Below are 230686 nucleotides of genomic sequence, written 5' to 3'. Positions count from 1 at the left end.
ATTCCGACAAAAAGCAACAAGTAAGGCATACCGAGAATCTCTGTCCCTCTCACCGATAAAGGATCGGCTCATTGTCTGAAGTGAAGTGTACTTGTCAGTACACTTTTTTTCAAGTGTGTGTATTTTATGCGAATTCCATTATCTTAGTAAGGAATTTGGAAGCAAATATGTCGAAATTATCACAGTTTTAGGACTTTGTAGATGTATGATTTTCGTCAATTTCAAGTGTTTGCTTAGGGGGCCAGAAGAAATCACTGGGGCGGGTCAGAAAGTGAGTCATGACCAGTTTTGCTAGCGGTTTCCACTGTTCAAAACGAACCCGTCGCGCACGCAATGCTACAATAATAGTCAGGCTGAAGCTGACAAAGAGGTTGGTCAGGCCAATCAGCAAGACACCGAGGAAAGATACGACAATCAAACCGACATCAGGACCATTAATATTGATCAGACCCTGAATAAAGTTAGCTGATGCAAAGGCAATGTGACGAATATCCAGTGGTAGACCCAAAATGAAACCGAGTGTCCCCATGCTTCCCAGCATAATACCAAACATAAAATTACCCGCCAGTGCCCCTAGATTACGCTCGATATAGTCAGCAAAGCGCAGCAAGCGTTGCTGCCCCATAAGCTGGGCTAAACGCACATCCGCTTTCAGGCGAGGTCCTACCTTGCGATAAACTGCCATATTGTCAAAATAACCTGCTAATAATCCGGACAGGAACAAACAGACTCCGGCAATTGCAGCATGCGGAATAGCTAAAGAAGTAAAGGGATTCAGGTCATGCAGGATTTTGGCTGCCTTGGCATGGGTCATTAAGGGTTCATGCAGGGCATAATCCCAAGTTAAGGCAATCAGAGCGGCTACCGGAATCGCGATCGAAATATTACCTAAAATGGCAACAAACTGGGTGCGGATAATGTTCACAATCAGCGCAGCCAGCTCGGCAATCTGAGCCATTTTTGTGCCTTTGCGCTGTTGTACGGTCGCAGCCAGCGCGGCAGCCGTCATCGCCGGCTGTTTGGTCGCAACGGTAAAATGCAGGACATGAATCAGCATAAAGCCTAGCGAATAATTCATGCTGTAGCTAAAGGCCTGCATCAGGGGCGCCATAGAAACACGTGCCATTAATGTTTTTAGCGTGGCCATAATGGCAATGATTACGCCTGCACCTGCAGCCGACTTATACATGGCGAGAAAGCCCTGCTTGTCCGTACTGACATAATGCTCACCGGTCTTGCTGGCATTTTCGGTGACTTGCAAAGCTAAAAGTTCACTATTGGTTGCCAGTAAGGCACGGACACTGCGTTCACTGTAAATTGCTTCAGTGATATCCGCAATAAAAAGGCCAATGGACTTATAACGAAGGTCATCATCATCCATGACCATATTCAGCAGGATTTCGACTCGTTCCAGACACTGTTCCAGCAGAGCAAGCATATAGGTCAGACTGACACTGACTCCAATCCGTCTGGTAGAGCGGCGCACCTTGGCCGCTACATCATGACATTGCTCCAGCATCACCAGCGCTTGTGAGGCATCCGGTGGGGTAATCGAATCGACCAGTGCTACCGTGTTATAACGTTTCTTGTATTCCTGAATAAATTCGTTGATCTCACGGTTCTGTACCAGAAAAGGAGATTCATATTCCATCAGTTCAGGTTGGGCATTAATAAATTCGGGATGCAGACCGATACCGCTGATTCGATAAGACAGAATAGTCAGGGCCTTGATCAGCTCATCCTTAATCCGGGTTTTTTCAGGCTGGTTGGAATGTCCCTGATTCAGGATCGAAAACAAACGCTGCCAGTCTGCCGCATCAAAATAATCCAGCCAGTATTTATCGGTACGATGATAAAAAACCTTGCGGAACAATTCCTGTAGCTGCTGAGGGTCAGGAATAAGCGGCAAAATATGCGCGCCAATACGCTGGTTCAGCTGGTTCCAGAAACCATCCAGGGATAAAATGCCAGTATCGGAAAACAGTCCCGTCTGTTTATAACGATTAATGATCCGAAGGGTAAAGGTCTGAAGCGTCGCAACAGCATTCGGGGTAAGTAATAAAGCCCGAATAAATGCATTGAATTTTGCTTCGATCTCCTCGGTATTTCTGCTGTCTTCCGGTCTGATTCTTTCAACCAGCTCAATCAGAAGATTTTCATCCAGAACTGCCTGAGGTTGTTCAAGCTGATGCTGCATGTTTTGGAAAAGATCAAGAAAATTAATATGCATAGGCAAATTTAAAAATTACTGAATTCGGTGTAGGGCCAGTTTGGCCAGATTAATCAGGGCTTGACGGTATTCAGAGTCAGGTAAGGCCTGCAGGGCATTGATTGCGATTTCAGTTTCTTCAGTCGCACGTTGACGGCAATAATCCAGTGCACCAGATTCATTAACAATATGAATGACCTGCTCCAGATGTTCTGTGCCACCAGTTGCAATACTGCGACGGATGATTTCATGTTGCTCACCGGTGGTGTTTTTCAGTGCCGCAATCAATGGCAGGGTGGGCTTGCCCTCCATCAGATCATCACCGATATTTTTACCGAGCGTGTCCGCATCGGAGGTGTAGTCCAAAATGTCATCTATAATCTGGAAAGCATTACCGAAATGTCCGGCAAAGGTTTTTAAAGGCTGACGGAATTCACTTTTATCCGACAAAATGGCAGCCCCTTCGGTGGCCAGTTCAAACAGACGCGAGGTCTTGCCATGAATAATATTCAAATAAGTCGCTTCAGTGGTTTCCGGCTGATGCTGGGATTGCAGTTGCAGCACTTCACCCTCAGCAATTTCACAGGTACCGGTCGAGAAATCCTTGAGCAATACCATATTGTTCAGATCGACCAGCAAATCAAAAGCACGTGAAATCAGAAAGTCACCGACTAGAACAGCAGTCTGGTTATTCCAGGTCGCATTTGCAGTTGGGCGACCGCGACGCAGACCTGATTCATCGACTACATCATCATGCACCAGTGTTGCGGTATGCAGCATTTCAATGATTGCAGCCAGTTTACGGTGCGGTTCCAAATTTTCAGCACCACACGCCTTGGCAGCCAGAAGACACATAATCGGGCGCATACGTTTGCCACCGGCTTCTACCACGTGTTTGCTGACGGCCATCACCAACGCAACTTTTGAGGTAATTCCTTCATTAATGAATGTGTCCATCGCAGCAAAGTCGTTAGCAACAGGAGCGAGAATGTCTTGCTTAAAGTCGATGGTCATGTGAAAGAAAACCTCTGGTCTGGTAAATCGCTGGACGTAGTTTAACAATTTATAACATGAGTGAAACCTAAGAAATGCATAAACTCCACTAAAAATCAGCTTTTTATAGATCTTAAGAGAAATTGCTCCCTATTTCGAGCCATAAAAAATCACAAAAGGTCAGGACGCACCCCATTCATTCGGCTGAGTATATTAATCAAATGTGCCAGATTTCTGCTGTAGTATTTTGTTGCTGAATATATCTTGAGTGCTTGATTTGATAGAAAATATTTAATAGTTAAATAATTAGCGTAAACGGGTCATTATTATTTCAGTAAAATGGCTTGTTGTTTTTTTGAATATCCCTTAAAATCCTCGCCCTTAGATATCCCCCCAGTGGCGTACGTCTTAAGTTCGATATATTCCTTTATCGGCACGACGACACGGGTTAGTTTGGAGTACATTATGTACGCAGTAATCCAAAGCGGTGGTAAACAGCACCGTGTAGTTGAGGGTGAAACCCTTAAAGTAGAATTATTGAAAGCTGAAACTGGCGCGACTATTACGTTTGATGACGTATTGATGCTTGTTAACGGTGAAAGCATTCAAATCGGTGCTCCAGTTGTTGCTGGTGCTACTGTAACTGCTGAAGTAGTTAGCCATGGTCGTCACGACAAAATCCGTATTGTTAAAATGCGTCGTCGTAAACACTACCGTAAACAACAAGGTCACCGTCAATGGTTCACTGAGTTGAAAATTACAGCTATTTCAGGCTAATTACGAGGAGTAAATAGACATGGCAACTAAAAAAGCCGGTGGTTCGACTAAGAACGGTCGTGATTCGAATCCTAAGATGTTAGGTGTTAAAGTTTACGGTGGTCAAACTGTAACTGCAGGTAACATCATCGTGCGTCAACGTGGTACTGAATTCCACGCTGGTCAAAACGTAGGTATGGGCCGTGACCATACATTATTTGCTACTGCTGATGGCGTAGTAAAATTCGAAGTGAAAGGTCAATTTGGCCGTCGCTACGTATCTGTTGACGCGTAATCCGCTGAGATAGAAAAAAAGCCCACAATTTTTGTGGGTTTTTTTATGCCTGAAAATTAATGTTCAGGTTAAGTGACATTCCATAATGTAAAAATTGTTCTGAAATCTTCATGATGATGAACAAAAAAACCGGTTTCGAATTAATAACAATACAAAAGTTCTTATTTTCTATCATTTTAGCTTTTAATTTTCGTTTAAGATGAGTTATCAAATAAATTGCGATGACGCAAAATATAAGGGTGAAATTATGAATATGCTTCGTAAAACCGTCTGTGCGATGGCGCTGGGTGCAGTGACTTTAGCTCCGGTGATGAGTACAACCGTGTTTGCTGCCCCTGTAGCAGCTTCGGAGCAGCAGGCAACTGCAAGTCTGGTGAAACAGCTTAATCATGTGCGTAGTATGACGGCAAACTTCGAACAAAGCTCCAAGGTGACTAACCCGAGAGCAACTCAGAAGAAAGGTCTGACTGCACAGCATATGAATCAAACCTTTAAAGGGGTGATGAAAGTCGAGCGTCCGGGTAAATTCTATTGGGAAACAACTGCACCATCCAAGCAGGTAATTGCAACTACGGGTAAAACTGTGTGGATTTATGATCCTGATTTGCAGCAGGCGGTTCGTCAAAGTCTAGATGAACAGGTGGCCAACACACCGGCATTATTGCTGTCAGGAAACACCAGCCAGATTATGCAGTCTTACCGGGTCACTCAGCCAAATAAGGGTAAAACCTATTACACGCTTTATCCTAAAAATACCGATGGGGTATTTGAAAGCTTGACGATCAGTTTTGGAATGAATAAAGCACCAAATTTGATGATCTTGCAGGATTCATTGGGGCAAACCACCACAATCAAATTTAACAATGTAAAAGTGAATAGCAGCATTCCTGCTTCTACTTTTAACTTTATCCCCCCCAAGGGTACAGACATCATTGATCAATAAACTTTAAAATGAACCGATAAAAGCAACCTATTCAGGTTGCTTTTTTATTGCCAGAGATCAGGATAAGGTTGGACTGGATACAAGGTTTAGCTATATCTGGATGGCAGCGCATCTTAAAATAAATAAAAGTCGAGTCAATGAAATTGCAAAATTTTAGGAGCTCAGTATGAAGATCAATCGGTTTAAAATTTTCAGGGTGTATCTAGTGTTCTTGATTGGTCTGGGCATACTGGGTTGTCAGCCTCAATCCAGTTCAGTTGCTATTCCTGAAACAGACCAGAATGTGCAGATTGAAACTGAAGCAGTTCCACTCAAGGGGGCGGCCAAAGTGGTGTGTGAAATAGAGGGGTGTATACGCTTTGATTTGCAGACGGTAGACACCAATATTGACTGGATTAATCAATATTTTGTTGAGCGCATTCAGCATACCGAACCTGTTGCATTCATTAAAGTTATCCAGAAAAATCCTAAAAAAGCCCATGAAACGCATTATCTGGATCAGCGGACGATCAAGGTGGAATTTATGGCTCAGCGCGCTCATCTGGCGACTTTTGCCTTAAAAAGTTCCAATTTACCTCGGAATCATGCTCAACCGATGACTCATACTGAATATATCAATTTTGATTTACAGCAGAAAAAACGTCTGGCTTTACATCAATTTTTGTTCAATGGCAGCGAACAGAAACTGCTTGAGGTGATGTATCGTGCCAATGCCCCATGGTTGAATAAACAAGGGATTCAACTGCAACAGTTAAAGCTGAGTGATAACTATTATTTTGACAGCTCTGGTCTGGTGATAGTGTATCCGGCGGGTGAGTTGGCTCCGACAGCTGCAGGCATGCCTGAATTAAAAGTACCCTATGCAGATTTAAAAAAAGTGATTCGGCCAGAATATTGGGCCATTTTGCAGCAGACAACTTCCTAAATATTGTGCTAATAGGGCGAAGCTTGGGTTCTGGTCGCTGTATTTTTTGACGTTAAGAGCTTACACTATAGCCAGTTTTTTTCTTAACAAAAGATTGGCTATGATCGACCCGAAATTACTCAGAAATAATATTGAGGCTGTAAATTTAGCCTTGGCAAAACGTGGTGTTCAACTGAATGTCGAAGAGTGGGCTGCACTTGAAGCTCGCCGCAAAGAAATTCAATCCAAAACTGAATCGCTACAAGCTGAGCGTAATGCGGGTGCGAAACAAGTTGGTCAAATTAAAAAAGCCGGCGGTGACGCATCTGAAATCATGGCACGTATGTCAGCGATTGGTGATGAAATCAAAGCTGCTGAAGCTGCACTGGCTGAACTGCAAGCTGAGCTTGAAGAAAAATCATTGTCTATTCCAAACTTGCCAGACGAATCTGTACCGGCAGGTAAAGATGAAAGCGATAACGTGGAAATCCTGAAATGGGGTACGCCACGTGAATTTGATTTCGAAATCAAAGACCATACTGATCTTGGCGAAATGATGGGCGGTCTGGAATTTGAAACCGCTACCAAATTGACCGGTTCACGTTTTAGCGTACTGAAAGGTCCATTGGCACGTTTACAGCGTGCTCTTACCCAGTTCATGCTGAATACACACACAGACCAAAATGGCTATACCGAAGCCTATGTGCCTTATCTGGTCAATGCAGATTCATTGCGTGGGACTGGTCAGCTGCCAAAATTTGAAGAAGATCTGTTTAAACTGCAGGGCGAAAAAGAATTTTATCTGATTCCGACTGCTGAAGTGCCAGTAACGAATTTTGTGCGTGATGAAATTATTGATGCAGACCGTCTGCCACTGAAATATGCGGCGCATACGCCATGTTTCCGCAGTGAAGCTGGTTCTTATGGTCGTGATACGCGTGGTTTAATCCGTCAGCATCAATTTGACAAAGTGGAAATGGTTCAGATTGTAAAACCTGAAACCTCGATGCAGGCACTAGAAGAATTAACTGGTCATGCAGAAGGTATTTTGCAGGCATTAGGTCTTCCATACCGTAAGATCATCCTGTGTGGTGGTGATATGGGCTTTGGCGCGACCAAGACTTATGACCTAGAAGTTTGGGTACCAAGCCAAAGTACCTATCGTGAAATTTCTTCATGCTCAAACATGGGGGACTTCCAGGCGCGTCGCATGAAAGCGCGTTACCGTGCTGATCAGAAGAAAACTGAATTTGTGCATACCTTGAATGGTTCAGGTCTGGCCGTGGGTCGTACTTTACTTGCAGTGATGGAAAACTATCAGCGCGCCGATGGCTCGATTGAGATTCCTGAAGTATTACGTCCATATATGGGTGGTGCGACTTATATCGACTAATTGTCGATCTTTGCATCCCTATAAATGTGCATGAAAATTGCATAGACAGTCAGATTTAAAATTTTGAGGTAGTTCGTGGATATTTTTCCAATCTCGTTAAAGTTGCAGCAGCAACCTTGTCTGATTGTCGGTGGTGGGCATATTGCATACCGTAAAGCACTTTTACTTCAAAAAGCAGGTGCGATCATTCATGTGATTGCACCTGAAATCGAAGAGAGTCTGCTGCGAATTGTGCAAAATAGCCAAGGACACTATGTGCAGGCAGCTTTTTATCCTGAAGTTGCATTACGCCAATATCGACTGGTGATTGCGGCGACTGATGATGCCGAGACCAATCGTCAGGTCTTTGAACTGTGTGAAGCGGAAAATGTCCTAGTCAATAGCGTCGATGATCCACCGCATTGCCGGTTTATGGTGCCAGCGATTATTGACCGTTCACCTTTGGTAATTTCAGTCGCATCGAATGGTACGTCGCCCGTGTTGTCGCGGCAGATTCGTACTCAACTGGAAACCACTATTCCGCATGAAATGGGCAAGCTAGCCGAGTTTTCAGGAAAATGGCGCAGTGCGGTTAAGGCTAAAATAATCAATCCGGATGAACGCCGTATTTTTTGGGAAGACTTATATGCCAGTCCGCTAAAAGAACAGGTGTTTAACGACAATATTGCAGAAGCAGATCGCCTGATCGAGCAAGCATTACAAGAATGGCAACAGCCGAAAGGTGAAGTCTATCTGGTGGGCGCCGGTCCTGGTGATCCAGAACTGCTGACATTAAAAGCCTTACGTTTGATGCAGCAAGCCGATGTGGTGATTTACGACCGTCTGGTTTCAGCACCCATCATGGATCTATGTCGTCGTGATGCGGAAAAGATCTATGTCGGTAAGGCGCGTTCCAACCATGCGGTGCCGCAGGATGGAATTAATGCCTTGTTGGTCAAATATGCCAGTGAAGGAAAGCGGGTTTGTCGTCTGAAAGGTGGTGATCCCTTTATCTTCGGGCGTGGTGGTGAAGAGATTGAAGAACTGTTCGCTGCAGGCATTACTTTTCAGGTGGTTCCAGGGATTACTGCAGCTTCAGGCTGTTCAGCCTATGCCGGTATTCCCTTGACCCATCGTGATTATGCACAAAGTGTACGTTTCCTGACCGGTCACTTAAAAGAAGGTTCGCCTGAACTGCCTTGGAGTGAACTGGTCTATGAAAACCAGACCTTGGTGCTGTATATGGGCTTGGTGGGACTGGAAAAAATCTGTGCGCAGTTGATTGCTCATGGTCAACGCACCGATATGCCGGTAGCGCTAATTTCTAAAGGTACGACCCCTGAGCAAAAAGTCGTAGTGGGCACCCTGACGGACATTGCATCCAAGGTGGCCGAACATCAGATTCAAGCTCCGACTTTGACCATTATTGGTGAAGTTGTGCGTTTGCGTGAACAATTAAAGTGGCAATAAGCTGTCACTTAAACCCAAGTAGAGAAATTCTGTGATCCACGTTGTTTTATATGAGCCTGAAATTCCTGCAAATACAGGCAATATCATTCGTCTGTGTGCCAATACCGGAGCGCAGTTGCATCTGGTCAAGCCGCTGGGTTTTGAACTGGATGACAAAAAGCTGAAACGTGCCGGCCTTGATTATCACGAATATGCCAATATGCAGATTTGGGAAAATATCGAAGACTGTCTGGCTGATCTGGCAAGTAAAGGCATTGGTCCGGATGCAGTCTATCCACTCACTACTAAAGGTTCTGCAACGCCACATACCTCGGACTTAAACCGTCCTGTGGCCTTGTTAATGGGGCCGGAAACTCGTGGCCTACCGGAGCAGGTGCGTATGCTGTTCCCGCAAAAGCAATGGATTCGTTTACCCATGGCAGAGAACTCGCGCAGTCTGAACCTTTCAAATGCGACTGCAGTGATTGTGTATGAGGCTTGGCGTCAACAGGGTTTTAAAGCGCTTTAACTGAAATCTACAATAATTTAAAAAGCCACCTTCGGGTGGCTTTTTTATTTTGTGTAACAAATAGATAAAAGGTTTTGCACTTCATTGTATGCTTAGGTTTGAAACGTCATCAAATATAGCAAAAGGTACTGCCTTGAAGCCTCTAGTAAAACTTGTCATCACATGTTGCTTTAGCATCATTGCTGCTTCTGTGAGTGCGGAAGACGGTAGTGCTGCAACCCTGACAACTGAAAATCGGCCTATTACTCAAGCGGAAATCCAGCAGAGCCTTCGCGACATGCAGAAACGCCTGGATGCCCGTATTGAAAAATGGGGACAGAGCCTGGATGCAGATGATTTTCAATGGACCTGGCAGGGACGTAAACTAAAACAGGCCAAGCGCCAAGAAGTTTGTGATATCTTCCAGGGTGTTGTGGATGAAATGTATCAACTGGCTGTCCAGAATAAAGCCCGTTTAGCTCCGGAAGAGCAGAAGATGTTGTCTAACCGTCGCCTGTTTATTGAAAAACTGGGCTACAAAAATAATCGGGTCGATACTCAAATGGGTTTTGATTGCCTTCTAAATTAGTCAGCTTGAAAAAAGCAAAAAAATAAAAAAGGCGCATGAAGCGCCTTTTTTAAGGATGAACAATACCGATTATTCAAATTCGTTATGTTGTGGAGCAGGGTGCTTAAAGCCCTTGGTTTTGTAGCCCAAGTACAGAATACCGAACATCGCCCACCATAAACCGTATTTCAGCGCAGTTTCTTCAATTTCCAGCCACATTGCAAAGATACTGAAAAAACCAAGCATTGGAATGACCACGAAGCTGAAAATGTCTTTCGCAGTTTTAGTGCGGCCATCTCGCAGTGCATAACGTGAAATCACCGACAGGTTAACGAAAGTAAACGCTGTCAAGGCACCGAAGCTGATCATTGAAATGACGATATCCAGATCCATGAAGCCTGCCGTTAAGGCCACAGCACCGACAATCAGAATATTGTAGTTTGGCGTGTAGCTTTTCGGGCTAATATGACCAAAGATCTTCTTATTGATCACGCCATCACGACCCATTACATACATCAGACGAGATACACCTGCATGTGCTGAGATCCCTGATGCCATTACTGTAATGATTGCAAAAGTCAGAACATAAGACTGGAACAATGAACCGCCTACGAGTAATAGGATTTCTGGCTGAGTTTCAGCAATATTCTTAAAATAAGAACCTGGATTAGAAGGGAAGTACAGCTGCATGAAATACGTGCTAATAATGAAAATAATCCCGGCGATTAAAGCAGTCAGGAAAATTGCTTTAGGCAAAGTTTTTTCAGTGTCTTTGGTTTCTTCTGCCAGAGAACTTAAAGAGTCAAAACCAGTGAATGAGAAGCATAGTAAAGTTGCACCGGTAATCAGTGCACCGACTGATGTCAGTTCATTCCAGAAAGGCTCGAGACTCCAAAGCTGGTAACGCTGTTCAGCCGTGATCGGACCATCGGCATTGAAGCCTGCCTGCAGTTTGGTAAACACCATCCAGGTAAAGATGCCGATAACCAGTAACTGTACCAGTACGATCAGACTGTTAAAGTTGGCCACGAAGCGTGCACCGCGCAAGTTTACCCCGGTCATGAAGGCAGTCAATACGACGACCCAGACCCAGTGGTTGACATCCGGGAACAAAGCCTCAAGATAGATCACCGCCAAGATAATGTTGACCATTGGTGATAACAGATAATCAAGCCATGAAGACCATCCCACCATAAAGCCAATATTCGGGTGAATCGATTTTTGCGCATAGGTATAGGCCGAACCCGAAGAAGGATAGCGACGAATCATGTGACCATAGCTGATCGATGTAAACAAAATTGCAATGAGGGCAATGATGTAAGAAGTAGGAACATGCAAATGACTTTCTTCAGATACCAAACCAAAGGTATCAAATAAGGTCATGGGTTGAATGTAAGCTAAACCAATAATAATGATGTGCCAGAGTCCTAGCGTTTTTTGCAGTTTAGCTGCCGATTGAGTCCCAGAGAAATTTGTCAACGGCGTTATCCTCTTAATCGTTGATCAAGGATCAGTCATATTTAATAAGGATCGTTTGAGACGAACGATCCCCCCTACAATTTTCTATAAAAGCGCGCCAATCTACTTTAAAATTACGGCTTTTGCTAGCTATTTTTTAAATTTAGATTTGCACGAAGTGTGCCATTCGTAGCAAAAAACGGCTATTTCCTGCAAGATAAAAGCCCGATGTCTAAAAAAACATCAGGCTTTAAATTTTTGCTATATTGGCTTATTTTTCAGTAATTACCAAGCCTTTTTTAAGATTGATTTTAAATCTTCCAGGTTGGCTTCTTTCGGGTTGTAAATGATGGAACCATCATTTAGTGCTTTTTCAGCAACTTCATCGAGCTGGGCTTCAGAAATCTTACCGGTTTCACGTAATGTACGTGGTAATTTGGTCAGACTGTAAATCCGGTCACGCATGGTCATAATCGTTGCAATGGTTTTGTCAGCACGTAGATGCGCCGGTGTTTGTGCATAAATATCTGCACCAGCCAAAGGTAAGAGTAGATCTGCAATTTTGTCACCATTGACATCTTTGTTGTATTCCAGCACATAAGGCAGGAATAGGTTCATGCATAAACCATGCGGCAAGTGAGCCACTGCACCTAATGAGTGACCGAGAGAATGTACAATGCCCACCATTGAGTTGGAAAATGCAATGCCCGCCATGGTCGATGCCTGAGCCAGTTCCAGACGGCCTTGTGCATCGGTAGGATTGTCCAATACATTAAATAGGTGGGTGCTGATCTTCTTGACGGCAGCGGTCGCATAGGCATCCGAAATCGGATTGGCTGCCATACAAGTATAAGCTTCGACTGCATGGGTCATGGCGTCCATCGCAGTCATGGCAGTTAAATGCGGCGGCAAGGTCTGGGTCATGCGTGGATCTAGAATCGCGGCATGCGGCATCAGATAATAAGAAGCGAACGGCATTTTGACATTCTTTTCAGTATCCGACACGACAGCGACCATGGTCACTTCTGAACCTGTACCTGAAGTGGTTGGAATTACAAAGAACGGTTTCAGCGGTTTGGGCAGGTTATGTGCACCTGAGTATTTCAGCAGATCATCACCCCCTTCAGAGACCAGAATATTGGTCGCTTTGGAGGTGTCAATAACTGAACCACCGCCCACGGCAATGATCGCATCACAGTAATTTTCACGGTATAGCTTTGCCGCACTGCGAACTGTACCCAAACTGGAGTCGGGTGGTACATCATCAAAAATGGCGACAATTGCAGCATCTGCCATTTCAAATGCAGCTTCAATCGGTGCCAGCAGATTGTTGGCGCGCACACCTTTATCAGTAATGATCAGCGGACGTTTTGCTCCCAAGGTTGCAAGTTCAAACGGAATATGTTCTAACGCGGCATGGCCGGCAATTATTTTGACCGGACAGAAAAATTCATAATAAGGTTTAGCCATGTTATACACTCCGTTTCAAATAGGATTGAGCGATTTTCAGATAAATGCTGCTCGCTTCACTTAGTTTTTCTTTTAGGCTCAGATTGTTTGGATATTCTTTAACAGCCAGTTGAGCCACCATTTTCGGCAAAATCAGGGCTTCCATTTTATTCAGGCAGCGAACCAGACGAATGGCATTGGAAATATCGCCATCAGCAATCATGCGGTCATTGGCAAAAGCTTGAGAGGTACTTTCCTGAAAAGAAAATACTAAAAAGGCATGGTGCAGGTGCTTAAAGGTAATGGTCAGATCGGGCGCTTTTTCCAGATTTTTCACCAGTTCCAGTTGTTTATCCTGAGTGACCCGCGCCACAAAGGCCGGGCCGTGCGGAAAAACTTTCATGGAAAGACTAAACTTCACTGGAAAATTAGACACTTCCTGTTTTATTTCTTCATCCACCTGACTTGCCATGACCAGACCTCGGCCAATCACATCCATCATGAGTTTGACATAGGCAAGCTGCAAAGCGGGTTTTACGGATTTAGTTGCAATCACGTGATGATCCCTATCTCAATATTATTGGTTTAGAGTAAATACTCTAATTTATTTAAGGGTGAAATGCAAAGGCTTTATCTTTGCTCGACAGTTACCTGATTAAAGTAACCGCTGTGGTGCAAAGTTTCAATAATTTCAGTGCACAACTGATTGAATTGGGGCGGCTGGTCTAGGAGGTCACTCATGCGTACCATTTCTAGTCCTGCATATCCACAAGGATTAATGGTATTGAATCCGCTCAGGTCACAATCCAGATTCAAGGAAAGACCATGATAACTGCGGCCTTTACGAATTTTAAAACCGAGAGAACCTATTTTGCGCTCAGCCACATATACCCCGGGTGCATCTGGTTTGGCATAGGCATCGATGCCATATTTTTTTAGTAGATCAATCATCAGGTTTTCAGCATAAGACACTAGTGTGCGCACATTCCAGCCCAGGCGATTCAGGTCAAACATGAAATAAGCCACCAACTGGCCTGGACCATGCCAAGTGACCTGACCACCACGATCGGTCTGAATTACCGGAATACTGCTCGGTATTAGAATATGTTCTGGTTTACCTGCCTGACCTTGGGTAAGGACATCATGATGCTGCAGAATCCACAATTGATCAGGGCTATTTTCGTCACGCGTTTCCGTAAATGCTTTCATTTCCAGAAAACGATCTTCATACAGGGTAAGATCATGATATTGACGAATGATCAGCTCGGGCTTTTGCAGCGCATCAGTCACAGGGAGGGTCCTTGATAATGAAAAATACTGCCAATAATTATAATGATTTCGGCATGAAATAGGGGTGAGATCAACAATATTTAAGCCATAGCTCAGCTTTGAATGGGCATAAATAAACACGCCCGGAAGCGTGTCTTTTGTGTTTTTGATTAAAGTGCTGTTTTAATCAACGGACATGCTGCCAAGTCAGCATATACTGCATGAACCTGTTCTAGTTCCAGGAAGCGCAGCTGGGCAGTGATCGAATGATATTTACCAGTACGTGAAGGCGTTACAGTCATTTGGCTGCCATCAAAGTCAGGAAAATGCTTTACAAAAATATCATTCACGGCCTGATGGAGTTCTTCGCCAGCCAAACCAATTAATTTAATTGGATAGTCCATTGGGAACACCCAAAGATGTTCTTGAAGTTCGCGAGATGGTGTACGGTCTAACATGGTAGTCCCCCTGATTTGAAACGCCTGCAATGATGCAGGCGTTTGGGTCTGTCTTAGCTACTTAAAATGGAGACTGATGATTAAATTTCAAGTCTCCACATCACGTATCAAATCTTAATCATTCTCAAGGAATGAACGTAAGTGTTCAGAACGCGATGGATGACGAAGCTTGCGTAACGCCTTCGCTTCAATCTGACGAATACGTTCACGTGTCACGTCAAACTGTTTACCTACTTCTTCCAAAGTATGGTCGGTCGGCATGTCGATACCAAAACGCATTTTCAGGACTTTGGCTTCACGTTCAGTGAGGTTTTCCAGAACTTCACGTGTTGCTTCTTTCAGGCCTTCAGATGTTGCCGCATCAATCGGTGAGGTGATATTGCTGTCTTCAATGAAGTCACCCAGATGCGAATCTTCATCATCACCGATTGGGGTTTCCATCGAAATTGGTTCTTTCGCAATCTTCAGAACTTTACGTACTTTGACCTCGTCCATTTCCAGACGTTCACCCAGTTCTTCAGGAGTCGGTTCACGGCCCATTTCCTGTAAAAGCTGACGAGATACACGGTTGATCTTGTTAATGGTTTCAATCATATGGACCGGAATACGGATGGTACGTGCCTGATCCGCGATTGAACGGGTAATCGCCTGACGAATCCACCAGGTAGCATAAGTGGAGAACTTGTAACCACGACGGTATTCAAACTTGTCTACCGCTTTCATCAGACCGATGTTACCTTCCTGAATCAGATCCAGGAACTGCAAGCCACGGTTGGTGTATTTCTTGGCAATCGAAATTACCAGACGCAAGTTTGCTTCAACCATTTCCTTCTTGGCACGACGTGCTTTTGCTTCTCCCACAGCCATGCGTTTGGCAATGTCTTTAATACCTTTCACATCAAGACCTAGCTCTTTCTCGATATCGGCAATCTTTTGCTGGAAGGCCAATACGTCTGGACGTACTTTTTCCAGATAGGCTCTCTGGTCTGCAGGTGTTTTCGCGATCTGTTCGTCTAACCATGCCGGATTCGATTCCTGACCAGGGAAGCTGGTACGGAACTGGGTACGGTCCATGCGGCCACGGCGTACCGCATAACGCATCACTTCACGTTCTGCACCGCGAATCTGGTCATGCGTGCCACGAATCATTTCAGAAATGATATCAAATAGACGCGGAGTGAATTTGAACATCATAAATACGGTGGCAAGGGCCTGCAAGGCTTCTTCAGCCTGTTTGCTGTCACGACCATGTTTTTCAATGGCTGCTTTGGTATTCAGCCACGCATTTTCGAGTTCAGTGAAACGCGCTTTGGCAATTTCAGGATCTGGCCCAGAATCTGCTTCTGATTCGTCATCTGACTCAGCTTCTTCTTCCTCTTCATCATCGTCCAGTTTTACGTCTTTGGTCGATTTGGTCGAGTCAGTCTCATCAGCAATAACGGTTTCTTCTTCTAGAACTTCAGGAATTTCTTCATCTGACTCGGGATCTAAATAACCGGATAAAAGGTCAGCAAGACGGCGTTCACCCGCTTCATAATCTTTGTATTCTTGCAGTACTACTTCAACCGCATTTGGCCAGTAAGCAATTGAATGCAAAACATCACGAATACCTTCTTCGATGCGTTTTGCAATGCTAATTTCGCCTTCACGTGTTAAAAGCTCTACGGTACCCATTTCACGCATATACATACGCACTGGGTCAGTTGTACGACCTGGCTCATTTTCTACAGATGCAAGTACTGCTGCAGCTTCTTCCTCCGCAACTTCATCGGCAGCTTCTGCAGTGTCCTCGAACATCGTATCATCAGATTCAGGCGCGCGATCATGTACAGGAATACCTACATCATTCAGCATCTGAATAATGTCTTCAATCTGCTCGCTTTCTGTGATGGAGTCCGGCAGATGATCGTTAACCTCAGCGAAGGTTAAGTAACCTTGTTCTTTGCCTCGGCTAATCAGAGCCGCTACTTGAGAAGTAGGGGAAGTCATATCGCTCATCTTTTGCTTACTCTTCGTTGAATCTGTGATAGTAAAAAAATCGTACAACTATGTATGCACGATTTAAGCTCATTAAATTTAGTGAATAGCCTACTTATTTCATCAGGGTAATTAGCATTAAAGCTCACTGATAAAATATTTAAAATGAAATTCAGTAATTTAAGGTGGGGATGAATTTGTTATTTTCAAGTCCAACCCATGCATATGTATATTTGACCAAAAAAATGTGTAGTCAAAAAACATAAGGACGCAGGGTGGATTATATCATGCCACACAATGGAGCTAGAAAAAAAGCCCTATTTACAATTTTAACATAGGAAAATTTAAATAAAACTTGACTTGTGATTATAGGCAAGATAAATAGCGCTAAAACCATTTACATTTTTCACTATGAGGAAGTTTTAGTGTCTTCTACAGATTTTGAACTAGATGATAACTTCGGTGAGGATGATGTTAATTTCGATGAGGCTTCCAGTAAGCTGAGTGCCAAAGAGTCGTTGGAAAAACGTCGTCTGATTGATGATTTACTTTCACAGCGTCGCTTGGAACGCGAACTCAAAGATTTTGACTACGACTTCGACGATGACGATGACTTTGATGACGAAGATTAACGAATTCGGATTTAGCATCGCCTGAATAAATGCTATGCTAAACCTTTCGGTTTTCTAAGTTTGGATGTTAGATGAGTGCTTTAGATTTAGACCTGTTGAGTGAGTATCTAGATGGTGACCAGAATGAACACGGTCTAGATTTCGCAGCAACCCATGGTTTCTTATGTGCTATTGCAGTAGGCCCAAAATTTGACAAATGGTTAGACGAACTTTTTGATAACAATCAAAAGAAAGTGCCTGCAGAAATCATCAGTCAGGTGAAAGCATGGTTAGAGTCTATTCGTCAAAGCTTAGCCAATGAAGAAGGGATTACATTCCCATTTGAAATTGAAGAAGCAGATACCGAATCAAGCTTGGGTGACTGGAGCGTGGGCTTTGTAGATGCCATGTTCCTGAACGAAGAGGCTTGGTTTACTGAAGAGTTTGAAGAACAACTGGTTGATTTAACCTTGCCAATCATGGTCTTCAGCGGCATCGATGATGAAGATCCACAAATGGAAACTTTCCGTCGCAACGGCCAGTTAATGGATGAGCTTGCAGAAGAAATTCCAGAAAACCTGAATGAATTGTATCTGATGTACCACACGCCAGAATAATTCATAAAAAAAGCACCGTACGGTGCTTTTTTTAGCTTTGGACTTTTACATGGGCAAAGATATTCAATCCCGGTTTTTCTCCAGGCCTGCGCGTTTGGACAAACTATAGCGGGCATAACCATTGTAGGCGATATGGAACAGCAAGGCATGTAAGGCAATGCTGACAGCCACCAGAAATGAATTGGGTCCTCTTCCTGTATAGGCGATGGTTCTATAAATTTCATCTGTCTGAGGGGACATCCAGATCAGCACAAATAAAAATATAAACTCAAAGGTCATGGCAATAATCGTAGAACCCCAGATGAGTGGTTTTTTCTCCTTCTGGGTTGGCAAGCGGTGTTGGTGTTTAACGAAGTACCTGGCACTGAGAAAGGCCGAAGCAATCAGTGCAGGAATCAGGAGAATAGCGCCCAGACCAAATAAATAGACGAATAGGCCCACCAATAGAACCAAGATCAGATAAACGGTGGCAAAATATTTCAGATAATGCGACATCGTTTTGACCTCCTTATGCTGAGGTGTATTCAGGATGGACGATTTTTACGCTGCTGTCTACGGTAGAAAGCCCAGGCAATAATTACGATAACAATCGCAATAATCACATAACTGACTTTACTGAAAATCTGATGCATCAACTGCTGGTTTTCGCCAAAATAAAACCCGACACAGGCCAGAAATGTGGTCCAGATGATGGTTCCAAGTGCGCTATAGAACATGAATTTCCAGAAAGGCATATGACTCATACCTGCAGGAATACTGATCAAGGAGCGAACAGCAGGAATCATGCGGCCAAAAAACACAATCCGGTGACCGTACTGCTCAAACCAGTTCAATGATTTTTTTACATCTTCTGATTTAATAAATAAATATTTGCCATAACGATCGACAAATTTAAAAATAGAGTCATGGTTGAATTTATAGCCAATCCAGTACAGCAAAGCAGCTGCTAGTAAGGAGCCGATACAGCCAGCTATGATTACTCCAACCAGTACCAGCTCACCTTGAGAGGCTGAATAGCCCGCAGAAGGCATAATGATTTCAGACGGGATGGGCGGGAAGACATTGTCCAGGAACATGAGCAGGGCGATGCCCCAGTAGCCCAGTTGCTCCATGATGGAAATAATCCATTCGGTCAGATTCATATGATTGGCAAAATAAAAAATACTGCCTGTATCCTAAGCAGTATTTTTGGTGCGGTAAAGTCTTGGAATATAAATGCTCAGACAGAATCAGCTATGCGTCAGCGTATAAATATAAACTTTACGTAAGAAATAGGCCAAGCACACCGGCAAAATACTCAGCAGGATAAAATGTATGATACCGGTATTGATATGGTAACCAATGAACAGCGCCAAAATCGCGCCAATAACCGTTCCCAGAATAACGACAAATAAATGTGACTGATGTTCAAGCTCCTCAGTAATTTGATGAAGTCGTTGCAGCTTTATATTTTCTTGAGGTTGGAAATGAACCAGATTTTCTGAATCTTGAGCAAGTGAGCCTGGCATTTTATATTCCTTTTCATTTAAAAATTTCAGTTAATAATGAAAGACTTAGCATGTAAATCACCGTATCATTAGACTAACAATCTTGTTTGAAAAAAAATGAGGTTCTTGGTAAAGGATTGGTAAGAGTTTTATTACAGTTGTAATTTTTATGTAAACAAAAAACCCTCCGAAGAGGGTTTTTATATGATTTTATTACAAAAGATAGAATTAAAGACGTTTACGTTTCGCCGCTAAAATTTGTGACTGACGCATACGGAAACCCTCTTTTTGTTTCTCCGTGGTCTTGTCAATACAGTACACACAAGAAACGCCATGTTCATAACTTGGTAAGGCCACTTCTTCTGGAAGTAAAGGCCAGCCACAAGCATGACATTTGGTATTTTGACCTTCTTCAACACCATGTGTTACAGCAGTACGCCCGTCAAAAACGAAGCATTCACCTTCCCACATGCTTTCTTCAGCCGGGGTTTCTTCCAGGTATTTTAGAATGCCACCTTTCAGGTGATACACTTCTGTAAAGCCTTCTTGCAGTAGAAGTGAAGTAGATTTTTCACAACGAATACCACCAGTACAGAACATGGCAATTTTCTTGTCTTTGTGCTGTTCCAGATTATTTTTCACATATTCAGGGAATTCGCGGAAGCTTTCAGTTTTCGGATCAATCGCACCTTTGAAAGTCCCTGCCTTGTATTCGTAATCGTTACGGGTATCAACTAGAATCACGTCATCACGTGCAATCAGCTCATTCCATTCTTTCGGATCAAGATAGTGGCCCACCAGATCACGCGGTTTCACTTCCACACCCAAAGTCACGATTTCTTTTTTTAATTTAATTTTCATTTTACGGAATGGCTTTTCAGAACTGTCAGATTCTTTGTATTCCATTTCGTTAAAACCTTCATTTAGAAGGAACTGGTGAATTTGATCAATCGATGCACGGTCGCCTGCAACTGTACCGTTGATGCCTTCACCTGCCACAATTAGAGTACCGCAAAGGTTGATGGATTTTACCAGGTCCAAAAGACGTTGCTGAAGATCGGCAGGATCTTGAACTTCTTTGAATTGATAAAGTGCGGCAACAACCCAACCAGTCGTCGCTTGCTGTTCTACAGGTGCAAGCTGTTCTACAGTAGCGTTCATGGAATACTCCAACGTAGCATGATATTTGAAAGGCGCACATTTTAGCTTGATTCGAGTGAATAAGCGAGTAAAACACGAGGCTTTTAACAGGCTTCAATTCAGGGAGGAGAGCGTGTATAGTCATGCCCGACCCAGGATTTTGTGCAGTAATGCAGATACTGAAAGTTGCAGTATCTTTGGAGTATGTTTTGAGTTCAGATCGTCGTATTGCGTCATTAACCCCATGTGCAGGGCGTTGCTCGACCGTATTTGGTGATGCGGTATGTCGTGGTTGTCGCCGTTTTAATCATGAAGTGATTCACTGGAATACTTATAGTGCCGAGCAGCATCGTGCCGTGTGGCAGCGTCTGGATGCGCAACTGGACCAGATTCTGGTACCACTGTTGCCGCATGCCGATCTTGCCAGGGTACAGGCCTTTGTGCTCTCAAAACGGGTACGTTTGCGTAATGATGCTTCCAAAGGGCGCAAGCTGTATCATGCTTTAAAGCTGTGTGAGAAAAACCGGCATTTTACTGACGATAGTGGATTGGGTATTCATTATAAGCAGGTGCGCCCACTTTGGGATGAGTTCGAACGCCGTATTTTGGCCTTGGCCACCGCCAGCTATGATCTGGCTTTTCTACGGGCAGATGGCATCAGTCAACATCTGAGTCATATGCAAGAGGAGGACTAAGTCCTCTTTTTTATGCAGCAAAATAATAACAGCTGAGGGAATGGCGTGAATATCAGTGAATATATCCTGTATTGTCTGGCCGTCGTCCTGATGATTGCCACACCGGGACCGGTGATGCTACTGGTTGCCAGCGTAGGATTAAAAGGTGGCTATGCTGCAGCTTTAAGAACCATTTTTGGTACCAATTTTGCCTCCCTGGTGTTAATTGCTTTATCTGTATTAAGTTTGAAAGGTTTACTGGTTATCAATGCGCAATGGCTAGATGCTATCAAGCTGCTGGGCTGTCTCTATATCGGCTATCTGGGGCTGCAGATATTCCGGGAGGTTTTCTTTGAGCAAGCAGAGATAACTCAAGAAAAGTTATCTCCGGTACGTGGCGGCTTTCAGCAAGGTTTTCTGGTCGGAATTTCTAATCCGAAAGACATTATTTTCTTTGCGGCTTTTTTCCCCCAGTTTATCGGGATTACGCCCACTCTGGATTTAAGTTTAATAATGCTAACCCTGAGCTGGATCGTACTGGATTTTCTGACTTTATCTTTGGTTTATTTGGGCTTTAACCGTTTGCGTCATTCTCGTCTATATCCACACTTGCTGGCATTGTGCGGTATGGTCCTGGTCATTATTGCCATTTATGGGATATATCAGGTTCTTATTTAATTAAAAAAATTAAGATTGATACACTGAATGATAAGACAGGTTCTATGGCCTAGGCTGGAATTACGGCCAAAAATCATGTTAAGGTAAAATCAAATAAAAGTGCACAGATTAGAATGTCTAAAATATTGCATAAGTCAGACAATCCATTTTCACCGTTGTTATTCATTCAACCTGTTGTCATTCAATACCTGCAGATCATTGGCATTGCGCTAATCGCCATCAGTATCATATATCTGCTGGCAGCAAACTGGTGGATGTTGCCGAAATTTGTGCAGCTGTTTATTCCTCAGATTTTACTGCTTGCTTCAGCGATACTGAGCATACGCTTGGATACCCAGGCTGCCTTGCGGCAAAGTCTGGATGCTGTTTCTGCTCTGATGCTGGGGCTGAGTCTGGCTGTCATTGGACAGATTTATCAGACGGGTGCTGACAGCTATCAGTTATTTCTACTTTGGGCTGTGTTGCTATTGCCTTGGCTGTATCGGCCTAATATTGGTGTATTTGTCTTATTTTGTCTGGTAAGCCAGCTGGCGCTGTATTTTTATTTCAAACAAAGCTTTTGGCTGATACGTGCTGAAACAGCTTATTTTTTGATGTTGAATATTTTTACAGGATTAAGCTTTCTCTTTGCTCTGCGCTATTATCCGGTCTTACGTTATCTGTTTATTCTGCTTATTGTATTCATTTCAATATTGAGTATGTTTCGATTTATCGACTCGAACTCGATCTGGTATTTAGGTTCGGTATTGATCCTGCCAATTTTATTCAGTCGCTATTTTTATGCTCGCCAGCAACAGCTTGAAACCAGTTTGCTGGTCGCAGGTGTGGCGCTGAGTTTTAGTGTGCTGATTTTTGATCTGACCCAGCAATACCTGCAAGAGTCGGCCTTGAGTTTACTTGTGCTGGCGATACTCATTTTCGGCTGGTTTGCAGGAATCAGTACTGTGCTGATGAAACTGTTACCTAAGAGCAAATTTTCTTTCATCCCAATGGCGTTAGGTGCCTGGATTGCCGGTGTAATCCTGGCGGTTCTACTGCTGACTTATTGGGAAAGTTTTTCCATTTTTATGGGGATTATCTTCATTGGGGTTGCATGGTGGCTGATTCGTGTCAAAAATTCTATTTTTCTGCGCCAGTTTGCATATTGTCTATGGGTATGTGGCCAGGCGGCTATCCTGATTCATGGCGAATTACTAACGGAAAGTTGGCCGCTGATCTGGCTGATTCAGCTGGGAATGATGCTGGTCACAATCTTAAGCCGCATACACTGGTGGATCGTCTTTCTGCAATTACTATTGACACATGTTCTGACCATTATAGCTTTATATTCAGTGCTTCATAATGATCATCTGATGACCATTGCCATGTCAATCAACTGGCTGGTTCTGATTGTGGTTTTGGTCACTGCCGGGTACTGGTTGCAGTCTCAATATAGCCGAAGTATCCAGTTATGGAGCATTTGCGTACTGGCAGCCATGGCAGTGTTTCAAACTCTATTCCACTTGGATCATCGGCAGATAACTGAACATGGCGCTAAAAATGTCATGGTCTTCTATATTCTGCCGGCAATCTGGTTATTCTGCTTTATACTTGTGCAGCGACATCAATTTACTCGGCATGATTTATGGCTGATACCAGTCTTGGGCACAATCCTGATCTGGCTTGGCTATTTTGAAATTCTGGTTATTTTGATGTTAATGGCCTGGGCAATTGCCTATCGGCAGTCTTTGATTCAGGCCTTATCCATCTTGCTGCTGATCTTCTGGTTATGGATGCTGTATTATAATCTGGGTTTAAGTTTCCTGTTTAAAAGCATCAGCATTTTTGCCTCAGGAATATTAGTCTTGGGGCTGGCCCATATTTTAAAACAGCCAAAATCACAACATGCTCAAGGAGAGACAATATGAAAAAGTTGCTTCCTTTGCATTTGGCTATTTTTAGCATCGCCTTATTTTGTGGGTTGATTCTGCAACATGAATGGCATTTACGTCATAGCCAGAGTATTTATGTAGAGCTGGCTCCTGTGGATCCGCGATCAATTCTGCAGGGGGATTATATGGCTTTGAACTATAATCTGCACTTTAGTGCGACAGCACCTGAAGATGCTACACAACAGCCTGTACCTGAGATCAGTATCAATGATTTTAACAATCAATCGCATATGATGAGCTATGTACAGCTGGATCGGCAGCGCAGAGTTATTAAAACCAGTTTTAATCGAACTGAGCTGGATCAGTCTAAAACTTTAGCCCGATTAGTTCTGAAAAATCCGCGCAATACATTTGACGGGCTTTATCCGGCTGCCAACAGTTTTATGTTCGCCGAAGGCCTTGAGCCTTGTTATCGCAATGCCAAATTTGCCGAATTAAAAGTACAAGATGATGGCAAGGCTTTGCTGGCAGATCTGGTTGATGATCAGCTTAAAGCCTTAAATTGTGAAAGCCGTAAAAACTGGTGGCAGGGGAGTTAATTCTATTTTTATTCATCCATAAAAAAAAGTCCGCTTTTCGCGGACTTTTTAGAATCTTATCTAAAACCTCAGGCAACTTGTACCGGAATGCAGTTTGCTGTGTGATTCACGGTATTGTCTGGATTGGCATAGACTAAGCGTGGCTTGTGAGCATTTGCTTCAGCTTCAGTGAAATCACCGAATGTAGCAATAATTACGATATCACCAACATCAGCCTGATGCGCAGCACCACCATTCACAGAAATAATCCCTGAATTGTCTTCGCCACGAATTGCATAAGTTGCAAAACGTTTACCATTGGTCACGTTCCACACATGAATTTCTTCGTATTCACGAATGCCAGCCAAATCCATCAAAACGCCATCAATTGCACATGAACCTTCATAGTGTAGTTCTGCATGTGTAACGTGAGCGCGGTGAATTTTGCATTTTAATAAACGAGATAGCATGGCTAGCGTCCCCTGAGTTGACCTAAGAGTTTGATCATTTGGTTAAATCAATCTTGCTTGCTGTATGGTGAACAATCGAGCAAACGCATTTTGCGCTTAAATAAACTTTCTGGCAAGCGGAATTGTCCAGCAATTTTTGAATGTTCAGTTCGGCTTATATGCGTTGATTTGATTCATGGCTTGCTGTACTTCACCGTTCACCAGCATTTTTGTGCGGGCGAGGGCATGGGAAATCGCATCATCCATTAAACGCTGTTCGCTGCTAGGCGCTTTACTGAGCACATGGCCGGAAACACGGTCTTTGGCACCTGGATGACCAATGCCAATGCGAAGGCGATGGAAGTTTGGACCGATATGCGGCACGATATCGCGTAGACCATTATGACCCCCGTGACCACCGCCAGTTTTCAGGCGAATGATGCCAGGATTCATATCCAGTTCATCATGGGCAATCAGGATTGATTCAGGTGCGATATTGTAGAATTTGGCGAAAGGAACAACACTTTTACCGGAAAGATTCATAAAAGTTGTTGGGAGAAGGAGACGGACGTCTTGACCTTCAATATTGCCACGACCGCTAAATCCGTTGAATTTCGGGTCTTTTTTAAGATTAATGCCATATTGGTCTGCAAGGCGTTCTACGAACCAGAAGCCTGCATTATGGCGGGTTTGGGCATACTCAGAACCTGGGTTACCCAAACCTACAATCAGTGAAATATTTGACACTAATTTACACCATTAACACTTATGCGCGTTTGAAGTCAGCGTGCATTGGTGTGTTTTTAGCTGGGTGACGTTGTAACGCTTGGATTTTCACGCTTTCAACTTTACCGTCTACATCAATTTCGATAACTTCTTCAAAGAATGAATTGTTTTCTAAGAATTTAACAAGCTGACGAAGCTCAACAGTAATTGCTACAGGAGCAGCTTCACCACCGTAGATGATTGCAGGAACTTTAGCTTGAAGACGAAGGCGGCGGCTCGCACCTTTCCCTTGAACTGCTTCTTCACGTGCTGCTGCGTTTAATACGAAGTTTGCCATGATAGACATCCTATTTAAGTTAAATGAACCAGACTTGCGACCAGTCTGGTGAGTAAAAGCCCTACCAAATGGCAGGGCTTTGAAAATTCAGCGCTCTATTATAGATAAGAATCGAACATTGCGCTAATAGATTCTTCGTTGTTGATACGACGAATTGTTTCGGCAACCATGCTGGCTACTGAAACCTGGCGAATCTTACCCAGTGCTAAAGCTTCATCTGAAAGAGGAATGGTATCAGTCACAACCAGTTCATCAATTACAGAATTCTTTAAGTTTTCAAGTGCTTTACCAGAAAGTACTGGATGTGTTGCATATGCAACCACCTTGCGAGCACCGAAGGTTTTCAATGCATCAGCAGCTTTGCATAGCGTACCAGCCGTATCTACCATGTCATCAACAATGACACAATCACGATCTTTAACATCACCAATCAAATGCATCACTTGTGATTCATTCGCTTTTTGACGACGTTTATCGATGATTGCAAGATCGATATCACCCATTTGTTTCGCAACAGCACGTGCGCGCACTACACCACCCACGTCAGGTGAAACCACCATCAGGTTGTGATGCGATTGCTGACGAAGATCAGCTAAAAGCGCAGGAGTACCGTAGATGTTGTCTACAGGGATATCGAAGAAGCCTTGGATCTGGTCAGCGTGCAAGTCGATCATCACAACGCGGTCAATCCCGACAGTAGTCAGCATGTCTGCAACGACTTTAGCGGTAATTGGCACACGGCTTGAACGTGGACGACGGTCTTGACGAGCATAACCAAAATAAGGAATCACGGCAGTAATACGACCAGCACTTGCACGACGCAAAGCATCAGCCATCACCAGGATTTCCATCAGGTTATCATTGGTTGGGGCACAAGTAGGCTGTACGATAAATACGTCTTTACCACGAACGTTTTCAGTAATCTCGACAGCAATTTCACCGTCAGAGAACTGACCTACAGAGGCAGCGCCTAGAGGAATATGTAAGTGACTTACGACTTTTTGAGCGAATTGTGGATGCGCAGATCCACTAAAAACGACAAGATTGGGCATGAAGCACCCTTGGCGGTTGGGATATATGGGAATAGATGGCAGGGGTAGCTGGATTCGAACCAACGGATGCCGAGATCAAAACCCGGTGCCTTACCACTTGGCGATACCCCTAATGCGGCAGAACTTTAATATTTTTGCGGTAAAGTGTCAAGGTAAATTAACAGTCTTACAGCAAATGAGTGCTCTGTCTTTTTTCGAGAAAATGGCAGGGGCGGCTGGATTCGAACCAACGGATGCCGAGATCAAAACCCGGTGCCTTACCACTTGGCGACGCCCCTAAATTGATGAACTGTAAGATGGCAGGGGTAGCTGGATTCGAACCAACGGATGCCGAGATCAAAACCCGGTGCCTTACCACTTGGCGATACCCCTAATACAGTACATCTACAGGTGAAGAATGGCAGGGGTAGCTGGATTCGAACCAACGGATGCCGAGATCAAAACCCGGTGCCTTACCACTTGGCGATACCCCTATCTACACTTTAAACTGAACTAAAGGTGATTCTTGTAAACTGTTGACCAGGTAAGCTTTACATGGTGCATTTGCAAGAATATCTTCGATATTCAGATTTTCAGTGACTTCAATAAACACACAAGCACCTGTACCTGTAAGCTTTGCTTTTCCGAACTGGTCGAGATATTGCATTGCTTCATCGACTTCAGGATATAAGCTTCTTGCCAGTGGCTCAAAGTTATTTCCAAAATCAGATGGCGTTTCCTGATAGGCGCAAAATTTAGAGCTCTTCGTGTCTCTTGTCAATGCTTTTTGCGAAAAAAGCAGTTGAGTGCTGATAAAACAATCAGGTTTTAACACAATGAATTTTTTTTGATCTAAGCCTATGAATGTTAAGTGTTCACCAATGCCTTCAGCCCAGGCATTTTTACCATGCACAAATATCGGGACATCTGCACCTAGTTTAACCCCGAGATCTGCAAGTTGCTCAATATTTAAACCGCACTGCCAGAGCTGGTTGATCACAATCAGGGTCGTCGCTGCATTGGAAGACCCTCCACCCAGACCTGCACCCATCGGAATGTTTTTTTCCAGACGGATCTTTAGCCCGCAAGGCGTTTTGGCATAAGGCTTCAACAACTGTATTGCCCGATAGATTAAATTCTGTTCCAGATCGACAGAGGCCAGACCTTCAATCTGAATCGCATTATCGGCGCTTGGTTCAAACTCCAGCCAGTCATACAGGTCAATCAGCTGAAAAATACTTTGCAGCTCATGATAGCCATTTTCACGGCGACCAGTAATATGTAAAAACAAATTCAGTTTAGCAGGCGAGGGAACACGAATTATCATGGGCTGGAATCAGGTCAATTAACGGTTTTCAATGATCATTGTAATACGGTTTTCCGTGCCATTTTCAAGTGACTGCTTTAAAATCAAGCGGTTTGGCATTCTGGCCTGCGCATTGTAATTAAGATCGACTGTCCAGCCCTGTTCCATAATCTGGCTAATCCGTTGCGTGTCGTCTTTTTGTAATTTTGCAGAGGGAGTTGCAGGGCGGGCCTGTACCCAGTCCACTAAATAACTGATCGGTGCTTGCCAGCCGGTTGCCCGTTGCAGTAGTTCTTCGGCGCTTGCTGCCTGAATCAGACCTGTTTTGGCACTGTTTAAGGTTACTTGCCCCGGGGTGCCAGAAATCTGGGTTTTACCCACGCCTAAGATACCGCTGAGCTCAATATCAAATTCTTCCTGCTGTTGTACCCAGGTAAAGAATGCACTGCCAGTCTGTTGAGGCGTGCGAACACCAATTTTACCTTGCAGCTGGAATTGATTGTCTGCTTGGACAGAAGGCGTCACGGGCTTTTGTGGATTGATCATCTGCTGACAGCCAGTCAAGAATAAGGCAGTTGCTGCAAAGGCACAGCAACCCAATTGGCTCAAATTGCGCATAAATAAATTAACTCGTTTGGGTTTGTGGTGCTAACAATAGCGAATTAAGTTGTTTCAATTCTGGGTCATTTGGATGATTTTGTTGTAATTGTTGTAACACTTGATGAAATTGTTGCAGATCACCTTTCATGTATAACGCACGGGCATAACGCACGCCAATCTTCACATTCGGGTTCAACTGATAAGCTTTGTAGAGCACGTCCGCAGCCGTGGCAAAGTCATTCTGTAAATAACAGATATAACCATAGGTATCCAAAATTGATGCCTGTTCTGGTGCATATTCCAGTGCCTGTTCGACATAGCGACGTGCTTCTTCCAGACGGCGGTTCTGCATCGCCAGAGTATAGGCATAGGCATTCAGATAGGTCGGACTATTCGGTTCAATGTTGAGTAAAGTAGTGAGTAGTTCGTCCAGCTTGACGCGATCCTGGTGCGGGTCCAGTAACAGGACTTGCGCGTAAACCAGTTCAGGGTCATCCGGCAGATTTTTGCTGGCTTCTTCCAGCAGGCGAATAGCGGCTTTTTTGTTCTGCATACGCGTCAAGATATCTGCCTGGGCCAGATAGAGAAAGCTGGCATGTTGCGGATAATTCACCCTTTCCTGGGTTAAGAAACGCAGTGCATCATGCAGTTTATCCTGCTGGGCGAAAATTGAGATTATATTGCGACGTGATACGGTATACAGACTGCCATCGACCAGACGGTAATAGGCTTTAGCCGTTTCATAATGCTGTTTGCGTTCCGCATTGACAGCCAGATAGTAATAGGCTTCGTTCTGATACTGCGCAGAATAACGCAGTTCGACCAGATATTTTTCGGCCTTTTCGTACTCTTCCAGATCAATGCTGGTCAGTCCGGCAATAAACAGGGCTTCTTCAGCAGTCGGCCATTTCTTTAGAATATCCTGCAGTTTTTTCAGCGCCAAACTTGCTTCATTCAGTTTGACCAGATATTTGACCTCAGCCAGACGCACGTCCAGATTATTGCGGTGCTTGCGGCTGGATTTTGCATACCATTCCCGTGTGGCATTGGTATCGCCTAACGCGTTGAGCAGGTTGGCCTTCATTAGAATATAACCGGTTGCCTTTGGACGTTTCTTCAAGGCACGGTTAATCGTGTTTAACGCCTGTTCCAGCTGGCCATTTTGTGCTTCCAGGCCGGCCACAAGGACGAGAATAGACGGATTGTCCCGAGCCTTGGTGGTGCTTAAGGCCTGAATCAGATAAGTACGATCCTCTGTTCCTTCGGGTGAAATCCCTGCCAGAATTTCTTCCAGATCGGCGCTATCATCAATTTGCAGGATTTTTTCCAAGGTCTCTGCAGCCAGTTCATACTCATGCGCTTTTAAAGCAATATGCGATAAATAAAATAGGGCAGGGACATCTTGCGGTTCTTGTACCACCCAGTGTGTGGAAATGTCCAGAGCCGCCTGCAAGTCATTATGTTCTAGTGCGACATTTAACGCGCGCTGTTTGACTGAAGTGGAATTGCTCTTGATCGCCAGCACCGTATAGTTGTGCAAAGCAGTGGGAATGTCATGGGCAGCGATGGCAAACTCGGCCATCATACTTTGTTTTATCGCATCATAATTATGATTTGCATGGTAAACTGCTTCCGCTGCATAGAGATGTGCAGTCGAAGCCATGCTACCCACCAGTAGGAATGTGGTAGAATATTGCTTAATTGTAGGGCCGTTGATACGGCTGATTGTTTGACGCAATTTTTTCTTGATCCAAGTAATGCTTTTTATGACACCGATGTTGCACAATAGCATAAATTTAGTGAAATGATGACCTGATATGTCTTTCTTTGCATTGGGTGTCAACCATCAAACTGCCTCTGTAGAATTGCGGGAACAGGTGGCTTTTAACCCTGAAAAGTTAAGAGACATTCTTGCCGAACAAAGCCAGCACCCTGAACTGAATGACATGGTGGTGGTGTCTACATGTAACAGGACCGAAGTTTATGCCATGTCAGAAAACGCTGACATGGTGCTGAACTGGCTCGCCCAAAAAAATGGGGTGGATGTCAAGCAACTGCAGCAGCATGTCTATCGTTACGAAAATGCGCAGGCAGTAACTCACTTGATGCGTGTCGCCAGTGGTCTGGATTCACTGATGTTGGGTGAACCGCAAATTCTGGGACAGGTCAAAACCGCCCTCTCTTTGGCCAAAGACTCTCATACAGTTTCGCGTGATCTCAACCGGATTTTTGAATATGCCTTTTATGCCGCCAAACGCGTGCGTTCGGAAACGGCTGTCGGCAGCCATGCCGTCTCGATGGGATATGCGGTGGCGCAACTTGCTCTGCAAGTATTTAGTCACCCTGACAAGCTGACCATTATGATCGTGGCAGCCGGGGAAATGAACAGTCTGGTGGCCAAACACCTCGCAGAGATGGGGGTAGGCAAGATCATTATCTGTAACCGTACCCGCGAGCGTGCGGATATTCTGGCACAGGAAATTGCACATCGGGTTGAGGTCGAAATTATAGATTTTGATCAGCTTGCAGAAAATCTGCATCGTGCCGATGTCATTTCCAGTTGTACCGGCAGTTTGCATCAGGTGATCCATTTTGCCGATGTGAAGGCTGCACTGAAAAAACGCCGTTACCAGCAGATGCTGCTGGTCGATCTGGCCGTACCGCGCGATATTGATGCCAAAGTAGAAAGCCTGGACGGGGTTTATCTGTATGGGGTCGATGACCTGCAAAGTGTCATTGAGGAAAATCTGGCACAGCGGCGTCAGGCTGCGGTTGAAGCCGAGATCATGGTCAATCAGTTGGCTACAGAACTGCTGACCCAGCAAAAGGTCAAACAGGCCGGGGCGACCATTCATGCTTACCGTGACCACGGGGAAACATTACGTCAGGAAGAGCTGGCATTGGCAATGCAGCGTATTGCCAAGGGCGAAAAGGCGGAAACGGTACTGGCCGATTTTTCACATCGCTTAACCCAAAAACTGTTGCATCCAACTTCTATTGTGTTGCGTGAAGCAGCCAAAGCGGAAGATCCTGCCTATTTTGAGCTGTTACAGGAAGAACTGGGCAATGTAGTTGCGAAGCGTCGTAAATCCAGGCACTCACTGTAATCAGCATGATGAGAGGCTTGGTTCTTTGCGGATTTGTACTTCAACATAAAACCCAGCCTGATTATTTGAGAAAATTATAAATAATACTGTGATCTAGTCTGACTTCATTTGATTCAAAAGAATCAATAATTTGAAAAATCAGTCTTCTAACAGGGTCATCGAGCGTTTGCGGTCAATTTCATAAATCTGCATTTTCAGGTTTTTCATTTCAGCGATGCTGTTAAATTTCTTGGATTTAATCTTGTTTTTTAAACACTGATATTGCAGCTTGGTTGAAAAATCAGCCGCGAGCTTATCGGCCTGTTCTGGCGATGAGGTGTAATCGCTGACATTGGCATGCTGCAAAATATGCTGCAGTTCATGATGATGGGCTGCACAGGCACCGAGCACATAATAGATCGACAGTTCTGGGTCATCCGGCAGGTCATCAAAAATCACATTCAGAATATTCAGAATTTTAAACAGCAGCTGATCTTCAGAGACCAGCGCGCGCAACGGTTCAAAATGAATATACAGATAAGGGTGATTCATCAAGATCGCAATTACATATTCTTCGGCATCAATTTTGGTACTAAAGCTTAAGGATGCATCCGTATTGACCTTGGGTTGCCATTTACGGTTAAAGCCCAGTTTTTCCCGGAAAAATTGCTGCAGCAGATAACGGAAGGAACCGTGTTTGGGCAGTAGCTCGGTCAGATTTTTTAGTTCACCCATAACCTGACTCTTGCCTTCAGGTGTGGTGATGTCCTGATTTTGGGTCAGATGGGCAAACACGAAGTCCGACATCAGTGGTGCCTGTTCCAGCAAGCGTCTGAAGTTTTCTATCCCTTCACGGCGGATCAATGAATCCGGGTCATGGTCAGCGGGCAAAACAAAGAACTTCAGCTCTCTGCCGTCATTTAGCAGGGGCAGGGCAATATCCAGAGTACGGCGTGCCGCTTTTTGGCCGGCAGCATCCCCATCAAAGGCAATGGTCAGCCGGTTGCTCTGCTTGAACAGAATATTCAGATGATCCGTATTACTGGCTGTACCTAAAGTGGCGACTGCGCCATGAATGCCATATTGCTGGAGCGCAATGACATCCATATAGCCTTCAACCATCAGCCATTCTTGGGCTTTCTGTTTGCGACCCTCATAGAGGCCGTACAGCAACTGGTTTTTATGGAAGACTTCAGAATCTGGCGAGTTGATATATTTAGGCTTGATCTCGTCATTCAGGGCACGGCCGCCAAAGCCGACTACACGCCCCTTGGTATCACGGATCGGGAAAATCACCCGCTCACGCAGCAGGTCAAAATCACGGCCACTGTCGCTGGTGCGAATCAGACCTAAAAGTTTTAAGCCCTCAATATCCTGAGGAAAGGCTTTTTCCAGATGTTGCCAGTCTTCAGGCGCGTAGCCTAAGCGCCAATAAGCAATGGTCTCTGCAGTCAGACCACGCTGCTTGAAATATTGCTGAGCACTTGAGCTATTTGGGAGTTGGCGCTCATAGAACTGCGCGATATTTTCCAGCAGATCATAGAGATTGCCATCTTGCTGAACTTCCGCCATGGGCAGATGTTCAAAAGAAGCAAAAGGGTCACCATAAAAATCCTGTTCGGCTGCCTGAAACTCTGCAAATGGGTCAAAACTCGCCGTAGATGCAGCAGTATTATTTTTTGTTGCTGCATTATTTTGTTGCGGCTGAGCTTGTGGAACAGCTTGAGCAGGCGCAATTTTAGGTTTGGCTGCTTCACGTTTATATTTTAATTTATTGGAATCGGTATTGTCTTTAGGCAGTTCGATTCCGGTCTGACTGGACAGGTCTTTCATCACTTCGACGAAATTACGACTGCCAATGTCCATCAAAAAACGGATGGCATTACCATTAGCCTGACAGCCAAAACAGTGAAAATACTGTTTATCGCGATAGACGTGAAAAGACGGTGATTTTTCCTGATGAAACGGACAGCAGCCTGAATAAGTACGGCCAGTTTTTTTTAGTTTTACGTATTGACCAATCACATCGACAATATCGGTGCGATCGAGAATCTGATCAATCGTATGTTGAGGAATGGCCATGGTCTGCTGAGCTTCTCGTGCTGCGTTATTTAGGGGTTAAATCATTGAAAAATTAAGAGCCGGATGATTATTCCAAACCTATAAATGAATTACTTGGTATAACCTTTTTGCACAATTTGTTCAAGCATTGCTCAGAAAATGCAAAAGGGCAAGTATGATAACTTGCCCTTTGCAAAAATGCACCTGTAACAGTTGGCTTATTCAGCAGTTGGTTCAGCTTGCTCGGTTGTTGTATTTTTTGGACGGTCGAGTAAACCAAACGTCATACGATTGGTCAGGCTGCGTTTTTCTGCCTGTGATTCTGGAGATTGGGTAGAAGGATTCGTTACAGTCTTGGCTTCTTTACCAAAAATACCCAAGGTTGCACGGTTAAAGAAGCTGCCTTCACTACGTGCTGCACGCAGGTTCACCGTACCATTGGCATTCACCAGGCCTGGATAGTTCAGTTTCAGCACTTCAATATATTGCTGTGAAGTGGCTTTATCACCCAGTTTGTCATAGCCATAGGCAACTGTTGCCAAAGCTTCCGGAATCTGCGGAGTTTGAGGATAATGTTCGATTACCCACAAGCCACGCTCAACTGCTGCCAGATAAGCCTTACGCTTGATATTGAAACGTGCTGCATTCATTTCATGCTCAGCCAGTTCCTGACCGATAAACTTCATACGCTGTGCTGCATCGACTGCATACGTGCTAGATGGGTAACGGCGAATGAAATCGACAAAATTCTGGTAAGCCAATTTCAGGTAGCTGACATCACGGTGTGACTGTTTCAGTGAGGTATAACGCATCAGACCGTTATAATTCTGTTCCATGTTGGCGACACCACGTACATAGTAGGCGTAGTCGACATTTGGATGTTGCGGGTTCAGACGGATAAAACGCTCTGCCAGTGTAACTGCAGCTTCATATTCTTTTTGCTGGAATTTTACATACAACAGCTCAAGCTGGGCTTGTGGAGCGTACTGACTGGTCGGGAAATAAGTTTCCAGCGCTTCTAGCTGTTTTGCTGCATCGGTATATTGATTACGATCTAGCGCTTTCTGTGCTTTTTGAATATAAACCTGTTCGCTAGATTCCGGACCTTTATCCACGACGTCTTTTTTTGTTGGATTACTGCTACAGCCTACCATTGCCGATGCAATGCCTAATGTCACAGCAAGCATTGTCATTTTATAATGTGGTAGCGACATAAAAATTCCTCTGTTAATACGGGCAATGAGCTACAATTGCACTATTAAACCACTTTTGTCTGAATGAGCAAATGAGTCAAGCACAATCTTCCAATTCTAATATCCCTGATACTGATTTCAATTTACTTGAAGATTCTGAGGATGCAGATAACCATACTTCAGAAGCAACTGCAACACGTTTATCGTTGCAATTTCAACTGGATGAAACTTATATCGGGCAACGAATCGACCAGATTGCAGCGATGGTCTGGAGCGATTTTTCCCGAGAAAAATTAAAGCAATGGATCAAAGAAGGTAATTTATTGGTGAATGGCCAACCGGTCAAGCCTAAATTTAAAAGTGATGGTTTCGAAATCCTGACCTTAAATGTCGAGCTTGAAGCGCAAACGCGCAGCCTGCCGGAAGACATTCCACTGGATATCATCTATGAAGACGAAGATATTATCGTCATCAACAAACCAGTCGGTATGGTGGTACATCCGGGTGCCGGCAATACCTCGGGCACCTTGGTGAATGCTTTATTACACCACTATCCAAAATCTTCTGAGCTGGCGCGAGCAGGTCTGGTACATCGTATCGATAAAGATACCAGCGGTTTATTGGTGGTTGCTAAAAATCTGGAAGCACAGTTTGCCTTAAGCAAACAGCTTGAGAAGAAATCGGTGTATCGTCTCTATGATCTGGTGGTTTACGGCAACATTATTGCTGGCGGCACCATTGATGAGCCGATCAAACGCCATCCGGTGGATCGTGTAAAAATGGCAGTTCTGCCAGGCGGCAAGGATGCAGTAACCCATTACAATGTTAAAGAGCGGTTCCAGCACTTCACCCGTGTTCAGGCACGTCTGGAAACCGGACGTACCCATCAGATTCGTGTGCATTTTAGCTATATCGGCTATGGCCTGGTGGGTGATCAGGTATATATGCCGCGTGTCCGTATGCCTGCAGGCGCATCGCAATTGCTAGATGATACTTTACGTGGCTTTAAGCGTCAGGCTTTACATGCCGTGCAACTGGGGCTGAAACATCCGCGTACCAAAGAAGAAATGACCTTTGAAGCACCGTGGCCGAAAGACTTTGCCAATCTGGTGGAAGTGCTGCGTACCGAAAACAAAGCCTATTAATCTTTTTATTTAGCTCGCGTCAAAGCAAGGAATCGAGATGCAATTTGTACCAGGACTTCCACCAGGTGTGTATGTGGGTCAGACCCGTGTTTATCATGCGAAAGTGCAGCCATCTACACAGCCTGAACTTGCAGGTTTTAATCTGGCCTTGCATGTGCAGGATGATGCGCAACGGGTACAACAGCATCGTATGGCTTTACTGCAGGATTTCGCTGCCTTTGGCGTAGATAAAATTACCTGGATGACGCAGACGCATAGCACCATCTGTCATACGATTAATGAGCAGATGCCTTTTGAGGCACTGGTCGGAGATGGTCTGGTGACGCAGCGTAAACAGCATGCCTTAATGATGATGACTGCAGACTGTTTGCCAGTGGTATTAGGCAATGCGGAAGGTACAGAAGTTGCGAATTTGCATGCTGGCTGGCGCGGTCTGGCGGGTGGGATTATCGAAAATACCCTTGTAGCTATGCAGACTCCGCCGACTTGGGCTTGGCTCGGTGCAGCCATTAGTCAACCCTGTTTTGAAATTGGCGAAGAAGTGAAAATTGCATTCTGTTCCAAATATCCTGAACTGGACAGTGCATTTCAGCCCGGTGTACAGGCTGGTAAATATTATGCTGACCTGTATGCAATTGCGCGTTATATCTTGCAGCAACACGGCATAAATACCGTATTGGGTGGAGATCAGTGTTCTTATCGCCAGCCAGAGGAATATTTCTCTTATCGCCGCGAAGCTAAAACAGGGCGTATGGCGACATTCGTGTTTATGACATGAAAATGTTAAACTTAACTGAATTTTTTGGCTTTTGAGCGTTATGTCCCTATCTTCCAAATCTGTTGCGATTGTTTATCACAGTCCTTATGGACACACGGCTAAAGTGGCAAATTTTATTGCCGATGGTGCACGGGAAACCGGTGTTCAGGTACATATGATGAATGTCGAACATATAGACTGGGAGGTGCTGGACGCTGCCGATGCGATTATCTTTGGTTGTCCGACCTATATGGGAAGTCTGACCGCTGCCATGAAGCTGTTTATGGAGCAGTCTTCCAAGCGCTGGCTGGCACGTAGCTGGCAGGGTAAGCTGGCAGCAGCCTTTACCAATGGTGGTGGACTCAGTGGCGACAAGCTGGCAGTGTTGCAGCAGATCAATCTGTTTGCCATGCAGCATGGCATGTTGTGGAGTGGCTTGCCATTAATGCCGACAGGACGTGCCGTCACGGATCTGAACCGGATGTCGAGCTTCCTAGGACTCATGACCCAGTCGGATAATGCGCCAGTAGAGTTGACCCCGCCTGAAGGTGATTTAAAAACTGCGTTCTGGTTTGGTGAATATATTGCCCTGACGCTGGCGCGACTAAATAGTCATACTTAAAATCATAAAAAAAACCTCCAAATGCGGAGGTTTTTTTATATGCAACTTTTAATCCATTATTTATGGAAAATTCGCGCTTTATCACGTTGCCAGTCACGGTCTTTTTCAGTAGCACGTTTGTCATGGAGTTGCTTACCTTTGACCAGGGCAATTTCCAGCTTGGCATGCGGGCCTTTCCAGTAGCAGGCCAACGGTACGCAGGAATATCCTTTTTGATTAATTGCACCTTGCAATTTTTCAATTTCACGACGGTTCAGCAACAGCTTGCGAGTACGGGTTGCTTCAGGCACTACATGGGTCGAGGCGCTTAACAAAGGTTGAACCTGAGCACCAAACAGGAAAGCTTCACCATTTTTAAAGGTAATATAGCTTTCGACAATGGTCATACGCCCAGCGCGCATTGATTTGACTTCCCAGCCTTTTAATGAAAGCCCCGCTTCAAATTTCTCTTCAATAAAATAATCGTGGCGGGCACGTTTATTCAGTGCAATGGTACCGCCATTATTTTTTTTTACTACAATAGATGCTTTCGCCATAATCTGATACTTCCAAACGTGCTGCTATTGTACCGCAACTAGAAATAAGGTGAAGTTTTTTAAATTAATGAGGATTATTCACCAAAAAAACAAGTTTTTGCTAAAATAAGATTCTACATAACAAACAGAGTACAAATGGATGTCTAAAACTCGTGTGATTTATCCGGGGACTTTTGATCCAATTACCAATGGACATATTGATTTGGTGACACGCGCAGCGCGAATGTTTGATGAAGTAGTGGTGGCGATTGCCATTGGTCATCATAAGAATCCGGTATTCAGTCTGGAAGAGCGTGTCGCATTGGCGAAAGAGTCATTGAGTCATTTGGACAATGTTGAATTTGTAGGCTTTGATGGTTTACTCGTCAATTTTTTTCGTGAGCAAAAGGCGACTGCTGTATTGCGTGGTTTGCGTGCAGTGTCTGATTTTGAGTATGAATTTCAGCTGGCCAATATGAACCGTCAGCTGGACTCCCACTTTGAAGCAGTGTTTTTGACCCCTTCAGAGCAATATTCTTTTATTTCATCCACTTTAGTGCGTGAAATTGCTCGATTAAGAGGTGATGTAACCAAGTTTGTACCACCAAACGTGGTTGCTGCCTTCGAGCGTAAACTTCAACAAGGTTGGTAGCGTGTCTTTATATATCACCGATGAATGCATTAACTGTGATGTCTGTGAACCTGTATGCCCGAATGAGGCGATTTTCATGGGTGAAGTCATCTATGAAATTAACCCGGACCTGTGTACGGAGTGCGTCGGACATCATGATCAACCGCAGTGCCAGCTGTTCTGTCCGGTGGATTGTATTCCACTAGATCCGAATCATGCTGAAACGCAGGAACAGCTGCAAGCCAAGTATGAAAAACTGACTGCTCAAAAAACATCAAGCAATTAGTCTGGATATTTGGTACTATGCCGCTCGAAGTGAGCCAGACGATCGCTGCTGTGGAAATCTCCGTGATTGAAGCAGGGGAGGAAAGTCCGGGCTTCATAGGGCAAGGTGCCAGGTAACGCCTGGGCGGTGCAAACCGACGGCAAGTGCAGCAGAGAGAAGACCGCCTTCATTATGTTTTCGAGCAATCGGAATTGGAGGTAAGGGTGAAAGGGTGCGGTAAGAGCGCACCGCATGGCTGGTAACAGTTCATGGCGAGGTAAACCCCACCGGAAGCAAGACCAAATAGGAATCCATTAGGCATGGCCCATGCTGGATTCGGGTAGGTCGCTTGAGCGCATGAGTGATTGTGCGCCTAGAGGAATGATCGTTCACGACAGAACCCGGCTTATCGGCTCACTTCAACAAATTTTGATCAAACAGCACAATATGGGGTTGACGTGATTTATAGAAAATCCCATAATGCGCGCACAGTTTAAGGCTATGTAGCTCAGTTGGTTAGAGCACCGCACTCATAATGCGGGGGTCACAGGTTCAAGTCCCGTCATAGCCACCATATTCTGAAAAAACCCACTCCGATTGAGTGGGTTTTTTTATACCTCAAGAAAATTAAAATGGTAATATGGATGGAAAATAAGCAGATGAATTTTAATAATTAAATTAAATATAGTGGGGATTTGAGTGATTTTGGAAACGCGTAAAAAGTTAGCAGAAGATTGGGGGTGTGGTGGTATCTCCTATATTGAGGAATCTATTTGGAGTTCGACGATTCAACAAAAAGATTTGAATAGAATTAGAGAGTTTTTATCTAAGAATAATTTTAAATATGTCGATATTAGTATTGTTAGACCACCGAATAATAAGACTGAGCAAATGAAGTTTAGAACTCATTATGATGAACCTGGTCAGTGCTTTAGTACCAATTATGGTATTTCTATTCCAAAGAATAGCAATAATTTAAAACTAACTGTTGGACTAGAAAGTGAATTAAAAAACCAAGAATACCAGACTAAAACACTTCATATTATAAATAGTCTAAGAGTTATATTCGGAGTACCTATCGCACGAGAATTAATGTTTACTGCATTGGCTTCTACGGAAAAGTTTATAGAAGTGGGTATGAGTTCTGAATTGGGCTATGCTTCAAAATTTGATGTGCAAAGTCTAAATCTTTATAAAAATATTGAATATTCTGAATTGCGTGAATTACCTATTGATGCACTAATTCTTTTAGATAAAGCATTTCAGCAAAAGTTCCCTCATGAACGCTTTGTATTAATGTGGGTAGCATTTGAAGCAATAATTAATTCTCTACCTATGACAGGAAGCAATGGAGAGAAAAGGAAGAAATATTTTTTAGAGGAATTAGCATCTGAGGTTGCTAACGAAGAGGTTAGGCGGTTACACAATTTACGTGGAGATGTCTTTAAGGAAGCAAAATTTTCTGAGGAGGATGTTGAGGAAATCAATTGGTCGTTATATATGGCAATACAATTAGCGATATTAAGTGATTGCCCGCAACGACAAGCTTTTTTAGGCAGATATGAGCAATATATTCTTAATAGGTCATAAGTTTTTAAAATATTGAACTAATTTATCAACATCATCCGTCTGCAACTGCTCCCGTATTTTTAAAAACTGCTTTTCCTCTAGATCATAGAGCTTTATTGAACATAGTGTCAGCCCAAAAGGGATAATTGTTAGTTATTTTTAAAGTTAACTTTATTTTTCTTTAGACTGATCTGGTTCATTCTCCGAACTGGCTAAAGTACTATTTAAAATTGCACTATAGATAGGCGTTGCACCTAAAGTTTGCGCCATAAATGTCGCTGCCAGACAGGTAATAATCAGCGGTAGAATGAGCATAAAACTTCCCGTCATTTCCATGACAACCATGATGCCTGTCAGTGGAGCGCGAATTGTGGCAGCAAAAAGACCAGCCATCCCCAGCACTGCACAGTTCAGTAATTCAATATCATATTGAGGAAAAACGGGCTGTGCGATCATGCCAAACATCACCCCAATAATTGCACCTAAAGCAATTGTTGGTGCGAAAATACCGCCAGGCGCACCTGAGCCGAAACATAAAATAGTGGCAATAAAGCGTAAACACAGAAGTATCAAAAGCGGATAGAACATGGTCATGCCATCTACAAGATTGGGTAAAATAGCGAAACCTCCCCCTGTCATTTCAGGTTTCAGCACGCTTAAAACCCCAAAAGTACCTGCAAGCACAGCACCCGTTAAAGGAAAGAAATATTGTTTCTTTTGATAAAATAAACCCAGAATACGACGTAAAGTTAAAATAAGAGAATTGGATAAAGAACCAATCAAGCCTAGGAACAGGCCTAAAAAAATATAAATCCAGACAGATTTTAAGGGGGCTGCCAAAAAAGTCCCCATATCTAAAATGGGATTAGACCCCATAATAAACTGATAGACCATGCAAGAAGTAATACAGCCAACAAAAACAGCCTTAATAGATGCCTTGGTATAAGTAAATTCAGGTCTCATCTCTTCAATGACAAACAAGATGCCACTCAGCGGTGCATTAAATGCAGCAGTAATACCTGCACCTGCACCAGTCGCAATGAGAGTATGGAGAGACTCATTATTTTTAACTTTACATAGGTCAGCAGTCATTTTTCCGAGATTGGCACCTATTTGCACAGTAGGCCCTTCACGTCCTAAGACCATTCCGCTACCTAATGCGCCTAAACCACCAAAAAATTTAACAGGAATGACACGCCACCAGCGTACTGGACGTAAATTGAGTAGTGCTCCTTCGACTTCGGGAATTCCTGATCCTCCTGTTTCGGGAGCAAACCTTTGTACAAGATAATAGGCAAACGCACCCATAGCAGCAGTGATGCAGAAAATTAAAAAAAAGCTTAAATAGGGTGAGGCACGCTCAACATGCTGTGAGAACTGTTCACGGTAGCTAACGGTATAATTAATGCAAATATGAAAAAGGGAGCCAAGCAAACCTGTTGCAGCGCCCACAATGCTGGCGAGTATAAGAATGATAAAAGGTGAGCGTTTTTGCCAGCTTTCTATCTTATGCGTTGCAGTGCTGGCAAGTTCTTTGGGTGTATGCATACGCTATCCTGCACTTGGCTTTTCTAATTATAATTGAACACCTTGGCGGTATTTTTACACACTCTGCATCAAAACTTTCTAGTTATCGATATCGGACTGAGCAGAATTTACTGCCTCTATGTTAAATAAAGTGCCAGTTGCTGAATGTCATCTGTTTGTAATTGTTCACGCATTTTCAAAAACTGCTTTTCATCAATGTCATAGATTTTTAAAGAAAGCAATTTGTGTATATCTTCCTGTGGAAAGCGGTATTTGATAATCTTTGCAGGAACGCCACCTACTACTGCATATGCGGGTACGTTCTTGGTCACGACTGCACCCGTAGCTACCACAGCACCTTCACCCAGAGTTACGCCTTGCATAATCATGGCACGCGAGCCAATCCAGCAACCATCACCAATTGTTGTGTCACCCGCAGGCACAAAGCCACGTGTATCGAAAGGAAACGCTGAAATCCAGTCCGTGCGGTGCAACTGGTTGCCACCCATCATGATCACGCACTCAGCGCCAAAGCAGACGAAATTTCCGATATAAAGCTGATCAATCGGTTTCTCAGGCGTAGATGGCTTGTCATGTAAATAACGCACCACACAACGCTCAAAACCCTGATCCCAATACGCTGAGTAGTAAGAGTAATTCCCTTTAATGTGAATATTGGGGTTCTTCACCGTTTTTGAGATGAATTCGAATTCACACCAGTGATTCACAGGAGCATTAATTAACTTTTCAGACATGAGGAGGCTGTAATCACAAGGAGTGCACCATTATACCGAATTGCCCTTTAAGCTGAATCAACAATCTCAATTCAGCCAGTGAATCGAATATTAAAGCACGTGCTGACCTTGCTTAAGTGCTTTGAGGGATACGTGCAATGACTTTAATTTCAAAATCAAAACCAGCCAGCCAAGTCACGCCCACAGCCGTCCAGTTCGGATAAGGCTTTTGGGTAAAAATCTGGTTTTTAACTTTCATAATGCTTTCAAACTGCTGTTGAGGATCAGTGTGAAAAGTGGTGACATCGACAATATCATCAAAAGTACAACCAGCCGCTGCCAATGTTGCAGCTAAATTTTCAAAAGCCCGTTCTACCTGTTTTTCAAAATCTGGTTCGGGAGAACCATCTTCACGGCTACCGACCTGACCTGAAACAAAGAGTAAATCTTGCGATTTGATTGCAGCAGAATAACCATGCTGTTCATATAGGGCATGGCGGTCTTGGGGAAATATTGCAGTTCTAGTCATGGCTATTCTCTTTAAAAAATTACTATGAAAATCCTTTCTTAAAGCGTTTGGCAGTTTCACATACGCTTCGTATGTAAACATAATTGACATACGCTGCGTATGTCAATTAAAATTTTTGTAATGCTGAAGTGAGAATAGAAATGTCTGTTCGTGAATTAAAAATGGCCGAGACCCGTAAAAAACTGATTCAAGTGGCACGCCGTGCATTTGGGGAATATGGCTATGCAGAGACTTCAATGGATAAACTCACGGCAGAAGCAGGGCTGACCCGTGGTGCGCTATATCATCATTTTGGTGATAAAAAGGGCTTATTTGCTGCGGTGGTCGATCAGATTGATTCAGAAATGGCTTCATCTGCCCAGCAACATCTGGAGCAGCCTGATGATCTTTGGGAAGGATTGATGCTTGAAGGACGCACTTATATTGAACATGCATTAAATGCTGAGTTTCAACGGATTGTGCTGCGCGATGGCCCGGCCGTACTGGGTGATCCTGCACATTGGCCAAGTCAAAACAGATGTTTGGAGTCCACGCGTGAATGTGTTGAACAACTGTTGGTAGCAGACCGAATTAAAACAGTTGATCCGGAAGCTGCTGCGGTATTTTTAAATGGTGCTGCAATGAATGCAGCACTCTGGGTGGCTTCCAGCGAAGATCCTGAGCAGGTACTGCCTGAGGCCTTACATGCATTTAATTTATTTGCATCAGGGTTTTTAAAAGAAGCACAGCGCTAATTCGTGTGTAGGAAGCGTGCAAAGGTAAAAAACCCCTCAATTGAGGGGTTTTTCAAGCTTAACTATCTAATATTTAGATATATTCAACTTTTACAATTTCGTATTCAACTTCACCGTTTGGTGTATTGATTTTCACATCGTCGCCTTCGCCTTTACCCAAAAGGCCACGTGCAATCGGCGAGTTTACAGAGATCTTGTTAATCTTAAAGTCTGCTTCGTCATCGCCTACAATTTTGTAGGTTTTCTGTTCTTCAGTATCCAGATTTTCAATCGTGACTGTTACACCAAAAACCACACGACCATTCTGTTCCAGTTCTTTGACATCGATCACCTGAGCTGCACCCAGTTTGCCTTCGATGTCCTGAATACGGCCTTCACAGAAACCTTGCTGTTCACGTGCTGCATGGTATTCTGCATTTTCTTTTAAGTCGCCGTGTTCACGAGCTTCCGCAATCGAAGCGGTGATACGTGGGCGATCAACTGTTTTCAGTTGGTGTAATTCTTTCTCTAAGGCAATTTTGCCTTCAGGTGTCATAGGATAACGTTGCATGTTGTCCCTCAAAAGTCAGTTGAAAGATATAAAATCTATAAATAAAAAAAAGCCCGCCACCAAGAAGGTAGCGGGACTTCTTGGAAGCGAATTAACCTTTAGTTAGGTCTTGCAAACGATATACATCCATTGGCAATTTAATTGCTAAAGCTTGGCATACAGCGTCCGCACCATTCAATGTAGTTGTGTTATACACTTTACCTTGAAGCGCTGAACGACGGATCGAGAATGAGTCTTCTTGTGCCTTTTTGCCTTCAGTCGTGTTAATCACAAGGTGGATTTCGCCGTTTTTGATACGGTCCACAATGTTAGGACGACCTTCAGTTACTTTATTGACACGTTCGCATTCCAGACCAGCTTCGCTAATCACTTTAAATGTACCATCAGTCGCAAGAATCTTGAAGCCTAGGTCAATTAATTGTTTCGCAATGCCGGCAGCACGTGGTTTATCTGAGTCACGTACAGAGATGAAAGCATGTTTGACTTCACCTTCAGTTGGAAGACCAGGTAAACGCTCATTGGCACCCAGTACAGCTTTATAGAATGCTTCGCCGAATGTTTTACCCACACCCATCACTTCACCTGTAGATTTCATCTCAGGGCCAAGGATTGGATCAACACCAGGGAATTTGTTGAATGGGAACACTGCTTCTTTTACAGAGAAGTGTTCAGGAATAATCTCTGCTGTAAAGCCTTGCGATTCAAGAGATTGACCTGCCATACAACGTGCAGCAACTTTCGCTAAAGATTCGCCGATACACTTAGAAACGAACGGTACAGTACGTGATGCACGTGGGTTCACTTCCAGGATGTAAACGTCATCGCCTTTCACTGCAAACTGTACGTTCATCAAACCGATTACGCCTAGCTCTTTCGCCATAGCAACGGTTTGACGACGCATTTCGTCCTGTACTTCTTGAGATAGAGAGTAAGGAGGAATAGAACATGCTGAGTCACCTGAGTGAATACCTGCCTGTTCAATGTGCTGCATGATACCACCGATCACCACGTCTTTACCGTCAGATACGCAGTCTACGTCAACTTCGATTGCGTCATCCAGGAAGCGGTCAAGAAGAACAGGCGCTTCGTTAGATGCTTGAACCGCATCACGTAAGTAGCGTTTTAATTCTTCGTCGTTGTATACGATTTCCATCGCACGACCACCAAGGACGTAAGACGGACGTACAACAAGCGGGTAGCCGACTTTAGATGCTTCAGCCATGCCTTCTTCAGCAGATTTTACGATGCTGTTGTTTGGTTGACGAAGTTGCAGGCGTTGAATCATTTGCTGGAAACGTTCACGGTCTTCTGCACGGTCAATCGCGTCAGGAGATGTACCGATAATTGGCGCACCGGCTTCTTCTAAAGCACGCGCCAATTTCAAAGGTGTTTGACCACCGTACTGAACGATAATGCCTTTCGGCTTCTCAATACGTACAATTTCAAGTACATCTTCCAACGTAATTGGTTCGAAGTACAAACGATCTGATGTGTCGTAATCTGTAGAAACTGTTTCAGGGTTACAGTTCACCATAATGGTTTCATAACCGTCTTCACGCATTGCAAGCGCCGCGTGTACACAGCAGTAATCGAACTCGATCCCTTGACCAATACGGTTAGGACCGCCACCAATCACCATGATCTTGTCACGAGTAGATGGATTTGCTTCACATTCTTCATCGTAAGTTGAGTACATGTATGCTGTATCAGATTCGAATTCTGCAGCACAGGTATCCACGCGTTTGTAAACTGGCGTTACACCCAAGTTCCAACGGTGTTTACGGAATTGTTTTTGTGAAATGCCCATCAAGTCCGCAATACGAAGATCTGACAAACCTTTACGTTTAAAGCTACGGATATTATCCGCGTTTAAATCGCCAAAACCTAAAGTTTTGATCTGGTTTTCAGTTTTGATGATGTCTTCGATTTGAATCAAGAACCAGCGGTCAATGTTCGTTGCAGCGAATACTTCATCTAAAGTAAAGCCGTGACGGAATGCGTCGCCCACATACCAGATACGCTCTGGACCTGGTACTTTAAGTTCTTGCAAGATTTTATCGCGCGCGCCTTCAGCACCCACTTCAATTTTTTCGTCAAAACCAGAAGCACCAACTTCAAGACCACGAAGGGCTTTTTGTACAGATTCCTGGAAGTTACGACCAATCGCCATGACTTCACCGACAGATTTCATCTGTGTGGTTAAAGTCGCATCCGCTTGTGGGAATTTCTCGAAGTTAAAACGAGGAATCTTGGTTACAACGTAGTCGATTGCAGGTTCGAATGATGCAGGAGTCGTGCCGCCAGTGATGTCGTTTTTCAGCTCATCAAGGGTGTAACCAACTGCCAGTTTCGCTGCAATTTTTGCAATCGGGAAACCAGTTGCTTTAGACGCAAGGGCAGAAGAACGAGAAACACGCGGGTTCATCTCGATCACAACCATACGGCCATCTTTCGGGTTAATACCGAACTGAACGTTCGAACCACCAGTTTCTACACCAATTTCACGGAGAACCGCTAAAGATGCGTTACGAAGTAACTGGAATTCTTTGTCTGTCAGTGTTTGAGCAGGCGCAACAGTGATTGAGTCACCTGTGTGCACGCCCATTGGGTCAAAGTTTTCAATGGTACATACAATGATACAGTTGTCGTTTTTGTCACGAACAACTTCCATTTCGTACTCTTTCCAACCAATTAATGATTCATCGATCAATAATTGTTTAGTCGGAGAAAGATCGAAACCGCGTTCACAGATTTCAATGAATTCTTCTTTGTTGTATGCGATACCGCCGCCTGAACCACCCATGGTGAATGATGGACGGATAATTACAGGGAAGCCGAAGCGTGCTTGAATCTCTAAAGCTTCTTCCATTGACTCGGCAATGTCAGCTTTTGGACATTCAAGACCGATTTTACGCATTGCCTGGTCAAACAGTTTACGGTCTTCAGCTTTTTCGATTGCTTCTTTGGTCGCACCGATCAATTCAACATTGTATTTTTCTAAAATGCCGTGCTCATCAAGGGCAAGGGCACAGTTCAATGCTGTTTGACCACCCATTGTCGGAAGAACTGCGTCTGGACGTTCTTTCTCAATGATCGCTGCAACAGTTTGCCAGGTAATCGGTTCGATATACGTTGCATCTGCCATTGCAGGGTCGGTCATAATGGTCGCTGGGTTCGAGTTCACCAAAATAACACGGTAGCCTTCTTCACGAAGAGCTTTACACGCTTGCGCGCCTGAATAGTCAAACTCACACGCCTGACCAATCACAATAGGACCAGCACCAAGAATTAAGATGCTTTTAATGTCTGTACGTTTAGCCATGATGCTTCCTTAATTACTTCTTAGATGCTTCGATAAGTTCGATGAAATGATCGAACAATGGTGCGCAGTCATGTGGACCAGGGCTTGCTTCAGGGTGACCCTGGAAGCTGAACGCAGGCTTGTCTGTACGATGAATCCCTTGAAGGGTTTGGTCGAACAGTGATTTGTGCGTCGCTTTAAGGTTTGCAGGCAGTGTATCTGCATCCACTGCAAAGCCATGGTTTTGTGAAGTAATCATCACTGTACCAGTTTCGATGTTCTGTACAGGATGGTTGGCACCGTGGTGACCGTGAGGCATTTTCACAGTCTGAGCACCGCTTGCAAGCGCAAGAATTTGATGACCCAGGCAGATACCAAATACAGGTACGTTGCGAGCATCTTCGACAATTGTTTTTACAGCTTCAATTGCATAATCACATGCAGCTGGATCGCCAGGGCCGTTCGATAAGAACACGCCATCTGGATTCAGTGCAAGTACGTCAGCAGCAGGAGTTTGCGCAGGCACAACAGTCAATTTACAACCGCGGTCTGCGAGCATACGTAAGATGTTGGTTTTGACACCGTAATCGTATGCAACAACATGGAATTTAAGTTCAGGTTGAGAGAAGCCTTTTCCAAGTGTCCAAGAACCTTCAGTCCACTCGAAGCCGTCAGGATCACAACATTCTTTTGCAAGGTCTAAACCATTCAAACCACCGAATGCGCGTGCTTTTTCTAGTGCTTCTTCTTCAGTGATGTTTTCGCCTGCAAGGATACAGCCGTTTTGTGCACCTTTATCACGTAAGATACGTGTTAATCGTCGCGTGTCGATGTCAGCAATGGCAACTACATTGTGCTGTACTAAATATTCACCTAGTGATTGTTCAGCACGGAAGTTACTGTGTAATAAAGGAAGGTCACGGATAATTAAACCGTTCGCCCATACTTTATGAATACGACCTGATTCTGTGTCTTCTTCATTGCAACCCGTGTTACCGATATGTGGGTAAGTTAAAGTTACAAGTTGCTGTGCATAACTTGGATCAGTCAAAATTTCTTGATAGCCAGTCATGGCAGTGTTGAAAACGACTTCGCCAGTCGTACTACCCGGTGCGCCAATCGAAGTACCTTTAAAGATAGTTCCGTCGGCTAGGGCTAAAATTGCTGGGGTGCTCAAACCAAAGCTCCTGAAATTTAGGCTGTAAAAAAGCGAGAAGACGAAAAAAAAGGAAGGCTATTTTTTTAACCAACCCTCCTATGTCTGCTCGCTTGAACTTAACACGGCATTATACGCAGAATGACCCTCGAAGTCCAATGGCTTTGCAGCGAAAGTATGAGATAAATGGCTTGCTTTTTGCATGGAAGTCTGTTTTGTAGACAATGTGAAAAAATGTAAGCAATTAATAATTGTCAGACAAATCAAATCTTAATTTTTATCAGATCTACTAATATAGCTTAAGTCAACATAACAATAGGAATAATACAAATGACTACAGCCCCGAAATCTACTACATCTAAAAAAATTACCCCAAGCGTAGTCAGTGAAACTGCCGAAAAGCTTGAAAAAGTGGCGGTTGAGGCTAAAGATCAGGCAATTGAAACCATCGAAGAAAGTAAAGAAAAGCTTGAGGTCGAAGCGAAGCAGTTAACTGATACTGTGCAGGAACAATTGCGTCAATTAAAGCAGGAAGTGTTGCAGCGTATTGATACTTTAAAAGAGCAGATTTTCGGTTCGCAGAAAGAATTAACTGAATTAAAAAGCTTTATCAAGACAGAATTCAGCGCGGTCATTGAAGACCTGTCCAATCTGGGTAAAGAGCTGAAAGAAGATGTCAGTCAGATTTCGACCAAGCATAAAGAGCATTTGACTGGTACGTTTAAACGTTCTAAAGACAGTACCATTGAAGTATTGAAAAAAGTTAAACCCGTCATAAAGACGGAAAGCTCGGACAAAAGTCCTGAGCTGAAAAGTTAGGCTGCGCTGAAAGGCCGCTATTTAAAAAGGAGAACAATGATATGTTCTCCTTTGTCTTTATGCAGCAAAACGGACTCACAATAACAATTAGAGGGGGTCACGATGCCACAGCATTATTTTATAGGTGTACTTATTTTACTGATATTGATCATGCTGCTGAATCTGGAAAGCGGATTGAGACGCATACTTTATCTGGGTGTAATCCTGTTATGTCTTGGAATACTCGGACCAGTATTTGGGAGCATTCTTCTAATGATCATTACTTTTGCTTTTATACTCTTTGCTGCCGTGAAATCTATTCAGGAACAGCATCATCTGCATCATTAAAACATGTACACGGGAAATGATCTAAACTCCATAATAATGAAATACACGATCAATATGATTTTATTGTTTTAAACAAAAAACGTGAGACTTCAAGTCTCACGTTTTATTCGCCTGTTACCCATTCTAGTGGCTAACCCAACATCTGGCATCAACCTGTTTAAAATATGTGCAGCCAGTCGCGTTTATTATGAAAATCTGCCTGAGGGCTACTATGCTGCATGGCATAGAACTGATCACCTTGCGAGGTTTTTAGAACAGCAGATAAACCCAGGAACAAGTTTTCCCATTTCAGTTTATGGGTTGCCATAAAATCAGTCAGATCCAGACTGACATTGAGACCATAATGCGTACGTTTGAGCTGATTCAACTCAATATCATTCGCAGCCTGCGGTGGCATATCTTCAGGATAACGGTATTCTTCAAATTGATAAGCCTGCCAGGCCTGAGAAGGGGAGAGATTAATCTCACGATAAAAATCTTCACCCTGAACCCCAATAAAAATTTCGAAGCAGGTCTGTTCCCACAAAAAATCCTGACGCGGATGAGCCGTCACCATGTCGGGCCACAGGATGTACTGATTGGGATCACGAATCCAGAAGCCCACATTTAAACTGCATGGGCCTTGCTGTTCAATGGCGGCAACCAGAGAGATGGCCTGAAAACGGCGATCAAATGCGCTAAGTTCGTAACTTGCCATAAGTCCTGTACTTAGTTTGAAAGATGAGCGAAACGGACAAGGTTGGACAATTTTTGGTTTTGTTTTGCAGCTTTTTTGTAAAGCAGTGCAATCTTACCAATAGTTTGAACCACCTCAGCGCCAGTTGCTTCTGCAATTTCAGTAATCAGTGCTGAACGTGCTTCGCGATCTTCGGCCACGATTTTTACTTTAATCAGTTCGTGGTCGTTTAAAGCACGTGCCAATTCTTCGATAACATTTTCAGTCAGGCCTTTGTCACCCAGCATAACCACCGGGTTTAAAGCATGTCCGATTTGACGTAAACGCTTACGTTCCTGAATAGATAAAGACGCCATGAGAGATAACCTGAATTTTAAAACGGCTTAGTATAGCAAAATCAAAAAACAAACGCTTTAAATTATCAGGAAATAATCACTGCGCATATCTCCTGATAAGGAGCAAAACTCCTAGATTTAGATACACATGTATACTGCAAAATATGTCTTTTTCACGTACAATTAATAATTAGACGTTTTTTTATTTAGAGAGTTATGGCTACACGCATTACCAACCAAAAGTTATCTAAAAGTAGTCGTGATTGGATGAGAGAGCATTTAGACGATCCTTATGTGAAAAAAGCACAGAAGGAAGGCTATCGTGCGCGTGCAGCATATAAGCTCTTAGAGATGCAAGAAAAGTACAAAATCATCAAACCGGGTATGACTGTGGTCGACTTGGGTGCCGCACCCGGCAGTTGGTCGCAAATCGCCGGTAAGCTAGTCGGTGACAAGGGTTTATTGATTGCATCTGATATTTTACCAATGGATGCATTACCGGATGTAACGTTCTTGCAGGGCGACTTTCGGGAGGAAGAAGTCTTCCAGAAACTGTTAGAAATTTTAGATGGTCGTACTGTAGACGTTGTAATTTCAGATATGGCCCCCAATACATCAGGTAATAAGGCTGTAGATCAACCGCGTCAGATTTACTTGTGTGAACTTGCACTGGATTTTGCCAATAAGGTGTTAGGCCCCAAAGGTCAATTTGTGGTAAAAGTTTTCCAAGGCTCAGGTTTTGACGAATTTCGTAAGCAAGTGGTTGATAGTTTTGATGTTCTTAAAACATCTAAACCTTTGGCATCACGTGCTCGCTCCAAGGAAGTTTTCCTGATTGGGCAGGGACGTAAGAAGGCTTTAAAATAAGTCTACTTGCCAAGTCGTTAAAAATTGTGCATTTTGTAAGTTTTCATATAATTGTAAGTTGATTTACAGCTTAAGTATTAAGGTCACCCTGAACAGGGCATGATCAAATTAGATTGGAATGGGAATAAAGCTTTGAGCGATCTTTTTAAGAATGCCGTATTGTGGCTCGTGATACTGGGTGTGCTGGTGTTAATCTTCAGCAACGTCAGTGACCGCAATCAACCGACTACAATGAACTACTCAGAGTTTGTTGCCGCGGTCAATGCTGGCCAAATTAAACAAGTTGTGATTGACGGCGAAAGAATCCGTGGCGAAAAAACAAACGGTTCAGAGTTTGAAAGTATTCGTCCGGCAGTTCAGGATCCTGAGCTGATGCCAAGCCTCATTAAAAATAATGTTGTGGTCGAAGGTGAAGCACCACAGCGTCAAGGCTTGCTCATGCAGTTGCTTATTGCAAGTTTCCCTGTACTTTTAATCATTTTGTTATTCATGTTCTTTATGCGCAACATGGGTGGCGGTGCAGGTGGTAAAAACGGCCCAATGAGTTTTGGTAAATCTAAAGCCAAAATGCTGTCTGAAGACCAGATTAAAGTCACTTTTACCGATGTAGCTGGTTGTGATGAAGCCAAGCAGGAAGTGGTTGAAATCGTAGATTTCCTCAAAGATCCAACCAAATTTAAACGTCTGGGTGCAAGTATTCCACGCGGTGTGTTAATGGTGGGGCCTCCAGGTACAGGTAAGACTCTACTTGCTAAAGCCATTGCAGGTGAAGCTAAAGTTCCATTCTTTAGTATTTCAGGTTCCGACTTCGTTGAAATGTTTGTCGGTGTCGGTGCATCACGTGTGCGTGACATGTTCGAACAGGCAAAACGCCATGCACCATGTATCATCTTTATTGATGAGATTGATGCAGTCGGTCGTCATCGTGGTTCAGGTACTGGTGGTGGTCACGATGAACGTGAACAGACCCTCAACCAGATGCTGGTAGAAATGGACGGTTTCGAAGGTAATGAAGGTATTATCGTCATTGCTGCAACCAACCGTGCAGATGTACTGGATAAAGCTTTACTTCGTCCAGGCCGTTTTGACCGTCAGGTTGTTGTTGGCTTGCCAGATATCAAGGGTCGTGAGCAAATTCTGAATGTACATTTGAAAAAATTGCCTTCAGTGACAGGGGTAGATGTTAAAGTGCTTGCACGTGGTACACCAGGCTTCTCCGGCGCCCAATTGGCCAATCTGGTGAACGAAGCTGCTTTGTTTGCTGCACGCCGTAACAAAAACACTGTCGATATGCATGACTTTGAAGATGCAAAAGACAAGTTGTATATGGGTCCTGAACGTAAGTCGATGGTCCTTCGTGAGGAAGAGCGTCGAGCGACGGCTTATCATGAAGCAGGCCATGCAATTGTTGCTGAAAGTTTACCAGGTACAGATCCTGTGCATAAAGTAACGATCATGCCACGTGGTTGGGCTTTAGGTGTTACCTGGCAGCTGCCTGAATTTGACCAAACCAGCCATTACAAAGATAAAATGCTGAATGAAATTTCTATTTTGTTTGGTGGTCGTATTGCTGAAGAAGTCTTTATTAACCAGATGTCAACAGGCGCTTCCAATGACTTTGAACGTGCAACCAAAATGGCACGTGCGATGGTGACCAAATACGGTATGTCTGACAAATTAGGAGTCATGGTCTATGAAGAAGATGCACAGCAATCATTTATGGGCAGTATTGGTAGCCGCAGTATTTCGGAAACCACACAACTAGAAGTTGATCGTGAAATTCGTCGAATTCTGGATGAACAATATAAAGTCGCACGCAATATCTTGGAAAGTAAAAAAGATGTTGCCCATGCGATGGTGAAAGCTTTAATGGAATGGGAAACCATTGATCGGGATCAAATCCGTGACATTATGGAAGGTCGTGAACCTCAACCGCCAAAAGTTTATGTTGCAGAAAATCCTGTGATTGATGTAACACCAAATGATGGCCCGTTGACACCTCCACCATTGCCAGCCAATTAAGCTTAATAAAAAACCACCTTCGGGTGGTTTTTTATTGCAGCCATTTGAGCCACGGGTTAATAAATGATTTTGCTATAAACGATATAACATCAAAATAAACTATGAGAATGAGATTATTCAACTATTTAAGATAGCAAATATCTACAGCATATTAGCCAGTGAATGGCTGCAGGTGATAGGATGATTACAAACTAAAATAATGCAATATTCTAAAAATAATTACTTCGAAATCTAGCGATTATTCTTATTCAGTTTTGCTTTATTTAATTATCCATAAGACAATATTGAGGTTATTTTAAGTGAGTATTGAATCATGCAGCTGATGCCTTTGTTACCACATGTATGGACATTTGGTGATTTAAAATTGGACTTATCCCAGCCGCATGTAATGGGGATTCTCAATGTCACCCCAGACTCTTTTAGTGATGGTGGTCGGCATAATCAAAAAGAAGATGCAGTTGCCCGCGCACTGGAAATGATCGCTGAAGGCGCAACCGTGATTGATATTGGCGGTGAATCGACCCGTCCAGGTGCAGCAGCAGTAGAAGTGGAGGAAGAAATTCGCCGCGTGGTGCCTGTGGTTGAAGCTTTATCCAAACATAATGTCATTCTCTCGATTGATACGTCGCAACCTGAAGTGATTCGTGCAGCGGTTCGGGCCGGAGCGCATATCTGGAATGATGTCCGTGCTTTGACTCGGCCGAATGCATTGCAGACCGCAGCAGAGCTGAATATTCCAGTAATCATCATGCATATGCGTGGTGAACCGACCACGATGAACAATCTGGATCAATATGAGGACGTCACTGCTGATGTGATTCGCGAGTTATCCCAACGCGTTCAGGATGCCTTGGATGTGGGAGTAAAAGCGGAAAATATCATGATTGATCCAGGTTTTGGTTTCGCTAAAAATGCCCAGCAAAATTTACAGTTGCTGAACGAATTTTATAAACTGACAGAAATGGGCTATCCGATTCTGTCTGCTTTATCTCGTAAACGCTTTATCGGGACAGTGCTAGATGGTGCAGCACCGCAAGAGCGGGCAGTAGGCTCTGCAACAGCACATTTACTGAGTATTCAGCAAGGTGCCTGCATGGTACGAGCACATGATGTTAAGGCTACAGTCGATGCGATTAAAGTCTGGCAAGCCATGCAAATGGCTTAGAAAGCGAGGCCGGGAAATCCCTACATTGACAATGTTGTTTGGCTTTTAAGCAACAATATGCTATATAGGCACGCTTAGATTAGATAGTCATCCTTTAGAGTGCCTGTAATGTTTGCAGATTTACTTCTCCCCATGTTCGATGATGAATATTATCCCGATATTCTGGTTGCTGAAATCAAACAGCATATCGAACGTTTTGCCCAAAAAGTCGCTAAATCAGGTTTGTCAGATCAAGAAATTTATCAGCTTGCCAATCTGACTGTGGCTGATATTAATGTCATGAAACCTCAGTTTGAAGATCTGGATTCATCTCTGGATGATAGCGCTGCAGATTATATTGCCGAAGCCATGATGATGGTGGTTCAAGAACACGGCCTGTTCGAGATTGAAATGGAAGAACTGATTACCAATCGAGAATGGTGATTTAAGAAAACCCTGCAGCTGCAGGGTTTTTTATTGTCTGTTGAAATACTCTTTAAAGCTATTAAAGCGAATCGAGCCTAATAATAGTTGCTCTTCATTCATGCATTGCTGATACAGATTCTGGTAATAAGCTTGCAGATCTGACTGACCTTGAACCTGTTGTGGTGTTTTTGATCTGGATTGTTGATAAGCCCAAAAAGCCAGTTGCCGGAGTTTCTGCAATTTGATCTGATCAATTGCGCTACAGGAATTTTTAAATAAAGGTTCCAGGATGACCACCCCAAAGGAGGAAATCGCTAAAAAGATCATGCTGATAATGACCAGCACATCCGAATGAACCAGATAAAGATTAAGCAGCAAACATAGAAAAATTGGAATTTGCAGATAGAGACAATTTTGCAAACGCTGACTATAGGCTTTGGAGCTGTACTGTGCTTGATATTGCGCATAACAGATATAAGGATACAGTAGGGCCATCAGCATAATTAAGGTGACATTAAAGGCAACCGTGGCATTTTTGAAAAAATAATATTCCAGAAATACCGAGCTGATACTACAGGCTACACAGACCAGAAGGGACAGTAAATTAATCGCGATAACGAACTGGATATTTTGCAGGGCATTAAATTTAAAGCGGCTATAATGCAACTTTAGAAAAAAAGCATCTGGATGACGTAATTGTAATGTGGCGAGATCGAAGTGTTTTAATTCTGACATGGGGGATTTCGCGCTAAAAAATAAAATTCAGGCACAAAAAAACCAGCACAATGCTGGATTTTTTATTGCACCATTTTAATAAAAATTAAAATGGTGCCCGAGGCCAGACTCGAACTGGCACGCTTTGTGGGCGGGGGATTTTAAATCCCCTGTGTCTACCGATTTCACCACTCGGGCATGTGCGCAATAATAGAGGACGAAATAAAGCTTGGCAAGCAAATTTCTAAATGATCGCTTTCTTTTCAAGCAATTCCATCACTTCTTATCTGCAAACTAGGTCTATCTACCTGTTCTCTTAATGAAGAGTTGTAGATATTTAATAGAGAGAATTAAGAGTGATTGATATTACTATGAGTTATCTTTCAGATAACTATCGATGTCCAGATACTTGATGGTTTTGCAATATTGATGCTCATATTTCAGCAGTCGCGTATATAACCCGGCATAGTGATTTAATTGCTGTTTTAGTTCGGCATGCCGAGGATCATGGCTTGAATAAAAACGTAATTTTAGTCGGATCAGACAGGTCTGTTTATAAGCCCAGAAGCAGATTTTACGTAATTGTTGCAGCTGGTAATGTTCAGCATTCTGGCTATTTGTTCGGAATAAATTCTCCCGATAAAAACGTACAAAGCCAAAGCTCACACCAAAGAAGAAGAGAGTCCACATCAGCAAACTGCTTTTCATAAACAGTAAATTTAAAGCTAGCAAAAGAATTACAATAGCCATTTTGATCGGAGTGTGACGCAATGACTGGTATAATGAATAAGAAGAATGCTGAATTTGTTGCAAAATCAAGGTAAGACTCAACATCAGGAAAAACAGAATACCTAAAATGGCATAACTCTGTGCCTGAAATTCGCTGATTTGCATAAAAGTATGCTGTAGCAGATCTCGTGACATCAAACTTATGGGAATAAAAATCATGGCGGCCAAAGTCCATGGAATAATAGACTTGGCTTTATCCCAGATTCCTCGAATTTTGATCTGGCTATAGAACAGGTAATTGCCTTTAAATGCAGCCGGATACTGTCGTTTAAGTTGCTGTAACAACAGCGTCACTTGTCTAGTGGGCATCATCCTAAGATTAATTTAATATTTAGATGAAGCACTATAGTCGATTTGGCGCAAAATCGCAGAAGAAATGCAGTTTCAGAACGTAGCGCTGTTTTAATCATGAAGATTTTGATTTTTTAGCGTCGAATTATGCGAAAATAGCCCATTCAAGATTTATTTTTTTAAGGACAGTTTATGACTGATCAATCTCCTCAGGCGTTAAGCGACATCGAAATTTTAGACATCCTGCAAAGTATGAAAAAGGATGAGCTAAATACTGAGGCGCAAGCAGCAATTCGTCAGGGTGGCAAAGCTGGTCGTCAGGAAGCACATAAAGCAGCCTTGGTAGCATTGAATCAGTCATTTGAAGACAAATTTGTCGAAGCGGTATCGTTGGCTTTGGGTTTAAATTCGGCCCAGATCAAAAAAATCCGTTATAAAAAAGACCGGATCCGTATTTTAAAAGCGCACGGTATCGATTATATGGCGATTGATGGTGCTGAAACTGCACAGGTATTGTCACAAATTGCACAAGCAATTGTGCGTGAAGATGCCATTGTCACCCATGACCTGCACAATATTTTTCCGTTCTGGAAAGAAGGCTGGCCTATGGTGCAATTCGATAATGCTTATAAAATTTTAGAAGATGATATCCAGATTCACTATCAAGCTGTTCTAGAGGCTTTATTAGCGAAAGTCTAAATTATAAATAGTTTTAAAAAGCACCTTCGGGTGCTTTTTTAATCGCGATACATCAGTGCAATCAGCCAACTGATGGGCAAAATAAATAAACGCCACCAGGTGATCAAGGGCCAATAAAAATACTCTCCAAACCTCAAGGTCGAGTCGAAACCTTGTCGGCGACGTTCATGCGGATAGGGAATAATGAAAACGGTTAAAACTAGCATAATGATGGCTGCCAGTAAGAGCAGGGGATTCTGCTGTTTGGCAAAAAAGAAATAAAATAAATACAGAGCGGAATAAAAAAACAGACATGCCAAAAATGCAGAAATATTCATTACTCACCTTATGATTTTTTTATTAGAATAATTTTTTCTATTTATTAGAAAGAAGAACCAGACTAATCTGATTCTTCTTGAATAACTGAATTGGTTTCGATTAAGCGGGTCACCAGTAACTGGTCAATTTTAAAGTGATCGACATCCACCACTTCAAACTTATAAGCACCAAATATCACTGCATCTGCAGGACGTGGAATCTTGCGTAATTTATACATCATGAAGCCAGCGATGGTTTCATAGTTTTCATCATCAGGCATTTCATCAATTTCAAGCGCATGCTTGATGTCTTCAATTGGCGTGCTGCCTTCAATCAGCCAGGAATTATTGTCACGTTTAATAATTTGCTGATCGGCTTCAATCGGCGTCACCCAGTCACCCATCACGGTAATCATAATATCGGAAAGGGTAATCACTCCAACGACCAGCGCATATTCATTAATGACGACGGCAAACTTTTCCTTGGTAGAGCGGAAACGGTCTAGAACTTCCGATAAGGTCAAAGTATCCGGAATGGTCAGGACATTACGGATGGTATTTTCATTGAGCTGCAGCAGCGACTGGTTATTCAGAATACGCACCAGTATGTCTTTGGCATCCACATAGCCAATCACACTATCAATGTCATTGCTACATACCAGGAACTTGGAATAGGGATATTCTGCCAGCTTTTGCCGGATACTTTCTTCCGGTTCATTCAAGGTGAAAAACACCACATTTTCACGTGTAGTCATACTCGAAGGCACGTTACGTTCTTCCAGCTCGAATACGTTTTCAATGAAATGGTGTTCCTGCTTCTGGAGTACACCGGCCTGTGCACCGGCATCCATCACTGCAGAAATATCATCAAAAGTAATATTGTCATCACGGATGGTATTCACTTTAAACAGACGGAACAGCATGTTGGCAATCGCGTTAATGAACCATGCCAAAGGTTTGCAGACCTTAATGAAAATCTGGATGGGCTCGATGACTGAGACTGCGATCTTTTCTGGCGCAATCATGGCCAGACGTTTCGGCATCAGGTCCGCAAATAAAATAAATAATGAAGTGACGACAGTAAAGGAAAGCGCGAAGCTGATATTCTCAGCCCAAGGTCCTTGGTAAAAGCGGGAAACAAAATTATAAATATAAGGACGGAAGGCGCCTTCACCTAAAATACCGCCCAGAATGGCGACTGCATTTAAACCAATTTGAGAGGCTGCAAAGAAGTCCGCAGAATTTTCTTGTAGATCTAAAACTTTTTGAGCGCGATGTTCACCCGATTCAGCCAGAATTTTCAGTTTGACTTTACGGGCACCTGCGAGGGCGATTTCAGTTAAAGATAAAAAACCGGCCCCCGCGATGAGTATTAAGATAATCACGATATTTTGTAAGAGGCTCACAAATCCACCTGTGGATAAATAATATCTTAGGATATTTTTAGCATAAAAAAAGACTTGAGGTGTAACAATGACAGCTCAAGTCCTCAAAGTATAATCTTCAAAAATAAGAATTTAGAAGATTGTAAGGTTAATAGTTTGAAAATTGAGAATTATTGCTCAGGAATTCACGATTTTCCTCTTCAATCATTTGCCGTGCAACATATAAAATCAGCTGACGTAACCAGCGATGTGCCGGATGATGATGCAATAATGGGCACCACGCCATTTTCAATTCAAATTCCGGAATATAAAACGGCGGATCTTTTAAAATCAGATTGTGATTTTTGGCTTGCAAGCGCGCAATACGTGAAGGCAGTGTTGCGATCAGATCTACATTGGATGCTAATAAGCCTGGCATCTGATAATGACGGGTAAATACCGAAATCTTACGTTTCTGGCCAATACGTTCCAAAGCCTGATCAATCCAGCCTAAACCGGCCTGTTTTTCAGGATTCACCCCGAAACCAACACCCATACCGGTTTTAGAAACCCAGATATGCTGTGCATCTAGGTAACTTTTAAGGTTTAAGTTGCTTGCGGCAGGATGCTTGTTATTTAAAAGACAAGAAAAGCTGTCACGCCAGACCAATACCTGATGAAAACTTTGCGGAATCTCATTAAAGCGGTTAATTGCCAGATCGACCTTGCCCTGTTCCATATCACGGTAAGACACGTCACTTGGCGTCAGGAAGTCGAGAACAACATTTGGAGCTTCTGAACGCAAGGCTTTGACTAAGCGCGGTACTAAAGTGGCTTCGGCATAATCCGAGGTCATGATCCGGAAGACACGATTTGAGGTATATGGACGGAACTCGGTACGCGGTTCCAGAATCATGGACAAGTCAGCCAGGGCATCCCGAATGCGGGGCTGCAATTCTAAGGCACGTTCGGTTGGGGTCATGCCTTCAGAAGAACGAATCAGGAGAGGATCATTAAATAAATTGCGTAATCGGCGTAAAATGTTACTCATGGCAGGCTGGGTAACACCCAATTGTTCTGCGGCACGGGTGACATTTTTTTCGCGAAGAAGTACATCAAGATAAATTAATAGATTGAGATCGACTCGCTCCAGATTCATAAAAGAAATACCGAGAATAAATACAAGAAATTATGCTCATTATGCCATAACTGACGGGCTTTGTGTAAAGCACCGATGAAAAAAAAGCCATGATAAAACAACCATAGTCCATGGAATTTGTTTAGGTTGAGCTGGATTATCAAGGGGGTTTGCTAAGGGAAATAGGAGGGATTTCTGAAAGCTGATCTAGTAACTTGCTCTCTACAGACCAACCCTTAATACACTAGTTTTATAGGTAGATATTATGAGTTTGATATATGAATATTTTCGTGAAAAATAAACCAATAAATTCATGTCTTAAGACTAAGAAATAATCAGAAATCTTTATTTTTGTGAAATAAAATAGTATCTGACCCCGTCCCAGACTTAAGTCTAATGAATTATTTTTAACCTTCATGTCTAAATTTTACTCATTAATATTTTTCAATAAATTTATATAAAACAGTATGTTAATTTATTATGTTGAAACTTTACTAAGACTTTGATCTACTCATTTTTTAAATAAATACTGAAGATTCTTGCAGACTATTGGATTAATTTTCATAAGCCAACTAATCTTTAGTTATCCCAACGGATCGTCGAAAATCTGAACAAGTCATTGAGGGTGTGATTTGAGCGGTTCGTTGCAGAAAAATCCTAATATTATTACAGGAATATATCATGACTACATACCAAACAGCGATTGATGCAATCCGCGAATTAAAAGCGAAATTCGGTAACACTTGGGCAGACATCAGTCCTGAAGATGCTGCGCGTATGCAACTTCAAAACCGTTTCAAAACTGGTTTGGACATTGCGAAATATACAGCGGCAATTATGCGTCGTGATATGGCTGCTTATGATGCCGACTCTAGCAAATACACTCAATCATTAGGTTGCTGGCACGGTTTTATCGCGCAACAAAAAATGATTGCGAACAAAAAATACTTCGGTACAACTGAACGTCGCTACATCTACCTTTCTGGCTGGATGGTTGCAGCACTTCGTTCAGAGTTCGGTCCACTTCCTGACCAATCTATGCACGAAAAAACATCTGTTCCAGCATTGATTGAAGAAATCTACACATTCTTACGTCAAGCTGACGCGAAAGAACTTAATGATCTTTTCCGTGCGCTTAAAAAAGCTCAAGAAGCGGGCGATACTGCTAAAGCAGCTGAAATCACTTCACAAATCGACAACTTCCAAACTCACGTTGTGCCAATCATTGCGGACATCGACGCTGGTTTCGGTAACGAAGAAGCAACTTACTTGCTTGCCAAGAAAATGATCGAAGCGGGTGCTTGTGCACTACAAATCGAAAACCAGGTTTCTGATGCGAAACAATGTGGTCACCAGGCTGGTAAAGTAACTGTTCCACACGAAGATTTCATCGCGAAAATCCACGCACTTCGCTATGCATTCCTGGAAATGGGTCTGGACGATGGTATCATTGTTGCACGTACTGACTCTGAAGGCGCTGACTTGACTCAAAAAATCCCAGTGGTTAAAGAGCCAGGCGACATCGCTTCTCAATATATCAGCTACTTAGATACAACTGAAATTGACATTTCAGAAGCGCAAGAAGACGAAATCCTGATCAAGCGTGATGGTAAACTTCACCGTCCTAAACGTCTTGCTTCTGGCTTGTACCAGTTCCGTGAAGGCACACAAATCGACCGCGTTGTACTTGACTGTGTAACTAGCCTTCAAAACGGTGCTGACCTGCTTTGGATCGAAACTGCGACTCCAAACGTAGCTGAAATTGCTCACATGGTTAACCGTGTTAAAGAAGTTGTTCCAAATGCGAAACTTGTTTATAACAACTCTCCATCGTTCAACTGGACTTTAAACTTCCGTCAACAAGCTTACGACCGTTGGGTTGCTGAAGGTAAAGACGTATCTGCATATGACCGCGCTAAATTAATGAGCGCTGAGTACGATGCAACTGAATTGGCTGCTGAAGCTGACGAAAAAGTTCGTACCTTCCAGGCAGATGCTTCTCGTGAAGCAGGTGTATTCCATCACTTGATCACTCTTCCGACTTACCACACAGCTGCGCTTTCTACGCATGAGCTTGCTCAAGGTTACTTCGGTACTGAAGGTATGTTGGCTTATGTTGCTGGCGTACAACGTAAAGAAATCCGCGGCGGTATCGCATGTGTTAAACACCAAGCAATGGCCGGTTCTGACATCGGTGATGACCACAAAGAAATCTTCGCTGGTGACAATGCATTGAAAGCTGGTGATGATTCTAAAAACACAATGAACCAGTTCAGCGCTTAATCCGCTTAATTGATTCACCAAAAAACCCTGCAGACGCAGGGTTTTTTGTTTGAAAAAATGCTATTAATTTAGGGATGCGCAACCTCAGGAACGTGTACAGCCAGGATTATCCATAATTTCTCCATGATTGGTTTTTATCGCAGTTTTATGTGTTTAATTCTTGCAATCTGCTGCTATGTCACTGAATATTCAAATATAGACTGCTTGTATTTTGCACGACCTCTATCCCCAATTAATTAAAAGTGACTCGGACTTATGCTGTCTAAATTTTTTATCCACCGCCCGATCTTTGCTGCAGTACTGGCGATTATGGTCATGGCAATTGGCATGTTCGCGGTAATGAACTTGCCAGTGGAACGTTATCCGGATATTGCACCGCCACGGATAACAGTGGCAGCAACCTATAGCGGTGCTTCTGCGGAAACTGTAGAAGAAAGCGTGACCCAGGTGCTGGAACAGCAGATTAAAGGTATCGATCATTTGCTGTATTTTAGTTCGAGTAGTGATTCTTCGGGGCGTAGCCGGGTCAGCATTAGTTTTGAAAATGGTACCGATCCGGATACCGCACAGGTGCAGGTACAAAATGCGATTAATGGCGTTCTGAACCGCTTGCCAGAAGATGTACAACGCCAAGGTGTTAATGTCTTTAAGTCGCTTGGTGATACGCATATGGTGATCAGCCTGTACGATGAATCCGGACGCAGCAACAATATTGAACTTTCTGATTATCTGATGACCCATCTGGAACAGGATATTTCCCGGATCGAGGGAATTGGTGAGGTGGATGTCTTCGGGTCGCAATATGCGATGCGGATCTGGCTGGACCCAAGGAAATTAAAACAATATAACCTGATGCCAAGTGATGTGCGTGCCGCAATCGAATCCCAGAATACCCAGGTCGCTGCAGGTGCAATCGGAGATTTGCCTGCAGTGGAGGAGCAATACCTGAATGCCAAAGTCACTTCGGGTTCGCGACTGAAAACCGTGGACGAATTCCAGAATATTATTGTCAAATCGGATCGTGCCGGCAGCTTTATTTATTTAAAAGATATTGCCCGGGTGGAACTGGGTGCTGAAAATTATCAGTCTTATAGTACCAATAATGGTTATCCATCAGCAGGTCTGGGTATTTCACTGGCCTCAGGGGCGAATGCTATTGAAACCTCTAATCTGATTAAAGCTGAAATTGCCCGGATTTCTCAGCAATTGCCTGATGGCTACAAAATTGCCTACCCACGGGACAATACACCTTTCGTACAGGAATCAATTAAAGAGGTTGTAAAAACCCTGTTTGAAGCAGTGATTCTGGTGATCATTGTGATGTTTATTTTCTTGCAGAACTGGCGTGCGACTTTAATCCCAACTGTGACGGTTCCAGTGGTGATATTGGGGACGATGGCAGTCCTCTATACGCTTGGGATGAGTATCAATACGCTCACATTGTTCGCTCTGGTATTGGCAATTGGCCTGCTGGTCGATGATGCAATTGTGGTAGTAGAAAATGTCGAACGTCTGATGCATGAACAGAATCTGTCTGCGCAGGAGGCAGCTTTAGAGTCCATGCAGGAAATTAGTGGGGCACTGATCGGGATTACTTTGGTGCTGACCGCAGTATTTATTCCCATGGCTTTCTTTGGCGGTTCTACCGGGGTGATTTACCGTCAGTTCTCTATTACCCTGGTTGCAGCCATGTCTCTGTCCCTGATGGTGGCGCTTGTTCTGACTCCCGCACTGTGTGCCCTCATTCTCAAGCCAAATCCTCAACCAGCCAAATGGGCTGCATGGTTTAACCGGAAACTGGATCATCTGAAACAGCGCTATCTTAAACTGGCTCAGATGACGATCCGGCATCAGGCGGTGTGTCTGGTGATATTTGCCGGATTGATCTGTGTATTCGGTCTGTTCTACCGGGCCTTGCCGACCAGTTTCTTGCCGGCTGAAGACCAGGGGATTTTAAGTCTGCAGATTAAATTGCAGGAGGGCGCACCGCTGAAAAATACCATTCAGATCGGAGAGCAAGTCCGCCAATATTTTCTCGATCAGGAACAAGCCAATGTCAATCTGGTGATGATCCGTTATGGGCGAAATTTCTCTGGAACTGGTCAGAATCTGGCGACCGGTTTTGTGGCATTGAAACATTGGGATGAGCGTTCAGGTCAGGACAATACCGCACAAGCGATTCGTGAACGGGCCCTGAAGCATTTTCAAGGCAATCGCAATGCACAAATTAACGTGTCCATGCCACCTTCAGTCAATGGTCTGGGACAAACTGATGGTCTGGATTTCTGGATTCGTGATATTAATGGCAATGGCCGACAATATCTGGAACAGCAGTTTAAAGCACTGGAAGCTCAGACCGGCAATTACACCAGTTTTGAAAACCTGGGCAAACGTTCTAATCCGGACAAAGCAGAGTTGCGCGTCAATATCGACCAAAAACAGGCCATGGCCAATGGTCTGACCCAATCGGCAATTAACAGTACTTTATCCAGTGCCTGGGGCGGCAGTTATATCAATGACTTTATTGATCGTGGCCGGATTAAGCGGGTAATTATGCAGGGGGATGCAGAATTCCGTTCCAAGCCGGAAGATCTGGCGCAGTGGCATGTACGCAATGACCAGAATCAGATGGTACCTTTTAGCAACTTCTCGCAAGTGGACTGGAGTGGTGGCCCTGAAGTGGTGAACCGTTTTATGGGCTATACCGCGCTGCAAATGGAAGCAGACCGGGCCAAAGATAGCAGTTCCGGTCAGGCTATGCAGGATGTGGAAGCACTGATTGCCGAACAGGAGGGAGTCGATGTGGTCTGGAGCGGTCTTTCCTTTGAGGAGAAACAGTCGAGTAATCAGGCCATCTGGCTTTATCTGATTTCAATTGGTTTTATTTTTCTTTGTCTGGCGGCATTGTACGAAAGCTGGAGTATTCCTACTGCAGTCATGTCTGCGATTCCATTGGGTATTGGTGGTAATATCATTTTCAGTTATCTGGCGGGTTTCCCAAATGATATCTATTTCCAGATTGCATTGCTGACCACCATTGGCCTGTCCTGTAAAAATGCCATTCTGATTGTAGAATTTGCTTCGCTGGCACAGCAACAAGGCAAATCTGTAGTGGAAGCGGCTCTTGAAGGTGCATCTTTGCGTTTGCGTCCAATTCTGATGACGTCTTTGGCATTTGGCGCTGGGATTTTGCCTTTGGTCTTTGCTACTGGTGCTGGCGCGGTGAGCCGTCAGGAAATTGGGGTAAGTGTACTGGGCGGGGTGATTTTTGGAACTGTGCTGGTTCTAATTTTTATTCCCTTTATGTATGTTCTGATTCGTCGACTGATCATTAAAAAATCGCGTGCTTAATATACAGAAAAGATTGCAAAGCTAAAAAATCCCCGTATTGACGGGGATTTTTTATGGCCAATCATTTATCCGATGACTGGTTAATTTTGCAGCATGGTTTAAAAATTGCTATAGAAATCATCTATTGATAACAGAATGCATCGTGAGAATGCATCTGATGGGGATTTCTAGTTTATGTTGTCGCGCTTTTTTATTTATCGTCCCAAATTTGCAGCAGTTATTGCGATTTTCATGATGAGCCTGGGAATATTTGCCCTGCAAAAAATTCCCGTTGAACATATGCCGAATATGGATGCGCCAGCACTAGGAGTTTATGCAGGCTATCGTGGAGCATCGGCAGAAACTGTTGAGCAATCGGTTACCCAGATTCTGGAACAGGCAGTCAAAGGGATTGAAGGCCTGGAAACCTTTCATTCCAGCAGTTCGGTAGGACGTGCTCAACTTGATTTGCAATTTGAACAAGGGGTCGATCTGGATCAAGCCCAGTTACAGGTGCAAAACGCCGTCAATGGTGTACTGGGTCGCTTGCCGGAAGAAACCCAGCAAGGCGGGGTCAATGTCTATAAGTCAGGTTATGATCAGTTTGCGCTGTTAAGTTTATATGATGAAAGTGGTCAAAGTACCATAACCGAACTTTCAGATTATTTGATGGTGCATGTAGAACCTCGTCTGTCACGTATTGAGGGTATGGGGGAGATCGAGCTGTATGGTGCTGGCTATGCCATGCGGATCTGGCTCAATCCCCACAAGTTAAATCAATTCAACCTGATGCCCAGCGATATCCGTAATGCCATAGAAACCCAGAATGCACCATTGGCTTCAGGTGCGATAGGCGGTTTGCCAACCCTCGAGGGTCAATATCTCAATGCCAAGGTAAGTGGTGGTTCACGTTTAAGCAGTGTTCAGGAATTTGAAAAGATCATTGTGAAAACGACTGATTCCGGTTCATTGCTGTATTTAAAAGATGTTGCGCGAGTAGAACTTGGTGCAGAAAGTTATAACCACATTAACTATACCAATGGTCAGTTATCTTCAGCTTTATCCATTACTTTGGCCCCTCGTAGTAATGCCCTTGCTGTCTCGGAGCAGATTCAGGCGGTATTAAAAAATGCGCAAGCCAATTTGCCGCCACACTATCAGTTGCGTATGACCATGGACAAAACGCCATTTATTACCGGTTCCATTGAACAGGTGGCCAAAACACTGGTTGAAGCCATTTTTCTGGTGATTATCGTGATGTTTATTTTCCTGCAGAACTGGCGGGCCACCATTATTCCTGCTGTCACCATTCCGATTGTGGTTCTGGCCACATTTGCCGTGTTGTATGTTTTGGGGATGACCCTGAACAGCTTTACCTTATTCGCCCTGATTCTGGCGATTGGCCTATTGGTGGATGATGCCATTGTTGTAGTTGAAAATATTGAACGGCTGATGCATGAAGAAAATCTGGATGCCAAAGCTGCGGCCTTAAAGTCGATGCAGGAAATGAGCGGGGCACTGGTCGGCATTACATTGGTGTTGACTGCAGTATTCATTCCCATGGCATTCTTTGGCAGTATCACCGGCGTGATTTATCGGCAATTTTCCATCACTTTGGTGGTGGCCATGTTGCTGTCATTATTTGTTGCCTTGATTATTACCCCGACATTTGCAGCACAACTGCTTAAACGCAAAACTCATCAAGCACGCTGGGCGCGAAGTTTTAATCGTGGTATGGATCGGCTCAATGCAGGCTACCAGAAAGTGTCTGCAGGAAGCATGCGATTTAAATTCGGCATGTTGGCATTGTTCGGTATCTGTATCCTGGGGTTTGGATGGGTTTATAAAAATTTACCTGAAGGTTTAATACCTACTGAAGACATGGGCTTTGTGATGGGACAGATCGTAATGCCCGGTAATGTGCCACGCTCCGAGATTGAGAAAGTAGGACGTGAAGTGCAAGACTATTTAATGCAGCATGAATCGGAACGCATCAAGAGTATCGGCGTCTGGTATAGCGGAAATAACGTCGGTGTGGGGCCTTATCGTGGGCAGCTCTTTGTGGTATTGAAGGACTGGGCAGCACGTAAAAATCCCGAAGATTCGGTTTTTGCCATGGTAGATCGCGCCCAGAAACACTTTGCCAATCATGCCAATGCCCAGATTTTCTTTATGGCACCGTCCATGTCGAGTAATGGGCGAGTCGTAGATTTCTGGTTACAAGATTTGGATTATAAAGGGGCCGGGTTTTTACAGGAGGCATTTGGCCAGATTGAGTCACGCGCCCAAGGACAAGCATCCATTGAATTTTTACAGTTGGACCAGCCCAAAGAGAGTGCTGAGCTAAATATTCAACTCGATGTTGAGCGCGTATTGAAGCATGCTATTCCCCAGCAAAATGTCAACACTACCTTGGCTGCAGCGTGGGGTGGTACCTACATCAATGACTTTATTGATCGTGGGCAGATTAAGCGTGTCATTATGCAGGGTGAAGCTGAATACCGTTCCAAACCTGAAGACCTGGCCCATTGGCATGTCAGAAATAACCAAGGTGAAATGTTGTCTTTTAACCAGTTTAGCAGCCTTAACTGGCAGGGTGGTCCAAACAGTATTAACCGCTATATGGGCTATAATGCCGTTCCGGTCTATGCCGGCATTCCAAAAGACAAATTCTCCAGTCAGACCATGCAGGATGTTGAAACATTGGTCGATGAACAGGAAGGTGTGAACCTGGCCTGGAGCGGAGCCGCACTGGAAGAAAAGCGCAGCAGTGGTCAGGCCATTTTCCTTTACATTATTTCTATCGCATTTATTTTCCTGTGCTTAACGGCCTTATATGAAAGTTGGACAATTCCTGCGGCAGTCATCAGTGCCATTCCATTAGGGATAGGTGGCAGTATCTTATTTTGCTGGGCTTTTGGTTTCGCCAATGACATCTTTTTCCACATTGCTTTACTGACGACCATCGGCCTGTCCTGTAAAAATGCCATTTTGATTGTGGAGTTTGCCGCACAGGCAGAGCAGGCAGGCAAAACCACCTTAGCTGCAGCTTTGGAGGGCGCAAGTTTGCGCTTACGTCCTATTTTGATGACCTCTATAGCCTTTGCTGCCGGTGTACTTCCTCTAATTTTTGCGACAGGGGTGAGTGCGATTAGCCGTCAGGAAATTGGTGCCAGTGTTTTTGGAGGGGTTATCTTTGCGACCATTCTGGTACTGTTCTTTATTCCATTTATGTTTGTCTTGATTCGAACTCTGTTTCGTGTCAAAGCAACAAATAAAGTTATACAAATCAATCTAGAAAATCAGGAATACTCACTCTAGGGCGGGTAGCTTTCATACCTGCAACAAATAATGGTATGGGAATGCAGCATCAAGAAAAAATACAGCAGTTACATGAAACTCTGCTTACTGGGAACAATAATATTCACCAACTTCTACAGCAGTTAAACATTGCCGATCAGGCCAGAATTTTGTCGGAACTTGGACCTGCGGAACGCTATCTGCAATTTCAGCAGCTAGAGCGGCAGGCCGAGGTGCTGGAGTTCTTGCCACTGGCCATGCAAATCCAGTTGGCTTACCAGTTTCCTCCAGATCAGCTGGCCAGTCTGATGGATGCCATGCATTCAGATGATTTTATTGATTTATATAAGCAGATGCCTTATGAAATACAGCAGCAATTACTGGGCAAGCTGTCTACTCAGTCGCTGCAGGTGCTGCGAGAGCTGCATGCCTATCCGGAGGAAACGGCTGGTGCCTTAATGAGTTCGGACTTTATCACACTGGCGCCGGAACTTAATATGCATCAGGCGATCGAAGTACTGCGTGATATTGCCGGAAATCATGACACTTTATATCTGATCTATATTGTAGATGCGCAGCAGCATCTACTGGGTGTGATTTCCTTGCGGCAGATTATCCAGGCAGCGCCGGATGCCACGATTGCCGAAGTCATGACTACGGATGTGGTGTATGCCACAGTCGATGAAGACCAGGAACAGGTCGCCCGTACCTTGGCCTATTATGATTTTATTGCCTTACCGGTAGTCGATGCTGCACAGAAGCTGGTCGGCATTATTACCTATGATGATGCCATGGATATTGCGGAGGCTGAAAGTACTGAGGATATTTTGAAATCTGGTGCCGTCACACCTTTGAACGAACTCAGTCTGAAAACTGCACCGATCTTTAGCCTGTATCAGAAACGGGTATTCTGGCTGGTGATACTGGTTTTCGGGAGTCTATTGTCTGGAATTGGGATTGCGCATTTTGAAGAGATTATCGCCTCCCATATTGTGCTGGTATTTTTCCTGCCTCTACTGGTCGGCAGTGGCGGAAATGCAGGTTCCCAGTCCGCTACCTTGATGGTGCGCGCCCTAGCCACAGGCGATGTGCAGTTTAAGGACTGGTTTAGTCTGCTTGGACGTGAATCTCTGGTTGCCTTATGTCTGGGAGGCACCATGGCGATTGCCGTATCCATCTTGGGGTATATAAGAGGTGACTGGATGGTCGCTGTGGTGCTGGCCTTAAGTATGCTTGGTATTGTACTGATGGGCTGTCTGATCGGCATGAGCTTGCCATTTATACTCAATAAATTAAAGCTGGATCCGGCCAGTGCCTCAGCACCACTGGTTACTTCAATCTGTGATGCCACTGGTGTGATCATCTATTTATTTATTGCATCTAAATTACTATTTTAATCTACAACTGGATACACCTTAAATTAAAAAATACTTTATGCTCAATTACATTGGTTTCATTTCTGGAAAAATACATGCCTCATCCTCAACAAAAAACAAAACTAAGCCAGCAAGAAGTGATACGTCTGGAACGTGATCTGGCCAAGTTTGCCAATATGATGGATTCAGTGGTGCGTATTCCGTTTACCAAGCAAGGCGTGGGAGCAGATGCGGCTTTAAGTACGATCCCGGTTGCTGGAGATATTGCCGGTTTTGTGTTGACCTGTTATGCCATTCATAAGGCCAAACAGATCGGGGTGCCGAGCGCCAAACTCAATCCGGTCATGAAACTGGCAGTAATGGATGCAGTGGTTGGATTTATTCCTGTGGCTGGTACCGTCTTTGATATTTTTATCCGGCCGAGTCGCAAGGCGCTGGATGTCGTGCATCTGCATATACGTGAGGAATATCAGATTAGCAGCGACCGGCATGTGGTACATCCATTTCTGCATGAAAGTCTGGAACGTAAACAGCAGCAATCTGCTTTCTGGCGGAATCGTGTCGTGGCCTGGATCTGGATTCATATCCCGGATATTTTGGGCACCATATTCCTGATCCTGTTTGTTTTCGCGATCGGATGGGGCATTATGGCGCTGTATCAATGGATCAGCTGATTAAATTGAGCTAAAGAATACGCGAATGAATCCAATAAAAAAGCCTGCAATTACTGCAGGCTTTTTTGAATTAATATGGGTATTACTTGTGCATGTTTTAGATTAAGCACAATCAAGCTGTTGTAATGCAGCGACACGCTGTTCGATGCTTGGATGCGTCTGGAACAATGCAGCAAGGCTAAAACCTTCCTCTTTACCCGCAGAAATCGCAAATGCTTTCATTTCTTTCGGCATGGCATCTGGCATTTCAGATTCTGCCTGTAAGCGTAGTAATGCTGAAATCATGGCCTGTTTACCAGCCAGACGTGCACCTGCTTCATCGGCACGGTATTCACGGTGGCGCGAGAACCACATCACAATAGACGACGCAAGAATACCGAACACGATATCTAGCACAATAGTAATCACGAAATAGGCAATACCCGGAGCTTCACCATCTTCACGACCAAAGACATTGCGATCAATAAAATCACCTGCGACACGTGCGAAGAACATTACAAAGGCGTTCACCACACCCTGGATCAGGGCAAGAGTCACCATATCGCCATTGGCAACGTGACCGATTTCATGCGCCAATACAGCACGAAGTTCGTCTTTGTTCATACGCTCAAGCAAGCCGGTTGATACCGCAACTAGAGCATCGTTTTTATTCCAGCCAGTGGCAAAGGCATTGGACTGGTAAGAAGGGAAAATACCCACTTCCGGCATTTTAATGCCTGCACGCTGAGAAAGCTGTGCAACTTCATGGAGTAACCAGGCTTCAGCTTGGTTACGAGGAGCATTCGGGTCAATCAGTTCAGTACCCGTGGTTTTTTTCGCCATCCATTTAGACATGAACAGGGAAATGATTGAGCCGACCATACCGAACACAAAACAGATGACCAACAGGTTGCCTAGATTCAAGCCACCTGCGCCATGGTAACTACCGACACCGAAGAGTGACAAGATAATGCCAGCTACAACCAGTACCGCGAGGTTGGTTAGCAAGAACAAACCAATCCGCATCATTGAGAAATCCTCTTATTACAGAAAAATAATCTGATTATTAAATGTAAATCATTGAAATCAATATGAGGCGAAATCGAGAAGAATTCAAGGAAAAAATAGCATTTGGCTACAAAAAATACAGGGTATTTTTTGTTCGAATTAAAACATAGGTGTTTAAAAACAAAGCTGTTTAGAGATTATTCACTCAAATAGATCTTTGCTGATGCCGTTGCATTTGCAGTGGCATAAGAGCCTGCGGGTGCATCAGTGAAACTACCATCGGCCTGTGCGATGATCTGACGCTGATACTTGGCAGCCTGAATATTGGCAGCGGTGGTGGAGCCCGTGGAGTAATTGTCGGAGCTGGCAATAATACGCCCCTGACTCGACGCAGGGCTAGGTGAAATACTATTGGTGCTCAGGCCTTCGGTATACAGATTCTGATAGCGACTGGTCACACGGCGCACATAGTCCTGGGTTTCACGAAAGGGCGGAATACCACCGTATTTGCTGACATTGCCTTCACCGGCATTATAACCAGCCAGTGCCAGACTGGTATTGCCATTAAAACGTTTCAATAACCAGGCCAGATATTTGGCGCCCGCCATAATATTCTGCTGGGGATCATAGGCATTGCTGACATTAAAACGACGGGCAGTGGCCGGCATGAGTTGCATCAAGCCCTGTGCACCGACTGGTGAACGCGCATGTACATTGAAACCAGATTCAGTATGCATCACGGCTTTAATCAAGCCTTCAGAAACGCCATAAGTTTGGGATGCCTGACGGATAATCGAGTCATAGGCATTTTTATTTCTACTATAGCTCGGCAACACGGAAGCTTCACTAGAGCCCCAGTTGCTATAACTGTGAATATTGCTGTCTGGATAATAAGTCTTCTTTTCTACCTGTAAGTGATTATAGCGACTTTTCTTGTTGGTCAATAAAGTACTGCCATTACTGTCACGTAACTGGTAAATCGTTTGACCGGCATAAACAAAATGACAACAACCTGCCAATAACAAGCTGCTGATCCCATAACGCCCCAAAACATGTACATTTATTTTCATTGTTTATATTAAGTAAACACAATAGAGAAAAATTTAATCAAGAGTTTAACAAAAAATTACGGAATGAAAAGACTTGTGCGCTGCATTTATAAACGAGTTTGTAAATGCAAGTCATTTTTTACATTTTAGCAGTAGAAAAAAAAATATGATTTAATTTAAAACCTTAGGCTTGACAGGTTTAAGTTGTTGATTTTTATATATAATTAAATTGATCAAAAAATGATCAATTTAAAGAAAAGCCTTATCTTTTGAGCCGGACAAGTTGTCAAGCCTGTTTCAATCCACAAAGTTATCCACAGCTTTTGTGGACAACTGTGGAAAAGTCCAAAAGATAAGCATTTTGCCTAAAAAGTGAATGCAATCGTTCAATATATCAATCTAAATAAAACATGAAAATGAAATTAATAAGACATTTTCATGAAAATAAATTCTTTTGATGCGATACGGGGCCGAATCGGCTAAAATTGCGCGGTATTTTTATTTATGGGTTAATCTCGTCTATGTACTCGCCAGTTGAGTCCGAACAAGGATTTAATTTCAAACCTGAATTGCCAACAAGCTCAGCCTACTACCGTTTGTTGAAGAAGCTTCGCCGCCAGGTCGGACATGCCATTCGTGATTTCAAGATGATTGAAGAAGGCGATAAGGTCATGGTGTGTATTTCTGGTGGTAAAGACAGTTATACCCTGCTAGATATCCTGCTGCAGTTCAAGCGTATTGCACCGATCAACTTCGATGTGGTGGCCGTCAATCTGGACCAGAAACAGCCAGGTTTTCCGGAAGATGTATTGCCGCGTTATTTAGAAGAAAATAACATTCCGTATTACATTCTGGAAAAAGACACGTACAGCATCACCAAGAAGCTGACACCTGAAGGCAAAACCTATTGCGCCGTCTGTTCGCGTTTGCGTCGTGGTTCTTTATACGGTTTTGCACAAGAAATTGGTGCGACCAAAGTTGCTTTAGGCCATCATCGTGATGATATCTTGGCGACTTTTTTCCTGAACCTGTTCCATGGCGGCAGCTTGAAGGCGATGCCACCGAAACTGCTGTCTTCAGACAAAAAGAATATTCTGATTCGTCCACTGGCGTATGTGGAAGAAAAAGACATCATCAAATATGCAGAAATGCGCCAATTTCCAATTATTCCATGTAATTTATGTGGCTCTCAGGACAATCTGCAGCGCGCAATTATCAATGACATGTTACGTGATTGGGATAAAGCACATCCAAAACGTCTACATAGTATTTTTGGTGCCTTGCAAAATGTCTCGCCATCGCAGCTGGTCGATCGTGAATTATTTGATTTTGAAGTGCTGGACAGCCAGCGTGAATTCGACTTCAAAGGCAGTGATTCGACTGAAGAAGCCGTGGAAGGGGAGAATCGCCGGATCAATATGGTCAATCTGGGCTTTGCTGCAGAATAGTTTTAGAATTTGCAGACATTAGCCTGCGGGTTGATGTCTGTGCTGTAAATAGAAATAAAATAGAACTACAAAAATTGAACGGCGCGTACAAAATTCGTTAGCCTTTGCGCTAATGATCATGATATAACAAAGCACAAGCATAATAGCTTCAACATGATGTCGTCTGGATAGCCGACACAAATGAACAAATAATTTGAGGAAAGATCATGCCTGCTTTTTTAACTGATGATTGGTTTTCAACTGTAGAAACTCTAACTGCGCAAGCTGGCGATTTGAATCTGCCACCGGCTTTGGCGAACCTTGCGATTAATTTGGTTGTAGCGGACACTACAGGTAATACTGAACTCTCTTTAGATGGTGGGGCAATCAAAAAAGGTTTGTCTTCAAACGCCAAAACCACGTTGAATATGGATGGCGAAACCTTACGTAAAGTTTTCCTGGAATTTGACATGGCTGCTGCAATGCAGGCGTTCATGACTGGCAAAATCAAAGTACAGGGTGATATGTCACAATTGATGGCACTTCAAACTGCCAAGCCAAGTCAGGAACAGAAAGACCTGTTCAAGAAAGTGCTTGAAAATACTACGGCTTAATTCTTGCTGGGATTTGCTCGAATAAAGACGAAAAAAGCTTACCCTAAGGTAAGCTTTTTTTATGGCATTGTGATCAATGTGCAGGGTTAACCTAGATATTCACCAATTGCGGTGTGGTCTTGATATGTTCCAGATAAGCACGAATACGAGTTACATATTGTACTGCTTGACGGTAACGACCATTATTGGCTTTATTCTGATCCAGATAGGCATATAGGTTGACCCAGTTATCCGGGTTCTTGCCTTGTGACTGGATACGTTTTTGCAACTGATTCACTGCACCTGGGCCCATATTATAAGCTACTAGTGCAAACCAGTTCCGATCTGGAAATGGAATATGATCATAGCGACTAAGCATTTGATCATAATACTTGGCACCACCCTGAATACTTTGAGCCGGATCAGTACGGTTACTCACGCCCATGGCTTTGGCTGTACTGTTGGTCAGCATCATCAAGCCGCGAACACCTGTTGGAGAAACCGAATTTGGTTTCAGATAAGATTCCTGATAACCAATGGCTGCCAGTAAATGCCAATCCAGATCATATTGCTGTGCGGTTTGTTTAAAGCTGGCTTTATACATCGGCAGTCGGTTGCTCAAGTCACGTTGAATGGTTGTCCAGGATTCCTCTTTCACCACATTCTGATTATAAAATGAAGCAAGCTGCTTGATGGCACCGCTTTGTTTGCCTTTACAGATAAACGCACTGGCAGTCTGGCTTAAAGGATCGGTGGCAGATTTAAATACCAGATTTAAATTGGTATTCAGGCCATTATTTACCAGAATTGACTGATCTCCACACGTGGCTGAAAATGAGGTCAATTTCTTATTTTCAATTGCACTTAAATCGGTCGTGGTCATGGCCAGGTTGGCTTTGCCCTGCGCAACCCACTGTAGGGCGGTCTGATTGTCAGGAACAATCTTAAAATTGAGCTTTACATTCAGGCTGTTGGCATAGTTGCGAACCAGATCATAACCAAAGCCATGCAGATGTTGCCCATCCTGAAATACAGTAGTCGGATTCGCAATCGCAACTACGGTTAACTTATTGCTGTTTACCACATGATCAAACTGGAGTGTGGTCTTACTTGCATTGATACTGTGTAGTGGAATAAATGCAGTGCTCAGTACAAGTACTTTCAAAGGGAGAGAGGAAATTACAGATCTTAGGCAAAGCCTCGACCCAGTGGATGAACTACTGTGCATGTTGTCTCCGCTACAAAGTAATTTATGCCCTAAAAATCACAGCTAAAACAGCCAGAGATTTTAACAGTTTGATAAATTCAATAAGGGTTGGGCAGTCATGACGTCATTCAAAATGACAAGAGATTTAAAGATAATTATGTAGAAAAACTACATAGTTTAAAAAGTAAGCATTTCCGGAAATTGTTGGCATATTAATGATCTGAAAAACGATTGTCAAATTTTGTACACAAATTATTTTTAAAAATAATTTTAAATTATTGAAATATAATAGTAATATTTTTTGAAATTTGGCATTGTTTTAAAATGGTAAATAAAATAAGCTGTTTGTGAGTTAAAACAGTGAAAATATGATCAGCAAGATGTATGAAATCTAACTTAATTACTCGTGGCGGACACGATAAATTGGTGGCAGAACTTAAGAATCTCTGGCATGAAGAACGTCCGGAAATTACCAAAAAAGTGAATTGGGCAGCCAGTCTCGGTGACCGTTCTGAAAATGCGGATTACCAGTACAACAAGCAACTTTTACGCAAAATTGACCGCCGGGTTCGCTATTTGGGAAAACGTCTGGAAGAGCTGAGAATTGTCGATTTTTCTCCAGAGCAGGCAGGCAAGGTCTATTTTGGCGCCTGGGTGGGCATTGAAAATGAAGAAGGTGAACAAAAGACTTTGCGCATTGTAGGAGTAGATGAAATTTATGATCATCATCCGCAGCATATTTCGATTGATTCGCCGATGGCACGCGCCTTACTGGGCAAGCAGATTGATGATGAGGCCGAGGTGCTGACACCCTCTGGAAAGAAGCTCTGGTTCATTAATTCAATTCGCTATGAAAAGCCAGAAAATTCAGAAGATTAATTGAATTGATTTTATTTTGTGCAGTTGATTCGGTAAAAGCATAAAAATATTTGCCAAGCATGATTTTTGTTTATATTATGTCGGCCATGGAAGCGTGGCAGAGCGGTTTAATGCACCGGTCTTGAAAACCGACGAGGGTGTGAGTCCTCCGTGAGTTCGAATCTCACCGCTTCCGCCAAATTTTAAAAACCCAGTCAATTTGACTGGGTTTTTTTATGTCTCAATATTTTTCGATTGTTGATCGGACTGGATGCCGAATGTGGTTATTTCTCTCATCATTCTCTACTGAGTTAAATTCAACTCAAGATCATTTCAAGATTCAAATCTTTGAATGGAAATACTCAGGTTGGCTTTGATTTCGGATGATTTTTAGCTGAATAAACTGCTTTTTATAGAAGTTTCGCTAAATTTTATTGCCAAAAATCTGATTTATTTATATGATGGCGGCCATGGAAGCGTGGCAGAGCGGTTTAATGCACCGGTCTTGAAAACCGACGAGGGTGTGAGTCCTCCGTGAGTTCGAATCTCACCGCTTCCGCCAAATTTTAAAACCCCAGTCGAAAGATTGGGGTTTTTCTTTTTAAGCTGCAAATACTGAATCTTAAATTCCTCAGTTCTGAAATCAAGCTACCAAATCTTGAAAATTGACACATCAGCCAAATATAGAGTCAGAAGCATCAACGCGCTATCATACGCCCAAGCATCATATGGATCTCATTATGAAAATTGTCGCAGATGAAAATCTGGCATTTACCGATTACTTTTTTTCCGAGTTTGGTGATATTCAACATCGTGCAGGACGAACCTTAAGCGCTGATGATGTCAAAGATGCTGATAGCTTGCTGGTACGTTCAGTGACTCAGGTCAATGAAGCACTGCTAAAGAATAGTTCGATCAAATTTGTAGGAAGTGCCACCATCGGCACAGATCATTTGGATATTGCTGCATTAGAACAGCATGGGATTCAATGGAGTAATGCAGCCGGCTGTAATGCGCAAGCAGTGGCTGAATATGTGATTACCGCGTTATTGCAGGTGCGTCCTGAATTAATCGATGCCAATGCGACATTTACCTTGGGTATTGTCGGTTTGGGTAATGTTGGAATCCGACTGGCCTACATGGCGAAGCTCTTGGGCTGGCGCGTGATTGGCTATGATCCTTTGGTGCAAAGAGAGCAGGTTGATCAAGTTGAATTTCATGAATTATTGCAGCAGGCGGATGCAATTTCGATTCATGTCCCTTTAACCATAACAGGCGCATATCCAACCTATCATTTATTTAATGCTGCTTCGCTGGCGCACATGCGGCCTGATGCAATCCTGATTAATTCAGCACGTGGGCCAGTCATTGAAGAAGCCGCGCTGATCCAGGATATACAGGCGACACATCGAACCGTGATTTTGGATGTATTTGAACACGAACCGCTAATTTCAGCAGAACTTCTGGATCTGGTGACTTTGGTCACCCCGCATATTGCCGGCTATAGTCTGGAAGGCAAGGCACGTGGTACTCAGATGATCTATGAGGCTTTTTGTCACACTTTTGGTTTTGCAGCCAATAAACAGTTTGAATCCCAGCTGCCTGTCTGTGAGAAGTTTTTTCAGGGGCAGGATTTAAAAATGGCATTGCAACAACATTTATCCCAAATTTATGACATTGCTCGTGATGATACCAATCTACGTGCCTGTCTCAAAGAAGGTAAAGTTGATCAGCAGGCATTTGATCATTTACGTAAAACCTACCCACTACGTCGTGAGTGGGCAGCACATGGTGGGCCGAAGGCATGATGATGACATATCAACCCACTTGTGACCTTCAAGCCATGCATGCGCGTGCGAATTTATATCGTCAAATCCGTCAGTTTTTTGCTGAGCGCGATGTCTTAGAGGTTGAAACACCGATTTTATCTCAAGCCGGTGTGACCGATGTACATTTGACCTCGATACAGGCCCAGCGCCATGTGCTGGGTAAAGCGCATACGCATTATTTGCAGACCTCACCTGAGTTTGCCATGAAGCGCTTATTGGCCAGTGGTTCTGGACCCATTTATCAAATCTGTAAAGTCTTCCGTGATGATGAGCATGGGCGTAAGCACAATAGCGAATTTACCATGCTGGAATGGTATCGCCCGGGGTTCAGTTTAAAAGATCTGATGTTTGAAGTATCTGATCTATTGAATGTGACCTTGAAAGCACGTTTTGGCGAAATCCGTCCGACCATTCTGAGTTATAAGCATGCATTTATGGATCGTCTGGATCTCAATCCGCTACAGGCAACTTTACCAGAACTGAAAGACTGCTGCCGCCGCGTCGGTCTCAATCTGGACCTGGGGAATGACCGTCTGGGCTATATCGACCTGTTATTTTCACATATGGTTGAACCGAGTCTGGGGTTTGATACCGCAGTATTCCTGACCGATTTCCCCCCTGAAATGGCTTCTTTGGCCAAAACCCGAATCGATGAAGATGGTGAACTGGTCGCCGCACGTTTTGAACTGTATATCGAAGGTTTAGAATTGGCTAATGCTTATGATGAGCTGATTGATGCCGAGGTATTGCGTTCACGCTTTGAAGCAGATAATGCTGAACGAGCCAAGCTGGGCTTGCATGTCATGCCGATCGATAAATATCTATTGGCAGCTTTACCGAATATGCCAGAATGTTCAGGAATTGCCCTCGGAATTGACCGTTTGCTGATGATTGCGACCCATCGTATGAAGCTGGAACAGGTGATTACTTTCCCGGCAGATATTTCTTGATCAGACGGATTTAATATTTTTCAATTTCTTTTGATAAAGCCAATTTCCAAGATTCGGAAAAAGAGAAATGAGCGCAAGAGAAAAGCACCCTCGGGTGCTTTGTCTTTATTCAGTCGATACAGTTTGTTGCGCTTTGAGTTCACCAAGTGCATGAATCCGTCGTTCAATCAGCATTTCGCCAATATCCGGACCCTGAATATCGGCCGGCAGGTCTTGTGCCTTGATGGCACGTACGGTCTGCATGGCATCAAGAATATACTGTGCTTGTGGATAAGCACGATCTTCCAGACCGAGGCGGCCACGTGAATCACATTCACAAGCCTGTACAAAAGCTTCAACACGTTCAGGGCGACGTAATACATCCAGGCGTTGCAATAACCGCCATAAAGTCCCTGGTTTAAGATTGAAGGCCTGATGACATTTCAGATGTTCCTTACATACTGCCAAAGCCAATTGCTTGGTATAAGTTGGTACTTTTAAACGCTCACACAGTTCATTCACGGGTTTGATGCCACGTTCTTCATGCATGATATGTCGCGGTAATTCTTCAATCGGCGTTAAAGCCTTGCCTAAATCATGCACTAAAACGGCAAAACGTACATCCAGGCTGTAGTTTTGACGGCAAGCCTGCTGCAAGGACATCATGGTATGAATGCCACAGTCAATTTCCGGATGATATTCAGGACGTTGCGGAATGCCATATAAGGCATCAATCTCAGGGAATAGCACCTTTAAAGCCCCACATTGACGTAATACTTCAAAATACACATCAGCATGACGTTCCGATAATGCACGCGAAGTTTCTTTCCAGACACGTTCAGGTATGAGCGCATTTAATTCGCCAGATTCAGTCAAGCGCTGCATCAATGCCATGGTTTCATCGGCAATCACGAAACCTGCACTGGTATAGCGGGCAGCAAACCGGGCAATCCGCAGTACCCGTAATGGATCTTCAACAAAAGCATCGGAAACATGACGTAGAATCCGGTTTTCCAGATCTTGCTGACCACCATAAGGATCATAAATCTGACCAGATTCATCCATGGCCATGGCATTAATAGTCAGATCACGCCGGATCAGATCCTGCTCTAGCGTAACGCTAACATCGGTATGAAACTCAAAACCATGGTAACCATGCCCAGATTTACGTTCTGTACGCGCCAGTGCATATTCTTCTTTTGTTTGGGGATGTAAAAAAACAGGAAAGTCTTTGCCTACCGGCTGATAGCCTAGCTCAAGCATTTGTGCGGGAGTTGCACCCACGACGACATAATCTTTTTCGTGATAGGGGTGTCCGAGCAAATGATCTCGAACGGCGCCGCCTACTAAATAAACTTGCATGAAAAAACCTCTATTCTTAGAAGCATCATGCTACAGAATAGAGGTTTTCTCAAGTTAAGAAACGAGGCGAATGCGTCGTTATCTTGTCATTGGCTTAAAGTGCATCTTGTTCCGCTTGCTGGATTTCTGCCACAGTGAGCGCAGTCATATTGATCACACGGCGCGTAGTTGCAGTCGGTGTCAAGATGTGTACAGGTTTTGCCGCACCCAGAAGAATTGGACCAATGGTCACGTTGTTGCCTGACGTTGCTTTTAACAGGTTAAACGAGATATTGGCAGCATCCAGATTTGGCATGATCAGCAGGTTTGCAGAGCCCTTGAAACGTGAATTCGGGAATGCAAACTGACGAATGTTTTCATCCAGTGCTGCATCGCCATGCATTTCACCTTCAACTTCCAGCTCAGGCGCGATTTCAGACAGAATATCATACACTTTACGCATTTTTTGCGCGCTGGCATCATGCTGGTCTGAACCAAAGCTTGAATGAGAAAGCAGGGCAATACGTGGTGTCATACCAAAACGGCGCACTTCTTCAGCCGCCAGAATGGTCATTTCAGCCAGCTGTTCAGCCGTAGGATTGGTGTTGACATAGGTATCGGCGATGAACAGGTTGCGGTCTTCAAGCATCAAGGCATTCAAGGTAAAGAAAGTGTTATGACCATCTTTCTTGCCAATGATGTTGCTGACGAAGTCCAGATGAATATCGTAGCTAGAATACGTACCACACAGCATACCGTCTGCCATGCCATGTTTTACCAACATCGCAGCGATCAGGGTAGAGCGGCGACGTGCTTCACGCTGTGCATATTCAGGCGTTACACCCTTGCGCTGCATGATATTGTAGTAATCATCCGCGAACATTTCATAGTTCGGGTTCTTTTCCTGATCAATGATAGTGATATTTACACCGTCTTCAAGGCGTAAACCCAGTTTCTTGATATTGGCTTCAATGACTGCCGGACGGCCTACCAGAATCGGTTTTGCCAGACCTTCATCCACAGCAATTTGTGCAGCACGTAATACACGCAGGTCTTCACCTTCAGCATAGGCAATGCGTTTAGGATCAGATTTCGCCTGTTCAAAGATCGGTTTCATGACGAATGCCGAGTTGTAGACAAACTCAGACAAACGTTGACGATACGCCGAGAAATCCTGAATTGGACGAGTTGCCACGCCAGAATCCATTGCAGCTTGTGCCACAGCAGGTGCAATCTCCAGAATCAGACGTTGATCCAGTGGACCAGGAATCAGGTATTCGCGGCCAAATGAAGCTGATTTTTCACCATAGGTTGCCGCATCGGCTTCAATATGCGCCATACGTGCAATTGCATGGACACAGGCAATTTTCATGTCTTCATTAATAGTGGTTGCACCCACATCCAGCGCACCACGGAAGATATACGGGAAGCACAGCGCGTTATTCACCTGGTTCGGATAGTCAGAACGGCCAGTCGCCATGATGACATCATCACGAACTTCATGTGCATGTTCAGGCAGGATTTCTGGATCCGGGTTCGCCAATGCAAAGATGATCGGATCTTTTGCCATGACCTTGACCATTTCTTTGGTCAGAATACCGGCAGCAGAAAGACCGAGGAACATGTCTGCGCCTGCAATCACGTCACCTAGCTGAGTAGCTTCAATGTCTTGCACATAAGCTTTCTTGGATTCATCCAGACCTTCACGATGCGTAGTCAGCAGACCGCGTGAATCGGCAACAATGATGTTCTCTTTTTTAGCACCCAGGGCGCAAAGCAGATTTAAGCAAGACAGTGCGGCAGCGCCCGCGCCTGAAGCCACAATCTTGATCTCTTCAATTTTTTTGCCATTAATTTCCAGGGCGTTAAGTAAAGCAGAACCGACAATGATCGAAGTGCCGTGCTGGTCATCATGGAATACTGGAATATTCATGCGTTCACGCAGTTTCTGCTCAATATAGAAGCACTCTGGCGCCTTGATATCTTCCAGGTTAATCCCGCCAAAAGTCGGTTCTAATGCCGCGACAATATCTACAATTTTGTCTGGATCATTTTCAGCAATTTCAATATCGAATACATCCACACCAGCAAATTTTTTGAATAATACGCCTTTACCTTCCATCACCGGTTTAGAAGCCAAAGGGCCAATATTACCTAAGCCCAGCACAGCAGTACCGTTGGTTACTACAGCAACCAGGTTACCCCGTGCTGTATACAATGCAGCAGTTGAAGGGTCGCGTTCAATCTCAAGGCAAGGTGCAGCTACGCCAGGCGAGTAAGCAAGGGCCAAGTCACGTTGGTTGACCAATTGTTTGCTTGGTGTAACGCTGATTTTCCCCGGGGTAGGAAATTCGTGATAGTAAAGGGCCTGTTGCTTTAAAGATTGTTCGTCCATCAGTCTCTCGATCGTTGTAAAGATTACCCAGTCAGTGGGCAAAGAATTTATTTATGTTCCTGAATATACCATTTGTTAACCAGTTCGGACAGACAAAGACGGCCGTTTTTCCAACAAACTTATTGTGGTCAAATATAGACTTAGACTTGATATGTATAAGATTGAGCTGTCTTGTCTCGCACTAAATAAGCGGTTGCTTCTCGTTCAGGCAGGGCTTTGGAAAATAAGAAGCCTTGGGCTATATCACAGTCTAAATCCCGTAAATATTCTAATTGTTCTTCAGTCTCGATCCCTTCTGCAACCACAGTCATGCCCATGGCTTTACCCATGGCCACCATAGCACTGACAATTGCTTCATGTTTGTTTTTTCCAATCTTAGAAACAAAACTGCGATCAATTTTTAATGTATCGATTGGAAAATCAGCAAGATAGGAAAGGGATGAATAGCCTGTACCAAAATCATCCAGCGCAATATGAATATGTCGCTGTTTGATCTCGTTCAGCAGGTTTTTGACTGCTTCTGAATTTTCAATTAACGAAGATTCCGTAATTTCCAGTTCCAGACTGTTGCCTGAAATCTGGTGGTCTGCAATGGCCTGATCTAGATCATCGAGCAGCTGACCGCGACGCAACTGCTGGGCCACGACATTGACTGATACACAAATATGATTAAAGCCCAGATCATTCCATTGGCGAATCTGTTTAGCAGTCTGCTGAATGACCAGACGGCCAATATCTGAAATCAGGCTGGTTTGTTCGGCTAAAGGAATAAACAGATCGGGTGCAATAATCCCTTTTTCTGGATGGGCCCAGCGAATCAGCGCTTCAAAGCCATAAATGCTGTGATCACTGAAATTGATTTTTGGCTGATAATAGACAATCAGTTCATTATTCTGGATCGCTTTACGTAGATCCCGTTCCAGGAAGATTCCATTTCTCTGCAAGGCATCATTTTCACTTGAATAAAAATGAATGGTATTGCCGCCTAGATTCTTGGCTTCTTTTAATGCCTGTTCAGCACAGTTATTTAAATAATCCAGCTGGCGGCCATGATCTGGATAAAATGCCACGCCCATAGACAGGGTGATTACATGATCCTGACCGTAAATATTAAACGCTTGGCTAAATGCTTGAGCAATACGTTCACAGTGGTGCTGAACTGAAGGGCGAATATGTGAAATTTCATAGAGAATGGCAAAATCATCACCATTCAGATGGGCAACAAACAATGCTTCTGCATTGCTCAAGCGCAGGCGCTGTGCCACCTGGCGTAAAAGTTCATCACCGCCATTATTGGACAGGTATTCATTCAATGGCCGGAAACGGTCGATATTAAGTCGGATCACAGCCATCTGCTTAAGAGAGTCTTTTTGTGAAACCAGATATTGGTGCAGCTGATAGTTATAATAGAAACGGTTGGGCAAATCGGTCAGGGTATCGTAATTTTCCAGATAGGACAGGCGCTGTTCCTGTAATTTGCGTTCAGTCAGATCCGATACGATACCAATATAATGGGTAATTCGGCCTTCATCATCGGTAACGGCATTGATGTGCAGCCATAAGGTTGACTCCTTGCCAGACAGAAATTTTGCGTTGACCTCTCCATCATAAGAGCCAATTTTCTGGATCTGCTTGACGATGCTGGCCTGAAAAGCGCGTTGCTGGGATTTATTTTTCGCTACAATATCAAATAGGGATTTACCAATAATCTGATGCCGCTCAAAACCGCTCAGGTATTCGTAGTGAGGATTCACATCGATATAATCTAAATCAGGATTCAAAATGAAAATCCCTTCTGCGGCCTGTTCCAGTACACTGGCTACCAGCTTTAAACGCTCTTGAGACAGCCGTTCCTGTTGAATATCACGACGGATACCAACCATTCTTAAGGGCTTATTATTGTTAGGGTCGCGGCTGATTACCCGACCAATGTCATGTACCCAGCTCCAGCCACCTTCACTAAGCCTGATCCGGTAGGTAGCATCGTAGCGTTCAGTCTGACCGCGTAGGTGCTGTTTCATATTGCGTTTAAAATGGTCCAGGTCGTCCGGGTGGATCAGATGCTGTAATTGCAGATGATGATCTTTGGAATCACGCAGAATCTTTTCATCTTTATGATTGGTGAGGGTGATGTTGCGTGCTTGAATATTCCAGTCCCAAGGGCGGATACCGGCAATTTTATGTGCCAGTTCCAGATCTTGCTGCTTATTCTTCAGATCCTGATTGATCTGCTCGATATCATAGGTACGTTCCCGTACTTTCTGTTCCAGTAACTGGTTGCTGAGCTGTAATTGAAGTTCAAGATCTTTAGATTTATTAACTTCAGTTTTGAGTTGCTGACAAAGTTCATCTGTCCAATGAATCTGCTGTTCTGCATTTTTCACCAGAATATCATTTTCTACATACAGACGTGAGGTACGGCTATGAATACGGTAACTGCTTGTTGCACATAGCAAAATCACAATCATGATAAAATTTAAAGCCAGTGCAAAGAAAGGATTGGAATCACCTATCGGATAAATTTGCGACAGTAAAAAAGGCAGTAAAGACGGTAGAAATGCCAGACAGAAATAACTGAGTTTTTGGGTCAGATAGGTTAAACCAAAAGCTTGGCTCACAATGAGCAACAAGGCGGACAAGGTCAGTGCTTCAATATCGTTAAAGGCTGGGTTGGCTTGAGGCAAATAATAGTAAATGGTAAAAATACCTGCCGCGATACTGATCCCCACGGCCAGACTTTGAAACTGTAACCAGCGATGCGCATTCTTCTGGTTATAGTGCTCAGGTTTAAAGTATAGCGTACTCGCCAGCCAGCACATGCTGACAAGGAGCTCTGTCAGAATAAACCAGATATTAAAATAGGTATTAGAAGGTCTGTATTGAATGTGATAAATACAAAAAATATAAAGACAGATCACCATTATGCTGAGCAAAAAATAGCGACTATGACGCAGCGTGTTCGCAATCTGAGCATCATGTAGGTGCTGCTGAATATAATCGTCTGGATTATCAACCATGTGAGTCAATGCCTGTATTCATCCTATACGGTTTTCGTCCTTGTGCATTGTTATTATAAAAACCCCCAGGAAATGTGTGAAAATCAATTAATAAGTAGTTGTTATTCTTTAGTCGAGATTAGTTGTCTTAAAAATAAAAATCAACAAAATTAAAGACAAAATTTTACCTACCCGATGAACTAAAGTACATAATTTAAAATAGACAGGGCTACAACAGCGGCAGTTTCAGTACGCAGTACACGCTCGCCTATACACCAGTTACGAAAACCTTTGTGGTTGGCGGCATTAATTTCCGCTTCACTCAGACCTCCTTCGGGACCAATCAATAAGGCAAGATCCAGGGTCGCATCTGCCAGTACATCTGTTTCATGTTTATTGGGTGCTAAAACCAGTTTGGTATCTGGCAATTCATTTTCCAGCCATCTTTCAAGGGAAATGGGTGCTAAAATCTTGGGTACAATATTTAGACCACACTGTTCACAAGCGGCAATAGCAACACCTTGCCAATGTTCCAGTTTTTTCTGGTCGCGATCATACTTTAAACGCATTTCGCAACGTTCCGAGGTCAACAGCTGAATCTCGGATACGCCCAGTTCGACAGCTTTCTGAATTGCATAATCCATACGGTCGCCTTTGCTCATGACCTGACCGAGCAAAGCCTGAAACTTGGGTGTGCGATTAGCGGGATTGAATGCATTGACCGAGACCGTAGCTGATTTTTTAGCAACTTCAGTAAGGGTCACTTCATATTCACCACCCTGTCCATTAAACAATATTGCAGTTTCGCCCACTTGAGCACGTAATACCTTCACCCAATGATGAAAAACGGTTTCTGTTAACTCGACCGCAATATCAACATTTAAGTCTGCTTCAATAAAAAAACGTGGCATGGGGTGATTACTCTCAGGTAGAACAAAACAGGACTGCATTGCTGTTTTCCCTCTTTGAATTTCTTCCAGAGAAAGAAAGAGTGGGGAAACTCAATGCAGCCTAGAAACTTATGCGAGACCTAAGTCTTTCACAAGCTGGCGTGTAGGATCAGTAGTATTCATGGTGTAAAAGTGCAGGCTTGGCGCCCCACCTGCAAGCAGGCGCTCACAGAATTTCACCACAACTTCGTGGCCAAAGGCTTTAATACTGGCCGTGTCATCACCATAGGTAGCCAGTTGTTTGCGAATCCAGCGTGGAATTTCAGCACCAGTACCATCAGCAAAACGAATCAGATTACTGGCATTGGTAATTGGCATGATGCCAGGGGCAACCGGAATATCGATTCCTGCTTTCTGAATACGATCTACAAAATAGAAATAAGCATCTGGATTGAAGAAGAACTGGGTTAATGCCGCATTGGCGCCCGCATTGACTTTATCAACAAAGTGCTGAATGTCTTTGTCAAAGCTTTCAGCCTGTGGATGCATTTCCGGATAAGCTGCCACTTCAATCTTGAAATGATCACCTGAATGTTCACGAATAAAGCGGACCAGATCCTGTGCATAAGGTAATTCACCCAAACCGACCTGACCAGAAGGTAAGTCACCACGCAGGGCAACAATACGGTCAATACCTTGAGATTTGTACAGGTCTAGAAGTTCTGCAATACGTGCCTTATCATCGCCAATACAAGACAGGTGAGGGGCGACAGGTGCGCCTTTTCCATTAAAGTCGTTGATGGTAGACAGGGTACGTTCACGGGTTGAACCGCCAGCACCATAGGTCACAGAAAAGAATTCTGGATTTAAGAGTTGTAACTCTTGATGTACAAGCTTGAGTTTTTCCGCGCCTACATCAGTTTTGGTTGGGAAGAATTCAAATGAAATTGGAATCTGTTTAGACATGTTCAAATCCTTTTTATAAATACTTTTTAATTAGTTTTACCTCTCTTAAGTCCTCTCTTGCGCTGAGCTTCAAAGCGGTGCTTTAAGCACGCTCAGGAGAGGATTTACCCTCGATGACATACATTTGGTAATGAATGTTCCCTCTCCCTATGGGAGAGGGTTAGGGAGAGGGTTGAGTTTAATTAGTATTTATAAGCATCCGACTTGAACGGACCTTCAACAGGTACACCTAGGTAGTCTGCCTGTTCTGGAGTCAATTGAGTCAAAACACCACCGAAACCAGCAACCATCGCAGCAGCAACCTCTTCATCTAATTTCTTAGGAAGAAGTTCTACACGAATTTGTGCAGCTTTTTCAGATTCTGGAAGATCAGCAAATTTCTCAGCGAATAAATGCATTTGACCCAATACCTGGTTGGCAAATGAACCATCCATAATACGTGATGGGTGACCAGTCGCATTACCAAGGTTCACCAAACGGCCTTCAGAAAGCAGGATCAGGTAATCATTTTCATTTTCTGAACGATACACTTGGTGTACTTGAGGTTTAACTTCAACCCACTTATAGCCACGTAGGTAAGCTGTATCAATTTCAGTATCGAAGTGACCGATATTACATACAACAGCACCCGATTTTAATGAATCAAGCATTGCGGAATCACAAACGTGGTAGTTACCCGTAGTCGTTACGATCAGGTCAGTGTTTTGAAGAAGGTCAACATTGATGTCTTCTTTCTTGCCAGTTTGCACGCCATTTTTGTATGGAGATACAACTTCATAACCGTCCATACATGCTTGCATTGCACAGATTGGGTCAACTTCAGTTACGCGTACAATCATGCCTTCTTGACGAAGGGATTGAGCAGAACCTTTACCTACGTCACCGTAACCGATTACCAGCGCACGACGGCCAGATAAAAGCATATCTGTACCACGTTTGATTGCATCATTTAGTGAATGGCGGCAACCGTATTTGTTGTCGTTTTTAGACTTGGTTACTGAATCGTTTACGTTGATTGCAGGAACTTTTAAAGTACCGTCACGAAGCATTTCGTACAGACGTTGAACACCTGTCGTTGTTTCTTCAGTTACACCGTGAATTTTTGCAATCACTTCTGGGTATTTTTCGTGAACAAGTAGCGTTAAGTCACCGCCATCGTCAAGAATCATGTTGGCATCCCAAGGCGTGCCATTTACATTGATTTGTTGTTCAAGACACCACATGTATTCTTCTTCAGTTTCGCCTTTCCAAGCAAACACAGGAATGCCCGCAGCAGCGATAGCAGCAGCAGCATGGTCTTGAGTAGAGAAGATGTTACATGAAGTCCAACGAACTTCAGCACCCAATTCAACCAGTGTTTCAATAAGAACAGCAGTTTGAATGGTCATATGGATACAGCCGAGAATTTTCGCGCCTGCCAGTGGTTTTGCTGCCGAGTAGCGTTTACGCAGACCCATTAGGGCTGGCATTTCAGCTTCAGCAAGTTTGATTTCTTTACGGCCGTAATCAGCAAGTGAAATATCAGCAACTTTGTAATCTGTAAATGAAGCAGTAACCGCGTTCATCAGGATCTCCTAGGAAAAAATAGATTGGATCGTTCTGTTCGCGGATGCCGTTGTTGATCAGAACGAATGTCTGACCGATGGTCGAGCCTAGCGATTTTACATTTTTAGTGCCTGTAAAACGTCGCAGCATCCCTCGACTAGCGCAGTATTGTACTTGGAATCTAAACATGAGCCAAGTTGAAAAAGATAATATTATTTATTTTCTGTATTTTGAGCTTTTAATTGATCAAAAGCCTATCAACATAAATACGGTAAATTGAATGTTTTCTTTTAAGATTCTTTTGAGTCTTCTGCATCATGTAGGAGAGAGTATGAGAGTTAAATAAAAAGCCCATCATTTGACGGGCTCTTCGTTTTATTTAGCTTCTTGCTCAGCAGCATCCGCTTTTTGGGTCCAGAACTCAGCTAGTTTCTCATCGCCATCTACACCTAAACCATTGGCATAAATAAAAGCAAGATCGCGCATGGCCTGAACTTCACCCCATTCCGCAGCCTGTTTAACTAAAGAAATTGATTTTTCTACATCTTTTTCAACCACATCACCGCGACGGTAGAAACCGGCCAGCTCTAAAGTCGCAGCAGGGTGCTTCTCGATATTGGCCTTGCTTAACCAGTAATAGGCTAACTCAAAGTGAGCTTTGGATTCTTCCGGATCTTCTTCTGCTAGTTCTTTGGCATAAACGGTATAACCTTCACCTAACCAGTACATAGCATCCACCAACCCACCGTTGGCAGCTTTCAATGCCCATTCTTCAGCAAGAATGATGTCATCATCATGCTCGCTTTGCATATACAGTTCAGCCAGTTCAAATTGTGCTTTAGCATTGCCTGATAAAGCAAGATTAGTCAGGGCAGCAGAGGGAGAAACACGCTGGGTCATATCAACATCTCAAAAATATTGTGCGTAGACTAAAAGGTTTAAAGAAAAAAAGCCAATCCGAAGATCAGCTTTTAAAAAGGTAGTGATGAATCAATCAACTAGATCAAGCAAAAAATCCCTGAGATCGAGGCGATGAATACACAGAACATTACGATCACTTTAATTTTACTTGCCAGATAACTCAGACTTAAACCGACCACCAGTGCTGCAAAAGTCAGACTGCCCAGCCAGTAACTGATCATATTGCTGACAGCTCCTGTCAACAGGCATAGAGTCAGGGCAATTATGAGCAATACCCAGCCGAGAATAGGCGCAAGTTGTGTTTTTGCAGGGTCAAGTTCTGTGTCAAAAATCTGTTTTTGATGTTTGGACATCGACATTGCAAGCGCAAAGAAACCCAGTGAAGTTAAAGCCCAAATCAGTAAGAAGAACATCATGCCTGCTTCTCCTTGAGAGCAACCTTGACTTTTTTAGACGGCAAACCTTTATGGTTTTTCACTTTTTTAAATGAAAACCAGAACAGGATCGCAAGCACCCACATCGCCAGATCAAAAGAAGCAATGACCCATTGACCATGCATGATGCTATTCCAGATCGCCTGACCGCCGGTCATGAAATTCACGATTGGCAGCAAGGCAAATGCAGCAGTGGCAAGCAGTAATAGTTCCAGCCAGGCCTGACGATGACTGCGAATCATGGCATACAGCAATGTCAGTAACCAGACAATAAAGAAGCTACGAATTTCCCAGTTCAAACGCATCTCCATGTCTGCCGGAATAAAACGGTTGGCATAGAAATAGGCAGCACAGGCAATCGGTAAGCCAATAATGGCAGCGATAGTGGTGACTTCCACAAGACGATATCCAAACGATTTATAGCCTTGTTTCTGTTGCTGCGGTGCACGTTTAACACACCATAGAATCAAGCCGGTCGCAATCATCAAGGTGCCGACCACACCTGACATGAACAATAACCAGCGTAAAGCCAGATCCACGCCACGTGCTTCATGCAATGTGGTGAATATATTATAAATACCATTTGCGACTGAAGGTATTTTCAGGGTGGTTTGATCCGGCTCTAAATCACCTGTTACGCCATTAAAAGCCAGACTTGGATAAACATTGCGATAAGCTACGCTGACTCCGTTTAAGGCACGAAGCTCAATTTCAGCTTTTACGGTATTCGGCTGGATAATGGTTATCGTGCCAACCGAGTTATTTTTCCATTCTTTTTCGGCTGTTGCCAAGATCGGAGCCAGATCGGTTAATGGTGCAGGAGATGCAACTTGCATTTCATCACGAGAGCGGCGACTTTCACCACGTGCAGACATTTCACCGCGCTCGCCACGATTTTCTCTCTCAGCTTGCGGTCGACGTTCTTTACTTTCACTACGGCCATCACGGGATTCAGCTTGAATACTGGTGTTCTGAATCAAACTTTTACGTTGATCCTGAAGGAAAGCACCTCGATTTTCATAAATCTGGTTTACGCCCCAAGGCATCAGGGTAAAGAGTAATAGTAATAAGCCACTGAAGGTAATCATGATATGAAAGGGCAGGGCAAATACCGCAGTAGCATTATGTGCATCCAACCAGGAACGCTGACCTTTGCCGGGACGGAAAGTAAAAAAATCCTTGAAAATTTTCTTATGGGTAATGACACCGCTGATGATTGCCACCAGCATGAGCAGGGTTGCAATACCGACAATCCAGCGCGCCCAGATTCTTGGCAAACCATACAATTCAAAGTGGAAACGGTATAAGAATGAACCGCCGCGTGTTTCACGCGCTTGCAAAACTTCGCCCGTGGCGCTGTCAATTGTCACACGGGTACCACCACGACGGGCACGCGGATCTTCACCGGTACTACGAATAGTCAGGGTGGTGGTATTTTGGCGTGTGGTAGGAAGCTGAATCGCCCAGCTGCCGGCATCCGGATGGTGCTGTTGCAGATAAGCCAGTGCCACACGGGTTTGTTCGATTTGAGTCTTTGGTGGAACTGACTGATGAAATTCCGGTTTCATCCAGACGGTAATTTCGTTCTGGAAAAAACTCAAGGTTCCCGTTAAAAATATCGCATATAAAAGCCAGCCTAAAATCAGACTGGCCCAGGTATGCAACCATGCCATCGATTGGCGCGGACCTTCGGGTTTTGCATCTATTCTCATTTTAATTTCCTAAAAGCTTATAGGCGATATAGAGCAAAACACCGGGAATCGCGATCCCGAGCGTAGCTTTGAGCGTTTTATTCACCATAAATACCCAGATAAATGCAGCAGTATTCAAGCTAAAGCCACTCAGGGTCGCGGACATGGCAGCACTGCTTCCACTGTCGATAAAAAGCTGGGCAATCACGATCGTTGCCAGTGTAGCCAGTAGATAACCGCCCACACCCGCCAGAATAAAGCGATATAAAATCATCCCACGGTAAGCCAGCATATTGGCTTTGACTTTATTTTTGCTTGAGGGATTTGGTGCAGTAACTGTTCCAGTCGCTATGGTTTGCATATTCGGACTATTCATCATCGGAAATTCTATTTACAAATTTATGAAGTAATTAGTGAGAATGATAACAATTATTATTTATATTTAAAATAAGAAATATAAAGCTATTTAAGTGAAAAATATAAAGAACTATTGATAAGTCTAAAAAAAGGGGGGGAGGGGGAGCGTGGATTAAAATATATAGAATTTAAAAATAAAAACAGCGGCTTGAAAGCCGCTGTTTAAAAACAATCTATTACGAATTAGTCTTGCTGAATACCTGCAACCACCCAGTCCTGATTTGAAGCTGCTGGTTTGGTGAAATGCCAGATTTCTGCGAACGGTTGCGGCAAGCTGTTTAAGTCTTCGCTTACCGTACCGGTAAAGCGTACGCTGACAATATACTGGCCATTGTCAGTCGATGAGTCGACAACCATCGCATTCAGATTTAAAAACTCGGCAACATCCTGATCCTGATTACTCATGATGTCGTTATACATTGACTGATAAAGATCAGGAGTCAGATAACGCTGAATTTCAGAAATGTTGCTTGCTGTATTCATGGACTGAATATGGTTAAAACGCTGACGCGCTACACGCAAGAATGCAGCAGGTTCAGTACCATCCGGTAACTGGCTGCCACTTTGGGTATAAGCTGCACCAAAAGGCGCATTATTTACCGGAGCGGAACCAAGCGGAGCATTATTGCTTGACGTTTGACCACCCACGTTCTGGCCAAAAATATTGGTACTGTCACCACCGCGAGGTGCAGTCGGTGCCTGACCAAAAGGTGCTGTATTACCAGCACCGCTATTTGGTGCAAAAGGGTTAGAAGCTACTTTTTTTTTTGCGCTCATTTTACGGAAAATGAAGAAGGCAACAGCAGCAGCAAGAAGGATCCAGATCCAGCCCGGAATACCACCTTTTTCCTCTTCTGCTTGAGCAGCCTGAGCTTCAGATGCTGCTACACTTTGATCATCCGCCAAGGCATTGGCAGCAACTGCACCAATCGCAGCACCGGCTACACCCGCGGCCACCATACCGCCGACACCCGGACCAGATTTTTGCTGGGTTGCAGCACCGGCAACTGGCGCTTGTTGAGCAGGCGCAGTTTGACGAGGTTGTTGATAAGATTGAGTAGGTTGTGCAGAACGTTGCATGCCGTGACTTTTACCGCCACCGGCACGTTTTGCTTCAGCTGCAAAAGGCGCAACCAATAAAACTGCTGTCAAGAGACCTGTGATCAAACCGCGCTGTCGAACTTCCATTCATTTTTCCTATGAGAATAAAACCTGTTTGTACAGTCTATTTATATAGGCTTTGTGTGGAATTTCAATCAAAAATCTGTATTTTTTTGCTCTTTGTACCAAATAGGCCAGTTTACAGTTAGTTGAGTTCATCACTCAGCGCCATCGCCTCGCTTAAGGCTTCATGTAAACGCGCAACTGCAATAATTTGCACGCCTTCAATGGGTTTTTGCGGTGCATTGCCGCGAGGGACAATAATATATTTAAACCCATGTTTAATCGCTTCTTTTAGGCGTTCCTGGCCGTTCGGCACAGGACGAATCTCTCCAGACAGGCCGACTTCACCAAAAACCGCCAGCTGTTGCGGTAAGGCTTTGCCACGAATGCTGGAGGCGCAGGCGAGAAGTACCGCCAGATCCGAACCGGTTTCGGTGATTTTCAACCCACCGACGATATTGACATAAACATCCTGGCCGGAGGTTTGCACACCACCATGCCGATGCATGACTGCAAGGAGCATATTTAGACGGTTCTGATCCAGGCCAAGCGCTACACGTCTTGGTTGGCCATGTGCATCATCGACCAGTGCCTGAACTTCAACTAGGAGCGGGCGCGTACCTTCCCTGCTGATCATAACAATTGAGCCTGGAATGGCTTCATCATAACGGCTTAAAAAGATGGCTGAAGGATTAGATACTTCGCGCAGACCTTTGTCGGTCATGCCGAACACACCGAGTTCATTAACCGCACCAAAACGGTTTTTGACTGCTCGGATCATTCGGTAACGTGAATCCGACTGGCCTTCAAAATACAGCACACAGTCGACCATATGTTCCAGTACACGTGGGCCGGCCAGTGCGCCTTCTTTGGTCACATGACCGACCAGAAACAAAGACGTGCCGCTATTTTTGGCAAAACGGGTCAACAGGGCCGCTGATTCACGAATCTGTGAGACACCACCCGGTGCAGATTGCAGGGTTTCGGTATACAAGGTTTGGATCGAGTCCAGGATTGCCACCGCAGGACGTTGCTGGGCCAGCACTTCACAAATACGTTCGACGCAGGTTTCTGCCATGACTTTGAGCTGGTCGGTCGGCAGATCCAGACGCTGGGCACGTAAAGCCACCTGAGACAAGGATTCCTCACCGGTCACATACAGGGCCGGATTTTTGGCAGATGCCATGTGCGTGGCTGTTTGTAGCAAGATGGTAGATTTACCAATCCCGGGATCACCGCCGATCAGGACCACCGAACCGGTCACCAGTCCGCCACCCAAGACCCGGTCAAATTCGCTGATACCCGTCGGAAGACGGGTTTCATGAGAGACTGAGACCTGATTTAAGGTAGTAATGCTAGACGCCTGGCCGGCGTATCCACCACCAATTTTTGGCTGGGCGCGATGCGTCACTGCCGGTGCAATGGTCACCTCAACCAGGCTGTTCCATTCCCCGCATTCAGAACACTGCCCCGACCATTTGGGATGATCGGCACCACATTGTTCACAACGATACACACTTTTTGCTTTAGCCATATTTGAAGATGAAGCGATTGAAATTGAGTGACAGCATAGCGGTGAATGCTATCGAAAACCAAGCCTTTCACCTGAAAAATCATGGTTTTTACGACAAGGTTTGTCGCTTTTATTTATGCTGATTTGAATACTGTGCGGTAACGCCGTCTATAATGCCCGTCTTGTTATGCTGGAATGGAACAGATCTTGTCACAATTGCTGAAACATATTGATGCGATCGCACGTGAAAAAAACCGTGATGTGTTATTTGTGCATTTTGATCATTATATACATCCAGATCGGAACGCAGACTCGGTTCGCCAAATGTTGATCGGCTGGCTAGAGCAACAGGGGATTGCCTATATGCCGTGTTTAGGTCTGGATCAAACCGTCCATAGTGAAATCTACCTGGGTGGGCTTTATCTGGATGTACCTTTTGATCTGCATCATAAAACCTATCAAAAACTGAGTGGATATCTGGAAGATGAACAGGGCAATATGAAAATTGAAGGCATTCAGTTCTTTGTTTTATCTTTAGGACTGGCACTGGAGCTTGAATCTGAGCGGGACAAGCTCGCCTGTAGTGGTTTACGTTGCTAAAATTTCATAATGAAAAATGGGAAAACTGAAGTATAAAAAAGCCACGATTTACGTGGCTTTTTTATACTTGGATTGAGTATTTACAAAACTTATCTATTAATACAGCTCACCAGATTTACGTTTTGCAATGAAGTCTTTCGATTCTTTGGCAATGACACCAGACAGTAATAATAATGCGATTAAGTTCGGCACCGCCATGAGGCCGTTAAAGGTATCGGCGAATAGCCAGACCAGATCCAGTGTTGCAATGCAGCCGATAAACACTGAGGCAATATAAATAATGCGATAGGGCAAAACGAATTTTTCGCCAAGTAAATAGCTGGTACATTTTTCGCCATAGTAGCTCCAGCCCAAAATAGTGGAATAAGCGAAGAAAATGATTCCGAAAGTCACCACCCAGCCACCAATACCAGGTAGCAGCTTGTCGAATACACCGATGGTTAATACGGCACCGGTTTGGCCTCCGAATGAATTGCCTGCCATGATATAGCCCATGACCAGAACAATACCGGTGATTGAACAGACAATAATGGTATCAATGAAGGTACCGGTCATAGACACCAGACCTTGACGGGCCGGATGATCGGTTTTTGCCGCTGCGGCCGCAATGGGTGCAGAGCCCATACCCGCTTCGTTGGAGAATACGCCACGTGCTACACCATAACGAATCGCCGCACCAATTGCACCGCCCACTGCGGCCTCTCCAGTAAAGGCATAGGTGAAGATGATTTTAAGCGCAGGAACGACCAGTTCGAGATTATTAAAGATGATAATTAATCCCCCTGCCACATAGCCTATAGCCATAATAGGAACAATCAGTGACGCTGCTCTGGAAATTGATTTAATCCCGCCCAAAATCACCAGTGCCGAAAAAGCGGTGATAATGATACCCGTCATCCAGGTTTCGATGCCCAAGCTGTTTTGCACTGCCAATGCTACGGTATTGGACTGTACGGAGCTGCCGATTCCAAAAGAAGCCAGAGTTCCGAACAAGGCAAAAATCAGCGCCAGCCATTTCCATTTGAGGCCTCGTTCGATGTAGTACATCGGGCCACCGGACATTTCACCTTTCTCATTTTTAATTCGGTATTTGACTGCCAGAACACCTTCACCGTATTTGGTTGCCATACCAAAGAGGGCAGTCATCCACATCCAGAACACAGCCCCTGGACCACCAAGAACACAGGCAGTGGCCACGCCGGCAATATTACCGGTACCAATCGTGGCAGAAAGTGCGGTCATGAGTGAAGCAAATTGGGAAATATCACCTGCGTGGTCTGGGTGCTTGCCAAAGACCTGTTTAAAAGCCAGTGGCAACATGCGGAACTGCCAGAACAATAAACGGAAGGTGAGGAATACCCCGGTACCGACAATCAGTACCAGCATATAAGGGCCCCAGACCCAGCCGCTTAAAGTTTCCATTAAACTTTGTAAATTTTGCATAAAATTCTTCTTATGGATCCATGTTTGCGTCGTTCGAGATATTGATTAAAAAGCAATTGCTATGCCAGATGCCTTCATCCTGAGTGCATAAAATGGCTGAATAGTGTTCCATTTTTTACATAATTTTAGGGGTTTTACAAGAAATTACTGAAATCTTGCAGGTCAAAAATAAGGCAGAAATGTGTTTGGAGAGCGATATAAGAAAAATAAATTAACTTCTTCAATTAATCAGGAAATACAAATGATGTGATTTTTATTTTTGTATTCAGCATTTTTTACGTTAATTTGTCGCAAGTAAAATTCGAAGTTGTAATTAATAATGTCAGAAAACTATAACAATTCGTCGGCGGAGCACGATGAATTAAAGCGGAGTCTATCCAACCGGCACCTACAGCTAATTGCCATTGGGGGTGCCATCGGAACCGGCCTGTTTATGGGATCGGGTAAAACCATCAGTCTCGCAGGACCTTCGATTCTGGTGATCTATATGATCATCGGTTTTATGGTCTTTCTGGTGATGCGTGCACTGGGCGAACTGTTACTTTCCAACTTGCAATATAAATCATTTATTGATTTTGCCACGGATCTGATTGGGCCTTGGGCCGGATACTTTGTTGGCTGGACCTACTGGCTGTGCTGGATCACCATCGGGATCGCAGATCTGTCCGCCATCATTTACTATCTGCAATTCTTCAATAATGGCTTGCCCTTTAGTCCTGAAGAGGGGGTAATGATCAGTATTGCCTCGATTGTGTTTATCATAGGCTTGAATCTGGTTACGGTAAAACTGTTTGGTGAAATGGAATTCTGGTTTGCCCTGGTCAAGATTATTGCCATTGTGGTGCTGATTGCCGTCGGCCTCTGGATGATCTTTACAGGATTCACTTCTGATGCTGGAACGGTCGCTTCATTTAGTCATATCTGGGATCATGGCGGGATATTCCCTACAGGTGCCATGGGCTTCCTTGCCGGTTTCCAGATTGCCATCTTTGCCTTTGTCGGGGTGGAGCTGGTAGGGACTACTGCGGCTGAAACCAAAGATCCAGAAAAGAACCTGCCAAAAGCAGTGAATTCTATTCCGATCCGTATCATTATTTTCTATGTTTTGGCATTGCTGATTGTGATGTCAGTGACACCCTGGAACCAGATTGACCCGAATGTTTCGCCCTTTGTAAACCTGTTCAGTCAGGCTGGCATTGCAGCGGCTGCGATTATCATGAATCTGGTGGTGTTGTCCTCGGTAATGTCATCAATGAACAGTGGTGTATTCTCGACCAGCCGTATGCTGTTTGGCCTGTCACGTGAAAAGCAGGCACCGGTGGCTTTTGGTCGCCTGAACCGTCGTGCGGTTCCTGCCAACGCCCTGTATTTCTCAGCGGTATGTTTGTTGCTGGGAGCAGCACTGCAGTATTTTGTTCCAAATACTGTCCGGGCATTTACCTTGGCCACGACTTTGTCCACGATTCTGTTTATCTGTGTCTGGATCATTATTATCTGGAGCTATATCGTGTATTACAAAACACGTCCAGAACTGCATGCCAAATCAACCTTTAAGTTGCCGGGCGGTCTGGTGACCTGCTGGATGGTAATTATCTTCTTCCTCAGCATGATTGTGGTCTTGGCGCTGGAAGAAGATACCCGCCAAGCCCTGATGGTCAGTCCGATCTGGTTTATTTTGCTAATCATTGGCTATTTTGGCTTCTATAAACAGAAACATAAATAAACCTTATCAATAAAAACGTCAGCGATCTGCTGGCGTTTTTTTTTGTCTAAAGATACTCTCTAGCGTTTAACGCTTGGGTCATGCTGAATGATCGCGTTATACTTCATCGAAACTATTACATTAGGTGGTCAGATGCGCCAAGTCATTTGCTACATCAGTATCTTAGCGACAGGTCTCGTTCTTGCAGGTTGTGGACAGTCAGGTGCTTTGCACTTGCCAAATGATCCGAATTACGACAAGCGGGCCAAGTATCTGTTATACAAAAATACTGAAAATGAGTCCAAAGCGTCCGATGAAGAACGCGAGATACCCATGCCACAACAGTTTGCTGCACCTGCCGATTCAGACGTTAAAACCACACCATAACGCTTTCACAGAAAGGATACCTTCATGAGTTTCACCCGCATTAATGGGGTATTGCACGCTGAGCAATGTTCATTACAACAGCTCGCGGAGCAATTTGGCACACCACTTTATGTTTATTCCAAAGCCACTTTGGAAAAACATTTTTTAGATATGGACCGTGCTTTTAACTTTATCGATCATCAAATCTGTTTTGCGGTAAAGTCCAACTCTAATCTTGCGGTATTGAATGTATTGGCAAAGCAAGGTGCAGGTTTTGATATTGTGACCGGTGGTGAATTGGCCCGTGTGCTGAAAGCCGGTGGTGATGCATCGAAAATTGTATTTTCCGGTTTGGGTAAAACTGAAGCAGATATCAAAAAAGCGTTGGAAGTCGGGATCGCGTGTTTCAACGTAGAATCTTATGCCGAGCTGGATCGTATTCAAAAGGTGGCGGCTGAATTGAATGTCAAAGCACCGATTTCATTGCGCGTGAATCCGGATGTGGATGCCAAAACCCATCCTTATATTTCAACCGGCTTAAAAGAAAATAAATTCGGTATTCCATCGGATAGCGTGTTTGAAACCTATCAATATGCGGCGTCATTGCCAAATCTGGATGTGGTCGGAATTGACTGCCATATCGGTTCACAGCTGACCGAAACCCAGCCATTTGTGGATGCACTGGATCGAGTGATTGTCATGATTGAGCAGTTGAAAGAGCTGGGCATCCATCTTAAACACATTGATATCGGTGGCGGTCTGGGCGTGACGTATAAAGATGAAACCCCGCCGTCGGTTGAAGAATATGCCAATGCACTGCGTCCAGCTTTAGAAAAACTGGGCTTGAAGGTGTATATGGAGCCGGGACGCAGTATTTCTGCCAATGGGGGGGTGCTACTGACCAAAGTGGATCTGCTGAAGCCGACCAGTCACCGCAACTTCGCGATTATTGATGCAGCGATGAATGACCTGATTCGTCCAGCTTTGTATGAAGCATGGATGGACATTCAACCTGTTAGGCCGCGTACTGATGTTGAAAGCAAAGAATGGGATGTCGTGGGTGCCATCTGTGAAACTGGTGATTTCCTGGGTAAAGAGCGCGAGCTTGCAATCAAGGAAAATGATGTGCTGGCAGTGCTTGGTGCGGGTGCATACGGTTTTGTCATGAGTTCAAACTATAACAGCCGTGGCCGTGCTGCTGAGGTGATGGTCGACGTCGATCAGGCGCATCTGATTCGTGAACGTGAAACGATTGAATCCCTCTGGGAACGTGAGCGTTTATTGCCTTAAGGAGTAAATCAGGATGTTATTAGAATTTACCAAGATGCATGGCTTGGGCAATGACTTTATGGTAGTGGACCTGATCAGCCAGCGTGCTTATCTGGATACCCTGACGATTCAACGCCTGGCCAACCGTCACTTTGGTGTTGGTTTTGATCAGTTATTGATCGTTGAGCCGCCTGATATTCCGAGTGCAGATTTTAAATACCGGATTTTTAATGCTGATGGTTCGGAAGTGGAACAATGTGGCAATGGTGTGCGCTGTTTTGCCAAGTTTGTGCATGATCGACAGTTGACCGCCAAAACCAAAATCAAGGTACAAACCAAGTCAGGTATTGTAGTACCAGAATTGGGCGCGAATGGCTGGGTGCGTGTGAATATGGGCTATCCAAAATTCCTGCCGCAGGAAATTCCATTTGTGGCTGATGCACCGGAAAGCCTGTATGACATCGATCTTGCTGACGGTGAAAAGCTGACGATTGATGTGGTGAATATGGGTAATCCGCATGCGGTGACCATTGTACCGGATGTGATTACTGCAGATGTCGCACGTATTGGTCCGCAGGTCGAGTCGCATGTGCGTTTCCCGGCACGGGTCAATGCCGGATTTATGCAGATTATTGATGAGAAACATGCACGTTTACGGGTATATGAACGTGGTGTAGGCGAGACCTTGGCCTGTGGTACAGGTGCCTGTGCAGCCGCAGTGTCTGGTATGCGCCGTGGTCTGCTGTCGAGCAAAGTCGAAATCGAACTTGCAGGTGGAAAGTTGCAGATTGAGTGGAAAGAAGGTGATGTGGTGTGGATGACCGGTCCAACGGCTACCGTGTATGAAGGTCGTCTGGATTTACGTTACTTCCAGAGCTAGATTTCGTGCCGCTTGAGAAAAAGCACTGTCTGATCGATGGTGCTTTTTTTTATGCTAGGATGGGAAAAACTGTAGAATTTGAATGAGATGAATAAGCTTGTTTTCCTGCCGGGTGCTTCAGGAAGCCAGCACTTTTGGCAGCCATTAAGAGCAGCATTAACCGAATATACAGATCAGCAAGTCATTGCCTATCCAGGCTTTGATGGTGTAGCACCAAATTTAGCTATTCAAAACCTGCATGATCTGCAAGAATTCGTGAAAAAGCAAATTGAAGATGATTCCATTCTAATTGCCCAGTCTATGGGCGGGGTCTTGGCCATTGGGTTGGCACTTAAGCATCCACAGAAAGTCAAAGGGTTGGTATTGTTGGCGACATCTGGTGGTCTGAATTTAAAAACATTTCATTGTGCAGACTGGCGAACAGATTATCGTGAACTGTTTAAAACAGCGCCGGACTGGTTTGAACAAGACCAAACTGAATTTAGCCGCCTTCAGCTCGCAAGTCTGGACGTTCCGATCTTGCTGATCTGGGGCGATCATGATCCTTTAAGCACTGTTCAGCTTGGACAATACTTGGCAGGAATTTTTAAAAATGCAAAATTGCATATTATTAAAGGTGGAGATCATTTCTTTGCTAGCACTCATGCAGATCAGGTTGCAATGCTGATTCAAGATTATCTGGAGCAACTCTAAATGGAGCAAGCAGTGATTGTCCCACCTCAACTCTTGCTCAACATGTGGCTGAAAGAACGTGAAATTCAAAACCAGTCCAAACATACCTTGCAAGCTTATGGGCGTGATGTCTCGGATTTTTTAGAGTTTTGCCAGCGTGAACAGCTCAATTTAAACGATGTGGAAGCCACCGATTTACGCCAGTTTCTGGCTGAGAAAGTCGAACAGCATCAACTGAGTCCCAGCAGCATGCAACGTATGCTTTCAGCCATTCGCCAGTTTATGAAATGGGCCGAGCAGGCTCAGCATATGGCTTTTAATCCTGCGGATGATTTTCAGTTAAAACGTCAATCGCGCCCTTTGCCGGGCATGGTGGATATTGAAACCGTTAACCAGATTATTGATCAGCCTGCGCCTGACAATGAAATACAGCAGCAAATGTGGCTCCGGGACAAAGCGATGTTAGAGTTGCTTTATTCCAGTGGGCTGCGTCTGGCAGAACTGCAAAGCCTGAGAATTAAAGATATTGATTTCAACCGGCAATTATTACGTATTACTGGTAAAGGCAATAAAACCCGGATTGTGCCTTTTGGCTCCAAGGCCAAAGACAGCGTGATGGCCTGGTTGCAAGTCTATCCCTTATGGAATGGTGATTTTGTGCCCGAGGCGAATGTATTTATTACCCAGAAAGGCAATCCGCTTGGTGCAAGACAGATTGAAAACCGGGTTAAATTTCAGGCGCAGCGTGCAGGCGTCAATGTAGATTTACATCCGCATTTGTTAAGACATTGTTTTGCGAGTCACATGTTATCCAATAGCCGGGACTTACGCGCCGTGCAGGAAATGCTGGGACACAGTAATTTAACCACTACGCAAATTTATACCCATGTCGATTTTGATCATCTGGCTCAAATTTATGATCAGGCTCATCCGCGTGCGCAACATAAAGAAGATTGATCATATGCCAGGTTTTAAGGAATAGAGATCATAAAAAATGTATTTTTGGCATAAAACTTTCATATATAAACCTTAAAATGGAATTCAACTGAACATTGGCGTTGGGATTGGCATTTCACTATTGTCTTATTCGTTAAATGCGCCATTTCAGGTATAACAATAAATACTATTTAATATTTAAAATGAAATATTACTGAGCAGAGTCTCAGTATTTGACCGATGGGAGGCAATATGGACACACTGGTAATTGCGGACATAGAACAAAAATATGCACAGTTAAGTGAGGCTCAAAAAGAAATGTTTGCCGGTTATGGTTTGCGGCAAATCAAGCATTTTGTGGACATTAGCTTACCCAATCTTGAAGCGACTTTGCCTGAAGGTGCCATTATTCAAGGCATTAATGCCGATGGTAAAGTTCAGGCATTTAACGCGAGCACCGGACAATACTATTTATGGATTTCTGACCTGCAATGGCAATTGTCGAATCGTGCGACACAGGCAGTCGACTTAAAAGAAGATGCAGTTGCGATTTGGCAAATTTTTGAGTTGGCAAACTATGAACTGGTAGATTTAAGCCATGTACATCGTGATTTTTTGGCACAAGAAACTCATTAAATGTTCCTACAGCTACCATAATATAAAAAATTAAGACTCGGGCTGTATTCTGGTTTTGCTCAAGAGGAGAGGGTTGTCTTTAAGCATATCAGCACAGGCAACCTCACTTTTATCTTTTAATAAAACTTGCAGCTTAGTTAATTTCAGTCCAGCTTCGGATTAAAGATACTGTTCAGAATTAAAATTAAACCTATGCCAGCGTCGCTACTTGTAATTCATTCTTTTATAGATCTTCTAAAGGCAGCTGGAAACTCTGTTTGATAATCTGGCTGGGTAAATCCGTTTTGACACTGGTAATGCCATTTTTTTTTGTCAGATGAGTCGACTGGAATTTCCGGTAACTTTCCAGATCAGGCACCACGACTTTCAGCATCGCATCACTTTCCCCCAGAATAATGTAGCACTCCATCACCTGCGGCAGTTCTTTCATTGCTTCAATAAAGGTGTCGATGGTTTCGGCATCCTGACCGACCAGCCAGATGCGCGAAAATAGGATCAACTGAAACCCAATTTTTTGTTGATCAACGATAGTGGTGTAATTCTGAATGACACCTGCATCTTCCAGTAATTTTACCCGGCGCAAACAGGATGATGGTGAAAGTCCGATTTCCCGTGCCAGATCATTATTCTGAATACGGCCGTTGGCTTGTAAGTAACGAATGATATTTTTATCAATCCGATCAAGTTTTACCCGCACAGACTTGGTGGATATTTTCATAAATTAGAATAATATTCGAAAAATGAAACTTATTATAGAATAAAAAGAAAGCCAATTTTATAAAAAATCACAGATACTTATTGCATTTTCTGGAGTTTGAAAGGAAAAGGAAATGTCTGTATTTGCACTCTTTGCACTGACCGTGCTTCCCCTGATTTTTACGCCTGGACCCGATATGTTGTTTATCCTGTCTCAAGTGATGGGTAAAGATGCAAAAGCAGGCATGATGGCAACCGTAGGAGTGTGTTGCGGTTATCTGGTGCATTCGATCCTGGTAGCGCTAGGTATTGCCGCCATCATTGTTTCTTTTCCTGTACTGTTTGAAACCATTCGCTGGCTCGGGATCGCGTATCTGTTGTATCTGGCTTTTGGTTTGCTTAAATCGGTATTCAGTAAAAATGCGCTAAATATTGAGAAAAAAACTTCGCCCAATCCGATTCAAAAAGGATTTTTTACTGCCCTGTTAAATCCAAAAGGCATGCTAATCTATTTTGCAATTTTACCGCAGTTTATTGATAAGTCGGCCAATACAGTGAGCCAGGGTTTGATTCTTTCTTTTATTTTTATCAGTCTTATTTTTGTGGTGTATTGTGGCTTAAGTATTCTATTCAGCAAAATCAGCCAGAAAACTCAAATAGATGAACGTAAACAAAAATGGGTGGATGGAACTTCTGGTGGTTTACTGGCACTTGCAGCAAGCTGGCTCATCATCAATTAATTGGATCCCGAAAAGCATACTGTTCGCAGTATGCTTTTTTATGATTGAGAAAATTTGAAAAGAAGTAATTACTTTGTCAGAGTCGGATGAATGTACTGGTTTATTATTTATTCAATTTGTCTATGTATTGAGTTTAATTCGCTCTCAGTAAGATTTCTGTCTAAAATGACAAAAGCTGACCTATCTATATTCCGTCCGTTTTGCTTCAAGCGGCTTTAAATCAATTTAAATTTAAAATCATCAATCAAAACTTCTGATGTTATTAATCAGATAAAAAAATAATATAAATCAATGGTTAAATTTTAAGTAAATATCGATAAATTTCATTGTAATAAAACGATAACAATTAATTGTGAACGCATCGTTCAGGGAAAATTACGCATTTTTACAGCTCTTTGTTGAATTGTGACTTGACCGAAATGCCGTACACATTGCAAGATAGGGCACCTAAAAAAATTTAAGTGAAGAGTTACACTAACTTTTCTCAACATTTACATTTGCTAAAACAGCCGAGGATTACATGAAGGCTCTTGTTGCTGTAAAACGTGTGGTTGATGCCAACGTTAAAGTTCGTGTTAAACCGGACAACAGTGGTGTTGACTTAACTAACGTTAAAATGTCAATTAATCCATTCTGTGAAATCGCAGTGGAAGAAGCGGTTCGTTTAAAAGAAAAAGGAACTGTTTCAGAAATCATTGTTGTTTCTATTGGTCCTAAAGAAGCTCAAGAACAAATCCGTTCTGCAATGGCGCTTGGTGCTGACCGCGGTATTCTGGTTGAAGCTGATGACAGCCAACTAGGTGCGCTGGAAGTCGCTAAAATTCTGAAAGGTGTTGTTGATGCTGAACAACCACAATTGATCCTTCTAGGCAAGCAAGCGATTGATGACGACTCTAATCAGGTTGGTCAGATGCTGGGTGCTTTATTGGGTGCAGGTCAGGGTACATTCGCTTCTGAAGTGAAAGTAGACGGCGATAAAGTACAAGTAACACGTGAAATTGACGGTGGTTTACAAACTGTTGAGCTGACACTTCCAGCAATCATTACCACTGACTTGCGTTTGAACGAGCCACGTTATGCGGCACTTCCAAACATCATGAAAGCGCGTAAAAAACCGCTTGATACCAAGTCACCTGCAGATTTCGGTGTAACCACTACAACTAAACTGAAAACAGTGAAAGTTGAATCTCCTGCAGAGCGTAAAGCTGGCGTACAAGTGAAGTCTGTAGACGAACTTGTAGAAAAATTGAAAAACGAAGCGAAAGTGATCTAATACAGAAGGATAAAAATCATGAGTATTTTAGTTATCGCTGAGCACGACAACAAAGCATTAAACGCTGCTACTTTAAACGTTGTTGCTGCGGCGCAAAAAATCGGTGGTGATATCACTGTATTGGTGGCTGGTTCTGGCGCTCAGGCAGTTGCTGACCAGGCGGCTAAAGTTGCAGGCGTAAGCAAAGTATTGCTTGCTGATGATGCGGCTTACGCAAACCAGTTAGCGGAAAACGTAGCAAAACTGATTGCAGAATTGGGCAAAGATTATAGCCATATCCTTGCTGCTTCTACCACGACTGGTAAAAACATTTTGCCGCGTGCTGCTGCGCTTCTTGATGTAAGCATGATTACTGACATCATTGCGGTAGATGGTCCTAAGACTTTTAAACGCCCAATCTATGCCGGTAATGCGATTGCGACTGTAGAATCAGGCGAAAACATCGTATTGGCGACTGTTCGTGGTACGGCATTTGATGCTGTAGCTGCTGAAGGTGGTTCTGCTGCGGTTGAAGCTATTGCTTCTACTGGTGATGCCGGTATTTCTAAGTTTATTAACGAAGAAATCGTAAAATCTGAACGTCCTGAACTGACAGCTGCACGTATTGTCGTTTCTGGTGGTCGTGGTGTAGGTTCTGGCGAAAACTATCACAAAATCCTTGATCCGCTAGCTGACAAGCTTGGTGCTGCTCAAGGCGCGTCACGTGCTGCAGTAGATGCCGGCTTCGTACCAAACGATATGCAAGTGGGTCAAACTGGTAAAATCGTTGCACCTGACCTGTACATCGCTGTCGGTATTTCTGGTGCGATTCAGCATTTGGCTGGTATGAAAGAATCGAAAGTGATCGTTGCGATCAACAAAGATGAAGAAGCGCCAATTAACGCAGTTGCTGACTACTGGTTAGTAGGTGACTTGAACGCTGTTATTCCTGAATTGGTTTCTAAAATCTAATTTCTGAATTAGCTTCAAAAAAACGCTTTTGTGCGAATAGTGAAAGTAATCTTTTACTGTTTTGTGCAAGGGCGTTTTTTATTGATTTTTTAAAAATACTCGGCAGTCGAAACTAGAGTATGTCATTTGGATGAAAAGTGATAAAATCCCGGTTTGATTTTTCTCCTGTTTCTCATCATGTCCTTTTCTAAAACCGCACATATACTGTTCATTAGTTTCCTGCTGATCGCGCTTTATCTGGGGATCTGTATTCATACTGCCCTGAATGCACCGATTCCGGTGACCCAGTATTTGTTTAGTGAATCAGGTGCTTTTGAAGTCATGAGCCCATGGCTTTGGTACTTGCTGGCAGTGCTATGTTTGCTGAATACTGAAATCAAGCCTGATACCCGGGTGTTTGCAGCTTTAGCGGCAGTATTGCTGGGGTTGCGGGAAATGGATTTTCACAAGCGCCTGTTCGACATCAGCTTCATCAAAACGAATTTCTATCGCAGTGCTGAAATTCCGCTCATGGATAAGCTGCTTGGATTTATTTTGTTGCTCGGAATTATTTTTGTCTTTCTGGTGCTGGCGAAAAAACTGGTGCAAACCGTACGAAGTATGAAAGATTCCTTAAATATTGCACATTTTTTTATCTTTCTTACCATTGTCTGTGGCGGATTAAGCAAGGTGCTGGATCGCACGACCTCAACCCTGAAAGAAGAGTTTGGAATCGAGTTGCTAAAACATAGTCAAGTCATGATTATGACGATCGAGGAAGGGGTAGAGATGTTGTTGCCAATTCTATTGATTGTTGCAGTTTTAAGCTACCGTAGAGTATTGAATCAGCCTCACTAAAAAATATAAAAAAACCGCTAAGGATACGCCAGTAAATTGGCGTATCTTTTTTTGTATTATTCTATTTTTGCACAATTTAAAGATTAAAAAGAAGCGGATCGGACTGACTGATTTTTGCTTTTTAAATAATAAGAAAATGATCACTAAAATGAAGATAATTAACAAGGTTAAGCCGAATATTTCGACACAAAAATACAAGTGTGTATGCTATAATTTAGGGCTGTATTTTAGTTTTTAACTCAGTCGTTTGAGTTAATGATTTTGCTAGTTTTACGACATATAAATACAAGCCAAAATTGGCTTGTAGAATAAGGAGTATGCATGAGCGTATCGGAAATTAGACCGATTGCCATTGAGGATGAACTTAAAAGCTCATATCTCGATTATGCGATGAGCGTGATTGTGTCACGTGCATTGCCCGATGTACGAGATGGTTTGAAACCTGTTCATCGTCGTGTGCTTTTCGCAATGCACGAATTAGGCAATGACTATAACAAAGCTTATAAAAAGTCTGCACGTGTAGTCGGTGACGTCATCGGTAAATATCACCCGCATGGTGACTCTGCCGTATATGAAACCATTGTACGAATGGCGCAAGATTTCAGCTTGCGTTACCAGTTGGTAGATGGCCAGGGTAACTTCGGTTCGGTCGATGGCGACAGCGCAGCAGCAATGCGTTATACCGAAGTGCGTATGCGTAAACTGACCCACGAACTGTTAGCGGATCTTGAAAAAGATACCGTCGAGTGGGAAGATAACTACGATGGCTCTGAGCGTATTCCTCAGGTCATGCCAACCCGTGTCCCGAACTTGTTGATTAATGGTGTGACCGGTATTGCAGTCGGTATGGCGACCAATATGGCGCCGCATAACATGACTGAAGTGGTGAATGCATGTCTGGCCTATGCCAATGATCCCCAGATCAGTATTGAAGGGTTGATGGAACATATTTCTGGTCCGGATTTTCCGACAGGCGGTATCATTTACGGTAAATCAGGTATCGTCGATGCATACCGTACCGGTAAGGGCCGTTTGCATATCCGTGGGAAGTACCATTTCGAAGAAGATCCGAAGAATGGCCGCACCACGATTGTCTTCACTGAAATTCCGTATCAGGTCAATAAAGCAAAAACCATTGAGCGTATTGCTGAACTGGTCAAAGAGAAAAAGCTCGAAGGCATTTCAGAGCTTCGTGACGAGTCTGACAAAGACGGTATGCGTATCGCGATTGACCTGAAGCGCGGTGAAAACGCTGAAGTGATCGTGAACAACCTGTTCCAGAACACGCAACTTGAAAACTCTTTCAGCATCAACATGGTCTGTCTGGACAATGGCCAGCCGAAGTTGATGAACCTGAAAGACATCATTGCGGCATTTATCCGTCACCGTCAGGAAGTGGTCACCCGTCGTACCATGTACGAATTACGCAAAGCGCGTGAACGTGGTCATATCTTGGAAGGTTTGACAGTTGCACTTGCCAATATCGATCAGATTATTGAAACCATCAAAACATCTGCAAACCCGGCTGAGGCGCGTGAGCGTTTACAAGCGGGCGAGTGGGCAGCAGGTGGCGTAGCAGCTTTACTTGAAAAAGCCGGTGCTGTTTCTGTACGTCCTGACGAAATTGAAGGCGAAGATCCTAGCCGTCCATTCGGTATTGATGGCGATTTATATCGCTTATCACCGACGCAAGTTAACGCGATTATGGAACTGCGTCTACATCGCTTGACTGGCCTTGAGCAAGATAAACTTCAGGCTGAATATTCTGAAATTCTTGCGCAGATTGCTGAATACACGGCTATCTTGAATGACTTTAACTTATTGATGAACGTGATTCGTGAAGAGCTTGCACTGATCCTTCAGCAGTATGGCGATGCACGTAAAACGTCAATTGTCGAGTCACGTATCGATTTCTCTCGTGAAGATCTGATTCCTGAAGAGCAAATGGTGCTGACGGTTTCAAAAACAGGTTATGCAAAAACTCAACCATTGTCTGACTACGCTGCACAGCGCCGTGGTGGCCGTGGCAAGTCTGCAACCAGCATGAAAGAAGATGATTACATCCAGCATATGGTGGTCACTTCGAATCATGCAACCGTGCTTTGCTTCACCAATGTCGGTAAGGTTTACCGTCTGAAAGTCTACGAAGTGCCACAAGCTTCACGTGGTGCCAAAGGTCGCCCAATGGTGAACTTGTTGCCACTAGACGAAAACGAAACGATTACAGCCATCTTGCCTGTGATTGATGCACCGAAGAAATTCAAGGAACGTCTGGCTGACTTCAAGGCATTTGTAAAAGCAAATGCAGCACAATTGCAAAGTAATGAAGTGATCAACAGTCATTTTGCTGCGCTTGAAGCTGCATTGGCTGAATCTGAAGATGGTGCAGATGATATTTCTGATGCACTTCGTGCGCAGCTGAAAGAGTTAGGACAAGCACTTTCAACAACTGAGCTTGATGATGACATCATCAATGAGTTTGTACAGCAGGTGGAAGCTGTACGTAAGAACTTCTATGTGTTTATGGCAACTGAATACGGTACGATTAAACGTGTAGAGCTTGAACAGTTCTCGAATGTTCGTTCAAACGGTTTACGTGCGATTGAACTTAATGGTGACGACACCTTGATTGGTGTGGCGATTACCGATGGAGAACAGCAAATCATGTTGTTCTCAAACGAAGGTAAAGCCATTCGCTTCGCAGAAACGGACGTGCGTTCAATGGGTCGTTCGGCCAAAGGTGTACGTGGTATGCGCGTGACCATTGGTGCAGCAGCGCAGCTTGAAGATCAGGACGATAATGACGTTGATTCTGATGATGAAGACGGTTCAGATTCAGCAATTGTCAGTCGTATTGTGTCACTGGTAGTTGTGCCTGAAACAGGTGAAGTACTGTGTGCTTCTGAACATGGTTACGGTAAACGTACCCCAGTAGATGACTTCCCGACCAAAAAACGTGGCGGTAAAGGTGTTATTGCACTAAAAACTTCTGAGCGTAATGGTCAGTTAGTCGGTGCAGTGGCAATTGATGCGACTAAAGAATTGATGCTGATCTCTAATGGCGGTACGCTGGTTCGTACACGTGCATCAGAGGTTGCGCAAACAGGTCGTAATGCACAGGGCGTTCGCCTGATCCGTTTAGGTAATGACGAATTGCTGGTGGGTGTAGTTTCTATTGAAGCTGTGGAAGAAGACGAGTTTGTTGAAGCGATTGAAGGTGAAGACGTTTTAGTGGCAGAAACAAATTTAGTGACTGAAGCTGAACAGCTTGAAAAAGACGGTGAAAATTCAGTAGAAGAATAATTTTCCTACTGATAAAAAGGGCGCTTCGGCGTCCTTTTTTTATAAACCTTGACGAGATAGAGGTAAGCGATGAAAACTAAATTAATATCATTAACAGCAGTGCTTGCATTGACTGGCTGTAATTCAATGGAGAATATTCCAAATCCGAGTCCTGAGCAGGAAAAGGCGGCACAGCTGGCTTATGAGGATTTGCGTGACGGGAAGTATGATGAGTTTCTGGATCAACTCGAACCACAATTACAGGCTTATTTTAAGGACAATGAAAAGTTAATGAAACGCTTTTCACGTTCAATTCCTCAAGGTGCATACAAATCTAAAACCTTAATGACCAAGCAGATTGAAGAAGCGACCAATCAGCCGAGCCAGTATAAGGTCAGCTATGAAATTGCTTATCCGAATAATCTGGTTCAGTATGATGTGAGTTTTGACAAGCCCAATGGCAGCGCCAAGATCCGTAATTTTAATATTCAAGTGTTTGGCGAATCTAATCCTTAAATCTGAACAGGCCCTAATGGTGATGCCGGTCAGTTTTTAGGAAGCTGAATCAGGCGTTGATAGCCCAGCAAGAAACACAAGCTACCGAATACTCCAAGATAAATTAGTTTAGGTACCACTAGTGCGGTAGGAACCCCCATCTGGTTAAGCTGAATGAACATCTGCACAATTTGGGTAGAGGGCAGGATTTCGGCTAGGATTTGCATCCAGACTGGCATAGAAGAGTGTGGCCATGCGATACCCGAGAGTAAGAACAGAGGAATTGAGGTAAATACAATCACATGGCCTGCCCGTTCTGGCATATCCAGAAAGCTGGCGAGCAACCAAGTCATACCAATAATACAGTAGATAAATACTGGAACGGCAATGAGCATGCCGATAAAATTACCGCCACGCGGATAATCAAATAACCAGAACGTAAAACCGAATAAATAAAGACAGCCCAGACAACCGATCGTAAAGATTGCCAGACAGATCCCGATAAAAGCATTGCGGTTTAACTCTACTTTTCTTTCCCGGTACATCAAAATCAGCATGCTCAAACCTAATAAAATAGTTTGATGAATAATTAAGGGGGCAACTGCAGGAAATACATAACTGCCATAACCAGACAAAGTATTAAACAGGGGAATCTGATGTATGGAGAGTGCAGGAGAAAATTCCGATATATGTTCAAATTGTGCAATATAGTCGGATAGGGTTTGCTCAACTGAAGCAGCCAGGCCCAGACCAATCTGTTTGGTCGCCAAAAAGTTTGCAGCATTTAAATAGAGACCAATTCCTCCAGATTCACCGTGGATCACAGCTTCAGATAAATTGCCCGGCAGCAGTAAAATTCCGTCTGCCTGTTCAGATTCGACCCATTGCTTGGCTTCCGCGAAATTGCCTGTAATTGCTTTGACGTTGACATTTGGGCTTTCCTGCACTTTTTGGATGATCCGCGTACTTAAATTGCTTTGTTCTTCATCGACAATAATAATGGGCAAGGATTCTGCAGTCTGAGCCTTATATGCAGTAGGATAAAAAAAACTGTAAAACAGTACAGAAAGAATCAGGGTGGTAAGAATACTTTCGTGCGAAACAATATCTTTAAAGCTGCGCAGATAATAAGACCAGCAGGATTTCATTGGACTATTCCTTTAGCAACTCTTTTTAAAAAAAGATAGGCTAGCAGGGCAAAGATCACGACAAACATGAGCAGGATAAATAAGGACTGTAGTGAAATATTAACGGGACTACCCATCACCCACTGTTCGGTCTGTAACCTGGCATAGGAAGTATAGGGAATAATGTGAGCCCAGAAATGGGTAAATAAGGGTGCATTATTTAAGGGAAGTGTTACCCCTGCAAAACTTAAAGATGAGCCACCATATACTGCAATTAAACCGAATGATTTGGTTAAATCTTTGGTCACTAGTACGATCACGCTACTCAAGAACGCATAGGCACTATAAAACAGCAACTGCGCCAATAAAATCAGACCAAGAGAGCCAGCTACAAACCAGCCACGGATCTGAATCAGCCAGAACATCCATATCCAGGTCCATATGCTAAAAATAGCTACATAAACCAGATTTTTCGATAGTAAAGCCATCCAGAGTGACTGATGGCTAATCCAGTCTTGTAAGGTTCGCCGTTTGAGTTCCTGACCCACTGAAAATGCAACGCAACAACAGAGCAGTAAATGTAGAACTGCCGGAATCACAAAAGGTTCTAAATAAAATTCATAGTCAAGATCTGGATTATACAGCGGGGATAATTTGATCCGGGGGATAGGGAAGTCGAGATAAGGCAGCCGGTTTTCCAGATAATGGTTTCCTAAAAAATCAGCTATGGCTTCAATGGTGCTGATCAGCATGGCAGATGAAATAGTATTACCAATACTAAAATAACTCTGATTATAAACAATACTGATGCCTGCATCCTGAGCACGAACCAGACGCTGCTCGGCACCCTGCGGAATATGAATATAGCCCCAAATTTTATTTTTATTTAGCAGAAGTTCAGCTTCTTCAGTTTGTCCAGTGACAAGATCTACTTTAAGTGTCTGATTAAGTGAAATATAGGTATTAATATTCTGACTGAGTGCACTTCGGTCCTGATCAATAATCGCAATAGGTAAATGCTCAGGTTTACCCTGTAGAAACATGCTACTGAATATAATAATGACGAAGGCAGGCGCAAGCGTGACCAGACAGAGATCCCATTTTTCCCGGAGCAGATAACGCAGTTCGCGCCCTATCCCCCTCCACATCAGGAACCCTCTTTTAATTTAAACAAGACGCTCATGCCAACTTTAAGTCCGGGTATGGCAGGTACAGGAACAAGATGGACTTTAAAGCTTCTGATATCGTACCCACCAGTCTGACGCGTAGTTTTAATGGTCGCAAATTCACCTTCGGCACTGATATTCTGGATTCGGAATTCAGCTTTTTTCTCCAAGGCTGGAATATAGCCTTCAATTGTGGTCATGTGCTGGAATGGCGCATACTGGTCTTCGCGAATATTCAGACTCACACGCATATCATCTTTAATCAGGCTTACCACAGGGACCGCAGTTGCTACCAGTTCTGACACTTCACCATAAGTTTTGGATACAGTTCCATCAATTGGGGCAAGCAGTGTTGTTTCTGCGACCAGTGAATTGGCTTCTTCCAGTGCAGCCCGGGCAATTTCAACCTGTGCATCCGCAGAGGTTTTCTGTTGCGGAGTGCTGCCCCGGTTAGCGCGTAGATACTGTTGATAGGCTGCTTCGGTCATTTGGGCAGCAGACTGACTGGCAGCGTAAAGTTCATCACGACGTTGACGGGAAATGACGCCTTCTTTAAACAGATTCTCACCACGTTGAAAAGAAACTTTGGCTAAATTCTGTTGGGCTTTCAACGCTTGCCAGTTGGCATACAGGCTGGCGATATTCTCCTCTTGAGAACCCCGATCAACAGTCGACTGTAAGGCCAATGCAGATTGTAGGGCAGCAGCAGCCTGCTGTTTTTTGGTTTCCACTTCCGGACTATATAAGCGGACAAGAATCTGACCTTTCTTGACATGCTGGCCTTCCTTTACATAGATTTCTTCAATCCGGCTAGGTACCTTGGTGGCGACCTGTATCGTTTCCGCTTCTACCTGTCCTTGTAATTCAAGTGTCGTCGGGTGATAGCTTTTCCATAGACCAAAGGCAATGATGGCCAGTAAAACAGGTATTGCCGCCAGTAACAGATATTTTATGGGTTTAGAAAGTCCAGAGGATGGTTCATGCTCTGCAGAAGTTGCAGCATTTTTTTCTTTTGGCGATTCGGATTCAAGCTGTGAGGTGGAGGGGCTACTTTTATTGTTTGAGGAGACTGAGCCATTCACAGGATCATCTGGTTTTTGATCTTCGTTCATGTCCGTCTCCTAGCGAATATAGTGGGTATTGGTATGTTGAATATAGTTAGAAAACTCGTTAATCGAGCCATAACTTTGTAACAGGGTGGCGAGGGACATGACATATTTATAGGCATTCAAGGCAGTTTCTGCTTTTAATCCACTCAATATATTCTGTGCATCAATGACCTGTGTCGCCGTACCCATATCTTCTTTAAAGGATAATTGCTGGATACGTAGATTTTCCTGGGCCGCCTTCATATTTTGTGCCAAAAGCGTATCGCTCTGCTGCGCACTCACTGCTTCACTATAGGATTTGTAAATCAGGTTTTCAATTTCTTGCTGAGTACGTGCAGTGAGCAGTTCAGCAGCATAACGTTTAAGTTCAGCAGCCTGAATGTTTTTGTTTTTATCAATCCCGGAAAACAGGTTATAACGGGCAGCCACTCCTACAATCCAGTTTTCGTTACGATCCAGACTGTATTCTCCAAAAGCAAAGACACTCGGTTTTTTTGCCGCTTCCTGAATTTTTACATTGGTTTGTGCCAATTGAGTATCTAACCGCATTTTTTGAATCAATGGCGAGTTTTGGCTGAAAGTCTTCAGCAAATGATTTAAGTCCTCAGATTCGGTCTTATTCACAAATAAAGGAGTGGTCAGTTCAGTCAGGTTGCCTTGCTGAAGCAGGTTATTCAGCTGAAATAGACTCGCATTTAGATTGGCCTGAGTATTTTGCTGGGCACGTTCGGCATCATTGCGTGCCACTTCAAACTGCATGCGCTGGCCTTTGCTGATAAAGCCCTGCTGTTGCATTTTTAAGGCATTCTGATAATGCTGCTGCATGGCATTCAGGTTGAATACAGCCGCTGCATGAAGCTGTTTTTGAAGTTGAACATTAAAATAACTCTGAATGAGTTCAAAACGCTGTATATCTTGCTGTTCTTTGTTGTTTAGCGCACTACGGTTCGCCTGAATGTTGGCAACTTCCTTGGTATTGGCAGTCAGGCCTCCTGTATAAATAGGCATGATGACTGACACTGTAGGGCGAATGACCTGATCTTCAAGGACTACATTGGAGGTGTCCGGAATCAGGCCGACACCGCTATGAATAGCATTGTTGACTCCTTCCTGAAGAGGGCCGGTAATGTCAGGAGGAAGTACGTTCCCAAGATTATCTTCCCACTGGTTGATCTGCCCCGTGACACCTTGGGACAGTACATTTTCCAGATTGTTTTTAAACTGCTTCAGGGGAATATCTACTTCACTGTGGAAAGCATAGGCACGAACATTGAGATCGACACGAGGCAATCCCAAACCTTTGCTGGCTTCAGCTTCAAGTTGCGAGGCCTGTTCCAGACTTTGATAGGCCTGACTACTATAAGAAGACTGTAATAATTGTTTTTCAGCTTCTTGAAAACTCAAGGCTTGGGCATATAAATTCAAACTTGTACACAACAGTCCTGAAAATAATCCGCACCCCAAAAATAATCTGCTTATATCGTTTATCGTATTCATGGAAGCAAGTTGCCAATTTGAATAAAGTGAAATTTATTTACTGACATTATAAATCAGTGCTTTATAGCTCAGTCAGTGGCATGGTTGTAATATTGTTTATTTTACAGTTGTCTAGGAAAAATGCAGGTTGGTAGGACCTGAATTAATGTGTTGCTGAACTTTTTAAAATTACCATGATTGATATAAAACGCTCATTACTACTATTTGGCCAGTTTTGCTGAGTTGCAGGTTTAACATGCGCAATAGCGAATCTGAAACGATGAACGAAATGATCCATTTTTATCTCACTCATGATTTTCTAATTATTGTGGTTTTATCATAATAGTTTTATTTTTAAACTCAAACATTTAATTAAAATATGCATCATCAGCAGGATTGTTCTTATAAATGGTCAACTTATCTTATGAATCTACATTGTTTTTTTGACTGTAATTACAGTTTTGTATTGAAATAATTTTGTGCAAGACCCTGCCAGATATGGTTAAATGCCATCATTTGATTGTGTTTCACTCTGAAAGGAAAAATCATGCGCGCGTACAACTTCTGTGCTGGTCCTGCTGCATTACCGACTGCCGTACTTGAAAAAGCTCAAGCTGAAATGCTCGACTGGCATGGCAAAGGTCTTTCGATCATGGAAATGAGCCACCGTAGTGCAGACTATGTTGCTGTTGCTGAAAAAGCGGAAGCAGACCTACGTAAACTCATGAATATTCCTGAGAACTACAAAGTATTGTTCTTGCAGGGTGGTGCATCACTACAATTCTCGGCAATTCCATTAAACTTGCTCGGCAAAAATAACAAGGCAGACTATATCGATACTGGTATCTGGTCTGAAAAAGCCTTGAAAGAAGCGCAACGTTATGGCGATATCAATGTTGTAAAAGCCGGTATAAAAACTGATGGCAAACATGCCATCAGCGCACAAAGTGAATGGAACCTGTCTGCAGATGCTGCCTATGTGCACTATGCGGATAACGAAACCATTGGCGGTTTGCAATTCGCATCTATTCCCGAAACAGACAAGCCTCTAGTTTGCGACTATTCATCTAGCATTTTATCTGCACCACTGGACGTATCTAAATTTGGTGTGATTTATGCAGGTGCACAAAAGAATATCGGGCCTGCCGGCTTAACACTTGTAATCATTCGCGAAGATTTACTTGATCAGGCCAAACCTGAAATTCCAAGCATCTTGAGATATGCAGATCAGGCAAAAAATGGTTCAATGGTGAATACACCATCGACCTATGCATGGTACTTATCTGGGCTGGTATTCGAGTGGTTGCTGGACAATGGCGGTGTAGAAGCCATCCACAAAGTGAACCTTGAAAAAGCTAACTTGCTTTATGGTTATATTGATCAAAGCGATTTCTACGCTAATCCAATCGCAAAAGCGAACCGTTCGATCATGAACGTGCCATTTACCTTGGCCAATGCAGAGCTAGAGAAACAGTTCCTGAAAGAAGCCGAAGCACAGCATTTATTGAATCTTGCCGGTCACCGTTCAGTAGGTGGTATGCGTGCCAGTATTTATAACGCTGTTCCACTTGAAGGCGTACAGGCACTGGTGAATTTTATGGATGATTTTGCCAAACGCAATGGTTGATCCATGAAACGGAAAAACCCAGCATATGCTGGGTTTTTTATGAATTGAATTACTTTAAAAAATAAAAGTATGCAGGATGAATCCGCAGATGATCATCCCCAACATGAAAAAAAGGCACGACATCATATCAATATTGTAGTGAGAGCTAAGATGATGCTCGGCCTGTTGTAATGTTTCTTCTTGCACGATTTTCATAGATATTTATTGTCCGATCTATTTATCGTTAATACTATTTATTGTGAGTATTTTTATCATAAAAAATTGATTAAATAAAGTACATTCTTGATTAAAGGTCATAAAGTTTCAATTTTTTTAAAATGTCAGATTTGCACGACAATAAATTATATTGATGATAAATCAATTGCTTATTTTTACGGAATTTTAAAGGTTATTTAAAGATTTAGAATAAGTTATTTGAATTTAAAAATGTGGATAACCAGATTTTTAATCAGTTTAAATACCAGACAGATAAACGAATGAATCTGTATAAAAAATAGCCAGAAATTAAAGTGACAAATAAGAATATAAATAGATTAAAAGAAGATACGCATCTAAATGAGTATCTCCCTTGTAGAGTGAATTCAGGTTGCTTTGCTATAGATACTGGCCTGGATCCATAAGTTGCCACGGATATACTGGCCAATTTCAAAATTCTTATACTCTGCGTTGCGTGTTGCAATGCGGATCAGGGTTGCAGGCTGGCCTTCATCATGAATCAGGGCGACATCATACAGGGTATAGTCCTGATCCATAAACTGCATGCTAGTTTTACCGACGATATTGCCCTGGAACCAGGCTTCATCTTCCTGTCCCAGGGTTTCGCCATAAAGATAGGCCACCATTTTAGAAAAATCTACAGTGACAGGTTCTTTATCTTCTTCTGATTGCGGCTGCCAGGCATCAATCTGTTCCTGCAAATTATCAGGGGCTATGCCATTATTGTCGGCCAGAATAGCATTCAAGGCACGGTGATGTTTGATCGAAGCCGGATCATCAACCACCAGATGCTCATGATCTGAGACTGCTTCAAGTTCATAGGCCCAGGCATTCAGGTTTACCACATAGAGCTGATCTTTTTCATAACAGAGATGATTAACGCTATACAGGTTATCGAAAGCATAAATAATGTTGTCAGCACCCAGATTCAAGCGTAATACAGCTTGAGTATTGGATTTACAGCTAATAATCCGGTCAATCGTGGCTTTCACCTGATAAGGGCTATCAAAACAGGGGAATGCAGTTTTTACGGCTTGAGGTTTATTATTTTCAACGGCAATCACTTGACTTAATTGTACTGGTGCTTTGCTCGGTCCCTGGATCAGCCAGGTCTCTGTATCCATATCACATTCTTGTGTACAAAGGCCCATCGGCATGATTGGTTCATCAAGAGCTTTGCCTAACCACTGTGGTACATCTGTGCCAGGATTGTCGGTGAGCAAGGTCCAGTGTTCGACATGACTACCGAAATTTTGATCATCAATGGTGATGATCTCTGGGCTATTCTGATTTTTCATATGCACAATTGATCTTGGATGATATATCTGTAGTTAATCGAGGGTCATTGCAATTTTTCAAGTCAATTGAATGAATTTTAAAATTAAAATAAGCATCTGGTGAATTCAAGCTTTTCCCATATGAATTACAATAGTTTTACCAATCATATACTTATTTAAAATATACAAGCCAGATCTCAGGAAAATGAAGTGATTTAATCATCAACCTGATCCTTCCAATTTGCTAGAATAACCATGATTTATACTTTAATGGAAAGCCCTGTGTTGCCATTTAAACTTTGGGTCGATGCCGATGCACTGCCCCGTATTCTGCGAGATGTAATTATTCGTGCTTCGGATCGCTATCAGCTTGAAGTCACTTTTGTGGCTAACCAGCCGGTAGGTATTACCCCTTCGGTGAGGATTAATTCGATTCAGGTGATGAGCGGAGCAGATGCTGCAGATAAGGAAATTATTTCGCGCATGAAAAAGCATGATATCGTCATGACCCAAGATATTCCCTTGGCTGCAGAAGTGATTGAAAAAGGCGGAATTGCGATTCATCCCCGGGGGGAAATTTATACCACCGACAATGTCAAAGCGCGTTTACATCTGCGTGATTTTATGGACAGCTTGCGCGGCGCTGGCGTGCAGACTGGCGGTCCGCCACCGATTTCAGAACGGGATAAACGCGAATTTTCCAGCGCACTCGATCAGACCATCCAAAAACAAAAACGCAAAACTTCTGCACTTTAAGCCTTATTCAGAGTGACTCACATGCCCACACAAACCAATATGATTGCCACCTATCTTCTATTGGTTTTTATCTGGGCAACGACGCCACTTGCGATTGTCTGGAGTGTGACAGACCTGCATCCGCTCTGGGCCTTGGCATTACGCTTTTTTCTGGCTTTGCCTTTTGCATTTGCTCTATTGTGGCTGTTTAAAACCCGTTTTCCCTTAGATAAATTATCCATGCACAGTTATCTGGCTGGTGCATGCAGTTTTATCGGATCACAGATTTTCACTTATCTTGCAACCGACTATTTGAGTTCAGGTATTATCGCCTTGATGTTCGGTCTGGCACCAATCATGACCGGATTAATTGGCCGCTTTGTGTTTCAGCTCAAGCTGTATGCTTCACAGTGGAGTGGTATGGCGATTGCCTTGCTGGGCCTGGGGATTATCTGTGTCGGCGGGAAGGATCAGCATATTCAGCCGATCGGGATTGGCCTGATGTTGCTCAGTGTTTTTATTTACTGTGCTTCTATGTTCTGGGTGAAAAAAGTCAATGCCCCTTTAGAGCCTATGGCGCAGGCTGCCGGTTCTATTGCGGTTTCAGCGGTCATGGCCTGTGCCATGTTGCCATTTATCTGGCAATTTGCACCGACCCAGATTCCGCAGGCTAAGTCGCTGATTGGACTTGGTTATGCTGTCATCATGGCTTCCTTAATTGCCATGTTCTGCTATTTTAAGCTGGTACAGAAAATCAAGGCGACAACTTTGTCATTGACCACCGTGTTGACGCCGATGCTGGCATTAGTTGTCGGCGTGATTTTAAATGGCGAGAAATTATCGGGTGGAGCGGCCTTGGGTATAGTCATCTTATTGGCTGGTTTGTTGCTATATTTTTCCAGAGAAATTAAAGCGAGCTATAATGCTCGCCTTACATCGTCTCATCGTACTGACTAAAGTAACTGACCCAGTGATTTAAGCGAGGTGGGCTTTGACGCATTCGCCCAGTTTGACCCGGTCTTGCGGATGCATGGTAATAAAATAAGCACCGATCCGATATTTGCCATTTTCTTCTTCACGACTGTAAACCACCTGGGCAGTGGCAGCAATATGGAAGAAATTTTCCGGATGGCTTAAAGTCACATGCAGATAGGTGCCTTCAGCGATAGGGCGGTCATTAAAAAAGCTAAAACCGGTTTCCGAAAAATTCACCTGTTCTGGCACAGGTAACATGCTTTGTACAATTGCGTCATACAAAGACCCGGTAATAAGGTTTAATTTTTGATTAAATAAGGATAAGATTCGAGCAATTTGTTGATCTTTTTCAGATAATTGTTCTAATTCGTAGTTAACCGCATGATCAAATTGATCTAGTTCTGCAAGTAGTAGAAAATAGCGGGGCAAGACGAAATTAGGATCGTAAGGATCATTCAAGGCAACATCATCGGAAATAATCTGATAATTAATTCGTAAGGCAGCATCGATTCGAGACATGACGCGTCTTTCCGCAAATCCGTTTGGATGCTGTACATTTTCCATAATTTATTACCTCGGACTAGATGGTTATGTTCAAACCAATCTCGCTGTATATAGGGTTGAAATATACTCGCGCACGGCGTAGTAACCACTTCATTTCTTTTATCGCATTGGTCTCAATGATCGGCCTCACACTCGGTGTGGCAGTTCTCATTACAGTCTTGTCTGTGATGAATGGTTTTGACCGAGAATTAAAGAATCGTGTCTTAGGAATGATTCCCCAAGCGACTGTTTCCTCAACACAAATTTTAACAAATTGGCCAGAACTTGCAAAGCAAATTGAAGGACATAAACATGTCCAGGGGGTTGCACCTTTTACCCAGTTACAAGGAATGCTGACTGCCCAAGGCCAGGTTGCCGGCATTATGGTCAGCGGGATTGAGCCCGAGTATGAGAAAAAAGTATCAATCATACAAAACCATATGGTTGAGGGCAGTATTGACAGCCTGAAAAAAGGTGAATTCGGTATTGTTTTGGGCAAGCAAATGGCTGATGCCATGGGCGTCGGTTTAAACGACAATATTACCTTGGTTCTGCCAGAAGCGACTCCTTCACCAGCCGGTGTGGTCCCGCGTTTTAAACGTTTTAAAGTGGTGGGAATTTTCAGTATCGGGGCTGAAGTTGACTCGATGATGGGTTATATCGCTTTAAATGATGCGTCAACTTTACTGCGTCTGCCGGATGGTGCGCAGGGTGTGCGTCTGAAACTGGATGATATTTTCCTGGCACCACAAGTGTCTCAGGAAATCGTACGCGATTTACCGGCGAATTTCTATGCTTCGGACTGGACTTATACCCATGGTAATCTGTTCAGCGCGATTCAGATGGAAAAAGCCATGGTCAGCCTGCTTTTATTCCTGATTGTGCTGGTAGCGGCATTTAATATTGTGTCTTCACTGGTGATGGTAGTGACGGATAAAAAATCGGACATTGCTATTTTACGGACTTTGGGTGCTTCACCTGCCACGATTACCAAAATCTTTATGGTACAAGGTACCGTGATTGGGGTGATTGGAACTTGCGCAGGAGCGATCCTCGGAATTATTGCCGCAACCAGTATTAGTAGCTTTATTGGCTGGCTCAATAATACTTTCGGTCTGAATATGTTTGATGCTTATTTTATTAACTATCTACCTTCTTATCTGCGCTGGCAGGATGTTCTGGTGATTGTTGGTTTATCACTGGCCTTAAGTTTTGTCGCAACGATTTACCCCGCTTTACGTGCAGCAAAAATTCAACCGGCAGAGGCTTTGCGTTATGAGTAATCTGATTTTAGATGCCCAGAATATTCACAAGTCCTTTACCGATGGTAAAGCCACGGTTGAGGTGATTCGTGGCTTGTCGCTACAGGTAAAAGCAGGCGAGTTTGTCTCGATTGTTGGTTCCAGTGGATCCGGGAAAAGTACCTTATTACATGTTCTGGGTGGATTGGATCGTCCGACTTCGGGTCAGGTCATGGTGAATGGTCGCCGTTTTGATACCTTGTCTGAAGCAGAACGCGGTTATGTACGAAATGAGCATTTGGGTTTTGTTTACCAGTTTCATCACCTGTTGCCAGAATTTACGGCACTGGAAAATGTGGCCATGCCACTGATGTTACGCGACAGCATAAAGTTTAAGGAAGCCAAACAGCAGGCTGAATATTTGCTGGAACGTGTTGGTCTTTCGCATCGTCTCACCCACAAGCCAGGTGAATTATCTGGAGGTGAACGTCAGCGTGTAGCCTTGGCGCGCGCAGTAGTCGGTAAACCTAAACTGATGATGGCCGATGAGCCGACCGGTAATCTGGACCGTAAGACTGCAGCAAAAATTTTTGAACTGCTGACTGAATTACAACGTGAGTTTAATATGGCGATGCTGATTGTGACGCATGATGAACAGCTGGCCCATGCTGCAGACCGGATTTTGCACATGCAAGATGGTCTATGGGTTGCATCCTAAATAACGAGAATATTCGCATTTGATTGAAGCTCACTCTGGTGGGCTTTATTATTGGGCAAAATAATAATAAAGAATAAAATTCAATGTTGCAGTGGCTATGTATCGGCTGGATTTTAGGCCTTGCCTTTATGGGGAAAAATTTCCTGTCTGTCCAACTGAGCGGGACGGCAGTTTTGATCGCTGCGCTGCTCTGGTATCTGTGTTGCCATAAATTAAAGCTCATCTTGAATACACCGCTGCGAAGCCTGTTGATCACTGGGTCCGGCCTGCTTTTAGGACTGTTTTTAGGCCATGCTTATGCCAATCTGCAACTGGCTGAACGTTTATCCAAGCGGGAGCACGAGGTCTCTGAAGAAGAAATCGTGGTGTATATCAAAGAGCTGAATAAACTGGGTGATCAAAATATCCAGCAAGCCCTGCATGTGCTTAATCCTGATGGTACTACAGTTAAGTGGATGGGTTTTCTGCCAGTTTCAGATCCTGCCACTTCATCTAGTTTAATTTCTGCTGAGACCAGGCAGCGAACCTTTAAGTTAGGACATTATTATCTATTACAAGGCCAGATTCGTCCGCATCACAGTTATGCCACACCAGGTACTTTTGATGCAGAAAAGTGGGCATTACAGCAAAATGTCATGGCCGGGTTTAGGATTAAACATATCCAAGAGTTGCAACCGCAAAAACTCTATGCACTAGGTCATGCTAAGTATCTACGTCAGCAGCAAAATTTGAATCAGAGATTTTTGCTATGGGTAGAACAGCAGCGACTGGCCTTAAGAGAGTTTGTGGCCAGACAACCCGTACAGCAGAAAGGCTTGTTACTGGCTCTATTAAGTGGTGATGAAAGTCTACTGGATCAAGCGACGGAACAGCAATTCCAGCGTTTTGGTATGAGTCATTTACTGGCGATTTCCGGACCGCATGTACTGATCTTTGCTTTTATCGTTTGTGGCACGTTGCAATATCTGATTTCAAGGTACGCACCGCAGATTTATCTGAAATGGCCAAGGCAGTATTTTTTGAGTCTGCCTTTTTTATTATGTGTACTGCTGTATTGTGCCTTCGTCGGCTTTGAAATTCCCGCACTACGCACTTTACTGATTTGTGTGATTGTGACTTTTACATTATTGCTCAGGCAAAGCGTGCAGCCATTAAAGCTGTTGATTCTAAGTGCTGCCTTATTGTTGCTCTTTGATCCTTTTAGCATTTTGTCGGCTGCATTCTGGCTGTCTTATGGGGCCTGTTTTGTCTTGCTGCGAATCTACCAGACCATTCAGCAACAGCCTCGTCAGATAGTACACACAGCATTACAACGGCTGTATTTTGCAATGAAAGTTTTGGTAGAGTCGCAGTGGAAAATTTTTCTGGCCCTGTTTCCCTTAATGATGCTGTTTTTTAAGCAGGTGGCCTGGATTACCCCACTAAGCAACCTGGTGGCCATCCCCTGGATTGGCCTGCTGATTGTTCCAGTAGATATTCTGGCGGCTTTACTGTTTTTCATTTCTGAGCCATTGTCGAGTCTGTTGTTTCAGCTCAATGATATTTTTATTCATATGCTGCTGGCATTTCTAGATCTGCTTGATCGGCTGTTTGCACCGCAACTGATTCCGGTGGCCATGAATGTCTGGATGATTGCTCTATGCATATTGGGCTTATTAATTGTCTTTTTGCCGCGGGGCTTAGTACCCAAAAGCTGGACAGTACTTGCCTGTATACCGCTGTGTATTCCTCAGCTCAATCAGCATGCATTTCAGCTGTCTATTCTGGATGTCGGGCAGGGACAGGCAATTTTTATTCGTGACGGACAACACAGCATGATGATCGACATGGGTGGTTATTATAATGAGGAAAAATTCAGTATTGGCCGGCAAGTGATTATGCCATTTTTATCTGTGCAAGGCGTGAGAGAGCTGGATCAACTGATTTTGACCCATCTGGATCAGGATCATAGCGGTGCTTATTTCAGCATTAAAGATCTATTGAATATCAAACAAGTATCATCTAATCAGATGCCTGAGACAGCCGGAACTTCTCGTTTTCAGTTTTGCTATGAAGGACAGCAATGGCAATGGTCTGAAGAGATTAACTTTAGAATTCTGGCACCCCGGCGGCGGCAGTTAAACACGTCAAACTTCAATAAAAACGACCGCTCTTGTGTGGTATATCTGCAAATCAAAAATGCCGGACCGTATCAAAACTTTTTATTGATGGGGGATGCGGGCTGGGAGACTGAATATCAGCTGCTTCAAGACTATCCCGAACTTCAGGTCGATGTGCTGGTACTCGGCCATCATGGTAGTCAGCACAGTTCAGCCTATCAATTTTTACAGGTTTTGCAGCCTAAACTGGCGATTGCCTCGGCTGGGAAATTTAATCGCTATGGCCACCCAAGCCAACTGACTCAGCAACGGTTAAAAGCTCTTAATATTCCTTTATTGACCACGGCAGAACAGGGCAGCGTGCACTTTCAGCAACAAAGCTCAAAGCTGGTACTTTCTGCCGAACGACATGGATGGCAATGGCTGTATCGTCAGCCTTTAAGTGAATGATTCTATTACAGATGAAGCTTCATGAGCATCAGTATCTTGTGTTCTTAAGGCATTTACTTTGCTCAAGGCCTGTTCATGTTCAAGTTTATAAAGATTGCCTAAATCTTGATGTGCGTTAAAGCGTTTATAACTCCAGTGGTAATGTTCTGGATGGCGACGAATTAAATTTTCAATACTATTAATAATAACTTGGGTACCCTGATTGGCATTACCACTATAAATTTTTTCATCAACCGTTTCGATAAAGATATCAAATCCATCATCAGTATTACGTAAGGCATATAAAAACAGGGCACGAGCTTTGGTCTTTTGGATCAGCTTGGCACTTAAATTACTCGTAGCCAAGGGCACGCCGAAATAGGGAATATATTCACCACCCATATTCGGAGTATGATCCGGCAGGATCACAGTCGTGCCTCCCTGTTTTAAGGCTTTAAAAATCTGACGGACGCCAGATTCATCGGTTGGTACCAAATGTGCTTTTTCCCGGCTACGGGCAGCACGTACAAATTGATCCGCAGCCTGATTTTTCACAGGTTTGTACATGATAGTCATCGAAGTAAACTGGGCAACATAGGCATTCATAATTTCCCAGGTGCCAAAATGCGGCACAATTAATACCAGGCCTTTATTTTGTGCCAGTGCATCATGAAGTAAATCTTCACCAATCACGCGATGAATGCGTTTGATATTTTTTTGATTGCTTGAGCCCCAAATGGTAAAGAACTCGAAATATGACATTAATTCATTACGCACTGCAGCACGGTTAATCTGTTCACGTTCCTGATCGGGCAGGTCGGAGAGACTGATTTCAAGGTTCAGGCGAATAACTTCCGAAGTTTTAGTGACTTTAAAACTGTTCACGATAAAGGCCAGCATACGGGCCATCCATCGAGAAACCGGAAGCGGTTGGCGGCTAATATACTTGAGTAAACCGTAAGCTGAATTCCGTGAGCCCTGTTTCGTCATTGATTTAGTCTAAGTACAAAAAAAGAGAACAAAATTTATTATAGGCGAAAACGTTTTGTTTAGACAGAATTACCCGATTCAGTGTATATAATGGGTTCAATATAAATCAATTTATTGGATTATTTATGTCCGATTGGCCACCAAAACCTGAAAATCAAATACAAAATACGCAACAGCCAGTTCAGCCGACTGGTCCCGAGTGGAAACTACTGGAAAAAGCAGTTTTAGCTTCGGTTGAAGAACAGCGTCGTGCACGTCGTTGGGGAATTTTCTTTAAATTTCTGACGTTTGCGTATCTACTTGTTGTTATTCTGGCATTAGGTAAAAGCTGTAGTTCTGTTTCTTCAGATGCCAGCGCTGGTGCAGGTTCTCATATCGCAGTCGTGGACATTGTGGGTACGATTGCAGCCGACAAACAGAGTGTGAACAGTAGCAATACCATTAAATCACTGAAAAAAGCCTTTGAAAATAAACAAAGTAAAGCGGTGGTGCTGAATATCAACTCACCTGGCGGTTCACCGGTACAGTCCGATGAAATCTGGCAGGAAATTCAGTATCTTAAAAAACAGCATCCCGGTAAAAAGCTTTATGCTGTGATCGGTGATACCGGTGCATCAGGTGCCTATTATATTGCCTCGGCTGCAGATGAAATTATTGTTAATCCTTCCAGTTTGGTGGGTTCTATCGGTGTCATCATGCCGAATTATGGCGTGAGCAATTTAATGAAAAAACTTGGTGTTGAAGACCGCACCATGACTTCGGGTGAGAATAAAGCTTTATTGTCGATGACCCAGCCTATTGATCCTGCGCAAAAAGCACATGTACAGGGTGTTCTGGATGATGTACATCGTCACTTTATTAATGCCGTGAAAGAGGGCCGTGGCAATAAGTTGAAATCAAACGACCCTGCGATTTTCTCTGGCTTGTTCTGGACGGGCGATCAGGCAGTAAAACTTGGCATTGCTGACCGAATCGGAAGTTTAAATACCTTGAAGCGTGAACTAAAAACGGATAAAGCCTTGAATTACACGATTGAATATAGTCCATTCGACTCAGTACTGGGCCGTATGGGAGCATCGATTGGTAATGGAATTGCTACTTCGGTTGCACAGAAACTTCAGTCAGAAAACAGTACGACACTGCAATGAAACCATTGATTCATTTCGCGCACGCCAATGGCGTGCCATCAAAAGTCTATCAAAAACTATTTGATGGACTGCAAGAGAATTACGATATTATCTATGTGCCGTTATTAGGGCCTGATAAGCGCTATCCAATTGATAATCATTGGAAAAGCCTGACCCAGCAAGTGATTGATAGTATTGTACGACAGTCTCAAGGCCGCCCTGTGATCGGTTTGGGGCATTCATTGGGCTCCGTATTAACGTTTCAGGCTGCTTTACAGCGCCCGGAACTGTTTTCACAAATGATCATGCTGGACCCGCCGATGATTATGGGCAAAGAAGCCTTTGCCTTGCATATTGCAAAGACTTTTCGCTTAAAAGCATTGGATAAAATGTCCCCGGCCGGTCTGTCCAAACGCCGTCGTGATCATTGGGACTCACGTGAACAGGCAGCGGAATTGTTGCGTCCTAAAGGTTTTTATCAGGATTTTGATGCAGATTGCTTCCAGGCTTATATTGATTATGCCTTGCAGGAGGATCCCATCCGGGGTGGAGTAGAACTCACTATCCCTAAAAGGGATGAGGTCGCAGTCTTTAGAACCAATCCGTCACTCTGGTGGTTGCCTCAGGCCAAACCACAAGTCCCGGTGCATCTAGTCGTTGCCGAAAAAGGTCCATTTCTGGCTCGCAAGTTCCCGCAGCAAGTACAAAAGAAATTTGGTATTCCTTTTACTGTGGTCGATGGTGGTCATATGTTCCCATTAGAACAACCCAATCAAGTAGCGGACTTGGTCAAACAGTTGATTCAGCAACAGTCTGCCTGAGTCATTGGGAATTTTGGAAATAAAAAACGCATCCGAGGATGCGTTTTTTATATCTAAATTTTTTTAGAACTTGCAGAATTGAACAGGCGCTTGCATTTTCTCATTTCGATACAGCACACCATCTTCAGTATGTTGGATCGTACCGCTACAAATCCATTCTACAACTTGTGGGTAGATTACATGCTCGAGACTATGCACACGGATTGCCAAACTTTCTACCGTATCATGGTGAGAAACCTTGAGAACACCTTGAGCAAGCGCTTGGCCTGCATCCAGTTCAGCCGTGACATAATGCACTGTACAACCGTGCAGAACATCACCGGTATTGAGTACACGTTGATGCGTATGCATGCCTTTATAATGAGGCAATAGGGAAGGATGAATATTCAGCATTTTCCCTTCCCAGGCTTTCACAAATTTTTCACTTAAAATTCGCATAAAGCCGGCAAGTACCACCAGATCCACATCCCAGTCCAAAAGCTGTTGATGCATCACATCATCAAAAGCCTCACGGTTTGGATATTGCTTGTGTTCAATAACTGCAGTCTGAATGCCTGCGTGCTGTGCACGCGTTAAAGCAAAGGCTTCAGGTTTGTTGGAAATCACGCCCACAATTTGCCCCGAAAGATTGGCATCAATCAAGGCTTGCAGATTTGATCCACTGCCTGAAACAAGTACAGCAATTTTAATCATGCGAAATTATGCGAAGATCACACGAATTTTTTCGTCTGCACCTGCAACTGATTCAGCATTGTCTTGAATCTGACCCATTGCCCATGCTTTTTCGCCAAGCTTGTTGAGTAATTCAACAGTTTTGTCTGCATCAGCTGCATCAACAACCAGCACCATACCAACGCCACAGTTGAAAGTACGATACATTTCAAACTGTTCTACGCCGCCTTCACGTTGTAGAAGCTTGAATAGCTCAGGCCATTCCCAAGAAGATTCATTTACCAGCGCTTGAGCGCCATTAGGAAGTACGCGCGGTAAGTTACCCGGTAAACCACCACCGGTGATGTGTGCCATCGCATGTACATCAACGTGTTTTAACAGCTCAAGAATTGGTTTTACATAAATGCGTGTCGGTTCCATTGCAACATCTGCAAGTGGGCGACCATCCACGATTTGATTCAGATCAACGTTTTTTACGTCGAGGATTTTACGAAGCAGTGAGTAGCCGTTTGAGTGCGCACCTGAAGAAGCCACACCAATTAAAACATCACCCGCTTTGACTTTAGAGCCATCAATAATTTTGCTTTGCTCAACAACACCGACACAGAAACCTGCAAGATCGTAATCTTCGCCTTCATACATGCCTGGCATTTCAGCAGTTTCACCGCCGACCAATGCACAGCCTGCAAGCTCACAACCAGCGCCAATACCAGTAACTACGTTGGCAGCAACCTCAACATTTAAATGGCCAGTTGCGTAATAGTCGAGGAAGAACAGTGGTTCAGCACCACAAACAAGAAGGTCATTCACACACATTGCAACCAGGTCTTGACCAATCGTGTCATGACGGTTCAAATTCAGTGCCAGACGTAATTTTGTACCAACACCATCTGTGCCAGATACGAGAACAGGTTCTTCATAACCTTTAGGAATTTTACAAAGTGCACCAAAGCCACCTAGACCGCCCATGACTTCAGGACGTGAGGTACGCTTGGCGACAGATTTGATACGATCGACTAACGCGTCGCCCGCCTCAATGTCGACACCTGCATCTTTGTAGCTTAAACCAGTGTTTGGGGTAGAAGTTGAGTTGCTCATAATGAAGTCTCCGCATTCGCGGGTGCGATTATAACCTGAATATGAAAAACTCTTATGGTATTTGTGGCCTAAAATGCTATCTTTATTAAAATATTTTAATTTTTATAATGATTAATAGAGAAAAGGCGAAACTTTATGGTAGATCGCACATTGCGTCGCGTGTTTATCCTGGCTGGGATAGCTTTATTGCTATGGATTTTATATTTACTAAAACCCGTTGTAATTCCATTTGTTGCAGCATTTTTAATGGCGTATCTATTCAGTCCTCTGGTAGATAAACTGCATGATATGGGTTTGCCGCGCTGGCTCTCTATTAGTATTGTTTTTATCGGGATCGGGGTTATCCTGATCCTGGCGACCTGGTATCTGATTCCGCTAATCTGGCAGCAGCTGGTGTATGCACGTGACAATATACCCGCGATAATTGGATGGATTAATTCAACCTTTTTGCCTTGGTTGTCTCATACTTTTAATGTCGTCGAAATGGAAATTGATACCAATCAGATTTCTGATGTAGTCATGGATTATGTACAAACCAATTATAGTGCAGACAGTATCCAGACATTCTTGCTACGTCTTGCGCAATCTGGCATCAACTTTCTCCAGATTGGCGGTACAATTGTCTTAATTCCGATCATTGCCTTCTATTTCCTGCTGGATTGGGATCGTATGCTGGAAAGCTTGCGTCGCCTGATTCCACGTCCTTATGAAGACAGCACCTTAAGAATTGTAGGTGAATGCCACAGTGTGCTGGGCGCCTTTGTCAAAGGACAGTTTCTGGTGATGATTCTGCTGGGAATTGTTTATGCAGTGGGCTTACAACTGATTGGTCTTGAAGTCGGTTTGATTATCGGTATGGTGGCAGGCCTGGCCAGTATTATTCCTTATCTGGGCTTTGCTGTCGGTATTATTGCGGCTGTGATTGCAACTTTCCTGCAGTTTGGGATTGACTGGTGGCAACTGGTTCTGGTGGGTGTGGTCTTTATGGTCGGTCAGGCTGTAGAAGGTTATGTACTGCAGCCATTCCTGCTTGGCGATAAAATTGGCTTATCACCAGTAGCGGTTGTATTTGCGGTACTGGCGGGTGCTCAACTGGCGGGTTTCATGGGGATGCTGATTGCATTGCCGGTTGCAGCCGTCATTGTGGTTCTATTGCGACATGCACGTGAATATTACGAACACACACACTTTTATGGAAATCAGGCTGTCATTATGAATGATCCGGCAACGGGTTCGATCAGTGTAGAAACAGAAGACTTAGATGTTGATATTGAAATGAAAAGGCCAAGAGTAAAACCCCTGCAAGAGGAAGAGAAATCCAGTAAGATTCATGATCCTCATCGTAAAGACTGATAAGGTCCAAGAATTCCTATGCGTCAATTACAGTTAGATATAGAACCTCAGCTTGATGCCCGAATCAGTGATTTTTCAGGGCCGGGCTGGGGACATGTGATTGATGCTGTCCGTCAATTACATGCAGGGCTGATCAGCCGTTTTTATGTCTATGGAGGAGCCGGTACAGGTAAGAGTCATTTGTTGTCTGCCATTTGTGACTCTTATTTGGAAGTAGGTAAATCTGCGATTCAGGTATCCTTGCTTGAACTTCTAGATGCACCGACCGAGGCGATTACTTCGCTGGATCGTTTTGATCTGGTCGCACTTGATGATATTGAGGCAATTAGTGGGGTACCACATTGGCAACGCGCCGTCTTTCACCTGATTAATTATAATAATGAAGGGGGTGGCCAGTTGGTATTTTCCTCACGCTTTGCCCCTATCGAACTGAAGCTTGAATTACCTGACTTGCAATCCCGCCTCACTCAGGCGGTTAGTACCCGGGTTCCGAGCGGCAGTCTGTATGCTGATCGTTATGCCTTGATTTCATCAGTTTTAGATCGTCGTGGTATTCATCTAGATCCTCAAATTTTTGATTATTTACTGAATCATGGACCACATCAAACTTCGGTACTTTTACAGAGATTAGAGCAGATTATTCAATTGCTTAAAGGGGAAAAACTGAAGGTCAGCAATGCCAATTTGCGACAGATTTATGCCTTGATTGACGAATATCGGTAAACTATAAAAAATCTTGAGTAATTACTCAGTCTATGCCACAGTAAGGCAAAATAATTCGTTGTTGCAAGGATTCTGCAACTTTAGAAGAAAAAGAAAGAGATAAAAATTAAGGAGAAGGTTATGCTCAAGAAGAGCATAGGCATAGCTTTGCTATGTATAGCGGGGCAGGCATATAGTGCAGATATTATTGTAACTACTACAGAAGATATTGAAAAAGATGACAAGGAATGTTCACTTCGAGAAGCGATTGAATATGTTAATCGTGGCTTAGCCAAAGCCGGTTTTATGGGGTGCGGCGGGGAAAACTCATCCAGTACTATTATTTTAAAAGAAAAAAATACCTATGTGCTAAACAAGCATATTGCGATTAAAAAATCTCTTACAATCCGTGCGCTCGCAGAAGTTGATGGGGAATTCAGTACGGAAGAAAAAGCATTAGGCTTACATAATGCTCATATTCAAATGAAAGGGACTGATAACCTATTTAGGGTCAACAGTACAGACACACTGATTCAGTTAAACTTGAAAGAACTGGATCTTGAAGGTTGTGGGAAGGCCAGTTGTACTGAACAAGGCGGCTTGATTTATAATAAAGGACAGTTAATTTTAGAACATAGCCGTCTTTTTAATGCAGCTGCCAATTTGGGTGGCGCAATTTATAATGCTGGAAAGTTTGGCCAGAACCTAACCAGCCGTGTAGAAATTAAAAACAGCCTGATCGAAAATAATAAAGCGCAACGAGGCGCGATCCTGTATAGCGAACTACCGGCATTCCTTATTTCTCAAAGTGTACTTAAAAATAACCAGACACTAGATAATTCAGCGACCAATATTTTTAGTGCTGGACAATTTGCTAACACCAGTAAAGAGCAAAGTATTAGTGGAGAAGTATTAAGTAGCACCATACTCAAAAATAAAGGGATACTCATCAATGTCATGGATGGAATGGGGCTAAATAATCTCACCATGGTTGACAATGAAGATACTGCTTTGCGTATCCATGCTCCGAATGGCAGGGCTTATGTGGCTAACAGCATTATTTTAAGAAATGGTACACAGGATTGCCAAATTATCACTGGTGACAAGACTTTGTCGCAAAATAATCTGCTGACTACATCTTGTGGTGCGGGAGATACAATTGCACCGAATCAATTCTGGAATAATACACAATTATTTGCTGAATCTTCAGATAAAAGTGAAGGTATGTGTCAAACCCTGAATGAAAATAGTACAGCTATCCTTTGTCCATATAGCGTGCCTAAAGGACAGTTTCTCGGATATATGCGTCCCCGAATTTTATTAAACTATATTCTTGTGAACGAATCACCGATCGTAAATAGAGGCACAGCACTGAATCTGGCAAATCCTACCGTTGCCTGTGAGGCTGCTGATCAACGCGGGATCAACCGTTTGATGGATAATTTATTTTGTGATCGTGGAGCTATTGAAATCACGATTCCAACCTCGGGCAGTCTGGTTGGACAAGACCTGTTAAAGGGAGAAATTGCCAAGTTTTCAATTGAACCTTATCTGGGAGATAGTGATTTAATTCCAAAACAGTACTGTAATGCGATTGTGGGGCAGAATCCTGATGATCAATCTTGGCAAGACGGCTGTTTGAAAGTAGTGCAAACCAAAACAGCCTCAAAGGGTAAAACAGTCATCGATATTCATGGCAATGTTGTTTATACCCCGAATTCTACCTGGCATGGAGCAGATATTTTTGAACTACAAGTGGTGACCTCCTCGACACGGTTTAATAAAACAAAACCTTATCTGACCATTACTACTCAAGTTGTTCAGGCGCCAAAAAATGAAATGGAAGACAAAGCAGTCAAAACGTCAGGCGGCTCATGGGGGGGTGGTGGACTGTTGATATTACTCGGCTTAATGGGTTTACGCCGTAAACTAAAAGATTAAGGAAAAATCATGAAAAATTATAAAAAAGGACTGCTTGCGGCCATGATTTTATCTGCCATGAGTTTGATGGCAGCCGAAGATAAAACAATATATGTCACTACTTTTGTCGATGAAGACGGCGAGAATAATGAAGCCTGTTCTTTACGAGAAGCAATTAAAACTGCAAAACTGGATAAATCTTATGGTGGCTGTAACGTAGGACGTACGCTTCGACTGGACGGTTCGGCCCCAGATGTAATTCAGCTTGAAGCAGGTGAGTACAAACTGGAACGAGAGCTTATCGTAGAGTCTGCCCTCAAAATTTATGGAAAAACACCATTTAGCTATACCCGTCGTAGTCCGATTACGAATTTATACCCAACTCGAGAAGCTTTAAAAACTACAATTTCAGGCCAGAAAAAAACCCGATTATTTAATAGTATGGCCAGTCAGTCTAGCTTGGAGATTCATCATCTGATTTTAAAAGATGGCTATGCAGCAATAAATGGATTGGATAAAGGCAATGGTGGTACTTTCTATGTAGCGGGACCTCTAAGCATTAATACCAGTGAAATAGTGAATTCCCGAGCAGCCGCAGAAGGGGGAGCTATTTATAGTGTGGCAATGAATACAGAAAAAAATATTACCATTCAGGATTCTTTGATTCACCAAAATCAGGCGAATTCATATGGTAGTGTTCTGGCGATGGACTGTCAGGCAAATTTAGGTGCGACTCAAACCAATGTGAAAATCAATTCTAGTAGTATTACTCGAAACGGTTCAAGTCTTACGAACAGTATTCTTGATTTTTGTGGCTATGCGACAGTAGAAATGGTGAACTCAACTATTGCGAAAAATACTGCGAGTGCCACTGGACATATTGTGCGTATGACGAATCAGGTTAATCGTCCGCTCAGTGCCTTTTCCAGTTTAACAGCCGCGAGTAATACCATTGTCGAAAATACAGCCAAATCTACGCTATTGTATGACAATGTAGGCTCTAAAGTTTTTGGGTTTAATGTCCTGGCATTCAATCAGGGCTTATCTTGCGAATATGGCTTGAATCAGGGGAATCCAACCAAAGAACAACAAGTCAAATTTTACACAACACAAAATGCAATTCAAAGCACTGGCCCTTCGCGTTGTGTACTACCTCCCTTAGAAGAAAATGCCACTTCAAATAATCTGGATGTCTCGAGTAGTACGTTCAGCAGTTTATTAACCGATTATCTTGAGCCTGCGATTGATAATCGCTATTTGGGGCTGTATTACCCGCGGGATAATAAGACGGCAACAGATTTGGTAGATATTGGTGAAAGTGGCTGTATCGAACAAGACCAGCGTGGTGTTGATCGTGTGATTGGTTCCACATTAACATTTGATCCAGATGCAAAAAATACCTGTGAGATCGGCTCAGTTGAAATCCGACGTTTGACGGCCGCAGATATTACCGATTTGAAAAATACAAATTTGGTGGGACTTAATGATTTTTATCAAACAAATATAGATGATATTAAGAAGATTATTGCGGATAAAAATACACCGGCAGATGAGTTGCCCGGTTTAAAGGAAGAATTAAAAGAGTACGAAGACCTGCTTAAATATACCAAGCAATATCAGAAATATCGTGCAATTTATATCAATCCATTTGTTTTGGCTATGCCGCAGGAAACCTTATCTGGCAATATCATTCAAACTAAAATATTTAACTCAAAAAATTACGATATTAGTGTGAGAGCTCTGGGTGTGGGTAAATTAACTGGTACTGGTAATTCGGCCAGTGTAGAGGGAAACCCCAATGATCCAAATCTTAAATGTGAATGGAAACCAGATTTGAACCGCATCATGATGTATCGTACTGATGCTAAGGACACCAGCTCGGTGGATATGGAGTTCTGTAGTTATACTATTAAAGACCGAGCAACGGGTGCGAGCAGTACAGGTCTTTTAAGAGCAGCTTTTACCAATATTGCACCTATTGCAAAGAATGATGAATACCGGATTAGCCCAGAGAATAATCTTACGGTGACTGTAAATCCGCTTGAAAATGATAGTGATGACGGGGACGGACCATTACCATCAGGAAAGTCGGCTTTTTATCATGATAAAGATGGCAAAGAGATTCCGATTCGTATTCTCAAGCTTCCTGCAGGAGTTTCACTTAAAGCTGAGCGACAAGGAGCTTGTCCGGATCCCTATCAGAACCAGACTTGTTATGGTGGAAAGCTGACATTTAGCGTGAGGAATAACTTAAGCCAGGCAAATTACAGCATGGAGTATGCAATTTTTGACGCAGATGCAAAAATCTCAGAAACAGCCACGATCTTGTTACGTAATACAGTTAAAAATACCAATACTTCCTCCAGTGGTGGGGGAGCAAGCGGTATTTGGGCGCTACTGGGATTATTGGGACTGGCAGCTTATCGTCGTTTAAGAAAATAAAATACGATTGAAGTTATAAAAAAGCCTCTATTCTATATGGAGGCTTTTTTTATCTATATCGCTTAATGTGAGGGAGGTTGTTGAGTCACTTGCTGATATTTGAGAATGTATTCTTCCCGAATGGCGAGACGCTCTTCCGGTGTCGCTTTTTGCATACGTGTACCCAGTTCCTTACGCTCTTGGCTGCTCATCATTTGCCAAGTTTCACGCATTTTTTGTTTTTCTGCATCAGGAAGTTGGGTAAACCAGTCCATACGCTGCTGTAAGCTGACACGTTGTTGTTCTGGGATTTCTTTTAGGGATTGATAACGTTTAATGAGTGCCAGTTGTTCGGCATCAGAAAGATTATCCCAAGTATCGGTAACTTGGGAATTAGCATCTTTGGAAAATAGCCAAAAACGTTCAAATCCTGCAAAGCTAGTTTGTAGAAAGCCGAGTGCACAAAAAACAATTGCCAACTTTTTAGCTGCCATGTGGAACTTTGTCCTCACCTAAAACCATTAACATTTCTAAATCTTCAAGCATTTGCGGAGACAGTTTTGGTACTGAAACCATTTGAGTTTGCGGCTCGTTGTGGTCCGAAAGATTCGGTAACACTACCACGCCTGCAATCGCAGCTGCCAACGCAAATCCGGACATTTTTAGAAAGGCAAAGCGTGAATGTTTTGCATCCTGAATTTCTTCAAGAACATGATGCATGACCACAGGTTTATCTTTATGTTGCTGTGCCAGCCCGTCAAGTTTGGAAGTTACTTGTTTTAAGAAATCATCTTGATTCATTCTGATGACCCTCCCAGATATGGATTTAAATGTGCTAAAGAGGCACGTAAGCCTTGAATGGCACGGTGATAATGGGTTTTTACACTGCCTTCGGTGCAGTTCATAATTTGTGCGGTGGTATGGGTGTCGAATCCTTCCCAGGCTCTTAGCATAAATGCCTGTTGCTGACGCACTGGCAATTTTGCAATTGCTTCCTGGATTTCTTCAGCAGTCACTGCCTGATCGAGAAATTCCAGAGGTGTAGGTGTTGATTCATCGACAACATCATCAAATTCAATTTCGTCATCATCGAGGCTGACTTTTTTGAAAAATGAAAACATTTGACCACGTCGTGCTTCTTTGCGACGCCAGTCCTGTAACTTGTTGTTCAGGATCGTATAAAAAAGGGGATACCATTCTTCAGTCGTCTTTTCTGCATAGGATTTATGCAAGGAAATGAAGGCTTCCTGAACCAGATCCATGGCAATACCATGCTGACCTTGGGTTGCGCTTTCCATCATCACCAAAGCCCGTCCCGTCACATCCTGCATGAAATTCTTCAGACGTGCTTCGGCCGTACTCTTTAGAATACTTACATCCTGTGACTGCAACTGTTTTGGTGCTAAATCCATAGAGATGGAAAATCCTGTCATTGGACACCCACCATTATTCCCAAGTTCATGATCACATAACGTTGGGAGTAACGGTTTGGTTGACAATTAAGTTTATTATTTTTGTAGTTTAATCTATTTTATACACGGGCAGGGTCGTATTAAAACACTGTAACCTAAATCCCTAATTAGATACGTTGACGAACCATTTCAAAGAAGCAGATCGAACCTGCAACAGCGACATTAAGCGATTCCTGGCCCCCTGGTTGCGGAATCGTCACAGCTTCAGCATGCTGCATGGCATAATCCGATACACCTTGACCTTCATTACCCAGGATCCACACACAAGGTTTACGTAAGTCTTTTGAATACAGGCTTTCAGCGCGATGTGAGCTGGTTACATAAACCGGGATCTGAAATTGCTCAAGAATTTGTTCGAGGGCAATATTTTCAAAAGTTTGCAGTGTGAAGTGCGCACCCATGCCGGCACGTAAGACTCTTGGAGACCAGAGAGACGCAGAGCCTTTGGTACAAACAATCTGTTCAATACCGGCTGCTGCTGCAGAACGAAGCAGCGTTCCAACATTTCCTGGATCCTGTACATTTTCCAGAATCAAGGTATCTGCCTTGAAATCAAGAGCGTAGTTTGCTGTGGGTAGAGTCACCACAGCCAAACAGGCCAATGATGTTCCTAAAGTACTTAAATCTTTGTACAAGGATTCGCCCAGAACAAAGACTGTACCTGTATATTTTGTAAGAATTTTCTCGAAATCTGGGTGGGAAAGGGCTTGTTCAGTGGTGAAAATCGAATCAATTTTACGGTTTTCATGCAGCCAGGCGAGAGACAGATGTGTGCCTTCCAGGACAGTCTGGCCCTGTTTTTTACGATAGGTATTCTGTTCAATCAAACCACGTAAGTGTTTAATCTTCGGGTTGTCTTTAGAGTCAAGAAAAAAAGTTGCCATGGGAGATATAATCCACGGCAGCCGATTCAATATCGGCCGCCGCTATAAAAAATTAGTTGTGGTAGCTGGTCACAAGATCAACTTCGTTTTTAGAACCAATGATCACAGGAACACGCTGATGTAAATCAGTCGGTTCGATCTCAAGAATACGTACGCGACCTGTAGTCGATGCACCGCCAGCCTGTTCCATCAACATACTCATTGGGTTGGCTTCATACATTAAACGCAGACGGCCTGCTTTAGCCGGATCTTTAAGATCATATGGATACATGAAGATACCGCTACGGCAAAGAATACGGTGAATATCGCCCACCATACAGGCAACCCAGCGCATATTGAAGTCTTTTTCACGAGGACCGGTTTTGCCAGCTAACAATTCATCGATATAACGCTGTACTGGTGCTTCCCAATGACGTTGATTTGAGGCATTGATGGCATATTCTTTGGTGTCGGCAGCAACCTGAATACCTTCAGAAGTCAGCAGGAATTCTTTTGTTTCAGGATCAAAGGTAAAGAACACTACGCCTGCACCTACTGTTAATGCCAGCATGGTAGATGGACCATAAAGCACATAACCGGCAGCCACTTGGTTTACACCAGCCTGCATGAAATCTTCTGCCTGAGTCACAGCATTTTTCGCAGGAAGAATCGAGAAAATAGTGCCGACACACATATTGATGTCGATATTGCTAGAGCCGTCTAGTGGATCGAACAATACCAGAAACTGGCCATTTTCTTGTGCCGGGGTGAATTCATCCAGTTCTTCTGAGGCTAGACCGCCCACATTTGGATGTTGCTGCAGGGCATCAATCAGATAATCATTAGAAATGACATCCAGTTTCTTTTGCTCTTCGCCTTGAACGTTTTCATGCTGTGCACTTCCCAATACACCAGCCAAAGCACCTTTTTGCAATAACTGATCGATATCTTTGCAAGTATTTGCAATCGTTTCAATAACTTGTGAAAGTTCTGGGGTGAGGTTTCCGCTTTGTTGTTGTAGAAACTGGGATAAAGTGCGGTATGACATAGGGGGGAAACTCCAAGACTTAAAATCGGGAAAAAATGATCAAAACGATATGCGGCTATATTTTAGATGAGAACGTCTGAAAAGGACAATTAAACTGGGTTATTTGTTGTGATTTTGCCCTTGCAACTCCTGTGGAAAGTGCTATGTTGAATGCAATGGAACAGTAAAAATAGGAGCACAGAGATGACAACATTGAAGTTTGATGCGACTCCAACCCCAAGTGAAGCAATTAATCTCGATGAAATTTCTGAAGACAAGATGAAAGAAGCGTGGAAGGGTTACGAATCTAAACCTGAATACAAGAAATTCAATAAACATGACATGATTGAGTCGATGCAAGCTCATGAGGAAGGCGAAGAGAAGGAATAGATTATTCCTTGCACTTTCAAAATTTCTTTCAATAAAAAAGCACTCATTTGAGTGCTTTTTTATTGAGCAGTTTATTGTTTAAGCAATTCTTTATTTCAACAATGGCGGAACCGCTTCATAATTGATTTCTACACGACGATTTTCTTTCCACGCGTTTTCATCGTGGCCCGGGTTAATCGGCATTTCTTTACCATAGCTGACAGCTTCCAGCTGACCTGCATTGACCCCTGAAGTGGTCAGGAAACTTTCAACTGCTTTGGCACGACGTTCGCCAAGTGCCATGTTGTATTCGCGTGTACCACGTTCATCCGTATGACCAGTTAAGGCTACCCGTGAATTGGCATTGGCCATCAGGAACTGGGCATGTGCCTGCAAAGTACGAATATCATCATTGCTCAATTCGCTACTGTCATAGTCAAAATGAACCACACGTTTTGCCAGATAGGCCTTATTTTCTGCAGTAACACCTTTGGCTGATGCGCCCGCCAGGTTTTGTGCATTTAATGCTGCATCTTCGCTCAGACCCTGAGTGTTAACCGTAGTCGTACCGGTCGTATCCAGATTACCCGTCTGAACTTCAGCAGCAGGTTTACGGCTGGCGCAACCTGTCATGACCACAGCGGCTGCAAGCAAAGGCAATGCAAATAATTTTACTTTGTTCATTCTTCATCTCCATGAAGTTGATTATGGGTTAAAGCGGTTTTAAGTATTCAACTATTATTTTGGTGCCCAGGCGGGTTCACGAACTTCACCAGTTTCGCTTGGCAGATTCATACGGAAACGACCATCTAACGACATAATGGATAATAATCCACGATTACCTTCGCGTGTGGCATAGACCACCATCTGACCATTTGGCGAGAAGCTTGGTGATTCATCCAGGCTGGTCGGAGTCAGGATGTTGGTCACACCTGAGCTGATATCCTGTACGGCCACTTTATAATTACTGCCACTGGGGCGATGAACCAGTGCAAGTTTCTTGCCATCTGCGCTTAGAGTCGCACGGGCATTGAAGGCACCGCGGAACGTCAGACGTTTGGTACTTTCACCATTAAAATCATAACGGTAGATCTGTGGAGAACCACCACGATCTGACGTAAAAATAAAGGATTTGCCATCTGGTGAATAACGTGCTTCGGTGTCAATGGCACTGTCATTGGTCATGCGTTTTAACTGGCGTGTCTCCAGATTCATCTGGTAGATCTCCGGGTTGCCGTGCATTGAAGCAGTAAACAGCATGCTCTTGCCATCTGGCGAGAAACTCGGTGCGCCGTTTAAGCCACGGAAACTGGCCAGCTTTTCACGTTGACCGGTCGCCAGATCCTGTACATAAATGGCTGGACGTTTGGTTTCAAAAGATACATAGGCAATCTTTTTCGCATCCGGTGTCCAAGCTGGTGATAAAATCGGATCACGGGAAGTCAAAATTGTTTTTGGCTGTTCACCATCCGTATCGGCAATCTGTAGGGTATAACGTTGCTCAGGGGTTGCCGGGTTACGCAGCACATAAGCAATCCGACCGCTAAAATCTCCAGGAATACCGGTTAATGCCTGATAAATGGCATCACTGATCATATGTGCTGCCTGACGGGTGCGCGACGCCGGCACAGTCAACAGTTCATTGAGCAGATACTGCCTTTTTTCCACATCATACAGTTGATACTGAATACTAAAAGAGCCATCGGGATTGGTCTTGGAAGAACCGGTCACTACATAGGGAACACCTGCGCTTGCCCATGCTTCTGCATTCGGAGTATTCATTGCGGCAGTAGCAGGCAGATTTTTTGAAGCGCTGGTAAATCTGCCGGAACGATTCAGGTCATTTTCTACAATAGGGTAAATACTCTGGTCCTGGCTAAAAGGCACAATGGCAATTTTCGGCGCAGCTTCCGGCGCTTTGGTAATTTCCAGATGTAGCTGAGCCTGTGACTGGGTAGTAATGATTGTGCCCAAGCTTGTCAGGACTGCAAGGCAGAGCAGGTGTTTGCGAGTTTTTTCCATCATTCGTTATTTACTCAAATCAACGGAGTTATTCTATAAGTGATCGGGCTCCATCATCGCATGAATTGATACGAACAAAACCCAGAATTTTTCACTCAACTGTTATCACACTGTGAAAAGTGAATATTGTTTAAGCTATTTCAATTGAAGTTTAACTTAAAAAATCAGCCATAACACCTGTTCTTGATGACGGCTGGTTTTTTTATTGAGTTTATTGAGCTGTAAAGGTTGAAGTAAAACTTCGTGCTTCACGGCGGGCATCCGAATCGGAAGGCATTGGATAAGGAGCAGCAGCACGTACTGCAGCTTCTACACTGGCCTTCATGTCCGGGTCACTCGAATTCACAATTACAGAAACCACAGAACCACTATCGCTTAGGGTGACACGAGCAGTCGCTTTCTGACCTGAAGAACCTACTGGCGTATCCCAAGCACGTTTGATTTTATTTTCAAAATCACGTTTTGCGGTGGATGCAATCCGTTTCGATTCCGCTTTTTTCTGTGCCGCTTCTTCAGCTGCCTGTTTGGCAGCGGATGCTTTGGCCTCTGCATCTGCCTTGGCTCGCGCATCGGCATCCGCTTTAGCTTTGGCTTCTGCATCTGCCTTACGTTTAGCGTCTGCGTCGGCTTTAGCTTTTGCAGCGGTATCCGATTTGGCCTTCGCATCAGTCTCTGCCTTACGTTTGGCATCCGCGTCAGCTTTGGCTTTAGCTGCTGCATCTGCTTTGGCTTTCGCATCAGCGTCCGCTTTACGTTTCGCCTCTGCATCATTTTTAGCCTTAGCTGCCGCGTCAGCTTTAACTTTTGCCGCTGCATCTGCTTTAGCTTTAGCGGCTGCGTCCGCTTTGGCTTTTGCATCAGCATCTGCTTTACGTTTCGCTGCTGCATCATTATTGGCTTTTGCTGCAGCATCGGCCTTACGTTTGGCCTCAGCCTCTGCTTTGGCTTTCGATGCAGCCTCTGCTTTTTGCTTGGCAGCTAAATCGGCTTTTTTCTTTGCTTCCAGTTTGGCTTTTTGTGCAGCATCGGCTTTGCGCTGTGCATCCAGTTCAGCTTGGCGTGCAGCTTCGGCTTCCGCCTTGGATTTTTGCGCTGCCTCTGCTTTAGCTGCTGCCTGTTTGGCCTGTTCAGCGGCTTGGGCACGTTTTGCTGCTTCAGCGGCTTGCTGCGCAGCCTTGGCTTGTGCTGCCTCTGCGGCTTTCAGTTCCTGCTGGGCTTTTTGTGTATCGACTTTTGGCGCAGGTGGAGTCACAGGTACAGCAGGGGCTGTAGTTGGAATGAAAGGAGCGGGTTCTATACTGGGTTCTGCCGTTTGAGTGATTTCTTCTGCAACATTGTTATGGGCAGTCTCCTCAAATTCAGTTTCTTCACGAGTGACCGGCTTGAGGTCCTCTGGCTTGATCAGAATAGTTTTAATCTGTTTCGGTGGTTCAGGGGGTTTACTCATCCCTAGAAAAAGCAGGCCCACCAAAGCCACTGCATGGATGCCGAGCGTAAATCCAATCGCAATTGCTTTTTTTTGAAAGGGCGGTTTCTGATAATTTTTCATACTTTATTCTAGGGGTTTGGTCAGTAAACCGACCTGAGAAAGGCCAGCATCTTGCAGGCTCGACATCAAGGCCATGACCTCACCATAAGGACGGGTATTATGGCCATTGATCACGACATTCAGCACCTTGTTTTCATTTTGTGCCTGGGTTTGGGCATCAACAAGCGTACGGGTTAATTCTTCCAGTGTGACCGGACCAGTCGCCTGATTTTTATATTCTAGATAATATGAACCATCTTCTTTGAGTGTGACAATTGTCGGCGCATCCTTGGATTCGATCGGCAAACCGTTGGCCTGAGGCAAATCGACCTTGATGCCGCTGGTAATCATCGGGGCGGTGACCATAAAGATCACCAGAAGTACCAGCATGACATCGATATACGGCACCACATTCATGTCACTTTTCAGTGGCTTTTTAATACGCTGAAAGCGTCCTGAACCTTGAATCGCCATTAGTCTTTGTCCTGAGTTACGCCCACAGACTGACGTTGCAATAGCGCTACCATTTCTTCGGCAAACAGCGCACGGTCAGAGTAGACCGTTTCACCTTTGGCCGTAAAATGGTTGAAAGCCAATACCGCTGGAATAGCTGCGAACAGACCGATCGCTGTTGCAATTAGTGCTTCGGCAATACCGGGTGCGACTGTGGCTAGCGTTACCTGATCGACATCTGCCAGGCCAATAAAGGCATTCATAATGCCCCAGACTGTACCGAACAGACCGACATAAGGCGCGACCGAACCAATACTCGCCAATGCGCCCAGACCTTGTTCCAGATGACCTTGGTCACGGCTTAAACCGACACGCAGAATACGCTCTGTTCCTTCAATCGACTGGGCAGTTGGCGCATGGCGTTTTTTCAGTTTCAGGAATTCGCCCAGACCCTGATAGAAAATATCTTCAAGGCCGGTACGTTTAGAATTAAGTTGTGCATTGTTATACAGAGTATTCAGTTCAGCACCAGACCAGAAGATTTTCTGGAAATGTTCATCATCGGCCTGGGCTTTTTTATAACTCATGTAGAGCCTGGCAATCAGATACCAGCTATATATTGAGGCTAACAGCAGAGAAAGCATCACCAGTTGTACGACAGGGCTTGCTTGTAAAATAAGATCTGAAACTTGAAGAGATGATTCTAACTGAGTCGCCATAGTTGTTACGTGTGCCAATAAATTTTTTTAGTCTTGTTCCAATTCTTTTTGAATTAGTTCGCGGATTTCATCCGGGAGTCGACGTGGTCGCATCTCTGCACTGATACATGCCAACTCAACCTCACCTGATGCAAGCATGATTTCACCACGATAAATATTTTGTTGCAATACAAATGATGAAGCTTTACATGAAATAACACGTGCTGTAACAGTAATTAAGTCATCCATCAGAATCGGACGCATGTATTTAACATTAATTTTATGCACCACAAAGTTGTAGTCTGTCTGATGCCAGTAATGGCTCACTCCAGCGGCACGTAACCATTCGGTACGGGTACGTTCCATATAGCGAATATGATTGGCGTGATAGACAATGCCACCCGCATCAGTATCTTCAATATAAACGCGGATATTGAATTCAAAGTGATTCGCCATAGTTATGTTCCATGCAGATTTTCGAAATTTTTGCTTGTTTTTTTAGAGGCAGGAGGAGGCTTAGAATTTGCCGGATTCCTGCCAAAAGTCAAGCAATTTAGCGGCTCAAAGTTTAGCATTGTGAGTTTTGAGACCAATGGCACAAGATGTCAAATCTGGATGAAAGTGGGTAAGTTAGGGTAGAGCGCAATTAACAGCTCATTTATGAAACAGCAGCAGATACTAAAATGCGCGAGTCTATTGAGCCGCGCATTTTTTGTAGCAGAGGATTAACTTTTATCTTTCTGTTTCCAGTTGGCCTGAACCTGCTCAGCCACTTTTGGATAGTCCAGAATAAAACGGATATGGCTTTCGACACCGGTTTTCAAGGTCGCATCATCGACAATGAAATTCGGGTTGTGGTTCGGTGCGGCTTTTGCCGGATCCTGATCTGCTGGCGTGGCACCGACAAATACGAAGAGCGATGGCATAAGCTGGCCATAGTAAGCAAAGTCTTCACTGGCGCTGGCATTGTTATCTAAAACATGCAATTTATCTTCACCATGCACGCTCGCCAATGTCGGGCGCATTAATTCAGTCAAGGTTTTATCATTGGTGGTTACCGGTGCATAAGGTGCAATTTCGACTTTCACCTTGACGTCATTGGCAGCGGCATTGTGTTCCAGCATTTTCGGCAAGTCTTTTAAAATGCCCTGACGTACATCTTCACTATTAGAACGGATGGTACCGACCATATTGACCTGATCTGGAATGACGTTACCGGTGGTACCGCCCTGAATACTGCCGATACTCACCACACCCATCCCTTTAGTCAGGTCAGCTTTACGGCTGATCAGACTTTGCAAATTGGTCACCATCTGGGCAGAGGCATAAATCGGGTCTTTACCTGCCCAAGGCATGGAACCATGCACCTGACTGCCATTGACCTGAATACGTAGATGATCGGCACTATTTAAAATCGCACCATCTTTGTAGAAGATATTGCCACTTGGCATGCCTGCCATTACATGCATCCCGAAAATCACTTCAGGTTTCGGACTGTTCAAGGCACCATCGGCAATCATTTTGCGGGAGCCAATCTGATCTCCATGAGTGAAGTTATCGATATCTGCACCACCTTCTTCAGCCGGCTGGAATACAAACACCACTGTACCCGCAATTTTATCTTTATTGGCCGCCAGCACTTTGGCTGCACCCAATAACATTGCAGTATGTGCATCATGACCACAGGCATGCATCACATAGGTTTCTTTGCCTTGATAAATGGCTTTTTGTTTGCTTGCAAAAGACACTGGTGCAGTTTCTTTAATTGGTAGTGCATCCATATCTGCGCGTAAGGCCATTACAGGGCCGGGTTTTGCACCTTTTAATACACCGATTACACCGGTTTTGGCATAGCCTTTACGTACTTCAATACCGTAGGATTTTAATTCTTTTTGGACCAGTTCCGAGGTTTTGAATTCCATGTTGCCCAGTTCAGGATGCTGGTGGATATGCTGGCGTAATTTGATGGTGTGTGCTTCAGCAGCTTGTACAGAATCATCAATCCAGTCGGCCATGCTGAACTGGCTACAGAAAAGAAGAGGGAGACAAAGGGAGATCTGCTTATACATGTTCATACTTCGGGAGAACCTTAAGAATTTTAAACGGTTAAAGTGATTCTTTAGGATGGCATACTGATCTAAATTCCACCAAAACCCTCTAAGTATTTTTTGATACTTTAAAGGTATTCTGAATGTTAATAACTGTTCTCAAAGAGCTTTATTTTTTTCTTTTACATTGTAAAAATATGTATCTATATTAATTTTTTATATTTATAAGGTATGAGGCTTATAAAAATAACCACATGAAAAATGATTAAGGAAAAGAAAAAAATGATTCCATTTATATCTATAGCCTGGATGAAGTGAAGATTTTTTTAACATCTTAAAATAATTTTGGCACTTAGATTGCATTCACTCTTCCGTAATATTTTTTATGATGGAAATTGAACAGATGTTAAAACCTTTGGCTTTATCTCTGGCAGTGGCTTCAAGCTTAAGTTTTATTTCGACAAGCATATGGGCTGAAGACTTTAAAATACTGAAACAGCTGGAAAATAAACCGACATTACTCAAAAGTGGTGAATATAAAGGTCATTATTATGTGCCGAGTACCTTGAATACGATTACGTGGGGTTATCTGCCAAATAAAGATGCAAAACCTGTTTTAACTGTACCTTCAGGTAGCACAGTTACTTTCGATACAGTTTCGCATGAAGGGCTGCTAGAAGATCAGGGCCGTAATGCAGAGAAATATTTCACCTCAAAAGGTGTCAAGCCTGAGCATGTATTGGATGAAGCCAAGCTGATCACGAATTCCAAATTAAAACATGATTTCCATAAAGATGGACCACACATTATTACCGGGCCTGTCTATGTAGAAGGGGCAATGCCGGGTGATATTCTAAAGGTGGAGATTTTAAAAGTTGAACCGCGTGTGCCTTATGGTGTGATTTCAAACCGTCATGGCAAAGGCACCTTACCCGAATTTCCGAAACGTCAGAAACATGAGCATGCATCTCCAGCCAATCCGGAGGCTTATGGCAACGTGTCCATTTTTACCCCAATTGAGAAAAATGCAGATGGCATATGGGAAGGCGTTTTAAAAACTGAATCTGATAAAGCGATTCGTTTCCCGCTGAATCCGTTTATGGGCACCATGGGCGTTGCACCAAATACCAGTGAGCCTGTGCACTCTGTGCCGCCATCATTTTATGGCGGGAATATCGACATTAATGAATTAGGAGCAGGGGCTACGGCTTATTATCCTGTACAAGTGCCAGGTGCTTTATTCTATACAGGCGATAGTCACTTTGTACAAGGCGATGGCGAGGTGGCTTTAACTGCCTTGGAAGGATCGGCGCGTGCGACTTTAAAATTCACTTTGCTTAAATCAGGAAAAGATAAAATTCCGGGTGCAGAAATTAAACAGCCACTGGCTGAAAATGCTGAATTCTGGATCACACCGGGTCTGGATGAAGACTTGGACGAAGCCATGCGTAAATCCACCCGTGAAGCGATCCGTTTTCTGGTCAATGAATATGGCATTTCTGAAGAAATTGCCTATGCCTACTTAAGTGCTGCCACTGACTTTGAAGTGTCTCAAGTGGTGGATAAGACCAAAGGTATTCATGCCATGATTCGCAAGGCGGATTTTAAGGAGTTTAAGAAAGAAGAAAATTAATTTCTTTAATGAGTTTTTTGTTTTGTGCTTTTACCAACTGATTCAGGCATGGTCAGTTGGCTTTTTATTTTTTAATGCTTTGAAACTGTTTAGAATGCGATGCTTATAGATTTGAGTTAAATATTGGGGGGAAGATTTGACACAGGAAAATAATAATGAGGTGATGATTCAACTGCCGTGGGCAGTACCACAACAGCCTTTAGTACAAACTACAAGTATTCTCGAAAATCTAAATAAGAAAATGGAACTTAATCTCACTCATTCGACAGATACAACCGCAATTTGGTCTTTTATTATAGCGATGATTGTCGCTATAATTTTAGGAATTTCTGCAACATTTATCGCTATTTGGTATGGACGGAAAAGTTTTGATTTAACTAAACAGTCTTTTGATGCATTAGTAAAGCAAATAGAAAGTTCTGAAAAAATAATCCAAGATTCAAATCAAAGCTTGATTGCATCACAAGCTGAATTAAAAAAATATGAACTAGAATATCTTCATAGGGTAGAAGAAACTAATAAGTTAAGAAACATTGTAGCTGACTATTTATCACATTTAGTGCAGTTTAATATTGATATCACAATGAATTTTAAAACATATTCAACTGTTGACTTAATTCAGGAAATTATAAAATTTAATACTCAAATCATTAAATTTCATTATCAAATTGAATTGTTTCTTGATTCTCCTTCTACTGACTCACATTCTAAAATAGAAAATGCATTAAAAAGGGTATTAAATTCTGTATGGGAAATTAGAGACTCTGTTGAAAATAAAGAAAAATTTAATATGAGTTTGGCTATTTATTCCTTAAGTTTACAAGCTGTTAGAGAAGAATTGAGTAATTTAATTATTCAAGAGATAAAAAAACAAAAGGGAGAATAAATCTCCCTTTTCTCATTTGTCCTTCGGTTCAGGAGGAGTCATCCCAAACTGCAAATACGCCATATTGGTGGCAATACGACCACGTGCAGTACGCATCACATAACCTTGCTGAATCAGATAAGGTTCAATCACATCCTCCAACGTACCAGAATCTTCTGCCATGGCTGCTGCGAGCGCTTCTACGCCAGCAGGGCCGCCATCAAAACGTTCAAGCAACATTGATAAATAACGGCGGTCTAAAGTATCTAGACCATCTTTATCGACTTTGAGCATGTCCAAAGCACGTTGTGCCATATCCTGATTGATTTCACCAGTACCTTTGACCTGAGCATAGTCACGCACACGACGCAATAAACGGTTAGCAATACGTGGTGTACCTCGTGAACGACGGGCAATTTCTTTTGCACCATCTCCCGTCATCGGTACATCCATCAAATTGGCTGAACGTTTGACAATGTGGGTTAAATCTTCAACCGAATAAAACTCTAAACGTTGCACGATTCCAAAACGGTCACGCAGTGGTGAAGTCAATAAACCGGCACGTGTAGTTGCAGCTACCAAGGTAAATGGCGGTAAATCCAGTTTAATCGAACGGGCAGCCGGGCCTTCACCAATCATGATGTCGAGTTGATAATCTTCCATCGCCGGATACAGGATTTCTTCAATCACGGGTGAAAGACGGTGAATCTCGTCAATAAACAGGACATCGCCTTCTTCCAGATTCGTTAGCATGGCTGCTAAATCACCGGCACGTTCTAGTACCGGGCCAGAGGTTGACTTGAGATTGCCCCCCATTTCACGGGCAATAATATTGGCCAATGTCGTTTTACCCAGACCTGGCGGGCCAAAGATCAGCGTGTGATCGAGAGCTTCTTCACGGCCACGGGCTGCGCCAATGAAAATTTCCATTTGCTCACGGACCACCGGCTGACCGATATAGTCATCTAGGGAAGTCGGACGGATGGCACGATCAAAGTGATCTTCGGGTTTTTCAGAACCACTGATGAGACGGTCTTGCATCTTTTGAGTTAATCTCTATGGTTTATTTGAGGTGAATAAAGTCATAGCCTCAAAATGCTCTTGGAATTTCTATGCCATTAAGTCGGCATGCTCTTACTTTTGACTGGGCAAAAGTAACAAAACCCATTTTTTAAACTGATGCTACATCCTGATCGCACAGTTTAGCAGGCGACATCCATGTCGCTAGGCAGATTCTGATACTGGCATAAATTCTATATCCAGTATCTGTGCTATTACTTATTCATCGACTTTAATGCAGCGCGGATAATATCGCTGGCTTCAGTAAATTCACCTTTGGCAGCATTCACCAGTTTTTGTGCTTCAGCAGGTTTATAGCCCAACGACTGTAATGCTGCTTCCGCTTCAGCCACGGCTGAATTACTCATAAACTGAATTTGTGGTGCAGTTGAATTACTTGGTGCAGCACCTGAAGCCATGGCTTTAAAGCGGTCACGTAATTCAATCATCAGGCGTTCTGCAGTCTTTTTACCCACCCCCGGAACCTTGACCAGAGTATTGATATCTTCATGTTCAACGGTGTGGATCAGCATTTCCACACTTAAAGTGGAAAGGATACCAAGCGCCATTTTCGGACCAACGCCGTTCACCTTTAATAAGGTACGGAAAATGGTTTTTTCTTGCGCATTGATAAAGCCATAAAGTAACTGGGCATCTTCACGAACAGCCAGATGGGTCCACAGGGTAATTTTCTGGCCTTTTTGCAACTGACAGAAAGTGGTTAAAGGGGTGTCAATCTCATAACCTACGCCGTTCACATTTAATAAAACAGTCGGTGCTTCCAGCGCCAGCACTTCCCCAATCAGGCATCCAATCATTTTTTATATACTCAAATTTAATACAGGCATAGTAGTCAGCATTTTTGATAAAGGCAAAACTCTATCAGTTAAAAGCAGTGATTTTGCTGAGATTTTCATCAGGTCTTCACTGCTTAAAGCAAGCCGGCTTTATTGCCATGCAGTTCCTGCGCCAGATTATAAGCCTGATGATCAGAAAACTTGGAGACAATATCCAGCACCTGCATGATATTGGCATAGTGATCATTTGCAAAATATGCACCTGAGCGTTTTAAAATAGCCATTAAACGTTGTTCCTTAAAGCTTAAGGTTTTGTGTGGCGTGGTCAAAGGAATAAAGGCATCCAGAATGGTTTGCAGACTTTGATGCGCGATAATTTCCAGACCTGCTTTTTGCGGATGTTCAAAGATTTTGTCTCGCGCCAGTTCTTTGGCCCGGTTAATACCCATTTCAATATCAGCACTACAATAACCCAGCAATGAGCCTTGCAATTGGCCCATCAGAATTTCCTGCTGATGTCGTGCAAATGCTGTAGTAACTTCTTCTACCAGACGTTTCATTACCCGGCCACGCAGCGCGGCAATTTTTTGTTGCCAGGTGGTATAAGGCATATTGATTTCTTCAGGTATACCATAATCACCCAGCAAGTTCAGAAAGACTGGTTCAACTTCCGCATAGCTGAGCATATTCAGGCTGATACCATCCTCCAGATCAATCAGGGCATAGCAGATATCATCCGCAGCTTCTAAAAGATAGGTCAGGGGATGTCGGCAATAATGATAGTCACCTAGCTGGATCAGGCCCAAATGTTCAGCAATTTCCTGCAAAACCTCTTTTTCAGACTGGTAGCAGCCGAATTTCGGACGACGGCTGGCTGGCGTGTTGCCGGTCGGGTCAATGGTCTGCGAGAGCCACGGATATTTGAGATAAGCACCCAGAGTGGCATAGGTCAGACGCATACCGCCATCATTAGGATGATAGTCAATCTTGGTCAGCAGACGCAGGCCTTGGGCATTACCTTCAAACTGACGGACATCCGCTTCCTGTTCGGGACTCAGGTTGTTTAAGAAGTCGGTATGTGATGCATCGTCAAACCACTCCCGAATGGCATATTCGCCGGCATGGCCAAAAGGTGGATTACCAATATCATGTGCCAGACAGGCGGCCTGAATGATGGCACCAACATCAGCCGGAGAAATCCAGGCAGGTAAATTATCTTTGATTTTTTCGGCAGCCAGCATACCCAATGAACGGCCAATACAGGAGACCTCAAGCGAATGGGTCAAACGGGTATGAATCCCGTCATGCTGAGTCAGTGGATGGACCTGGGTTTTGCGGTTTAACTGACGGAAACTGTGTGAAAAAATAATACGGTCATAGTCTTTATGGAACGGGCTGCGTGCCAGTTCAGTTTTTTGCTTTTTACTACCCATCCGAACTGTCGAGAGCAGTTCTAACCAACGCATTTGAGTCATTTATCATTATTCAGTTATTAACTGTTTGCATCATGCCAAAAAACTGGTTCGGGGACTAGGGCAGTGCGACATGAATTGTCATGCTGCATATGGTTATTTTAGCCAGCTGTAAAAGACTGAGAATTAAAAATCAAAATTATCAAATGAACAATAAAAAAGCAGGCTATTAAACCTGCTTTATACGGTAAAGAATCAGATTAGCTCTTTACCATTTTTCTTGGCCTGTTGTGTGTCTTTATAGACATTCAGGCAAATCGTGAACAGGACCAGGCTTGCCACTAATGGCCAAAAAAGTACATATAGGGTCAATAATTGACTTGTCATCTGAACTCTCCTTATTTACTTTTCTCAGATAGCTGGTGAAATTCAATCACCATCTTATTGATTTGTTTAAAATCAAATCGTTCTTTACTGTAGATCAGCGTCAACACAGTACATACCAGCGCACTACTGCCATACGCTGTCAGTGAGCTTAACAAGGTGCCGTATTCACGCAAAAAGCCGGTGGTCCATGGCATGAAGCCAATACTGGCCAATATACCAACGACCATACCCACTTTCTTGCCAAAGAAACCAAAGGTCATCAGACCCAGCACCACACCAATCCCCAGGGTCGCAATGAGTTCAAAGCCAAGTGCGATCATTCCCTGAATCGGAAGCCATTCAAAACGTACAATCAGAAAGCTTAAAAATGCCAGGCCCACTGACCAGTTAAAGGCCCGGGCATTCACCTTGTCCCAATACAGGCTGACAATCACCGGGAACACAATAGAGCCCCAAAGCGCACCCACAAAAATCAGCATCGACAAAATGTCAAATTTCAAGGTGGCAATCAAAATTCCAAGCATGGTGGCAACGATCATGGTCATACGGCCAATAAATAGCATTTTCTTTGGATCAGGGCGGTTTTTCGCAATCTGTTTGCCATAAATGTCCGTCATGACAATCGCAGACAGAGCAGACAGATCCGAGTCAGCGGTAGAAGACAGGGCTCCAATCACCATGATGAATAACAGCGCGACCATAAATGGCGAAAGATAAGTCGCTGCCATTTGTGGAATCAGGTTATTCAGGTTGCCATCAATGGGTTGAATACCTGCAAATAGTGCCAGTAATCCAAGCATGCCTAGACCAATGACAATTGCAGCATAACCAATGGTTGCAGTGATAAAACTCGGTTTGATCAGGTCTTCACGGACTGCAAACAGGCGCTGGGCAATGGTCTGATTACCAATCGCATAGGCCAATACGGCAACAAAAAATGGTGCGCCTTGTTCCAAAAAGGCTGTTTTAGAGAAAAAATCCAGCTGTTCCGGTTGCAGGTGATGAATTCCGCTTTGAAACAGGGATGGCCCACCTAAGGTAAAGAATAAGGTTGGAATAATGATCACAGCCGCGACAATCATTGCCACCAGTTGACCAAAATCGGTAAAGACTGAGGAACGGAACCCCGACCAGAGGGTATAGGACAGTACACCGATACCAGTAATCAGCACGCCATGGATAAAGCTTAAAGGAGATAAAATTTCAACCAGTGCCCCGGCAGCGGTAAAGTTCACCATCAGGCTGATCACGCTACCCACAATATTGGAACCTGCCAGAATCATCTGACTTTGATTGCCATGCCGGGCATGCATGATTTCTGCCAAAGTATGTGCATTAGGTGCCAGTTCACGAAAGCGCTTGCCAAAGGGATAGATAAATAAAATCATCAGCGCACCCCACAAACCATAGTGGAGGGCACCAGACACGCCGTATGTATATCCGGATGAAGCTGCTGCATAAAACGAGGCAGCCCAGATCCAGGTGGCGGTCATACTGGCAGCAGACATTCCAAATCCGATGGAGCCATTCGAAACCATGTAGCCATCGACATTTTCATTTTTCTGTTTAATGCGTAACGATAGTAGAAAGGTGATGCCATAGAAAAGCACCATCAATAGTACAGTTGCTGTACTAGTGAACTGAAACATACATACTCCTTAAGCGGGTCACCTTTTGTTTTTGAAAGTTAAATCATTGGTGACAGATTAAGGCTCTAAAATAGACAGAGCAGTGAAGCTATAGAACATCAAAAAGTGAGTGTCCGAATATAGAATTTATATTCATCTCTACAGCAGAAAGGAAAAACCATTGCCAGGCCCGGAATTTGGACGTTTTCTCAGCAATGGAGCAAGAGCCTAACATAAAATCATCAAATTTACTGATGAAGTATCTATTTTGTAAGATTTCTGGCTGATATAGAGATGTAAGCTCGTTACTCTTACCTTTGAATAAAAAAATATTTTTTTGTCATTTTTTTAGCAATTACAAATATTTATTTTAAAATTTTTGAGTTAAATAAAAACTGAGAATACGGATTAAATAAAAAAGGTAACAAAATTTTATTATTAATCATTTCTTCATTATTTTTTTAGATAGTCCTCATAATTACTGGTAAATTTTTTCATAAATACGAGTGGTGTTTTGCTATTTATATTGTGCTTTTTACGCATAATAGAACTAATGAATAAGTGATGAAATTTCAAAATATTGGATATGATGGGGTAATTTTATCGATATAATCTTTGGTCTTTTAGATCAGTAAATTTTACTTAATTATGATCTAAGAAGATAAACATCAAATATGAAAAAATAAAAGGATCAAATAAGGAATTTTATTTTTATTCTTTTAGAAGATGAGAATAGATGTTCGGTTTTTGTTCTGAAGATTATGTTAAATTAAAATACCACTCAGTATTAATTATTCGTTTATAGAGGGTGGTAATTTGCCTCTAGTGCCCTAATGGAGGAGATGGGCAGAGAACTGTTCCTTGTAGTGCAGAACGGCAGAAGACCTTTAACCAATTTTCTAATCTTGAGGGTGAAAGGTGAGAGTCAATCAAAATAATTAAAAACAGCGTGCAAAAATAGAACTTCATGAAAAACCTGGTTCTTAAGTATTTTATTCTGTTTTATACAGGAGTTTTGGCAAGTTATAGCCATACAATCTGAACAAGAATTTGTCATGATTGTTGTTGAAAAATAATACAATTTTTATATATAAAATTATTCTGAACTGGTTTTGATTTTTCTTTAAAAAAATGTGATAACCTGTGCGACTACATTCAATTTTCCTGACTGAAAATAAACAAAATTTTTTAAAAGTCCAGGGTATTTCAGCTATAGTTTTCTGATTTGGCATCTAGCCGATTTCCTTATTTCACAGTAGAATATGCGCTCTCTCAAGTCACATTGTGGCATGGTTGTTCAGACCATCCCGTGGAGCCAAAATCAGCATGTTTATCGTTGCCGGTGCACCCGCACATTCTTCTTTTAAGAAAACTCAACTATTATCGCGTTTGACGTCAATTAGTTCTGTTCAATCAATTGAAAGTCAATGGGTCTACCTCTTTGACCAAGCGCTCAGCGAGCAACAACAGCAATCAGCTTTACAGCTTCTCAACGATGGTCAATCTTTTGAATTGCACCAGGCTGCAAGTGATGAAATCCAGATTTTAGTCACACCGCGCGTCGGAACCATCTCTCCTTGGTCCTCTAAAGCGACGGATATTTTCAAAAACTGTAATACGCCGGTTCATCGTTTAGAACGCGGCGTTTTATTTACTTTGAAAGGCACAAAAGAGCTTTCCAAAGAGGCTCTACAGGTCCTGCACGACCGTATGACCGAAAGCGTATTCAATGCGATTGAAGATGCTGCGGTATTATTTGTGGAAACGGCGCCCAAACCATTGAACTCCATTGATATTCTGGGGGAAGGTAAAGAAGCGCTGGTTAAAGCCAATAATGAATTTGGTTTCGCATTATCAATGGACGAAATTGATTACCTGACTGAAGCTTTCATCAAGCTGGGTCGTAATCCGAATGACATTGAACTGATGATGTTTGCACAAGCCAACTCTGAGCATTGCCGTCATAAAATCTTCGGTTCAGAATGGACAATTGATGGTGAAGTTCAGCCATTGTCATTGTTCCAGATGATCAAAAATACGTATAAAGAATCACCAACAGACGTATTGTCAGCTTATAAAGACAACGCTTCAGTGATTGTGGGTTTTGATACGCAACGTTTCTATCCAACCCTGGAAAATAGTGGACAACACGTTTATAAGTACAAGAGTCAGGCTGCACATATCCTGATGAAGGTAGAGACGCATAATCACCCGACTGCGATTGCACCATTTGCCGGTGCTGCGACAGGTTCAGGCGGTGAAATCCGTGATGAAGGCGCAACTGGTCGGGGTGGTAAACCAAAAGCAGGTTTAACAGGTTTCACTGTTTCTAACCTGAATATTCCAGGCTTTGAACAGCCTTGGGAAGAAAACTACGGCAAACCATCTCGTATGGCATCTCCACTTCAAATCATGATTGAAGGCCCATTGGGTGGTGCAGCGTTTAACAACGAATTTGGTCGTCCTGCATTAAACGGTTACTTCCGTACCTTTGAACAAAACGTCAATGGCGATGTTAAAGGTTTCCATAAGCCAATCATGATTGCCGGTGGTTACGGGAATATCCGTCCGGATCACGTTGAAAAAGATCCGATTCAGCCGGGCGATTTATTGATCGTTCTTGGTGGTCCAGCCATGCTTATTGGTTTAGGCGGTGGTGCAGCGTCTTCTGTAGACAGCGGTAAATTGGGCGAGAACCTGGACTTTGCTTCGGTACAACGTGAAAATCCGGAAATGGAACGCCGTTGTCAGGAAGTGATTGATACCTGCTGGCGCATGGAAGATCACAACCCAATCGTGTCGGTGCATGATGTAGGCGCGGGTGGTATTTCCAATGCCATGCCTGAACTGGTGAATGACCACGAGCTTGGTGCAGTGCTGGATCTGCGTAAGATTCCATCGCTTGAGCCAGGTATGTCTCCAATGGAAATCTGGTCAAACGAAGCGCAAGAACGTTATGTTTTGGCGATTCGTCCATCTTCTTTAGAATTATTTGAATCGATCTGTGCGCGTGAACGTTGTCCGTTTGCAGTACTGGGTGAAGCGACTGAAGCACGTCATTTAACCGTTGAAGATCCATTGTTCGGCAACAAGCCGGTGGATATGCCAATGCAGGTGATGCTTGGTGGTACGCCACGTATGAGTCGTTCATATGAAACGATTGAACGCAAAGGCGATGACTTTGACGCAGCTAAAGTCACTGATCTGAAAGATGCGATTTATCGCGTTCTGAAAAACCCGACAGTGGCTTCTAAATCATTCCTGATCAGTATTGGTGACCGTTCGATTACCGGTATGGTGGCACGTGACCAGATGGTGGGTCGCTGGCAGGTTCCTGTCGCGGATGCTGCTGTGACTACAACAAGCTTGGTGGGTTACACCGGTGAAGCAATGGCAATGGGTGAACGTCCACCAGTAGCCTTGTTGAATCCTGCTGCGTCTGCACGTTTATCAGTTGCTGAATCGATCTCGAACATCATGTCTGCGAAGATTGAAAAAATCAGCGATATCAAGCTGTCTGCAAACTGGATGGCGGCTGCCGGTCAACAAGGTGAAGACCAGGCATTATTCGAAGGCGTAAAAGCTATCGGTATGGAAATGTGTCCGGCACTGGGTATTGCAATTCCGGTGGGTAAAGACTCATTGTCTATGCGTACTACCTGGAATGATGAAGGTGAAGACAAGTCTGTGACTTCTCCAATGTCAGGCGTGATTACTGCATTTGCACCAGTAACTGATGTTCGCAAGACATTGACGCCTGAACTGAAAGATATTGAATCTGTACTGGTTCGTATTGATCTGTCTAAAGGTCAATTCCGTCTGGGCGGTTCGATCCTGGCTCAGGTTTATAAAGCGATTGGTTCGGTTACGCCTGATGTGGATAGCTTCGATGACTTCAAAGCATTCTTCGCATTGGTACAAGATTGGAACAACCGTGGCTTGATCAAAGCGTACCATGACATCGGTGATGGTGGTTTGGTTGCGACTGTTGCAGAAATGATGTTCGCGTCACGTCTTGGTGTAGCATTAGAAGAGCAATCTGTAGCTGGTCTATTTGCTGAAGAAATCGGTGCAGTGCTGCAAATCGCGAAAGCAGATTGGGAGGTATTACAGGCTGAAGTTGCAGCATCTACGCTTAAAGATGCAATTACAGTGGTGGGTACTGTCAACAATACAGATACTTTAACTGTAAATGGCTTGAGCTTAGATCGTGCTGATCTACAAGTGGCCTGGACTGAAGTATCACATCAAATCCAGCGCCTGCGTGACAACGTGGAAACGGCGGATCAGGAATTTGCGTTAATTACTGATAAAGCACACCAAGGTATTATTGCTCAACCGACATTTGACCTGAACGAACCTGTTGAAGCGCCTTTCATTAACTTGCGTCGTCCAAATATGGCAATTCTGCGTGAGCAGGGTGTCAATGGTCATGTAGAAATGGCTGCAGCATTTGATAAAGTCGGCTTCAATACGGTTGACGTACATATGAGTGACTTGCTGGCAGGTCGTATCAGCCTGGATGATTTTGAAGGCTTGGTAACTTGTGGTGGTTTCTCGTATGGTGACGTGCTGGGTGCAGGCGGCGGCTGGGCAAAATCAGTCTTATTCAATGCCAAGTTACGTGACCAGTTTGAGAAATTCTTTAACCGTCAGGAAACTTTCTCATTAGGTATCTGTAATGGTTGCCAGATGTTGTCCCAATTGGCTCCACTGATTCCGGGTGCTGAACACTGGCCTCGTTTCTACCGTAATAAGTCAGAAGTATTTGAAGCACGTGCAGTGAACGTACGTGTAGAAAAATCGAATTCTGTCTTGTTGCAAGATATGCAGGGTTCGATTCTACCGATCGCTGTAGCGCATGGTGAAGGTCGTGCGGTTGCAACTGCGGAAAACTTTGCTGCACTGAATGCATCGAATCAGGTCGTTTTACGTTATGTCGATAGCCATGGCAATGCAACTGAACAGTATCCATTGAACCCGAACGGTTCACCAGAAGGTATTACTGGTGTAACGTCGCAGGATGGTCGTGCAACGATTATGATGCCACATCCGGAACGTAACTTCCGAGCGATTCAGCATTCTTGGAAACCGGAAGACTGGGATCAGGATGGTGCCTGGTTACGTATGTTCCGTAATGCACGTAAGTTTATTGGTTAATCCATTTTAAATTTCAAGAAAGGGTCGCAAAAGCGGCCCTTTTTATTGGAATATCCGCTTTCAGAGAAAGCTGAATGATTTATTAATTATTCTACTGAATTTATATAGATAGGTTACAAATTAACCATAAGAATATCAAAAATCATAAATATAAAAAGGCATGAGAAGAGTAAGCTATTTGTTAAAACTCGAAAAATTAAAAACCCCGAGGGTCCACAAGATGAAAAGAATAAATCTGTTTTGTTTAACAGCGACTTGTGTATTTCTAGCTGCTTGTGCGATGACACCCGAGCAAAAAGCGGAGCGTGCACAAGAAAAAGCGAAAAAACGTTTAGCCTTACAAGTACAGATGGCTCAGCAATGTGATCCTGTAGCAGCTAAACTTATGTCTCAGCTACCTACCATTAGCCAGCTACCTCCAGCACAACGTACCCAATTTGACCAGCAATATGAGGCGCGTGTAAATAATCCAACTTTCCAGTCATGTTATAACATGGCGTTTAAGGCATATAACGAGCAGCAGCAACTGAATCTGGCAGAATTAGAATGGGATACTGATGCCGGCTGGTTTAATAATTCACCATTTAACTGTGAATTCCCGCGTCCAGAAGGACCATTTTGGCGGGCCTGCTAATACTTAACTTAGGTAAGATGATCTAGTAGAAATACTTATAACTGGATAATATAAAGATTTTTATTTAGACTAGCTTCATGAATTGCCACCTTTGGGTGGCTTTTGTTTTTTAAATATTTTGATTTTTTAATCTTACTTCTCCCGCTGATCTGGTTTGAATTTTGCTTTCATATGATAGATAAAGTGTTAAGGTATATTTTATGCACAACTTTATTGCACTATAAAAGAAAGATGGAATAGATCGATTCAGTATCAATTCTCAAGTATGAGGTGATGACATGATAAAGACATTTAGAATAATGGATAGGGCGACAATGCGTCAGAAAGGTTGGTGGTTGTTTGGCTTTGTTGTTAGCCTACAAATATTGTTTGTACTCGGCAGTTGTTTGATGCAGGGTTCTTGATATTTAGATGTAGAAAAAGCCACCGAGAGGTGGCTTTTTTATGATAAAAATATATTAGTAAAACAATAATGAAATTTAAAAGAGGGGAAAATGGTCAAAATTGAATTAACACCACCAGACGTCGTGCCATTGGTTGAATCAGAGCAGATCACGGATAGGGTAAAAATTAAACCAGAAGTGATCGAAAGCCTGGATCAGCAGGTGGATAACTTTCTCAAACATCTGATTGAGTTGCCAACACATGAATCCACTTTCCAGGATAAAGTGAATACTTTGCACAATCTGGGGCAAACCAGCGTTAAAAAGTCAGCACGTTTAAGCCATCGTTTATTGTCACGTTCATTGAATCAACTGGGAGAGGATGAGGAAAGCCAGCAGATCAGTAATAATCTGATTCATTTGAAGCAGACACTGGATTCTCTGAATCCAGCCAATAACCAGAAATTCTTTGCTGTACGCAAATTCTTACGTTTCCTGCCGATGGGCGATAAAGTAGAAGATTATTTTGATAAATATAAATCCTCCGAAGAGCATATCAATACGATTTTAAACAGTCTGGAAAATGGTAAGGATGAATTGCTGAAAGATAATATCGCGCTGGAACGTGATAAATATGCCATGTGGGAAACTATGCAGGAGCTTGAGCAATACAGTTATATTGGTCAGCAACTGAGCCACAAAATTGAATATATGATTGGCGAAGTACGCTTGCAGGATGAGCAGAAAGCTCGAGTAATGGAAGAAGAAGTCCTATTCTATCTCAAACAGAAAACCACAGATTTGATGACACAACAGGCAGTCAGTATTCAGGCATATATGTCACTGGATCTGATTCGTCGCAATAATCTTGAATTGATAAAAGGGGTAGATCGTGCATTGATGACGACTGTCTCTGCATTACAGACAGCGATGGTGGTGGCGCAGGCATTGACCAATCAGAAAATGGTGCTGAACCAGGTGAAAATGATTAACAGCACCACAGAAGACCTGATTGTTTCAACCAGCAAAATGCTGAATCAGCAGACGCGTGATATTCAGATACAGTCATCTAACAGTGTGATTAATGTTGAAAAGCTGCAAACTGCTTTTGAACAGATTTTTGAAACGATTGATCTGGTCAATGATTTTAAAGTGAAGTCTTTGCCAAATTTACAAAAGAGCATGAATCATCTGGCGACACAGTTGCATCGTGCCCAGTACTACACCGATCAGGTACGCAATCAGGAAGTAGAACAGCAGTTACAGCTAGGTGAACGGAAAATGTCAGATAAAGGTGTGGTTGAACTGGAATAGAAAAATTATTCCTAATGGACTTTAGTCTGAAAAAAATGGTGAATGTTGTAGTTTGTGTTTTAGGAATTGATCGTGGTTAATCAGTTCGTTCAAATCATTAGGGTAAGTAGATTCTGCAATATTCTTCATTTCTTTAAGGATAATTTCCATTTGTTGCTCAATCAGTTCATGGGGAGTCTGGTTCGAGTCTGCTATATTACGGTGATGTAGAGGCCTAAAAGAGTATTTTATATAAATCATTGCTTACGTTAATTCTAAGGAATCATAAATATGAAAATATCTAAGATGAAACAGGCATCAACTTAATTGATATAGAACTTATGTCCTTTATAGGTTCCCTGAGCGCTGGTCAATGGATGCCCGAACCATTGTTCAATACTATGCGAGGGAATACGTGATTGCTCATATTCATCAAAATATTTCAAAGGGCTTGGCATACAGCGACTACAGTTAAGGCTTTCATAAAAACTTCCAAAAATTTTTGTTTTGCTCGCAGATACATTTAGAGAAAGATCAGAACTCTCATAACCAGACATATAAACCATCTTGACCTGCTCGACATTACCTTTGAGTACCCACTTCACCGATTCATAAGAGGTGAGAATTAAAGAAACCGGTTGCTGACTATTGATCTGTACAATCACATCCTGATTTTCAGGATCTTTTAAAATACGATAGGCATAGTCCCAGCAATCCTCAACTGCAGATTGTTGTCTGGCTACTTGTTGTGTTTGCTGTTCAGAACATTCCTTATGACGTTTCCGTTTTTCATCCTCAGTATATTCACTGGCATTGGATTCATGGACACCAATGTAATGCAATTTAGAGCCTTGAATGATTTTCTGAAAGTTAGAGCTTGGTGCTTTTACTTCTGCCTGTGCTGTAGTTTTGATCGAAGGCATATCTGCTGAGTTTGTAGTATTAAAAGGTGCTTCTGACCGTGCATTTATCTGAGCTGTACCAGCATCATGCTGTATGGATCTTTCCTGCACTACCATATTTCTCTGATGATGCTCAATTCTGGAATCCTGAATGACCAATAAAGCAACCAAAATTATCCAGAATGTATGTATAAGCTTGATATTTTTTAACATAGGCAGGGTGTATTACTTTAATGAAAGATCACTAGAAGAAGTCTTGATCTGAAAAAAATGAGGTGGATTCAGCTTTTGCTGTAGAAATTCACCATGCTGAATCAGGGCTTCGACATCATCATGAAATACATGTTCAGTGATTTTCAGTACTTCATCATGGATTAAATTCAGTTGTTTCAGTAATAATTCATTGGGACTGAGTTCATCAGCCATTTTTCGGTCATGGAAAATCACAGGAAGTTCCTGGTAATGCTCGATCAGGGGTGAAATATAATTATTGATAATTCGTTGGATATTTAAAATTTCGGTCTGGGTATTCTGATTATTACTGCGTCTGATTTTTTGCGTGATAATGACCAAAAGTGCATGAATATTTTGAAATTTGTGATTAGCTTCAGTAGGTATTAGATTAATAACTTGTTGATGTAATAATGAAAAATGTTGTAATAGCTGTTGTTCGGATGTACGTTTCATCTGAGCAGTGGGTGATGGCATCGAAGCTGAGTCTATATTTGTTTGATCTAATGGTTCTATATCTTTGACGATGATGGGCTGAGGTTGGGGACGGGCTGAAAGTTGCTGAATAACATGTAAACTCCAATAGACTGCAAGTCCAAAGAAATAGCCATAAACAGAAGCCTTAAACCAGCCATGCGTAGAGATATTGAGCAAGGCCAAAATACATACGATGATTGCCCCATAACATCCATACAGATGTTGAGTTGAATTCCAGTAAAAAGGCTTTGTATCAGATTCTTTTGTCATTTCAATATTATTGTAATATTTAAATATTATGAATTTGAGTGTAATCAAAATGATGATTTTTTGCATCAATTTGCTAGAAGATAAATCTTGATTTGCTTATGAAACTTCAAGGATTCTTTTTAAGGGTTAGGTAGTTATTAAAAAGACCATCTTTCGATGGTCTTTTTTATCAAATTAAACAGTTAATTGAACCTGCTTTAATGCCGCTTTCAACGTATTTTCATAATCAAAAATTGCATTGGTACTGTCCTGATAACGCCATGCCACATAACCATCTGGACGAACCAGAATTACGCCAGATTCATGAATTTCAGACTTGGCATTCCAGGTGCCATACACATCACGATAGTTACGTGAACCAATCTGAATCACATCCAGATATGGCAGTTTCAATGCTTCAGCCGCCTGTTTCCAACCTTTGCCAGATAAACCTGTCAGCAGAGTAAAACGACCTTTACCAGTAATATCTAGCGTGGACTGTTTTTGACCATTGGCATTGATCAGCCAGGTATGCGGCACTTTGGCACCCGGGCGCGTTGTTGCTTGCAGATAAAGCTGCTGATCACGCTTAAATCTTTCAGGCTCAGATTCGTTCATGATTGCATTAGAAGTATAGCGTTGGTTCAGCTCTACACCTTGGGCATTAAATTCGAAGTTTTTAATTTCCAAAGCTTCAAACAGTTTTTTGCGGATTTCAGCACCTTGCTCATCTTCCGCAAAGATACGTTCCAGCATTTGTTTTTGTGTAGTCACACCATTGTCAAAACCAAAGACTTCTTTCAGGTATTTATAATCAAAACGTGACTGGTTCGCACGCGCCACGATCTGCTTACCCACCGGTGCACGTTCAGCCGTATAGGAATCCAGCAGGGAAGGCGCAGCCCAGCCTTTCACAGCATATGCCAGTTTCCAGCCCAGATTAAAGGCATCCTGCATACAGGTATTTGAGCCTAATCCGCTTGAAGGTGGATGACGGTGCACTGCATCACCTCCGCAGAACACGCGGCCTTTAGAATATTCAGTTGCCCAGGTCTGGTTCACATACCAGTACGATAGTTTTTGAATCTCGACTTCTTCAACTTCGGCACCGACAAAGGCATTCAGGCGGGCACGTACCTGTTCTTCAGTCACTTGTGGCTCGCCTTTGGAAATGTCAAAGCCCCAACCCATAATCCATTCATTCCATGGCGTAATAGCACGTAACAATCCCATACCGAGGTCGCCAAAGCTGGCTTCAGGATTGACAATCCATTGTAGAATCGCAGGGCGGTGTTGCACGTATCGAGTAAGATCAGCTTTAAAGGTTACATACACTGTACCGGCTCGTGCCATTATACCTTCTAGGGGTAAATCAAGCTGTTCCAGCACACGGGATTTTGCCCCATCCATTCCCACCAGATATTTCGCTCTCAAGCTAAATTCAGTATTGGTAATCCGGTTGAGGAAAGTGGCTGTCACGCCATCTTCGTCCTGAACATGCGACAGATATTCAGTATTAAAATTATAAATCGCACCACGCTCGGCAGCATTCTTAACCAGCAAGGCTTCCATTTTGGGCTGGATCAAATCAACTAGAGGACATGGGCTACCTTTGATATAATCGCCATGACGTTCATCGCCCGTACCCCAAGCACTTAAACGGGCAATTTCTTCACCGACCAGACTGGTGGTAATCAGGCTTTCACCCATCTGCTCCCAAGGCGTAGCGATTTCTTTAACCTGTTCTTCAACACCTAAATCACGTAATACCTCCATGGCACGCTGATTGGTAATATGTGCACGTGGGCTGTTGGCCAGCCAGCTAAACTGGGTAAATAGCTGTACTTTGATGCCATAATTGGCCAAGGCCAGACCTAATGTTGAACCTGCAGGCCCGGTACCGATCACTAAAACATCGGTGTCATATTGCTGTGCCATTACATACTCCATGAATGTCGCTATTACATGAACAATCTATATTAGCTGAGGAGTCTAGGCAAAATTCAGCGCAGGCTATAGAGCTATTCATATAAACTATCTGCCTATAGATATTTTCACTGCATATACGAATATGACGTGTTGTTTTGGATAGAGCAAGATATGGAACTTCGACATTTACGCTATTTTATCACTGTGGCGCAGCAACAAAGTTTTACCAAGGCTGCCGAAAAACTGTTTACCGCCCAGCCGTCATTAAGCCAGCAAATTAAGGATCTGGAGCAGGAAGTAGGCGTCATGCTGTTTGATCGTTCATCCAGAAAAGTCAAACTCACCGATGAAGGGCAGGCTTTTCAGATCTATGCCGAAAAAGCACTGGAAAATGCCAAACTGGCAGTGGCAGCAGCACGCCAGGTCGCACAGCAGAAAAATAATCAGATTCATATTGGTTTTCTGAATGTGGCAGAAATCAAAGTCATGCCTCAGATATTGGCGCAGCTTAAAAAAAACATGCCGGACTTGAAAATCCATCTGCATAGCCTGACCTGTATGGAACAGATTCAGCGGCTAAAAAATGCTGAACTGGATTTATGTATTACCCGCTTTCATCTGGACCATCCAGATTTTGAGAATATTCATTTATTAACCGAGCAAATTTATCTGATAGCCGCTCAGCACTTACATTCTACAGATCGAATCCTGAAATTACAGGAACTAAAAAACCATAATATAATTATGTGCGAGCAAAATGCTTCACCCGTATTTTATGAAAAGCTGGATAAACTACTCTGCATTGATCAGCTTGAGCATGAACAGGTTTTATGGGTGACTAATGTGTTGCAACATATCAATCTGACCAATATGGGGATGGGCTTTAGTTTTGCACCTGAATATTTACTTCGTTTTATGAATGACCATGTAAAAGTGATCCAGACTGACCAGGTGCTACCAAAACTGGATTTATATGCAACATTTAACAAGAACTCTCAAAATTCTGCATTGAAGATGATTGCCCAAGCCCTTAACAATATGAGTAATATCTGAATTTCAGGAAAGAATACATGTTAAAGCTGATTTATTACGTACCAGACGAAAACCTGGAAGATACCAAGAATGCGATATTTGCAGCAGGAGGCGGCGGCATTGGGGAATATACAAATTGTGCCTGGCAGGTTTTAGGAAGCGGACAGTTTAAGCCGCAGAAAGGTGCAGATCCTCATATTGGTGAAGTCGGCCAACTGGAACAGGTAGAAGAATGGCGGGTAGAAATTCTGGTGCCGGATGAAAAGGCGGTCGAAGTGGCCAAAGCACTGAAAGACAGCCATCCTTACGAAGAGCCGGCCTTTGAATTTATTCAGCTTCTGGATATCAAAGTCTAAAGTTACATTATTGCTGCTTTATCGGCGTGTTCGACTTGACGCGCCGTTAGTCCAGATTCAAAAAATGGCCAAACTGCTTTTGTTATTATCATTTCTGCCAGAATAATCCATAGAAAAAATACAATAAGGAAAATAATAATGTCATGGCTTAAACCGCTGAGCAGCGTCTGGAAAAATACGCTCAGTAAATCCATTCAATACGGTACAGAAATCCTGCATAGCCGTATTCCGTATTCGCCGGACAATCCCTATCTGGAAGGTATATTTGCACCCGAGCGGCAGGAACATTTTTCTACAACTTTAAAAGTTGAAGGGCAGATTCCTGCAGAACTGGATGGCGCACTGATGCGGATTGGTCCGAATCCTATTAACGTCAAAAACCCACGCAACTATCACTGGTTTACGGGCGATGGCATGTTGCATGCGCTCAGACTGAAGGGTGGTGAGGCACACTGGTATAAAAGCAGTTATATCGGTTCCGCCAGTGTGCAGGAAAAACTTCACCGGCCACAGATTCCCGGCAAAACCCGGAGTGTCGCAGATGCTGTCAACACCAATGTCATCAGCTTCGCCGGGAAAATCTGGGCACTGGTTGAAGCAGGAGCATACCCAGTTGAATTGAATGCTGCACTGGAATCAAGACGGCATCATTTATTTGAAGATGATCAGGATATGCCATTTACTGCCCATCCGCATATTGATCCTGAAACCGGCGATATTCATGCGGTTTGTTATGATGCTTTAAGTCAGAATAAAGCTTTTTATCTGCAGATAGATTCAAAAGGTAAATTGAAACATCAGGTCGAGATTCCAGTGAAACATGGCCCGATGATTCATGATTGTGCCATTACCAAATCTCAGGTGCTGATTCTGGACCTGAATGTAAATTTCTCGGTTCGCAGTGCTTTAAAAGGTTCAATGCTGCCATATCAATGGAATCCAAAACGGCAGGCGCGTATTGGCATATTGCCATTTGGTGGTCAGGTGGCCGACATCTGCTGGTATAAGATTGATCCCTGTTTTATTTTCCATACCGTAAACGCTTATGAACTGGATTCCGGTAATGTAGTGATGGATGCAGTAGTGCATTCCAAAGCTTTGGTTAGTTCGATTCAGGGACCGATGGAACATCAGGATATACGCCTGGAGCGTTTTATATTTGAGCATGGCACGGGAAAAGTGTTTCGGACAGTATTATCCGGGACGAAACAGGAGTTTCCACGGATCAATGACGCTTATACGGGGCGGAAGCATCAGTATATTTATAGTATTTCCTTTGGCGAGTTTGATGATCCTTATCATGTCAGCAGTAATATGCTCTTGGGGCATGATCTGGAAACTGGCCATTCAGAAAGCTATTCCTTTGGTGAGAACTGGGTGACAGGTGAAGTGATATTTGTCGCGCGGGGAGGTGCTCAAGCCGAAAATGATGGCTGGCTCATGTCTTATATCCATGCTCTAGATGGAAATCCATCCAGAGTGGTGATTCTAGATGCACAGCAGATGACGGCAGGACCGATTGCAACGATTCATTTACCGGTTCGGGTACCTGTCGGATTTCATTGTAACTGGATTGATTATCGGAAACTAAGAATTAACTATTCTTAGGTTTGAGCTTAAAAACTTGAAACTTTGTCTTGGTGATTAAAAGGCATTAACTTAGAAAGCTCGAATAAGATTCATATCTGATGGTAGGCGGATATTACTTTGAGGAATGAGAAATATATTCGCTAAGGCAATCAAAATCTGTTGTTAGGCAGAAGACTCGTCCCTGAATCTCAGCCTAACATTGACATCTATACCGCTAATCATAGAGCAGATGAAAGATTTAAATTTGAGATACTGCTTAAATCTTCTGAATAAACAGTTCACGATCAAAACGATACTGCGGGAAGAATACGCCATCTTTGGCACGTTCACCTGCACCAATCACCATGACCGGATACTGTTCGCCATTTAATTCAAGAATTTCACGAACCATCGGCTCATCAAAACCTTCCATCATACAGCTATCAAAACCGTAAGCACGTAAAGCCAAGACCAGATTTTCACAAGCCAGTGCCGTAGTTTTGGTTGCCCACAGTTTTGCATCAGCCGGACTGAAAGCAGAGACTGGCATTTGCTTGTCCAGTGTACGTGCAACTTTGAAAGCGACTTTCTTAAAGTTGCCGAAGGCATTCAGATAGCCCGTTTTATAGTTGTATGGAATATATTTATAGTATTTTCTAATCGCTGGTGGTGCTTCTGGGAATGGAAATTCATTCACATTACGCTTTGCCATTTCATCAATACGGTCGGTACGTGCCACGCAAACAATCAGCTCGGAAGCAGTTTTTGCTGCCAGTTGACCCATGCAGGCTTTAACCAGACGTTTTTTCCTGCCCGGATTTTGTACCACATAAAAAGTCCAGGGCTGCAGATTGGACGAGTTCGGTGCCAATAGTGCCAGATCCAGACAGGCATCCAGAACCTCATCAGGAATTGGTTTCTTGGTAAATTTACGTACTGAACGGCGGCTTTCAATGACTTTGCGAAAATTTTCTACATCTATATCCTGAGGAGCTGGTTCGTAATAGCGTTTTTTGTCAGGATTGACGCTATCAGACGTTTGATGAGATTTATCATTCAAATTTTCAGTAGACATATTCTTTATTCTGGCAAGTAAAGGTATCAAGAAGGCAGTTTAAACTACCTCATTGACATCCTGAGTTTGAAAATTAGTTGAATTGTGTGAAATCAGGTTTCCGTTTTTGCATAAAAGCCTGAACTGCTTCCATCATTTCGGCTGAACCAACACGGTTCATAAAGATTTCTGCCTCATGATCAATCCATTCAACAATTTCATCCAGATTATGTTTCATCAAAGCTTTGCTCTGCTTCAGAGAGGCCAATGGTAAAGCTGCCAGAGTTTGTGCCTGTTTTTGTGCAGTAGCATAGGCATCTTCTTCGATACTGTTCACCAGACCTGCGCTCAGTGCTTTTTCACTATTGAATTTTTGTGCAGTCAGCAATAATTCAGCTGCTTTATGATAGCCTGCTTGTTGAATCAGTAATTTGCTTGACGCGCCTTCAGGCGATAGACCCAGACTGACAAAGGGAATCTGGAACAGGGCTGTATGGTCACTATAAACCAGATCACAATGCAGTAAGATCGTCACCCCAATCCCGATCGCAACTCCACGCACAGCAGCAATTAAAGGCTTGGAAAATTTTGCGGCAGCTTTTAATAAAACAAATGGAGGGCCATCCTGCGGACGAATCTGGTCCTTATTGGCTGCAGATTTCATGAAATCCTGCATATCATTGCCTGCACTAAAGTCAGCGTCCTGACCGCGTAAAACAACTACACGCACTTCAGGTGCCTGATCAGCTTCATCCAGGGCTTTCGCAATCCATAAATAAAGCTCGCTATATAAGGCATTTTTAGCTTCCGGGCGATTGATGGCCAAAGTGAGTACACCATGTTCTAAATTCGCATTCAAATGCTCATGAGGTTGTTGAATACAGCTCAGTGTCATCGTACTATCCTTGCTTTAAACTTGATTTGATTTTATGGGAATTATTATGTCGCATATTTATTGGAGCGGCACAACTCATGAGTCATAAAAAACTGATCCCTTATGAACTATACATTTGATTATCTGGTTTTCATTGGCCGCTTTCAGCCTTTTCATCTGGCGCACATGCAAACCATTAAGATCGCCTTGCAGCACAGTCAGAATGTGATTTTGGCTCTTGGTTCTGCACAAAATGAACGTAATATCAAGAATCCATTTTTGGCTTCGGAGCGTGAAGCCATGATCCTGTCAAATTTTAGTGCTGAAGATCAGGCGCGCATCAAATTTGTAGAAGTCATAGATGTTTATAATGATGAAAAATGGCAAAAACTGGTGAAATCGCTGGTGAATCAGGTCATTGAACCGGATGCCAAAGTCGGGCTGATTGGGCATTTTAAAGATGATTCTTCCTATTATTTAAAATTTTTCCCTGAATGGGAAATGGTCGAACTTGACAGTCTTGAAGGAGCCCTATCTGCCACGCCGATGCGTGAAGCTTATTATCGTGGCGAAATTCAACGGGATAAATTCCCACAAGGCACGATTGAATTTTTAGAGCGCTTCCAGCATACAGCGACCTATCAACAGCTCAGTGAAAAATTCGCCCGGAATGATAAAACCAATCTGGTTTAAAACTACAAGTTTAGTACCGGTTGATTCATGGCAGCTTGAGCATGCTGCCTTAAACATTCACCTAAAATCTCCAGGGCAGGAGACTGTTCTTTCCAGTGATGCCAATACAGGGGGACTTCAATACGTAATTCCCTTGAAAGCTCAAGCAGTTGACCTGATGCCAGCAAATCTCGAGCCTGATAGTCCGGTAACCAGCCATAGCCCAGTCCCATCACAATTGCATCAAAAAATGCATGGGTCGATGGGATGAAAAAGTGAGGGTATTGAGCAGGATTCAGGCCAAATTCTTGCTGGATAAACTGGGTATGCAGCTGGTCTTTTTCATTAAAAAGAATAGCAGGAGCAAGACGTAGCGCATTCCGATGTACGCCTTGATGAAACCAGTTTCGGGAAAAGTCAGGGGTGGCAACGAGACGGTATTGCATCTGTCCGATCAATTCGGCCCGGCAACCTTTCATTGCCTTGGTCTCTGTACTCAAACAGGCATTGACGAGACCTGCTTCTAACAGATGATGAGTCTGTGATTGGTCATCCACCTGAAAATGCAACACAATTTTATGCCGGATCAGCTGGTCTTGTAAGGTCGGTAACAGCCAGGTCGCGAGCGAATCAGCATTGGTGGCAATATTCAGACAATAGAAACCCTCTTGTTGCAGCTGTCCCCCCAGATCCTGCATCAGATTATGTTCTAGCAAGCGTTGATGCTGTAAATAATGCAATAAAGTTTGCCCGGATTGAGTCACGCGGCAAGGCCGATCTCTGACCAACAGCAGATGTCCCAATTGTTTTTCCAGACTTTGAACACGAAGAGTAACTGCTGAGGCAGTAATATTTAACTGCTCCGCTGCAAGATCAAAACTTCCGGTTTTGCAACTGCATAAAAAGCATCACATTTTTTTGCATTTAGCATATTTCTTATCTAAAAAATATTTAGTTAATCTGATATTAACTTAGTTTTAATTAATCTTGCCGATTTTATTGAATAATGCCTTTCTTTAAAAAAAGGGGAAGATGATGTTCAGTTATATGGTGAGTGGCTTTGCTGTAGGAATGAGCCTGATTGTGAGTATTGGTGCACAAAATGCCTTTGTTCTAAAACAAGGTTTAAAACAGCAGCATGTGTTCTGGGTCTGTGTAATTTGTGCTTTATCTGATTCTATTTTAATTTTGCTGGGGGTATTTGGATTCGCGCGTGTCATCGAGCATTACCCGCATATTGTTATGTTTTCTAAATATATTGGTGCAGGATTTCTGTTTTATTATGGTTTGCAACATGCGATTAGTGCATTTAAATCGACAGAGATATTGGCATTGAGTGATCAGGCAACAGAGCATTTTGTACAGGTGCTGATGATCTGTTTGGCTTTTACCTGGCTGAATCCGCATGTTTATTTAGACACCGTAATCCTGATCGGATCTATTTCAACCCAATACAGTCTGGGGAAAGGATGGTTTACGCTAGGCGCAGTCTTTGCTTCTTGGTTTTTCTTTTTTTGTTTGGGATATGGCGCCAAAATATTGACGCCGTGGTTTCAACATGCAAAAGCATGGAAAATTCTGGACGCTATTATTGCCTGTACCATGTGGGCGATCGCATTGTCATTAATAGTCAGCATTTGATTTACTTATAATCTTGAGAGACTGTTTCAGAATGAAGCCAGCGTATTATTTAAGATATTTATCAATGATTTTTAATATTTTATTCAGCTTGAAACAGCAAATTCTCTGTTCTATAAAAAGTGGCGAGAACCGAAAGTTGTAAGATCAAAACAGTTCTCTGTTGGACAGACATGATTCCTGAAGAAAGAAATCAGGACGATTATTCTGTCCATTAGTCATGAATGATTTTACAAAAACTTCAAAAAACTGATATAAAAATAACGAAACCATGTGGGAACACACAACAAGAAAATTTAATTTCAGATTAAGCCGTTGACTTAAATCCGATTAATAAGAAATTAAACAAGGTGGATTTAAAATTGAAAACAATAATAAAAACCGGGCTTCTTAGCTTGGCGATCTGTCTAGCTTTAATCAGTCAGTCTTTTGCCAGATCATGGACCCTAACCCCCAAAAGCGATGTAGGGTTTGAGATCAAATCCATGGGACTTACTATGGTTAAAGCCAAGTTTAATCAGGTTCAATCCACGATGCAGTTTGATGCCAATGCACCGCAAAACGCCTCAACCCATCTGGTCATGGATGTAGAAAGTTTAAGTTTTAGTAAACCTGTATTTAAAAATATGATTTTGGGCGAAGACCTGTTTTATGTAGCAAAATACAAGACTGTAATTTTTAAAAGTATTCAGTTTAAAGACCTAGGCAATGGAAAATACAAGGTATTAGGACATTTAACCTTGCGTGGTGTAACAAAGCCCGTAATTTTTGAGACAACTTTTAAGCCCAGTATGTCGGATGCCAATCTGTTGGATGTTCAGGCATCTGCCGTGATTAATCGCAGTGATTTTGGTATGAAAAAGGGAATTGCAGGTATAGGGGACAAAGTGAATCTTCATCTTTCAGGTCAATGTGAAGTCAATTAAGAAAGTATTCACTTATATGTCATCATGTCTAATGGTCCTGCATCCTAAAATTTTTAGAATACTGCGTGCTTAATTTTCAGATTTAAATCTTTATCAGGTAAATATAAAATATATGCTGCTATAAAAAACCATTAAAAAAGCTCGAATATTCGAGCTTTTATGCCTAGGTCTTAGCAGGTAATCAGGCTGCTTGTAAGGCTTTCAAGTCTTCCAGAACTTGTTCTGTATGGCCAGCTGCCTTGACCTTACGGTATTCTTTGACCAGTTGGCCGTTATGGAAAATAAAAGTTGAACGCTCAACTCCCATCACCTGTTTACCATACATATTCTTTTCTTTGATTACATCAAAGTGATGACACAACACTTCTTCTTTATCACTGATCAGGTTAATGCTGAGATTTTGCTTTTCAGTAAAATTCTGATGGGCTTTCACCGAATCACGGGATACCCCGAGAACTGTAGTATTTAAAGCCTCGAACTGCTCTTTTAAACAGGAAAAGCCAACTGCCTGAGTGGTGCAGCCCGGCGTAGAATCTTTAGGATAAAAGTAGATGACTAGCCATTCTGTATCTAGCTTGGTTAAATTGATCTCGCCTGTGGTCGCAGGAAAATTCTGATCAATTAAACTAATTTCAGACATAAAAACTCCTGTTTTATTTAAATTTTTTCAAAAAAATAAGCCACATTATAGTGGCTTATTTCATTAAAGAATAAGAAAAATTGGATCTTATTTCTTTGGTGCCGCTTGAGCTGATTTCATTGCTTCTTCAGTCAAAGTTTTCAGTTTACCGGTTAACTGTGGACCAAAACACGCTTGAAGATCTTTATTCTGCTTTTGTACAAAAGCTAAACTACCTGGGCTTTTTTTCTGGTTAATGGTACTTTGAATTTCCCATTTTTGTGCATTGGTTAATTTACCATCTGCTTCAACCGCACAAGTACAATATTTACTGACTTCAGCAGAAGTTAATTTCTTGCTTTTGCCAGTTTCATCTTTACAAACATTGATCAATGCAGCTTTCACATTGGTGCTTTTATAAGCTTGTTGTAATTTGTCATCAGCTGCTTGAGCTGTAGTGGTGAACATCGCAGCAGCTGAAACAATTGCTGAAAGTACAATGCCTGATTTTAAATTCTTCATAAACTCTACCTTGTTATTACGGTATATAACGTGTCGGGTCTTCAACACCTGCGTCCGCAAAACCCTGTTTACGTAAACGACAACTGTCACATTTACCACAGGCACGTCCTTGGTCATCTGCTTGATAGCATGACACCGTTTGACTGTAGTCTACGCCATGTTCCATACCTAAGCGAATAATATTTGCTTTGGATAAATGTAACAAAGGTGTTTCAAATTTGAGAGCTTGGCCTTCTACACCAACCTTGGTTGCAAGACGGGCCATGTTGGCAAATGCCTCGATAAATTCCGGACGGCAATCCGGATAACCGGAGTAATCGACCGCATTAATTCCGATCACAATTGCTTCAGCTTTGAAGACTTCTGCCGCAGCTAGAGCATAAGACAAGAAGATGGTATTACGTGCAGGAACGTAAGTAATCGGAATGCCGGCCTGTTCGTGATCAGGTACCTCAATACTATGATCGGTAAGGGCTGAGCCACCCAGATTACCCAGATCAATATTGATCACTCGATGTTCTACACCCGCACATTCAGTTAACGCTTTTGCTGCATCCAGCTCGGTGGTTGAACGTTGACCATAGCGAAAACTGAGTGCGATACATTCATAGCGTGCCTGTGCCCAAGCCAGACATGTGGTTGAGTCTAAACCGCCAGATAACAGGACAATGGCACGAGGGCGCATAAGCTGATTCTCCAAAAAAATACTTTACAAAAAATTAACGACCAGTTTCATCATTCCATAACAACTTGTGCAGTTGTAACTGGAAACGAACAGGGAGATGGTCTTCTAAAATCCATTGAGCTAAGTCGCGTGCCAATTGTGGTAAACGAACTGCACCTTTTTCTACCGCAAATGCAGGCGAAAACCAAACTGTACTGACTTTCTGTTGAAGTTGATACTGTTCAAGCTGCTGCTTTGACCATTCATAATCTTCACGATTGCAAATGACAAATTTGATTTGATCATGTGCAGTTAAATGATCGAGATTAGCAAGCAAATTTCGTGCAACTTCACCTGAAGTGGGTGTTTTTAAGTCGAGGACTTTGGAAACACGTGAATCCACCTTGGACACATCTAAAGCCCCACTGGTTTCAAGTGAAACCTGACATCCTAAATCTGCCAGTCGCTGCATCAGGGGCAGGGCATTGGGCTGTGCCAGAGGTTCGCCACCGGTCACACAGACGTAAGGCGTTTTAAAATCAAGCGTAGTCTGGATAATATCTTCCAGAGACTGACGCTCGCCACCTTCAAAGGAATAGGTGGTGTCACAGTAGCTACAACGTAGCGGACAACCGGTTAAACGGATAAATACCGTTGGCAGTCCTGCGGCATTGGCTTCACCTTGTAATGAATAGAAAATCTCCGTAATGCGTAAACCCGCAGACGGATCAGAAACTGGGATTGCAGAAGATCGAAGCGTATTCATAACAAAATTAACCAATGAAAAATAAATAACCGGGTATAAAAATAAAAATCCCTACGATTATTACTAATCGTAGAGACGAGGAGCGGTTGAAGCTCCGAGGAACACAAATGTGTCCTCTAAGTTAAGACATCTTAGTCTTCGCGTAATAGATCGTTCAAGCTTGTTTTAGAACGAGTTTGTGCATCAACTTTTTTCACGATAATGGCAGCATACAGGCTGTAAGTACCACATTTAGATGGAAGGCTACCCGCAACAACAACCGAACCTGCTGGTACGCGACCATAATGGATTTCGCCAGTTGCGCGGTCATAAATCTTGGTCGACTGGCCAATGAATACACCCATTGAAATCACAGAGCCTTCTTCTACGATTACACCTTCCACGATTTCTGAACGTGCACCGATAAAGCAGTTATCTTCAATAATGGTTGGATTTGCTTGAAGTGGCTCAAGAACACCACCAATGCCCACACCACCTGACAAGTGTACATTTTTACCAATTTGCGCACATGAACCGACAGTTGCCCAGGTATCTACCATTGTGCCTTCATCAACATAAGCACCGATGTTGACATAAGAAGGCATCAAGATCACACCTTTAGCCTGGAAAGAACCCTTACGTGCTACCGCAGGCGGTACAACACGTACACCCGCTGCCTTGAATTGTTCTTCAGACCAGCCTGAGAATTTAGTATCTACTTTGTCATAGAAACGAAGATCACAAGCTTCCATTGGTTTGTTGTCGTTTAATTTAAATGATAACAATACTGCTTTTTTAATCCATTGATGAACAACCCATTCACCATCGATTTTTTCAGCAACACGTAAAGTACCATTGTCTAGACCAGCAATTACTTCCTCAACTGCTTGACGAATTTCAGCAGAGCAATCTGCAGCTGTAAAATTTGCACGGTCTTCAAACGCCTGTTCAATGATTGTTGAAAGCTGCGACATGATCTTCCTTCCAGAAAAAAATTTTCTAGATTTTACACTATATTGCAGGAAAAATAGTTGAAAGCACCAAAAATAGGTGAAAAATAACCAAAACTATAGAAGAGGTAAAATTATTAAAGTGATAATTATTATTTTCCATAAAATTAAAGTGTAGGAGAAGTGTTAGAAAATGCTTGCTTCTAAACAAGAAAAATTAATTTGTATCAAAAAATAACAAAAGATTAGCAAAATGTGAATAAAAAATATTTTTTAAGTCCTTTATATTGAGCCTATCACGAATAACTAATGATCAAAAATAAGTTCTTTTGAGGAGAGGAATAATGAAACCTTTGAATAATATTTTAGCAGTATCTATTTTAGCTATAGCCGCTAGTTCTGCTATGGCCGCAGATGAAATTATCGTAACAGATGAGGGCGTTACTGAATTCTCTTTCTTTAAACCAGCTTCTGTTCGTGCTGAAGTAGGTACTACCGGTTACGGTGGTGCAATTTCCTGGAGTGCTAACCCATATGTAGGCGTCACTTTAGGTTATAACGGTGGTGATATTTCCTGGTCTGATGATTTATCTATCAATGGAACAAAGTATGATTTGGATCTGGATAACAACCTGACTTACTTGAATGCTGAAATTCGTCCTTGGGCGAACTGGTTCTATATGGCAGCAGGGGTAGCATATACTGATAATGATTATGGTTTAACTCGCAGTATTGGTGGAGGTAACACTTTAAGTATTGATAACAATGATTATCAGCTTGCTCCAGGTGCTACTGAAGGTCGTGTGGATGGTAAACTATCATATAAAAACAGTATTGCACCTTACGTAGGCATTGGTTTTTCACCAGCCATTACCAACCGTTGGGGTATATTTGGTGAAGTTGGTGCCTATTACAATGGTAACCCAGAAGTTAATTTAACAGCTACTGGTCTTGCGCCTGTAACAGGTTCCCCTAGTGTAGCGGAAGCAATTCAGAACGAAGAACGCAAAATTCGCGAAGATAACAAGTATGAATGGTTCCCGGTAGCGAAACTCGGTGTAAGCTTCCGCTTCTAAGATTTGACCTTAAAAAAAACGAGCTTCGGCTCGTTTTTTTATGCATTTTTAAAAGTATTTTTAAAATCTTAAACTGGTTTTAAGTCTAGGACCCTCTCATAAAAAGCTATGTATAAATCTATAAGCCGTGTAATAGGCCTATGTGGTATAAACGCAAACTTTAAAATTTTTATTAGATTGACCTGTTACTACATCCTAAGTTGCTTGCATCTGTTAGAGAGGTACTACTCTAATATTTGAACTGGTATCTGGAGTGAATGTTGCCCTCGGAGTTCCCGTTCCAGAATTTTATAACAAAGGTTTGATCGAATTGTTATACCTGACAGCTGATTTCAGGTTCAACCCAAGTAAAGAGAACTTCAGCTGTAATGAATTTTTCAAAATTAATATTTTCAATGCTTGTCTATATAAAAATAAAAAAAGAGGCCACTTAGCCTCTTTGATCAAAAACTGAAAATCATGCAGTTTATTCGTCTGGATAAGCCACTTTTTTCAGTGCTTTAATATCCGCATCTGGCGAGCAGAGTGAAATAAACTCGTAGCCATAACCACGCAGTAAGTGACCTTTACGTACTGCAATCCAGGTGGTATTTACTCCGAAAACATCGGTTTTAATCTGTTTTAAACGGTAATCACGCTCAGGGTCATAAGCCACATCGTTAACGATGCCGACGCCCATATTCATTTCTACATAGGTCTTGATCACATCAGCATCAAGAGCAGACATCACAATATCTACATCAAAACCGGCCTCTTCAAAAGCGGTGTCAATCTTGGAGCGACCGGTAAAACCACCATGGTAGGTAATGATCGGATAATTTGCCAAGTCTTCGATAGTGACTTTTTCTTTCTGGGTCAGAGGATGATTCTGTGGGGTAATAATACTGTGCTGCCAGTTATAGTAAGGCACACTGGCCAGATTATCTTCAGTGGTGAGTGCTTCAGTTGCAATACCGATATCCGCCTGACCTTGCAGCAGCATTTCCGTGATTTCAACCGGGCTTGCCTGTTGTAAAATCAGGTGAACTTTGGGGAATTCTTTTTTAAACTGACTGACAATCGGCGGCAGCACATAACGTGCCTGCGTATGCGTGGTCGCTATGGTCAAGGTGCCTTCATCGACTTTGTTAAAATCATCAGCCAGACGTTTGATATTGTCAGCATCAACCAGCATGCGTTCCACAATCCCTAAAAGTGCCTGACCTGGCTCAGTTAAGCCTAACAAACGTTTACCCTTACGGATAAAGAGCTGCACCCCGAGTTCATCTTCCAGATCTTTAATGTGCTTACTTACCCCAGACTGTGAGGTATAAAGTGCAGCTGAAGCTTCAGTTAAGTTAAAGTTCTGTCTAACTGTTTCTCGTATAATTCTTAATTGTTGAAAATTCATGATTTTCTTTACCCTTTAAGAGGATGGGGTATTTTAAAACCCCATCTTTTGATCTTAAGCGACCTGGTTTTCAAATAGATGCAAGTTAACTGCACTTAACCACACGGTTTGATTTGGGCGGAATTGATGTGCTCTCGCTTCATCAGGTGTGAGTAAAATTTCAATCAGGTTGCCTTGTCGATCATTCAGTTCTGCAACCACTTTGCCAGCAATCCACAATTCACGAATAAAGGTGGCCTGAATTGCATTGTCATGTGGCTGCGCATGAATGCGTAAGTCATCTGGACGTGCGAATAAAATAACTTCGCCTTGAGCAGCATTTTTTGCACCCTCAAACTGGATGCGGTCTTCACCGAGCTGGAGGAGGCCACCATGATTCTGACCTTCAAAACGATTTGCCTGACCCAAAAAGTCAAATACAAATGGCGTTTTCGGTGTTTCATAGACTTCACGTGGTGAACCGATTTGCTCCACATCACCTTTGTTCATCACTACGATCTGATCCGCAACTTCAAGTGCTTCTTCCTGATCATGAGTTACAAAGATCGATGTAATATGCAGTTCATCATGCAGGGTACGTAACCAGCGACGTAGCTCTTTACGGACTTTGGCATCCAGTGCACCAAAAGGTTCATCCAGTAATAATACACGTGGTTCAACTGCCAGAGCACGTGCCAGTGCAATACGTTGACGCTGCCCCCCAGAAAGCTGGGCTGGATAACGATCAGCCAGGAAACCAAGCTGAACCAAGTCAAGTAAACGCGTCACACGTTTTTTAATTTCAGCTTCTGATGGACGGGTTTTACGTGGGCGCACACGCAGGCCAAAGGCAATATTGTCAAATACCGTCATATGGCGGAACAGGGCATAGTGCTGGAATACAAAGCCGACTTCACGCTCCCGTACATGCACATTGGTAGCATCTTCGCCCTCAAGAATGACCTGACCGCCATCTGCCGATTCCAGACCAGCAATAATACGTAGCAGGGTGGTTTTACCACAGCCTGATGGACCCAGTAGAGCCACTAACTGACCATCCGGGAAATCTAGTGAAATGTTTTTCAGTGCATGGAATGCACCAAAGTGTTTTTCAATATTTTTAACTTGAATACTCATGTGGGCATTCCTTAAGAAACTGTTAAATCATCATTACGTTTGTCTTGTTTTTCCTGGCGCAGTTCTACCCAGGTTTTTAGAACCAAGGTCACAATTGCGAGGAGAGCCAGAAGTGAAGACACGGCAAACGCAGCACTGAAAGTATATTCGTTATAGAGAATCTCGACGTGAAGCGGCAAGGTATTGGTTTCGCCGCGGATATGACCAGAAACCACCGATACTGCACCAAACTCGCCCATGGCACGTGCATTACATAGAATTACACCGTAGATCAGGCCCCACTTGATGTTTGGCAGGGTCACTTTCCAGAAAGTCTGCCAGCCAGAAGCACCGAGTACAATTGCCGCTTCTTCTTCTTCAGTACCTTGTGCTTCCATTAACGGAATCAGCTCACGGGCAACAAAAGGTACGGTAATGAAGACGGTTGCCAGAACAATCGCAGGCACCGCGTACAGGATCTTGATGTCATTGTCCATCAGCCAGGAACCCATCCAGCCTTGGGTACCAAAAATCAGTACCAGCATTAACCCGGCAATTACGGGTGAAACCGAGAAAGGCATATCGATCAGGGTGGTGAGGAATGACTTGCCACGGAAATTAAACTTGGCCACTGACCATGCAGCAGCAACACCAAATATGACATTGAGTGGTACTGCGATTGCAGCAGTCAACAGGGTGAGTTTCACTGCCGACAAGGTATCCGGATGTACCAGAGCCTGGGTATAAACACCTATTCCCTGTTTGAAAGCTTCTACAAAAACCAGAATCAGCGGCAGAATCAGACAGCTCAAAAAGAAAAGCAGTGCAATGGTAATCAGGGTATAACGTACCCAGGTTGGCTCGCGGGTTGCATCACGGGATTGCAGCTTTTCAGCCAGCGCATTGCTGTTGGTATTTAAACTCATCGTGCAGTTCTCCCGGTACGGCGGCTTGCCCAGGCTTGCAGTAAGTTAATCAGGAACAGCAAGACAAAAGAAATCAGCAACATCACTACTGCAATGGTGGTTGCACCTGCATAGTCATATTCTTCCAGGCGAGAAATAATCATTAAGGGGGCAATTTCTGTTTCAAAAGGCTGGTTACCAGCAATAAATATCACGGAGCCATATTCACCAACACCACGGGCGAAGGCCAAAGCGAAGCCAGTGATCAGCGCAGGCAGAAGGATTGGAAAAATCACTTTGGTGATAATCTGAAAACGGTTGGCACCCAGTGCAGAAGCCGCTTCTTCCAGTTCAGTTTCCAGATCACTCAGTACCGGTTGGACGGTACGCACTACAAAAGGCAGACCAATAAAGATCAGCGCTAATGTAATACCAATCGGGGTATAGGCGACTTTGATACCGATCGGTTCTAGATATTGACCAATCCAGCCGGTCGGTGCATATAAAGAGGTCAGGGCAATACCCGCAACCGCGGTGGGTAAGGCAAATGGCAAATCTACCAAAGCATCGACAAGACGCTTGCCCGGAAAGCTGTAACGTACCAGACACCAGGCCAGTAACAGGCCAAATACTACATTTACCAGTGCGGCAAAAATCGCTGCGCTGAAACTGAGTTGCAGTGATTTTTGGATACGTTCAGAGCTCAGGATCTCCCATAAGCCTTCCCAGCCAATGCCTAGTGATTTAATAAAAACAGCAGACAGGGGGATCAGAACGATTAATGACAAATACGCTAGGGTAAAGCCTAGAGAAAGACCAAATCCTGGCAGCACTCGGGATCGCTGCGACATGATTACTCCTCAAAAGAGAGAATGCTCGTTAAAAATAACCAGCGAAATTAGAAAATAAATTTGGCACAAGCATAGTTTGCAGCAACTAAAATGCAAATTTAAAATAATACTTGCTATCATCAACTTTACTGATATAAGGCATAGCGTTTTCTGAAATCAAATATTGTTTAATTTCGGGAAAAGGACCGAAGCCTGAAGCGACATTGACATGACCGACTGCCCCCAGATTGACCGGTTTGATTTTCCAGGCCTGGGCCAGTAAGTGCGCATCTTCAAAGCTTAACCATGGATCATTTTCACTGATCAATAATTTGGTAGGTACTTGAAGTTTGAGCTGTTGAAAATAGGCGCTGTAGTCTGTTTGACTATCACGCGCAAAACCATTTTCCCCAAATCGTGCCGGATTAGCTGGAGCTACCAATAGCAGATTTTTTACTTTTGCATTGAGTTCCGGATGTTGGGCAAGGGCAGCTACACTGGTCAGACAGCCAAAGCTGTGTGCCACAATCTGTACGTCTTCTGGAATAGCTTGCAGGATATTGACAAATTCAATGATCCATTTCTGCAAAACCGGATGATTCCAATCCTTTTGTTGCACACGAGAGCATCGAGTTAGCCGTTGTTGTAACCATGTTTGCCAGTGATTGTATTCGCTACCACCGACACCTGGAACAATAAGCGTATGGGTCATATCAATGCTCCTCAGAGACCAGCTGTGAATTACTTTGCGCTGTTTGCCTTTACAATTTGATCAAACACGCCACCATTTTCAAAATGTGTTTTCTGCACTTTATCCCAGCCCCCAAATTCCTGATCAATGGTGACAAGTTTTAATGGCTTAAATACCTGGCTGTATTTGGCCAGAACTTTGGCAGTACGTGGACGATAGAAGTTACGTGCCGAAATTTCCTGACCAAGGGGGGAATACAGGAAGTTTAAATAACCCTGAGCCAGGTATTTGTTGCCTTTTTTAGCAGCATTTTTTTCTACAATCGCAACCGGCGGCTCAGCCAGAATCGACAGTGATGGGGTTACAATTTCAAACTTGCCCGGCTGTTCACGAAGGGCAAGATGCGCCTCATTTTCCCAAGCCAGTAAAACATCCCCAATCCCGCGTTCAGCAAAAGTCGTGGTTGAGCCACGTGCTCCAGAATCTAGCACTTTGGTATTTTTATAGATTTTACGGACAAATTCTTGCGCAGTTTTATCGTTTCCACCTGCCTGATGCTTGGCCCAAGCCCATGCAGCCAGATAATTCCAGCGCGCACCGCCTGAGGTTTTCGGGTTTGGCGTAATGATCGCTACACCGGGTTTAACCAGATCTCCCCAGTCTTTAATCCCTTTGGGATTGTTTTTGCGCACCAGGAAAACGATAGTTGAAGTATAGGGTGTCGAGTTATTGGGTAAATTCTTTTGCCAGTCTGCAGGTAACAGTTTGGCTTTCGCTTCCAGTACATCAATATCAGCGGCCAGAGCTAATGTCACGACATCGGCATCCAGTCCATCAATTACCGCGCGAGCCTGTTTGCCTGAACCGCCATGCGATTGCTTAAAATTGATTTTTTGACCGGTACGGCTTTCCCAGTATTTGCCAAAATTCTTATTTACATCTTCATACAGTTCACGGGTCGGATCATAGGATACATTGAGAAAATCACGTGCTGCTGCACCAAATGAGGTTACCGAGATAACAGCTGCTAAAACCCCAAGTTTTAATGTATTTGAAATGCTCATCTGGACTGAATCTCTGATATGTTCTGTAACATAAGTGCAGAATAAACTCATTCTTTATGCATAAAAAATAATTAAAAATGAATTTTATATGAAAAAAAGAGATAAATAACCTCTTAAGTGTTTGAAATAAGAATGGCCTTATGAATAAAGGCCATAATGAACTGCATTTAAAGTATTATTTTGCGTGATTGGCTTTAACAATCTGGTCAAACACACCGCCATTGTCAAAATGCTGTTTCTGAACTTTGGTCCAGCCACCAAACTCTTTATCAATGGTTACCAGCTTCAATGGCTTGAATACATTATTGTGCTGCTTCAGGACATTCGCATTACGTGGACGGTAAAAGTTTTTCGCCGCCACAGTTTGCCCAGCAGGTGAATAGAGGTAATTTAAATAGGCTTTGGCGAGGTTTTCATTACCGTCTTTTTTTGCATTTTTTTCTACAATCGCCACCGGTGGTTCAGCCAGAATAGACAGAGAAGGGGTAATAATCTCAAATTTACCCGGTTGTTCACGGACAGCTAAATGCGCTTCGTTTTCCCAGGCCAGTAATACATCCCCAATCCCACGTTCAGCAAAAGTCGTTGTGGCACCGCGTGCTCCAGAATCCAGTACTTTGGTCTGTTTATAGATTTGACGCACAAAGTCTTGTGCTTTAGCATCATTGCCACCTTTTTGATGTTTGGCCCATGCCCAGGCAGCCAGATAATTCCAGCGTGCACCACCTGAAGTTTTTGGGTTCGGGGTAATAATGTCTACGCCCGGTTTAACCAGATCTCCCCAGTCTTTGATCCCTTTTGGATTGCCTTTATGTACAAGGAAAACGATAGTTGAAGTATAGGGTGTCGAATTCTGCGGGAATTTCTTTTGCCAGTCTTTAGGCAGCAAACCTCGTTCTGCAATCTCATCAATATCTGCTGCCAGTGCCAGTGTCACAACATCGGCATCCAGTCCGTCAATCACGGCACGTGCCTGTTTGCCTGAACCACCATGTGACTGTTTATAGTTAATATCCTGACCGGTGGTTTTTTTCCAGTATGCGCTGAATTCCTTATTGAAATTATCATATAATTCACGAGTCGGGTCATATGAAACGTTTAGGAAATCTTTTGCAGAGACACTAAAAGCGCTTGCTGATACCAGTGCTGCCAATACCCCAATTTTTAATTTACGAATGCTCATTTTTGCCTCAAGTTTTTTAGCTTTTGTTAGATGAGGCAAGAATAGCTTGAGTTTTTTTGCATAAAAAATAATTAAAAAAGAATTGGATGTGAGTAAAAGAGATATATAGGTGAAGCCTGGATTTTACTGCACAATTTTTCATTTTAGAGGCCGTAAAAATATGCTGTATTTAAAAAATGCCCAACGCGTCAGCCATATAGAGGTGCTGGATCGTGGCTTTCATTATGGTGATGGTTGTTTTACGACGGCCCGGATTCGACATAACCGGATTGAATTGTATGATCGTCATTTGATACGTTTACAAAACAGCAATCAGAGCTTAAGCCTGAATGCCAATCTTGATCTGATCACGGAAAGTTTACAGCTTCTAGGGGAATCACAGGGTAAGCTGAACGGGACATTAAAGATTGTGCTCAGTCGTGGAGTAGGGCAGCGCGGTTATAGTTTGCCGGATCATCCAGCAGATCTCTGGCTGTTTTATTATCCTCAAGACATACAGGATTTTAAGTTTGAACAGATTCAAAGTGGCGTATTGCAGCAGGCAGTGGGATTGACTATGCCCAGTCTGGTTGGACTGAAAACCCTGAACCGCCTGGAGCAGGTTTTACTGAAACAGGAAGCAGATCAACGCGGCTGGCCTGAGGCAATAGTGACAGATGTACAAGGTGGCATTGTCGAAGGGGTGAGCAGTAATTGTTTCATTCTTATAAAGAATACATGGATTACGCCGGAACTCCGTTATAATGGCGTCTTCGGTGTCATGCGTGCAGAAATTCTACAACGTATGCAAGATCAGGGTATTGTCTGTGAACAACGATATATGAGTATGGATGAAATTTCCCATATTCGGAGTCTGTTTTTCTGCAATGCACTCAGCCCGATGAAAATTGTCACACAATTTGAGCAGCGCGCCTTGGATGGCAATGCTTGTATTGAACTTTTTAACCGTCTTCGATTAAACCAGATGTCTTAATATGTCAGCTTCCAAACCTAAAGCCAAAAAGAACAATAAGGTGAGATCTTCCTCATCTTTCAAAGGAATTGTCTTAGTACTGATTGGTATTGCTTTGATCTTGGGGTTAATCCTAAAGAGCAGTTTGTGGAAAGATTATCCTGTTGAAGGAAAAAAACAGCTGCTCGCGATTGAATCTGGTCAAACCTATTCCGGTTTCATTGATCGCCTGGCCAAAGAAGATCAGGTGAGTTTTCCGATCATCCTGAAACTGTATCAGCGCATCATGATTCATGACACCATGAAAGCGGGCGTGTATGAAGTACGCCAAGGCATGAGTTTTCGTCAGGTATTGGAAATGATTTCCAATGCAGACAATGCCCAGATGAGCCGGATTCTGGTGATTGAAGGCACAACATTTAAACAGCTGGTCGATATCCTGAAGAAAAATGATCTGGTTACCAAGGAAGTGCTGCATCTGCCTACTGCGCAATTACTGAAAGAACTCAATATTACGTATTCACATCCCGAAGGGTTGTTTGCACCGGATACTTACTTCTTTGCCAAAGGTGAAACAGACCGCAAAATTCTGACCAATCTGTATCAGCGACAGATGAAAATACTGGATGAAGCGTGGGCAAAACGCGCGGCTGATCTACCGTATCAGAATAAATATGACGCGCTGATTATGGCATCAATTATTGAAAAAGAGACCAGTATTGACCGTGAGCTGGAACAGGTTTCCGGGGTGTTTATACGCCGTTTAAAAAATGGTATGCGTTTACAGACTGATCCAACGGTAATTTACGGAATGGGTGACAGCTATAACGGTAATATTACCCGCAAGGATTTACGCACACCGACGCCGTATAATACCTATACCATTTCAGGGTTGCCGCCAACACCAATTGCCTTGCCAAGCAAGAAAGCCATTGAAGCAGCCATGCATCCGGATAATTCTGAGAATCTGTACTTTGTAGCGACCGGCGATGGTGGACATAAATTCACCACCAATCTGAATGATCACAATAAAGCCGTACAGGAATATCTGACGATTTTACGTTCGAAAAGTAAGGAATGAGTATGTTTATTAGCTTTGAAGGCACAGAAGGTGTGGGTAAAACTACGCTCATTCGTTCGATCTATGCAGATTTTATCGCACAGGGCAAGGACGTTATTCTCACTCGCGAACCGGGGGGAACACCAATGGCCGAGCAGATTCGTTCGCTATTGCTGACAGTGAATCATGAAGAAACCATGGCGCATGATACCGAGTTGCTATTGATGTATGCAGCACGTGCACAGCATCTGGCACAAGTAATTCTGCCTGCATTAGAAGCCGGAAAGATTGTGCTGTGTGACCGTTTTAGCGATGCCAGCTTTGCCTATCAATGCGCGGGGCGGGGCCTGAGTGAAACCAAGTTACAGGTACTCAATAACCACTTTGTTGCACGTATGCCAGACATTACCTTCTGGTTAGAAGCACCTATTGAGCTGGGAATGAACCGTGCACGTGAACGTGGGGCACTGGATCGTTTTGAACAGGAGAAAGTCACTTTCTTTGAGAAAGTGAGAGCAGGCTATGAAAGCTTGTGGCAACGTGATCCAGAACGCATCAAACGTCTGGATGCGACCCAAACCCCTGAACAGGTATTTGAGCAGGCCTTAAGTTATCTAAAATAAGCTGGGTCTTAAAATACTTTTTTTTATTTGAGTTTTCTCTAGGTTGATGCGTGAAAAATCTTCTATATTAAAGTGGATATAGAAGATTTTTTATAATATGAAAACGACTAAAACTGAAATAGAACAATTTTTACGACAAGAGTTTCCACAAAGCCTGGAGAAGTGTCGGATTGAGGAAGTTTCTCCGCGTGGAGCTACTTTGCTGTATCAGGTGAGGTCAGAGGAATTGCGTCCTGGCGGCACCGTTTCTGGTCCAACCATGATGACCTTGGCGGATTTTGCTCTTTATGTTGCGATTCTGGGTGAAATTGGATTGGTCGGTCTGGCCGTGACCACTAACTTGAATATCAATTTCTTACGTAAGCCTTCTGGTGGTACCGATATACGGGGAGAGTGTAAGCTGATCAAGGTCGGCAAGGCACTGATCGTGGGAGAAGTCTGGATTTTTTCGATAGATCTTGAAGAACCTGTGGCGCATGTGACCGGAACATATTCAATTCCACCACAACGTTAAATATTTGAAAGTGAGAAGACTGGCTATAAATAGCCTAAGCTAAGTTGAAGCAAATAAGAATTTAAAAATAAAAGGAGTTATGCTGCCGATCAGTATATCTCCCCAGATTATTTAAATATTGACCAGTGGGGTTTCGACTTCAAAATTTGGTGGGGTGAGTACAGTTTTGCGTAGTTCAGGTAGCAGTGCTGGATAATCGAGCGTGAAATGCAGACCTCTCGATTCTTTACGGTACATGGCACAGCGTACAATCATCTCGGAAACCAGTACCAGATTACGAAGCTCGATCAGGTTTTTACTGACCTGATAATCCTGGTAGTACTCGGTGATTTCTTTTTTTAGCATTTCAATACGATGTAGCGCACGTTCCAGACGCTTCGTCGTACGTACAATCCCGACATAATTCCACATGGTTTGACGTAACTCGTCCCAGTTTTGCAGAATTACCACATCTTCATCCGGATTAGTGACCTGGGAATCATCCCAAGATGGTACTGCAGGAAAGGTATAGGCAGGATTGAAATGAGTTTGGATATGTTCGGCCGCACTCATCCCATAAACAAAGCATTCTAAAAGTGAGTTACTTGCCATTCGGTTAGCACCATGTAGACCGGTATAAGAGGTTTCCCCAATTGCATAGAGTCCGGCAATATCAGTCTGACTGTTTTCATCAACTACGACACCACCGCAGGTGTAATGGGCTGCCGGAACAACTGGAATCATGTCCTTGGTAATGTCGATCCCTAGTTCAAGTAAACGGGCGTACAGGGTAGGGAAATGTTCTTTGACAAAGCTTTCATCTTTATGGGTAATGTCCAGCCAGACATGCCGAATACCGAGACGCTTGATTTCATAGTCGATGGCACGTGCCACGATATCACGCGGTGCGAGTTCGGCGCGTTCATCAAAACGCAGCATAAAGCGTTCGCCATCTGGCAGGCGCAGATAAGCGCCTTCGCCGCGCATTGCTTCAGTAATCAGGAAAGAACGTGCTTGAGGATGATAAAGGCAGGTCGGATGAAACTGGTTAAATTCCATATTTGCAACCCGGCAGCCGGCACGATAGGCCATGGCAATACCATCACCTGTGGCAATATCCGGATTTGAAGTATATAAATAAGCTTTCATGGCACCGCCACAGGCTAGGGCGGTAAATGGGGCCAAGAAGGTATGCACTTTTTCAGTTTGTTCATCTAGGGCATATAAACCCAGAGCACGATTATTACCGTCTAACCCCAGCTTTTGTGAACAAATCAGGTCAATCGCAATATAATTTTCAAAGATTTTAATATTCTGTTTTTCTTGAGCCCGTTGTACCAGAGTAGTGGAAATGGCACGACCCGTGGCATCGGCAGCATGAATAATTCGGCGCTGTGAATGACCACCTTCACGGGTAAGATGTAACTGTTCCTGTTCATCCAGGGTAAATTGAACGCCATGTTTCAGCAAGAAATCAACTGACGGTTTCCCACCTTCTACTGTCTGTTTTACCGCTTCCATTTCACACAGTTGCGCACCTGCAATCATGGTGTCATCAATATGCTGTTCAATTGAGTCCATTTCATCCAGGACTGCGGCTACGCCACCTTGCGCATAAAAGGTACTGGCATCTGTCAGGGTAGATTTCGCCAAGACTGCAATATTAAAATGGTCTGGGAGTGACAAGGCTAAGCTTAAACCGGCACCGCCGCTGCCCACAATAATGACGTCAAATTGATGGGTAAGAGATGAATGAGACATGTCCATCAGCTAATTTTAAAAAAAGTTTGGTAATAACAGCGCTTTTTTGTGCAAAAGGCAAGCATTGAAGTGCTCATTTATTGATGAAAAAAATTAATCAAAGTCTTAACTTAGGGTTTTGATAATGAGATATTGTCCAGAGAGACGTTTTGAAACATATTATTACTTAAACTTTACAGTGTTTGTGATAAAACCTATTTACATAAATTTATCAACAATTTGAGTGAATAATTTATATGAAAATTCTAGACTTAAAAAAAGGATTATTTGCAGCGACCCTCACCATGAGTGCTGCACAGTTACAGGCGGTCACGCCGGTTGATTTTTCAAATCTGGTGGAGCAGGTCAGTCCTGCTGTAGTCAGTGTCAATGTCGTTAAAAAAATGAGCGAAGAAGAGCTCTTACAACAACAAGTTCCAGAAATTCTGCGCCGCTTTTTTGGCAATCAGGTGATTATTCCGCAGCAGCGTATGCCACAGGAAAAAACCGGTTATGGCAGTGCATTCTTTATCAGCAAGGATGGTTATCTGCTGACCAATCATCATGTGGTTGAGGATGCTTCCAAAGTTACAATTACCCTGAATGACCGTCGTGAAATTGATGCCACTGTTGTCGGTAGTGATGCACGAACTGACGTAGCTTTGCTTAAAGTTAATGGCTCGAATTTTCCAGAATTACGCACAGGAGATGTCGGACGCTTACGTGTTGGTGAGCCTGTTCTTGCCATTGGTTCGCCATTTGGCTTTGATTATTCCGCTTCTGCCGGAATTGTCAGTGCCAAAATGCGCAACATGATGGGTGAAACTGCAGTCCCTTTTATCCAGACCGATGTAGCTCTAAACCCAGGTAATTCCGGTGGCCCTCTGTTTAACCAGCGTGGTGAAGTAGTCGGTGTTAACTCACGGATCTTTAGTGGAACCGGTGGGTATATGGGTTTGTCCTTCTCGATCCCGATTGATGTGGCGATGGAAGTTGCGGATCAATTGAAGAAGAACGGCAAAGTGACGCGTTCATATCTGGGGGTGAGTTTGCAGGATATCGACCGTAATCTGGCTGAATCCTATAATCTGCCTAAACCAGAAGGTTCTCTGGTAACTCAGGTTGCGCCAAATTCACCGGCTGCACGTGCAGGTCTGCGTGCCAGTGATGTCATTTTAAAATACAACGGTACCCCAATTTCACGTACCAGTGAATTGTTGAACTATCTGAACCGTACTGCACCCCAGCAGCAGGTACAGCTTGAAATTTTACGTGATGATAAACGTCGTAGTCTTTCAGCGACTTTAAGTGCGGCACCAGATGATACGCCAGCAAAAGCAGGCACGCAGGCACAGCCGAACAAAGGGCCAGTAATCGGGGTTTCAATTCGTGATCTTAGTCCGGCAGAGCTGGCGCAGTTAGAAATTAAAGGTGGGGTTGTGATTCAGGATGTACGACCAGGTGGTATTGCGGCACAGGCACGAATTATGCCGAATGATGTGATCACGCAAATTAATAACCAGAAAGTACTGAATTCCAATCAGTTTGTACAAGAGGTGTCTGAACTGAAAAAGGGTAGTATCGCGCGCGTGACCTTGATCCGTCAGGGTCAGCTTGCTGTGGTTGGCATGCGTATCTCATAAAATTGCTAGATTTTCATGAAAGACCGCTTGTATAAGCGGTTTTTTATTTTTTGCAATTTACCCCAGCGATAAATTCGGTAGACTCTATAACCTTAAAATCATGGAAAGGATAACAGCGAAGTGAGCGGTATTTTTGATCTTGCTTTAAAGGTTCAAGCCAAACATATTGATGGATTAGGTCATGTGAACAATGTGATCTATGTGCAATGGATGCAGGATGTCGCATCAGCTCATATTGAAAAACTGGGCTTGGGATTAAAGCAATATGTGGAACTGAAACATGCCATGGTCGCGGTTGAGCATCAGGTGCAATACCGTAAGGCGGCTTTTGAAGGCGATGAGATTATTCTGCGCACCTGGCTGAATGATCTTAATGCCCTGTATTCCTTTAGACAATACGCATTTTATCGGCCCCAGGATCAGACCCTGTTGTTTACCAGCAGTACTCAATGGGCCTGTATTGAAATGGCCACAGGGCGCCCAAAACGCATGTCACCGACATTTACCCAGGCTTATCAGCCACTTTCAGAACATATAAATCCTTTTGATTTTTCCACTTTATATCTGGATTGAAAAGATTAGGCTCTCTAGCCTGATCAGGATATCGGTCTAGCATTGAGGAGTAAATGGAGGTGGCAGTGATCTTCTACGTGTGGTGTTGATTGAGATTTCGCTTGACTGTGGCGTACATAAGCTGAGGGATAAAGGAAAAAATATAATTCTTTTTCTAGATCACCATTCTGCTATAATCCTTCGCAATTTCTATTCGGCTTTTGTTATGTAATATTTTTAAATTACATAGCGCGTTTTTTCTCAAGGTAACCCATGGCGCAAGCTAAAAAATCTGTTGATATTAAAAACATTCGTAACTTCTCGATTATTGCGCACATTGACCATGGTAAATCGACCCTAGCGGATCGCTTTATTCAAACTTGTGGCGGCTTGCAAGATCGTGAAATGCAGGCTCAAGTCCTTGACTCAATGGAGCTTGAGCGCGAACGTGGGATTACCATTAAAGCCACTTCGGTAACCTTGTACTATACTCATCCCAACGGTCAAGAGTATCAGTTGAACTTTATTGATACACCGGGACACGTTGACTTCTCGTATGAAGTATCACGCTCGCTCGCTGCCTGTGAAGGTGCCTTGCTGGTGGTAGATGCTGCGCAGGGCGTAGAAGCACAGTCGGTTGCCAACTGCTATACCGCAATTGAACAAGGTCTGGAAGTACTTCCGGTACTGAACAAGATCGACTTGCCGCAAGCTGAGCCTGAACGTGTGATTCAGGAAATTGAAGATATTATCGGAATTGAAGCCACAGAAGCGCCGACCTGTTCTGCAAAAACAGGTTTGGGTATTGAGGGTGTGCTTGAAACACTGGTCAATGTAATTCCTGCACCGGAAGGTGATCGCGAAGCGCCGTTACAAGCGCTGATTGTGGATTCATGGTTTGATAACTACCTGGGTGTCGTTTCTCTGGTACGCGTCAAGCAGGGTCGTGTGCGTAAAGGCGACAAGATGTTGATCAAATCAACAGGTCAAACGCACATCATTACTTCTGTAGGGATCTTTAACCCGAAACATACTGAAACAGGTATGTTGGAAGCGGGTGAAGTTGGTTTTGTCATTGCCGGTATTAAAGATATTTTCGGTGCGCCTGTCGGTGATACGATTACCTTGGCAACCACACCTGAAGTGGCAACATTGCCAGGCTTTAAAAAGGTGAAACCGCAGGTTTATGCTGGTCTATTCCCGATTGATGCCAGCGATTTTGAACCTTTCCGTGAAGCTTTGCATAAGCTACAAATCAATGACTCGGCCTTGTTCTTTGAACCTGAAAGTTCAGATGCACTGGGTTTCGGTTTCCGTTGTGGCTTCTTGGGTATGCTGCACATGGAGATCGTACAGGAACGTCTGGAGCGCGAGTACGATCTTGACCTGATTTCTTCTGCGCCAACCGTTATTTATGAAGCGGTGATGAAGAATGGCCAGACGATTTATATCGACAGCCCATCCAAAATGCCGGATGGTTCAACGGTTGAAGATTTACGTGAACCGATTGCTGAATGTCATATCCTTGTGCCGCAAGAATACCTAGGTAACGTCATGACATTATGTGTTGAGCGCCGTGGTGTGCAAAAAGACATGAAGTTTATGGCGAATCAGGTTTCTATTACTTTCGAAATTCCAATGGCCGAAGTGGTCATGGACTTCTTTGATAAATTGAAGTCATGTTCACGTGGTTTTGCCTCACTCGACTATAACTTTGTCCGTTTTGAAAGCTCATCTTTAGTCAAAGTAGATGTGCTGATTAATGGTGAAAAAGTCGATGCCTTGGCGATGATCTGTCACCGTAACGATGCACGCCATCGTGGTATTGCACTGGTTGAAAAAATGAAAGACCTGATTCCACGTCAAATGTTTGATGTCGCGATTCAGGCGGCAATTGGGGCACAAATCATTGCCCGTTCGACTGTAAAAGCCATGCGTAAAAACGTATTGGCGAAGTGTTATGGTGGTGACGTGTCACGTAAGAAAAAACTTCTGTCTAAACAGAAAGAAGGTAAGAAGCGCATGAAACAGGTGGGTAGTGTAGAAATCCCGCAAGAAGCGTTCTTAGCCGTATTAAAAGTCGAACGCTAAAATAATAAGGATATAAGCCCATGGATTTTGATTTTAATTTGATTCTTGTGCCTGCGACTCTGTTTTTTGTCGCAGTGTGGTTGCTAGACAAGTTTGTCTTGAAACAAAGGCAAACCCGGGGCAAGGGTAACGAGAATTTCATTATCACTTGGGCTTATGATTTTTGGCCGGTACTCGCCATTGTGCTAATCCTGCGTTCATTTTTATATGAACCTTTTAATATCCCATCCGATTCGATGGTGCCGACCCTGGAAACTGGCGACTTTATTCTGGTGAACAAGTTCGACTATGGCATCAAACTGCCTATTGTGAACACTAAAATTATTGATACTGGTAGTCCAGAACGTGGTGATGTCGCGGTGTTCCGTTATCCACCTCAACCTTCCATCAGCTATATCAAACGAATTGTCGGCTTGCCAGGTGATCATATTGTTTATGATCATGGTCAGCTGAGTATTAATGGTAAAAAAGTAGCAAAAGTTCCGGTGGAGTTTAGCCGCGAAAAAGACCGTTTAGATACACCGACAGCTATTTATCATAAAGAAACCCTGGGCGAGCATACTTTTACCATGCGTGAGCTGGAAGGGGTGAATGTTGCTCGTCAGGCACCTTATATTAACTATCTGGAAAATGGTAAATATTCAGGTGAAAATGGTTTATATTGGGAAGTCACAGTGCCAGAAGGTCACTACTTCGCGATGGGGGATAATCGCGATCAAAGTGCTGACAGTCGTTTCTGGGGGCTTGTTCCGGAAGAAAACTTAACAGGTCGTGCATTCTATATCTGGATGCATAAAGAACCTGGCTTTAAATTGCCGTCGTTTAGTCGAAACGGAACAATTGATTAATTGTTTCAAGCAGGAAAATAAAAAATGAGACATCAACAAGGTGCTTCTTATATTGGGGTTTTAATTGCAATTGTGGGCTTTGCATTTCTTGCAAAAGTGGCGATTGCGGTTTGGGGGCCATACTTTGATGATCGTATGGTCGATGGTGAGATTGAGGCGCTGTTAAAAAGTGCTCCTGCAAATATCACGCCGGAAAAATTTAATTCTGATCTGTCTAAGCGTTTAGAGATGAATAATATTCGTGATTTTGACATTAAACAGAATGTTATTCTCGACAATGCGCAAGCGATGGTCGTAAGAAAGAATTATGAAGTTCGTAAGAATTTCCTAATGAATATCGATTTAGTGATGAAGTTTGAGAAAGAGTTTGATCAAAGCACAGTCAAAGCTAAATGATGAACGTCTTGCCAAACGAATCGGCTATCAGTTTAAACAGGCTGATTTGCTGAAACTGGCATTGACTCATCGTTCAGTCAGTCATAAACACAACTACGAACGCCTGGAATTTCTGGGCGATTCGCTTTTAGGGATGATTATTGCGAATTATCTTTTTAATGCCTATCCAAGCGAAAATGAAGGCCGGTTGACGCGTATGCGTGCCACCTTGGTTCGTCAGGAAGCATTAGGAAAAATCGCCAATGATTTAAAACTGAGCCAGAATTTAATTCTCAGTACCGGTGAATTGAAATCTGGTGGTCATCATCGTGAGTCTATACTGGCAGATACGGTAGAAGCTATTATTGGTGCAATCTATGTCGACTGCGGTGATCTCACCGTGCTAGAACCGATTGTGTTAAAATGGTACGAACCCTATTTAGACCATATTGAGCCGACAGACCAGCTTAAAGACCCTAAATCCCGCTTACAAGAGTATTTACAAGCACGTAAGAAACCTCTCCCGGTTTACGAGGTTGTGGATATTCAAGGTGATGCACCCAATCAGCATTTTAAAGTGGAATGCCAGATTGCGGGATTACCGACTATGCAAGGCGAAGGTGCGAGCCGGCGTTTTGCTGAACAAGCCGTTGCGGCGGATATTTTGAAACTTTTGGAGCATAAGTCTTAATGACTACTCATTCCGATCACATTGATGCTGATCACGAGTCGCAAAGCGACAGTCACGACCTGGTAAATCAATTTTTTAGCGCACAAGGCACTGAAATCCCATCGGACTATCGCAGTGGTTTTGTTGCCATTGTAGGTCGCCCGAATGTGGGAAAATCTACTTTAATGAACCATATACTGGGTCAAAAACTTTCGATTACCTCACGTAAACCGCAAACCACACGTCATAAAATCGTGGGGATTGATTCACGTGAAAAATCTCAGGCGGTATTTGTCGATACGCCAGGGATGCATAAAAAAGAAGTCCGAGCCATCAATAAAATGATGAACCGCGCAGCGCACTCTGCACTGCGTGATGTTAATCTGGTGCTATTTGTAGTAGATGCCCAGAAATGGACACCAAATGATGAGCTGGTTCTGGAAAAGCTAAAAAACGCTGAAATGCCAGTGATTCTGGTGATCAACAAGCTGGATACCTTTGAAAACAAGAACGAAGCTTTGCCGCTTATTCGTGAACGCGAAAAGCTGATGAACTTTGCGGAAATCGTGCCGGTATCTGCGCTTCGTGGTGCCAATCTCGAACATTTACGTGACACGATTGCCAAGTATCTTCCATTCCAGCCACCACTGTATTCGCTGGATCAACTGACCGATCGTTCAGAGCGTTTCCTGGCATCTGAAATTATCCGTGAAAAGATCATGCGTCAGCTGGGTGAAGAGCTTCCATACGATTTGACCGTTCAGATCGAATCATTTAAAACTGAAGAACCGGTCTTGAATGAAAAAACCGGTCGTATGAAAGCCGCCTGTACCTATATTGATGCTACGATTTTTGTCGATCGTCCGAGCCAGAAAGCGATTGTGATTGGTGAGAAAGGTGTCAAACTGAAAAAAATCGGTATGGATGCGCGTCTCGACATGGAAAAAATGTTCGAACAGAAAATCATGCTGACGCTTTGGGTGAAAGTCAAAGGTGGCTGGTCTGATGATGAGCGTGCATTAAAAAGTTTAGGTTATAGTGATATCTAAGCGATAAAAATTTGTAAGACCCTTTAAGGAATGCCGTGATGATAAAAGTGTTAGCAGTCGTTACATGTATTGTATTTCTGCAAGGCTGCATTCATAAAGTAGTCACGGTTCCTGTCAAAGTGGCTTATAAAACCACAAAAGTCGCAGTCAAAGGCACTGCGGCTGTTGTAGGTGCCGTCATTCCTGATGGGGATGATGATGAAGATGAGAAAAAATCAAAAAAGAATAAAGATTAAAGAAGTAATCTATGCGTAATGAAGTACTGCATGGATATTTAATTCATCATCGCAAATATCGCGATCGCAGCCATATCGTACATTTATTTACCCGGGAATATGGCCGTATTGACGGGATTTTAAGGCAGACACCGCCGCCACAATATCAGCCCATTCGTTTGCAAGCCTCAGGTAAGTCAGAACTCAAAAATTTTACGAAGCTGGAAATTGTTAATCAGCCCATTTTCTTTTTCGGGGATGCATTCTTTTCAGGATTTTATCTGAATGAGATTCTACTGCGACTGTGCCCACTTGAAGTGGAAATGCCGCAGACTTATGCCAAATATGGAGAAACTCTAGTGGCCTTGCAGCAGCTTTCTACGCAAACTGATCCGAATACTTATCTCAAGCAGATCTTGCGTCAATTTGAACATATCTTGTTGGAAGAACTTGGCTATGGTCTGGATTTTTCAGTCGATGCCAATCAGGCGCAGATTAATCCTGAGCAACATTACTATTTTCAGCTTAATGATGGTTTCATGCCCTCTGCCAAAGTTTCACGTTCGACCATGTCTGGACAGCAGATTTTAACTATGCTGAGCCATGAAAATGGTAGGGATTTTAATCCAGAACAGTTACAATTATTGACGAAGCTTTATCGACAGGTCATCACTGCCTTACTCGGTGATCGACCACTCAAAAGTCGGCAATTGTGGATCCAAAATTCTCAATCTCAATCGTAGTTAGGAAAATGTTATGGCTGCATTACTTGGTGTCAATATTGACCATGTCGCAACTTTAAGACAAGCACGTGGTACGACGTACCCAGACCCAGTCAATGCTGCATTGATCTGCGAACAGGCGGGGGCAGAGGGCATTACCCTGCATTTGCGCGAAGACCGTCGTCATATTCAGGATGATGATGTACGTCGTATGCGTCCGGTATTGACCACACATATGAATCTGGAAATGGCGGTCACGGATGAAATGGTTGCTTTTGCTAAGGAAATTCAACCGCAGCATGTCTGTTTCGTGCCTGAAAAGCGCCAGGAAGTCACTACTGAAGGTGGGCTGGATGTGGTTGGTCATTTTGAAGATGTGAAAAAAGCCACTCAAGAACTGACTGCGATTGGCTGTGATGTGTCGTTATTTATTGATGCAGACATTGCCCAGATCGATGCTGCTGTTGCTTGTGGAGCACCCACGATTGAAATTCATACCGGTGCCTATGCGGATGCTGAAACACCTGAAGCACAACAGGCTGAACTAGAGCGCATTATTAAAGGAGCTGAGTATGCAGCTGCTAAAGGTCTAGTAGTAAATGCAGGTCATGGTCTGAATCTGGATAATGTCACGCCGATTGCTGCAATTCCCCAAATTCATGAATTAAATATCGGTCACTCAATTATTGCAGATGCAGTTTTTGTTGGTCTGGCGCAAGCTGTACAACAAATGAAGGCTGCAATTAAAGCTGCACGTTAAGATTGCAAGAAACATATGTCAAATAATGATTACGATGAACTCATGAAGCCTGTGATTGGTTTCCTGGGTTGTGAAACTCCTAAAGCCTGGGTGGATGAAGCATTAAAAAATTTAGATATTTTGATGCAAGACCATGCCAACTGTGAAAAGAAAGCCGCCAGTACCGCGATGAACCTGATGTTCCGTTACAGTTTCTTTGTGGATTTGCAGGTCAAGCTGGCACAGCTGGTCCGTGAAGAAATGCTGCATTATGAGCAGGTACTTGAACTAATGGCAAAACGTGGTCAGCAGTGGACTGGTCTCAGTGCAGGACGTTATGCCGGTGGCTTGCGTAAAGAAATCCGTACTTATGAGCCAGAAGCACTGATTGATGTGTTGGTGATTGGTTCATTTGTAGAAGCACGCTCCTGTGAACGTTTCTATGCACTTGCACCGCATGTTGATGAAGAGCTGGGGCGTTATTACCGTTACTTGCTCAAGTCTGAATCGCGTCATTTTGAGGACTATTTGGCCTTGGCGATAGATGTGGCAAGAGAGGCGAAGCTGAAAAATCCAAAAGAAGATATTCAGGCACGTATTGAACATATTAGAGAAGTGGAGAAAAATCTGATTTTAAGCCCAGATGAGATGTTCCGCTTCCATAGTGGTGTGCCTACCAAAGCAGCTTAGGAGCTATATTAAGATTAAGAAAATCCTCCATTGACTGGGGGATTTTTATTTTCTGATGAGGGTTGGTAAATCTCAGGCAATAAAAAAGCCCAAGTCTTAAATGCTTGGGCTTTCTTGAATTTGGCTCTCCCACCTGGGCTCGAACCAGGGACCTGCGGATTAACAGTCCGTCGCTCTACCGACTGAGCTATGGGAGAATCTGAATGCGATTATAGAGAGATTTCAGCAGGGGTCAAGCAAAAACTGTCATATTTCTAACAAATTCAATTTATATGATTTTAATTTAAACAATCATATAAAATTCATAAAAAAAGCTTGTCAGAATAAATATCACTTGATAGATTGAAGACATAAAGTCGTTTGACCAGATGGTCAAACAGTGTGGATTTAAACCTACTTGCCAGCACAAAAATGGCTAAACCGGAGAAAGCGAATGAATACGCTCACCATCCCTCAAATTTTCTCGCAACTATCTTTTTATCAATATCATTATCTCGAAATTATTCAGGATTCCGCACAGTATTTTACCCTGGTTGTGGGTGCAAAAATTGATTTATGGCCATTAGCAGCTAGACAATTGTACTTGGGCGATTTGTTACAATTGTGGTTTGCAGAAAAATGGCTGGTTGAAAAAGAACGCCAATTCAGCTTTGAAGTATTCCTGAATGTGCCTGAAACACAACCAAAAGAGCTCTTTATTTATGCCATTTCAGGCAATCTACTAACTGGTACAAATCAGTCTAAAGTTTGGCAGGCCTCTTCTGCACAGACCCAGAAGCTGAGTGTGGCAAATGTCTCCAAACATTATTTCGAGTATTGTGCTCTGTCCCGCCCCAAACCTGCCAAAGTGGCGCAGACAGGATGGGGGATACTGTAAATCCCTGATTAGGGAAGCTGACTCGATTTAACGTGTAATCACACAGGCGGCGGTTGCGTAAGCATAAAGCTCGCCATTTTCATCGATGATTTGTCCTTCTGAGATTCCGAGTTTTTCACCGAGGTTAATGACCTTGCCAATGGCATTTAACGGTTTATTTTGCGGGATGGGACGACACATTTTTATATTGAGATCAGCAGTGCCGTATCTGGCGCCTGCTTCTAAAAGTGTATGAATTGCACAGCCTGTTACGGTATCCAGTACAGTTGCAGCAAAGCCCACGTGTACATTACCCAGCGGGTCTAAATGGTGTTGATCTGCTTGTACCTCGAACGTGATCTCACCACTTTCAATTAAGGTGGGGCGCATTGGAATGGTTTGGCTCATGGTTGGTGCGGGAATTTTTCCATCCATCATCGCTTGTATCATTTCAAAACCTGAAAGATTCTTAATATCCATTGCTTGTCCTTATTATTTTAATTTCTAGATTGGAACTTATATTTTATAGAGAGGGGTATTGGATTAACAATTAAAGATTGTATAAGGAAATGTACAAAGGTTTTTACGTATAGCCAATATAGTAAAATGATTAAAAATAATAATACCGACGAGAAACAGCCATGAAAGCAAAATTTTTATGCGGTGCTTCTCAATTTGAAGTAGAGCTTAAAAACCACGAAGTGGTAGCATGTCATTATTCGATGAGTCGCCCTCAGACCTGATGGAACTTTAATATCTGTTGATATAAAAAATATTCATTTTATTGACTAGCAGCATTTATCAGTCATCAATATTTTCGAATGGGTGGAATAATCCTAGGAAAAAATGACAGAAGCTGAAGTTATTGTTATGTTTCAGCAGCCTGCTTCCTGAAAATAATACGATTAAGATAAGTAAAGAATGAATCTGTTGTATCTGGTGAAAATATTCAATATGAAGCTAAAGCTCTCTATAAATCATTATAAACCCGCAAGTAAAAAATACGATTCCTGTAAAAGGGTCAAACTCTATTTTCGTAGAGCGATTAAAAACTCAAAAGAATAAATTGCAATTTCTAAACTAATCGAATTATTCTTCTTCAGAAGAAAAATTGAAGGCGGTTGCATGAATATTTTCTATAAAATTAATAAATTTAAAGATTTATGGCACAATAATGGTATATATTTTTACTGATATATCTCAGTTTTAAATAATCTGCTAAAAACGAAAATTTATAAAAAAATTAAAAATCGAGTGCTAGGGTAATGAAACAGTTTTTGCATCTTTGGGTGCCTATTTTTCTCAGTAATGCCATTATTATGCTAAGTGGTTTATTCGATGTGATTTTCCTGTCACATTTTTCATCTCAGCATGTTGCTGCTATGGCTGTGTGTCTTTCAATTTATTCATTGTGTTTTGTTTCAGGGATTGGAATTCTGCAAGGCATGATGCAAGAACTGGCTGAGGCCAAGGGGAGACAGGCTTTTTCTGATATACAGCGGATTGTGAAACAAGGTGTTTTGATCGTACTTATCGTGTCTGTTTTGGCGGCTTGGCTATTTACCCATGCCACACCCTTACTCAATCTTTTAAAAGCCGATGATGAACTGCAAGCCCTGATTACACCATGTTTGATGTTAATGGCATGGATAATTCCAGGACACCTTTTATTACGTATTTTATATATTCTGACGCAAACTTGTGGACAGGCTAAACGGGTATTTTATGCCAATATTTTATATTTGATTTTCAAGGTTTTATTGGGGTATTGCTTGATTTTTGGTATTGAAGGTTACATTGCTGCTTACGGTGTGCAAGGTGCTTTTATTTCAAGCTTGATTATACAATGGTTAATGTTATTTATTTATTATTTTGTATTTCTAGAGAAAATATTAAGAATTCAATGGTCAGGCACATTTTTACATTGGGCTACTCTAGTTAAAATTCTCAGAATTGGTGTGCCTAATGGTATTGTCACGTTTGTGGATGTATTTGCAGTCAGTGCGATTGCACTGCTGATTTTACCCCTGGGTGACATTGTTATAAATTCCCATCAAATTATGCTGGGTCTGTTGGGCTTGATGTTTATGGTGCCGCTGTCAATGGGATCTGCCTTTAGTATTTTGGTATCGACGAAAATTGGTGCAGAACATATTGAATCAGCATGGCAGTTAAGCAAAAAAGCAGTGGTAGTTGTTCTGTCGATTGGATTGTGCCTTGCTAGTTTTGTCTGGATATTTCAGCGTTGGATTATTGCTTTATTTAGTGGTGACCAGCAGGTATTGGCGGTGGCATTCAGTTTGATGATGCTCGTGTGTTGGATGCATATCTTTGATGCCATTCTGGTGATTAGTGTCAATATGCTGCGCTGCTGGAAAGAAGTGGTGTTGCCCATGTTTATTTTTACCACTACAGTTCTGGTGCTTGGTTTGGGTGGCGGCTGGTATATTGCCTATCATCCTATTTCATTTATGAATATTGATTTCAATGCTTTGGGAATACATGGCTTTTGGTGGATGCTTGCTATTGCCTATACGGTTGCTGCCTGTTTATGTTTGCTATGCCTGAGCCTAAAGTATCGATATTATATTCGTCGCACATAAAAAAACCCGCGAATTTCGCGGGTTTTTCAAATCTGATGTTTCAGCCAGATTATTTGGCAGCTTTTTCAGCTTCGATTGAAGCAATTGCTTCATCTACGCCTTCGATAGAATCAGCCGCTTTCTTGATACGTGCAAGTGCATCTACCAGTACTTCGTCAGCAGTTGCGTAAGAGATACGCATGAAGCCGCCTAGACCGAATGCATCACCAGGAACCACTGCAACACCAGTTTCTTCCAGTAACCAAGCAGAGAATTCTGTGCAAGATTTAAGACCTTTGGCACGAATTAACGGTTTGATGTTTGCATATGCATAGAAAGCACCATCAGCAGGTAGGCAAGAAATACCTTTGATGTCATTCAAGCCATTTACAACCAGGTCATGACGGCGTTTGAATGCTTCAATCATTGGCTCAAGCACGTCTTGAGGACCATTCAATGCAGCTTCTGCAGCAACTTGTGAAATAGAAGTTGGGTTAGAGGTTGATTGAGACTGGATTTTCTTCATCGCACCAATCAGTTTTGCAGGACCCGCTGCGTAGCCGATACGCCAGCCAGTCATTGCATATGCTTTAGATACACCATTCAATACGATTGTACGATCGTAAAGGTCAGGTGCAACTGTTGCGATGTTGTAGAACTCGTCCTCCCAACGGATTGGTTCGTACATGTCATCAGATGCGATAAATACTTCTGGGTATTTACGCAGTACGTCAGCCAATGCTTCAAGTTCTTCTTTGGTATAGATCATACCTGTAGGGTTAGAAGGGCTGTTTAATACCACTAGACGAGTTTTGTCAGTGATTGCAGCTTCTAATTGTTCAGGCGTGATTTTGAAGCGTTGCTCTTCACCACATTTCACAATTACAGGTACACCTTCAGCGATGATGACCATGTCTGGGTAGCTTACCCAAAATGGTGCAGGAATAATCACTTCATCGCCTTTATTTAACAAAGCCAAAGCTAAGTTAAAGAATGATTGCTTACCACCACAAGAAACCAGAATCTGGTTTGCTGCATAGTCTAGGTTATTGTCACGTTTGAATTTGGCAATAATGGCTTTTTTAAGACCTGGCGTACCGTCAACAGCGGTGTATTTAGTGAAACCGTTGTTAATCGCTGCAATTGCTGCATCTTTGATGTGTTGAGGGGTATCAAAATCTGGTTCACCTGCGCCCAAACCAATCACGTTATGACCTGCAGCTTTTAATTCAGCAGCTTTGTTGGTCACAGCAAGCGTAGGGGACGGTTTGATGGCATTCACACGATCAGAGAGACGTACGTCCACGGCAGTATTCCTTCTTATAGGGATTAAAAAATAAAAAAGCACATTATCTTAGCCTAAAATAGTGCAGATAGGGCAAAAGAATTTGGAAAACTTTAAGGAAAAAATGGTGTCTTGGCCGAACTTTATCTTGAATTTCGATATGCTCGGAGCGGGAGAGAAGAGACTTGATACATCTCGGTCATGCATGTGGATGCATGAAATATAAAATAAAAATGGCCACTTTAAAGTGGCCATTGTGCTGCACTAAGATTGTAGTTATGCCGTAAAGCGTGACAAATCCTCTTCTGGACGTGCTGTCAAAATTTCCACACCAGTTTTGGTTACTAGAACTGTATGTTCGTATTGTGCCGATAATGTGTGATCTTTGGTGACTACCGTCCACTTGTCACCCAGTAGTTTGGTTTTCCAGTCGCCCCCATTGACCATCGGTTCAATGGTAAAGGTCATGCCTTCTTCAAGGATCATACCGGACTCTGGCTGGCCATAATGCAGGACTTGCGGTTCATCATGGAAAGTCGTACCAATACCGTGACCACAATATTCACGTACTACGCCAAAACGTTCGGATTCAACATACTGCTGAATGGCATGACCGATATCACCAATGGTTGAGCCCGGTTTTACAGTTTCAATACCACGGTACATAGCTTCTTGGGCTACATTACATAGACGGTTGGCAAGGATCGTGGTTTCACCACCGACGATGTACATCATATTGGTGTCACCATGATAGCCATCTTTAATTACGGTCACATCAATATTCAGGATGTCGCCTTTTTTCAATTTTTTGCTGTCTGATGGAATGCCGTGACATACCACATGGTTCACAGAGGTGCAAATCGAATGTTGGAAGGCAGGTCGACCCGGTGCAGCACCATAGCCTAAACATGCTGGAATGGCCTGCTGCTGATTGACAATATAGTCATGACAAATCGTATCAAGTTCCAGTGTAGTAACACCCGGAACAATATGCGGTTTGATCATATCCAAAACTTCTGCCGCCAGTCGCCCCGCTACACGCATTTTTTCAATTTCGTCAGGGGTTTTGATAAGTCGACGTGGAGCTTGATAAGTGTTGTTCATGATCTCTAAAAACTTTTGGAAATTTGTGTGTGACTATGGTATAAATAGCCGCCCATTTTATCAAATGCTTTTTCGTGAATAAATTTCACGGGCTTTGTGCGATGAGGCAAAAAAATCCGCACATATATCGACACATTACTCTGGGTGCCCTTTGGGGTGGAGAATGCGGGTATATGGAGGCCTAACCCAAACTTTAAGGTAAAGAAAATGGCAGATTACAACGTAAGCATGCGCGACCTTCTTCAAGCTGGCGCGCACTTTGGTCACCAAACTCGTTTCTGGAATCCAAAGATGCGTGAATACATCTTTGGTGCGCGTAACAAAATTCACATCATTAACCTTGAGCACACTGTTCCTGCGTTAAATGATGCTTTGAACTTTGCTAACAACTTGGCTAGCAAAAAGAACAAAGTTTTGTTCGTTGGTACTAAGCGTGCAGCTTCTGCAATCATCCGTGAACAAGCTCAACGCGCTGGTCAACCATACGTAGATCACCGCTGGTTAGGTGGTATGTTGACGAACTGGAAAACACTTCGCCAATCTATCAACCGTTTAAAAGACCTTCAAACTCAATCTCAAGACGGTACTTTCGCTAAGCTCACTAAACGTGAAGCTCTAGAGCGTACTCGTGAGATGGAAAAACTTGAGCGTGGCTTAGGCGGCGTTAAAAACATGGGTGGTTTACCTGACGCATTGTTCGTAATCGATGTTGATCACGAAGCGATTGCAATCAAAGAAGCGAAGAACCTTGGTATTCCTGTAATCGGTATCGTTGATACAAACTCTAACCCAGACAACGTAGACTACGTTATTCCGGGTAACGATGATGCGATCCGTGCAGTAACTCTTTATGCTTCTGCTATGGCTGATGCGATTATTGCTGGTAAAGAATACGCTCAATCACAAGCAAATGCACAAGCTAAAGCAGAAGAAGCTCCAGCTTCTGAGGCTTAATGCGTTTGACGCTAGCTTGTCATTCTTGCGACATGTGATGGTGGCAAAGTAAGCGTTATGTATGCAGGCGGCCCATGAGAACTCCTCTGGGCCGTTTCTGTTCTAAAAAGAATTCATTTTCTACCGAATTTAGGAGATTAACATGACTGCAGTTACAGCAAGCATGGTTAAAGAATTGCGCGATCGTACTGGTCTAGCAATGATGGAATGTAAAAAAGCTTTGACAGAAGCGGGCGGCGACGTTGAACTGGCGATCGATAACCTACGTAAATCTGGTCAAGCAAAAGCTGCTAAAAAAGCAGGTAACATTGCTGCTGATGGCGCAATCACGATTGCTCAAGAAGGCAACAAAGCACTTCTTCTAGAAGTTAACTGCCAAACTGACTTCGTTGCGAAAGACGAAAACTTTGCTGGTTTCTCTGCGAAAGTTGCTGCTGCCGCTCTTGCTGCAAACGTAACTGAGCCTGCTCAAATTGCTGAATTGAAACTAGAAGATGGTACGACTGTTGAAGAAGCGCGTATCGCTCTTGTTCAAAAAATCGGTGAAAACATCCAAGTACGTCGTGCGAAAATTGTTGAAGGCGAAAACCTTGCAGTTTACAAACACGGTCTTAAAATCGGTGTTGTTGTTTCTTACACTGGTGATGAAGCAACTGGTAAAGGCTTGGCAATGCACGTTGCTGCGTTCAACCCGGTCGCTGTAAATGCTGAAGGCGTTTCTGCTGAGCTTATCGCGAAAGAGAAAGAAATCGCTGAAGCGAAAGCACTTGAATCTGGCAAGCCAGCAAACATCGTTGAGAAGATGGTTGTAGGTTCTGTTGAGAAATACCTGAATGAAGTTGTTCTTGAGCGTCAAATGTACGTAATCGACAACGACAAGAAAGTTGCTGACGTTCTTAAAGCAACTGGTACGACTGTAACTGATTTCGTTCGTTTCGAAGTTGGTGAAGGTATTGAGAAAAAAGCAGAAATGAGCTTCGCTGACGAAGTTGCTGCTGCTCAAGCTGCTGCTGCACAATAATTTGTCTCTTGACTAATTGTTGAGTAGAAAAAGGCCCCGTTTGGGGCTTTTTTTATGCCTAAAATTTGCGGGTTTAGGTCAGCAAATGATTTCTAAAAATTTAATAAAGGTTAAGATAAAAAAATATGCGTAAATCATCATGTCACCCAAAACACATGTTGCTTTAGTTTCGATTATTACCCTTTGTGATGCGTTATATGTCTATCTTGAAGAGCATGAATAGAGTGGAAAATTCAATGTGATTGACTGCGATGCAGTATGAGACTGAGTGAAAGTGTTCAGATCATGGCTTAAACCACTAGAAAAGAGCCTATCAATAAGGCTCTTCTCATAGGATAAATCGAATGTAGCATCAGATTCTCATGATTGCGCTGTTATGACGCGATTTCCATTTTGGTAGGATTTTACCTAGATAGGCATCCATGCACCAAATTGGGCCAATGAGGAGGAATTGGAGGTCTTTGAGGAAAGAAGGCTTTTTGCCTTCAACTTTGTGCCCATAAAATTGTCCAATCCAAGCCAAGACAAACAGGGCGATAAAAAAACCTGTACCCACTGGCAGAATCCAGATGAGCCAGGCCATGACCAAAGTCAACGTAGTCATGGCCACAGCCAAAACAAGATCCAGGCGTGCATAGAAAATAAAAGCCAAAATCAGTAACAGGGCAGTCAGTAAGGCGCTAAAATGCGCCAGAATGCCAATAATCGAAAAATAGATCGTCGGTACGCAGACCCAGTGAATCAGTTTATTGGTTTTATTTTGGTGGCTGTCACTATATTCATCAAACCATTCAGATATTGTTTTCATTCTTCGCTCCATTCCATGAACATGTTTTGCGTATTAGGCAATATAAAGCAGAATTTGCATGCGGTCAAAAGTTAATCATGTAGGCAAATGAATTTTATCCGGTCTGAGGAACATGCCAAAATTTTTTTAAATCATTTAAAAATAGCGTTAAACCAAACTGTTTATATTCTCATACAATATCAAGTGCAATAAAAAAAGCCACATTGCTGTGACTTCTGTTAAATGTGTTGCAGGTCAAACCTTAAGAATTTGGACCAGCGACACGCTCAATACTGACTTTTGCAGTACCGGCACTGGTAATACCTAACTGTTTTGCAGCACCGTAAGATAAATCAACGACACGGTTACCATGGAAAGGACCGCGGTCATTAACTTTCACCACGACGCTTTTGCCGTTATTACGGTTGGTTACACGAATATAGCAGTTCAATGGCAGGCTACGATGAGCAGCAGTCATTGCGTTCATGTCAAAGGTTTCACCGCTTGCAGTTTTACGGCCGTGGAATTGACGACCATACCAAGATGCTGTACCAGTCTGACTGAATTTACGTACAGTATTTGAAGCCACTGTATTCAGTTTTTCAATCACTGAAGGCTCTTCTGCAGGAATTTCAATTTTCGCTGCGATAGTTTCACGGCGAACTTTATCGCCAGAACGCTCAGTGATTGAAAGGCTGTTCAAATTGGTGAAATTTGAATTGAAGCTTTGAGCTTCTTTATTGAGTACTCGCGTTGCAAGGCGCGAATTATCATTTTCATTGGTGAATGAAGATGACGGAACCATATCTGCCTGCGATTGCGTCAGCGTGACAATCGTGGCAATGGCCATAAAAGACTTCAAAATTGAAGAATGCATCGAATCAACTCCTAACAGCATATCTATTTGGTTGTTCATAAATGGCTGAAAAACCATGTAAACATGCCTGATATTTAACTTATGCAACTACATTTAACGAAATGGATAATATTCATGCTGACAACACCCTGTCTAGTGTTTAATTAAAATAGTTAAAAAAAGAACGCAAAATAAACAATTATTGGTTAAAAAATAATCAATATTGTAACATAATATTAAAATTGCTTAAAATATAATCAAATTGGCCAATAAAAATGTTGACTTTCATAATTTGTATTAATTATTAGTGTTAACGGTTGGTAATTTCCGTACCTAATAACCACAATGCAGTGGCATACATACGGCTGCGATTATAGGTGGTAATCACTTGAAAATTTGGATAAGTGATGTAGTAAATCGGGCCATAATTCTCTTGTAATTGAATCACATTGACCAAATCCAGATCATCAATTTTTACAATCGGATTCATCGGGCTAATGCCTTGAGTTTTGAGTACACCATAAGGGACAGGCTGGGTGAGATCCTTGGCAATTATTGCATCTGGATTTGAACCGGTATAACGTGCCGGAAAGGCAATCGGCTGATTACGCTGCCAGCCATGCTGTGCCAGATAGTTGGCAATCGAACCTATTGCATCCACTGCTGAATTACGCAGGTCAATATGACCATTACCATCGTAGTCCACACCAAACTTTGGAATATTGCTAGGCATAAACTGTGGATAACCGACAGCGCCGGCATATGAGCCCACTATAGAAGAAGTTGCCACCCCATCTTTATAAGACCAGGCAATCAGGGCAGCCAGTTCATCCTGAAAATACTGGGCACGGCGCTCATAACCAAAACCTAAGGTTGCCAGAGCATCACGAGTGATAAAAGAACCCTTATTGCTACCAAAACCGGTTTCCACGCCTAAAATGCCTAGAATGATTGATTGCGGCACACCAAACTGCTGTTCAGCACGGTTAAGCGTATCCGCATATTGCTGTTTAAAACGTACGCCACGCTGAATGGTAGATTCAGACAGAAAATTGGTCTTATACGAATACCATGGCTTACTTTCACCTGGGCGATTCATGATGTTGATGATATTGGGCAGGTTACGCGTCCCGCTCATGGCTGAATCGACTTGCTGGGCGCTTAGTCCATAGCTTTGCATGGCACTTTGCTTAAAGCTTGCATAAGAAGGATGATACTGGAAATCGTTAGCCAGGCTAAAACTGCTAAGACCAAATGCAGTGAATATGATTGAAAGCTGTTTAAACTTTTTATAAAAATCCGATTTCAACATCTTGCTACGATTTCCAGTTTTTTAGATGAGTTGCTGGCGATGTCATTTGAATCATGCCATGAAAAAGATTGATAAAGTTTTTCAATCTTAGGGCTTAAAGTGCCAGATTAAAGATAACATTCGGATGATTAAGACACATAGCTGCTTATACAAAAATAGCGAAAGGTTGGCTATTTTTGCGGCAGTATGGCTTGCGCGGCAGCTTATCTGTAACAATCTATTTCACTGATCATAAAAAAGCCTGACAAAAGTCAGGCTGGTTTCTCAAGATTCACAGAAAATCAGAGATTGGACTATCCAAAACTATTCTGTATAGAACAAAGTGTCGTGATATTCGGCCATGGCGCGCAGCTCATCTTTATTTAAATTCAGAATGATTTTATCTGCTGCCATATTAATGGCTTTGATCACTGCAGATGCGCCAATATCTGCTGCCTTACGTTTGATCATGCCAAGATCTAGGGTTTTATTAAAGTCGACCATAAAATGTCGTACTGTCGCTTCACCAAATTGCTTGTAAAGATTGCTAAATGCCTGTTTATCGATACTCTGGCCGGCTTTGAGTTCCGCATAATGATGTTTCAAATTCGTCACCAGATTGGCATCGAGCGACTCACCGACACGTAAATGTCCATCAGGATCTTTAAACAGGCTGCGCTCAGAGAAGGTAATGGATTCTCTAACCACCTCATTCGGCGCTTTACTCAAAAGCTGCTTCAGTAACACTGCAACAGTCGACTTGATATAACCTGCCAGTTTTTCCGCAGTATCGCGTTTATCGCTGGCAGGAAAGCGACGCACCAGCTCGGTGAGAATCGCATCAATAATTTCATCATTGATCATTAATGCGGTTTTATCACGCAAGGGGTAAAGCGGTTCACTGGAATTTTTGTTTTGTTGTGCAGTCTGAATTGTATTTAAAAGCTCTGCAGAAGGAATAAACCCAAAAAATGGCATTGTTAAACCTCAATGTTTTTTATTGTCGCGCTAAACGAATAGGGCGAGGCATCCATGTTAAATCTGATACACGGCAAGGATTGATATCCAATCCACCCCGGCGTGTATAGGTTGCGTAGACCATCAGCTTTTCTGGTTTTAGCTGTTGCCAGATATCGGCAAACATCTGCTCCACACATTGTTCGTGGAAACCATTATGCTGGCGGTAGGAAATAATATAAGCTAAAATGCTCTTATAACAAGGTTTTTTACCCTGATAACGTATAAAAACTGTTCCCCAGTCCGGCTGGCCAGTAACTGGACAGTTACTTCTGAGTAAATGCGAATACAGCTGGATTTCGCATGCTGCTGCATCATCCGAATCCGAATCCAAAGCCAATAAACTGGCATCTGGATGATTTTCCAGTCGCTCAGGTGTAAGCTCATCAATACAGATGCCTTCAGGTTTACTAATCGCTAGCTCATCGACCTGAAACAGTTGCAGTTTGACTTCAGCTTCAGCCGCAGCAGATAAATCTTTTTCTACGGTCGCGATAAAGGCATCTTTAGATTCAAACTTGGCAAAGTTCAGACTATTGAAATACAGCTTCAAGGATTTGGATTCGATCAGATTTGGCGAGGACGCTGGTAAGCTGATCCGTCCAATAGCGACTTGCGGCACACCCGCTGGATTTAACCAAGATATTTCAAATACATGCCACCAGTCAGTACCTTGCTGAATCGCTTCAATATGTGCGTATTGTTCACGGGCAGGTGCGCGCGAAATTGGAAACAGAACATCAGGCTGATATTCGGTAGGATAATTGGTATCTTTACCAAGGAGAGATTGTTCTACACTCATTATTCACGCATTCCTGAACCACGGGAGAGTAAATGATAGGCCACTGCATACAGCACGGCACAACATAAGGTAATCACTGTCAGTGAAACGCTCACATTGACATCGCTATGTCCTAAAATGCCATAGCGGAAGGCATTGACCATATATACGACAGGATTAATCAAGGATAAATTTTGCCAGAACGGACTTAAGCTCGATATGGCATAAAACACACCACCCAAATAGGTCAGTGGTGTTAATACAAAAGTGGGGATGATCGAGATATCATCGAAAGATTTGGCATAAACGGCATTGATAAACCCACCCAAAGAAAACAGCAGGGACGTAATCAAGACGGTATATATAGTCACAAACCAGTTGGTGATATATAAGTCAGCAAAAAATAAGCTCACTGCACTGACAATGATTGCAACCAGTATCCCACGGATCACCCCGCCCAGCACATGACCCCATAAAATGGCATGCATCGGTACGGGACTCATGATCAGTTCTTCGATGCTTTTCTGGAATTTTGAGCTGAAGAAACTGGAAGAGACGTTGGCATAGCTGTTGGTGATCACGGCCATCATAATCAGACCGGGCACAATGAACTCCATATAACTATAGCCGCCCATTTCTCCAATGCGTGAGCCGACCAGATTACCGAAGATCACGAAGTACAAGCTCATGGTGATTGCAGGTGGCAACAGGGTCTGCGGCCAGATGCGCATAAAGCGACGCACTTCTTTATAGACAATGGTATATAAAGCGACGCTGAGTTGATTAATGTTCATTGCGCAGCTCCATCCAGATTTTTCTCGACCATTTTCACAAAAAGCTCTTCCAGACGGTTAGATTTATTGCGCATACTACGCACCTGAATATTCTGTGATTCCAGTAACTGGAACAGATCATTCATGGTGTGTGCCTTGTCCATGGTGATTTCTAAAGTCATCGGATCGATCAGGTTAAAACGCACGCCGATAATATCCAGATGCAGCGGTTCAATTGGTTCTGCCAGATCGAAAATAAATGATTCTTCATTGAGCTGACTCAGGAAGTTTTTCATGGTGGTGTCTTCTTTAATCACGCCGCGGTCAATAATCGCAATGCGGCGACACAACATTTCCGCTTCTTCTAGATAATGCGTGGTCAGAATGATGGAAGTACCTTGTTCATTCATCTCGTTCAAAAATTCCCACATCGAACGACGCAACTCAATATCAACACCTGCAGTCGGTTCATCGAGAATCAGCAGTTTCGGTTCGTGCATCATGGCGCGCGCAATCATCAGGCGGCGTTTCATCCCGCCCGATAACAGGCGGGCCTGAGTAGAACGCTTTTCCCATAATCCCAGTTTGTTCAGATAAAGCTCTGCCCGTTGCTGTGCAATTTTTTTTGGAATGCCATAATAGCCTGCCTGAGTCACTAAAATATCGAAGGTCTTTTCAAACTGGGCAAAGTTGAATTCCTGAGGTACCACACCTAGGCACTGTTTGGCCTGTGAAGGGTGGGTATCCAGGTTGTAACCAAAAATCTCGACGGTACCGGATGTTTTTTTTGTTAATGAGCTGATAATACCGATGGTGGTCGATTTTCCTGCGCCATTGGGACCCAAGAGTGCATAAAACTCACCTTCTGGTACATTTAAGTTAATTCCTTTCAATGCCTGAAAGCCATTGCGATAGGTCTTTGACAAATCCCTTAAGATCAGTGCATCAGTCATGAATATCTCAAATGGTGAAAAGTTGAGATATTGTGAGTGATCTAGCAAAATAAGCCAAGTGATTCACATGCAATTCTGTGTTGCTATTTTGGAACATTGTATAAAGCTTAAGCATAAAAATGATGAAGTTAGAGATAGTTGCTTTACCTTATGCTTTTTTTTGTTATGATGTGCGCGATCCAAAAAAGATGCGCTCATAGCTCAACTGGATAGAGTACAGGTCTCCGAAGCCTGTGGCGTGGGTTCGAGTCCCGCTGAGCGCACCATTTAATTTATTGTATATAACTGAAAAAAAATAAATTAATAACGAACGCAGTTTCGTCCATCATCTTTCGCCCGATAAAGATTGTTATCGGCAATTTTCAAAACGTCTAGTATGTTTTTAGAGCTGTCTGGCCAAGAGGCTATGCCAATCGAAATGCTGATGTTGCCAATGTTCTCAATCTCTTTGGACGCAATTTCTTTTCTGAACCGTTCCGCACTTTCATAAACTTCATCCAGATTGCTGTTTGGGATAATGACGATAAATTCTTCACCGCCATAACGGCAGCAAATATCCTCTTTACGAAAATTTTGCTGCATTGTATGGGCAATATGTTTTAAAACCATGTCACCTTGATCGTGACCATAATTATCATTCACTTTTTTAAAGTGATCCACATCCATCAGCAGGACTGAAAAAGGAATGTTCATTTTTATATTTTGAGTCATAACATAATTCAAGCCGCGCCGGTTCATCAGCCCGGTTAAAGGATCTGTATTAATATGATGATCCATTTTGCTCATTTGTTGTGAAAACTTGCGGATACTTAATAATAGTGCCAATTTGAATTTTGTGACCTCATAATACCAGGGCTGTATAGCTTTAATTTTTGAACTGATTTCTGCCTGATTCAATAGACTCGCCATATCTGCCAGCTGGTTTAACGGGGCCGAGATAGAATCAGAAAGCTTCCATACAATATAAAAAACCAGCAGGTAAAATAAAAAGAAGCCTGCGGCCAATTTATAAAGAATAGAATTGGCCTGTTTAAGTAATTCATGAGTAGGCTGTTGGGAAACCACAATCCAGTTTGAAGTCGGAATATGAGAAAAACCCGCGAGATTATCAACTCCCTGGCTATTCACTAAACGAATTTGACCATGCTTATGCGCATGCATATATTCTAGGCCAGAATTATTGCTGGCCGATTGACCGATTCTTTCAGGATCGGGATGAAAAATTATTTCATTTTCATTATTAATCACATACATATAACTATTTTTATAATTCTTATAGGTCGTTAGAAGCTGATTGATCACATTTTTTTCTTTTAAATAAATTGCAGAACCAATGAAACCCTGATAATGATTTGACTTATCAAAAATAGGTTGAGAAATAAATACGATCAAATTTTTTCGGACAGAAAAATACGGAGAAGATATATAAGTCGATTTTTTATGAAGAGAATCACTAATCCCCGGAGTATGTTGTATTTTACTTCTATCAATATTCAGAATATTCGGTGAAAAATTGATTAATCGGCCTTGGGGGTCGCTGATGACTACACTGTTATAGTGCTCAGACTGATATTTTAATTTATTGACCTCAGCTTCTCTAAGCTCATTGTTGTTAAAGTCTTGACCTAATATTTTTGCGCTATAGTTTAGCTCAAGAAGCATGTTTCTAAAGTGATTGTCTGTACTCAATGCAATTTTATGGGCATGGTCAGCATTTAAGATGAGAGAGTTATCGATTAACTGATTTTTTACGATTTGATAGCTAATAATGAGCGAAATAATAAAAAGGCTGGACACACTAAAGATAGCCAATAAAAGTATTAACTGCCTTAAATTGAGATCAAGGTATTTCCTAAAATTATTAGCTGACATAAAAATTTAGACATATCTCGATGTATTTATGAGCATTGTATTGTATTTATCTTCAATATTTAAAGCTGATATAAAATTAAATTTCCATTAGGGCAGCGTTGTTATCTTGAGCAGAATTAAAATTTCCAGACTGTTTGTATATAAACCTACTGGAATCTTAAAACCGGATAATGTTCTGAATATCCAGTCATGCTATACATTAAAAAATAATGTCGGGCTGTTTAGACAAATTTTTGAATAAACATACGATATGAGTAGATAGGAGGAAGAGTTTGGACAAAGTTATGAGGTATTTATCTTTATAAGTAGATGAGGTGATTACATGCAATCTATTTTAGAAATCGACGCGAGCCTGTAGAGATACAATATATTTTTACATCATCTTTCTGAAGGCGGGTGTAGATTAGGAATGCGATTACAGTTTAATTTTTAATATATTATTGAAAATAAATAGGTTTCTATCTAAGTGTCTAACATGCCTTTGTATATAAAATCATATTTTAAAAATAGAAAAAATTTTGAAGAATAGGTGGATTCAAGTAGAGGGTTTATTAATAAAATAGCCAATAATATTTTAGTCTTCTACGAAAAAATCACAATTAAAATCTTGTATAAGTCTTTTTTAGAAGTGTAAAAGGGTATTGTCTGCTGAAAAAAAATTGCTATATTGAACTCATGGTAGGTCGTAAAACCAATAAGACGCTACCGAATAGTTGGACGGATCAATGATAGTTAGTTGAGTTTGATGTTTATCATCAGACAATAAATCTAACACTAGCCATCCAACACAGAGCTCGCAGAAATGCGAGCTTTTTAATTTCTGTCTAAAATAATATTGCACTAATTTTAATATTTTACTTCTTGCAATTCATCCTTATAAAAAAGTTTACATTGCCAAATTCGCTAACATCTTTAACCTTAATCGTTGGACTAAGTGTGGTATAAAAAACTGCAAATTGGAGAATTTAGGAGGAAAAGAAATGTCTAAGATAATCGATATTAAGGTGAAAGATCAATTTAGCAAAGTGATTGAAGTGAAAGCCATGCTACGTTCCTTTGCAGAACATAACAATGATCAGATGGTTGATTTGGTTAAAAAAATTGAACATATCGTGGTGGATGGAGAAACAATTCTGCCGAGTATTGAGCTGTTATTTGAAAGCCAGCAGTCTTCCAATATTTATCGTGTTGTAGAATAATTCAATCAGTGGGCATCAGATAGGTAGTGAAAATTGAACTTATTCATCCGACATCACCGATCCAGCATATAAAAAACTCACCTAATTGGTGAGTTTTTTATATGTCGGCAATTACTCACCTTGCACATAATTTATCTAGCTGTAAATAAAGCAATCTCTCATGATAATAAAGAGCTGATTTAAATAACTAACCGTTTAAATCTGCTTAAGTAATATGTTCACATCATATTTTTCAAATTCTTGCAAAATTTGCATTAAAGTCCGCTGAGCTGTTGGATGTTCAGGAGTTAAGGAAATTTCCTGACGGGTGGTGCTGTCAAAACATTCGATGGCTTGAATCAGCCAATGATGTTCGAGAGGACTTTTTTCAATCAACACACGGCGCGGTTGCAAGTTGTCGCACATCTGACGTGGAAGCACATAGGTAATTGCCAGTTGCACAAGTTGCAGTTCTTCCGCCGGGCTTAAAAAAGTAATCACCCAGTTGCCGACTTTGCTGAGTTGCATAGGATTATCAAACGCATCGAATTCTAAATAGCAGGACATATATATGATCCAATCGAATGTCTATGCTCATTATATGGCGGGATTATAATTATTTTTCTATCACGCTTAAGTCTGATATTCAGGGCTTTAAATTTGATCTGAATATAAATATTTATAATAACCAATCAGTTATATTATAAAATCAAAGAGAACTTATTGTTAAACTTGCTCATTTAAGAGTTTTAAAGACTCAGAAGGTTTTATTCATGAACTTCATTTTGCTGTAATTGATCTAGAGCAAAATTGATCTGCTTCAGAATATGATTCAGTTCTTGAGGGGCAATGCGGCTTTCCTGAAGTGAGGTGGTCCATTGCATTTGACAAAGTTTCAAACTGCGTGCATCCCGAGCTAGTGAAATATGCTGTACTTGCTGTTTGGCCATCAAGCCGCAGTATTTTTGTAAGCTTTCCATCATCAGGTATTTGAGGTCTTCAAAATACAAAGCCTGCGGTTCTGGCAGATGGGAATGATTGTCTTGATTCATCCCGCTAGATGAATTTAGAAGGCGATGGCTCTCGGAATGCGCCAGGTCAATTTTTGTATCTACTTTTATCTCAGCTGTTTTCTGACAATGTATTAAATCGCCGGTTTCAGCTGGCCCAATTAATTCCATGGCATAAAGTTGATCTAAAATTTCGGCAGGAGCAAGTTGCTGTTTTAAAGCGTCATTTAATAGGTTGAAATCCTGGCTGCCGATCAGAACCAATAAGCGGCGTTGACGTGCGGTGAGTGGAAGAGAGCGATCCTGGAGTACCTCGATCCCACGTTGAGTCTTATAAAAATGCATCATAGCTGAATAGATAGTTGCTTAAATTCAGCTTGAGCATAGTCTGTCAGAATTACACTAATATGAAGTATTTATTAAAATACCGAAGCGTATTTCGATAAGATTTATAATGTGGTAATCGCCGTATTTTCAAGGGCCTTACGTAAATAAGGATCAAGTTCGTCCTGACGCAATAACCATTGTACGTAGTCAGCCGGAAGTTCTGCAATGGCAGTACCGCGATGTTTACCAAAATTTATGGTACGTGGAATTCGGGCATCTTCAGAAGCCTCGAATAATTCCTGCATACTATTGATTTTTAAATGATGGACAATGTGCATCAGAATATTGGCAGTTAAAATGATGTCCATGTCAGCACGATGCGCTTTACGGATCATTTCACGCGCTCGCTCACTGCCTTTGGTGATCATGTAAATCAGGGCGGAAATATTATGTGCTTCTGCATCGGGCCAGACCCGGCGTGCTAAAGCCAGTGTACAGATCGCCTTGATTTTCGAGGTATCAACATCGCACTTTTGAATGGCACGGAGGTCATAATCAATATTATGACCGATCATGTAGACTGTTTCATTCGGCAGGCTAAAAGTGCTGTAATGCGGCTGGCCTTCCAGATCCGATTCCAGAATATGATGCACGGCCATGGCAGCAAAAGAAATGGGTTCGTCACAGGTATAGAGCTGATCAAAAAGACGGCTTTTATCCAGGCTGATTTTATGATCTACAATTTCGACAGGCGCATAGGCAATTTCAATGGGTTGACCATTTAAAGTATGCGTTTCGGTATCAAGGATAATGGCCTGCATGTCGGAAATACACCTGAAAAGAGAAGAGAGTAAAATCTAACATTATTATTTTGCTACTGACAATTGAATTGCTTTATTTCTGTATTGATTGCAGGCTTTTTAACTGGTGGCGACCATGTGTATGGTTTGGGAAGATGGAAGTTTTGCCTCGTTTAAGTTTGTTAATTTAATAATAAATTTAAACTAATGTAAATTTAACACAAAAATAACTCATTCTTTTCTTGATATTCTTTAGATAAATTGGGAAATTAAGTCTAGTTTTATCGTTTGTTTAGGATAAAACCAGAAAAACTCATTAGATATAATAAATAAGACAAGGATAAGATCGATGAAACGTCATGTACTGACCTGTACTCTTCTCACATTAAGTTTAGCCTTAACCGCTTGTAACGATGATAGTGATAATGATCTTTTTTAAGAGGCAAAACCTGCTATTCCGGTAAATAATATAGATAATCCGGTGGTGGCAACACCTGCAGCTTATACTCAAACAGATTTTTCAGGGATCGCTGACGAAAGTGTGATCATGACCTATAAGATGTTAGGGGTTAATGGTAAAGAAACACAGGCCACTGCTTTAGTTTTTACACCCGAGGGAACGCCTCCAGCAAAAGGATGGCCGATCGTCGCATGGGCACATGGGCACATGGCACGACTGGTGTAGCTGATCAATGTGCGCCAAGTCGAAATGAACTTAATCCTTTTATCAAAAATATGATTAGTGGATTCCTTCAAGCTGGCTATATCGTGGTTGCACCTGATTATGAAGGATTGGGAGAGCCGAGTGGCAAAGAACCCCATCCTTTCTTGAATCTTAAGAGTGAGGCATATTCGCTGACCGATGCAGTGGTGGCTGCAAAAGATTATTTAGGGTCAGAAGCTTCTAACCAATGGATGGCGGTTGGACATTCTCAAGGTGGTCAGGCTGCTTTAGGTGCTGCCCAGTATGCTGCACGCGCTTCTCAAATGACCTATAAAGGTACGGTCGCTTTAGCACCCGCTTCTAATTTCAGCCTGATTTTGTCAGGAGGTGAACAGCAGGCAGGCCAGGAAACAGATCTGAATAAAAAAATTGAAACTTTAGCGTCTTTAGATACTTTTACTGCATTGATTGTTGCGGGGTTGCGAAACCCGAATCCAAATCTGCAATATAGCCAGATTTTCAAAATGCCAACCGATAACATTGCGAAGAATGCTGAAACAGATTGCTATGACGTATTGGGCAAAAAATTCGGTAATGCAATGGGAATTTATCTTAACGATAAAAAGACCTTAGAAGGATACCCGCGTACTCAAGCTAATTTTATGAGTATTCCAGTGGTGAAAAGCTTCCTGGAAAAGGATTCTCAGCCTTTACTGGTGAAAGTCTCTACACCGACCATTATTTATCAGGGTTCAGTAGATAGTACCGTTCCGAAAGCAGCAACAGATGTTTTAGTTCAATTAGCGAATCAGAAAAAAACCTCAGTACGTTATATTACGGATGAATCAAATACGACTAAATGGGATCATGGTAGCGTCTATGCACTGAATATTGCTAATATTATTTCAGATGTAAAATCTCTAATGCCAATTCAATAACTTATTTTTATCTAAATGGCTCATGTTTTTGAGACATGAGCCATTTTTATTGCAAAGTGGAGAAAGTTCATGATCGAAAATTCAAAACTTCATGCTACAATACGCGCCAATCTTAGCACGGCTTAAAAGCCCTAAATCAATAGGACCTCGCTAATGTTTGCCAATATCTCTATCGCTGAATTTGATCCAGAATTAGCTCAAGCAATCTCGAATGAGGATGCTCGTCAAGAAGCTCATATTGAGCTAATCGCTTCTGAAAACTATTGCTCACCAGCAGTCATGGAAGCTCAAGGTTCAAAACTTACTAACAAATATGCGGAAGGCTACCCAGGCAAACGCTACTATGGCGGCTGCGAATATGTAGACGTTATCGAACAATTGGCGATTGACCGTGCTAAAGAACTCTTTGGTGCTGATTATGCTAACGTTCAGCCACATGCTGGTTCACAAGCAAACTCAGCAGTTTACTTAGCGCTTCTGAACCCAGGCGATACAGTTCTGGGTATGAGCCTTGCTCACGGTGGTCACTTGACTCACGGTGCAAAAGTAAGCTTCTCTGGTAAAACATATAATGCAATTCAGTACGGTTTAAACCCTGAAACTGGCGAGATCGATTACGAAGAAGTTGAGCGTTTAGCGCTTGAGCACAAGCCACGCATGATCGTTGCCGGTTTCTCTGCATACAGCCAAATCGTTGACTGGCAGCGTTTCCGTGACATCGCGGACAAAGTAGGTGCTTACCTGTTTGTTGACATGGCACACGTTGCAGGTCTGGTTGCTGCAGGTGTTTATCCTAGTCCGGTGCAAATCGCTGACGTAACTACGACGACAACTCATAAAACACTTCGTGGCCCACGTTCAGGTCTGATCCTTGCGAAAGCAAACGAAGAGATCGAGAAGAAACTTCAATCGGCTGTATTCCCGGGTAACCAGGGTGGTCCTTTGGTTCATGCGATTGCGGCGAAAGCAATTTGCTTTAAAGAAGCTATGGCGCCTGAATACAAAGCTTACCAGCAACAAGTTGTAGTAAATGCTAAAGCAATGGCTGAAGTATTGATGGCTCGTGGTTATGAAGTTGTTTCTGGCGGTACTGAAAACCACTTGTTCCTGTTATCTTTAATTAAACAAGACATCACAGGTAAAGAAGCTGATGCCTGGTTAGGTGCTGCTCACATTACTGTGAACAAAAACTCTGTACCAAACGATCCACGTTCTCCGTTTGTGACTTCAGGTATCCGTATTGGTACACCTGCTGTGACTACTCGTGGTTTCGGTGAAGCTGAAGTACGTGAACTTGCTGGCTGGATCGCTGACATTCTGGATGCGAAAGGCGACGAAGCTGTCATCAGTGCAGTTAAAGAAAAAGTTGCAGCGGTATGTGCTAAATTCCCAGTTTATGCATAATTGCTTATAAACGGAAAGGAGCTCCCAACCGGGAGCTTTTTTTATAGCTGTAAAAGGAAGGCTGCAGAATATGTTTGTACTTGATCGAGCTCAATTTCAGTTGAGATCAATATGTACAAAATGATGTTTTATGTTCCATAAATGTCTGCCTGAAGACTATGATGTAAGACTAAATTATCAATAAAATCATATTGAGTTTTTCTAAATCTGGCTTAAAGTTTTCATCAACTCTCTTTATTTTTAAATGCTTTAAAAGAGTGGACCATTCGCTCCATGTAGTGCTTCACACCATTTACAGGGTCATTTTTCAGAATCTGATGTTTTAAAAATATTGGATATCCTGCTGGATGGCACGCTAGATAAAGCACTTGAGTAAATCCCATGTTAGTGTAAGGAAGTACTGAAAAAGTGCTATGAATGACATCATTCTTTTTTATTTAAATATTCTATGGATTGGTAGCATTTGAATTTAGGTAAATCCTATATTTAAAGATGCTGCTGGCAGTTAATTGATTAATTTTTCATTTATGAATTAAACAAGGTAATAAGAATGACTAAACCCAACATTATTTTATCTGAGCAGGATTTGCAGCGTCTAGAAACGATGCTGGAGAACCAGAGCAAGCTGAGTGAAACCATGATTCGCTTAGAGGATGAACTGGCACGTGCCGAAGTAGTTGAACCAAAAGAGATCGCAAGCAATATCGTGACCATGCATTCACGTGTCTTGTTGACGATTGCGCCTTCAACCGAAGCGGTTGAGGTGACCTTGGTTTACCCACATGAATTTAACGGTGAAAAAGGGCAGGTCAATGTGGTCGCACCCATAGGTGCAGCCATTCTGGGACTTGCTGAAGGTCAGACCATTGAATGGCCACAGCCGGATGGTCATACGATGAAAGTGACTATCGAGAAAGTGCTCTATCAGCCGGAGAGCGAAGGGGATTATCTCTAAGCCCGTTGAACATCTTTTAAAAGCCATAGCAATATGGCTTTTTTGTATATGGATTTTAAGTAAAACTTAGTGTTGTAAGCATTTAGATCAGATTGAATACATTTTAAAATTCTAAATGCTTAAAGTTAAATAATTCTCAAAATGCTACGGAACCATTTATCTCTCCAATTGGATTGTATTGCCAAAATTATAATTAAAATAAAGATAAAACATGGATTTAGTTAAAGTGATGTAACGAATTTCTGGATAAATATACACAATGTAGCCTGTTTTTTTGCTACATTCAAAGATGTTCAAGATTTCTTTAGTTCACTTTTTAAAGGATATCGCCTCCACCATGTCGCGCTTTGAAGCCCTGCCTGCCTTAACTGACATGACGTTTGATCGTGAGGAAATTCTGGCGATCAAACGGAATGAGCTTGTACCTGTACTGGCTAACCAATATGGGCTGAATCATTATGCAGATGCCCTGATTCAGGCTCAGTCGGTTCTGCTGAATGGGGTCGATCCGCACTTGACCCAGCAACTGAGTCAGACCATTGAGCAATTGATTCAGGCACTGGCAGAATCCAAAAAATATCTGAAAAAACGTAAATTCAATGCTCTTCAGAAATGGCTGGGCATTGATCTGGATTATGGCTCTAGTCAGGTTGAGTATTACCAGCGACTGGATCGTCTGCTGGATCAGGCTGATCACTTAAGCCGCAAATTGCAGATTGAAATCCAGAAATCGCAATCCCGATTCCAGCAGATTTTAGGTTTGCGCGAACAGATGGCCAAGCATATTGTCGCGGCAGAAGAGTTTCTGTCCGAATATCCGCAATTTGTGAAGAATCAGCATCCTCTGGATAATTTTTCAGAACGTCTCTCCAAGAAAATCAATACCCTGCGAACCTTGCAAAGTAGTAATGACATTGCCATAACTCAAATGCAACTTTCCCAGCAGCTTTCCTTTAGCTTGCTGGATCGCTTTAAGGAGGCTCAACAGGTATTGATTCCGGCCTGGCAATATCATGTCAAACAAAGCCAGACGAAACACTCGACAAGTGATCTGGAAAAACTTGATAATAGCCGTGAGCGTCTGATTAAAACGTTAAAAAAATCCCTCGAGAAACCCTCGAAATCATAACAATATAAGGTGAACTATGACCAAGTCTGATTTAGTAAATTTACCTGTTGAAAGCTCGAGTGAACTGGTCGAACAAAAATTCCAGCAAATGGACCTGAAAGAGCTGGGCCTGCAGCCTGCTGACTTTCAGGAAGTGCTGGCTGCACGTAAAGAATTACAGAACATGAGCCATAACAGCGTGGCGGAATATGGTAAAAATATTGCGACCAAAACCTCGACCTACACCGATGAATTACTGAATCTGGTTCAAAATAGAGATCTGGATGCCACAGGACAAAAGCTGAATCAGGTCGTGCAGGTGGCGCAGCAACTGAACACCAGCAGTATTCTTAATAAAAAGAAAAGTTCAGGTTTTTTTGGCAATATCATCAGCAAATTTAAAGGTGCAAAAGATAACTTTGATGCACATTTTAATACCACCAAAGAGCAGCTAGATGTGCTGGTGAAAGAAATCGAAACTTCACAATCCGGACTGAAAGCGCGAGTCGACACCCTGGACAAAATGTTTGATGGAGTGCAGGAAGAGTACAAACAGCTCGGTATTCATATTGCCGCAGGCCGTTTACGTGAACAGGAGCTACAACAGGAAATTGCCGCTTTAACCGCCTTGCCACAAGACCAGACCACCACACAGAAAATTTATGATCTGAATCATCTGGCCAATAATCTGGAAAAGCGTATCAGTGACTTACAGGTCTTGCAGCAGTCTGCCATGCAGACCTTGCCGATGATCCGGATTATCCAGTCAAATAACCTGATGCTGGTCGACAAGTTCTATGCAATCAAGAATATTACTTTGCCGGCATGGAAAAACCAGATCAGTCTGGCAATTTCCTTAAGCGAACAAAAGAACAGTGTCCAGCTGGCCAATACTATTGATGATGCTACCAATGAGCTGCTGCGCCGTAATGCAGACCTGTTACATCAGAACTCGGTCGCTACGGCTAAAGCCAACCAGCGCTCGGTGATTGACATCGAAACGCTTGAACATGTGCAAAATACCCTCATTAAAACTGTAAATGATGTGATTCAGATCCAGAAAGAAGGTGTACAAAAACGTACAGAAGCGACCGTGCGTTTAAAAGCTTTACAGGATAATCTGAATCATTTGGTAATTGAATCAAGTACCAGTGGATCCAAGCCCAACTAAATCAGGTAGGGCTAAAATCTGTAAGAAGGAGTAGAGATTGCCGCCCTTAGATGAATATGCCGTCAAACCTCAAGACATCAAGCAGGGTGTAATCGCACTCAAAAGACGTCAACGCAATTTGATGTTATTGGGTTTGACCACATCTACCGTATTTATAGCCTCATTGATCAGCCTGTTTTTCCAGCAGGAGCTGGTCTATGGCTTTTTTGGTCTGAGCACTGAAGTTCAGCAATTGCACTTGCCAGTCAGTGTCGACGCTGCACTGGCTAGCATTGGTGACAGTCCAGATTATTTTTTTAGTTTGTTAAGCTGGATTGGCTGGCTAATTATTAAAATTTTTTCTTCTTTCATTGGCGCATTTATTGTAATGAGCCTAATGAAAAAGCTACGTTTCTTTTATGTGCGTTTTCAGTCTTTCGTGCTGAAATTTGTCGCATGGCTGATTGCATTTATTCTGATCTGGTCAGGATTAACTTACTGGCAGCATGATCTGCGGAATGATGAGGATGACGCTTATCAGCAAGTGGTATACTACGATAGCAATATCAATGACAGTGAAATTGCCCGTTATCTGTCCGATTCAGAGATTGCTGCACCAGTAAAGTCTTATTTACTGGCACAAACGGCACTGTTACATAAGCCCGTCGATTTCTCTGCAGCACGGCCTTATGTGGCCCAAGTGGTTGAGGCCGAGAAAAAAGATGCCAAGTTTGAGCAATATGGGTTCAAACCTGAACAGATCTGGACCATGCAGCAACAGGTCTATGGCAAAAGTTTGACTCCTGTGGCGCAAAGTGTAGAGCGTCAAGCACAGCAAGCTGACGAGGTTACTAAGATCGTGAATATCGTAATCATTGGTATTGCTATCTTGTCTGCATTGCTCAGTCTTGTTCTATTTTTACTGGCTCATTCGATTAAAGGACGTTCATTGCGGATTGAACAACGAATTTTCTAAACTAAAAAATGCTTCTGGAAAGGGAGCATTTTTTTTTAATCTTTAAATTTATCTCTTTATAATTTGAATCGGTCATAATGTATAAAATTATTAATAGAATAATAATCAAATTTTTAATCATAAAATCCGATTTATAAAATAAAAACAACCTGTTTTACCTATTCAATCGATTATCCTATCATGGCTGTATCAAATAAACATTTACTCCTCTGGAGGCGTTAGCAATGTTAGACCAAAATACTTCTGCCCAACTTAAAACCTTACTTGAGCGCCTTGAAGGCCCGATTGAACTGGTGGCTACCCTTGATGGCTCTGACAAGTCAGCCAAGATCAAGGAACTGGTCGAAGAGATTGCGGCACTTTCTGATCAGGTGACTGCCCGCTTTGATGGGACCAATAAACGTGTGCCAAGTTTCGGTATTGCCAAAGCCGGTGAACAGCCACGCGTGTTCTTTGCAGGCTTGCCGATGGGCCATGA

At 43.0% G+C, this 230686-nt stretch carries 215 protein-coding genes, 10 tRNA genes, 1 other RNA gene and 4 pseudogenes (1 of these 230 cut by a window edge); 111 read left to right on the top strand and 119 right to left on the bottom strand.

Annotated elements, in window-relative coordinates; translation table 11 throughout:
• The 3 genes from AY605_RS14940 to sdsA form a co-directional block, all read right to left on the bottom strand.
• Positions 1 to 29, bottom strand: partial view of a phosphatase PAP2 family protein gene (locus AY605_RS14940; RefSeq protein WP_081406363.1) — the start only. The gene continues 574 nt to the left of window position 1, outside the view; the window shows 29 of its 603 coding nt (coding positions 1-29); the start codon lies at positions 27 to 29; its stop codon lies off the left edge, out of view.
• Between the two features lie 158 nt (positions 30 to 187).
• On the bottom strand, positions 188 to 2230 hold the full coding sequence (locus tag AY605_RS10660) for a site-specific recombinase (RefSeq protein WP_064096373.1): 2043 nt from the start codon (positions 2228 to 2230) through the stop codon (positions 188 to 190).
• Between the two features lie 15 nt (positions 2231 to 2245).
• Positions 2246 to 3223: an All-trans-nonaprenyl-diphosphate synthase gene (sdsA, locus tag AY605_RS10655; RefSeq protein WP_064096372.1), complete on the bottom strand. Its 978-nt coding sequence runs from the start codon at positions 3221 to 3223 to the stop codon at positions 2246 to 2248.
• Positions 3224 to 3667: 444 nt separating this feature from the next.
• Between sdsA and rplU the strand changes: the two genes are divergently transcribed.
• The 8 genes from rplU (at position 3668) to AY605_RS10615 (ending at position 10018) form a co-directional block, all read left to right on the top strand.
• Positions 3668 to 3979 carry a 50S ribosomal protein L21 gene (gene rplU, locus AY605_RS10650; protein WP_004651211.1) on the top strand — a complete coding sequence of 104 codons (312 nt, stop codon included), beginning with the start codon at positions 3668 to 3670 and terminating at the stop codon, positions 3977 to 3979.
• 19 nt (positions 3980 to 3998) lie between these two features.
• Positions 3999 to 4253, top strand: a complete 255-nt coding sequence (gene rpmA / locus AY605_RS10645; protein ID WP_004280639.1) for a 50S ribosomal protein L27 — start codon at positions 3999 to 4001, stop codon at positions 4251 to 4253.
• A gap of 247 nt (positions 4254 to 4500) precedes the next feature.
• Positions 4501 to 5196: an outer membrane lipoprotein chaperone LolA gene (gene lolA / locus AY605_RS10640; RefSeq protein WP_064096371.1), complete on the top strand. Its 696-nt coding sequence runs from the start codon at positions 4501 to 4503 to the stop codon at positions 5194 to 5196.
• A gap of 166 nt (positions 5197 to 5362) precedes the next feature.
• Complete coding sequence (locus AY605_RS10635; protein WP_064096370.1) at positions 5363 to 6121, top strand: RsiV family protein; 759 nt, start codon at positions 5363 to 5365, stop codon at positions 6119 to 6121.
• A gap of 100 nt (positions 6122 to 6221) precedes the next feature.
• A complete protein-coding gene (gene serS, locus AY605_RS10630; RefSeq protein ID WP_064096369.1) occupies positions 6222 to 7493 on the top strand; it encodes a serine--tRNA ligase in 1272 nt (423 codons plus the stop codon).
• Positions 7494 to 7568: 75 nt separating this feature from the next.
• Positions 7569 to 8942 (top strand): siroheme synthase CysG, encoded by a 1374-nt coding sequence (gene cysG, locus AY605_RS10625; RefSeq protein ID WP_064096368.1) that lies wholly within the window; start codon positions 7569 to 7571, stop codon positions 8940 to 8942.
• A 31-nt stretch (positions 8943 to 8973) separates the two neighbouring features.
• Complete coding sequence (locus tag AY605_RS10620) at positions 8974 to 9450, top strand: tRNA (cytidine(34)-2'-O)-methyltransferase (protein WP_064096367.1); 477 nt, start codon at positions 8974 to 8976, stop codon at positions 9448 to 9450.
• A gap of 88 nt (positions 9451 to 9538) precedes the next feature.
• Positions 9539 to 10018 carry a hypothetical protein gene (locus AY605_RS10615; RefSeq protein ID WP_064096366.1) on the top strand — a complete coding sequence of 160 codons (480 nt, stop codon included), beginning with the start codon at positions 9539 to 9541 and terminating at the stop codon, positions 10016 to 10018.
• 69 nt (positions 10019 to 10087) lie between these two features.
• Here the strand turns inward: AY605_RS10615 and AY605_RS10610 are convergent, their stop codons facing one another.
• From AY605_RS10610 to rpoD, 6 genes are all read right to left on the bottom strand, one after another.
• Positions 10088 to 11476, bottom strand: a complete 1389-nt coding sequence (locus AY605_RS10610; protein WP_064096365.1) for an APC family permease — start codon at positions 11474 to 11476, stop codon at positions 10088 to 10090.
• Between the two features lie 264 nt (positions 11477 to 11740).
• Positions 11741 to 12925 carry an iron-containing alcohol dehydrogenase gene (locus tag AY605_RS10605; RefSeq protein WP_064096364.1) on the bottom strand — a complete coding sequence of 395 codons (1185 nt, stop codon included), beginning with the start codon at positions 12923 to 12925 and terminating at the stop codon, positions 11741 to 11743.
• A 1-nt stretch (position 12926) separates the two neighbouring features.
• Entirely contained in the window at positions 12927 to 13460 is a 534-nt protein-coding gene (locus AY605_RS10600; protein ID WP_064096363.1) for a hypothetical protein, read from the bottom strand.
• Between the two features lie 74 nt (positions 13461 to 13534).
• Complete coding sequence (lipB, locus tag AY605_RS10595) at positions 13535 to 14194, bottom strand: lipoyl(octanoyl) transferase LipB (RefSeq protein WP_064096362.1); 660 nt, start codon at positions 14192 to 14194, stop codon at positions 13535 to 13537.
• A 149-nt stretch (positions 14195 to 14343) separates the two neighbouring features.
• On the bottom strand, positions 14344 to 14631 hold the full coding sequence (locus tag AY605_RS10590; RefSeq protein ID WP_064096361.1) for a YbeD family protein: 288 nt from the start codon (positions 14629 to 14631) through the stop codon (positions 14344 to 14346).
• Positions 14632 to 14745: 114 nt separating this feature from the next.
• Positions 14746 to 16659, bottom strand: a complete 1914-nt coding sequence (rpoD, locus tag AY605_RS10585) for an RNA polymerase sigma factor RpoD (protein ID WP_265732885.1) — start codon at positions 16657 to 16659, stop codon at positions 14746 to 14748.
• A gap of 374 nt (positions 16660 to 17033) precedes the next feature.
• Here rpoD and AY605_RS10580 point away from each other — a divergent pair, with 374 nt between their 5' ends.
• Both AY605_RS10580 and AY605_RS10575 read left to right on the top strand, forming a co-directional pair.
• The gene (locus tag AY605_RS10580) at positions 17034 to 17240 is read left to right on the top strand and encodes a PA3496 family putative envelope integrity protein (protein ID WP_064096359.1); all 207 of its coding nucleotides are present in this window, start codon (positions 17034 to 17036) and stop codon (positions 17238 to 17240) included.
• A 71-nt stretch (positions 17241 to 17311) separates the two neighbouring features.
• Positions 17312 to 17836 carry a YecA family protein gene (locus AY605_RS10575; RefSeq protein WP_064096358.1) on the top strand — a complete coding sequence of 175 codons (525 nt, stop codon included), beginning with the start codon at positions 17312 to 17314 and terminating at the stop codon, positions 17834 to 17836.
• A 63-nt stretch (positions 17837 to 17899) separates the two neighbouring features.
• On the opposite strand, the gene AY605_RS10570 is transcribed toward AY605_RS10575, so the two are convergent.
• From AY605_RS10570 to AY605_RS10555, 4 genes are all read right to left on the bottom strand, one after another.
• Positions 17900 to 18331, bottom strand: a complete 432-nt coding sequence (locus AY605_RS10570) for an ABZJ_00895 family protein (RefSeq protein ID WP_064096357.1) — start codon at positions 18329 to 18331, stop codon at positions 17900 to 17902.
• Between the two features lie 29 nt (positions 18332 to 18360).
• Entirely contained in the window at positions 18361 to 18978 is a 618-nt protein-coding gene (locus AY605_RS10565; RefSeq protein WP_064096356.1) for a DedA family protein, read from the bottom strand.
• A gap of 87 nt (positions 18979 to 19065) precedes the next feature.
• Positions 19066 to 19344: a hypothetical protein gene (locus AY605_RS10560; RefSeq protein WP_064096355.1), complete on the bottom strand. Its 279-nt coding sequence runs from the start codon at positions 19342 to 19344 to the stop codon at positions 19066 to 19068.
• 207 nt (positions 19345 to 19551) lie between these two features.
• Positions 19552 to 20484 carry a rhodanese-related sulfurtransferase gene (locus tag AY605_RS10555; protein WP_005265894.1) on the bottom strand — a complete coding sequence of 311 codons (933 nt, stop codon included), beginning with the start codon at positions 20482 to 20484 and terminating at the stop codon, positions 19552 to 19554.
• Between the two features lie 188 nt (positions 20485 to 20672).
• On the opposite strand from AY605_RS10555, the gene AY605_RS10550 reads away from it, so the two are divergent.
• The 4 genes from AY605_RS10550 (at position 20673) to AY605_RS10535 (ending at position 24285) form a co-directional block, all read left to right on the top strand.
• The gene (locus AY605_RS10550) at positions 20673 to 21158 is read left to right on the top strand and encodes a DUF1289 domain-containing protein (protein ID WP_064096476.1); all 486 of its coding nucleotides are present in this window, start codon (positions 20673 to 20675) and stop codon (positions 21156 to 21158) included.
• A 45-nt stretch (positions 21159 to 21203) separates the two neighbouring features.
• Entirely contained in the window at positions 21204 to 21815 is a 612-nt protein-coding gene (locus AY605_RS10545; protein ID WP_064096354.1) for a LysE family translocator, read from the top strand.
• 113 nt (positions 21816 to 21928) lie between these two features.
• Positions 21929 to 23722: a DUF2157 domain-containing protein gene (locus AY605_RS10540; RefSeq protein ID WP_064096353.1), complete on the top strand. Its 1794-nt coding sequence runs from the start codon at positions 21929 to 21931 to the stop codon at positions 23720 to 23722.
• Positions 23719 to 24285: a GDYXXLXY domain-containing protein gene (locus tag AY605_RS10535; protein ID WP_064096352.1), complete on the top strand. Its 567-nt coding sequence runs from the start codon at positions 23719 to 23721 to the stop codon at positions 24283 to 24285. The genes AY605_RS10540 and AY605_RS10535 overlap by 4 nt, the downstream gene beginning before the upstream one ends.
• A gap of 68 nt (positions 24286 to 24353) precedes the next feature.
• Here AY605_RS10535 and panD read toward each other — a convergent pair whose 3' ends face one another.
• From panD to AY605_RS10480, 11 genes are all read right to left on the bottom strand, one after another.
• Complete coding sequence (panD, locus tag AY605_RS10530; RefSeq protein ID WP_008307603.1) at positions 24354 to 24734, bottom strand: aspartate 1-decarboxylase; 381 nt, start codon at positions 24732 to 24734, stop codon at positions 24354 to 24356.
• A 144-nt stretch (positions 24735 to 24878) separates the two neighbouring features.
• Positions 24879 to 25460: an aminoacyl-tRNA hydrolase gene (gene pth / locus AY605_RS10525; RefSeq protein ID WP_064096351.1), complete on the bottom strand. Its 582-nt coding sequence runs from the start codon at positions 25458 to 25460 to the stop codon at positions 24879 to 24881.
• Positions 25461 to 25479: 19 nt separating this feature from the next.
• Positions 25480 to 25776 carry a 50S ribosomal protein L25 gene (rplY, locus tag AY605_RS10520; RefSeq protein WP_004645781.1) on the bottom strand — a complete coding sequence of 99 codons (297 nt, stop codon included), beginning with the start codon at positions 25774 to 25776 and terminating at the stop codon, positions 25480 to 25482.
• A 98-nt stretch (positions 25777 to 25874) separates the two neighbouring features.
• Positions 25875 to 26828: a ribose-phosphate pyrophosphokinase gene (locus AY605_RS10515; protein WP_064096350.1), complete on the bottom strand. Its 954-nt coding sequence runs from the start codon at positions 26826 to 26828 to the stop codon at positions 25875 to 25877.
• Positions 26829 to 26864: 36 nt separating this feature from the next.
• Positions 26865 to 26939: transfer RNA gene (locus AY605_RS10510), tRNA-Gln, on the bottom strand.
• Positions 26940 to 27031: 92 nt separating this feature from the next.
• A tRNA-Gln gene (locus tag AY605_RS10505) sits at positions 27032 to 27106 on the bottom strand.
• Positions 27107 to 27125: 19 nt separating this feature from the next.
• Positions 27126 to 27200: transfer RNA gene (locus AY605_RS10500), tRNA-Gln, on the bottom strand.
• A gap of 26 nt (positions 27201 to 27226) precedes the next feature.
• Positions 27227 to 27301 (bottom strand) — tRNA-Gln (locus AY605_RS10495).
• A gap of 2 nt (positions 27302 to 27303) precedes the next feature.
• Entirely contained in the window at positions 27304 to 28131 is an 828-nt protein-coding gene (gene ispE / locus AY605_RS10490; RefSeq protein ID WP_171254961.1) for a 4-(cytidine 5'-diphospho)-2-C-methyl-D-erythritol kinase, read from the bottom strand.
• 21 nt (positions 28132 to 28152) lie between these two features.
• Positions 28153 to 28731 carry a lipoprotein insertase outer membrane protein LolB gene (gene lolB / locus AY605_RS10485; protein WP_064096348.1) on the bottom strand — a complete coding sequence of 193 codons (579 nt, stop codon included), beginning with the start codon at positions 28729 to 28731 and terminating at the stop codon, positions 28153 to 28155.
• Positions 28732 to 28738: 7 nt separating this feature from the next.
• Positions 28739 to 30451 (bottom strand): tetratricopeptide repeat protein, encoded by a 1713-nt coding sequence (locus tag AY605_RS10480; RefSeq protein WP_064096475.1) that lies wholly within the window; start codon positions 30449 to 30451, stop codon positions 28739 to 28741.
• A gap of 79 nt (positions 30452 to 30530) precedes the next feature.
• Between AY605_RS10480 and hemA the strand changes: the two genes are divergently transcribed.
• Complete coding sequence (gene hemA / locus AY605_RS10475) at positions 30531 to 31820, top strand: glutamyl-tRNA reductase (protein ID WP_064096347.1); 1290 nt, start codon at positions 30531 to 30533, stop codon at positions 31818 to 31820.
• 138 nt (positions 31821 to 31958) lie between these two features.
• Here the strand turns inward: hemA and AY605_RS10470 are convergent, their stop codons facing one another.
• Together AY605_RS10470 and AY605_RS10465 are read right to left on the bottom strand one after the other, a co-directional pair.
• Positions 31959 to 33881 carry a DNA primase gene (locus AY605_RS10470; RefSeq protein ID WP_064096346.1) on the bottom strand — a complete coding sequence of 641 codons (1923 nt, stop codon included), beginning with the start codon at positions 33879 to 33881 and terminating at the stop codon, positions 31959 to 31961.
• Between the two features lie 197 nt (positions 33882 to 34078).
• A complete protein-coding gene (locus tag AY605_RS10465) occupies positions 34079 to 35074 on the bottom strand; it encodes an outer membrane protein assembly factor BamD (protein WP_064096345.1) in 996 nt (331 codons plus the stop codon).
• Between the two features lie 71 nt (positions 35075 to 35145).
• On the opposite strand from AY605_RS10465, the gene rluD reads away from it, so the two are divergent.
• The 3 genes from rluD to AY605_RS10450 are packed head-to-tail and all read left to right on the top strand — an operon-like array spanning position 35146 to position 37577.
• On the top strand, positions 35146 to 36198 hold the full coding sequence (gene rluD, locus AY605_RS10460) for a 23S rRNA pseudouridine(1911/1915/1917) synthase RluD (protein WP_064096344.1): 1053 nt from the start codon (positions 35146 to 35148) through the stop codon (positions 36196 to 36198).
• A 37-nt stretch (positions 36199 to 36235) separates the two neighbouring features.
• Complete coding sequence (pgeF, locus tag AY605_RS10455) at positions 36236 to 36976, top strand: peptidoglycan editing factor PgeF (RefSeq protein ID WP_064096343.1); 741 nt, start codon at positions 36236 to 36238, stop codon at positions 36974 to 36976.
• A gap of 40 nt (positions 36977 to 37016) precedes the next feature.
• Positions 37017 to 37577, top strand: coding sequence for a flavodoxin family protein (locus AY605_RS10450; RefSeq protein WP_064096342.1), 561 nt, complete (start codon positions 37017 to 37019; stop codon positions 37575 to 37577).
• A gap of 56 nt (positions 37578 to 37633) precedes the next feature.
• Here AY605_RS10450 and smpB read toward each other — a convergent pair whose 3' ends face one another.
• Positions 37634 to 38113: an SsrA-binding protein SmpB gene (gene smpB / locus AY605_RS10445; protein WP_064096341.1), complete on the bottom strand. Its 480-nt coding sequence runs from the start codon at positions 38111 to 38113 to the stop codon at positions 37634 to 37636.
• 139 nt (positions 38114 to 38252) lie between these two features.
• Between smpB and coaD the strand changes: the two genes are divergently transcribed.
• The 5 genes from coaD to AY605_RS10420 all read left to right on the top strand — a co-directional run bounded on the left by coaD (position 38253) and on the right by AY605_RS10420 (position 40578).
• The gene (gene coaD / locus AY605_RS10440; RefSeq protein ID WP_004280585.1) at positions 38253 to 38744 is read left to right on the top strand and encodes a pantetheine-phosphate adenylyltransferase; all 492 of its coding nucleotides are present in this window, start codon (positions 38253 to 38255) and stop codon (positions 38742 to 38744) included.
• A gap of 1 nt (position 38745) precedes the next feature.
• Positions 38746 to 39009: a YfhL family 4Fe-4S dicluster ferredoxin gene (locus AY605_RS10435; protein ID WP_064096340.1), complete on the top strand. Its 264-nt coding sequence runs from the start codon at positions 38746 to 38748 to the stop codon at positions 39007 to 39009.
• Between the two features lie 26 nt (positions 39010 to 39035).
• Positions 39036 to 39413, top strand: an RNA gene (rnpB, locus tag AY605_RS10430) — RNase P RNA component class A.
• A gap of 72 nt (positions 39414 to 39485) precedes the next feature.
• A tRNA-Met gene (locus AY605_RS10425) sits at positions 39486 to 39562 on the top strand.
• 125 nt (positions 39563 to 39687) lie between these two features.
• Complete coding sequence (locus tag AY605_RS10420) at positions 39688 to 40578, top strand: hypothetical protein (protein ID WP_064096339.1); 891 nt, start codon at positions 39688 to 39690, stop codon at positions 40576 to 40578.
• Here the strand turns inward: AY605_RS10420 and AY605_RS15275 are convergent.
• The 4 genes and pseudogenes from AY605_RS15275 to AY605_RS10405 form a co-directional block, all read right to left on the bottom strand.
• Positions 40573 to 40683: pseudogene (locus AY605_RS15275) on the bottom strand (antibiotic acetyltransferase); the annotation flags it as partial. The gene AY605_RS10420 and the pseudogene AY605_RS15275 sit on opposite strands and share 6 nt — an antisense overlap.
• Before the next feature lie 45 nt (positions 40684 to 40728).
• On the bottom strand, positions 40729 to 42105 hold the full coding sequence (clcA, locus tag AY605_RS10415) for a H(+)/Cl(-) exchange transporter ClcA (RefSeq protein WP_064096338.1): 1377 nt from the start codon (positions 42103 to 42105) through the stop codon (positions 40729 to 40731).
• 116 nt (positions 42106 to 42221) lie between these two features.
• Positions 42222 to 42839 carry a CatB-related O-acetyltransferase gene (locus AY605_RS10410; RefSeq protein WP_064096337.1) on the bottom strand — a complete coding sequence of 206 codons (618 nt, stop codon included), beginning with the start codon at positions 42837 to 42839 and terminating at the stop codon, positions 42222 to 42224.
• A gap of 112 nt (positions 42840 to 42951) precedes the next feature.
• Positions 42952 to 43347 (bottom strand): RidA family protein, encoded by a 396-nt coding sequence (locus AY605_RS10405; RefSeq protein WP_064096336.1) that lies wholly within the window; start codon positions 43345 to 43347, stop codon positions 42952 to 42954.
• Between the two features lie 140 nt (positions 43348 to 43487).
• On the opposite strand from AY605_RS10405, the gene AY605_RS10400 reads away from it, so the two are divergent.
• Positions 43488 to 44081: a TetR/AcrR family transcriptional regulator gene (locus tag AY605_RS10400; protein ID WP_064096335.1), complete on the top strand. Its 594-nt coding sequence runs from the start codon at positions 43488 to 43490 to the stop codon at positions 44079 to 44081.
• 73 nt (positions 44082 to 44154) lie between these two features.
• On the opposite strand, the gene greA is transcribed toward AY605_RS10400, so the two are convergent.
• From greA to carA, 3 genes are all read right to left on the bottom strand, one after another.
• Complete coding sequence (gene greA, locus AY605_RS10395; protein ID WP_064096334.1) at positions 44155 to 44631, bottom strand: transcription elongation factor GreA; 477 nt, start codon at positions 44629 to 44631, stop codon at positions 44155 to 44157.
• Between the two features lie 91 nt (positions 44632 to 44722).
• Positions 44723 to 47953, bottom strand: a complete 3231-nt coding sequence (gene carB, locus AY605_RS10390; RefSeq protein ID WP_064096333.1) for a carbamoyl-phosphate synthase large subunit — start codon at positions 47951 to 47953, stop codon at positions 44723 to 44725.
• 13 nt (positions 47954 to 47966) lie between these two features.
• Positions 47967 to 49109 carry a glutamine-hydrolyzing carbamoyl-phosphate synthase small subunit gene (gene carA / locus AY605_RS10385; RefSeq protein WP_064096332.1) on the bottom strand — a complete coding sequence of 381 codons (1143 nt, stop codon included), beginning with the start codon at positions 49107 to 49109 and terminating at the stop codon, positions 47967 to 47969.
• 309 nt (positions 49110 to 49418) lie between these two features.
• Between carA and AY605_RS10380 the strand changes: the two genes are divergently transcribed.
• Entirely contained in the window at positions 49419 to 49907 is a 489-nt protein-coding gene (locus AY605_RS10380; RefSeq protein ID WP_064096331.1) for a hypothetical protein, read from the top strand.
• Positions 49908 to 50009: 102 nt separating this feature from the next.
• A complete protein-coding gene (locus AY605_RS10375; RefSeq protein ID WP_064096330.1) occupies positions 50010 to 50234 on the top strand; it encodes a hypothetical protein in 225 nt (74 codons plus the stop codon).
• 157 nt (positions 50235 to 50391) lie between these two features.
• On the opposite strand, the gene AY605_RS10370 is transcribed toward AY605_RS10375, so the two are convergent.
• Positions 50392 to 50931, bottom strand: a complete 540-nt coding sequence (locus AY605_RS10370; RefSeq protein WP_064096329.1) for a DOMON-like domain-containing protein — start codon at positions 50929 to 50931, stop codon at positions 50392 to 50394.
• An 11-nt stretch (positions 50932 to 50942) separates the two neighbouring features.
• Positions 50943 to 51266, bottom strand: a complete 324-nt coding sequence (gene yhbY / locus AY605_RS10365) for a ribosome assembly RNA-binding protein YhbY (protein ID WP_064096328.1) — start codon at positions 51264 to 51266, stop codon at positions 50943 to 50945.
• Positions 51267 to 51461: 195 nt separating this feature from the next.
• Here yhbY and rlmE point away from each other — a divergent pair, with 195 nt between their 5' ends.
• The 4 genes from rlmE to AY605_RS10345 all read left to right on the top strand — a co-directional run bounded on the left by rlmE (position 51462) and on the right by AY605_RS10345 (position 55722).
• Positions 51462 to 52112, top strand: coding sequence for a 23S rRNA (uridine(2552)-2'-O)-methyltransferase RlmE (gene rlmE / locus AY605_RS10360; RefSeq protein WP_064096327.1), 651 nt, complete (start codon positions 51462 to 51464; stop codon positions 52110 to 52112).
• A 132-nt stretch (positions 52113 to 52244) separates the two neighbouring features.
• The gene (ftsH, locus tag AY605_RS10355; RefSeq protein ID WP_064096474.1) at positions 52245 to 54134 is read left to right on the top strand and encodes an ATP-dependent zinc metalloprotease FtsH; all 1890 of its coding nucleotides are present in this window, start codon (positions 52245 to 52247) and stop codon (positions 54132 to 54134) included.
• 313 nt (positions 54135 to 54447) lie between these two features.
• Positions 54448 to 55299 carry a dihydropteroate synthase gene (gene folP, locus AY605_RS10350; protein WP_064096326.1) on the top strand — a complete coding sequence of 284 codons (852 nt, stop codon included), beginning with the start codon at positions 54448 to 54450 and terminating at the stop codon, positions 55297 to 55299.
• A gap of 108 nt (positions 55300 to 55407) precedes the next feature.
• Positions 55408 to 55722 carry a DUF5713 family protein gene (locus AY605_RS10345; protein ID WP_064096325.1) on the top strand — a complete coding sequence of 105 codons (315 nt, stop codon included), beginning with the start codon at positions 55408 to 55410 and terminating at the stop codon, positions 55720 to 55722.
• Between the two features lie 30 nt (positions 55723 to 55752).
• Here AY605_RS10345 and AY605_RS10340 read toward each other — a convergent pair whose 3' ends face one another.
• From AY605_RS10340 to AY605_RS10330, 3 genes are all read right to left on the bottom strand, one after another.
• A complete protein-coding gene (locus AY605_RS10340) occupies positions 55753 to 56439 on the bottom strand; it encodes a hypothetical protein (protein ID WP_064096324.1) in 687 nt (228 codons plus the stop codon).
• Positions 56440 to 56530: 91 nt separating this feature from the next.
• A tRNA-Leu gene (locus tag AY605_RS10335) sits at positions 56531 to 56616 on the bottom strand.
• A gap of 171 nt (positions 56617 to 56787) precedes the next feature.
• Entirely contained in the window at positions 56788 to 57516 is a 729-nt protein-coding gene (locus AY605_RS10330) for a hypothetical protein (RefSeq protein WP_064096323.1), read from the bottom strand.
• Positions 57517 to 57690: 174 nt separating this feature from the next.
• On the opposite strand from AY605_RS10330, the gene AY605_RS10325 reads away from it, so the two are divergent.
• Positions 57691 to 58197 carry a hypothetical protein gene (locus tag AY605_RS10325; protein WP_064096322.1) on the top strand — a complete coding sequence of 169 codons (507 nt, stop codon included), beginning with the start codon at positions 57691 to 57693 and terminating at the stop codon, positions 58195 to 58197.
• Between the two features lie 38 nt (positions 58198 to 58235).
• On the opposite strand, the gene AY605_RS10320 is transcribed toward AY605_RS10325, so the two are convergent.
• From AY605_RS10320 to AY605_RS10310, 3 genes are all read right to left on the bottom strand, one after another.
• A complete protein-coding gene (locus tag AY605_RS10320; protein WP_064096321.1) occupies positions 58236 to 58514 on the bottom strand; it encodes a hypothetical protein in 279 nt (92 codons plus the stop codon).
• Positions 58515 to 58576: 62 nt separating this feature from the next.
• A complete protein-coding gene (locus AY605_RS10315; protein WP_064096320.1) occupies positions 58577 to 59899 on the bottom strand; it encodes a hemolysin family protein in 1323 nt (440 codons plus the stop codon).
• 127 nt (positions 59900 to 60026) lie between these two features.
• Positions 60027 to 61016 (bottom strand): LysR family transcriptional regulator, encoded by a 990-nt coding sequence (locus tag AY605_RS10310; protein WP_064096319.1) that lies wholly within the window; start codon positions 61014 to 61016, stop codon positions 60027 to 60029.
• Positions 61017 to 61676: 660 nt separating this feature from the next.
• Between AY605_RS10310 and AY605_RS10305 the strand changes: the two genes are divergently transcribed.
• The 5 genes from AY605_RS10305 (at position 61677) to AY605_RS10285 (ending at position 71958) form a co-directional block, all read left to right on the top strand.
• Positions 61677 to 63278 (top strand): isocitrate lyase, encoded by a 1602-nt coding sequence (locus AY605_RS10305; RefSeq protein WP_064096318.1) that lies wholly within the window; start codon positions 61677 to 61679, stop codon positions 63276 to 63278.
• A gap of 255 nt (positions 63279 to 63533) precedes the next feature.
• The gene (locus AY605_RS10300) at positions 63534 to 66629 is read left to right on the top strand and encodes a multidrug efflux RND transporter permease subunit (protein ID WP_064096317.1); all 3096 of its coding nucleotides are present in this window, start codon (positions 63534 to 63536) and stop codon (positions 66627 to 66629) included.
• Positions 66630 to 66803: 174 nt separating this feature from the next.
• Positions 66804 to 69929 carry an efflux RND transporter permease subunit gene (locus tag AY605_RS10295; protein ID WP_064096316.1) on the top strand — a complete coding sequence of 1042 codons (3126 nt, stop codon included), beginning with the start codon at positions 66804 to 66806 and terminating at the stop codon, positions 69927 to 69929.
• Between the two features lie 41 nt (positions 69930 to 69970).
• Positions 69971 to 71305, top strand: a complete 1335-nt coding sequence (mgtE, locus tag AY605_RS10290) for a magnesium transporter (protein WP_064096315.1) — start codon at positions 69971 to 69973, stop codon at positions 71303 to 71305.
• A gap of 74 nt (positions 71306 to 71379) precedes the next feature.
• Complete coding sequence (locus AY605_RS10285) at positions 71380 to 71958, top strand: DUF4112 domain-containing protein (RefSeq protein WP_064096314.1); 579 nt, start codon at positions 71380 to 71382, stop codon at positions 71956 to 71958.
• Positions 71959 to 72060: 102 nt separating this feature from the next.
• Here AY605_RS10285 and htpX read toward each other — a convergent pair whose 3' ends face one another.
• Both htpX and AY605_RS10275 read right to left on the bottom strand, forming a co-directional pair.
• Positions 72061 to 72966 (bottom strand): protease HtpX, encoded by a 906-nt coding sequence (gene htpX, locus AY605_RS10280; protein WP_064096313.1) that lies wholly within the window; start codon positions 72964 to 72966, stop codon positions 72061 to 72063.
• 176 nt (positions 72967 to 73142) lie between these two features.
• On the bottom strand, positions 73143 to 74015 hold the full coding sequence (locus tag AY605_RS10275) for a lytic transglycosylase domain-containing protein (protein WP_064096312.1): 873 nt from the start codon (positions 74013 to 74015) through the stop codon (positions 73143 to 73145).
• A gap of 500 nt (positions 74016 to 74515) precedes the next feature.
• Here AY605_RS10275 and ttcA point away from each other — a divergent pair, with 500 nt between their 5' ends.
• Positions 74516 to 75442: a tRNA 2-thiocytidine(32) synthetase TtcA gene (gene ttcA, locus AY605_RS10270; protein WP_064096311.1), complete on the top strand. Its 927-nt coding sequence runs from the start codon at positions 74516 to 74518 to the stop codon at positions 75440 to 75442.
• Between the two features lie 206 nt (positions 75443 to 75648).
• On the top strand, positions 75649 to 76035 hold the full coding sequence (locus tag AY605_RS10265; protein WP_004280536.1) for an SCP2 sterol-binding domain-containing protein: 387 nt from the start codon (positions 75649 to 75651) through the stop codon (positions 76033 to 76035).
• A 91-nt stretch (positions 76036 to 76126) separates the two neighbouring features.
• On the opposite strand, the gene AY605_RS10260 is transcribed toward AY605_RS10265, so the two are convergent.
• Positions 76127 to 77242 (bottom strand): transglycosylase SLT domain-containing protein, encoded by a 1116-nt coding sequence (locus tag AY605_RS10260; protein ID WP_064096310.1) that lies wholly within the window; start codon positions 77240 to 77242, stop codon positions 76127 to 76129.
• Between the two features lie 363 nt (positions 77243 to 77605).
• On the opposite strand from AY605_RS10260, the gene greB reads away from it, so the two are divergent.
• The 5 genes from greB (at position 77606) to epmA (ending at position 80858) form a co-directional block, all read left to right on the top strand.
• Positions 77606 to 78100 carry a transcription elongation factor GreB gene (greB, locus tag AY605_RS10255; protein WP_064096309.1) on the top strand — a complete coding sequence of 165 codons (495 nt, stop codon included), beginning with the start codon at positions 77606 to 77608 and terminating at the stop codon, positions 78098 to 78100.
• Between the two features lie 88 nt (positions 78101 to 78188).
• Positions 78189 to 78278: transfer RNA gene (locus AY605_RS10250), tRNA-Ser, on the top strand.
• A gap of 273 nt (positions 78279 to 78551) precedes the next feature.
• Positions 78552 to 78641: transfer RNA gene (locus tag AY605_RS10245), tRNA-Ser, on the top strand.
• A gap of 178 nt (positions 78642 to 78819) precedes the next feature.
• Positions 78820 to 79887, top strand: a complete 1068-nt coding sequence (locus tag AY605_RS10240) for a 4-phosphoerythronate dehydrogenase (RefSeq protein WP_064096308.1) — start codon at positions 78820 to 78822, stop codon at positions 79885 to 79887.
• Positions 79884 to 80858, top strand: a complete 975-nt coding sequence (epmA, locus tag AY605_RS10235) for an EF-P lysine aminoacylase EpmA (RefSeq protein ID WP_064096307.1) — start codon at positions 79884 to 79886, stop codon at positions 80856 to 80858. The genes AY605_RS10240 and epmA overlap by 4 nt, the downstream gene beginning before the upstream one ends.
• A 105-nt stretch (positions 80859 to 80963) precedes the next feature.
• Here the strand turns inward: epmA and AY605_RS10230 are convergent, their stop codons facing one another.
• From AY605_RS10230 to radA, 12 genes are all read right to left on the bottom strand, one after another.
• Complete coding sequence (locus AY605_RS10230; protein ID WP_064096306.1) at positions 80964 to 82199, bottom strand: multifunctional CCA addition/repair protein; 1236 nt, start codon at positions 82197 to 82199, stop codon at positions 80964 to 80966.
• Between the two features lie 94 nt (positions 82200 to 82293).
• Positions 82294 to 84573, bottom strand: coding sequence for an NADP-dependent malic enzyme (locus tag AY605_RS10225; RefSeq protein WP_064096305.1), 2280 nt, complete (start codon positions 84571 to 84573; stop codon positions 82294 to 82296).
• Between the two features lie 140 nt (positions 84574 to 84713).
• Positions 84714 to 87590: an EAL domain-containing protein gene (locus AY605_RS10220; protein ID WP_064096304.1), complete on the bottom strand. Its 2877-nt coding sequence runs from the start codon at positions 87588 to 87590 to the stop codon at positions 84714 to 84716.
• A gap of 179 nt (positions 87591 to 87769) precedes the next feature.
• Positions 87770 to 88480, bottom strand: a complete 711-nt coding sequence (locus tag AY605_RS10215; protein WP_064096303.1) for a 16S rRNA (uracil(1498)-N(3))-methyltransferase — start codon at positions 88478 to 88480, stop codon at positions 87770 to 87772.
• A 108-nt stretch (positions 88481 to 88588) separates the two neighbouring features.
• Complete coding sequence (gene metF / locus AY605_RS10210) at positions 88589 to 89425, bottom strand: methylenetetrahydrofolate reductase [NAD(P)H] (RefSeq protein ID WP_064096302.1); 837 nt, start codon at positions 89423 to 89425, stop codon at positions 88589 to 88591.
• 182 nt (positions 89426 to 89607) lie between these two features.
• Complete coding sequence (gene ahcY / locus AY605_RS10205; RefSeq protein WP_064096301.1) at positions 89608 to 90990, bottom strand: adenosylhomocysteinase; 1383 nt, start codon at positions 90988 to 90990, stop codon at positions 89608 to 89610.
• A gap of 355 nt (positions 90991 to 91345) precedes the next feature.
• Entirely contained in the window at positions 91346 to 91870 is a 525-nt protein-coding gene (locus AY605_RS10200; RefSeq protein WP_064096300.1) for a tetratricopeptide repeat protein, read from the bottom strand.
• Positions 91871 to 91968: 98 nt separating this feature from the next.
• On the bottom strand, positions 91969 to 92307 hold the full coding sequence (locus AY605_RS10195) for a DUF3325 domain-containing protein (RefSeq protein ID WP_064096299.1): 339 nt from the start codon (positions 92305 to 92307) through the stop codon (positions 91969 to 91971).
• A complete protein-coding gene (locus tag AY605_RS10190) occupies positions 92304 to 94037 on the bottom strand; it encodes a PepSY-associated TM helix domain-containing protein (RefSeq protein ID WP_064096298.1) in 1734 nt (577 codons plus the stop codon). Before AY605_RS10190 ends, AY605_RS10195 begins: the two co-directional genes overlap by 4 nt.
• A 1-nt stretch (position 94038) precedes the next feature.
• Positions 94039 to 94395 carry a hypothetical protein gene (locus AY605_RS10185; RefSeq protein WP_064096297.1) on the bottom strand — a complete coding sequence of 119 codons (357 nt, stop codon included), beginning with the start codon at positions 94393 to 94395 and terminating at the stop codon, positions 94039 to 94041.
• Between the two features lie 221 nt (positions 94396 to 94616).
• Complete coding sequence (locus tag AY605_RS10180; RefSeq protein ID WP_064096296.1) at positions 94617 to 95621, bottom strand: Tim44 domain-containing protein; 1005 nt, start codon at positions 95619 to 95621, stop codon at positions 94617 to 94619.
• A 118-nt stretch (positions 95622 to 95739) separates the two neighbouring features.
• A complete protein-coding gene (gene radA / locus AY605_RS10175; RefSeq protein WP_004645722.1) occupies positions 95740 to 97131 on the bottom strand; it encodes a DNA repair protein RadA in 1392 nt (463 codons plus the stop codon).
• 174 nt (positions 97132 to 97305) lie between these two features.
• Here radA and AY605_RS10170 point away from each other — a divergent pair, with 174 nt between their 5' ends.
• Complete coding sequence (locus tag AY605_RS10170; protein WP_064096295.1) at positions 97306 to 97710, top strand: hypothetical protein; 405 nt, start codon at positions 97306 to 97308, stop codon at positions 97708 to 97710.
• 96 nt (positions 97711 to 97806) lie between these two features.
• Here the strand turns inward: AY605_RS10170 and AY605_RS10165 are convergent, their stop codons facing one another.
• Positions 97807 to 99153, bottom strand: coding sequence for an alanine/glycine:cation symporter family protein (locus AY605_RS10165; protein ID WP_064096294.1), 1347 nt, complete (start codon positions 99151 to 99153; stop codon positions 97807 to 97809).
• A 319-nt stretch (positions 99154 to 99472) separates the two neighbouring features.
• Between AY605_RS10165 and AY605_RS10160 the strand changes: the two genes are divergently transcribed.
• The 7 genes from AY605_RS10160 to AY605_RS10130 all read left to right on the top strand — a co-directional run bounded on the left by AY605_RS10160 (position 99473) and on the right by AY605_RS10130 (position 105614).
• Positions 99473 to 100876, top strand: coding sequence for an amino acid permease (locus tag AY605_RS10160; RefSeq protein ID WP_064096293.1), 1404 nt, complete (start codon positions 99473 to 99475; stop codon positions 100874 to 100876).
• A 132-nt stretch (positions 100877 to 101008) separates the two neighbouring features.
• The gene (gene lptM, locus AY605_RS10155; protein ID WP_064096473.1) at positions 101009 to 101242 is read left to right on the top strand and encodes an LPS translocon maturation chaperone LptM; all 234 of its coding nucleotides are present in this window, start codon (positions 101009 to 101011) and stop codon (positions 101240 to 101242) included.
• A 24-nt stretch (positions 101243 to 101266) separates the two neighbouring features.
• Positions 101267 to 102511, top strand: coding sequence for a diaminopimelate decarboxylase (gene lysA / locus AY605_RS10150; RefSeq protein WP_064096292.1), 1245 nt, complete (start codon positions 101267 to 101269; stop codon positions 102509 to 102511).
• Positions 102512 to 102524: 13 nt separating this feature from the next.
• On the top strand, positions 102525 to 103370 hold the full coding sequence (dapF, locus tag AY605_RS10145) for a diaminopimelate epimerase (protein ID WP_064096291.1): 846 nt from the start codon (positions 102525 to 102527) through the stop codon (positions 103368 to 103370).
• Positions 103371 to 103457: 87 nt separating this feature from the next.
• Positions 103458 to 104063, top strand: a complete 606-nt coding sequence (locus tag AY605_RS10140; RefSeq protein WP_064096290.1) for an alpha/beta fold hydrolase — start codon at positions 103458 to 103460, stop codon at positions 104061 to 104063.
• On the top strand, positions 104064 to 104999 hold the full coding sequence (gene xerA, locus AY605_RS10135; RefSeq protein ID WP_064096289.1) for a site-specific tyrosine recombinase/integron integrase: 936 nt from the start codon (positions 104064 to 104066) through the stop codon (positions 104997 to 104999).
• 231 nt (positions 105000 to 105230) lie between these two features.
• Positions 105231 to 105614, top strand: coding sequence for a hypothetical protein (locus AY605_RS10130; RefSeq protein ID WP_064096288.1), 384 nt, complete (start codon positions 105231 to 105233; stop codon positions 105612 to 105614).
• A 223-nt stretch (positions 105615 to 105837) separates the two neighbouring features.
• Here AY605_RS10130 and AY605_RS10125 read toward each other — a convergent pair whose 3' ends face one another.
• A complete protein-coding gene (locus AY605_RS10125; RefSeq protein WP_064096287.1) occupies positions 105838 to 106332 on the bottom strand; it encodes an Lrp/AsnC family transcriptional regulator in 495 nt (164 codons plus the stop codon).
• A 112-nt stretch (positions 106333 to 106444) separates the two neighbouring features.
• Here AY605_RS10125 and AY605_RS10120 point away from each other — a divergent pair, with 112 nt between their 5' ends.
• The 6 genes from AY605_RS10120 (at position 106445) to AY605_RS10095 (ending at position 113909) form a co-directional block, all read left to right on the top strand.
• Positions 106445 to 107050 (top strand): LysE family translocator, encoded by a 606-nt coding sequence (locus AY605_RS10120; RefSeq protein ID WP_064096286.1) that lies wholly within the window; start codon positions 106445 to 106447, stop codon positions 107048 to 107050.
• A 520-nt stretch (positions 107051 to 107570) separates the two neighbouring features.
• Entirely contained in the window at positions 107571 to 108323 is a 753-nt protein-coding gene (locus AY605_RS10115; RefSeq protein ID WP_064096285.1) for an electron transfer flavoprotein subunit beta/FixA family protein, read from the top strand.
• 18 nt (positions 108324 to 108341) lie between these two features.
• Entirely contained in the window at positions 108342 to 109274 is a 933-nt protein-coding gene (locus AY605_RS10110; RefSeq protein WP_064096284.1) for an FAD-binding protein, read from the top strand.
• A 177-nt stretch (positions 109275 to 109451) separates the two neighbouring features.
• The gene (locus AY605_RS10105; protein WP_064096283.1) at positions 109452 to 110111 is read left to right on the top strand and encodes a hypothetical protein; all 660 of its coding nucleotides are present in this window, start codon (positions 109452 to 109454) and stop codon (positions 110109 to 110111) included.
• A 321-nt stretch (positions 110112 to 110432) separates the two neighbouring features.
• On the top strand, positions 110433 to 113414 hold the full coding sequence (gene gyrA, locus AY605_RS10100) for a DNA gyrase subunit A (RefSeq protein WP_064096282.1): 2982 nt from the start codon (positions 110433 to 110435) through the stop codon (positions 113412 to 113414).
• Positions 113415 to 113483: 69 nt separating this feature from the next.
• Positions 113484 to 113909, top strand: a complete 426-nt coding sequence (locus tag AY605_RS10095) for a hypothetical protein (protein ID WP_064096281.1) — start codon at positions 113484 to 113486, stop codon at positions 113907 to 113909.
• A 29-nt stretch (positions 113910 to 113938) separates the two neighbouring features.
• On the opposite strand, the gene AY605_RS10090 is transcribed toward AY605_RS10095, so the two are convergent.
• From AY605_RS10090 to AY605_RS10075, 4 genes are read right to left on the bottom strand one after another with little or no spacing between them, the layout of a single operon-like run.
• The gene (locus AY605_RS10090; protein ID WP_064096280.1) at positions 113939 to 115036 is read right to left on the bottom strand and encodes an ABC transporter permease; all 1098 of its coding nucleotides are present in this window, start codon (positions 115034 to 115036) and stop codon (positions 113939 to 113941) included.
• Positions 115033 to 116163: an ABC transporter permease gene (locus AY605_RS10085; RefSeq protein WP_064096279.1), complete on the bottom strand. Its 1131-nt coding sequence runs from the start codon at positions 116161 to 116163 to the stop codon at positions 115033 to 115035. The genes AY605_RS10090 and AY605_RS10085 overlap by 4 nt, the downstream gene beginning before the upstream one ends.
• Positions 116163 to 117293 (bottom strand): HlyD family secretion protein, encoded by a 1131-nt coding sequence (locus tag AY605_RS10080; protein ID WP_064096278.1) that lies wholly within the window; start codon positions 117291 to 117293, stop codon positions 116163 to 116165. The genes AY605_RS10085 and AY605_RS10080 overlap by 1 nt, the downstream gene beginning before the upstream one ends.
• A 9-nt stretch (positions 117294 to 117302) precedes the next feature.
• Complete coding sequence (locus AY605_RS10075; protein ID WP_064096277.1) at positions 117303 to 118787, bottom strand: TolC family protein; 1485 nt, start codon at positions 118785 to 118787, stop codon at positions 117303 to 117305.
• Positions 118788 to 119313: 526 nt separating this feature from the next.
• On the opposite strand from AY605_RS10075, the gene serC reads away from it, so the two are divergent.
• Positions 119314 to 120393, top strand: coding sequence for a 3-phosphoserine/phosphohydroxythreonine transaminase (gene serC, locus AY605_RS10070; protein ID WP_064096276.1), 1080 nt, complete (start codon positions 119314 to 119316; stop codon positions 120391 to 120393).
• Positions 120394 to 120974: 581 nt separating this feature from the next.
• On the opposite strand, the gene AY605_RS10065 is transcribed toward serC, so the two are convergent.
• On the bottom strand, positions 120975 to 121907 hold the full coding sequence (locus tag AY605_RS10065) for a hypothetical protein (protein WP_064096275.1): 933 nt from the start codon (positions 121905 to 121907) through the stop codon (positions 120975 to 120977).
• A gap of 249 nt (positions 121908 to 122156) precedes the next feature.
• Between AY605_RS10065 and AY605_RS10060 the strand changes: the two genes are divergently transcribed.
• Both AY605_RS10060 and AY605_RS10055 read left to right on the top strand, forming a co-directional pair.
• A complete protein-coding gene (locus AY605_RS10060; protein WP_171254960.1) occupies positions 122157 to 122642 on the top strand; it encodes a YaiI/YqxD family protein in 486 nt (161 codons plus the stop codon).
• A gap of 21 nt (positions 122643 to 122663) precedes the next feature.
• A complete protein-coding gene (locus AY605_RS10055; protein WP_064096273.1) occupies positions 122664 to 123578 on the top strand; it encodes a DMT family transporter in 915 nt (304 codons plus the stop codon).
• An 18-nt stretch (positions 123579 to 123596) separates the two neighbouring features.
• Here the strand turns inward: AY605_RS10055 and AY605_RS10050 are convergent, their stop codons facing one another.
• The gene (locus AY605_RS10050) at positions 123597 to 124160 is read right to left on the bottom strand and encodes a PilZ domain-containing protein (RefSeq protein ID WP_064096272.1); all 564 of its coding nucleotides are present in this window, start codon (positions 124158 to 124160) and stop codon (positions 123597 to 123599) included.
• A 26-nt stretch (positions 124161 to 124186) separates the two neighbouring features.
• On the opposite strand from AY605_RS10050, the gene AY605_RS10045 reads away from it, so the two are divergent.
• The 3 genes from AY605_RS10045 to AY605_RS10035 all read left to right on the top strand — a co-directional run bounded on the left by AY605_RS10045 (position 124187) and on the right by AY605_RS10035 (position 128647).
• Complete coding sequence (locus tag AY605_RS10045) at positions 124187 to 125422, top strand: lipoprotein-releasing ABC transporter permease subunit (RefSeq protein ID WP_064096271.1); 1236 nt, start codon at positions 124187 to 124189, stop codon at positions 125420 to 125422.
• On the top strand, positions 125415 to 126098 hold the full coding sequence (gene lolD, locus AY605_RS10040; protein WP_064096270.1) for a lipoprotein-releasing ABC transporter ATP-binding protein LolD: 684 nt from the start codon (positions 125415 to 125417) through the stop codon (positions 126096 to 126098). Before AY605_RS10045 ends, lolD begins: the two co-directional genes overlap by 8 nt.
• 83 nt (positions 126099 to 126181) lie before the next feature.
• Positions 126182 to 128647, top strand: a complete 2466-nt coding sequence (locus AY605_RS10035) for a DNA internalization-related competence protein ComEC/Rec2 (protein ID WP_064096269.1) — start codon at positions 126182 to 126184, stop codon at positions 128645 to 128647.
• Here the strand turns inward: AY605_RS10035 and AY605_RS10030 are convergent.
• The gene (locus tag AY605_RS10030) at positions 128636 to 129616 is read right to left on the bottom strand and encodes a lysophospholipid acyltransferase family protein (RefSeq protein WP_064096268.1); all 981 of its coding nucleotides are present in this window, start codon (positions 129614 to 129616) and stop codon (positions 128636 to 128638) included. The genes AY605_RS10035 and AY605_RS10030 overlap by 12 nt on opposite strands.
• Before the next feature lie 125 nt (positions 129617 to 129741).
• Between AY605_RS10030 and sppA the strand changes: the two genes are divergently transcribed.
• Both sppA and AY605_RS10020 read left to right on the top strand, forming a co-directional pair.
• Entirely contained in the window at positions 129742 to 130764 is a 1023-nt protein-coding gene (gene sppA / locus AY605_RS10025) for a signal peptide peptidase SppA (protein WP_064096267.1), read from the top strand.
• The gene (locus AY605_RS10020; protein WP_064096266.1) at positions 130761 to 131564 is read left to right on the top strand and encodes an alpha/beta fold hydrolase; all 804 of its coding nucleotides are present in this window, start codon (positions 130761 to 130763) and stop codon (positions 131562 to 131564) included. Before sppA ends, AY605_RS10020 begins: the two co-directional genes overlap by 4 nt.
• A gap of 63 nt (positions 131565 to 131627) precedes the next feature.
• On the opposite strand, the gene purN is transcribed toward AY605_RS10020, so the two are convergent.
• Both purN and purM read right to left on the bottom strand, forming a co-directional pair.
• The gene (gene purN / locus AY605_RS10015) at positions 131628 to 132257 is read right to left on the bottom strand and encodes a phosphoribosylglycinamide formyltransferase (RefSeq protein WP_064096265.1); all 630 of its coding nucleotides are present in this window, start codon (positions 132255 to 132257) and stop codon (positions 131628 to 131630) included.
• A 6-nt stretch (positions 132258 to 132263) separates the two neighbouring features.
• Entirely contained in the window at positions 132264 to 133334 is a 1071-nt protein-coding gene (gene purM / locus AY605_RS10010) for a phosphoribosylformylglycinamidine cyclo-ligase (RefSeq protein ID WP_064096264.1), read from the bottom strand.
• A 135-nt stretch (positions 133335 to 133469) separates the two neighbouring features.
• On the opposite strand from purM, the gene cxpE reads away from it, so the two are divergent.
• The 4 genes from cxpE (at position 133470) to AY605_RS09990 (ending at position 139751) form a co-directional block, all read left to right on the top strand.
• A complete protein-coding gene (cxpE, locus tag AY605_RS10005; protein WP_064096263.1) occupies positions 133470 to 134687 on the top strand; it encodes a chloramphenicol efflux transporter CxpE in 1218 nt (405 codons plus the stop codon).
• Positions 134688 to 134705: 18 nt separating this feature from the next.
• Positions 134706 to 135410, top strand: coding sequence for a DnaA regulatory inactivator Hda (gene hda, locus AY605_RS10000; protein WP_064096262.1), 705 nt, complete (start codon positions 134706 to 134708; stop codon positions 135408 to 135410).
• Between the two features lie 120 nt (positions 135411 to 135530).
• The gene (gene rbtA / locus AY605_RS09995; RefSeq protein ID WP_064096261.1) at positions 135531 to 137330 is read left to right on the top strand and encodes a rhombotarget A; all 1800 of its coding nucleotides are present in this window, start codon (positions 135531 to 135533) and stop codon (positions 137328 to 137330) included.
• 9 nt (positions 137331 to 137339) lie between these two features.
• Positions 137340 to 139751, top strand: coding sequence for a CSLREA domain-containing protein (locus tag AY605_RS09990; RefSeq protein ID WP_064096260.1), 2412 nt, complete (start codon positions 137340 to 137342; stop codon positions 139749 to 139751).
• Between the two features lie 62 nt (positions 139752 to 139813).
• Here the strand turns inward: AY605_RS09990 and AY605_RS09985 are convergent, their stop codons facing one another.
• The 5 genes from AY605_RS09985 to AY605_RS09965 form a co-directional block, all read right to left on the bottom strand.
• Positions 139814 to 140224, bottom strand: a complete 411-nt coding sequence (locus AY605_RS09985; protein WP_064096259.1) for a DUF3106 domain-containing protein — start codon at positions 140222 to 140224, stop codon at positions 139814 to 139816.
• Positions 140214 to 140531 carry a hypothetical protein gene (locus AY605_RS09980; RefSeq protein WP_064096258.1) on the bottom strand — a complete coding sequence of 106 codons (318 nt, stop codon included), beginning with the start codon at positions 140529 to 140531 and terminating at the stop codon, positions 140214 to 140216. Before AY605_RS09980 ends, AY605_RS09985 begins: the two co-directional genes overlap by 11 nt.
• Positions 140528 to 141142 carry an RNA polymerase sigma factor gene (locus AY605_RS09975; protein ID WP_064096257.1) on the bottom strand — a complete coding sequence of 205 codons (615 nt, stop codon included), beginning with the start codon at positions 141140 to 141142 and terminating at the stop codon, positions 140528 to 140530. The genes AY605_RS09980 and AY605_RS09975 overlap by 4 nt, the downstream gene beginning before the upstream one ends.
• 167 nt (positions 141143 to 141309) lie before the next feature.
• Complete coding sequence (locus AY605_RS09970; RefSeq protein WP_064096256.1) at positions 141310 to 142086, bottom strand: TrmH family RNA methyltransferase; 777 nt, start codon at positions 142084 to 142086, stop codon at positions 141310 to 141312.
• 52 nt (positions 142087 to 142138) lie between these two features.
• Positions 142139 to 143113 (bottom strand): class 1 fructose-bisphosphatase, encoded by a 975-nt coding sequence (locus tag AY605_RS09965; RefSeq protein ID WP_064096255.1) that lies wholly within the window; start codon positions 143111 to 143113, stop codon positions 142139 to 142141.
• A 183-nt stretch (positions 143114 to 143296) separates the two neighbouring features.
• Between AY605_RS09965 and AY605_RS09960 the strand changes: the two genes are divergently transcribed.
• The gene (locus tag AY605_RS09960; protein WP_064096254.1) at positions 143297 to 143482 is read left to right on the top strand and encodes an NF038105 family protein; all 186 of its coding nucleotides are present in this window, start codon (positions 143297 to 143299) and stop codon (positions 143480 to 143482) included.
• A gap of 90 nt (positions 143483 to 143572) precedes the next feature.
• On the opposite strand, the gene pal is transcribed toward AY605_RS09960, so the two are convergent.
• The 7 genes from pal to AY605_RS09925 form a co-directional block, all read right to left on the bottom strand.
• Positions 143573 to 144145 carry a peptidoglycan-associated lipoprotein Pal gene (pal, locus tag AY605_RS09955; protein ID WP_064096253.1) on the bottom strand — a complete coding sequence of 191 codons (573 nt, stop codon included), beginning with the start codon at positions 144143 to 144145 and terminating at the stop codon, positions 143573 to 143575.
• A 54-nt stretch (positions 144146 to 144199) separates the two neighbouring features.
• Positions 144200 to 145483, bottom strand: a complete 1284-nt coding sequence (gene tolB, locus AY605_RS09950) for a Tol-Pal system beta propeller repeat protein TolB (protein WP_171254959.1) — start codon at positions 145481 to 145483, stop codon at positions 144200 to 144202.
• A 211-nt stretch (positions 145484 to 145694) separates the two neighbouring features.
• On the bottom strand, positions 145695 to 147032 hold the full coding sequence (gene tolA, locus AY605_RS09945) for a cell envelope integrity protein TolA (RefSeq protein ID WP_064096251.1): 1338 nt from the start codon (positions 147030 to 147032) through the stop codon (positions 145695 to 145697).
• A 3-nt stretch (positions 147033 to 147035) separates the two neighbouring features.
• Positions 147036 to 147485, bottom strand: a complete 450-nt coding sequence (tolR, locus tag AY605_RS09940; protein WP_064096250.1) for a protein TolR — start codon at positions 147483 to 147485, stop codon at positions 147036 to 147038.
• Entirely contained in the window at positions 147485 to 148183 is a 699-nt protein-coding gene (gene tolQ, locus AY605_RS09935; protein ID WP_004645669.1) for a protein TolQ, read from the bottom strand. Before tolQ ends, tolR begins: the two co-directional genes overlap by 1 nt.
• 27 nt (positions 148184 to 148210) lie before the next feature.
• Complete coding sequence (gene ybgC / locus AY605_RS09930; RefSeq protein WP_004645668.1) at positions 148211 to 148618, bottom strand: tol-pal system-associated acyl-CoA thioesterase; 408 nt, start codon at positions 148616 to 148618, stop codon at positions 148211 to 148213.
• Between the two features lie 269 nt (positions 148619 to 148887).
• Entirely contained in the window at positions 148888 to 150231 is a 1344-nt protein-coding gene (locus AY605_RS09925; protein ID WP_171254953.1) for an amidohydrolase, read from the bottom strand.
• A gap of 382 nt (positions 150232 to 150613) precedes the next feature.
• Here AY605_RS09925 and AY605_RS09920 point away from each other — a divergent pair, with 382 nt between their 5' ends.
• Entirely contained in the window at positions 150614 to 151843 is a 1230-nt protein-coding gene (locus tag AY605_RS09920) for an acetamidase/formamidase family protein (RefSeq protein WP_064096472.1), read from the top strand.
• 136 nt (positions 151844 to 151979) lie between these two features.
• Complete coding sequence (locus AY605_RS15155; protein ID WP_064096248.1) at positions 151980 to 152729, top strand: hypothetical protein; 750 nt, start codon at positions 151980 to 151982, stop codon at positions 152727 to 152729.
• Positions 152730 to 152741: 12 nt separating this feature from the next.
• Here the strand turns inward: AY605_RS15155 and ruvB are convergent, their stop codons facing one another.
• The 5 genes from ruvB to AY605_RS09895 form a co-directional block, all read right to left on the bottom strand.
• Positions 152742 to 153749 (bottom strand): Holliday junction branch migration DNA helicase RuvB, encoded by a 1008-nt coding sequence (gene ruvB, locus AY605_RS09910; protein WP_064096247.1) that lies wholly within the window; start codon positions 153747 to 153749, stop codon positions 152742 to 152744.
• A 233-nt stretch (positions 153750 to 153982) separates the two neighbouring features.
• Entirely contained in the window at positions 153983 to 154585 is a 603-nt protein-coding gene (ruvA, locus tag AY605_RS09905) for a Holliday junction branch migration protein RuvA (RefSeq protein WP_064096246.1), read from the bottom strand.
• 113 nt (positions 154586 to 154698) lie between these two features.
• A complete protein-coding gene (locus AY605_RS09900; protein WP_064096245.1) occupies positions 154699 to 156039 on the bottom strand; it encodes a deoxyguanosinetriphosphate triphosphohydrolase in 1341 nt (446 codons plus the stop codon).
• 192 nt (positions 156040 to 156231) lie between these two features.
• Positions 156232 to 156363 (bottom strand): putative transporter small subunit, encoded by a 132-nt coding sequence (locus AY605_RS15150; RefSeq protein ID WP_212839209.1) that lies wholly within the window; start codon positions 156361 to 156363, stop codon positions 156232 to 156234.
• 11 nt (positions 156364 to 156374) lie between these two features.
• The gene (locus AY605_RS09895; RefSeq protein ID WP_064096244.1) at positions 156375 to 158012 is read right to left on the bottom strand and encodes a sodium:solute symporter family transporter; all 1638 of its coding nucleotides are present in this window, start codon (positions 158010 to 158012) and stop codon (positions 156375 to 156377) included.
• Positions 158013 to 159317: 1305 nt separating this feature from the next.
• Here AY605_RS09895 and purL point away from each other — a divergent pair.
• The 4 genes from purL (at position 159318) to AY605_RS09875 (ending at position 165482) form a co-directional block, all read left to right on the top strand.
• Positions 159318 to 163151 (top strand): phosphoribosylformylglycinamidine synthase, encoded by a 3834-nt coding sequence (purL, locus tag AY605_RS09885; protein ID WP_064096242.1) that lies wholly within the window; start codon positions 159318 to 159320, stop codon positions 163149 to 163151.
• 220 nt (positions 163152 to 163371) lie between these two features.
• Positions 163372 to 163785, top strand: coding sequence for a hypothetical protein (locus AY605_RS09880; RefSeq protein ID WP_064096241.1), 414 nt, complete (start codon positions 163372 to 163374; stop codon positions 163783 to 163785).
• Between the two features lie 278 nt (positions 163786 to 164063).
• Positions 164064 to 164189: a KGW motif small protein gene (locus AY605_RS15335; protein ID WP_263600637.1), complete on the top strand. Its 126-nt coding sequence runs from the start codon at positions 164064 to 164066 to the stop codon at positions 164187 to 164189.
• Positions 164190 to 164279: 90 nt separating this feature from the next.
• Positions 164280 to 165482: a toxic anion resistance protein gene (locus AY605_RS09875; protein ID WP_064096240.1), complete on the top strand. Its 1203-nt coding sequence runs from the start codon at positions 164280 to 164282 to the stop codon at positions 165480 to 165482.
• Between the two features lie 302 nt (positions 165483 to 165784).
• Here AY605_RS09875 and AY605_RS09865 read toward each other — a convergent pair whose 3' ends face one another.
• The 3 genes from AY605_RS09865 to AY605_RS09855 form a co-directional block, all read right to left on the bottom strand.
• Complete coding sequence (locus AY605_RS09865; protein ID WP_155857668.1) at positions 165785 to 166534, bottom strand: hypothetical protein; 750 nt, start codon at positions 166532 to 166534, stop codon at positions 165785 to 165787.
• A 54-nt stretch (positions 166535 to 166588) separates the two neighbouring features.
• Positions 166589 to 167407 carry a hypothetical protein gene (locus tag AY605_RS09860; protein WP_064096237.1) on the bottom strand — a complete coding sequence of 273 codons (819 nt, stop codon included), beginning with the start codon at positions 167405 to 167407 and terminating at the stop codon, positions 166589 to 166591.
• 108 nt (positions 167408 to 167515) lie between these two features.
• Positions 167516 to 169258 carry an FAD-dependent oxidoreductase gene (locus AY605_RS09855; protein ID WP_064096236.1) on the bottom strand — a complete coding sequence of 581 codons (1743 nt, stop codon included), beginning with the start codon at positions 169256 to 169258 and terminating at the stop codon, positions 167516 to 167518.
• A gap of 162 nt (positions 169259 to 169420) precedes the next feature.
• Between AY605_RS09855 and AY605_RS09850 the strand changes: the two genes are divergently transcribed.
• The 3 genes from AY605_RS09850 (at position 169421) to AY605_RS09840 (ending at position 172245) form a co-directional block, all read left to right on the top strand.
• A complete protein-coding gene (locus AY605_RS09850) occupies positions 169421 to 170302 on the top strand; it encodes a LysR substrate-binding domain-containing protein (protein WP_064096235.1) in 882 nt (293 codons plus the stop codon).
• Positions 170303 to 170319: 17 nt separating this feature from the next.
• Positions 170320 to 170637, top strand: coding sequence for a hypothetical protein (locus AY605_RS09845; protein WP_064096234.1), 318 nt, complete (start codon positions 170320 to 170322; stop codon positions 170635 to 170637).
• Positions 170638 to 170775: 138 nt separating this feature from the next.
• Complete coding sequence (locus tag AY605_RS09840; protein ID WP_064096233.1) at positions 170776 to 172245, top strand: carotenoid oxygenase family protein; 1470 nt, start codon at positions 170776 to 170778, stop codon at positions 172243 to 172245.
• Positions 172246 to 172483: 238 nt separating this feature from the next.
• Here AY605_RS09840 and AY605_RS09835 read toward each other — a convergent pair whose 3' ends face one another.
• Positions 172484 to 173281 (bottom strand): nitroreductase family protein, encoded by a 798-nt coding sequence (locus tag AY605_RS09835; RefSeq protein ID WP_064096232.1) that lies wholly within the window; start codon positions 173279 to 173281, stop codon positions 172484 to 172486.
• A 73-nt stretch (positions 173282 to 173354) separates the two neighbouring features.
• Positions 173355 to 174155 carry an enoyl-CoA hydratase-related protein gene (locus AY605_RS09830; RefSeq protein ID WP_064096231.1) on the bottom strand — a complete coding sequence of 267 codons (801 nt, stop codon included), beginning with the start codon at positions 174153 to 174155 and terminating at the stop codon, positions 173355 to 173357.
• Between the two features lie 102 nt (positions 174156 to 174257).
• On the opposite strand from AY605_RS09830, the gene AY605_RS09825 reads away from it, so the two are divergent.
• Positions 174258 to 174827 (top strand): nicotinate-nicotinamide nucleotide adenylyltransferase, encoded by a 570-nt coding sequence (locus AY605_RS09825; RefSeq protein WP_064096230.1) that lies wholly within the window; start codon positions 174258 to 174260, stop codon positions 174825 to 174827.
• 2 nt (positions 174828 to 174829) lie between these two features.
• Here the strand turns inward: AY605_RS09825 and AY605_RS09820 are convergent.
• A pseudogene (locus tag AY605_RS09820) lies at positions 174830 to 175737 on the bottom strand (LysR family transcriptional regulator ArgP).
• A gap of 104 nt (positions 175738 to 175841) precedes the next feature.
• Here AY605_RS09820 and AY605_RS09815 point away from each other — a divergent pair.
• The gene (locus AY605_RS09815) at positions 175842 to 176447 is read left to right on the top strand and encodes a LysE/ArgO family amino acid transporter (RefSeq protein ID WP_064096229.1); all 606 of its coding nucleotides are present in this window, start codon (positions 175842 to 175844) and stop codon (positions 176445 to 176447) included.
• 359 nt (positions 176448 to 176806) lie between these two features.
• On the top strand, positions 176807 to 177370 hold the full coding sequence (locus tag AY605_RS09810) for a YceI family protein (RefSeq protein WP_081406365.1): 564 nt from the start codon (positions 176807 to 176809) through the stop codon (positions 177368 to 177370).
• A 181-nt stretch (positions 177371 to 177551) separates the two neighbouring features.
• Here the strand turns inward: AY605_RS09810 and AY605_RS09805 are convergent, their stop codons facing one another.
• The 5 genes from AY605_RS09805 to dapD all read right to left on the bottom strand — a co-directional run bounded on the left by AY605_RS09805 (position 177552) and on the right by dapD (position 180894).
• Positions 177552 to 178010 (bottom strand): peroxiredoxin, encoded by a 459-nt coding sequence (locus AY605_RS09805; RefSeq protein WP_064096227.1) that lies wholly within the window; start codon positions 178008 to 178010, stop codon positions 177552 to 177554.
• An 87-nt stretch (positions 178011 to 178097) separates the two neighbouring features.
• The gene (locus tag AY605_RS09800) at positions 178098 to 178511 is read right to left on the bottom strand and encodes a hypothetical protein (RefSeq protein WP_064096226.1); all 414 of its coding nucleotides are present in this window, start codon (positions 178509 to 178511) and stop codon (positions 178098 to 178100) included.
• A gap of 16 nt (positions 178512 to 178527) precedes the next feature.
• On the bottom strand, positions 178528 to 179196 hold the full coding sequence (queC, locus tag AY605_RS09795; protein ID WP_064096225.1) for a 7-cyano-7-deazaguanine synthase QueC: 669 nt from the start codon (positions 179194 to 179196) through the stop codon (positions 178528 to 178530).
• Positions 179197 to 179230: 34 nt separating this feature from the next.
• Complete coding sequence (gene queE, locus AY605_RS09790) at positions 179231 to 179941, bottom strand: 7-carboxy-7-deazaguanine synthase QueE (RefSeq protein ID WP_064096224.1); 711 nt, start codon at positions 179939 to 179941, stop codon at positions 179231 to 179233.
• Between the two features lie 131 nt (positions 179942 to 180072).
• Positions 180073 to 180894 (bottom strand): 2,3,4,5-tetrahydropyridine-2,6-dicarboxylate N-succinyltransferase, encoded by an 822-nt coding sequence (gene dapD, locus AY605_RS09785; RefSeq protein WP_064096223.1) that lies wholly within the window; start codon positions 180892 to 180894, stop codon positions 180073 to 180075.
• 320 nt (positions 180895 to 181214) lie between these two features.
• Between dapD and carO the strand changes: the two genes are divergently transcribed.
• Complete coding sequence (carO, locus tag AY605_RS09780) at positions 181215 to 181946, top strand: ornithine uptake porin CarO type 6 (RefSeq protein WP_064096222.1); 732 nt, start codon at positions 181215 to 181217, stop codon at positions 181944 to 181946.
• A gap of 466 nt (positions 181947 to 182412) precedes the next feature.
• Here the strand turns inward: carO and AY605_RS09775 are convergent, their stop codons facing one another.
• From AY605_RS09775 to AY605_RS09745, 7 genes are all read right to left on the bottom strand, one after another.
• A complete protein-coding gene (locus AY605_RS09775) occupies positions 182413 to 183336 on the bottom strand; it encodes a CysB family HTH-type transcriptional regulator (protein WP_064096221.1) in 924 nt (307 codons plus the stop codon).
• A gap of 54 nt (positions 183337 to 183390) precedes the next feature.
• Positions 183391 to 184452, bottom strand: coding sequence for a sulfate/molybdate ABC transporter ATP-binding protein (locus AY605_RS09770; RefSeq protein ID WP_064096220.1), 1062 nt, complete (start codon positions 184450 to 184452; stop codon positions 183391 to 183393).
• An 11-nt stretch (positions 184453 to 184463) separates the two neighbouring features.
• Positions 184464 to 185357, bottom strand: coding sequence for a sulfate ABC transporter permease subunit CysW (gene cysW / locus AY605_RS09765; protein WP_064096219.1), 894 nt, complete (start codon positions 185355 to 185357; stop codon positions 184464 to 184466).
• Complete coding sequence (cysT, locus tag AY605_RS09760) at positions 185354 to 186187, bottom strand: sulfate ABC transporter permease subunit CysT (RefSeq protein ID WP_064096218.1); 834 nt, start codon at positions 186185 to 186187, stop codon at positions 185354 to 185356. The genes cysW and cysT overlap by 4 nt, the downstream gene beginning before the upstream one ends.
• A gap of 85 nt (positions 186188 to 186272) precedes the next feature.
• Positions 186273 to 186878, bottom strand: a complete 606-nt coding sequence (locus AY605_RS09755; protein ID WP_064096217.1) for an alpha/beta hydrolase — start codon at positions 186876 to 186878, stop codon at positions 186273 to 186275.
• A 29-nt stretch (positions 186879 to 186907) separates the two neighbouring features.
• On the bottom strand, positions 186908 to 187921 hold the full coding sequence (locus AY605_RS09750; RefSeq protein ID WP_064096471.1) for a sulfate ABC transporter substrate-binding protein: 1014 nt from the start codon (positions 187919 to 187921) through the stop codon (positions 186908 to 186910).
• Between the two features lie 175 nt (positions 187922 to 188096).
• Complete coding sequence (locus AY605_RS09745) at positions 188097 to 189104, bottom strand: sulfate ABC transporter substrate-binding protein (RefSeq protein ID WP_064096216.1); 1008 nt, start codon at positions 189102 to 189104, stop codon at positions 188097 to 188099.
• A gap of 160 nt (positions 189105 to 189264) precedes the next feature.
• Between AY605_RS09745 and pabC the strand changes: the two genes are divergently transcribed.
• The 4 genes from pabC (at position 189265) to AY605_RS09725 (ending at position 192253) form a co-directional block, all read left to right on the top strand.
• A complete protein-coding gene (gene pabC / locus AY605_RS09740) occupies positions 189265 to 190077 on the top strand; it encodes an aminodeoxychorismate lyase (protein ID WP_064096215.1) in 813 nt (270 codons plus the stop codon).
• A gap of 1 nt (position 190078) precedes the next feature.
• A complete protein-coding gene (gene mltG / locus AY605_RS09735) occupies positions 190079 to 191137 on the top strand; it encodes an endolytic transglycosylase MltG (RefSeq protein ID WP_064096214.1) in 1059 nt (352 codons plus the stop codon).
• Between the two features lie 2 nt (positions 191138 to 191139).
• Positions 191140 to 191739 (top strand): dTMP kinase, encoded by a 600-nt coding sequence (tmk, locus tag AY605_RS09730; protein WP_064096213.1) that lies wholly within the window; start codon positions 191140 to 191142, stop codon positions 191737 to 191739.
• A gap of 97 nt (positions 191740 to 191836) precedes the next feature.
• Entirely contained in the window at positions 191837 to 192253 is a 417-nt protein-coding gene (locus AY605_RS09725; RefSeq protein ID WP_064096212.1) for a PaaI family thioesterase, read from the top strand.
• Between the two features lie 111 nt (positions 192254 to 192364).
• On the opposite strand, the gene nadB is transcribed toward AY605_RS09725, so the two are convergent.
• On the bottom strand, positions 192365 to 193993 hold the full coding sequence (nadB, locus tag AY605_RS09720) for an L-aspartate oxidase (protein WP_064096211.1): 1629 nt from the start codon (positions 193991 to 193993) through the stop codon (positions 192365 to 192367).
• 236 nt (positions 193994 to 194229) lie between these two features.
• Between nadB and AY605_RS09715 the strand changes: the two genes are divergently transcribed.
• The 11 genes from AY605_RS09715 to AY605_RS09665 all read left to right on the top strand — a co-directional run bounded on the left by AY605_RS09715 (position 194230) and on the right by AY605_RS09665 (position 203566).
• Positions 194230 to 195615, top strand: coding sequence for a Do family serine endopeptidase (locus AY605_RS09715; RefSeq protein ID WP_064096210.1), 1386 nt, complete (start codon positions 194230 to 194232; stop codon positions 195613 to 195615).
• A 120-nt stretch (positions 195616 to 195735) separates the two neighbouring features.
• Complete coding sequence (locus AY605_RS09710; RefSeq protein ID WP_064096209.1) at positions 195736 to 196188, top strand: acyl-CoA thioesterase; 453 nt, start codon at positions 195736 to 195738, stop codon at positions 196186 to 196188.
• A gap of 252 nt (positions 196189 to 196440) precedes the next feature.
• A complete protein-coding gene (gene lepA / locus AY605_RS09705; protein ID WP_004279065.1) occupies positions 196441 to 198258 on the top strand; it encodes a translation elongation factor 4 in 1818 nt (605 codons plus the stop codon).
• A gap of 20 nt (positions 198259 to 198278) precedes the next feature.
• Positions 198279 to 199106: a signal peptidase I gene (lepB, locus tag AY605_RS09700; protein ID WP_064096208.1), complete on the top strand. Its 828-nt coding sequence runs from the start codon at positions 198279 to 198281 to the stop codon at positions 199104 to 199106.
• A 24-nt stretch (positions 199107 to 199130) separates the two neighbouring features.
• Positions 199131 to 199502 carry a DUF4845 domain-containing protein gene (locus AY605_RS09695; RefSeq protein ID WP_064096207.1) on the top strand — a complete coding sequence of 124 codons (372 nt, stop codon included), beginning with the start codon at positions 199131 to 199133 and terminating at the stop codon, positions 199500 to 199502.
• A complete protein-coding gene (gene rnc, locus AY605_RS09690) occupies positions 199474 to 200172 on the top strand; it encodes a ribonuclease III (protein WP_004279062.1) in 699 nt (232 codons plus the stop codon). The genes AY605_RS09695 and rnc overlap by 29 nt, the downstream gene beginning before the upstream one ends.
• Complete coding sequence (gene era, locus AY605_RS09685) at positions 200172 to 201200, top strand: GTPase Era (protein ID WP_064096206.1); 1029 nt, start codon at positions 200172 to 200174, stop codon at positions 201198 to 201200. The genes rnc and era overlap by 1 nt, the downstream gene beginning before the upstream one ends.
• A gap of 38 nt (positions 201201 to 201238) precedes the next feature.
• Positions 201239 to 201436 (top strand): NF038104 family lipoprotein, encoded by a 198-nt coding sequence (locus tag AY605_RS09680; protein ID WP_064096205.1) that lies wholly within the window; start codon positions 201239 to 201241, stop codon positions 201434 to 201436.
• Positions 201437 to 201447: 11 nt separating this feature from the next.
• On the top strand, positions 201448 to 202158 hold the full coding sequence (recO, locus tag AY605_RS09675) for a DNA repair protein RecO (protein ID WP_064096204.1): 711 nt from the start codon (positions 201448 to 201450) through the stop codon (positions 202156 to 202158).
• Between the two features lie 13 nt (positions 202159 to 202171).
• Positions 202172 to 202897 carry a pyridoxine 5'-phosphate synthase gene (gene pdxJ / locus AY605_RS09670; RefSeq protein ID WP_064096203.1) on the top strand — a complete coding sequence of 242 codons (726 nt, stop codon included), beginning with the start codon at positions 202172 to 202174 and terminating at the stop codon, positions 202895 to 202897.
• Positions 202898 to 202912: 15 nt separating this feature from the next.
• Positions 202913 to 203566 carry a tRNA-(ms[2]io[6]A)-hydroxylase gene (locus tag AY605_RS09665; protein ID WP_064096202.1) on the top strand — a complete coding sequence of 218 codons (654 nt, stop codon included), beginning with the start codon at positions 202913 to 202915 and terminating at the stop codon, positions 203564 to 203566.
• A 121-nt stretch (positions 203567 to 203687) separates the two neighbouring features.
• Here AY605_RS09665 and AY605_RS09660 read toward each other — a convergent pair.
• Positions 203688 to 203763, bottom strand: a tRNA-Asn gene (locus AY605_RS09660).
• Positions 203764 to 203999: 236 nt separating this feature from the next.
• On the opposite strand from AY605_RS09660, the gene AY605_RS09655 reads away from it, so the two are divergent.
• On the top strand, positions 204000 to 204443 hold the full coding sequence (locus tag AY605_RS09655) for a hypothetical protein (RefSeq protein ID WP_064096201.1): 444 nt from the start codon (positions 204000 to 204002) through the stop codon (positions 204441 to 204443).
• 27 nt (positions 204444 to 204470) lie between these two features.
• On the opposite strand, the gene AY605_RS09650 is transcribed toward AY605_RS09655, so the two are convergent.
• Positions 204471 to 204902, bottom strand: a complete 432-nt coding sequence (locus AY605_RS09650) for a PaaI family thioesterase (protein WP_064096200.1) — start codon at positions 204900 to 204902, stop codon at positions 204471 to 204473.
• A gap of 785 nt (positions 204903 to 205687) precedes the next feature.
• Here AY605_RS09650 and AY605_RS09645 point away from each other — a divergent pair.
• On the top strand, positions 205688 to 207025 hold the full coding sequence (locus tag AY605_RS09645) for an MATE family efflux transporter (protein WP_064096199.1): 1338 nt from the start codon (positions 205688 to 205690) through the stop codon (positions 207023 to 207025).
• Between the two features lie 49 nt (positions 207026 to 207074).
• Here the strand turns inward: AY605_RS09645 and AY605_RS09640 are convergent, their stop codons facing one another.
• Together AY605_RS09640 and map are read right to left on the bottom strand one after the other, a co-directional pair.
• Positions 207075 to 208310 carry a pyridoxal phosphate-dependent aminotransferase gene (locus AY605_RS09640; RefSeq protein WP_064096198.1) on the bottom strand — a complete coding sequence of 412 codons (1236 nt, stop codon included), beginning with the start codon at positions 208308 to 208310 and terminating at the stop codon, positions 207075 to 207077.
• A 255-nt stretch (positions 208311 to 208565) separates the two neighbouring features.
• On the bottom strand, positions 208566 to 209393 hold the full coding sequence (map, locus tag AY605_RS09635; protein WP_064096197.1) for a type I methionyl aminopeptidase: 828 nt from the start codon (positions 209391 to 209393) through the stop codon (positions 208566 to 208568).
• A gap of 207 nt (positions 209394 to 209600) precedes the next feature.
• On the opposite strand from map, the gene rpsB reads away from it, so the two are divergent.
• Positions 209601 to 210347 (top strand): 30S ribosomal protein S2, encoded by a 747-nt coding sequence (gene rpsB, locus AY605_RS09630; protein WP_064096196.1) that lies wholly within the window; start codon positions 209601 to 209603, stop codon positions 210345 to 210347.
• A 142-nt stretch (positions 210348 to 210489) separates the two neighbouring features.
• Positions 210490 to 211368 carry a translation elongation factor Ts gene (gene tsf / locus AY605_RS09625; protein WP_064096195.1) on the top strand — a complete coding sequence of 293 codons (879 nt, stop codon included), beginning with the start codon at positions 210490 to 210492 and terminating at the stop codon, positions 211366 to 211368.
• A 352-nt stretch (positions 211369 to 211720) separates the two neighbouring features.
• On the opposite strand, the gene AY605_RS09620 is transcribed toward tsf, so the two are convergent.
• The 7 genes from AY605_RS09620 to AY605_RS09590 all read right to left on the bottom strand — a co-directional run bounded on the left by AY605_RS09620 (position 211721) and on the right by AY605_RS09590 (position 217826).
• Entirely contained in the window at positions 211721 to 212176 is a 456-nt protein-coding gene (locus AY605_RS09620) for a DUF962 domain-containing protein (protein ID WP_064096194.1), read from the bottom strand.
• A 241-nt stretch (positions 212177 to 212417) separates the two neighbouring features.
• Entirely contained in the window at positions 212418 to 213032 is a 615-nt protein-coding gene (locus tag AY605_RS09615; protein WP_064096470.1) for a septal ring lytic transglycosylase RlpA family protein, read from the bottom strand.
• A gap of 289 nt (positions 213033 to 213321) precedes the next feature.
• The gene (gene mltB / locus AY605_RS09610; RefSeq protein ID WP_064096193.1) at positions 213322 to 214323 is read right to left on the bottom strand and encodes a lytic murein transglycosylase B; all 1002 of its coding nucleotides are present in this window, start codon (positions 214321 to 214323) and stop codon (positions 213322 to 213324) included.
• 303 nt (positions 214324 to 214626) lie between these two features.
• On the bottom strand, positions 214627 to 215280 hold the full coding sequence (locus tag AY605_RS09605) for a hypothetical protein (protein WP_064096192.1): 654 nt from the start codon (positions 215278 to 215280) through the stop codon (positions 214627 to 214629).
• 19 nt (positions 215281 to 215299) lie between these two features.
• A complete protein-coding gene (gene queF, locus AY605_RS09600; protein WP_064096191.1) occupies positions 215300 to 216121 on the bottom strand; it encodes an NADPH-dependent 7-cyano-7-deazaguanine reductase QueF in 822 nt (273 codons plus the stop codon).
• The gene (locus tag AY605_RS09595; RefSeq protein WP_064096190.1) at positions 216121 to 216894 is read right to left on the bottom strand and encodes an ABC transporter permease; all 774 of its coding nucleotides are present in this window, start codon (positions 216892 to 216894) and stop codon (positions 216121 to 216123) included. Before AY605_RS09595 ends, queF begins: the two co-directional genes overlap by 1 nt.
• The gene (locus AY605_RS09590; protein WP_064096189.1) at positions 216891 to 217826 is read right to left on the bottom strand and encodes an ABC transporter ATP-binding protein; all 936 of its coding nucleotides are present in this window, start codon (positions 217824 to 217826) and stop codon (positions 216891 to 216893) included. Before AY605_RS09590 ends, AY605_RS09595 begins: the two co-directional genes overlap by 4 nt.
• Before the next feature lie 190 nt (positions 217827 to 218016).
• On the opposite strand from AY605_RS09590, the gene AY605_RS09585 reads away from it, so the two are divergent.
• Positions 218017 to 218092, top strand: a tRNA-Arg gene (locus AY605_RS09585).
• 34 nt (positions 218093 to 218126) lie between these two features.
• Here AY605_RS09585 and AY605_RS09580 read toward each other — a convergent pair.
• On the bottom strand, positions 218127 to 219698 hold the full coding sequence (locus AY605_RS09580) for a sensor domain-containing diguanylate cyclase (protein WP_064096188.1): 1572 nt from the start codon (positions 219696 to 219698) through the stop codon (positions 218127 to 218129).
• 980 nt (positions 219699 to 220678) lie between these two features.
• Here AY605_RS09580 and AY605_RS09575 point away from each other — a divergent pair.
• Positions 220679 to 220897 (top strand): hypothetical protein, encoded by a 219-nt coding sequence (locus tag AY605_RS09575; RefSeq protein WP_064096187.1) that lies wholly within the window; start codon positions 220679 to 220681, stop codon positions 220895 to 220897.
• 195 nt (positions 220898 to 221092) lie between these two features.
• Here the strand turns inward: AY605_RS09575 and AY605_RS09570 are convergent, their stop codons facing one another.
• The 3 genes from AY605_RS09570 to AY605_RS09560 form a co-directional block, all read right to left on the bottom strand.
• Positions 221093 to 221443, bottom strand: coding sequence for a hypothetical protein (locus AY605_RS09570; protein WP_064096186.1), 351 nt, complete (start codon positions 221441 to 221443; stop codon positions 221093 to 221095).
• 200 nt (positions 221444 to 221643) lie between these two features.
• The gene (locus AY605_RS09565) at positions 221644 to 222234 is read right to left on the bottom strand and encodes a hypothetical protein (RefSeq protein ID WP_064096185.1); all 591 of its coding nucleotides are present in this window, start codon (positions 222232 to 222234) and stop codon (positions 221644 to 221646) included.
• 101 nt (positions 222235 to 222335) lie between these two features.
• Positions 222336 to 223034: a DUF3820 family protein gene (locus AY605_RS09560; RefSeq protein WP_064096184.1), complete on the bottom strand. Its 699-nt coding sequence runs from the start codon at positions 223032 to 223034 to the stop codon at positions 222336 to 222338.
• A gap of 328 nt (positions 223035 to 223362) precedes the next feature.
• Between AY605_RS09560 and AY605_RS09555 the strand changes: the two are divergent.
• The 7 genes and pseudogenes from AY605_RS09555 to AY605_RS09525 form a co-directional block, all read left to right on the top strand.
• A pseudogene (locus tag AY605_RS09555) lies at positions 223363 to 224615 on the top strand (alpha/beta hydrolase).
• Positions 224616 to 224768: 153 nt separating this feature from the next.
• Positions 224769 to 226019, top strand: a complete 1251-nt coding sequence (gene glyA, locus AY605_RS09550; RefSeq protein ID WP_064096183.1) for a serine hydroxymethyltransferase — start codon at positions 224769 to 224771, stop codon at positions 226017 to 226019.
• A gap of 550 nt (positions 226020 to 226569) precedes the next feature.
• Positions 226570 to 226974, top strand: a complete 405-nt coding sequence (gene rnk, locus AY605_RS09545; RefSeq protein ID WP_064096182.1) for a nucleoside diphosphate kinase regulator — start codon at positions 226570 to 226572, stop codon at positions 226972 to 226974.
• 337 nt (positions 226975 to 227311) lie between these two features.
• On the top strand, positions 227312 to 228103 hold the full coding sequence (locus tag AY605_RS09540; RefSeq protein WP_064096181.1) for a hypothetical protein: 792 nt from the start codon (positions 227312 to 227314) through the stop codon (positions 228101 to 228103).
• A 16-nt stretch (positions 228104 to 228119) separates the two neighbouring features.
• Positions 228120 to 229253 carry a toxic anion resistance protein gene (locus AY605_RS09535; protein WP_064096180.1) on the top strand — a complete coding sequence of 378 codons (1134 nt, stop codon included), beginning with the start codon at positions 228120 to 228122 and terminating at the stop codon, positions 229251 to 229253.
• 37 nt (positions 229254 to 229290) lie between these two features.
• The gene (locus AY605_RS09530; RefSeq protein WP_064096179.1) at positions 229291 to 230208 is read left to right on the top strand and encodes a hypothetical protein; all 918 of its coding nucleotides are present in this window, start codon (positions 229291 to 229293) and stop codon (positions 230206 to 230208) included.
• A gap of 224 nt (positions 230209 to 230432) precedes the next feature.
• Positions 230433 to 230686 (top strand): annotated as a pseudogene (locus AY605_RS09525) (alkyl hydroperoxide reductase subunit F); the annotation flags it as partial.

The organism is Acinetobacter sp. SFD, assembly GCF_001647575.1.
GTDB classification, from domain to species: Bacteria; Pseudomonadota; Gammaproteobacteria; order Pseudomonadales; family Moraxellaceae; genus Acinetobacter; species Acinetobacter pecorum.
This window is presented reverse-complemented; position numbering and strand designations above follow the sequence as displayed.

Bases quoted from the DNA above. Each gene is read 5' to 3' on its own strand.
- AY605_RS10165 (WP_064096294.1), bottom strand. From the start codon at position 99,153: ATGCAAAATTTACAAAGTTTAATGGAAACTTTAAGCGGCTGGGTCTGG.
- AY605_RS10095 (WP_064096281.1), top strand. From the start codon at position 113,484: ATGAAAACTAAATTAATATCATTAACAGCAGTGCTTGCATTGACTGGC.
- purL (WP_064096242.1), top strand. From the start codon at position 159,318: ATGTTTATCGTTGCCGGTGCACCCGCACATTCTTCTTTTAAGAAAACT.
- AY605_RS10240 (WP_064096308.1), top strand. From the start codon at position 78,820: ATGAAAATTGTCGCAGATGAAAATCTGGCATTTACCGATTACTTTTTT.
- AY605_RS10660 (WP_064096373.1), bottom strand. From the start codon at position 2,230: ATGCATATTAATTTTCTTGATCTTTTCCAAAACATGCAGCATCAGCTT.
- queE (WP_064096224.1), bottom strand. From the start codon at position 179,941: ATGAATACGCTTCGATCTTCTGCAATCCCAGTTTCTGATCCGTCTGCG.
- AY605_RS09985 (WP_064096259.1), bottom strand. From the start codon at position 140,224: ATGGCAGCTAAAAAGTTGGCAATTGTTTTTTGTGCACTCGGCTTTCTA.
- carO (WP_064096222.1), top strand. From the start codon at position 181,215: ATGAAACCTTTGAATAATATTTTAGCAGTATCTATTTTAGCTATAGCC.
- AY605_RS10565 (WP_064096356.1), bottom strand. From the start codon at position 18,978: ATGAATCTGACCGAATGGATTATTTCCATCATGGAGCAACTGGGCTAC.
- AY605_RS10225 (WP_064096305.1), bottom strand. From the start codon at position 84,573: ATGGACGAACAATCTTTAAAGCAACAGGCCCTTTACTATCACGAATTT.
- AY605_RS09575 (WP_064096187.1), top strand. From the start codon at position 220,679: ATGTCTAAGATAATCGATATTAAGGTGAAAGATCAATTTAGCAAAGTG.
- lptM (WP_064096473.1), top strand. From the start codon at position 101,009: ATGCGCCAAGTCATTTGCTACATCAGTATCTTAGCGACAGGTCTCGTT.
- tolB (WP_171254959.1), bottom strand. From the start codon at position 145,483: ATGGAAAAAACTCGCAAACACCTGCTCTGCCTTGCAGTCCTGACAAGC.
- queF (WP_064096191.1), bottom strand. From the start codon at position 216,121: ATGAGTGTAGAACAATCTCTCCTTGGTAAAGATACCAATTATCCTACC.
- rplU (WP_004651211.1), top strand. From the start codon at position 3,668: ATGTACGCAGTAATCCAAAGCGGTGGTAAACAGCACCGTGTAGTTGAG.
- AY605_RS09920 (WP_064096472.1), top strand. From the start codon at position 150,614: ATGTTAAAACCTTTGGCTTTATCTCTGGCAGTGGCTTCAAGCTTAAGT.
- AY605_RS10160 (WP_064096293.1), top strand. From the start codon at position 99,473: ATGTCAGAAAACTATAACAATTCGTCGGCGGAGCACGATGAATTAAAG.
- AY605_RS09850 (WP_064096235.1), top strand. From the start codon at position 169,421: ATGGAACTTCGACATTTACGCTATTTTATCACTGTGGCGCAGCAACAA.
- AY605_RS10050 (WP_064096272.1), bottom strand. From the start codon at position 124,160: ATGGAAAATGTACAGCATCCAAACGGATTTGCGGAAAGACGCGTCATG.
- AY605_RS10375 (WP_064096330.1), top strand. From the start codon at position 50,010: ATGCCACAGCATTATTTTATAGGTGTACTTATTTTACTGATATTGATC.
- AY605_RS09665 (WP_064096202.1), top strand. From the start codon at position 202,913: ATGTCAAATAATGATTACGATGAACTCATGAAGCCTGTGATTGGTTTC.
- AY605_RS09745 (WP_064096216.1), bottom strand. From the start codon at position 189,104: ATGAGCATTCGTAAATTAAAAATTGGGGTATTGGCAGCACTGGTATCA.
- AY605_RS09925 (WP_171254953.1), bottom strand. From the start codon at position 150,231: ATGTATAAGCAGATCTCCCTTTGTCTCCCTCTTCTTTTCTGTAGCCAG.
- AY605_RS10405 (WP_064096336.1), bottom strand. From the start codon at position 43,347: ATGACTAGAACTGCAATATTTCCCCAAGACCGCCATGCCCTATATGAA.
- map (WP_064096197.1), bottom strand. From the start codon at position 209,393: ATGAACAACACTTATCAAGCTCCACGTCGACTTATCAAAACCCCTGAC.
- mltB (WP_064096193.1), bottom strand. From the start codon at position 214,323: ATGTTGAAATCGGATTTTTATAAAAAGTTTAAACAGCTTTCAATCATA.
- AY605_RS10180 (WP_064096296.1), bottom strand. From the start codon at position 95,621: ATGGAAGTTCGACAGCGCGGTTTGATCACAGGTCTCTTGACAGCAGTT.
- AY605_RS10140 (WP_064096290.1), top strand. From the start codon at position 103,458: ATGAATAAGCTTGTTTTCCTGCCGGGTGCTTCAGGAAGCCAGCACTTT.
- serS (WP_064096369.1), top strand. From the start codon at position 6,222: ATGATCGACCCGAAATTACTCAGAAATAATATTGAGGCTGTAAATTTA.
- gyrA (WP_064096282.1), top strand. From the start codon at position 110,433: ATGAGCGTATCGGAAATTAGACCGATTGCCATTGAGGATGAACTTAAA.
- AY605_RS10540 (WP_064096353.1), top strand. From the start codon at position 21,929: ATGTCTAAAATATTGCATAAGTCAGACAATCCATTTTCACCGTTGTTA.
- AY605_RS09535 (WP_064096180.1), top strand. From the start codon at position 228,120: ATGACCAAGTCTGATTTAGTAAATTTACCTGTTGAAAGCTCGAGTGAA.
- yhbY (WP_064096328.1), bottom strand. From the start codon at position 51,266: ATGGCGTCTTTATCTATTCAGGAACGTAAGCGTTTACGTCAAATCGGA.
- AY605_RS10215 (WP_064096303.1), bottom strand. From the start codon at position 88,480: ATGCCACGTTTTTTTATTGAAGCAGACTTAAATGTTGATATTGCGGTC.
- AY605_RS09655 (WP_064096201.1), top strand. From the start codon at position 204,000: ATGAATACGCTCACCATCCCTCAAATTTTCTCGCAACTATCTTTTTAT.
- sppA (WP_064096267.1), top strand. From the start codon at position 129,742: ATGTCCGATTGGCCACCAAAACCTGAAAATCAAATACAAAATACGCAA.
- AY605_RS09860 (WP_064096237.1), bottom strand. From the start codon at position 167,407: ATGCAAAAAATCATCATTTTGATTACACTCAAATTCATAATATTTAAA.
- AY605_RS10055 (WP_064096273.1), top strand. From the start codon at position 122,664: ATGCCCACACAAACCAATATGATTGCCACCTATCTTCTATTGGTTTTT.
- lolA (WP_064096371.1), top strand. From the start codon at position 4,501: ATGAATATGCTTCGTAAAACCGTCTGTGCGATGGCGCTGGGTGCAGTG.
- pdxJ (WP_064096203.1), top strand. From the start codon at position 202,172: ATGGCTGCATTACTTGGTGTCAATATTGACCATGTCGCAACTTTAAGA.
- AY605_RS09895 (WP_064096244.1), bottom strand. From the start codon at position 158,012: ATGTTTCAGTTCACTAGTACAGCAACTGTACTATTGATGGTGCTTTTC.
- AY605_RS09960 (WP_064096254.1), top strand. From the start codon at position 143,297: ATGACAACATTGAAGTTTGATGCGACTCCAACCCCAAGTGAAGCAATT.
- tmk (WP_064096213.1), top strand. From the start codon at position 191,140: ATGTTTATTAGCTTTGAAGGCACAGAAGGTGTGGGTAAAACTACGCTC.
- AY605_RS10030 (WP_064096268.1), bottom strand. From the start codon at position 129,616: ATGACGAAACAGGGCTCACGGAATTCAGCTTACGGTTTACTCAAGTAT.
- AY605_RS09565 (WP_064096185.1), bottom strand. From the start codon at position 222,234: ATGATGCATTTTTATAAGACTCAACGTGGGATCGAGGTACTCCAGGAT.
- AY605_RS10330 (WP_064096323.1), bottom strand. From the start codon at position 57,516: ATGCCCACTAGACAAGTGACGCTGTTGTTACAGCAACTTAAACGACAG.
- coaD (WP_004280585.1), top strand. From the start codon at position 38,253: ATGTCTAAAACTCGTGTGATTTATCCGGGGACTTTTGATCCAATTACC.
- AY605_RS10635 (WP_064096370.1), top strand. From the start codon at position 5,363: ATGAAGATCAATCGGTTTAAAATTTTCAGGGTGTATCTAGTGTTCTTG.
- panD (WP_008307603.1), bottom strand. From the start codon at position 24,734: ATGCTATCTCGTTTATTAAAATGCAAAATTCACCGCGCTCACGTTACA.
- AY605_RS09645 (WP_064096199.1), top strand. From the start codon at position 205,688: ATGAAACAGTTTTTGCATCTTTGGGTGCCTATTTTTCTCAGTAATGCC.
- AY605_RS10230 (WP_064096306.1), bottom strand. From the start codon at position 82,199: ATGCAAGTTTATTTAGTAGGCGGCGCCGTTCGAGATCATTTGCTCGGA.
- AY605_RS09605 (WP_064096192.1), bottom strand. From the start codon at position 215,280: ATGCCATTTTTTGGGTTTATTCCTTCTGCAGAGCTTTTAAATACAATT.
- era (WP_064096206.1), top strand. From the start codon at position 200,172: ATGACTACTCATTCCGATCACATTGATGCTGATCACGAGTCGCAAAGC.
- AY605_RS09650 (WP_064096200.1), bottom strand. From the start codon at position 204,902: ATGGATATTAAGAATCTTTCAGGTTTTGAAATGATACAAGCGATGATG.
- serC (WP_064096276.1), top strand. From the start codon at position 119,314: ATGCGCGCGTACAACTTCTGTGCTGGTCCTGCTGCATTACCGACTGCC.
- hemA (WP_064096347.1), top strand. From the start codon at position 30,531: ATGTCTTTCTTTGCATTGGGTGTCAACCATCAAACTGCCTCTGTAGAA.
- AY605_RS10310 (WP_064096319.1), bottom strand. From the start codon at position 61,016: ATGAATCTGGAGCGAGTCGATCTCAATCTATTAATTTATCTTGATGTA.
- rlmE (WP_064096327.1), top strand. From the start codon at position 51,462: ATGGCTACACGCATTACCAACCAAAAGTTATCTAAAAGTAGTCGTGAT.
- AY605_RS10110 (WP_064096284.1), top strand. From the start codon at position 108,342: ATGAGTATTTTAGTTATCGCTGAGCACGACAACAAAGCATTAAACGCT.
- AY605_RS09770 (WP_064096220.1), bottom strand. From the start codon at position 184,452: ATGAGTATTCAAGTTAAAAATATTGAAAAACACTTTGGTGCATTCCAT.
- recO (WP_064096204.1), top strand. From the start codon at position 201,448: ATGCGTAATGAAGTACTGCATGGATATTTAATTCATCATCGCAAATAT.
- AY605_RS09900 (WP_064096245.1), bottom strand. From the start codon at position 156,039: ATGACTCAAATGCGTTGGTTAGAACTGCTCTCGACAGTTCGGATGGGT.
- rbtA (WP_064096261.1), top strand. From the start codon at position 135,531: ATGCTCAAGAAGAGCATAGGCATAGCTTTGCTATGTATAGCGGGGCAG.
- AY605_RS09980 (WP_064096258.1), bottom strand. From the start codon at position 140,531: ATGAATCAAGATGATTTCTTAAAACAAGTAACTTCCAAACTTGACGGG.
- AY605_RS09815 (WP_064096229.1), top strand. From the start codon at position 175,842: ATGTTCAGTTATATGGTGAGTGGCTTTGCTGTAGGAATGAGCCTGATT.
- rplY (WP_004645781.1), bottom strand. From the start codon at position 25,776: ATGGCAAACTTCGTATTAAACGCAGCAGCACGTGAAGAAGCAGTTCAA.
- AY605_RS10400 (WP_064096335.1), top strand. From the start codon at position 43,488: ATGTCTGTTCGTGAATTAAAAATGGCCGAGACCCGTAAAAAACTGATT.
- AY605_RS09970 (WP_064096256.1), bottom strand. From the start codon at position 142,086: ATGGCAACTTTTTTTCTTGACTCTAAAGACAACCCGAAGATTAAACAC.
- AY605_RS10285 (WP_064096314.1), top strand. From the start codon at position 71,380: ATGCCTCATCCTCAACAAAAAACAAAACTAAGCCAGCAAGAAGTGATA.
- AY605_RS10020 (WP_064096266.1), top strand. From the start codon at position 130,761: ATGAAACCATTGATTCATTTCGCGCACGCCAATGGCGTGCCATCAAAA.
- AY605_RS09800 (WP_064096226.1), bottom strand. From the start codon at position 178,511: ATGAAGAATTTAAAATCAGGCATTGTACTTTCAGCAATTGTTTCAGCT.
- lepA (WP_004279065.1), top strand. From the start codon at position 196,441: ATGGCGCAAGCTAAAAAATCTGTTGATATTAAAAACATTCGTAACTTC.
- AY605_RS10045 (WP_064096271.1), top strand. From the start codon at position 124,187: ATGTTCAAACCAATCTCGCTGTATATAGGGTTGAAATATACTCGCGCA.
- AY605_RS09855 (WP_064096236.1), bottom strand. From the start codon at position 169,258: ATGGCACAGCAATATGACACCGATGTTTTAGTGATCGGTACCGGGCCT.
- AY605_RS09590 (WP_064096189.1), bottom strand. From the start codon at position 217,826: ATGACTGATGCACTGATCTTAAGGGATTTGTCAAAGACCTATCGCAAT.
- purM (WP_064096264.1), bottom strand. From the start codon at position 133,334: ATGAGCAACTCAACTTCTACCCCAAACACTGGTTTAAGCTACAAAGAT.
- AY605_RS09680 (WP_064096205.1), top strand. From the start codon at position 201,239: ATGATAAAAGTGTTAGCAGTCGTTACATGTATTGTATTTCTGCAAGGC.
- AY605_RS10065 (WP_064096275.1), bottom strand. From the start codon at position 121,907: ATGAAAAATCAGAATAGCCCAGAGATCATCACCATTGATGATCAAAAT.
- AY605_RS15150 (WP_212839209.1), bottom strand. From the start codon at position 156,363: ATGACAAGTCAATTATTGACCCTATATGTACTTTTTTGGCCATTAGTG.
- AY605_RS10185 (WP_064096297.1), bottom strand. From the start codon at position 94,395: ATGATGAATAGTCCGAATATGCAAACCATAGCGACTGGAACAGTTACT.
- queC (WP_064096225.1), bottom strand. From the start codon at position 179,196: ATGCGCCCTCGTGCCATTGTCCTGTTATCTGGCGGTTTAGACTCAACC.
- AY605_RS09725 (WP_064096212.1), top strand. From the start codon at position 191,837: ATGAAAACGACTAAAACTGAAATAGAACAATTTTTACGACAAGAGTTT.
- ttcA (WP_064096311.1), top strand. From the start codon at position 74,516: ATGTACTCGCCAGTTGAGTCCGAACAAGGATTTAATTTCAAACCTGAA.
- ybgC (WP_004645668.1), bottom strand. From the start codon at position 148,618: ATGGCGAATCACTTTGAATTCAATATCCGCGTTTATATTGAAGATACT.
- pgeF (WP_064096343.1), top strand. From the start codon at position 36,236: ATGCAATTTGTACCAGGACTTCCACCAGGTGTGTATGTGGGTCAGACC.
- AY605_RS09540 (WP_064096181.1), top strand. From the start codon at position 227,312: ATGTCGCGCTTTGAAGCCCTGCCTGCCTTAACTGACATGACGTTTGAT.
- AY605_RS10170 (WP_064096295.1), top strand. From the start codon at position 97,306: ATGGAACAGATCTTGTCACAATTGCTGAAACATATTGATGCGATCGCA.
- AY605_RS09560 (WP_064096184.1), bottom strand. From the start codon at position 223,034: ATGCAGGCCATTATCCTTGATACCGAAACGCATACTTTAAATGGTCAA.
- AY605_RS09830 (WP_064096231.1), bottom strand. From the start codon at position 174,155: ATGACACTGAGCTGTATTCAACAACCTCATGAGCATTTGAATGCGAAT.
- AY605_RS15335 (WP_263600637.1), top strand. From the start codon at position 164,064: ATGATAAAGACATTTAGAATAATGGATAGGGCGACAATGCGTCAGAAA.
- AY605_RS10560 (WP_064096355.1), bottom strand. From the start codon at position 19,344: ATGCCAGGCTCACTTGCTCAAGATTCAGAAAATCTGGTTCATTTCCAA.
- AY605_RS10410 (WP_064096337.1), bottom strand. From the start codon at position 42,839: ATGTCTGAAAAGTTAATTAATGCTCCTGTGAATCACTGGTGTGAATTC.
- AY605_RS10320 (WP_064096321.1), bottom strand. From the start codon at position 58,514: ATGAATATTTCTGCATTTTTGGCATGTCTGTTTTTTTATTCCGCTCTG.
- AY605_RS10570 (WP_064096357.1), bottom strand. From the start codon at position 18,331: ATGTCGCATTATCTGAAATATTTTGCCACCGTTTATCTGATCTTGGTT.
- AY605_RS09990 (WP_064096260.1), top strand. From the start codon at position 137,340: ATGAAAAATTATAAAAAAGGACTGCTTGCGGCCATGATTTTATCTGCC.
- purN (WP_064096265.1), bottom strand. From the start codon at position 132,257: ATGATTAAAATTGCTGTACTTGTTTCAGGCAGTGGATCAAATCTGCAA.
- AY605_RS10535 (WP_064096352.1), top strand. From the start codon at position 23,719: ATGAAAAAGTTGCTTCCTTTGCATTTGGCTATTTTTAGCATCGCCTTA.
- AY605_RS10275 (WP_064096312.1), bottom strand. From the start codon at position 74,015: ATGAAAATAAATGTACATGTTTTGGGGCGTTATGGGATCAGCAGCTTG.
- cysT (WP_064096218.1), bottom strand. From the start codon at position 186,187: ATGTCGCAGCGATCCCGAGTGCTGCCAGGATTTGGTCTTTCTCTAGGC.
- metF (WP_064096302.1), bottom strand. From the start codon at position 89,425: ATGTCTAAACAGATTCCAATTTCATTTGAATTCTTCCCAACCAAAACT.
- tolR (WP_064096250.1), bottom strand. From the start codon at position 147,485: ATGGCGATTCAAGGTTCAGGACGCTTTCAGCGTATTAAAAAGCCACTG.
- lolD (WP_064096270.1), top strand. From the start codon at position 125,415: ATGAGTAATCTGATTTTAGATGCCCAGAATATTCACAAGTCCTTTACC.
- lolB (WP_064096348.1), bottom strand. From the start codon at position 28,731: ATGCGCAATTTGAGCCAATTGGGTTGCTGTGCCTTTGCAGCAACTGCC.
- AY605_RS10090 (WP_064096280.1), bottom strand. From the start codon at position 115,036: ATGAAATCCTGCTGGTCTTATTATCTGCGCAGCTTTAAAGATATTGTT.
- tolQ (WP_004645669.1), bottom strand. From the start codon at position 148,183: ATGGCGACTCAGTTAGAATCATCTCTTCAAGTTTCAGATCTTATTTTA.
- AY605_RS10555 (WP_005265894.1), bottom strand. From the start codon at position 20,484: ATGAACGCTACTGTAGAACAGCTTGCACCTGTAGAACAGCAAGCGACG.
- rpsB (WP_064096196.1), top strand. From the start codon at position 209,601: ATGGCAGATTACAACGTAAGCATGCGCGACCTTCTTCAAGCTGGCGCG.
- tsf (WP_064096195.1), top strand. From the start codon at position 210,490: ATGACTGCAGTTACAGCAAGCATGGTTAAAGAATTGCGCGATCGTACT.
- smpB (WP_064096341.1), bottom strand. From the start codon at position 38,113: ATGGCGAAAGCATCTATTGTAGTAAAAAAAAATAATGGCGGTACCATT.
- AY605_RS09755 (WP_064096217.1), bottom strand. From the start codon at position 186,878: ATGACCCATACGCTTATTGTTCCAGGTGTCGGTGGTAGCGAATACAAT.
- AY605_RS09570 (WP_064096186.1), bottom strand. From the start codon at position 221,443: ATGTCCTGCTATTTAGAATTCGATGCGTTTGATAATCCTATGCAACTC.
- AY605_RS10120 (WP_064096286.1), top strand. From the start codon at position 106,445: ATGTCTGTATTTGCACTCTTTGCACTGACCGTGCTTCCCCTGATTTTT.
- hda (WP_064096262.1), top strand. From the start codon at position 134,706: ATGCGTCAATTACAGTTAGATATAGAACCTCAGCTTGATGCCCGAATC.
- htpX (WP_064096313.1), bottom strand. From the start codon at position 72,966: ATGATGCGGATTGGTTTGTTCTTGCTAACCAACCTCGCGGTACTGGTT.
- pabC (WP_064096215.1), top strand. From the start codon at position 189,265: ATGCTGTATTTAAAAAATGCCCAACGCGTCAGCCATATAGAGGTGCTG.
- dapF (WP_064096291.1), top strand. From the start codon at position 102,525: ATGTTATTAGAATTTACCAAGATGCATGGCTTGGGCAATGACTTTATG.
- AY605_RS10340 (WP_064096324.1), bottom strand. From the start codon at position 56,439: ATGTCAGAATTAAAACACTTCGATCTCGCCACATTACAATTACGTCAT.
- AY605_RS10200 (WP_064096300.1), bottom strand. From the start codon at position 91,870: ATGACCCAGCGTGTTTCTCCCTCTGCTGCCCTGACTAATCTTGCTTTA.
- AY605_RS10575 (WP_064096358.1), top strand. From the start codon at position 17,312: ATGAGTGCTTTAGATTTAGACCTGTTGAGTGAGTATCTAGATGGTGAC.
- AY605_RS09845 (WP_064096234.1), top strand. From the start codon at position 170,320: ATGTTAAAGCTGATTTATTACGTACCAGACGAAAACCTGGAAGATACC.
- greA (WP_064096334.1), bottom strand. From the start codon at position 44,631: ATGCAACGTTATCCTATGACACCTGAAGGCAAAATTGCCTTAGAGAAA.
- AY605_RS10295 (WP_064096316.1), top strand. From the start codon at position 66,804: ATGTTGTCGCGCTTTTTTATTTATCGTCCCAAATTTGCAGCAGTTATT.
- AY605_RS09595 (WP_064096190.1), bottom strand. From the start codon at position 216,894: ATGAACATTAATCAACTCAGCGTCGCTTTATATACCATTGTCTATAAA.
- AY605_RS09715 (WP_064096210.1), top strand. From the start codon at position 194,230: ATGAAAATTCTAGACTTAAAAAAAGGATTATTTGCAGCGACCCTCACC.
- AY605_RS10345 (WP_064096325.1), top strand. From the start codon at position 55,408: ATGTTTGCAGATTTACTTCTCCCCATGTTCGATGATGAATATTATCCC.
- lysA (WP_064096292.1), top strand. From the start codon at position 101,267: ATGAGTTTCACCCGCATTAATGGGGTATTGCACGCTGAGCAATGTTCA.
- AY605_RS10515 (WP_064096350.1), bottom strand. From the start codon at position 26,828: ATGCCCAATCTTGTCGTTTTTAGTGGATCTGCGCATCCACAATTCGCT.
- cxpE (WP_064096263.1), top strand. From the start codon at position 133,470: ATGGTAGATCGCACATTGCGTCGCGTGTTTATCCTGGCTGGGATAGCT.
- dapD (WP_064096223.1), bottom strand. From the start codon at position 180,894: ATGTCGCAGCTTTCAACAATCATTGAACAGGCGTTTGAAGACCGTGCA.
- xerA (WP_064096289.1), top strand. From the start codon at position 104,064: ATGGAGCAAGCAGTGATTGTCCCACCTCAACTCTTGCTCAACATGTGG.
- AY605_RS10125 (WP_064096287.1), bottom strand. From the start codon at position 106,332: ATGAAAATATCCACCAAGTCTGTGCGGGTAAAACTTGATCGGATTGAT.
- glyA (WP_064096183.1), top strand. From the start codon at position 224,769: ATGTTTGCCAATATCTCTATCGCTGAATTTGATCCAGAATTAGCTCAA.
- lepB (WP_064096208.1), top strand. From the start codon at position 198,279: ATGGATTTTGATTTTAATTTGATTCTTGTGCCTGCGACTCTGTTTTTT.
- AY605_RS10115 (WP_064096285.1), top strand. From the start codon at position 107,571: ATGAAGGCTCTTGTTGCTGTAAAACGTGTGGTTGATGCCAACGTTAAA.
- AY605_RS09695 (WP_064096207.1), top strand. From the start codon at position 199,131: ATGAGACATCAACAAGGTGCTTCTTATATTGGGGTTTTAATTGCAATT.
- AY605_RS09615 (WP_064096470.1), bottom strand. From the start codon at position 213,032: ATGCATTCTTCAATTTTGAAGTCTTTTATGGCCATTGCCACGATTGTC.
- AY605_RS10470 (WP_064096346.1), bottom strand. From the start codon at position 33,881: ATGGCCATTCCTCAACATACGATTGATCAGATTCTCGATCGCACCGAT.
- AY605_RS10080 (WP_064096278.1), bottom strand. From the start codon at position 117,293: ATGAACGAAGATCAAAAACCAGATGATCCTGTGAATGGCTCAGTCTCC.
- epmA (WP_064096307.1), top strand. From the start codon at position 79,884: ATGATGATGACATATCAACCCACTTGTGACCTTCAAGCCATGCATGCG.
- AY605_RS10060 (WP_171254960.1), top strand. From the start codon at position 122,157: ATGGAAAGCCCTGTGTTGCCATTTAAACTTTGGGTCGATGCCGATGCA.
- AY605_RS09620 (WP_064096194.1), bottom strand. From the start codon at position 212,176: ATGAAAACAATATCTGAATGGTTTGATGAATATAGTGACAGCCACCAA.
- AY605_RS10195 (WP_064096299.1), bottom strand. From the start codon at position 92,307: ATGATGTTCTTCTTACTGATTTGGGCTTTAACTTCACTGGGTTTCTTT.
- AY605_RS10265 (WP_004280536.1), top strand. From the start codon at position 75,649: ATGCCTGCTTTTTTAACTGATGATTGGTTTTCAACTGTAGAAACTCTA.
- ruvA (WP_064096246.1), bottom strand. From the start codon at position 154,585: ATGATTGGATGCCTGATTGGGGAAGTGCTGGCGCTGGAAGCACCGACT.
- mltG (WP_064096214.1), top strand. From the start codon at position 190,079: ATGTCAGCTTCCAAACCTAAAGCCAAAAAGAACAATAAGGTGAGATCT.
- AY605_RS10325 (WP_064096322.1), top strand. From the start codon at position 57,691: ATGACTGATCAATCTCCTCAGGCGTTAAGCGACATCGAAATTTTAGAC.
- AY605_RS10220 (WP_064096304.1), bottom strand. From the start codon at position 87,590: ATGGTTGATAATCCAGACGATTATATTCAGCAGCACCTACATGATGCT.
- AY605_RS09835 (WP_064096232.1), bottom strand. From the start codon at position 173,281: ATGTCTACTGAAAATTTGAATGATAAATCTCATCAAACGTCTGATAGC.
- nadB (WP_064096211.1), bottom strand. From the start codon at position 193,993: ATGTCTCATTCATCTCTTACCCATCAATTTGACGTCATTATTGTGGGC.
- AY605_RS10605 (WP_064096364.1), bottom strand. From the start codon at position 12,925: ATGGCTAAACCTTATTATGAATTTTTCTGTCCGGTCAAAATAATTGCC.
- cysW (WP_064096219.1), bottom strand. From the start codon at position 185,357: ATGAGTTTAAATACCAACAGCAATGCGCTGGCTGAAAAGCTGCAATCC.
- AY605_RS10075 (WP_064096277.1), bottom strand. From the start codon at position 118,787: ATGAATACGATAAACGATATAAGCAGATTATTTTTGGGGTGCGGATTA.
- AY605_RS10300 (WP_064096317.1), top strand. From the start codon at position 63,534: ATGCTGTCTAAATTTTTTATCCACCGCCCGATCTTTGCTGCAGTACTG.
- AY605_RS10130 (WP_064096288.1), top strand. From the start codon at position 105,231: ATGGACACACTGGTAATTGCGGACATAGAACAAAAATATGCACAGTTA.
- AY605_RS10190 (WP_064096298.1), bottom strand. From the start codon at position 94,037: ATGAGAATAGATGCAAAACCCGAAGGTCCGCGCCAATCGATGGCATGG.
- rluD (WP_064096344.1), top strand. From the start codon at position 35,146: ATGAGTCAAGCACAATCTTCCAATTCTAATATCCCTGATACTGATTTC.
- radA (WP_004645722.1), bottom strand. From the start codon at position 97,131: ATGGCTAAAGCAAAAAGTGTGTATCGTTGTGAACAATGTGGTGCCGAT.
- AY605_RS09840 (WP_064096233.1), top strand. From the start codon at position 170,776: ATGTCATGGCTTAAACCGCTGAGCAGCGTCTGGAAAAATACGCTCAGT.
- AY605_RS10260 (WP_064096310.1), bottom strand. From the start codon at position 77,242: ATGCACAGTAGTTCATCCACTGGGTCGAGGCTTTGCCTAAGATCTGTA.
- AY605_RS10380 (WP_064096331.1), top strand. From the start codon at position 49,419: ATGACTACAGCCCCGAAATCTACTACATCTAAAAAAATTACCCCAAGC.
- AY605_RS09750 (WP_064096471.1), bottom strand. From the start codon at position 187,921: ATGAGCATTTCAAATACATTAAAACTTGGGGTTTTAGCAGCTGTTATC.
- folP (WP_064096326.1), top strand. From the start codon at position 54,448: ATGCAGCTGATGCCTTTGTTACCACATGTATGGACATTTGGTGATTTA.
- tolA (WP_064096251.1), bottom strand. From the start codon at position 147,032: ATGAAAAATTATCAGAAACCGCCCTTTCAAAAAAAAGCAATTGCGATT.
- sdsA (WP_064096372.1), bottom strand. From the start codon at position 3,223: ATGACCATCGACTTTAAGCAAGACATTCTCGCTCCTGTTGCTAACGAC.
- pal (WP_064096253.1), bottom strand. From the start codon at position 144,145: ATGAACAAAGTAAAATTATTTGCATTGCCTTTGCTTGCAGCCGCTGTG.
- AY605_RS10590 (WP_064096361.1), bottom strand. From the start codon at position 14,631: ATGTTAGACCGTACACCATCTCGCGAACTTCAAGAACATCTTTGGGTG.
- greB (WP_064096309.1), top strand. From the start codon at position 77,606: ATGAAATCTAACTTAATTACTCGTGGCGGACACGATAAATTGGTGGCA.
- AY605_RS10085 (WP_064096279.1), bottom strand. From the start codon at position 116,163: ATGTGGAGGGGGATAGGGCGCGAACTGCGTTATCTGCTCCGGGAAAAA.
- AY605_RS09580 (WP_064096188.1), bottom strand. From the start codon at position 219,698: ATGTCAGCTAATAATTTTAGGAAATACCTTGATCTCAATTTAAGGCAG.
- AY605_RS10105 (WP_064096283.1), top strand. From the start codon at position 109,452: ATGTCCTTTTCTAAAACCGCACATATACTGTTCATTAGTTTCCTGCTG.
- AY605_RS09875 (WP_064096240.1), top strand. From the start codon at position 164,280: ATGGTCAAAATTGAATTAACACCACCAGACGTCGTGCCATTGGTTGAA.
- AY605_RS10370 (WP_064096329.1), bottom strand. From the start codon at position 50,931: ATGGCAAGTTACGAACTTAGCGCATTTGATCGCCGTTTTCAGGCCATC.
- clcA (WP_064096338.1), bottom strand. From the start codon at position 42,105: ATGCATACACCCAAAGAACTTGCCAGCACTGCAACGCATAAGATAGAA.
- AY605_RS10450 (WP_064096342.1), top strand. From the start codon at position 37,017: ATGTCCCTATCTTCCAAATCTGTTGCGATTGTTTATCACAGTCCTTAT.
- AY605_RS09965 (WP_064096255.1), bottom strand. From the start codon at position 143,113: ATGTCATACCGCACTTTATCCCAGTTTCTACAACAACAAAGCGGAAAC.
- ruvB (WP_064096247.1), bottom strand. From the start codon at position 153,749: ATGCAAGACCGTCTCATCAGTGGTTCTGAAAAACCCGAAGATCACTTT.
- AY605_RS09975 (WP_064096257.1), bottom strand. From the start codon at position 141,142: ATGGATTTAGCACCAAAACAGTTGCAGTCACAGGATGTAAGTATTCTA.
- mgtE (WP_064096315.1), top strand. From the start codon at position 69,971: ATGCAGCATCAAGAAAAAATACAGCAGTTACATGAAACTCTGCTTACT.
- AY605_RS10035 (WP_064096269.1), top strand. From the start codon at position 126,182: ATGTTGCAGTGGCTATGTATCGGCTGGATTTTAGGCCTTGCCTTTATG.
- AY605_RS09775 (WP_064096221.1), bottom strand. From the start codon at position 183,336: ATGAATTTTCAACAATTAAGAATTATACGAGAAACAGTTAGACAGAAC.
- AY605_RS09880 (WP_064096241.1), top strand. From the start codon at position 163,372: ATGAAAAGAATAAATCTGTTTTGTTTAACAGCGACTTGTGTATTTCTA.
- ahcY (WP_064096301.1), bottom strand. From the start codon at position 90,990: ATGAACGCGGTTACTGCTTCATTTACAGATTACAAAGTTGCTGATATT.
- carB (WP_064096333.1), bottom strand. From the start codon at position 47,953: ATGGCTAAACGTACAGACATTAAAAGCATCTTAATTCTTGGTGCTGGT.
- AY605_RS10465 (WP_064096345.1), bottom strand. From the start codon at position 35,074: ATGTCGCTACCACATTATAAAATGACAATGCTTGCTGTGACATTAGGC.
- AY605_RS09825 (WP_064096230.1), top strand. From the start codon at position 174,258: ATGAACTATACATTTGATTATCTGGTTTTCATTGGCCGCTTTCAGCCT.
- AY605_RS10615 (WP_064096366.1), top strand. From the start codon at position 9,539: ATGCTTAGGTTTGAAACGTCATCAAATATAGCAAAAGGTACTGCCTTG.
- AY605_RS10305 (WP_064096318.1), top strand. From the start codon at position 61,677: ATGACTACATACCAAACAGCGATTGATGCAATCCGCGAATTAAAAGCG.
- rpmA (WP_004280639.1), top strand. From the start codon at position 3,999: ATGGCAACTAAAAAAGCCGGTGGTTCGACTAAGAACGGTCGTGATTCG.
- AY605_RS09805 (WP_064096227.1), bottom strand. From the start codon at position 178,010: ATGTCTGAAATTAGTTTAATTGATCAGAATTTTCCTGCGACCACAGGC.
- rnk (WP_064096182.1), top strand. From the start codon at position 226,570: ATGACTAAACCCAACATTATTTTATCTGAGCAGGATTTGCAGCGTCTA.